Origin of the sequence: Brevibacillus sp. BD137 (assembly GCF_041644655.1) — a bacterium.
GTDB lineage: Bacteria > Bacillota > Bacilli > Brevibacillales > Brevibacillaceae > Brevibacillus > Brevibacillus brevis_D.
Map to the genome: position 1 here is coordinate 452,634 of NZ_JAOTNO010000001.1, position 230,686 is coordinate 683,319.

At 46.9% G+C, this 230,686-nt stretch carries 173 protein-coding genes, 7 tRNA genes, 4 pseudogenes and 3 riboswitches (2 of these 187 only partly in view); of the genes and pseudogenes, 54 read left to right on the forward strand and 130 right to left on the reverse strand.

Annotated features, from left to right (window positions below; all coding sequences use genetic code 11):
* The 13 genes from murB (ODZ53_RS02440) to ODZ53_RS02500 all read right to left on the reverse strand — a co-directional run.
* A protein-coding gene (gene murB / locus ODZ53_RS02440; RefSeq protein WP_016740728.1) for a UDP-N-acetylmuramate dehydrogenase crosses the window boundary here: on the reverse strand, nt 1–371 show its 5' portion. It extends 535 nt beyond the left edge of the window; the window shows 371 of its 906 coding nt (coding positions 1–371); its start codon is at nt 369–371; its stop codon lies off the left edge, out of view.
* 102 nt (nt 372–473) lie between these two features.
* Nucleotides 474–1,577 (reverse strand): undecaprenyldiphospho-muramoylpentapeptide beta-N-acetylglucosaminyltransferase, encoded by a 1,104-nt coding sequence (gene murG / locus ODZ53_RS02445; RefSeq protein ID WP_372675789.1) that lies wholly within the window; start codon nt 1,575–1,577, stop codon nt 474–476.
* A gap of 79 nt (nt 1,578–1,656) precedes the next feature.
* Nucleotides 1,657–2,751 (reverse strand): stage V sporulation protein E, encoded by a 1,095-nt coding sequence (spoVE, locus tag ODZ53_RS02450; RefSeq protein ID WP_015892097.1) that lies wholly within the window; start codon nt 2,749–2,751, stop codon nt 1,657–1,659.
* Nucleotides 2,752–2,817: 66 nt separating this feature from the next.
* Nucleotides 2,818–4,182 (reverse strand): UDP-N-acetylmuramoyl-L-alanine--D-glutamate ligase, encoded by a 1,365-nt coding sequence (gene murD, locus ODZ53_RS02455; RefSeq protein ID WP_372675790.1) that lies wholly within the window; start codon nt 4,180–4,182, stop codon nt 2,818–2,820.
* A complete protein-coding gene (gene mraY, locus ODZ53_RS02460; RefSeq protein WP_372675791.1) occupies nt 4,179–5,150 on the reverse strand; it encodes a phospho-N-acetylmuramoyl-pentapeptide-transferase in 972 nt (323 codons plus the stop codon). Before mraY ends, murD begins: the two co-directional genes overlap by 4 nt.
* 42 nt (nt 5,151–5,192) lie before the next feature.
* Nucleotides 5,193–6,671, reverse strand: coding sequence for a UDP-N-acetylmuramoyl-L-alanyl-D-glutamate--2,6-diaminopimelate ligase (locus ODZ53_RS02465; RefSeq protein ID WP_372675792.1), 1,479 nt, complete (start codon nt 6,669–6,671; stop codon nt 5,193–5,195).
* 152 nt (nt 6,672–6,823) lie between these two features.
* Nucleotides 6,824–8,752 carry a stage V sporulation protein D gene (locus ODZ53_RS02470; protein WP_087348028.1) on the reverse strand — a complete coding sequence of 643 codons (1,929 nt, stop codon included), beginning with the start codon at nt 8,750–8,752 and terminating at the stop codon, nt 6,824–6,826.
* A 64-nt stretch (nt 8,753–8,816) separates the two neighbouring features.
* A complete protein-coding gene (locus ODZ53_RS02475; protein WP_372675793.1) occupies nt 8,817–11,282 on the reverse strand; it encodes a penicillin-binding transpeptidase domain-containing protein in 2,466 nt (821 codons plus the stop codon).
* Between the two features lie 95 nt (nt 11,283–11,377).
* Complete coding sequence (ftsL, locus tag ODZ53_RS02480) at nt 11,378–11,788, reverse strand: cell division protein FtsL (RefSeq protein WP_173605306.1); 411 nt, start codon at nt 11,786–11,788, stop codon at nt 11,378–11,380.
* 33 nt (nt 11,789–11,821) lie between these two features.
* A complete protein-coding gene (rsmH, locus tag ODZ53_RS02485) occupies nt 11,822–12,766 on the reverse strand; it encodes a 16S rRNA (cytosine(1402)-N(4))-methyltransferase RsmH (RefSeq protein WP_087348032.1) in 945 nt (314 codons plus the stop codon).
* Between the two features lie 17 nt (nt 12,767–12,783).
* On the reverse strand, nt 12,784–13,215 hold the full coding sequence (mraZ, locus tag ODZ53_RS02490) for a division/cell wall cluster transcriptional repressor MraZ (RefSeq protein ID WP_007717680.1): 432 nt from the start codon (nt 13,213–13,215) through the stop codon (nt 12,784–12,786).
* A 151-nt stretch (nt 13,216–13,366) separates the two neighbouring features.
* Nucleotides 13,367–14,626 carry an adenosylhomocysteinase gene (locus ODZ53_RS02495; protein WP_087348034.1) on the reverse strand — a complete coding sequence of 420 codons (1,260 nt, stop codon included), beginning with the start codon at nt 14,624–14,626 and terminating at the stop codon, nt 13,367–13,369.
* A gap of 105 nt (nt 14,627–14,731) precedes the next feature.
* Nucleotides 14,732–15,622: a LysR family transcriptional regulator gene (locus tag ODZ53_RS02500; RefSeq protein WP_372675979.1), complete on the reverse strand. Its 891-nt coding sequence runs from the start codon at nt 15,620–15,622 to the stop codon at nt 14,732–14,734.
* Between the two features lie 127 nt (nt 15,623–15,749).
* Between ODZ53_RS02500 and ODZ53_RS02505 the strand changes: the two genes are divergently transcribed.
* On the forward strand, nt 15,750–17,012 hold the full coding sequence (locus tag ODZ53_RS02505; protein ID WP_188068849.1) for an APC family permease: 1,263 nt from the start codon (nt 15,750–15,752) through the stop codon (nt 17,010–17,012).
* Nucleotides 17,013–17,055: 43 nt separating this feature from the next.
* On the opposite strand, the gene ODZ53_RS02510 is transcribed toward ODZ53_RS02505, so the two are convergent.
* The 10 genes from ODZ53_RS02510 to ODZ53_RS02555 all read right to left on the reverse strand — a co-directional run bounded on the left by ODZ53_RS02510 (nt 17,056) and on the right by ODZ53_RS02555 (nt 27,082).
* Entirely contained in the window at nt 17,056–18,108 is a 1,053-nt protein-coding gene (locus tag ODZ53_RS02510; protein WP_372675794.1) for an S-layer homology domain-containing protein, read from the reverse strand.
* Between the two features lie 161 nt (nt 18,109–18,269).
* Nucleotides 18,270–19,892 carry a bacillithiol biosynthesis cysteine-adding enzyme BshC gene (gene bshC / locus ODZ53_RS02515; RefSeq protein WP_372675795.1) on the reverse strand — a complete coding sequence of 541 codons (1,623 nt, stop codon included), beginning with the start codon at nt 19,890–19,892 and terminating at the stop codon, nt 18,270–18,272.
* Nucleotides 19,893–20,015: 123 nt separating this feature from the next.
* On the reverse strand, nt 20,016–20,573 hold the full coding sequence (locus ODZ53_RS02520; protein ID WP_016740713.1) for a helix-turn-helix domain-containing protein: 558 nt from the start codon (nt 20,571–20,573) through the stop codon (nt 20,016–20,018).
* A gap of 52 nt (nt 20,574–20,625) precedes the next feature.
* Nucleotides 20,626–21,024, reverse strand: coding sequence for a DUF3397 domain-containing protein (locus ODZ53_RS02525; RefSeq protein WP_087348042.1), 399 nt, complete (start codon nt 21,022–21,024; stop codon nt 20,626–20,628).
* A complete protein-coding gene (locus ODZ53_RS02530; RefSeq protein ID WP_372675796.1) occupies nt 21,021–21,986 on the reverse strand; it encodes a ketopantoate reductase family protein in 966 nt (321 codons plus the stop codon). The genes ODZ53_RS02525 and ODZ53_RS02530 overlap by 4 nt, the downstream gene beginning before the upstream one ends.
* A gap of 171 nt (nt 21,987–22,157) precedes the next feature.
* Nucleotides 22,158–23,696, reverse strand: a complete 1,539-nt coding sequence (locus tag ODZ53_RS02535) for an acyl-CoA carboxylase subunit beta (protein WP_372675797.1) — start codon at nt 23,694–23,696, stop codon at nt 22,158–22,160.
* 17 nt (nt 23,697–23,713) lie between these two features.
* A complete protein-coding gene (locus ODZ53_RS02540) occupies nt 23,714–24,487 on the reverse strand; it encodes an enoyl-CoA hydratase-related protein (RefSeq protein WP_372675798.1) in 774 nt (257 codons plus the stop codon).
* Between the two features lie 38 nt (nt 24,488–24,525).
* Nucleotides 24,526–25,425: a hydroxymethylglutaryl-CoA lyase gene (locus ODZ53_RS02545; protein ID WP_372675799.1), complete on the reverse strand. Its 900-nt coding sequence runs from the start codon at nt 25,423–25,425 to the stop codon at nt 24,526–24,528.
* A 52-nt stretch (nt 25,426–25,477) separates the two neighbouring features.
* Nucleotides 25,478–25,690, reverse strand: coding sequence for a biotin/lipoyl-containing protein (locus ODZ53_RS02550; RefSeq protein WP_015892116.1), 213 nt, complete (start codon nt 25,688–25,690; stop codon nt 25,478–25,480).
* A 36-nt stretch (nt 25,691–25,726) separates the two neighbouring features.
* On the reverse strand, nt 25,727–27,082 hold the full coding sequence (locus ODZ53_RS02555; protein WP_372675800.1) for an acetyl-CoA carboxylase biotin carboxylase subunit: 1,356 nt from the start codon (nt 27,080–27,082) through the stop codon (nt 25,727–25,729).
* 276 nt (nt 27,083–27,358) lie between these two features.
* On the opposite strand from ODZ53_RS02555, the gene ODZ53_RS02560 reads away from it, so the two are divergent.
* The gene (locus tag ODZ53_RS02560; RefSeq protein WP_015892118.1) at nt 27,359–27,826 is read left to right on the forward strand and encodes an N-acetyltransferase; all 468 of its coding nucleotides are present in this window, start codon (nt 27,359–27,361) and stop codon (nt 27,824–27,826) included.
* A gap of 72 nt (nt 27,827–27,898) precedes the next feature.
* Here the strand turns inward: ODZ53_RS02560 and ODZ53_RS02565 are convergent, their stop codons facing one another.
* The 3 genes from ODZ53_RS02565 to ODZ53_RS02575 all read right to left on the reverse strand — a co-directional run bounded on the left by ODZ53_RS02565 (nt 27,899) and on the right by ODZ53_RS02575 (nt 29,907).
* Nucleotides 27,899–28,540 carry an RsfA family transcriptional regulator gene (locus ODZ53_RS02565; RefSeq protein WP_087348049.1) on the reverse strand — a complete coding sequence of 214 codons (642 nt, stop codon included), beginning with the start codon at nt 28,538–28,540 and terminating at the stop codon, nt 27,899–27,901.
* A 134-nt stretch (nt 28,541–28,674) separates the two neighbouring features.
* Nucleotides 28,675–29,442: an enoyl-CoA hydratase/isomerase family protein gene (locus ODZ53_RS02570; protein ID WP_372675801.1), complete on the reverse strand. Its 768-nt coding sequence runs from the start codon at nt 29,440–29,442 to the stop codon at nt 28,675–28,677.
* A gap of 87 nt (nt 29,443–29,529) precedes the next feature.
* Nucleotides 29,530–29,907, reverse strand: a complete 378-nt coding sequence (locus ODZ53_RS02575) for a Spx/MgsR family RNA polymerase-binding regulatory protein (protein ID WP_016740704.1) — start codon at nt 29,905–29,907, stop codon at nt 29,530–29,532.
* A 462-nt stretch (nt 29,908–30,369) separates the two neighbouring features.
* On the opposite strand from ODZ53_RS02575, the gene ODZ53_RS02580 reads away from it, so the two are divergent.
* Together ODZ53_RS02580 and ODZ53_RS02585 are read left to right on the forward strand one after the other, a co-directional pair.
* The gene (locus ODZ53_RS02580; RefSeq protein ID WP_372675802.1) at nt 30,370–31,068 is read left to right on the forward strand and encodes a helix-turn-helix transcriptional regulator; all 699 of its coding nucleotides are present in this window, start codon (nt 30,370–30,372) and stop codon (nt 31,066–31,068) included.
* Nucleotides 31,069–31,205: 137 nt separating this feature from the next.
* The gene (locus ODZ53_RS02585; RefSeq protein WP_372675803.1) at nt 31,206–31,472 is read left to right on the forward strand and encodes a DUF2626 domain-containing protein; all 267 of its coding nucleotides are present in this window, start codon (nt 31,206–31,208) and stop codon (nt 31,470–31,472) included.
* Between the two features lie 46 nt (nt 31,473–31,518).
* Here the strand turns inward: ODZ53_RS02585 and ODZ53_RS02590 are convergent, their stop codons facing one another.
* A complete protein-coding gene (locus ODZ53_RS02590; RefSeq protein ID WP_372675804.1) occupies nt 31,519–32,616 on the reverse strand; it encodes a class I SAM-dependent methyltransferase in 1,098 nt (365 codons plus the stop codon).
* A gap of 93 nt (nt 32,617–32,709) precedes the next feature.
* Here ODZ53_RS02590 and ODZ53_RS02595 point away from each other — a divergent pair, with 93 nt between their 5' ends.
* Nucleotides 32,710–33,783, forward strand: a complete 1,074-nt coding sequence (locus ODZ53_RS02595) for a hypothetical protein (RefSeq protein WP_372675805.1) — start codon at nt 32,710–32,712, stop codon at nt 33,781–33,783.
* A gap of 13 nt (nt 33,784–33,796) precedes the next feature.
* Here ODZ53_RS02595 and ODZ53_RS02600 read toward each other — a convergent pair whose 3' ends face one another.
* Nucleotides 33,797–35,053 (reverse strand): CapA family protein, encoded by a 1,257-nt coding sequence (locus ODZ53_RS02600; protein ID WP_372675806.1) that lies wholly within the window; start codon nt 35,051–35,053, stop codon nt 33,797–33,799.
* Nucleotides 35,054–35,145: 92 nt separating this feature from the next.
* Nucleotides 35,146–35,790, reverse strand: coding sequence for an MBL fold metallo-hydrolase (locus ODZ53_RS02605; RefSeq protein ID WP_372675807.1), 645 nt, complete (start codon nt 35,788–35,790; stop codon nt 35,146–35,148).
* 66 nt (nt 35,791–35,856) lie between these two features.
* Here ODZ53_RS02605 and ODZ53_RS02610 point away from each other — a divergent pair, with 66 nt between their 5' ends.
* The gene (locus ODZ53_RS02610) at nt 35,857–36,357 is read left to right on the forward strand and encodes a hypothetical protein (RefSeq protein WP_372675808.1); all 501 of its coding nucleotides are present in this window, start codon (nt 35,857–35,859) and stop codon (nt 36,355–36,357) included.
* A gap of 50 nt (nt 36,358–36,407) precedes the next feature.
* On the opposite strand, the gene ODZ53_RS02615 is transcribed toward ODZ53_RS02610, so the two are convergent.
* Together ODZ53_RS02615 and ODZ53_RS02620 are read right to left on the reverse strand one after the other, a co-directional pair.
* Nucleotides 36,408–36,950, reverse strand: a complete 543-nt coding sequence (locus ODZ53_RS02615) for a hypothetical protein (protein ID WP_372675809.1) — start codon at nt 36,948–36,950, stop codon at nt 36,408–36,410.
* Between the two features lie 82 nt (nt 36,951–37,032).
* Nucleotides 37,033–37,479 carry a hypothetical protein gene (locus ODZ53_RS02620; RefSeq protein ID WP_015892130.1) on the reverse strand — a complete coding sequence of 149 codons (447 nt, stop codon included), beginning with the start codon at nt 37,477–37,479 and terminating at the stop codon, nt 37,033–37,035.
* A 139-nt stretch (nt 37,480–37,618) separates the two neighbouring features.
* On the opposite strand from ODZ53_RS02620, the gene ODZ53_RS02625 reads away from it, so the two are divergent.
* Nucleotides 37,619–38,095 (forward strand): DinB family protein, encoded by a 477-nt coding sequence (locus ODZ53_RS02625; protein WP_199929991.1) that lies wholly within the window; start codon nt 37,619–37,621, stop codon nt 38,093–38,095.
* A 335-nt stretch (nt 38,096–38,430) separates the two neighbouring features.
* On the opposite strand, the gene ODZ53_RS02630 is transcribed toward ODZ53_RS02625, so the two are convergent.
* A complete protein-coding gene (locus tag ODZ53_RS02630; RefSeq protein ID WP_016740695.1) occupies nt 38,431–39,765 on the reverse strand; it encodes a PhoH family protein in 1,335 nt (444 codons plus the stop codon).
* A gap of 202 nt (nt 39,766–39,967) precedes the next feature.
* On the opposite strand from ODZ53_RS02630, the gene ODZ53_RS02635 reads away from it, so the two are divergent.
* Nucleotides 39,968–40,573 (forward strand): YhcN/YlaJ family sporulation lipoprotein, encoded by a 606-nt coding sequence (locus tag ODZ53_RS02635; protein WP_199929992.1) that lies wholly within the window; start codon nt 39,968–39,970, stop codon nt 40,571–40,573.
* A gap of 23 nt (nt 40,574–40,596) precedes the next feature.
* Here ODZ53_RS02635 and ODZ53_RS02640 read toward each other — a convergent pair whose 3' ends face one another.
* From ODZ53_RS02640 to ODZ53_RS02650, 3 genes are all read right to left on the reverse strand, one after another.
* The gene (locus ODZ53_RS02640) at nt 40,597–41,784 is read right to left on the reverse strand and encodes a trans-sulfuration enzyme family protein (protein WP_372675810.1); all 1,188 of its coding nucleotides are present in this window, start codon (nt 41,782–41,784) and stop codon (nt 40,597–40,599) included.
* Nucleotides 41,781–42,944, reverse strand: a complete 1,164-nt coding sequence (locus ODZ53_RS02645; protein ID WP_372675811.1) for an aminotransferase class I/II-fold pyridoxal phosphate-dependent enzyme — start codon at nt 42,942–42,944, stop codon at nt 41,781–41,783. Before ODZ53_RS02645 ends, ODZ53_RS02640 begins: the two co-directional genes overlap by 4 nt.
* 94 nt (nt 42,945–43,038) lie before the next feature.
* Nucleotides 43,039–43,158: riboswitch (SAM riboswitch) on the reverse strand.
* A 74-nt stretch (nt 43,159–43,232) separates the two neighbouring features.
* Nucleotides 43,233–43,691 (reverse strand): pyridoxamine 5'-phosphate oxidase family protein, encoded by a 459-nt coding sequence (locus ODZ53_RS02650; protein ID WP_015892137.1) that lies wholly within the window; start codon nt 43,689–43,691, stop codon nt 43,233–43,235.
* A 138-nt stretch (nt 43,692–43,829) separates the two neighbouring features.
* On the opposite strand from ODZ53_RS02650, the gene ODZ53_RS02655 reads away from it, so the two are divergent.
* Entirely contained in the window at nt 43,830–44,171 is a 342-nt protein-coding gene (locus ODZ53_RS02655; protein WP_007723262.1) for a DUF5665 domain-containing protein, read from the forward strand.
* Between the two features lie 9 nt (nt 44,172–44,180).
* On the opposite strand, the gene ODZ53_RS02660 is transcribed toward ODZ53_RS02655, so the two are convergent.
* The 3 genes from ODZ53_RS02660 to ODZ53_RS02670 form a co-directional block, all read right to left on the reverse strand.
* On the reverse strand, nt 44,181–45,563 hold the full coding sequence (locus ODZ53_RS02660; protein ID WP_372675812.1) for a hypothetical protein: 1,383 nt from the start codon (nt 45,561–45,563) through the stop codon (nt 44,181–44,183).
* A 187-nt stretch (nt 45,564–45,750) separates the two neighbouring features.
* Complete coding sequence (locus ODZ53_RS02665; protein ID WP_372675813.1) at nt 45,751–46,026, reverse strand: hypothetical protein; 276 nt, start codon at nt 46,024–46,026, stop codon at nt 45,751–45,753.
* Nucleotides 46,027–46,036: 10 nt separating this feature from the next.
* Complete coding sequence (locus ODZ53_RS02670; RefSeq protein WP_015892141.1) at nt 46,037–46,363, reverse strand: YlaH-like family protein; 327 nt, start codon at nt 46,361–46,363, stop codon at nt 46,037–46,039.
* Between the two features lie 231 nt (nt 46,364–46,594).
* Here ODZ53_RS02670 and ODZ53_RS02675 point away from each other — a divergent pair, with 231 nt between their 5' ends.
* Nucleotides 46,595–47,068, forward strand: a complete 474-nt coding sequence (locus ODZ53_RS02675) for a glutathione peroxidase (protein ID WP_372675814.1) — start codon at nt 46,595–46,597, stop codon at nt 47,066–47,068.
* 68 nt (nt 47,069–47,136) lie between these two features.
* Here the strand turns inward: ODZ53_RS02675 and typA are convergent, their stop codons facing one another.
* Nucleotides 47,137–48,978 carry a translational GTPase TypA gene (typA, locus tag ODZ53_RS02680; protein WP_017249600.1) on the reverse strand — a complete coding sequence of 614 codons (1,842 nt, stop codon included), beginning with the start codon at nt 48,976–48,978 and terminating at the stop codon, nt 47,137–47,139.
* 139 nt (nt 48,979–49,117) lie between these two features.
* Between typA and ODZ53_RS02685 the strand changes: the two genes are divergently transcribed.
* Nucleotides 49,118–49,729, forward strand: a complete 612-nt coding sequence (locus tag ODZ53_RS02685; RefSeq protein WP_372675815.1) for a YhcN/YlaJ family sporulation lipoprotein — start codon at nt 49,118–49,120, stop codon at nt 49,727–49,729.
* Nucleotides 49,730–49,808: 79 nt separating this feature from the next.
* Here the strand turns inward: ODZ53_RS02685 and speD are convergent, their stop codons facing one another.
* Nucleotides 49,809–50,210, reverse strand: a complete 402-nt coding sequence (gene speD / locus ODZ53_RS02690; protein WP_007723244.1) for an adenosylmethionine decarboxylase — start codon at nt 50,208–50,210, stop codon at nt 49,809–49,811.
* Between the two features lie 320 nt (nt 50,211–50,530).
* On the opposite strand from speD, the gene ODZ53_RS02695 reads away from it, so the two are divergent.
* Nucleotides 50,531–51,025 (forward strand): GNAT family N-acetyltransferase, encoded by a 495-nt coding sequence (locus tag ODZ53_RS02695; protein WP_372675816.1) that lies wholly within the window; start codon nt 50,531–50,533, stop codon nt 51,023–51,025.
* Between the two features lie 114 nt (nt 51,026–51,139).
* On the opposite strand, the gene ODZ53_RS02700 is transcribed toward ODZ53_RS02695, so the two are convergent.
* The 3 genes from ODZ53_RS02700 to ODZ53_RS02710 all read right to left on the reverse strand — a co-directional run bounded on the left by ODZ53_RS02700 (nt 51,140) and on the right by ODZ53_RS02710 (nt 53,416).
* The gene (locus ODZ53_RS02700; RefSeq protein ID WP_372675817.1) at nt 51,140–51,736 is read right to left on the reverse strand and encodes a hypothetical protein; all 597 of its coding nucleotides are present in this window, start codon (nt 51,734–51,736) and stop codon (nt 51,140–51,142) included.
* A gap of 346 nt (nt 51,737–52,082) precedes the next feature.
* Complete coding sequence (locus ODZ53_RS02705) at nt 52,083–52,589, reverse strand: DUF4446 family protein (RefSeq protein WP_372675818.1); 507 nt, start codon at nt 52,587–52,589, stop codon at nt 52,083–52,085.
* 227 nt (nt 52,590–52,816) lie between these two features.
* Nucleotides 52,817–53,416, reverse strand: a complete 600-nt coding sequence (locus ODZ53_RS02710) for a hypothetical protein (RefSeq protein ID WP_173605277.1) — start codon at nt 53,414–53,416, stop codon at nt 52,817–52,819.
* Nucleotides 53,417–53,646: 230 nt separating this feature from the next.
* Here ODZ53_RS02710 and ODZ53_RS02715 point away from each other — a divergent pair, with 230 nt between their 5' ends.
* Nucleotides 53,647–54,282, forward strand: coding sequence for a YktB family protein (locus ODZ53_RS02715; protein ID WP_142496425.1), 636 nt, complete (start codon nt 53,647–53,649; stop codon nt 54,280–54,282).
* An 84-nt stretch (nt 54,283–54,366) separates the two neighbouring features.
* On the opposite strand, the pseudogene ODZ53_RS02720 reads toward ODZ53_RS02715, so the two are convergent.
* Nucleotides 54,367–55,329 (reverse strand): annotated as a pseudogene (locus tag ODZ53_RS02720) (NAD(P)H-dependent flavin oxidoreductase); the annotation flags it as partial.
* 163 nt (nt 55,330–55,492) lie between these two features.
* Between ODZ53_RS02720 and ODZ53_RS02725 the strand changes: the two are divergent.
* Together ODZ53_RS02725 and ODZ53_RS02730 are read left to right on the forward strand one after the other, a co-directional pair.
* The gene (locus ODZ53_RS02725; protein ID WP_087348096.1) at nt 55,493–56,965 is read left to right on the forward strand and encodes an aminotransferase class I/II-fold pyridoxal phosphate-dependent enzyme; all 1,473 of its coding nucleotides are present in this window, start codon (nt 55,493–55,495) and stop codon (nt 56,963–56,965) included.
* 119 nt (nt 56,966–57,084) lie between these two features.
* On the forward strand, nt 57,085–59,022 hold the full coding sequence (locus ODZ53_RS02730) for a beta/alpha barrel domain-containing protein (RefSeq protein WP_372675819.1): 1,938 nt from the start codon (nt 57,085–57,087) through the stop codon (nt 59,020–59,022).
* Nucleotides 59,023–59,091: 69 nt separating this feature from the next.
* On the opposite strand, the gene ODZ53_RS02735 is transcribed toward ODZ53_RS02730, so the two are convergent.
* The 5 genes from ODZ53_RS02735 to ODZ53_RS02755 all read right to left on the reverse strand — a co-directional run bounded on the left by ODZ53_RS02735 (nt 59,092) and on the right by ODZ53_RS02755 (nt 63,181).
* Entirely contained in the window at nt 59,092–60,996 is a 1,905-nt protein-coding gene (locus ODZ53_RS02735) for a hypothetical protein (RefSeq protein ID WP_372675820.1), read from the reverse strand.
* A 107-nt stretch (nt 60,997–61,103) separates the two neighbouring features.
* Nucleotides 61,104–61,229: a GapA-binding peptide SR1P gene (locus ODZ53_RS02740; RefSeq protein ID WP_372675821.1), complete on the reverse strand. Its 126-nt coding sequence runs from the start codon at nt 61,227–61,229 to the stop codon at nt 61,104–61,106.
* Nucleotides 61,230–61,347: 118 nt separating this feature from the next.
* Nucleotides 61,348–62,145 carry an alpha/beta hydrolase gene (locus ODZ53_RS02745; RefSeq protein WP_372675822.1) on the reverse strand — a complete coding sequence of 266 codons (798 nt, stop codon included), beginning with the start codon at nt 62,143–62,145 and terminating at the stop codon, nt 61,348–61,350.
* 109 nt (nt 62,146–62,254) lie between these two features.
* Nucleotides 62,255–62,554 carry a DUF3055 domain-containing protein gene (locus ODZ53_RS02750; protein ID WP_015892160.1) on the reverse strand — a complete coding sequence of 100 codons (300 nt, stop codon included), beginning with the start codon at nt 62,552–62,554 and terminating at the stop codon, nt 62,255–62,257.
* Nucleotides 62,555–62,632: 78 nt separating this feature from the next.
* The gene (locus ODZ53_RS02755; protein ID WP_026134060.1) at nt 62,633–63,181 is read right to left on the reverse strand and encodes a MarR family winged helix-turn-helix transcriptional regulator; all 549 of its coding nucleotides are present in this window, start codon (nt 63,179–63,181) and stop codon (nt 62,633–62,635) included.
* Nucleotides 63,182–63,361: 180 nt separating this feature from the next.
* Between ODZ53_RS02755 and ODZ53_RS02760 the strand changes: the two genes are divergently transcribed.
* Entirely contained in the window at nt 63,362–63,790 is a 429-nt protein-coding gene (locus tag ODZ53_RS02760; protein ID WP_016740671.1) for a DUF1885 family protein, read from the forward strand.
* Between the two features lie 109 nt (nt 63,791–63,899).
* Nucleotides 63,900–64,538, forward strand: coding sequence for a glycoside hydrolase family 73 protein (locus tag ODZ53_RS02765; RefSeq protein ID WP_372675823.1), 639 nt, complete (start codon nt 63,900–63,902; stop codon nt 64,536–64,538).
* A 113-nt stretch (nt 64,539–64,651) separates the two neighbouring features.
* On the opposite strand, the gene ODZ53_RS02770 is transcribed toward ODZ53_RS02765, so the two are convergent.
* From ODZ53_RS02770 to dapD, 5 genes are all read right to left on the reverse strand, one after another.
* Complete coding sequence (locus ODZ53_RS02770) at nt 64,652–65,014, reverse strand: DUF4912 domain-containing protein (protein ID WP_007723202.1); 363 nt, start codon at nt 65,012–65,014, stop codon at nt 64,652–64,654.
* 108 nt (nt 65,015–65,122) lie between these two features.
* Nucleotides 65,123–65,722, reverse strand: coding sequence for a hypothetical protein (locus ODZ53_RS02775; protein WP_015892164.1), 600 nt, complete (start codon nt 65,720–65,722; stop codon nt 65,123–65,125).
* A gap of 274 nt (nt 65,723–65,996) precedes the next feature.
* Nucleotides 65,997–67,130, reverse strand: a complete 1,134-nt coding sequence (locus ODZ53_RS02780) for an N-acetyldiaminopimelate deacetylase (RefSeq protein WP_372675824.1) — start codon at nt 67,128–67,130, stop codon at nt 65,997–65,999.
* 3 nt (nt 67,131–67,133) lie between these two features.
* The gene (locus tag ODZ53_RS02785) at nt 67,134–68,348 is read right to left on the reverse strand and encodes an aspartate aminotransferase family protein (RefSeq protein ID WP_199930006.1); all 1,215 of its coding nucleotides are present in this window, start codon (nt 68,346–68,348) and stop codon (nt 67,134–67,136) included.
* 14 nt (nt 68,349–68,362) lie between these two features.
* On the reverse strand, nt 68,363–69,073 hold the full coding sequence (gene dapD / locus ODZ53_RS02790) for a 2,3,4,5-tetrahydropyridine-2,6-dicarboxylate N-acetyltransferase (protein WP_007723196.1): 711 nt from the start codon (nt 69,071–69,073) through the stop codon (nt 68,363–68,365).
* 91 nt (nt 69,074–69,164) lie between these two features.
* Nucleotides 69,165–69,354: riboswitch (Lysine riboswitch) on the reverse strand.
* Nucleotides 69,355–69,494: 140 nt separating this feature from the next.
* Here dapD and ODZ53_RS02795 point away from each other — a divergent pair.
* Both ODZ53_RS02795 and ODZ53_RS02800 read left to right on the forward strand, forming a co-directional pair.
* Nucleotides 69,495–69,935 (forward strand): flavodoxin, encoded by a 441-nt coding sequence (locus ODZ53_RS02795; RefSeq protein ID WP_007723194.1) that lies wholly within the window; start codon nt 69,495–69,497, stop codon nt 69,933–69,935.
* A gap of 68 nt (nt 69,936–70,003) precedes the next feature.
* On the forward strand, nt 70,004–70,552 hold the full coding sequence (locus tag ODZ53_RS02800; RefSeq protein WP_372675825.1) for a GNAT family N-acetyltransferase: 549 nt from the start codon (nt 70,004–70,006) through the stop codon (nt 70,550–70,552).
* On the opposite strand, the gene ODZ53_RS02805 is transcribed toward ODZ53_RS02800, so the two are convergent.
* The 3 genes from ODZ53_RS02805 to ODZ53_RS02815 form a co-directional block, all read right to left on the reverse strand.
* Entirely contained in the window at nt 70,527–71,381 is an 855-nt protein-coding gene (locus ODZ53_RS02805; RefSeq protein ID WP_372675826.1) for an EcsC family protein, read from the reverse strand. The two genes, ODZ53_RS02800 and ODZ53_RS02805, sit on opposite strands and share 26 nt — an antisense overlap.
* A 13-nt stretch (nt 71,382–71,394) precedes the next feature.
* Nucleotides 71,395–71,589, reverse strand: a complete 195-nt coding sequence (locus ODZ53_RS02810) for a hypothetical protein (protein ID WP_231850497.1) — start codon at nt 71,587–71,589, stop codon at nt 71,395–71,397.
* A 63-nt stretch (nt 71,590–71,652) separates the two neighbouring features.
* Nucleotides 71,653–73,692, reverse strand: a complete 2,040-nt coding sequence (locus tag ODZ53_RS02815; RefSeq protein WP_372675827.1) for a hypothetical protein — start codon at nt 73,690–73,692, stop codon at nt 71,653–71,655.
* A gap of 191 nt (nt 73,693–73,883) precedes the next feature.
* On the opposite strand from ODZ53_RS02815, the gene ODZ53_RS02820 reads away from it, so the two are divergent.
* Both ODZ53_RS02820 and ODZ53_RS02825 read left to right on the forward strand, forming a co-directional pair.
* Nucleotides 73,884–74,684: a methyltransferase domain-containing protein gene (locus tag ODZ53_RS02820; protein ID WP_372675828.1), complete on the forward strand. Its 801-nt coding sequence runs from the start codon at nt 73,884–73,886 to the stop codon at nt 74,682–74,684.
* The gene (locus ODZ53_RS02825) at nt 74,681–75,355 is read left to right on the forward strand and encodes a hypothetical protein (RefSeq protein ID WP_372675829.1); all 675 of its coding nucleotides are present in this window, start codon (nt 74,681–74,683) and stop codon (nt 75,353–75,355) included. The genes ODZ53_RS02820 and ODZ53_RS02825 overlap by 4 nt, the downstream gene beginning before the upstream one ends.
* 90 nt (nt 75,356–75,445) lie before the next feature.
* On the opposite strand, the gene ODZ53_RS02830 is transcribed toward ODZ53_RS02825, so the two are convergent.
* Genes ODZ53_RS02830 through ODZ53_RS02840 form a run of 3 tightly spaced genes read right to left on the reverse strand, consistent with a single transcriptional unit; the run spans nt 75,446 to nt 79,174 of the window.
* Nucleotides 75,446–76,963 carry an efflux RND transporter periplasmic adaptor subunit gene (locus tag ODZ53_RS02830; RefSeq protein ID WP_372675830.1) on the reverse strand — a complete coding sequence of 506 codons (1,518 nt, stop codon included), beginning with the start codon at nt 76,961–76,963 and terminating at the stop codon, nt 75,446–75,448.
* Between the two features lie 24 nt (nt 76,964–76,987).
* Entirely contained in the window at nt 76,988–78,448 is a 1,461-nt protein-coding gene (locus ODZ53_RS02835; RefSeq protein WP_372675831.1) for an ABC transporter permease, read from the reverse strand.
* Nucleotides 78,449–78,472: 24 nt separating this feature from the next.
* The gene (locus ODZ53_RS02840) at nt 78,473–79,174 is read right to left on the reverse strand and encodes an ABC transporter ATP-binding protein (RefSeq protein WP_015892175.1); all 702 of its coding nucleotides are present in this window, start codon (nt 79,172–79,174) and stop codon (nt 78,473–78,475) included.
* A gap of 219 nt (nt 79,175–79,393) precedes the next feature.
* On the opposite strand from ODZ53_RS02840, the gene ODZ53_RS02845 reads away from it, so the two are divergent.
* Together ODZ53_RS02845 and pdxK are read left to right on the forward strand one after the other, a co-directional pair.
* On the forward strand, nt 79,394–79,567 hold the full coding sequence (locus ODZ53_RS02845) for a hypothetical protein (protein WP_007723176.1): 174 nt from the start codon (nt 79,394–79,396) through the stop codon (nt 79,565–79,567).
* A 170-nt stretch (nt 79,568–79,737) separates the two neighbouring features.
* Nucleotides 79,738–80,565: a pyridoxine/pyridoxal/pyridoxamine kinase gene (gene pdxK, locus ODZ53_RS02850; protein WP_087348129.1), complete on the forward strand. Its 828-nt coding sequence runs from the start codon at nt 79,738–79,740 to the stop codon at nt 80,563–80,565.
* 71 nt (nt 80,566–80,636) lie between these two features.
* Here the strand turns inward: pdxK and rarD are convergent, their stop codons facing one another.
* Nucleotides 80,637–81,545, reverse strand: a complete 909-nt coding sequence (gene rarD / locus ODZ53_RS02855) for an EamA family transporter RarD (RefSeq protein ID WP_015892178.1) — start codon at nt 81,543–81,545, stop codon at nt 80,637–80,639.
* Between the two features lie 286 nt (nt 81,546–81,831).
* On the opposite strand from rarD, the gene ODZ53_RS02860 reads away from it, so the two are divergent.
* From ODZ53_RS02860 to ODZ53_RS02870, 3 genes are all read left to right on the forward strand, one after another.
* The gene (locus tag ODZ53_RS02860; protein ID WP_372675832.1) at nt 81,832–82,740 is read left to right on the forward strand and encodes an EamA family transporter; all 909 of its coding nucleotides are present in this window, start codon (nt 81,832–81,834) and stop codon (nt 82,738–82,740) included.
* 147 nt (nt 82,741–82,887) lie between these two features.
* On the forward strand, nt 82,888–83,100 hold the full coding sequence (locus tag ODZ53_RS02865) for a hypothetical protein (protein ID WP_372675833.1): 213 nt from the start codon (nt 82,888–82,890) through the stop codon (nt 83,098–83,100).
* Entirely contained in the window at nt 83,097–83,462 is a 366-nt protein-coding gene (locus ODZ53_RS02870; RefSeq protein WP_372675834.1) for a glyoxalase superfamily protein, read from the forward strand. Before ODZ53_RS02865 ends, ODZ53_RS02870 begins: the two co-directional genes overlap by 4 nt.
* 85 nt (nt 83,463–83,547) lie before the next feature.
* Here ODZ53_RS02870 and ODZ53_RS02875 read toward each other — a convergent pair.
* From ODZ53_RS02875 to ODZ53_RS02910, 8 genes are all read right to left on the reverse strand, one after another.
* A tRNA-His gene (locus ODZ53_RS02875) sits at nt 83,548–83,623 on the reverse strand.
* A gap of 17 nt (nt 83,624–83,640) precedes the next feature.
* Nucleotides 83,641–83,727 (reverse strand) — tRNA-Leu (locus ODZ53_RS02880).
* A 9-nt stretch (nt 83,728–83,736) separates the two neighbouring features.
* Nucleotides 83,737–83,812: transfer RNA gene (locus ODZ53_RS02885), tRNA-Val, on the reverse strand.
* A 33-nt stretch (nt 83,813–83,845) separates the two neighbouring features.
* Nucleotides 83,846–83,919, reverse strand: a tRNA-Glu gene (locus tag ODZ53_RS02890).
* A gap of 8 nt (nt 83,920–83,927) precedes the next feature.
* Nucleotides 83,928–84,020 (reverse strand) — tRNA-Ser (locus tag ODZ53_RS02895).
* Nucleotides 84,021–84,906: 886 nt separating this feature from the next.
* Nucleotides 84,907–85,716 (reverse strand): hydroxyethylthiazole kinase, encoded by an 810-nt coding sequence (gene thiM / locus ODZ53_RS02900; protein ID WP_372675835.1) that lies wholly within the window; start codon nt 85,714–85,716, stop codon nt 84,907–84,909.
* The gene (locus tag ODZ53_RS02905) at nt 85,682–86,224 is read right to left on the reverse strand and encodes a hypothetical protein (RefSeq protein ID WP_372675836.1); all 543 of its coding nucleotides are present in this window, start codon (nt 86,222–86,224) and stop codon (nt 85,682–85,684) included. The genes thiM and ODZ53_RS02905 overlap by 35 nt, the downstream gene beginning before the upstream one ends.
* Before the next feature lie 280 nt (nt 86,225–86,504).
* Nucleotides 86,505–87,941, reverse strand: coding sequence for an RtcB family protein (locus ODZ53_RS02910; protein ID WP_372675980.1), 1,437 nt, complete (start codon nt 87,939–87,941; stop codon nt 86,505–86,507).
* A gap of 181 nt (nt 87,942–88,122) precedes the next feature.
* Here ODZ53_RS02910 and ODZ53_RS02915 point away from each other — a divergent pair, with 181 nt between their 5' ends.
* From ODZ53_RS02915 to ODZ53_RS02925, 3 genes are all read left to right on the forward strand, one after another.
* Nucleotides 88,123–89,418 carry a helix-turn-helix transcriptional regulator gene (locus ODZ53_RS02915; protein WP_372675837.1) on the forward strand — a complete coding sequence of 432 codons (1,296 nt, stop codon included), beginning with the start codon at nt 88,123–88,125 and terminating at the stop codon, nt 89,416–89,418.
* Entirely contained in the window at nt 89,405–90,214 is an 810-nt protein-coding gene (locus tag ODZ53_RS02920; protein ID WP_372675838.1) for a WYL domain-containing protein, read from the forward strand. Before ODZ53_RS02915 ends, ODZ53_RS02920 begins: the two co-directional genes overlap by 14 nt.
* A gap of 101 nt (nt 90,215–90,315) precedes the next feature.
* On the forward strand, nt 90,316–91,428 hold the full coding sequence (locus ODZ53_RS02925; protein WP_372675981.1) for an N-acetylmuramoyl-L-alanine amidase family protein: 1,113 nt from the start codon (nt 90,316–90,318) through the stop codon (nt 91,426–91,428).
* On the opposite strand, the gene ODZ53_RS02930 is transcribed toward ODZ53_RS02925, so the two are convergent.
* The 7 genes from ODZ53_RS02930 to ODZ53_RS02960 form a co-directional block, all read right to left on the reverse strand.
* Nucleotides 91,413–91,889: a hypothetical protein gene (locus tag ODZ53_RS02930; RefSeq protein WP_041749530.1), complete on the reverse strand. Its 477-nt coding sequence runs from the start codon at nt 91,887–91,889 to the stop codon at nt 91,413–91,415. The genes ODZ53_RS02925 and ODZ53_RS02930 overlap by 16 nt on opposite strands.
* 170 nt (nt 91,890–92,059) lie before the next feature.
* Entirely contained in the window at nt 92,060–92,716 is a 657-nt protein-coding gene (locus ODZ53_RS02935; RefSeq protein WP_015892187.1) for a YitT family protein, read from the reverse strand.
* Nucleotides 92,717–92,994: 278 nt separating this feature from the next.
* Nucleotides 92,995–93,561, reverse strand: coding sequence for a bifunctional adenosylcobinamide kinase/adenosylcobinamide-phosphate guanylyltransferase (gene cobU, locus ODZ53_RS02940; protein WP_372675839.1), 567 nt, complete (start codon nt 93,559–93,561; stop codon nt 92,995–92,997).
* A 12-nt stretch (nt 93,562–93,573) separates the two neighbouring features.
* Nucleotides 93,574–94,350: an ABC transporter ATP-binding protein gene (locus tag ODZ53_RS02945; protein ID WP_372675840.1), complete on the reverse strand. Its 777-nt coding sequence runs from the start codon at nt 94,348–94,350 to the stop codon at nt 93,574–93,576.
* A gap of 8 nt (nt 94,351–94,358) precedes the next feature.
* Nucleotides 94,359–95,396 carry a FecCD family ABC transporter permease gene (locus ODZ53_RS02950; protein ID WP_372675842.1) on the reverse strand — a complete coding sequence of 346 codons (1,038 nt, stop codon included), beginning with the start codon at nt 95,394–95,396 and terminating at the stop codon, nt 94,359–94,361.
* 1 nt (nt 95,397) lies between these two features.
* Entirely contained in the window at nt 95,398–96,393 is a 996-nt protein-coding gene (locus ODZ53_RS02955) for a helical backbone metal receptor (protein ID WP_372675843.1), read from the reverse strand.
* Between the two features lie 156 nt (nt 96,394–96,549).
* Nucleotides 96,550–96,698, reverse strand: a riboswitch (cobalamin riboswitch).
* Nucleotides 96,699–96,849: 151 nt separating this feature from the next.
* Nucleotides 96,850–97,794 (reverse strand): MBL fold metallo-hydrolase, encoded by a 945-nt coding sequence (locus tag ODZ53_RS02960; RefSeq protein ID WP_372675844.1) that lies wholly within the window; start codon nt 97,792–97,794, stop codon nt 96,850–96,852.
* Between the two features lie 156 nt (nt 97,795–97,950).
* Between ODZ53_RS02960 and ODZ53_RS02965 the strand changes: the two genes are divergently transcribed.
* The gene (locus ODZ53_RS02965; RefSeq protein ID WP_372675845.1) at nt 97,951–98,535 is read left to right on the forward strand and encodes a pyridoxamine 5'-phosphate oxidase family protein; all 585 of its coding nucleotides are present in this window, start codon (nt 97,951–97,953) and stop codon (nt 98,533–98,535) included.
* A gap of 47 nt (nt 98,536–98,582) precedes the next feature.
* On the opposite strand, the gene ODZ53_RS02970 is transcribed toward ODZ53_RS02965, so the two are convergent.
* Nucleotides 98,583–99,341 (reverse strand): MerR family transcriptional regulator, encoded by a 759-nt coding sequence (locus ODZ53_RS02970; RefSeq protein WP_372675846.1) that lies wholly within the window; start codon nt 99,339–99,341, stop codon nt 98,583–98,585.
* 136 nt (nt 99,342–99,477) lie between these two features.
* Between ODZ53_RS02970 and ODZ53_RS02975 the strand changes: the two genes are divergently transcribed.
* Nucleotides 99,478–99,648, forward strand: a complete 171-nt coding sequence (locus ODZ53_RS02975; RefSeq protein ID WP_372675847.1) for a hypothetical protein — start codon at nt 99,478–99,480, stop codon at nt 99,646–99,648.
* 51 nt (nt 99,649–99,699) lie between these two features.
* Here the strand turns inward: ODZ53_RS02975 and ODZ53_RS02980 are convergent, their stop codons facing one another.
* Nucleotides 99,700–100,632: a manganese-dependent inorganic pyrophosphatase gene (locus tag ODZ53_RS02980; RefSeq protein ID WP_372675848.1), complete on the reverse strand. Its 933-nt coding sequence runs from the start codon at nt 100,630–100,632 to the stop codon at nt 99,700–99,702.
* A gap of 143 nt (nt 100,633–100,775) precedes the next feature.
* On the opposite strand from ODZ53_RS02980, the gene ODZ53_RS02985 reads away from it, so the two are divergent.
* Nucleotides 100,776–101,546: a metallophosphoesterase family protein gene (locus ODZ53_RS02985; RefSeq protein WP_372675850.1), complete on the forward strand. Its 771-nt coding sequence runs from the start codon at nt 100,776–100,778 to the stop codon at nt 101,544–101,546.
* A gap of 633 nt (nt 101,547–102,179) precedes the next feature.
* On the opposite strand, the gene ODZ53_RS02990 is transcribed toward ODZ53_RS02985, so the two are convergent.
* From ODZ53_RS02990 to ODZ53_RS03010, 5 genes are read right to left on the reverse strand one after another with little or no spacing between them, the layout of a single operon-like run.
* Nucleotides 102,180–103,181, reverse strand: coding sequence for an ABC transporter substrate-binding protein (locus tag ODZ53_RS02990; protein WP_372675851.1), 1,002 nt, complete (start codon nt 103,179–103,181; stop codon nt 102,180–102,182).
* Between the two features lie 42 nt (nt 103,182–103,223).
* Nucleotides 103,224–104,249, reverse strand: a complete 1,026-nt coding sequence (locus ODZ53_RS02995; protein WP_372675852.1) for a FecCD family ABC transporter permease — start codon at nt 104,247–104,249, stop codon at nt 103,224–103,226.
* The gene (locus ODZ53_RS03000; RefSeq protein WP_372675853.1) at nt 104,249–105,286 is read right to left on the reverse strand and encodes a FecCD family ABC transporter permease; all 1,038 of its coding nucleotides are present in this window, start codon (nt 105,284–105,286) and stop codon (nt 104,249–104,251) included. The genes ODZ53_RS02995 and ODZ53_RS03000 overlap by 1 nt, the downstream gene beginning before the upstream one ends.
* A complete protein-coding gene (locus ODZ53_RS03005) occupies nt 105,261–105,854 on the reverse strand; it encodes a nitroreductase family protein (RefSeq protein WP_372675854.1) in 594 nt (197 codons plus the stop codon). Before ODZ53_RS03005 ends, ODZ53_RS03000 begins: the two co-directional genes overlap by 26 nt.
* 32 nt (nt 105,855–105,886) lie before the next feature.
* A complete protein-coding gene (locus ODZ53_RS03010; RefSeq protein WP_372675855.1) occupies nt 105,887–107,506 on the reverse strand; it encodes an AraC family transcriptional regulator in 1,620 nt (539 codons plus the stop codon).
* 277 nt (nt 107,507–107,783) lie between these two features.
* On the opposite strand from ODZ53_RS03010, the gene ODZ53_RS03015 reads away from it, so the two are divergent.
* Nucleotides 107,784–108,518, forward strand: a complete 735-nt coding sequence (locus tag ODZ53_RS03015) for an SDR family NAD(P)-dependent oxidoreductase (protein ID WP_015892207.1) — start codon at nt 107,784–107,786, stop codon at nt 108,516–108,518.
* A 19-nt stretch (nt 108,519–108,537) separates the two neighbouring features.
* Here ODZ53_RS03015 and ODZ53_RS03020 read toward each other — a convergent pair whose 3' ends face one another.
* Nucleotides 108,538–108,849 (reverse strand): FmdB family zinc ribbon protein, encoded by a 312-nt coding sequence (locus tag ODZ53_RS03020; RefSeq protein WP_372675856.1) that lies wholly within the window; start codon nt 108,847–108,849, stop codon nt 108,538–108,540.
* Between the two features lie 36 nt (nt 108,850–108,885).
* On the reverse strand, nt 108,886–110,067 hold the full coding sequence (gene fmdA / locus ODZ53_RS03025) for a formamidase (protein ID WP_372675857.1): 1,182 nt from the start codon (nt 110,065–110,067) through the stop codon (nt 108,886–108,888).
* A 325-nt stretch (nt 110,068–110,392) separates the two neighbouring features.
* Between fmdA and ODZ53_RS03030 the strand changes: the two genes are divergently transcribed.
* Complete coding sequence (locus tag ODZ53_RS03030) at nt 110,393–111,808, forward strand: sigma-54 interaction domain-containing protein (protein ID WP_372675858.1); 1,416 nt, start codon at nt 110,393–110,395, stop codon at nt 111,806–111,808.
* A gap of 55 nt (nt 111,809–111,863) precedes the next feature.
* On the opposite strand, the gene ODZ53_RS03035 is transcribed toward ODZ53_RS03030, so the two are convergent.
* Entirely contained in the window at nt 111,864–112,781 is a 918-nt protein-coding gene (locus tag ODZ53_RS03035) for a phosphotransferase (protein ID WP_372675859.1), read from the reverse strand.
* Nucleotides 112,782–112,833: 52 nt separating this feature from the next.
* Complete coding sequence (locus tag ODZ53_RS03040; protein ID WP_372675860.1) at nt 112,834–113,469, reverse strand: helix-turn-helix transcriptional regulator; 636 nt, start codon at nt 113,467–113,469, stop codon at nt 112,834–112,836.
* A gap of 221 nt (nt 113,470–113,690) precedes the next feature.
* On the opposite strand from ODZ53_RS03040, the gene murB (ODZ53_RS03045) reads away from it, so the two are divergent.
* The 3 genes from murB (ODZ53_RS03045) to ODZ53_RS03055 all read left to right on the forward strand — a co-directional run bounded on the left by murB (ODZ53_RS03045) (nt 113,691) and on the right by ODZ53_RS03055 (nt 116,348).
* Nucleotides 113,691–114,593 carry a UDP-N-acetylmuramate dehydrogenase gene (gene murB, locus ODZ53_RS03045; RefSeq protein ID WP_372675982.1) on the forward strand — a complete coding sequence of 301 codons (903 nt, stop codon included), beginning with the start codon at nt 113,691–113,693 and terminating at the stop codon, nt 114,591–114,593.
* 23 nt (nt 114,594–114,616) lie between these two features.
* Nucleotides 114,617–114,970: a HesB/IscA family protein gene (locus ODZ53_RS03050; RefSeq protein WP_372675861.1), complete on the forward strand. Its 354-nt coding sequence runs from the start codon at nt 114,617–114,619 to the stop codon at nt 114,968–114,970.
* A gap of 187 nt (nt 114,971–115,157) precedes the next feature.
* On the forward strand, nt 115,158–116,348 hold the full coding sequence (locus ODZ53_RS03055; protein ID WP_372675862.1) for a multidrug effflux MFS transporter: 1,191 nt from the start codon (nt 115,158–115,160) through the stop codon (nt 116,346–116,348).
* Nucleotides 116,349–116,428: 80 nt separating this feature from the next.
* On the opposite strand, the gene ODZ53_RS03060 is transcribed toward ODZ53_RS03055, so the two are convergent.
* The 4 genes from ODZ53_RS03060 to ODZ53_RS03075 form a co-directional block, all read right to left on the reverse strand.
* The gene (locus ODZ53_RS03060; protein WP_372675863.1) at nt 116,429–118,441 is read right to left on the reverse strand and encodes an endonuclease MutS2; all 2,013 of its coding nucleotides are present in this window, start codon (nt 118,439–118,441) and stop codon (nt 116,429–116,431) included.
* A gap of 362 nt (nt 118,442–118,803) precedes the next feature.
* Entirely contained in the window at nt 118,804–119,274 is a 471-nt protein-coding gene (locus ODZ53_RS03065; protein WP_372675864.1) for a macro domain-containing protein, read from the reverse strand.
* A 17-nt stretch (nt 119,275–119,291) separates the two neighbouring features.
* A complete protein-coding gene (locus ODZ53_RS03070; protein ID WP_372675865.1) occupies nt 119,292–119,678 on the reverse strand; it encodes a hypothetical protein in 387 nt (128 codons plus the stop codon).
* Nucleotides 119,679–119,700: 22 nt separating this feature from the next.
* Nucleotides 119,701–120,264: a putative glycolipid-binding domain-containing protein gene (locus tag ODZ53_RS03075; RefSeq protein WP_372675866.1), complete on the reverse strand. Its 564-nt coding sequence runs from the start codon at nt 120,262–120,264 to the stop codon at nt 119,701–119,703.
* A gap of 155 nt (nt 120,265–120,419) precedes the next feature.
* Here ODZ53_RS03075 and ODZ53_RS03080 point away from each other — a divergent pair, with 155 nt between their 5' ends.
* Nucleotides 120,420–121,880, forward strand: a complete 1,461-nt coding sequence (locus ODZ53_RS03080; RefSeq protein WP_372675867.1) for a flavin monoamine oxidase family protein — start codon at nt 120,420–120,422, stop codon at nt 121,878–121,880.
* Nucleotides 121,881–121,941: 61 nt separating this feature from the next.
* Here ODZ53_RS03080 and ODZ53_RS03085 read toward each other — a convergent pair whose 3' ends face one another.
* The 3 genes from ODZ53_RS03085 to ODZ53_RS03095 form a co-directional block, all read right to left on the reverse strand.
* Complete coding sequence (locus tag ODZ53_RS03085) at nt 121,942–122,511, reverse strand: GNAT family N-acetyltransferase (protein WP_372675868.1); 570 nt, start codon at nt 122,509–122,511, stop codon at nt 121,942–121,944.
* Nucleotides 122,512–122,558: 47 nt separating this feature from the next.
* On the reverse strand, nt 122,559–123,146 hold the full coding sequence (locus ODZ53_RS03090) for a DUF3238 domain-containing protein (RefSeq protein ID WP_372675869.1): 588 nt from the start codon (nt 123,144–123,146) through the stop codon (nt 122,559–122,561).
* Nucleotides 123,147–123,462: 316 nt separating this feature from the next.
* Nucleotides 123,463–123,897 carry a hypothetical protein gene (locus tag ODZ53_RS03095; protein ID WP_372675870.1) on the reverse strand — a complete coding sequence of 145 codons (435 nt, stop codon included), beginning with the start codon at nt 123,895–123,897 and terminating at the stop codon, nt 123,463–123,465.
* Between the two features lie 464 nt (nt 123,898–124,361).
* On the opposite strand from ODZ53_RS03095, the gene ODZ53_RS03100 reads away from it, so the two are divergent.
* Nucleotides 124,362–124,955 carry an AAA family ATPase gene (locus ODZ53_RS03100; protein ID WP_372675871.1) on the forward strand — a complete coding sequence of 198 codons (594 nt, stop codon included), beginning with the start codon at nt 124,362–124,364 and terminating at the stop codon, nt 124,953–124,955.
* Between the two features lie 4 nt (nt 124,956–124,959).
* Here the strand turns inward: ODZ53_RS03100 and ODZ53_RS03105 are convergent, their stop codons facing one another.
* From ODZ53_RS03105 to hutG, 3 genes are all read right to left on the reverse strand, one after another.
* Nucleotides 124,960–126,534 (reverse strand): FAD-dependent oxidoreductase, encoded by a 1,575-nt coding sequence (locus ODZ53_RS03105; protein ID WP_372675872.1) that lies wholly within the window; start codon nt 126,532–126,534, stop codon nt 124,960–124,962.
* 457 nt (nt 126,535–126,991) lie between these two features.
* Nucleotides 126,992–128,179, reverse strand: coding sequence for a sodium/glutamate symporter (gltS, locus tag ODZ53_RS03110; protein ID WP_087348204.1), 1,188 nt, complete (start codon nt 128,177–128,179; stop codon nt 126,992–126,994).
* 12 nt (nt 128,180–128,191) lie between these two features.
* On the reverse strand, nt 128,192–129,157 hold the full coding sequence (hutG, locus tag ODZ53_RS03115) for a formimidoylglutamase (RefSeq protein ID WP_372675873.1): 966 nt from the start codon (nt 129,155–129,157) through the stop codon (nt 128,192–128,194).
* Between the two features lie 110 nt (nt 129,158–129,267).
* Between hutG and ODZ53_RS03120 the strand changes: the two genes are divergently transcribed.
* Entirely contained in the window at nt 129,268–130,158 is an 891-nt protein-coding gene (locus ODZ53_RS03120; RefSeq protein WP_372675874.1) for a LysR family transcriptional regulator, read from the forward strand.
* A 37-nt stretch (nt 130,159–130,195) separates the two neighbouring features.
* Here ODZ53_RS03120 and ODZ53_RS03125 read toward each other — a convergent pair whose 3' ends face one another.
* Complete coding sequence (locus ODZ53_RS03125) at nt 130,196–131,314, reverse strand: hypothetical protein (RefSeq protein WP_372675875.1); 1,119 nt, start codon at nt 131,312–131,314, stop codon at nt 130,196–130,198.
* Between the two features lie 151 nt (nt 131,315–131,465).
* On the opposite strand from ODZ53_RS03125, the gene ODZ53_RS03130 reads away from it, so the two are divergent.
* Entirely contained in the window at nt 131,466–131,690 is a 225-nt protein-coding gene (locus ODZ53_RS03130; RefSeq protein WP_372675876.1) for a PLDc N-terminal domain-containing protein, read from the forward strand.
* Between the two features lie 132 nt (nt 131,691–131,822).
* Here the strand turns inward: ODZ53_RS03130 and ODZ53_RS03135 are convergent, their stop codons facing one another.
* The 13 genes from ODZ53_RS03135 to ODZ53_RS03195 all read right to left on the reverse strand — a co-directional run bounded on the left by ODZ53_RS03135 (nt 131,823) and on the right by ODZ53_RS03195 (nt 208,316).
* Nucleotides 131,823–132,989 (reverse strand): cytochrome P450, encoded by a 1,167-nt coding sequence (locus tag ODZ53_RS03135; protein WP_372675877.1) that lies wholly within the window; start codon nt 132,987–132,989, stop codon nt 131,823–131,825.
* Between the two features lie 45 nt (nt 132,990–133,034).
* Nucleotides 133,035–134,351, reverse strand: a complete 1,317-nt coding sequence (locus ODZ53_RS03140) for a condensation domain-containing protein (RefSeq protein ID WP_372675878.1) — start codon at nt 134,349–134,351, stop codon at nt 133,035–133,037.
* Nucleotides 134,352–134,417: 66 nt separating this feature from the next.
* A complete protein-coding gene (gene asnB, locus ODZ53_RS03145; RefSeq protein WP_372675879.1) occupies nt 134,418–136,235 on the reverse strand; it encodes an asparagine synthase (glutamine-hydrolyzing) in 1,818 nt (605 codons plus the stop codon).
* 26 nt (nt 136,236–136,261) lie between these two features.
* Nucleotides 136,262–142,270: an amino acid adenylation domain-containing protein gene (locus ODZ53_RS03150; protein ID WP_372675880.1), complete on the reverse strand. Its 6,009-nt coding sequence runs from the start codon at nt 142,268–142,270 to the stop codon at nt 136,262–136,264.
* A gap of 30 nt (nt 142,271–142,300) precedes the next feature.
* A complete protein-coding gene (locus tag ODZ53_RS03155) occupies nt 142,301–149,575 on the reverse strand; it encodes a beta-ketoacyl synthase N-terminal-like domain-containing protein (RefSeq protein ID WP_372675881.1) in 7,275 nt (2,424 codons plus the stop codon).
* 18 nt (nt 149,576–149,593) lie between these two features.
* A complete protein-coding gene (locus tag ODZ53_RS03160) occupies nt 149,594–160,786 on the reverse strand; it encodes an SDR family NAD(P)-dependent oxidoreductase (protein WP_372675882.1) in 11,193 nt (3,730 codons plus the stop codon).
* A gap of 2 nt (nt 160,787–160,788) precedes the next feature.
* On the reverse strand, nt 160,789–182,247 hold the full coding sequence (locus ODZ53_RS03165) for an amino acid adenylation domain-containing protein (RefSeq protein WP_372675883.1): 21,459 nt from the start codon (nt 182,245–182,247) through the stop codon (nt 160,789–160,791).
* Nucleotides 182,244–194,156, reverse strand: a complete 11,913-nt coding sequence (locus tag ODZ53_RS03170; protein ID WP_372675884.1) for an SDR family NAD(P)-dependent oxidoreductase — start codon at nt 194,154–194,156, stop codon at nt 182,244–182,246. Before ODZ53_RS03170 ends, ODZ53_RS03165 begins: the two co-directional genes overlap by 4 nt.
* Nucleotides 194,153–202,396, reverse strand: coding sequence for an SDR family NAD(P)-dependent oxidoreductase (locus ODZ53_RS03175; protein WP_372675885.1), 8,244 nt, complete (start codon nt 202,394–202,396; stop codon nt 194,153–194,155). Before ODZ53_RS03175 ends, ODZ53_RS03170 begins: the two co-directional genes overlap by 4 nt.
* Nucleotides 202,397–202,415: 19 nt before the next feature.
* Nucleotides 202,416–203,231: a methyltransferase domain-containing protein gene (locus ODZ53_RS03180; RefSeq protein ID WP_372675886.1), complete on the reverse strand. Its 816-nt coding sequence runs from the start codon at nt 203,229–203,231 to the stop codon at nt 202,416–202,418.
* 21 nt (nt 203,232–203,252) lie between these two features.
* Nucleotides 203,253–204,041: an alpha/beta hydrolase gene (locus ODZ53_RS03185; RefSeq protein WP_372675887.1), complete on the reverse strand. Its 789-nt coding sequence runs from the start codon at nt 204,039–204,041 to the stop codon at nt 203,253–203,255.
* A gap of 38 nt (nt 204,042–204,079) precedes the next feature.
* Complete coding sequence (gene fabD, locus ODZ53_RS03190) at nt 204,080–207,382, reverse strand: ACP S-malonyltransferase (RefSeq protein WP_372675888.1); 3,303 nt, start codon at nt 207,380–207,382, stop codon at nt 204,080–204,082.
* Nucleotides 207,383–207,467: 85 nt separating this feature from the next.
* A complete protein-coding gene (locus ODZ53_RS03195) occupies nt 207,468–208,316 on the reverse strand; it encodes a 4'-phosphopantetheinyl transferase family protein (RefSeq protein ID WP_372675889.1) in 849 nt (282 codons plus the stop codon).
* Nucleotides 208,317–208,601: 285 nt separating this feature from the next.
* On the opposite strand from ODZ53_RS03195, the gene loaP reads away from it, so the two are divergent.
* The 4 genes from loaP (at nt 208,602) to ODZ53_RS03215 (ending at nt 211,593) form a co-directional block, all read left to right on the forward strand.
* Nucleotides 208,602–209,135, forward strand: a complete 534-nt coding sequence (gene loaP, locus ODZ53_RS03200) for an antiterminator LoaP (protein WP_372675890.1) — start codon at nt 208,602–208,604, stop codon at nt 209,133–209,135.
* Between the two features lie 196 nt (nt 209,136–209,331).
* Nucleotides 209,332–210,162 carry a lipase family protein gene (locus ODZ53_RS03205; protein ID WP_372675891.1) on the forward strand — a complete coding sequence of 277 codons (831 nt, stop codon included), beginning with the start codon at nt 209,332–209,334 and terminating at the stop codon, nt 210,160–210,162.
* 38 nt (nt 210,163–210,200) lie between these two features.
* Nucleotides 210,201–211,019, forward strand: a complete 819-nt coding sequence (locus ODZ53_RS03210) for a lipase family protein (RefSeq protein ID WP_372675892.1) — start codon at nt 210,201–210,203, stop codon at nt 211,017–211,019.
* Between the two features lie 160 nt (nt 211,020–211,179).
* Nucleotides 211,180–211,593: a hypothetical protein gene (locus ODZ53_RS03215; RefSeq protein WP_372675893.1), complete on the forward strand. Its 414-nt coding sequence runs from the start codon at nt 211,180–211,182 to the stop codon at nt 211,591–211,593.
* A 253-nt stretch (nt 211,594–211,846) separates the two neighbouring features.
* Here ODZ53_RS03215 and ODZ53_RS03220 read toward each other — a convergent pair whose 3' ends face one another.
* Genes ODZ53_RS03220 through ODZ53_RS03230 form a run of 3 tightly spaced genes read right to left on the reverse strand, consistent with a single transcriptional unit; the run spans nt 211,847 to nt 213,156 of the window.
* Complete coding sequence (locus tag ODZ53_RS03220; protein WP_015892250.1) at nt 211,847–211,981, reverse strand: cyclic lactone autoinducer peptide; 135 nt, start codon at nt 211,979–211,981, stop codon at nt 211,847–211,849.
* Nucleotides 211,971–212,507, reverse strand: a complete 537-nt coding sequence (locus tag ODZ53_RS03225; RefSeq protein WP_015892251.1) for an accessory gene regulator ArgB-like protein — start codon at nt 212,505–212,507, stop codon at nt 211,971–211,973. Before ODZ53_RS03225 ends, ODZ53_RS03220 begins: the two co-directional genes overlap by 11 nt.
* Complete coding sequence (locus ODZ53_RS03230; RefSeq protein WP_372675894.1) at nt 212,500–213,156, reverse strand: hypothetical protein; 657 nt, start codon at nt 213,154–213,156, stop codon at nt 212,500–212,502. Before ODZ53_RS03230 ends, ODZ53_RS03225 begins: the two co-directional genes overlap by 8 nt.
* 294 nt (nt 213,157–213,450) lie before the next feature.
* Between ODZ53_RS03230 and ODZ53_RS03235 the strand changes: the two are divergent.
* Both ODZ53_RS03235 and ODZ53_RS03240 read left to right on the forward strand, forming a co-directional pair.
* Nucleotides 213,451–213,786 (forward strand): annotated as a pseudogene (locus ODZ53_RS03235) (YdhK family protein); the annotation flags it as partial.
* A 413-nt stretch (nt 213,787–214,199) separates the two neighbouring features.
* Nucleotides 214,200–215,105: a hypothetical protein gene (locus tag ODZ53_RS03240; RefSeq protein WP_372675895.1), complete on the forward strand. Its 906-nt coding sequence runs from the start codon at nt 214,200–214,202 to the stop codon at nt 215,103–215,105.
* 145 nt (nt 215,106–215,250) lie between these two features.
* Here ODZ53_RS03240 and ODZ53_RS03245 read toward each other — a convergent pair whose 3' ends face one another.
* The 9 genes and pseudogenes from ODZ53_RS03245 to ODZ53_RS03285 all read right to left on the reverse strand — a co-directional run bounded on the left by ODZ53_RS03245 (nt 215,251) and on the right by ODZ53_RS03285 (nt 222,700).
* Entirely contained in the window at nt 215,251–215,478 is a 228-nt protein-coding gene (locus ODZ53_RS03245) for an EndoU domain-containing protein (RefSeq protein ID WP_372675896.1), read from the reverse strand.
* Between the two features lie 613 nt (nt 215,479–216,091).
* Nucleotides 216,092–216,604 (reverse strand): DNA polymerase III, encoded by a 513-nt coding sequence (locus ODZ53_RS03250; RefSeq protein WP_372675897.1) that lies wholly within the window; start codon nt 216,602–216,604, stop codon nt 216,092–216,094.
* An 821-nt stretch (nt 216,605–217,425) separates the two neighbouring features.
* Nucleotides 217,426–217,845: pseudogene (locus tag ODZ53_RS03255) on the reverse strand (DUF4280 domain-containing protein); the annotation flags it as partial.
* Between the two features lie 562 nt (nt 217,846–218,407).
* Entirely contained in the window at nt 218,408–218,659 is a 252-nt protein-coding gene (locus ODZ53_RS03260; protein ID WP_372675898.1) for a hypothetical protein, read from the reverse strand.
* A 356-nt stretch (nt 218,660–219,015) separates the two neighbouring features.
* Nucleotides 219,016–219,432, reverse strand: coding sequence for a hypothetical protein (locus tag ODZ53_RS03265; protein WP_372675899.1), 417 nt, complete (start codon nt 219,430–219,432; stop codon nt 219,016–219,018).
* A gap of 719 nt (nt 219,433–220,151) precedes the next feature.
* Nucleotides 220,152–221,048, reverse strand: a complete 897-nt coding sequence (locus ODZ53_RS03270; protein WP_372675900.1) for a hypothetical protein — start codon at nt 221,046–221,048, stop codon at nt 220,152–220,154.
* 537 nt (nt 221,049–221,585) lie between these two features.
* A complete protein-coding gene (locus ODZ53_RS03275) occupies nt 221,586–221,795 on the reverse strand; it encodes a hypothetical protein (RefSeq protein ID WP_372675901.1) in 210 nt (69 codons plus the stop codon).
* A gap of 63 nt (nt 221,796–221,858) precedes the next feature.
* A complete protein-coding gene (locus tag ODZ53_RS03280) occupies nt 221,859–222,473 on the reverse strand; it encodes a hypothetical protein (protein WP_372675902.1) in 615 nt (204 codons plus the stop codon).
* A gap of 29 nt (nt 222,474–222,502) precedes the next feature.
* The gene (locus ODZ53_RS03285) at nt 222,503–222,700 is read right to left on the reverse strand and encodes a DUF4177 domain-containing protein (protein ID WP_172139920.1); all 198 of its coding nucleotides are present in this window, start codon (nt 222,698–222,700) and stop codon (nt 222,503–222,505) included.
* 431 nt (nt 222,701–223,131) lie between these two features.
* On the opposite strand from ODZ53_RS03285, the pseudogene ODZ53_RS03290 reads away from it, so the two are divergent.
* Nucleotides 223,132–223,239 (forward strand): annotated as a pseudogene (locus ODZ53_RS03290) (Arm DNA-binding domain-containing protein); the annotation flags it as partial.
* 322 nt (nt 223,240–223,561) lie between these two features.
* Here ODZ53_RS03290 and ODZ53_RS03295 read toward each other — a convergent pair.
* The 3 genes from ODZ53_RS03295 to ODZ53_RS03305 form a co-directional block, all read right to left on the reverse strand.
* A tRNA-Val gene (locus ODZ53_RS03295) sits at nt 223,562–223,637 on the reverse strand.
* Between the two features lie 25 nt (nt 223,638–223,662).
* Nucleotides 223,663–223,739 (reverse strand) — tRNA-Ile (locus ODZ53_RS03300).
* A gap of 413 nt (nt 223,740–224,152) precedes the next feature.
* Nucleotides 224,153–224,692, reverse strand: coding sequence for a phosphatidylglycerophosphatase A family protein (locus ODZ53_RS03305; protein WP_188069043.1), 540 nt, complete (start codon nt 224,690–224,692; stop codon nt 224,153–224,155).
* 177 nt (nt 224,693–224,869) lie between these two features.
* On the opposite strand from ODZ53_RS03305, the gene ODZ53_RS03310 reads away from it, so the two are divergent.
* Nucleotides 224,870–225,574 carry an alpha/beta hydrolase gene (locus ODZ53_RS03310; RefSeq protein WP_372675903.1) on the forward strand — a complete coding sequence of 235 codons (705 nt, stop codon included), beginning with the start codon at nt 224,870–224,872 and terminating at the stop codon, nt 225,572–225,574.
* Nucleotides 225,575–225,576: 2 nt separating this feature from the next.
* On the opposite strand, the gene ODZ53_RS03315 is transcribed toward ODZ53_RS03310, so the two are convergent.
* The gene (locus ODZ53_RS03315; protein ID WP_015892263.1) at nt 225,577–225,735 is read right to left on the reverse strand and encodes a hypothetical protein; all 159 of its coding nucleotides are present in this window, start codon (nt 225,733–225,735) and stop codon (nt 225,577–225,579) included.
* 145 nt (nt 225,736–225,880) lie between these two features.
* On the opposite strand from ODZ53_RS03315, the gene ODZ53_RS03320 reads away from it, so the two are divergent.
* Nucleotides 225,881–226,390: a YjcG family protein gene (locus ODZ53_RS03320; RefSeq protein ID WP_015892264.1), complete on the forward strand. Its 510-nt coding sequence runs from the start codon at nt 225,881–225,883 to the stop codon at nt 226,388–226,390.
* Between the two features lie 78 nt (nt 226,391–226,468).
* Nucleotides 226,469–226,924, forward strand: coding sequence for a GNAT family N-acetyltransferase (locus ODZ53_RS03325; protein WP_142497634.1), 456 nt, complete (start codon nt 226,469–226,471; stop codon nt 226,922–226,924).
* Nucleotides 226,925–227,030: 106 nt separating this feature from the next.
* On the opposite strand, the gene ODZ53_RS03330 is transcribed toward ODZ53_RS03325, so the two are convergent.
* Nucleotides 227,031–227,930, reverse strand: a complete 900-nt coding sequence (locus tag ODZ53_RS03330) for an NAD(P)-dependent oxidoreductase (protein WP_372675904.1) — start codon at nt 227,928–227,930, stop codon at nt 227,031–227,033.
* A 199-nt stretch (nt 227,931–228,129) separates the two neighbouring features.
* On the opposite strand from ODZ53_RS03330, the gene ODZ53_RS03335 reads away from it, so the two are divergent.
* Both ODZ53_RS03335 and ODZ53_RS03340 read left to right on the forward strand, forming a co-directional pair.
* Nucleotides 228,130–228,645 (forward strand): TetR/AcrR family transcriptional regulator, encoded by a 516-nt coding sequence (locus tag ODZ53_RS03335; protein ID WP_372675905.1) that lies wholly within the window; start codon nt 228,130–228,132, stop codon nt 228,643–228,645.
* Nucleotides 228,646–228,759: 114 nt separating this feature from the next.
* Entirely contained in the window at nt 228,760–229,182 is a 423-nt protein-coding gene (locus tag ODZ53_RS03340) for a DUF3995 domain-containing protein (RefSeq protein WP_372675906.1), read from the forward strand.
* Nucleotides 229,183–229,244: 62 nt separating this feature from the next.
* On the opposite strand, the gene ODZ53_RS03345 is transcribed toward ODZ53_RS03340, so the two are convergent.
* The gene (locus ODZ53_RS03345) at nt 229,245–230,090 is read right to left on the reverse strand and encodes a PHP domain-containing protein (protein ID WP_372675907.1); all 846 of its coding nucleotides are present in this window, start codon (nt 230,088–230,090) and stop codon (nt 229,245–229,247) included.
* 107 nt (nt 230,091–230,197) lie between these two features.
* Between ODZ53_RS03345 and ODZ53_RS03350 the strand changes: the two genes are divergently transcribed.
* Nucleotides 230,198–230,560, forward strand: a complete 363-nt coding sequence (locus ODZ53_RS03350) for a hypothetical protein (protein ID WP_087349181.1) — start codon at nt 230,198–230,200, stop codon at nt 230,558–230,560.
* Here the strand turns inward: ODZ53_RS03350 and ODZ53_RS03355 are convergent.
* Nucleotides 230,530–230,686 carry the end of an MBL fold metallo-hydrolase gene (locus tag ODZ53_RS03355; RefSeq protein WP_372675908.1) on the reverse strand. It continues 773 nt past the right edge of the window, so only the last 157 of its 930 coding nucleotides appear in the window; the start codon falls outside the window, past its right edge; the stop codon is at nt 230,530–230,532. The two genes, ODZ53_RS03350 and ODZ53_RS03355, sit on opposite strands and share 31 nt — an antisense overlap.

Consider the following 230,686-nt stretch of genomic DNA (forward strand, 5'->3'; position numbering starts at 1 on the left):
CCTGCAAACTCCATACCTGTTAATCCCATCTTGCCTGTCTCCACCGCCAGGCGGATCATGGAATATCCGGCACCCACACACACCTCTTCGCCCCTGAACTCACAGTGGCTCAAGCCCTCGGCCACTTTAAGCACGGCTCCACGTATCCCTCTGTCCCTCACCAGAAGGTTTGAACCGCGCCCGATTACACTCCAAGGAATTTCATGACGATGGATGATCTGCAAGGCCTTTTGCAAGGATGCTTTATCCTTGGGTTGGATTAACAAATCAGCAGGACCCCCGATCCGCCACGTTGTATGATTAGCAAGGGGTTCATCGGTCCACACTTTTTCGATTCCTGCTTGCATGAGCTCATCTGCGATTTTTTTCATTTGTGAACCTCCTGATACGTTTGCTAGGTCGGACCTAGTCTTCTCACGTGTTTGCTCCATACTATGCTTTCGCCCAGATCGGCGTGACAATCGCCTATCTGATCATTTTTTTCGTGTCATCGCCTCTAATTGACGAACGATCTCCGTCGCTGCTTGCGGCATACCCAAGGAAAGTGAACTATTTTTCATCTCTTCCCATTTCGCTGGATTGGTAAGGATATCTTCCAAGGAAAGTAGCAAGCTCTCTCCGGTAAGGTCACGCTCAACGATCACATGAGCGGCCCCTACGCGCTCCAATCCCCTTGCATTTTTCTCTTGATGGTTGTTCGTGACGTACGGGGACGGAATCAAGATCGAAGGCACACCTAGTGCCGTTATTTCTGCCAAGGTAGATGCTCCTGCGCGACCAACCAATACATACGTCGCTGCTAAAACATCCGGCATATTATGGACGAACGGAAGAACAGAAATGTTACTTGGAAGTGTTCCTCGTTCACGAAGCTGTGCCGAAATCGACTCAAAATGAACGTCGCCCGTCACATATACAAAATGAGTATCTGTGTATTTACCTAAACGCGCAACAACCGAAAGCACCGCCTCATTGATTGCACGCGCTCCCCTGCTGCCACCAAAGATCAGCACGATTTTTTTGTTATTGTCTACACCCAAAAAGCTACGACCCGCCTCGGCATTACCGTGCATAACTTCCGTTGCACGTGGATTTCCGGTCAGTACCGTTTTAGACGGGGGAAAATGGGCGAGTGATTCTTTGAACGAAACGGCCACCCGAGTAACTGAGCGAGAAAGGAACTTGTTGGTCAAGCCTGGCACTACGTTTTGCTCATGGATCAACGTTGGAATCCCCAAGCGCGAAGCTGCATATACGACTGGACCACATACGTAGCCACCCGTACCAATTACGACATCCGGTTTGAACTCGCGCAGCATTTTCTTGGCATCCCCAACAGCCCGGACGAATTTCCACAAGGTCTTCAAGTTGTCCAACGACAGCTTGCGTTTCAATCCGCTAATTTCTACGGATTGGAAAGGAATATTGGATCGCGGAACCAAACCTGCTTCCAAGCCTTTTTTACTGCCAATATACAAAAAGGCAGCCTGCGGATATTGACGAGAAACTTCCCTCGCCACCGCAAGCGCCGGATAAATATGTCCACCTGTGCCACCGCCTGTTAGGACGACACGCATTACGTTCACACCCTTTTTTGAGAAGGAGTAGCAATAGGCTGATTTACATTCTTATTGCGTACTCCTCTTGAGGTTTCTGTTATCGAGAAAAACGAGAGATGTTCAACAAGACACCTACACCAGTGAGCATCAGTGTCAGCGAAGAACCACCGTAGCTTAGGAACGGCAACGTGATTCCAGTCACCGGAAACATTCCTGTCACAACACCAATATTGATGACAACCTGGATGGCAATCATACCAATGATCCCTAGCGCAAGCAGGCTTCCGAACAAATCTGGAGCCGTAATTGCCGTTCGCATTCCCCTCCACAACAAGAGGAGGAATAGCAGGAGAATGAGCGTGCCTCCGATAAAGCCCAGCTCCTCCGCGACAATCGAGAAAATAAAATCATTGTAAGGCTCAGGCAAGTACAGATGCTTCTGTCTGCTTTGTCCAAGGCCAAGACCCAACAAACCTCCGGGGCCTATTGCGTAAAGAGATTGGATGATTTGATAGCCCGTATTGAGCGGATCAGACCACGGATCGAGGAAGGACGTAATCCTTTTGATTCGATAAGGTGCTGACAAAACCAAGCCGATGAAGCCAACAACTCCGATCATTCCCAAACCGACAAAATGACTAATCCGTGCACCTGACGCAAAAATCATAACGACGGCGGTTCCCATCAAAACCGTCCCGGTTCCCAAATCCGGTTGCAGCATGATCAAGCCAAAACACAGAACGGGAATTCCCAAGGCAGGCAGAAGACCTTTTCGGAATAAGACAATTTGCTTCTGATTATCTGAGAGCCACTTCGCCAGGAATGCAACGACGCCCAGTTTCGCAAATTCCCCTGGTTGAATTCCAAAAGCACCGAAACCAAGCCAGCTTTTCGAGCCATTTACTTCGATCCCGATGATCAAAACCAAAATCAACAGACCGATGCTTACCAAATACCCTGGCTTGGCCCATTGCTTCCACACCCAGTAATCGATATTCATCGTAATGTACATGGATGTAATCCCTAACAGAGCGAAGATCAGTTGCCGCTTGGCGAAAAAATACGGATCGGAAAACGGCGGCTTTTGCGCCACGATCGCGCTGGCGCTATACACCATCACGATGCCAATTCCCAATAAAAAAAGTGTTGCAAAAATAATTACGAAGTCGGGGGCAGAGCGTACCTTGCTCATTGTGCCAGGTCATCCTTTCTCATGCCGTCCCGCTTTTGTCATATTCGTGATGGTACCAGTGGGACGTTATGCTAGGCTTGTTTTAAGTCTATGCACGCCGTCCTTAAACATGCTCCCCCTTGTCTCAAACGAAGGAAACATGTCCCAACTCGCACAAGCAGGGCTCAGTAAGACCACATCACCTGATTCGGCCAACTGGGAAGCAGCAAGAACGGCTTTTTCCACAGTATCGACATGGATCCGCTCATTAATCCCTGCTTCCTGCGCACGTTCCAGTAAAATCGGAGCCGTTTGCCCGAGAGCGATGACTGCTTTTACCCGACCTTGGATCACAGGCAGCAGTTCCCGAAAATCAACACCACGATCCAGCCCACCGCAAATCCATACGACCGGCTCCTTGCACGCTTGCAAAGCGCGGGATGCCGCTTCCGGGTTGGTCGCTTTTGAATCATTGAAGTATTTGACACCGCGAATCAAATCCACGAACTCCATCCGGTGCTCTACCCCTGGGAAGGTAGTAAGAACTTGTACAATCGATTGCTTGTCCGCGCCTGCGAGCTTCGCAACCAGAATCGCTGCAAGTGCGTTGTCCAAATGAGGAACGGTAATATCCGCGATCGCAACGATTGGCTCTGTATTCCCATTCCCATCCGCAAACAGGATCAAACCATCCTTGACAAAAGCTCCCTTTGGCACCTCTTGACTCTTGCTAAAGTAGTAGATGGATGCAGGGAGGTCTTTGCATTTTTCTACGATCTCTGATTGGTCATATGGCAAAATAGCTGCGTCATCTGCCGTTTGGTTAGCAAACATTTTCAGTTTGGCTGCCAAATACTCTTCCATGGTGTGATGGTAATCCAAATGAGCAGGATACAGATTGAGCAAAACACCGATATGCGGGCGGAACTCTCTCGTCCCCATCAGTTGGAAGCTACTCAATTCAGCAACGAGCCATTCGTCGGGACCAGCTTCCTCCGCCAGACCGCACAATACGGTCCCAATGTTGCCTCCTACCTTCGCATCCAGACCCGCTTCTTTGAAAATCAGTCCGACGAGCGTCGTAGTCGTGGTCTTGCCATTGGAGCCTGTAATGCCGATAATCGGTGCCTTGGCAATCTGGGAGGCCAGCTCCACCTCCGTCACAACAGGAATACCGAGTGCCTGCGCCTGCTTGACGGGTGCTGCTTCATACGGAATCCCCGGATTTTTGACCACAAGGGATACGCCTTCATGAATGAGATCATCGGGATGATAACCACAAATGACCGGAATCCCCAACGATTCCAGCTCTTCTACCCCGACCGCTTCTTCACGTGGCTTTTTATCATTTACGACGACATGAGCACCAAAGCGGTGTAGCAGTTTTGCCACTGCGACACCGCTCTTTGCCATACCAATAACGACGACATGCTTATTATGAAAACGCATCATCTGATTGTCACCACCTCAAGGTATACACCCAATCCAGCAAAGAACATACCGACGAGCCAAAACGTGACAACCACGCGCCACTCTGACCAGCCTGTTAATTCAAAATGATGATGCAGGGGACTCATACGGAAAATACGCTTTCCACGTGTCTTAAAGGAGACTACCTGCATAATAACAGAGAGCGTCTCGACAACGAATACCCCACCGATAATAGCCAAAAGTAATTCCGTCTTGGTCATGATTGCAATTCCCGCGAGCGCTCCACCAAGTCCAAGTGAACCCGTATCACCCATGAAGACGCGTGCCGGATGCGCATTGAAGACGAGGAAGCCAAGTACCGCACCTACAACAGCCGCACTAAAAATAGCAGTGTCATAATCTTGACCAAACCATGCGATGATCGCATAAGCACCAAAAGCAATAGCTCCCGTCCCTGCCAATAGTCCATCCAATCCATCTGTGATGTTAACGGCATTCGTTGTACCTACCAAGAGGAACAACAGGAATGGGAAGTAAAAATAGCCGAGCTCGAGCTTCCACGGTGTACCTGGCAGATGGATGGACGTGTCATGCCCCATCATAAGCAGCAAAATATAAGCGCCGATTGCCAAGACAATCTGACCAGCAAACTTCTGTTTGGCAGTCAACCCGAGGTTGCGTTTTTTCTTGATTTTGATGAAATCATCCAAAAACCCGATTAAACCGTATCCGAGGGTCACCAATAACAGGAAGTAATTTTCCATTTTCGCATTGGCAAACTTCAACACGGTAAATATGAGTGCCAAAAGAATGATGGTGCCTCCCATGGTGGGAGTTCCAGCCTTCTTAAAATGGGATTGCGGTCCTTCCTCACGAATTGCCTGCCCAAATTTCAGGCGGCGAAGGAAGGGAATAAACAATGGGCCAATGAGTACGGCGATGAGAAACGCAGCGACGATCGTGACGATTAGGACGTTGTCAACGAACATGCCCGAGCCTCCTTTCTTTCGATGCAGTGTGTGGCATCTGTTCTAGTCTTGGTTGTACCGGGCAATCGCTTCGCGCGCAACTTCACGGTCATCGAAGGGCAGCACCTGGTCTTTAATAATTTGATACGTTTCGTGTCCTTTTCCGGCGATCAAGATCACATCGTCCGGATTTGCAAGCGAAACTGCATGGGCAATGGCTTCGCGTCGGTCTGTCAGTGCCGTATAACGATCAGGTGCCACTTCTGACAAACCAGCAAGCATGTCATCGAGAATGGCCTGCGGCTCCTCCGAGCGTGGATTATCTGATGTTAAGACGGTCAGATCAGCATATTTCGTTGCAATTTGCGCCATGATTGGGCGTTTGGTTCGATCCCTATCGCCTCCGCAGCCTACAATGCAAAATACGTTGCCACGGGCAAATTCCTTGACAGTCATCAATGCATTTTCCAAGCTGTCTGGTGTGTGGGAGTAGTCGACAAGCACCGCAAACGGCTGACCAGCATCTACTGCTTCAAATCGCCCATTTACGCCCGCTACCTCTTCCAGGCTCGCCTTAATCTCTTCGAGTGGAATACCTTCTGCGAGTGTAACCGCGATGGCTGCCAAAGCGTTATACACATTGAACTTTCCCATCAGCTTCAAGTTCAGACGCACACTGCCAGCGAAGCTTTCGACTGTAAAAGAAGTTCCTTTACTTGTGATTTCGATTTGTTTTGCCCTTACATCTGCTGGTTGATCGATGCCGTATGTAATGACTCGCGCCGGTGTAACGGTGGCATATAATTCGGACGCCTCATCATCGGCATTCAGTACAGCTGTTTTTAGACGGTCTGTGTCATAGCCGTTGCCCAGCTGGGAAAACAATAATGATTTGGCGTAGCGATAGTTTTCCATCGTTTTATGGTAGTCGAGGTGATCCTGCGTCAGGTTGGTAAAAACCGCTGTATGGATTTCGCATCCGCGGACTCTTCCCAGCTCCAGTGCATGAGAGGAAACCTCAATAATCGCATAGTCTGTGTTTACATCGCACATGCGACGAAAGCTTCTTTGCAAATCTATGGCATCTGGAGTCGTATTTTTGACTTCCTCCGTAACGTCTCCAATTCTCATATGGATCGTTCCGATTAAGCCTGTTTGCTTGCTTTGATCGCGCAAAATTTTGTCGATCAGATGCGTTGTGGTCGTCTTGCCATTTGTCCCGGTTACGCCAATGACTTTTACTTCTTTCGTGGGAGATCCGAAAATACGATCAGCCAGCATAGCCATTGCCCGCCGGGTATCCGGTACTTTGACAATAGTCGCTGGCACGTCCAGATCTTGTTCGGATAACACGGCGACGGCACCATTCTTCACCGCCTGGGCCGCAAACGTATGTCCATCCACGGTATATCCAGTTAGACAGACAAACAAGTAGCCGGGCTTTACCTGGCGCGAGTCTGCTGTCAAACCCGTAATCTCCATGCTGTCATCCCCCGAAACCGTTACTGGCAACAAAGGCATGAGCAGATCCCGTAGAAACATGAAACAGGCACCCCATTCTCCAACTAGTATAGACAGAAATTTGAACATTTGTACTTGGCTACGCCGATCATTTAGGCGCAGTCTTGATGAACAAAGGCAGAGCGAACGTAGACAAGCCTACTCCCCTCCGCCTTCGAAATCTCATTTTATAGCTAATTGGTCGATTTGTCACCAAGGTATATGCGAATTTTTCCGCCCTCATCAATTTTTACTCCAGGTGCTGGGGACTGCTGGATAACGTACTGACCTTTACCTGAAACGACTAGCGGCAGAGTATCATACGTTGTCACTACGTCTCTCATGGATTGTCCGACCATGTTTGGTACTTCGATTGGCGCCCGTTCTCCCAGTGCTTTGTTAATTTCCTTGGGGATGCCATCTTTTCGTTTGGGTACATTCAAATGCTGTAGGGAGGATTCCATGATACTTTTTACACTCGGGGCAGCAATCAATCCACCAAACGCCAGTGCTTTCGGATTATCTACAGCGAAATATACGACGAGCTGTGGATCATCAGCCGGCGCAAAACCGATAAACGACACGATGTATTCGCCATCGACGTAACGGCCGTTTTTTACTTTTTGCGCGGTTCCCGTCTTACCTCCTACTCGATACCCCTCAATAAATGCCTTATTTCCCGTTCCTTGCGCGACCACACTTTCCAGCGCATGCCGAACTTTGGCCGAGGTCTCCTCGGTAATCACCTGTCGAACCTCTGTCGGCAAAGTCCTCGCTACCACATCGTGTGTCACACTATCCCGCCATTCTTTGGCGACAAACGGCTTCATAAGTTTGCCACCATTGATAGCGGCTGAGACCGCAGCCATTTGTTGGATCGGCGTTACCGAAACCCCTTGACCGAAAGAAGTCGTCCCCAGCTCTACGGGTCCCACTTTTTTCAAGTTGAATAACAGCCCGTTTTCTTCGCCGATCAAATCGATCCCTGTCTTTTGTCCGAAGCCAAATTTTTTGATGTAGTCAAAAAGTCGTTCTTTTTGAAGTCGCTGGCCCATCGTCACGAAGCCAGGGTTACAAGAATTCTCTACCACTTCCAGCATTGTTTCCTGTCCATGCCCCTGACGCTTCCAGCAACGCAATCGCTTCCCTGCCACGTTTATGAATCCCGGATCGTAGAAGCCTTCATTCAGATTGATAACGCCTTCGTTTAACGCAGCGGCCAGTGTCACAATCTTGAATGTGGAACCAGGCTCGTATGTTTTCCAGATAGGGAGATTTCTATTGTACACCTCAGAAGGATAGTCCCTGTACGCATCCGGTTGAAAAGTCGGGCGACTCCCCATCCCCAATATTTCCCCTGTCTTTGGATTCATCGCGATCGCCAGAACATCATCTGGCTGATAAGCGACTACTGCCTGATCCAGCTCGCGTTCGATAAACGATTGGATGGCACTGTCGAGTGTTAAATACATGTCCATCCCATTCACGGGTGCTACGTAGTCTTCGGTTCCACCTGGCAGTACGCGCCCTTTGGCATCTGAAGGAAATGAGATATGTCCCTCGGTCCCCTTCAAGAAGGGATCATAAATTTTTTCAAGACCTGTCAACCCTTGATTGTCAATGCCTGTGAAACCAAGTATATGGGCTGCCATTGTTCCGTTCGGGTAAAAACGCTTCGTATCCCCTGCCAAGTATATCCCTGGCAAATTCAATTCTTGTATTTTCCTCGCCTTTTCAACAGACAGTTTTCTTCCACCTGGAATCTGGTTGTTGCTCATTGCTTTTTTCGTAATGGCACGAAATACATCTTCTTCTTTTTGCTCCAAAATGACGGCGAGCTGTCTCGCTGTTTCTTTCGGGTCTTTGATTTGCGCCCCTACCGATACCAGTGTAGGCACGGTCATATTCGTCACGAGCTCATTTCCGCTTCTGTCTAAAATGCGACCACGATTGGGTTGAAATTTAATCTCTCGTTTGAGAAGTTCATCTGACATCTGCGAGAGTTTCGGTCCTTCTATCAATTGAACATAACCCAAACGGGTGACAAGTGCCGAATACAAAACGACTCCTACAATCAAGATTATGAAAATGCGACGGCGTACAGTAGCATTGGATACCCGCAAAGCGAGTCCCCCCTCAAATAGGTTGTCTCTTCTTAACCTTATTCGCAGGGGGGACTAGTTAGAACTATGGAGTTGTCGGTGTTTGCGTTGATTGGTCTCCTGGTTTGTCAGGAGGTGGTGCCTGTCCAGAAGCTGGCGGCTGTACTGCTTCACCTTGCCCGGTTTGCTGACCGGAAGATGGTGGAGCCGGATTATTTCCTCCTGTTGGATTTGAAGGAGGATTCGTTCCTGTATTGTTCGGCGTTGTTGTAGCAGGCACTGTGCTGCCCTCCTGACTAGAAGGAGGTGTTGCCGGTACAGGTGGTTCCGACACAGATTGCAGCGTCACCTGAAGCAGCTCTGTACCCTTGAGCACCGTTCCCGGAGGAATACTTTGTTGGGTGACGAAGCCAGTTCCAGTCGATTTCACTGCGAGATTGATCAAAGAGGTGAACTCCATAACGTCCCGCAATGATTTTCCTTTGAAGTCAGGCATCTTCGTTCCGTTTACCCTGTCCGTTACAAGGATGATCTGTTCACCTGGAACGACCTGATTATAAGCTTCGGGATATTGTTTGACGATTTTCGTACCTGTTCCGGCTACCGTGACCGTCAAATTGTCCTGCTTCGCCCGCAATTGTGCGGCTGTCGTGGACATCTCTTCAAACTTAGGCAATGTCTTCTGTGTAGCTGGCGAGGATGCCAGCGCTGCCTGTACTTCTTTTTTCGGCGTCTGTTTTTCAATATTCTTAACTACCGACAGATCAGGCTGCTGCTGCAAATATTGCAGGCTGCGCTCCATGATCGTTGTAAACATCGGCGCAAGCATCATTTGGCCCCACAATGCATACCATGCATCTGTTTTCGGATCGTCAATGACAACATAAACCAACAGCTTCGGATTGTCTTTTGGCGCAAAACCGATGAAGGAAACCACGTAACGACCTTCCAAAATTTTCCCATTGTTAGGATTATATTTTTGTGCAGTTCCTGTCTTTCCTGCGACTTGATACCCTTCGATCTGATATAGTGTACCAGTTCCAGGTTTTTCTGAGACAACCTTACCCAAAATGTCGCGTGTCTGTTTTGCAGTCGCTTCGCTTACGACCCGATCCACAACCTCACGTTGCGTGCGTTCGACAACGGCCCCTGTGTGAGGATCACGCATTTCTTTTAAGATATGAGGTTTTAGAAGCTCTCCTCCATTCGCGATCGCTCCCACAGCGGCAACCTGCTGGATCGCCGTAACCGTCGCTGCTTGACCATACGTTGTTGCAGCCCAGTCACGCGGTGACTTAGGTTTTTCCAAGTTGATCAAATTTCCTGCTTTTTCGTAAGGAAGCTCAATTCCAGTTGTTTGACCCATCCCGAATTTTTTGAAGTATTTCTTTAGACCCTCCAACTTCAACCGTTCATAACCCAACTTAACGAACAATACGTTACTCGATCGCTGAACCCCTTCTAAAAAGCTGATGGTTCCCCAACCGAGACCATTGTTGTGGTCACGGATCGGAATCTGCCCCTTGATAGTGTAAGCACCTGATTGATAGGTTTCATTCTGATTAAACATTTTTTCTTCAATCGCTGCCGCCAGCGTAATAATCTTAAACGTTGAGCCCGGCTCAAACATCGTGGTGACCGCATGGTTGTTGTAGTTTTCAATCCCGTTGTAGTACGTATTCGGATTAAACGTAGAGCGGTTGCCCATCGCCAATACCTCGCCCGTTTGCGGGTCGGCTACAACGACCGTCATGCCCTGCGGCTTGTACTGCTGTTCCACCTTATCAAGGGCTTGTTCTACATAATCCTGTATCTGGCGATCAATGGTAAGATATACATCTACGCCGTCTATTGCCGGAGTGTACTCTCCTTCTCCGTCCGGCAGCTGATAGCCTGCGCGATCCTTTTGGTAGGCAATATGTCCCTTTTTGCCAGCCAATTTGTCGTTAAATTGCAGCTCGATCCCCATTTTCGGTTCATCATACAAATCAAGATAACCGATCACATGGGAAGCGAAGGCGTTATTCGGATAAACCCGGCGAGTCGTTTCAGTCAAATAGATTCCTGGGAGCTGATTCTTTTTGAGCTTCTCACCACTTGGCAGTGTCGGAAATTGCAAATTTAGAATTCGGTTCCTTTGCTCTTCACTGATCTTTAGGCCGTAGCGTCCCAATTCCACGACATTGTTCGGCTTGGTCAAATTCTTCACCAATTCCGGAACAGGCGCATTCAAAATAGGAGCCAGCATATTCGCTGTGTAGTAAGGATCTTTCACAAAATCTTCGTCTTTATCATTGCTCGGCTTCAGTTTTGCGTTTACCGTGTACGCCTTCCCGTTATAAGCCAAAATCTCGCCGTTTCGATCATAGATCGCCCCGCGCTTGGGCTTCAAGACTTGCTCCCTGTCCCACTGTACTTGAGCCATCCCCATGATTTTGGTAGCTTTGACGGTCTGAAGCCAGTAGATTCGAAAGCTCAACGTCGAAAAAATCAAAATCGTACATAAGGCTACCATAAGAATTCGCCAATTTACTTTTCGCTTCCATTCCATCTCCGTTCATCTCCATCGCATCAAAGATCGCCCGCTCCCTAAGCTAACTGGCCCAGCTAAGAAAAAATGTTACCGCACATAAGGCGCAGTAACATTTAAGGTTTTTTGGGTTGTGGTTTTGGCAGACTCGCCTGTACTTCTGGGTTCCCGATCGTATGTACAGCTGCTGGATTGTATACCATCCCCTGCTTCTCTGCTTCTTTTTGCAGGCGATCCCGGTTGGTCATTTGTTCAATTTGCAATTTCAACGTTGCATTTTTTTCGGCCGTCACACGGTTTTCATGTTTGGTGGTCTGGATTTCGTAATTCAACTGGGAAATTTGCGAGTAGCGGACACCCACTAGACCCAAGCCGACGACGGTTAACGAGATAAATAAGAGATACAGCAATTTTTCTCCGGTCGGAATCGTTGGCTTGATTCGGACCGTGCGCTTTGTTGTTTTCGTTACAGAGCGGGATTGTTGTTCCAGCTCCATAGCTAAATTCCCTCGGTAGTAATAACTCATCGCTTCTCCCTCCCCTTTCTCGTCGATCCCGGTCTACAGCTTCTCCGCTACCCGTAGTTTAGCTGATCGTGCACGTTTGTTTGCTTCTAATTCTTCTTCTGATGGCAAAATCGGCTTTCTTGTAATGACTTTTACTACCGCTTTATTTCCGCATGTACAAATCGGAAAGGCTGGCGGGCACGTGCACCCTTTTGAAAAGTCTTGATAAATTTGCTTGCAGATTCTGTCCTCTAAGGAATGAAACGTAATGACACTTACGCGACCTTCTGGATTCAAAACCTCAATTGCATCGACGACGGCCTCTTTGAATGCATCCAATTCATCATTGACAGCGATCCGAATTGCCTGAAAGGTACGCTTCGCCGGATGGGGTCCGGTACGGCGCGCAGCGGCAGGAATTCCTTCCTTAATCAACTCAACGAGTTCACCTGTTGTTTGGATCGGCTGCTTCTTCCTTTGTTGAACGATTTGCCGGGCAATTCGGCGGGAAAATTTCTCTTCACCATAGAGCCAAATGATCTTGGCAATCTCTTCTTCATCCCACTCATTGATAATGTCATAGGCGGACAATGGCGCTTGCTGGTCCATTCTCATATCCAAGGGCGCATCAGCATTGTAGCTGAAGCCGCGCTCTCCCTCGTCCAATTGTGGAGAGGATACCCCGAGGTCAAATAACACCCCGTCTACACCAGCCAAGCCTAAATCTCTCACAATGTCTTTGATATGGCGGAAGTTGCTCTTTACCAGCGTGACTCTGTCCATATAGGAAGCGAGTCTTTCGCGGGCATTATCCAGTGCCCAGTCGTCCTGATCGATGGCGATAAGTCGACCGCCCTCCGTCAGCTTGGAAGCAATCAAACTGCTATGCCCAGCTCCGCCGAGTGTACAGTCTACATAAATGCCCCCAGGACGAATATTTAGCCCTTGGACAGCCTCATCCATCAAAACGGTTACGTGATGAAACGACAATGTCGTCACTCCTGTTCTTCTCGCTGCTACAAATTAAAATCAACCAGTTTTTCGGCAATTTCTCCAAAAGAGCCTTCTGACTGGGCAAAATAATCTTCCCAGCGTTCCTTGCTCCATACCTCTACACGGTTTGATACCCCGATGATCACACATTCTTTTTGCATGCCTGCATGCTCACGTAAATTGGGGGGTATGTTTACCCTTCCCTGCTTGTCCCACTCGCATTCGGTGGCACCTGAAAAGAAAAATCGTGTAAATGCGCGAGCATCTGCTTTTGTAAATGGGAGAGACTTAAGTCTTTCCTCTAGTTGTTTCCACTCATCTTGCGGATAAGCAAACAAACATTGGTCCAGGCCGCGGGTAATAACAAAGGAAGTACCGAGCCCTTCACGGAATTTGGCTGGGATCGTCAGGCGGCCTTTTTCGTCGATGCTGTGCTGATATTCCCCCATGAACACGCCCTAGTCCCCCACTTTCCTGTCGGTTGGCTCCACTTTCCCCCACTTTTCCCCACCTAGTACCTATTTGTTATTATAAAAAAAAATCCTGCGTTTGTATGCAGGATTTTTTCGCATATTTTTTTGCCGGGAAAAGACGGGATTCGAGGAACTATTCGACCCAGCTTTCCAGGTAGGATTTTTGCGCATCTGTCAATTTGTCGATTCCGATGTTCAGAGCTTCCAGCTTGTACTGAGCCACCATTTGATCCAACTCGAATGGTACGTTCAGCACCTTTTTGCCAATGTTTTTGTACTGTTCATTGACATAAGCCAAGGATACCGCTTGCAAAGCAAAGGTCATATCCATGATTTCAGCCGGATGTCCGTCGCCAGCAGCCAGGTTCACGAGGCGGCCTTCTGCGAGCAGATACACTTTTCGACCATCATTCAAGACAAATTCTTCAATATCTTTACGCACAATACGGGAAGAAGTCGACATGGCATTCAGGTCAACCTTGTTTACTTCGACATCGAAGTGACCTGCGTTGGACAAGATTGCGCCATCTTTCATCACAGCAAAATGCTCTTTGCTGATGATATCGCGGTTACCTGTCACTGTTACGAAGTAGTCACCATGCTTCGCAGCTTCGAGCATTGGCATTACTTCAAATCCATCCATGTAAGCTTCTACCGCTTTGATTGGGTCGATTTCGGTTACGATTACTTTTGCGCCCAAACCTTTTGCACGCATTGCTACACCTTTACCGCACCAGCCATAGCCTGCTACCACAACTGTTTTACCAGCAACTACGAGGTTTGTTGTACGGTTGATACCATCCCATACGGATTGACCCGTACCATAGCGGTTGTCGAACAAGTATTTGCAGAATGCATCGTTTACGGCAACCATTGGGAACTCCAGCTTGCCTTCTTTCTCCAACGCTTTCAGGCGCAAAATACCTGTTGTCGTTTCTTCCGCACCACCGCGCACTTGAGACAGCAGATCACGGCGCTCGCTGTGCAAAATCGTGATCAGGTCGCCACCGTCATCAATGATCAGATCAGGACGAGTTTCCAGCGTTTTGATCAGATGCTCTTTGTATTCAGCAGGATCTGGATTGTATTTCGCAAATACGCGAATACCGTCTTCCACCAATGCTGCACAAATATCATCTTGTGTGGACAGCGGGTTGGAACCAGTAATGGTTACTTCAGCCCCACCAGCTTGAACTACTTTTGCCAGATAAGCTGTTTTTGCTTCCAAGTGCAAGGAGATCGCAACTTTCAGGCCTGCAAACGGCTGCTCTTTTTCAAAGCGCTCACGAATGCGGTTTAAGACAGGCATGTGTTCTTTTACCCAATCAATTTTCAGATGGCCGTTGTGCGCCAACGCCATATCTTTTACGATGCTTTCAGATACTGTGTTCATGTACGGATGGACCTCCTTTTATCTCATAAAGCAACCTTGTCTATCATATCATACGCAAGTTCGACCATCATCAGTTTTTCCAATTATTTTCCTATTAGAGGCAGTTTACGCTCCGCGGTTTTCTACCGTAAGTAGCTCCAAAAAGCGTAACAAAGCCTGCGGCATCCATTTCTTTTTATGGTAGACCAACTGTCGGAAAACACGGATATCCGGATGGGAAAACGAGAGTATTACTAGTGTACCATTTTTTACTTCTTCTTGTACGACAATTTTCGGAAGTAACGCAATTCCTAAATCATAGGCAACGCATTGTTTAATCGCTTCCAGACTGCCAAATTCAAAAGAAGATTCCACGGTGGCGCCGGCTTCACGTAACACCGATTCCATCATCCCGCGGTAACTGCATCCCTTTTCTGTAAAAATCCAGGTTTCTCCGGTAAAATCATGGGTTTCTACCTTCTCTTTTTTCACAAGCGGATGGGTAGGGGCAGCAACAACACCTAGTTTTTCCTCACCTAAAACGACATTTGCCAGCTCAGATTGATCTTGTAGCCAATCGAGCACAAAAGCGAAATCGAACTTCCCTTCCTTTACTCCCTGCCTCAAGTCTTGGCAGATGCCCGGTGCAAGCATGATCCGCATACGCGGCTGCTCCAAGCGGAATTTTTGCAAATAAGGGGGTAAATAAAAGGCTGCCAATGACTCCACTGTTCCGATACGCAACGTTCCTGCCAGTTGCGCTTGCTCTGACAGATTCGCTTTTGCCTCATCTAATACGGCTTGTAGCTGTTCGCTGTAGCCGAGAAGCACTTCGCCTGCATGGGTAAGCCTGATCTTTTTGCCCCAACGCTCGAATAGACTGACACCGAACTCCGACTCCAGATTTTGAATTTGGGTCGTCACACTCGACTGCGCGTAACCCAACACTTCTGCTGCACGAGTAAAGCTTTGGCATTTTGCTACTTCACGGAAGGTTTGCAAATAACGAGTGTCCAGATTCCCCCCTCATTTCATCGAAAAAATCGATTTGAATCATCTAATATTATAGATAACTCCGATAATTATGTCTATGCTACACTTCAGTTATCAACGACAAGGTAAGTAAAAAGTGAGGGATCAACCTATGGGGAAATTATCCACGCAAGCCCCCGGTCTAGCTAAAACACTGCGACTCCCGCAGATCGTCGCCTTATACATCGGGGCGGTGATCGGTTCCGGCGTATTGCTCATCCCTGGACTCGCAGCTGAGAAGGCTGGTCCTGCTTCCATTTTAGCTTGGCTCGTCATGTCTATTCTCGTCCTGCCCATGGCCATTACGATGGGGCTGTTATCTGCTCGTTATCCGAGCTCAGGCGGAGTCTCTACATTTGTACGGACAGCGTACGGAGATCGATTCGGAAACATGGTTGGCTGGTTCTTTCTCTTATCTGTCCCGATTGGCGCACCGATTCTAAGTGTGACAGGGGCCAACTACATTGCCATCCTGCTGAACTGGAGTGAGTCGCAAGTATATGTGGCGGCTGGTCTGCTTCTTCTCGCTGTCCTTATGATGAATGTTGTAGGCTTGCATGTAGCTGCACGTGTCCAAACCGTTGTTGTCTCGCTGATTATCACGATTTTGATTTTGGCCGTTGTCGCCAGCATTCCGCATGCCTCAGTCACTCACTTTACCCCTTTTTTGCCAAACGGTTGGCTGAGTGTCGTGCAAGCAGCAGGTCTGATGTTCTGGTGCTTCATTGGGTGGGAAGCCGTGACGCATCTCTCAGAGGAATTCGTTGATCCTGCAAAAAACGCGATTCGCGGTGTTTTGTGGAGTGCGGGAATCGTCGCTCTCTTGTATTTTGCCGTAGCCTTTATGACTGTGGCTACGCATAGCTACGGAGGTGGTATCTCGGCTGCCTCGCTCAGTGTCATGGTTCAACTCTCCTTAGGGCCGATCGGCGGGTGGATTGTAGCTGTAACCGCCTTGTTCATTTGTATCGCTACAGCCAACGCTTACATTGGAGCTGCGTCGCGTATCGCTTATTCGTTGGCCCAAGAAAAGATCGCTCCTCGCTGGTTTGGCACTCTCCACGCCAAATACCGGACACCAACCGGCGGACTTCTGTTTCTCTCCCTTTGTTTTGTCGTCGTTCTTGGCGTACTCTATTTCGACGTGATCGACTTGTCGAGACTCATCGAGCTGCCCAATGCTACCTTTTTTGCGACTTACATCGGCGGATGTCTAGCTGGAGTCCGGCTCTTGCACAATAGTCGCGTAGGCAGAATCGCTTCCTGGACTTCTCTCGTCTGTACAGTAGGACTCTATCCTTTTTTGGGGTGGTCCGCTCTCTATCCGCTTGTGATTGCACTCGTTCTTTTTATCTGCCAAAAACGTCATACCTGAAATAAAAAAGGCTGGGGTCAGTCCCTGTCCCAGCCTTCTTTTCTTATTCATCTTTTCCAATCAGCCGAAACGTTTTGCCATCACTGGAGGTGAGGTAAAACGTGCGATCAACACTTCCGCCCAAATCTCCTGCGTAATATTGAATCGTCATTCTATATTTATTCATTCCGATTTTGGCAAAGTACATCAGCTCATTAAACTGCGGAAACCGGACATAATCATACACTTCATACTGCATAAACGAAAAATGCTCGCGTAAAAATGATTCGCTCACAGCGAGATTGTTTTTCTTTACATAAGCGACCAAGTCATCATAGCGACGAATCTTTTGCTTATCCATCACGTCACCTACAAATGACGAGACTGCTTGTGTCATTGCCTTTTTCTCGCTCTCCGATACGTTGCCAGGGTACAGCTCATCGATTTTTGTTTCCAAACGATTTAACAGGACGACTGCCTGTGCTCTGTTAATTTTGTCATCAGGACGGAAGCTTCCATCTGGAAAGCCAGCCAAAATCCCCATTTTGTAGGCAGGGTAGACCGTCATCACCTGTGTTTCATTTTCGACCGAAATATCCGTGAAAAACTTCGCAGTCGTTCCCCGATATTTTTCCCCTTCTGATTGATGCCCGATGGCTGCCAGCAAGGTTCTTGCCGCTTCCAACCGTGTCATGCTTTCCGTCGGTTTCCCGGATGGCATAATACCCGCTGAAGCTAAATGGTGATAGGTTTTTTCCGACCAACGTCCCGCAGCAGCCTGCAAGTAGGTCTCTTTGATATAGCTTTCAGGCTCATGGCCTGTGAAGGAAGGTATGACGCGTTCAATCAGGGATAAAAACTGTTCTTGCGTCACCGTTTGCTCTGGCTTAAAGGTTCCGTCGGGAAAACCTTTGATCAATCCTTTTTTGGTAGCAATCCCTATTTCCTTTGCCGCCCAATGTCCATTTGTGTCGATAAATGCAGGGGAATTGGCCACGTATTCTTCCCTTGCGTCGGCCTTTTTCATTCCTACGGTTGCTATGCCCGTCAATAAAACCGACAAGCTAACAACTAGTAGAGTGGCTTTTTTCCCGATTTGTTGTAATGTAATCTGCATCCCGAGTACCACCTTTCCCCAAAAACAATCCATTACTACTAATACGCAGAATTTGTCGGAAAAGTTTCGGCATAATTGGAAGAAAAGTTTTCCATCTTCTTAAACAACAAAAAAATAGTCGGGTCCACTTCTAGGACGATCCGACTATTTTGCGCTGCAATTTACAGGTAATAAAGTTGATGAGTACCATCATGCGCGAATGGCGCATCTACTAATCGGTCAATCAAACCAAGACCATACTTATTTGCAAACGGGAAAAACGAATGCTTTCTTTCTTGCAGTCCACCTTCGGGCAACAAAGCGGTCTCAATTCGTTGGACGCGTACGTGCTCTACGTCATCCTTTTGCTGTAGCGAACGAATCAGACGCTCTTCCAAAAAGGAGACTTGCTCTAACAGCAGCTTACTATTTTTCTCAGCCAGACCACGCAATCCGCCATCCAGAGAAACGACTTCCTCTACCAACGGACGATAGATCGACATCATCGACTCCCGTGCCGAAGCGAATTGCTGCTCCAGTGGATGTGGCGCCTGGTTTTTGGACCACTCGGTTTTCCAAGCGGCGAAATCAGTCAAGACTCGTTCAACAGAAAGCCCCAAGCTATCCAGCAGTCTCAGTTGAGCACCTTCCACAAGGGTAATGGACATACGAGGCAATACGATCGGCATCTGCATCCCGAATAGCTCGAATACCTCCCGATAAAACGCCCAATAAGAAATCTCGCCCGGACCTCCAATGAAGGCAAGCGTAGGAAACAGATGCTCCTGCATCAACCCACGGGTTACAACATTTGTACTAAAACGCTCCGGGGAATCTGCGACCTGCTTGAGCAATTCATCGCGACTGTAAGCACGTCTCCGATTGATGAAGCGCTCTCCGTGACGTTCCAGCAGCAATCGATCATCGCCCTCATAGACGAACAGATTGGCCTGATGCTCTTCCACTTGCAATTGAAGCGGATAGCCAGCAGTTGAAATCCGATCCGCTGCCCTCAACAACACCTTCGTCAGTTGCTCATTGTTTTCAATGATCTGTGAAAAAATGGGTTGCTGCAGTTCACGAACAAACGGCAACGAGGATTCAACCAGAACGAGACCGTGCTTGCCAAACAATTTTGCCATCAAGCGGGCAAACCACTCTGCGACTGTGCGCGAATCTGCCGCGGTCTGCGTCAGCAACTCACGAATCTGTTTGGTTTCGGCAGTCTCTGTTTGTCCCTGGAAAAATCTCTCCAGAAACTGCGTACACAGCTCAGGGTCCAAGGGTAGCGCACTTGCCGATTGGCGGCCCTTTTTGTTCAGAGCCAGTCGCTCTTTATGCAGGCGCTTTCCATCGTCCGCTCCCCAGTACACATGATCGATCTCATCGATGTCATGGTCTTCGCCAGCAATCCAGAACACCGGAATGACGTTCGCCTGAAGCTCGGCAGACAACCTCTTCGCTGCCTGGATCAGATGAACAGCTTTGTTGACCGTATAGAGTGGTCCACCCAGAACTCCTGCTTGCTGACCGCCGATGACCACATAGGTGTCCGGCTGTTTGAGCAACTCGATATTTTTCAGTGCTTCAGGGTGAGAACCCATCTCTTTATTAAAACGATATAAACCTTCCACGAGCTGGTTCCGGTGAGGATAGGATTGACTTTGAAGCCATTCCACGCGTTCTCGGTAGGACTGTTCACGGTAGGGATTATGCGTAAAAAACTGTAATGCAGAGGCATTTTGCTGCTGGTACTCCTGTGCCAGCGGATTCGCCAATGGAAGCGCGAGACATTCAACATTCATGCAAGCTCACCTTTCTTCGGGCCATGGTCAACCAAAATTATAACATGCTCCACAGCCACAAAAAACAAGACAACCCACTTTAATGGGTTGTCAAAGTGTAATACAAGCTTGTTTGCGCTTGCATTAAAATTGCGGAGGGTTGACGGACCAGATTAACAAAGCTTCCGTTTCTCCTGTATTTTCGATTGCGTGCGTTTTACTGCTGTCAAATGAAATACTGTCTCCTGCTTCCAATACATGCTCTTCATCGTTGAAGCGTGCTGTCACACTTCCAGTGATGACCGTGAAGCACTCTTCTCCCTCTGACTGCACGAACTTGTCAACAGCCATTTCTCCAGGCATCAGTCGCACTTCCAGCATCCCCAGCTTGGCACTACCTCCCATCGAGAGTAGCGAATAAGTGCCCGTCGATTCAGGAAAGACCAGTTGTCTGCGTTTTTGCAAGCGAGTCACATGCACCTGCTTTTGATCAATATCTTCGAAAAAATGAATGATGGGTGACTCCAGAGCTTTGGTGATTTTCCACAGCGAATCCAGTGACGGCTGCGAAATTCCACGCTCTACTTGGCTCAGCAAACCTTTGCTCAACCCTGTCTTTCCTGCCATAATTTCCAAGGTAAAGCCGCGTTCTTTCCGAATCATTCGAATCTTATGACCGATGGTCTCGATGGGAAGTCGCATAGTTCCAACCTTCTTTCTTATCGGAATAAATACGATATGTATCAACAGTGCTTTACACGACACCCATCGTTTTGATAATTCCGGTCGTAAACAGCACTATGTAGACGATTCCAAACCAGAGAAACGACAATCGCCAGGCTGAAAATCCTACCTTTTTGAGGGAGAGCCGCCCCTTCAACTTCATCTGTACCCACCCAAGGAGCATGATTACCACCAGGTAAAAACAGAATACCCACCACCAAGCGGAAAATGCCTCGGGCCAAATCAGTTCGTAAGTGGAAACGGCAGAGCGAATCACCAAAAGATTCGTGATATTTATCGCGAAGCGGCCTGCCAATTTCTTGTTCCGCGTCATTCCATACAAGATGAAATAAACGATCGGAAATCCGAGAAACGGCACAACCGTCAGCGTCCCCCACAAATAGGCCCAGACATTCGCCAAAAAGGTCATCTACTGTCGCCTCCCTCCTTCCGTATTCCCATGTCTGACTTAAGAAGGATAACGCGAAGCAAGGTTTCGTGCAGCGGTGTCGGAATCCCGGCCTTTTGTCCTACTTGGACGAGATAGCCGTTGATAGACTGCACTTCCGTCGGTCTGCGCTTCTTAATATCCTGCAGCATGGAGGAAAGATTACGGGAAGTATTTCGGCAAATGGAGACAATTTCCTGCAAGTCTGCATCCTCGATTTTTTGTCCGGCATACGCAGCCACTGTAGCTGCTTCCACAAATAAAGCACGCATGAGCTGTTGCGTATGTGAATTTTCGAGGAGAGCACCATTTGGGATTTCAAAAAGCGCGGTTAACGGATTGATCAGCGCATTTGCGATGAGCTTGCGCCAAGCGAAGGGCTGTATTGCCTTTTCATAGACAGCCTCCATGCCTGTTGATATTGCCCACTCAACAAATGTGTGAATCAGTGGATCATTGCAATCAGACGTCTCCCAAGAACCTACGCGCAAAGTACCTGTACCGGTATGCACGACTTCTGTAGGCGACAATCTCCTTGCCCCTTCCGTATTAATCGCAAAGAAGCACTGTGTCTCCGTTAAAACGGTTCGAAGCAATTCGTAATGACCCATGCCATTTTGCAAAGCGATCACTCTTGCCTTGAGGTCTAACCCTCGTAAGGCTGGAAGCACGCTATGCAAATCTGGCTGCTTTACAGTTAACAGATACAGATTCCCTTCAGGCAAGCCTTCTTCAATGGGGCTCGCGGTGACGGAAACAGTGACTGTCTCGCCATTCAGCTTTTGAAAGCTGAGCCCGCGTTCATTTAGCTGATTCGCCTGGAGTGAACTGCGTGTGACAATCGTGACAGGTTGTCCAGCAAGTGCGAGCCTCGCTGCATACAGCAGCCCGACAGACCCGCCACCTACGACTACCACCTGACACGTCATTGGTTCTAGCAGCATTTGTTCACCCACATTAATCAATGCTTATTTTTCAAGAATAACAGAGTTTTCGGGATTGTTCAATTGATTGCCACAAAAAAAGATCGAAATTATCGAAATATTCCTAGGCCCTTTCACATTTTTTGTAAAAAAATAAGGCTATCGCCCTTTGACGATAGCCTGACCCCTGATTTATACGGGGTAAACTGCATGCTTTCTGTCCGAAAAAACGTGACGCTTTTCTTTGTAAACCTCGTAGCGTTGGATTAATTCGCGTCTCAGTTCGCTTGGAGGTACAACAGCATCTACAATCAAGTTCGATGCCAGTAAGTACAGATCGATGTCTTCCTGATATTCTCTACGTTTTTCCTGAATAAACGCTTGACGCTCTGCCGGGTCCTCAATCGCCTGTATTTTGTTACTGTAGACGGCATTAACGGCTGCTTCTGGTCCCATCACGGCGATTTGAGCACCGGGCAGTGCGAGGCAAGCATCTGGTTCAAATGCAGAGCTGGCCATTGCATACAAGCCGGCACCATACGCTTTGCGTACAATGACGGATATTTTCGGTACCGTTGCTTCCGCCATGGCGGAGATCATTTTTGCCCCGTGTCTGATAATACCTGCCCGCTCTACGGCTGTCCCAATCATAAAGCCAGGAACATCCGCCAAGAACAACAGTGGAATGGAGAACGCATCGCACAGTGTGATGAATCGAGCCGCCTTGTCAGCCGAATCGACAAACAAAACGCCTCCCTTCACACGCGGCTGGTTGGCAATGATTCCGACAGGCTTGCCATCCAGACGTGCCAATCCGGTAATCAGCTCTTGAGCAAATAATTTTTTGATCTCAAAGAACGAATCCTCGTCGACCAATGCTGTAATGACATCATGCATATTGAAAGCTGCATTTTGGTTCTCGGGCACGATGCTTGTGATTTCTTTCGCTGTTGACACAGGGGCTTTTGCCAGTGCAGTCGGTGGCGTCAATGTATAGTTCGCCGGGAAGAAACGCAGATAGCTACGCGTTGCTTGAATCGCTTCTTCTTCATTGGCTGCTAGTACGTCGCCACATCCGCTGACGGAGCAATGCATGCGTGCACCGCCCAACTCTTCCAAGCTCACTTTTTCTCCGATCACCATTTCCGCCATACGCGGAGAGCCCAAGTACATGCTCGCGTTTTTGTCGACCATGATGACAATGTCACAAAAAGCTGGGATATAAGCGCCACCAGCAGCAGAAGGTCCAAACAAAATGCACACTTGTGGAATTTTGCCGGATAGCTTCACTTGGTTGTAAAAGATTCGCCCAGCCCCCCGTCGGCCTGGGAACATCTCCAATTGGTCCGTGATACGCGCTCCTGCTGAATCGACCAGGTAGAGAAGTGGAACACGCATTTTTTCGGCTGTCTCTTGAATCCGAATAATTTTTTCGACGGTCCGCGATCCCCATGACCCGGCTTTCACTGTTGAATCGTTGGCCATCACGCAGACAGTTTGACCATTTACCTTGCCAATTGCGGTCACAACTCCATCCGCCGGCAGATCGCCTGCCATGACATTCGCGAACAACCCATCCTCAACCATGAACTCGTCATCGAACAATAGCTTGAGGCGATCGCGAACGAATAGCTTGTTTTGCTCCTTGAGCTTGTCATGATACTTGGCATCGCCCCCTTGCACTACTTGGGCGATTTTTTCGTGCAATGTGTCTTCCAAATGTTTGGTCATCAGCGTAATCCCCCTCGTCACTCTCCGCGGTATATCGGTTTTCGTTTTTCTTGAAAGGCTGCGAGTCCTTCTAAGCGATCTTTCGTTGGGACGAGCAGCTTGTACGCGTTGCTTTCAATCTGAAGTCCGCTTGCTAGCTCGACCTCTCCTCCACAATCGATGGCAAACTTGGCTTGGGCTAGGGCAAGTGGAGCATTCGCTGAAATTTGCTCGGCCAAAGAAATGGCTGTCGCCATGAGTTGATCAGCGAGAACTATCCGATTGACTAACCCGATGGACAGTGCCTCCTCCGAAAATACACGCCTTGCCGTAAAAATCAGTTCCTTGGCGATGCCTTTTCCAACTAGCCGAGGTAAACGTTGTGTTCCGCCAGCACCCGGGATGATCCCGAGCGAGGTCTCCGTTAATCCCATCTGGGCCTGCTCACTCATGATTCGCAGATCGCATGCCAAGGCCAATTCTGTACCGCCTCCCAGCGCCAGCCCGTTAATCGCCGCGATGACTGGTTTCGGTAGCTTTTCCAGCTCTGTGAATGTATCTCGAATCGTTTGGATATAGAGATCGACCTGCTGTGGTGACATGGAGCGCCGCTCTCTCAAATCCGCACCGGAGCAAAACGCCTTTTCACCAGCACCTGTCACAATGACTGTCCGGATGTCACGATCATGGCTGATTTCACTGATCAAGCCGCGCAGAGTCACAAGTGTTTCAAGATTGAGGCAGTTAAAAACTTCTGGCCGTTGCAGCGTTAGTACGCCGATCGCGCCCTCTCTTTGCAGGGAAACCGTCATCTTTTATCCCCTCTTTGCGAATGTGTGGAAAATACAGATCATCCAGCTGGTTTGCTTGCGAGAGATGCCCGCAGCACTTTTGAGGGGAGCTCTTTGCCCAACTGCTGCCCAATATACGCACCAGCCTCAATCAACTTCTCAAGATCGACGCCCGTTTCATAGTCCATTCCATGCAACATGTAGACCAAATCTTCAGTCGAAATGTTGCCGGCAGCTCCTGGTGCATACGGGCATCCGCCGAGGCCACCGATTGAGCTGTCAAAGATGCGGATTCCTTCCTCTAGCGCTGCTGCTACGTTCGCCAATCCCGTTCCTCTCGTATCATGGAAATGGGCGGCTAAGCGCTCGTTCGTAACATCTTTCACAAGCTCTCCAAAGACCTCATGAACCTGCTTCGGTGTTGCAACCCCGATCGTATCCCCGAGAGAAATCTCGTACACTCCCATCTCCAACAGAGCCTCTGTCACCCTGCGGCTATTGTCCAGCGGAACGTTTCCCTCGTACGGACAACCGAATACCGTGGAGATATATCCGCGAACTTTCATCCCGAGAGCCAGCGCTTCCAGGGCAACCTCCCGCAGGATTGGATACGTGTCTGCTATCGGTTTATTGATATTTTTTTGATTATGCGTTTCAGAGGCAGACATGAACAGGGCAATCTCTGTCAGTCCGCTTTGGCGGGCCCGCTCCAGACCGCGAATATTAGGAACCAACGCACTAAGCGTTACCCCTTGGCTGCGATTGATTCCCTGCAAGACCTCGTCAGCATCCGCTAATTGCGGTATCCATTTCGGATTCACAAACGAACTTGCTTCTATCCGCTTTAAGCCTGCTGCCATCAGCTTATGAATCAGTACGATTTTTGCCGCTGCCGGAACGATCGCGCTCTCATTTTGCAGCCCATCACGAGGACCGACCTCCACGATTTGTACACGCACAACAAGTCACCTCCCTCACCTAGCGGTCGCTCAGTTTAGAAGCATTCTAATCCTATTCCAAAACGACGATGATATCGCCATCGTTGACAAAATCGCCAATATTCGCTTTTACTTCCACAACCTTGCCTGAGGCTTGAGCCTGTACAGGAACTTCCATTTTCATCGATTCCAGTACAAGAACGTCTTGTCCTTCATTAATCTCGTCACCTGGCTGCACCAGGACGTTAATAACGGTTCCTGCCATATTGGCTGCTACTTGTTTCATAGATGGTTCTCTCCCTTACATATCATTATTGTTAGCTTAACGTTTTTCCGAGCTTGACGCGGCTCCACGCTCAGTAACGAACCATGTCGTATAGTTACCTGCTCGGAATTGTTCGTCCTGTAATACTTCTTGCAAAAACGGAATGTTCGTTTTAATGCCAGTAATCAGAAAATGATCCATAGCCTTCTGCGCCTGTTGCACAGCCTCTTCTCTTGTCACCCCAGATACAATGACCTTTGCAATCATCGGGTCGTAAAAAGGAGTCACCTGTGTACCTGTCTCTACCCCATCATCAATTCGTACATCCTCAAATGCTGGTGGCTGGTACAACGTAATCGTCCCTGGTGAGGGCAGGAAGGTGACAGGGTCTTCCGCATAGACACGCAGCTCAATCGCGTGACGCAGAGCCTTGACGTCCTCTTGCTTGATTGACAGCGGGTGACCATCAGCAATGTCTAGTTGGAGCGACACGAGGTCAATGCCCGTCATTTCTTCCGTCACGGGATGCTCCACTTGTAAGCGTGTATTCATTTCCAAGAAGTAAAAGTTTTTCTGCTCATCTACGATAAATTCGACTGTTCCTACACCCGAGTAGCCCACTGCTTTCGCTGCTGTAACCGCTGCATGGCACAGAAGCTCTCGAGTTGCTGTGTTCAAAAAGGGCGAAGGGCTTTCCTCAAGCACCTTTTGATGTCTGCGCTGTATGGAGCATTCCCGTTCTAATAAGTGGATGACGTTTCCATGCTGATCGGCGACCACCTGCACTTCGATGTGGTGAGGGCGTTCTACGTATTTCTCCAAGTACATCGCATCGTTTCCGAAATACGCTTTTGCGCGACCTTTCGCCGATTGGTACGCTTGACGCAACTCTGCCTCGTCTCGACAAATGTGCATCCCGATTCCTCCGCCGCCAGCACTGGCCTTGAGCATCACGGGATATCCGATGGACACCGCGATGACAGCTGCTTCATCTGGAGAATCGATAGCCTGTTCGCACCCTGGAACGACTGGTACTCCCGCAGCCTCCATCATACGTCGGGCAGTCAACTTGTCACCCATTTGACCGATGACCTCGGGGGTAGGCCCAATGAATAGGAGGCCTGCCTCCAGAACGCGGCGGGCAAAAGCTTCGTTTTCTGACAAAAGACCGTAGCCTGGATGAATAGCATCGGCACCGGTGCTATTCGCTGCTGCAAGAATGGCCTCTACGTTCAGGTAACTGTGTGGAACGGGCGGTGGACCAATATGGACGGACTCATCTGCTTCACGTACAAACGGCAGATCCTTGTCTGCATCCGAATAGACAGCAACCGTAGCCACTCCTCTTGCCTTGCATGTACGGATAATTCGTCTGGCAATCTCACCACGGTTTGCGATTAATACCTTATTCATGGCAACGCTCCCCTCTTTGACAAACCGACTACAACCGTAAGCGCTTCCAAATTGTTTGCCTGGTTTGTATCATGTGATGCTACTTTCTATTTTGCCACGAGAACGATCATAGTTCTAGGATGAAATTTTAAATTTTTCCAAGATAGCGAAATCATTTCCTGCCAATCCCTCCAATAAAAAAAGAAAAACACTTCGGAAAAGCCCATCATCGTGTATAATAAAGGGGCGGGGCCAAAAGGTGGCCAAGGCAAAGAGCTGTGAGAGGAGTGGCTAACCATGTTTGAAGTAAGACGTTTGCAAATCAACTATAAGACACTGGAGGAATTCCAGAAGTTTCGCGAATTTGGCCTGGAGGAGCTTTCTATGAAGGAAGACCTGGAGGCGAACATCGTGGAAAACGATTCGGAATCTCCATTTTACGGTATTTATGACAACGATCTTCTGGTAGCACGTATGAGCCTCTACAAAATTGACGGGAAATACGACCGTTACTTCCAACCTGCGCAAGACTATTACGAGCTATGGAAGCTCGAGGTCCTGCCTGATTACCGCTCCAAAGATTACGGAACTGCTTTGGTTAACCACGCGAAGAGCTTTGGGGCTCCTATTAAAACCAACTCCCGCTGTCGCGCAGACGATTTTTGGTTGAAAATGGGCTTCACGCCTGTGAAGTACAACCTCATGCGTGACCGTGGCGAAAACCCGTACGTATGGTTGCCAGAGAGCGTAGAGCTGCAAGACTAGCTCCCTCTTTACCAATGAATGCGTAAACAAAAAGAAGCGGATCAACTCCGCTTCTTTTTTCATGCCTTGCGCTTATTTTTCCACGCGCTCTAAATTTCCGTTTTCATCCATTTTGAAGATCGCTTTGTTGGAATCCTCTTCTTGTAAAAAAGCAAGCTTGCGTGCACGGTCCATGATCTGTACCAGCGCACGGTAGTCATCATTGACACCCTGAACCTGATCCAGCTCTTTTCTAGCGCGTTCGTGGGCTTCTTTCAATTCTTTTAACTCCAACTCTTTTCCTTCCAACTCTTGTTCCAGTTGTCGCAAACGACGAGTCAATTCTTTTTGATTGACGAGCATACGAATGACTGCTTCAATCTGCTGTTCCTCAACATCGGTGTACATTTGTACCTCTGCTACTGGTGTCTCAGCACGTTTTGTATGCAACGTGACGACCTCGACCTCAGCAACCACAGGGGGTGGTGCTTGAATCCTCCCGAGCTTTTTCAACTGTTGCCTTTGGCTTTTCGCAATCGAAATGGCCGCATCGTACCGTTTGCGCACGCAACTGTTCCAGCGGAAGCCGCACGCAGCTGCTGTCCTTCCCAACCTTTGACCCACTTCTTCAAATGCAGCAAGCTGTGTGCCGCCTTCGCGTATGTGGCGCAAGGTGACTTCCGCCAACACTAGATCGTCATCTTCGGTCCATGCGTCTTGTCTGGAAGCTACCATATGAGTCCCTCCCGTTACCTTTAAAAAGGATGATGTAATTCATCCTATGCTTTTCCCTACTCTTGTAGAATCGCTTTCTACTAGAAAAAGTATGTCCAAGCAAATAAATGTTTAAACGAAAAGGACTATATCGATCAGGATGTTGGGCGCTTTGTCAGGAAGCTTTCCACTACAGCGACGTGTTCGGGGCTGCCCCATAGATGCGCACATTGACTCACTTCGCGCCGGATTCGTTCTTCTTGCGGAAGACCCATACGCTTCCACTTCAGGATCTGCATGTACGCCTCAATGCCAGTAAGTGGCTGGGCAGCGATTTTTCGAGCGAAACGATATACTTCCTCATGCAGCTTCTCTTCTGTATATACCTCGTCAACAAAACCGTAGGACTTGGCTTCCTCTGCCCGCAATCTGTCTCCAGTCAGCAGGAGAGCGAGTGCTTTTGATTCTGGCAGCAAGTCCAACAACCGACTTCCTCCACCCCAGCCTGTCGTAATATGCATGCTGATTTGTACAAACCCGAAGGTGGCCCGGTCACTGGCAAAACGAAAATGACACGCGCCCGCAAACTCACAGCCACCTCCGACCGCAGCACCGTTTATCATGGCTATCACCGGTTTGGAATACTGAGCAATGGTCGACAAAAGCCCCGTCACTTTGCTGAGCAAAGGATGCGCCTGTTCAAAGCCGCGCACTGCAATAAACTGATTCAAATCGCCTCCGGAAACAAAGCTTCTGCCCGTTCCCGTCACAATCAGAACCTTCACCAGTGGATCGGCTTGGCAGTCTTGCAGAACCTGATGCAGCTCGTCAACCAACTCCACGCTGATGGCATTATGTACATGCGGCCGATTTAATGTGATTGTGGCAATACCGTCCTGTTTTTGCAAAAGCAAGGTCTCCATATGAACTCCCACCTTTTTATCAGCTAGTGGCTTTATTTTACCTTTCGATGGACAAACAAAAAAGAGGAGGTCTTTACCCCCTCTTCATTAGGACAACAGATTTTTCATGGCGGAAGAATTGAATCCGACGATCAGGTTTTCACCGTCAGTCAGGATCGGACGTTTCAAAAGCTGAGGCTCTTCGCTAAGCATTTCGAGCAATTCCTTCACCGACATATCATTAATATCGACATCCAGGTTTTTAAAACGCTGACTTCTCGTCGACAAGATTTCATCCAAGCCATTTGAAGTCATTTTAATTATATCCAGCAGTTCTTCTGCTGTCGGTGGATTTTTGAACAAGTGACGCTCTTCATAGTTCACTCCGTTTTCTGCCAGCCATGCCTTCGCTTTGCGACAGGATGTGCAGCTCGGATAAGTAAAAAACGTTAATTTTTGTGTTTGTGTACGTTCAGCAACGGCCATTGGTTACCCCTCCATCTCAACTATCACGAATGATTTCATCTATAAAAGTCTTGCGATTTGCAGTTCTTGATGTTTCGTTCGATCTCTTACGAAAGGTTAGTCAATTAACTTTCCTTCCTTACTTTGGATTTTACTGCTTCATTAACACTATGTCAATAGTAGTTAATTTAAAAACTAGATGAAAATTCGTGTGATATGCTGTTGTAGCACACTGCTACCTTAACAAGTAACACAAAATGGGATACACTTATGAAGATCTTCAAAAAGTCGTCTTTTGATCACGAAGGAGCCCTGAAAGCTTGAGCAACATCGAAAGAGGCGTTCACCTTCAAAGTCCGGTGCTCATGTAGGTCCCCTACACTCCGCTCCTCCTTTTTCAGGTTCTCACCACTTTCTCGGTGCTGAAAAGACGACTTTTTGAATTTGGTATTATGAAGATTGTTTTGAGAAAGGGGTATCGGCATGGACCACGATGCGCAAAAGTTAACCAGTGCTTTAGCTGACCCCACCCGTTTTTCCATTTACCAATTTGTCGCCTACAGTAAAGATCCCATTACGGTTCAGGATATAGCTGATCACTTCTCTATCCACCCAAATGTGGCACGCTTGCACTTGACGAAGTTAGAGGACGTGAATTTACTCACTGCTGTTACAGACAAAAGCGGTAAGGGAGGACGTCCCAGTCGGTTGTACTCACTATCCGAACAGGTTGTGAGTCTGCAATTCCCACCTCGTGACTATCAGCTGTTGGCCGATATCGCGATTGAAAGCCTGCTATCGCTCGGCGAAGCTGGCGAAGCCGCTCTCATTAAAATGGGACATCGCATTGGAACAGAAATGGCAAAACGGGCGGTTGTCCAAAGCGGAATCAATTTAGAAACAGCTTCTATGGAAGAAAAATTGGACCTGGTCCATCGGATTGTCGTGGCTCAGGGATTGAAACCAGACATCGAAGCAATGGCTGAAGGAAAGCTGCGTTTTCGCGTGAATAATTGCACCTTCTCTGACAGCGCACAAAAATATCCGAATGCCGTATGCCAGATGCACAATGCTCTCTTGATGGGAATATTCGAAACGTACTTGGGGAACATTGAATTACGTGAGGATGATTCCAAAATTCGCGGTTGCCAATCTTGCAACTATACGGTGATTCAGTATTAGCACCGCAAGTCCAGTCTCTCCTTCTCGGGTGACAATAATCCGTCATACCTTTATCGTTTACACGTGTTCACCTCTCCTATATAATGGGGGAGGAATCTTGTAAATCTTACCGTTGGAGGCAAAAAGGGGGGACAAAAATGGATCGTATGTATCGCGTTCTTGGTTTGTGGACCATTGTGATCGCGTTGATGGCGTTTTGGGGAGAATTGTACCCGATGGCGCTCATCTTCTTCAGTTTGACTGCTTTCTTCGTAGCGTTGAGCTACATGAACCTGACTGAACGAGTATACTTAAACATTTTCTTCGGCTTCATGTTCCTGTCTTTTGTTGGATTCACGTATTACACGTTCTTCGTGATGCCTGTTGGCCCACAAGAACACGCTTTGCTACAATTGATTATGTGAAAAAAGATGCTCGCCATGAGCATCTTTTTTTGTGTTCACTTCTTCTTTACTCCCAGATGCCTTTTCCTTGGACCATGACCCAAAAACGCCCACCCAAGCCAGCAGGATCGATCAACTGCTGAATAGCCCGATTCCGTTTCATCGCAACGCTCGTGAAAGGGTCTCTATCCATATGCCCGACCACTTTATGAAGCAAGCCATTCCGCATTAAAAACCGATCCTGCCTCATATAGTCTATTTCCTGTAAACCAGCCTTTTCTCCATACTCTTTCCACGCAGAAAAATTCACATGTGTCGTCAAGTCTTGTTCACCTATGTTGAGATACGGATTCGTATGAGCCTGATGGCGATGATAGCACATCAGTGTTCCGTTTTTTCGACTGGGATGGTAGAGCTCCTCTTGCAGGTCACCGTAATCAATCGTGATGACGAATCCTTTTTTCAATAGGTAGGAAACATCTTGTGCCGCTTGCTCCATCGCCAAATTTATCTCGATCCGCATGCCGATTGGCAACTTCAAGTTCAGCCCACGCAAATATTCTCCTAGCGCTGGTGTCATCTCCCCCAGACACTCTTCCAACCCGTCCTCGCCAACACGCACCCACACTTCCTGCCAGCCGGATTTGGTTTTTTCCACAATATGTACCGGAAAAGCGTCCAGCCATTCATTCGAGAAAATAACCCCTTCTATTTTTTCTTGTTTGGCAGCTTCATTCACGGAAGTATACCAACGCTTCGGACCCTCGTGCCACTGGAGCGCCTCCTGCTGCATTTTCCGGTGATACGGACTCGCCTCTATCAAAATGACCGTCAATTCTTTGTATATCTCTGGCTTGCACGCACGGATGCGCTCCAGCATGTGACGGCAGACAGTCCCGGTTCCACCACCAATCTCCACAAGAACAGGCGAAGTGATATCCGCCTCCTCCCATAATGCCAAGACAGCATCTGCGATTGTTTCCGCAAAGACGGGATGCACCGATGCACTCGTATAAAAATCTCCCGCTTTTCCTACTTTGGGTTGTTCAACCATATAATATCCATGCGTGTCATGGTAGAGGGCCAACTTCATAAAGCGCGCGAACGTAATGGCTTTCCCTGGTTGGCTTTCTATTTCCTCGCGAATCAGTTCGATCATCGTCATCAGCTCTTCTCCTGCTATCCAAATTCAACTAGATAAGGCTATAATACGAAAAGAAGCATACAATATGGAAAGGCAAAAGCAAAAGGTGAAATCATGCGCAAAATTCTACTCGTCTTATTCCTGCTTGTATGTCCACTGACGGTGTTCGCCCAGGAAGAGCCCGCTACCTCTTTGGAACAGCTCATCCTGCAGCAGCATTTTACACAAAAAGAGCTGGAGCGAACCCTCACCTTACTTAAGGAAGAAGAGACGCGGACATACGGGGAAATCGCTCAAATGGATCTCGACTTGCAACGGCAAAAGCTGGTGATGGAAGCGACACAACGTCGTGCCGGTGAAGTAGCGCGGGCCTATTACATGGGCGAGCGTACTAATCTTCTGACGTTACTATTAAATGCGGAAAATTTCAATCAGTTCTTATTGATGTACGATTTCTACGAGATCTTGTACGAGCGTGACATGTCTCGACTAGAAACCTATCATACTGAGCGCACGAAGCTCACCGCGATGCAAACCGACAAAAAGAATCGATTGGAACAACTTCAAGCACTGCGAAAAAAATACGAGCTTCAATTGTCAGAGATGCTCGCTGTTGCCGCTGAAAAAGAAAAGAATGTACAAAAACTGGATGACCCGACAGTTGTGGAATCCATGATGAATCACTTGATTTTAGACTGGGAAAAACGTGGTTTGCCCGCTTTCCAGACCTTCTTTGGAATGCTCGCGCAGGTCATGGTTCAAGTTCCCGAGTTGGCGACGCCGGATCGAATTTCGTCGGAAGGTCTCCTCAAGCATACGCTAACCATCAACCAGACTGACTTCAACAATTTTTTGATAGAGAAAGACGCCTTGTTTAAACAATCCCATTTCTCCTTTGAGGATAACAAGCTGACCGTGGAAGGCACGTATGATCAGATGGAGCTCAAGCTCGTTGGTAACTATGAGCTCGTCTCTCCCACTCATCTCAAATTCCACATTACCGAGCTGTACTTTGACGGCTTTGCCTTGCCTCTTTCAACCGTGGAAGAAATGGAGAAAGCGTACGATCTCGGATTTTATCCGGAGTTGATCTCCCCCAATATCCAAGTGCAGGGCATCACGTTGATGGACGAAGAATTAAAGCTCCAGCTACAATTTAATTTTCCCTTTGGATTTGGAAAGAAGTAAAGCCAGCTATTCGTTAGCTGGCTTTTTTCTGGGAGACAACCTTATTGATATGAGCCGGCATTTCCTGCTGCAATTGTGTCATGTACTGGATCGCTTCTTTCGTCAGCGTCGGGTATTTTTGCCCTTGCTTTAGCTTCTCCAATGTTTCTGACACTGGGTAAATGACATAGTTGCGCTTGTTATTTTTCCGATAAAAATGAACGTAGGTCGGAATCATTTCAGCACTTTCGATGCTGGCCTCTCCTGACTCATTCTTGTACAGCACAAGCTTCAGAATTGCCCCAACATCCTTGTAGTCCCATCGCTGCGCCGAAATGAAATTGCCTAACGAGTAGGTGATCAGCCCTTTGTGTTGACGTCCATCTTCGAGGGTAACCGTCTTCCATTCGTAAGGTTGTACCACATGTGGATGCGCGCCCAGTATGATATCCGCTCCAAATGTCAGAGCTTGCTCGGCGGTCTTGATTTGTTCAGGGCTAGGCATCCGTTGATACTCATTTCCGAAATGAAGCGCCACTGCAACCAGATCGGCTCCTTTTTCTCTTGCCCGTGCGATGTCTTTCTTCATCAGCTCAGGCGAAATCAGATTGATCAGATACGGCTTGCCCTCTGGAATCGCGATTCCATTCGTTCCGTACGTATACGACAGCAAGGCTAGTGTGAATCCGTCCTTGCTCAACAACAAGGGCTCATCTCGATCCTCGGGATTTGCAAACGTTCCCGTGTGCGGTAGGCCGGCTTCATCGAGATATTTGATGGTTTGCAGAACCCCTCGTTCTTTGCGGTCCATCGAATGGTTATTCGCTGTCGTTACCGCAGTAAATCCAATTTCCTTCAACGTATGTGCAAGCGACTCAGGAGAATTAAACATCGGATAGCCTGAGTATTTGGCCTCGCTGCCGCTCATCGTTGTCTCAAGATTGCCGATGACCCAGTCTGCCTCGCGGAACATCGGGATGACATTCGGGAAGAAACGTTTAAAATCATAGCTTTTCGTCGCTGGGTCCCAGACGGCATCCAACTGCTCCTGATGCATCATGATATCCCCAACAGCGAGAAGGGAGATACGCTGTTCCGGAAATCTTGATGGCGAAGTCGGAGGTTGTGTCTCCTGTTGATTGGGTGCTGTCTGCGGTGGTGTTTCGGGATCAGGCACTTTCACGTTGGGAGCTTGGCTCGTCTTATCTGCTTGGGCGACGGGTGCCGCACACCCAACCAGACTCGTGCAGGCGATAACGAGAAGGAGTGCCCATTTCCATGTTCGCTTCATAATGAATAGCTCCTTTGGTAAATGGTGACCCCTTCTTTTTCTCCACCACCTGACAAAATCCTCTCCCAGACTTATAAAGAATGATGAATTGACTAACGAAGCATGCCTGTGACAAACGGATTGTACGTTTTCTCGTAGTCGATTGTCGTCTTCGGTCCATGTCCTGGATAAACAATCGTTTCATCATCGAGCTCAAACAGTTTGTCCTGGATGCTGATCATCAGTGTCTCAAAATCTCCTCCGAAGAGATCTGTACGCCCGATGCTCTGGTTAAACAGAACGTCCCCACCGAAGCAGTGTTGGCCAATTACGAATGAACAACTGCCTGGTGAATGACCTGGCGTATGCAGCACCTGAATATGAAAACCTGCCACTTCCAGAGTCTGACCATCCTCCAGCTCGTGCTCGGCCCGCTCACATATGATGAGTTCCGGTAGATTCCAGCGTCGCGATCCGTTGAGATCAGGGTTTGTGAGCCATTCCTGCTCCAGTGGATGAATGTAAACGGGTGCTTTTGTTAATTCTCTTACTTGGTTGAGTCCACCAATATGATCCAAGTGGGCATGCGTCAAAAGAATGGCGACGACGTTTTTATTTGCGAGGGCGCGGAGCAACTGATCTGGCTCCATGCCCGGGTCAATCACAATGGTTTGGTTGGTAGCGGTATTTGTCACCACATACGCATTCGTTTGAAATGCTCCCAACGCATAGGATTCAATGGCAAGATTTTGATTCATCACAGGAAACCTCCTTGATTTTTTGATACGATAGAAAAAACACGTTTGCAAACATGGGGGTATGACATGCGCCATATGTACGGAATTGAACTGAATGTACCAGCTGGGAAGCTCCCTGGCTTCTATGCTCAAGTCATACATAAAATCGGAGATCATGTCAATGTCTTTGATCGGGACAAACTGCTTTTTATTGTCGAGAATCAAGCCGAACAGGAGAAGCTGGAAACCATTTTGAAAAAGTCCAACATGTTAGGCGATGCCTTTTCTCTATTGCTGCTGCCGTCAGCAACCACAATCGAGCCACTCGACGATATCGGTTTTGTCTCCCAAAATGAACATTTGTATGTATATGCAGATCAAGTTGCCATCGTAACGCTGGCGGCTCCATCCCAATCAAAGGATCAGTGGGCTGCCTTAGAACAACTCCGCGAGCATGTTCTAGGTGTGATACCTGAAAAGACAGACCAACCCGAAGCCTACCTGATCGATCAAAACTTGATTCCACTGGCAGAGGGAATCGCGAAGGCTTATCAAGTGAAGCTCGTTTGGCTCCATCCGACTAAATAAATCCTTTCCATGTAAAAAAGGGAGCGCCTTATAAGCGAACTCCCTTTTCCTTATGACGACGATTTACGATCAAACCGGAACCATGCCACTTGATTATTCACAAGACCAAAATTGGCGGTGTATTTGCTGCCTTCGTACACCACTTCTTGTTCGCCTTTTCCTTTGCCGTACAGCTTCTCTAGCTGCCGAGCACTGTCAAACATAGCGAGTCCTCGGTATGTTTTGAATTTTTGCGCGTCCTCACGGGGAACTCCTCCCAGCATAATCGATGTCAATTCACCTTTGTGAATTTTGATCATCATCTGGGTCTGATCAACCAGCATCATCCCCATCACTGCATCTCCCGCACCCTGCGCCATCTGCTCTACCGTGTAGCTTTGCCTTGTCACCATATCCATAAAATCAGCTTTTGTCGGCTTTAAAATATCCATTGCTTCTTTAACGTTCTGCCCGAGATAAATGCCGTTTACTCCGTATTCCATTTGATTTTCGGGGTCAAATGTAGCAGTTGGTTCCGACTGGGCTGAACATGCCACCAAGACAACTACTGTCAACACCCAAATCACAGCCATTCGCAAGCATTTCGCTATCATCCTTCTGTGCCCACCTTTGCTACCGCTCTTTTGGTTATCTTAGCGTATCCAGCAAGCATCGGGCAACTATGGAAAGACGAGCTTATTCTCGTGTTCCGCTGACTTTGCGGCGCGGTCGATTTGGAGGCAGATTGTTGTCTACCGATTGTTTGAAGCTCTCAAGTATTTTGAGGAGTGATGCAAAAAAAGGCGAGCCAAACACCGCAACAATCCCCCACATCCATGTTCCTAACTGCCACGAATTTTTTACATAAGCTGATTCCGCCCCCGTTAAAATAAGGGCTGGGTCCAGACCTAGCATGCCAAAAATGACACCAGCAGCCAATACGGAAATGACCAAATTGAAAAAGCGCTTGTAGTGCATCAATCGAGCGGCGTGATACTGATCCTCCCAGCAATTTTCTTTCGCCTCATAATCCGTCGCCAAAAAGGGAATGACTGATTTAAAAGCTTCTGTAACCCCTGCTGCCGCGCTGGACACCGCTGTTATATAAATCAAGAAAGAAATCGATGAATCCAACGTAACCATCATGCTTCCCTCCTTTTTACATATGTATGGGATTGGAGGGACAACTTGCAAATTTTTTTGCAGTTTGTATATTTCCCCTTTGTTGTTTATGCGGTAAGATGTGAAGTGCATGTAAATATGAGGAAGGGCAGGGATTGCTATGCAGGACTTTTCATTTGTATGGAATCAGTTCGACTTGATTCGCGGAATGTTTTTGGCGAGATTGACGGAAATAACCGAGGAAGAAGCAGATGTAGTTCCAGTTGGCTTTCAAAACAACATTCGCTGGAATATTGGTCATATTCTTCTGACACAAGATTTCTTGCTCTTCGGACCAGAAGGAATGAAATGTCCTCCGCATTACGCTGCCATGTTCGCTCCAGGAACCAAACCTGCTGATTGGCAAAAAGAAGGTCCTTCCCTCGAAGCCTTGGCTGCCGAGCTAAAGGAACAACATGTACGTATCAAAGAAGAATTGCATTCCCGATTGAATGATCCATTGCCAAAGCCATTTGAACTAGGAGACAAAGGCACGATGCATACTTATGGGGAAATGATGGTCTTCACTCTTTTCCATGAAGGAATGCACATCGGATGTATTTCGTCATTGCGAAAAGCGATCGCAGCTGCTAAATAAGGAAATCGGACAAAAACGCGGGGTTGTTTATCCGCGTTTTTCTTTTTGCCTGCCAAATGCTCAAAAAAATGAAAACCGCTCCAATGAGGAGCGGTCCTTGTCGAGCCCGAATTGCTTATGGGGTTCTACCGGTTATTCTCTTTGGCTCTTCAACCTCCATCGTAGAGAAAAGTAGCTAAAGGAATCGGTGTATTTCCATACGACTTTCGTCGATTGCTTGATCATGATTATCCACGGATCTTCGCCTCCTGCAAGGCATTTCGCCGTTTACTCACATGAATCATCGGGCTCGACAAATATAGTATGACCTCCTCGTGATTTTTCATACATCCTCTTTACAATAAATCTGCGGCCAGCTGTGCAAGCACACTCCGTTCGCCTTTTTCCAACTGGATATGTCCAGCCAGCTTTTGGTCTTTAAATACCTCTACCACGTAGGTTAAACCGTTGTTGCTCTCATCCAGATACGGATGATCGATCTGCTCAGGATCACCCATTAGCACAATTTTCGAGCCGTCCCCCACCCTCGTCAGGATCGTCTTTACTTCATGCTTTGTTAAATTCTGTGCTTCATCAATGATAATAAATTGTTCTGGGATGGAGCGCCCCCGAATATACGTCAAAGCTTCCACCTGCAAACTCCCCATGCCTGCCAAAATTTTATCCAGATCACCTGGGCGTTTCGTGTTGAATAAATATTCCAAATTATCATAAATCGGTTGCATCCACGGTCGAAGCTTTTCTTCTTTTTCGCCGGGCAAATAACCGATGTCTTTTCCAAGTGGAACGATAGGTCTTGCCACTAACAGTTTTTTGTATTTTTGCTGGTCTTCGATTTGCAGCAGGCCCGCTGCTAATGCCAGCAAGGTTTTTCCTGTACCGGCCTTACCGGTCATGGTTACTAAAGGAATATCATCTCGTAGCAGCAATTCGGTTGCCATCCGTTGCTGCACGTTGCGGGCTCGGATGCCCCAAATCGGATCATCATCTGATACAAGCATTTCTAACATTTTTCCGTCTGGGTCGACCTTTCCAATCGCTGAAATGGATGGGTTGCATTCGTCCTTCAGCACTAAAAATTGATGAGGGTAAAAGCGATAGCGCGGAAAACAGGAGGCCAGCTGTAGTTTTTTTGTCGCATAGTAAGTCTTGATGATATCGGACGCTACCATCATCTTCTGATACCCCGGGTAAATACTGGAGAACTCCCCCACAACTCGATCCGAAAGAAAATCCTCTGCGGAAATATTCAATGCATCAGCCTTGACTCTCATAAGCGCATCCTTACTTACCAGAATGACTGGTCTTGGCTGTGGTTTTCCATTTTCCTCCTCTTGTAAGTTTAGTGCAACCGCTAAAATCCGGTTGTCATTACTCATTTCCGTGAATTGTTTTTGAAGGCGGTGGAAAGAGGAATGATTCAGTTCCACTCGAAACAATCCACCTGTTTCAAGGGTAATGCCAGTGTGTAATTGCCCCAGCTCACGAAAACTGTCAAAGAGCCGAGATACGTACCGAGCATTGCGGCCAATTTCATCCATGTACCGCTTTTTGGAATCGATTTCTTCCAATACGACAGCTGGTATGACGATTTCGTTGTCAGCGAAAGAAAACATCGCCCTTGGATCTTGCAGGAGTACGTTGGTGTCCAGTACGTAGATTTTCTTCAAAATCTCGCCTCCTATTACCCTTCTTATATACCCTATGCAATTTTTGGAGGGATGCTCAAGTGCGGCGACGTGATGTACTACAGTCTATGTTCAGGTAGACAGAGATAGACGACCCATTGGCAGAATGAAAATGGACAGCCCAGAACAAAATACTTGTAACCCTGCCCTCCTAACGAAGGAAGGCAATACTGGGAAAGGGAGAATGCCTGTGAAACGGATCATGATCTACTGTCTCGGTTTTAGCTTGTTGCTTACAGCATGTACGTCAGGCAATAAAACCCCGACGAATCAGGCTGCACAACAGCCGAAGCATGCCACTCATACTCAGCGTGTTCAGCAAACAGCTCCTCAGCCTGCTTATAATCAATCTTCCCAAGCCACCGCTGATCGTCTCGCCCAACTAGCAACACGTGTGAAAAGGGTGCACAGCGCTACGGCTGTGGTCATGGGCAAATATGCGGTAGTCGGTATTACTGTGGATCCGAATCTGGATCGCCCAGAAGTTGGCGTCATTAAATATACGGTTGCGGAAGCTCTGAAAGAAGACCCCCAAGGAGCGAATGCTGTCGTAACGGCAGATCCTGCCTTCGTACAGCGGTTACGGGAAATGAGAGATGATATTCGTCGCGGCCATCCTGTTGCCGGAATTACCGAAGAGTTGGCGGATATGGTAGGTCGGATCATACCCCAACTGCCACGCAGTGTGCAGCCTCGTGAAGAAACCCCTTCCCAAGTAAAAGAAAAACGCATGCACAAAGAGCCACAAGGACAAAACAAAATCAACGCAAATCGTACAGGAACACCTTAAAGAAAAAGAGGTATCCCCCGGAATTAAGCCCGGGAGAATACCTCTTTTTCTTTATAAGCTGGTGCTTCAGATGGCAAATGATCCAGTGCTTGCTTCAAATCTGCCACCAAGTCATCAAAATCCTCTAAACCAGCTGACAATCTGATCAAACCATCTGTGATTCCCCTTGCAGCTCTTTCTTCAGCGGGCATCGCTGCATGTGACATCGTAGCTGGATACGAGAGAATCGTTTCCACTGCCCCGAGGCTGACTGCCACAATCGGCAATTTCACGCGATCAAACAGCGCTTTTGCACGCTCACGGCTCCCTACATCAAAGGAAAGAACAGCCCCATGACCGGTCGCTTGTTGTGTTTGAATCAGGTGACCGGGGTGATCCGCCAGTCCCGTATAGTAAACGCGACTTACTTGTGGATGCGTAGACAACCACTCAGCCAAGCCCGCGGCTGTCTTCGTGCTCACATCCAGTCGGGCTTTCAATGTTTTGAGCCCTCGCATCACGAGCCAGCAGTCCTGCACACCCAAAATCGCTCCCATGCCATTCTGGATAAAGTAGAGCTGCTCCCCTAACCCAGCTTCTCTGGTCACGGCCAGACCAGCCACGACGTCGCTATGCCCTCCAATAAACTTTGTTGCACTATGAATGACCACATCTGCGCCAAGTTCCAATGGTCGCTGGTAATACGGGGTAAGGAACGTATTATCGACAATGACGAGCAAGCCGTGCTCCTTCGCGATACGAGAAACCGCTGCAATATCTGTCACCTTTAAGGTAGGATTGGAGGGGGTCTCCAGGTAAACCCCTTTCGTTGCCGGTGTAATAGCCGCACGAACGGCTTCTGTCTCTGTCGCATCCACGAACGTTACAGAGATGCCCATTCTCGACAATACCTTGGTCAAAAACCGAAACGTGCCACCGTATACATCTTCCGCCACTACAACATGATCTCCGGCAGAAAACAGCATGAACACGCTGGAAATGGCAGCCATGCCAGATGAGAACGCGAAACCGCGTGCGCCTCCCTCCAGAGACGCAATGGCTTCTTCCAAAGCCTGCCTAGTCGGATTGCCTGATCTGGCATAATCGAATACACCTGGCTGATCGATATCAGCCTGATGAAACGTAGAAGCTTGATAAATCGGAACCGACGACGCACCTGTGAACGGGTCAATGCAAGTGGAACCGTGGAGGATCTTGGTGGCAAAATTCATCGTACACTCCCCCCTACGACCAAACTAGCATTCAAGGCCTGAAACAAATCGGCTACGACATCATCTGGATGCTCGATGCCAACCGACAGCCGCAACAATCGATCACAAACACCGACATGCTCTCTGACTTCTTGCGGGATATCCGCGTGAGTCTGCGTCGCCGGATACGTACACAATGACTCAACACCACCCAGGCTTTCAGCAAAGGACACGATTTGCAGATTTTGCAAGAACAATCCCACCTGCTCCACATCGCGTACGCGGAACGATACCATCCCACTATGCCCTGTCGCTTGATTCACCTGGATCTCATGTCCCGGATGCTCTGGCAGACCCGGATAAAATACCTCCGCTACTGCCGGATGCTCACGCAGCTTTTCCGCTACAATCAAGGCATTGGATTGATGGCGCTCCATCCGCAATGCCAATGTTTTCATCCCGCGAATGAGAAGCCAGCAATCTTGAGGTCCGAGTACAGCACCGATTGAATTGTGCAAAAACCGGATTTTTTCCGACAACTCTTCTCCTTTTGTTACGATGAGTCCAGCCAACACATCGTTGTGTCCTGCCAAATACTTGGTCGCACTATGTAAGACGATATCTGCACCAAGCTCTAGTGGGCGTTGACAATACGGGGTTAAGAATGTGTTGTCTACAATCGTCAGGAGACTGTGCTGCTTCGCCAATTGTGCTACTGCTCGAATATCGGTAATCTGCATGAGCGGATTGGTTGGTGTCTCGACGAAAATAGCCTTTGTGTCTGGGCGAATCGCATTTTTCAGTGCACCAATGTCACGCAAATCCACGTACGAAAACGTCAGACCGTAACGAGAGAGCACTTGTTCGAACAATCGATAGGTTCCCCCGTACAGATCGAGCGAAACAATCAGATGATCTCCTTGGGAAAACAAACCCATAACGGTATGAACAGCAGCCATCCCTGAGGCGCAAGCGAATCCTGCATCTCCTGATTCCGCTATAGCGATGGTCTCCTCCAAAATGGTGCGAGTAGGATTAGCTGTGCGCGTATAGTCATAGCCAGTGCTCTGGCCCAAGGCAGGATGACGATAAGCCGTTGCATAGTAAACAGGAAAGCTCACCGCCCCTGTTTTTTCGTCTTTGCCTACTCCCGCCTGAATCAACTTTGTTTCCATTTTCATGTCTGTTTCTCTCCCTCCAATAGTGTACGAGGGCATCAAAAAAGCCCTCTTTCCTCTGAAAGAAGGCTTTGTTTACGTCACCGTAAGCAAATCCTTCTCATCTTTCAGAGTTTGATAACTCTGCAGGAATTAGCACCATTATCTCCCTGTTAAAATACAGGTGATTGGTTGCCGGGCATCATCGGGCCAGTCCCTCCGCCGCTCTGGATAAGAAGATTGCTATTCAATTCGATTGACCCTAATACTAATGGATCGGTAGGATTCTTGTCAACAATTTATTTCCACCCGTTAATTTGCATCTTTCAGGGCAGTCATAACTTGATTGTCCAGCTTCGCTGCTGCGTTTTTGTCATACGTCTTTTCATATTGTGGTTCTGCGGAAATACGGGAACCGTAAAACATAATATCACGAACAGCCTCAATTTTGATCTCTACCATGGCCAGCTTGAGCGGAACACCTTCCAGGCGGTCTGTTTTAACGACAGCACGACCATTAATGGCGAAAGACGAGCCGGCACCGATCAAATGCAGGACAACCTGCGGTTCCTTCGCAATATTAGCCAAAATACGTGAGCGATTATCCACGGCAAAACGAATCGTATCGGCGCTGACAGCAAACGTCCAGGACAAGGAACTGAGCGATGGTGCTCCTGACTCATGGTCTACTGTGCCCAAGGTAACAAAACGCTCCTTTTGCAAGAGCTTGAATAAATCTTCGGAAAGAGTTTGGGAAACAGTTTCAGCCATTTCAAAGCCTCCTATCAAACGTTTAGTACGTTCATTTTACCCTTCGCATAGCTGATAGGCAAACGTTTCCTCTTCACCTTGATTCTGGTTGTCTTTTTCCCTAGACTGGTAGGTAACGATACCGAATGATGGAAGGGGATGGACAGCTTGTCGCCTACAGATCGCCTCATGCAGCAAATTGACCAAGTACTTGAAGAGCTTCAGGAAGTTCGAAAGGTAAATGAGCGGATGCACAAAATTGCGATGTTCTTAGAAGATATCCGATTAGCAGATGTGATCCAAAATTACACAGCCCCGCGCAAGCTGCTCTGGATCAATTTCCTCGCAGGTCTTGCCCGGGGTCTGGGATTGACGATTGGTACTGCTATCGTTTTGGCTTTCCTCGGCTCCCTCTTGACGCAATTTCTTTCGATCCCCATTCTGGGGGACTACATCAGACAATTGGTGGAGTACGTCGAGACTTACAAGCAACGGCCTTAATGATAGAGACTAGTCTCTGTCCTCGTCATGATCGTCATCATCGTGATCTTCATTCCATTCCTTACCGTGCTTTTTCCAATAGCCATACGCATTGCCGTTGGGATGCTTATCTTTCTGCTTGCCTTTTTCTTTTTTCTTTTTGTCATCATCATCGTCTTCATCGCCGTCTGTAGGCTTCACAGGCTCGACAATGACCTTTGTGCTGAGTGCAACGTCAGCTTTCTTAATCAGCTTATCGTCTTCATACAATGCGAATTGAATCGATTTGGCACTAAAGGAATGATTCTTGTAAGACAACGTCAAAGAAAACTCGCCTTTGTCATTCGGTTTAATCTCTTTTTTCTTCCCGTCAGGAGCGATCACAACCAGCTCAGCATCGTCCTTTTTGTTCCAGCCGCTTACTGTCCCCTTCACCTGGATGGACTTGGCGGCAGGATTGTTTACAGCAGTCGCCTTGATGACAAATTCGGTCGCTTGATCCTTGTCAGGAGCGTTAACGATTTCTACCTGAACGGATTCGGAATCAACCTTCTTGCCATCCTCGTAAACCTCGATCAAGGCTTTTTGATCTTTTGCTGCTTGTACATCCTTTACTGAAACCGTAAAGCTGCCTACGCCATCCCACAGCTTCTTCACGTTTGCGTCTTTTTTCACGCCATTATAGGTGACAGTTACTTTATCTGCCCCCTGCTTGACAATTCCTTTTACCTTTAATTCCTTTTTCTTCGCATCCAATACAGACATAGTATGGATGATCATTTCCTGATCTTCTTCTGCTTTTGGAACGATCTTTACCTGTTCGCTATCGACCAGCTTGCTGCCCGCATAGGCACTTACGGTTACATACGGCTCATAGGATGCATCCGGAGCTTCAAAGCTGACCGTAAAAGAGTGCTCGTTGGTCGGAACGACTTCAATGATGTCGGAATTCGGCTTTTTCACTACCACCTTGGTGACATCCGAAGTCACAATCCCCTTTATGTACACCTTGTTATTTTCAGTCTTGGCATTTACGCTCACGATTTCTTCAGCATTCTCTGTCAGGCGCACTTCCAGCCAGATGTCGCTGTAGTACTCGTTGTAGATACGCTCCCACTCCGCTTTGTTTTCTTCCATATACGTTTGGAGCTTCGTATTCAAGTTGATTTCATCTACAATGATGTACAAGTGATCCGCTTGATTTTTCAAGAGCATGTTCAACGTGGTTGGATCATTTTGGGCCAGTTCTTTTAAATTGTAGCGCGTGACTTGCTTCCCCTCGTCATTCATGACTACCTTTGTGGCACTTGGACTAGCAATCGAGCTTGCATTGGCAAAAATTGGCGTTAAACAGCCAAGAATACCTGCCGCTGTCACAACTGCTAATACGGGCTTGGTCATGTACTTCTTCAATGGTAGTTCCCCCTTCTAGTCTGCCAAAATCCCCCTGCTTGCTTGGGTCTTTCATATTGACGGGAAATCATTTTCAAAAGTTGCAGCATCCAGGAAACCGCGTCTTATTACCTATGAAAAGCGCTTGAAACAAAAACCCCCCCAACTTCCGAATCATTTCGGCAAGTGGAGAGGAGTCTTTGTCCCGTTAGTTGCAGTTGTACTTGGGCTCACTTTCAATCGCGACCAATAAAGCTTCGGCTGATTCAGCAGGGTATCGCACTTCCACGGACTGTGAATCAGCGTTCCCCGATAGCACATACCAGCTACCTTCCTGACGGTAACCGATATCGCTCATTTGATGATCCTCATGTAGCAATTGCAAGAAAAAAGCAGCTGTATCCAAAGCAGAGCGGTCCTCTGGTCGCGCATCGGCAACCAATTGAATTTGGAGCCAATTAAAAAGTGCATCTTCACGCTTCACGCGATTCTCCTCACTTTCGCCCAGTTTGCTCCGGTTTGATCCGTACCTTTACAATCACGAGAATCGCGATCGCCACCAGCATTGCACTTTTCACAGGAAGCTGCACATCCAAAATAGCGAAAATGAGAGCTCCAACAAATAAAAGGATGTACAAGAGCACATTTTTCAAAATAGGCATACGGATACGGGTAGCAAAGCCAAGATAATAGACAATAATTAATTCCGCAAACAAAATCCAAGCGCGATATTTATCAGCCCACATGCGAAAGCTGTCAAATGCTGTGAGCTGATCTGGATTCGTTGGCACATAGGTTGATGCGATTTGTATCCAGTCCATCACTTATCTCTCCTGTCTTCAAGCGGTGAAACCCCTACCGCTTCACATGCCACCTCATAGGCGGAATGAAACGAATAGTCACTCCTTTTTTCTTAGGAAAACGCTATCTTTCTTACTTTATCAGGTGGTGGATTCTGTGTCAAAAAACGGTAGGCCCTTCCATGTAACTGGCATGATTTTCGCCGTACATGCTATGATGAGGATATGTCAGTAGAAAAAGGTGGGAATAAGATGAGCTTGTATGATATTGCCGTCAAAACGATTTCCGGTGAAGAAAAGACTTTGGCCGCCTTCAAAGGCAAGGTACTGCTAATTGTGAACGTCGCCAGCCAATGCGGACTTACCCCTCAATACAAAGGTCTACAGGAGCTGTATGAGCGTTATCAAGATAAGGGTCTCGTCGTTCTCGGCTTTCCTTGCAACCAGTTCGCTGGGCAAGAGCCTGGAACAGAAGAAGAAATCGCAACGTTCTGCGATCGCAATTACGGCGTGACGTTCCCGCTTTTTGCGAAGATCGATGTCAATGGTCCTGGTACCCACCCGTTGTATCAGTACTTGAAGGAACATGCTCCAAGCGAAGAAAATCCAGATATCGAATGGAACTTCTCCAAATTCCTCGTGGATAAAGACGGTCGTGTCGTGAAACGCATCAGTGCTCGTACTCAACCCGAAGAACTCAGCTCAGATATCGAGAGTCTGTTGTAAGGACAAGCCCAAACAAAAACGCCACTTCATCCCCAACAGGATCAAGTGGCGTTCTTTTCTAATCAATCTTACGCTTGCGGTTGTGCTTCATAGCGTCTTTGCTTCTCATAGCGCTCACGATCTGATTTGTTCAGATATTTTTTGCGCAGACGAACGGATTGAGGTGTGACTTCGCACAGCTCATCGTCGTTCAGATATTCCAGTGCCTCTTCCAAAGACAACATGCGAGGAGCCTTCATTTTGACAGTCTCATCCTTGGTCGCAGAACGTACGTTGGTCGCATGCTTTTCTTTACATACGTTTACAACAAGATCGTTGTCACGGTTGTGCTCGCCCACGATCATGCCTTCGTATACTTCTGTACCTGGGTGAATGAACATCGTTCCGCGATCTTCTACGGACATCAAGCCATACGTGGTAGCTGTTCCTGTCTCATGGGAAATAAGTACCCCTGCGTGACGTCCTCCTACCGCTCCTGGTACAAGTGGACGATAGCTGTCGAAGGAGTGGTTGAGAATACCGTAACCGCGTGTAATCGTCAAGAACTCTGTACGATATCCGATCAAACCGCGGGATGGAATAATGAATTCCAGACGAACTTGTCCGAAGCCGTTGTTGATCATGTTAACCATCTCGGCTTTACGTTGACCCAATGTCTCCATAACCGGCCCTGTGTATTCCTCAGGCACATCAATGATCAACAGCTCAGCCGGTTCCATTTTTTGTCCATCGATCATACGAATGATAACCTCAGGCTTGGACACACCCAGCTCAAAGCCTTCACGACGCATATTCTCTACCAAGATGGACAAGTGCAATTCACCGCGTCCAGAAACCACATACGCATCTGGCGAATCTGTTTCATCTACACGCAGAGATACATCTGTCTCCAGCTCAGACATCAAACGATCACGCAGCTTGCGGGAAGTCACGTGCTTACCTTCGCGACCAGCAAACGGGCTGTTATTCACAAGGAACGTCATTTGCAGAGTTGGCTCGTCAATTTTCAAGAGTGGCAATGCCTCTGGATGATCAACGTGACAAACGGTTTCCCCTACGTTGATATCGTCAATACCAGAAATCGCTACGATATCTCCTGCTCTTGCTGTTTTTTGCTCAACACGTTGCAAACCGGAGAAACCGAATAGCTTTTGAATCCGTGCTTTTTTCACTTCGCCTTCGCGTGTAGTGACAGATACCATTTCATTCAGGTTCATGGTTCCGCGATAGATGCGGCCAATCCCGATACGACCCAAAAAGTCGTTGTAATCCAGCATGGTTACTTGCATTTGGAGCGGAGCGGATTCGTCTGCGTCAGGAGCAGGCATATGCTCTACGATGGTGTCAAACAGTGGGCGAAGGTCGCCTTCCAGCTTATCTGGCTCAAGTCCTGCAATCCCTTGCAGACCGGAAGCATATACGATTGGGAATTCCAGCTGGTCTTCCGTCGCATCCAGATCAATGAACAGGTCGTACACTTCGTTGATAACTTCTTGAGGACGTGCATTGTCGCGGTCTACTTTGTTCACGACAACGATAGGGGTAACTTTTGCTTCCAGCGCTTTTTTCAATACAAAGCGCGTTTGTGGCATACAGCCTTCGAAGGCGTCGACGATCAACAGAACGCCATCCACCATGCTCATGATACGCTCAACCTCGCCACCGAAGTCAGCATGGCCTGGTGTATCCAAGATGTTAATCGTGAAATCATTGTATTTGACAGAAGTAGTTTTCGCCAGGATCGTGATTCCACGCTCGCGCTCCAGGTCGTTAGAGTCCATCATTCTCTCTTCTACCTGTTGGTTCGAGCGGAATGTGCCCGATTGGATCAAAAGTTTGTCAACCAGCGTGGTTTTTCCGTGGTCAACGTGGGCAATAATTGCAATGTTGCGTATGTCAAGACGCTTCATGTGAACCTCCTCTATTATGCATACCTTCCATATTAACAGGTAGTGAAACGCGGCACAATGGGCAGTTTTTTACGGGAGCCACTTCCAGAGTAGGGAACTTTATTTTCGTCATACTAAGGAAAATGGAGGTGGCATACGTATGAATCGGTATGGCCCGAAATGTTTGGTTGGCTTGCTTACGATTGCAACCATGTTAACCGGATGCGCAAGCTCGAACAGCCATCCAAAAAATCAAGCGCACACACAAAGTACCACCTATCAGCAAGCCCCGGGTGCCAGGACAAGCCTTGCTCATGATTATCATGCCTACACTGGCGGAATCAATGCCCGCAATTATCACAAAGGCTATACGGTCAATGGTTTCAATCAGGATTTGGCTGAACAGCTCACCTTGGTCGCAGATGAAGTACCTGGAGTGGAGCGGGCTACTGTTCTCGTGAGTGGAACAGATGCTGTCATCGGAATTCGTGTTCGAAAAAATTTTGGCCCTGAGCAAACGCGCATAATCGAACAGCAAGTCCACTCAGCCGTTCGTTCACGTGTTCCCCACTTCTCCATCCAAGTAGCCTCCGACGCAGCCACATTTGATCGGATTCGTGCCATCCATGCAGATATTTATGAAGAAGCGACGCATCGGACCAATCAAGTTGATGTGAGACCCGACATGAACAATCAAATCACCAATACATCCACGGAATTTCGTTCTCTGCTCCACGATATGGGTCTCAGAATTCCTACTGTCACTCCATGATGACAAATAGGAATCGAAGCTCCATATAAAAGAGGTGCGGAATTAGTCCGCACCTCTTGAAAACTTTTCCATTTGTTACTTACTTTGCCGCTTCAACCAGTTTCATTTCTGGCTCAACAACTTGCAGTTCACCCAAACCACGAACTAATTTCTTCGCGTAAGTTTTTTCCGGCTTCAGCACGGATACCAAGTAGTCGATGGCGATTTGCGGATCAACGGTTTCCCCACACGTGTAGCAATCCAGAGCAGCAAAGCCGCGCTCAGGATACGTATGAATGGACAGGTGGCTTTCCGAGAGAAGAACCAGTACGGTAGCACCCTGAGGAGAAAACTGCTTCGCTTGCACACTCAGTACCGTAGCACCGCATGCCTCAGCAGCCTCAATCATTTCCTTTTTCAAAAATTCTGCGTCGTTCAACAAATCAAACTGAACTCCCCATGTGTCAACAGCAACGTGTCTTCCGAAAGTCGAATATTCCATCTTTCGGTTCCCCCTTCCTAACGAGTGTAATGTTAAACATCGCTAGGACCTGCGTCATTCACTAACGGGGGCGGTTTCCGTTGTTATCCACCCTTTAAAGTGAATCCTGGTTCCTAATCCTGTTTCCAACGAAAACAACAATACCATGCATCGGCCTAGTTTGACAATACCCTTTTTCAATAATCTATAAGAACATTACAAATAGGCATGACGGCTGTCTCTACAGAATGGAGAACTGACGCCTGCTACAAGTGGCTTTCACCTATTATGATATATGCTAAACTTTTAGAAAGGAACCTGAATGGAGAGGATTACAACACATGATTACTATCCGTAATGCCAAACCAGAAGATTTGCCAGCACTAATCGCTATCGAGCACCTTTGCTTCTCACCAGAAGAAGCTGCAACACAGGAAGCATTTGAGAAACGTATTCGTTTGATTCCTGACAGTTTTTTTGTAGCGGAAGCGGATGGGATCATTGCGGGTTTGATCAATGGACCCGTCATCGAATCCCCCTTCATTACCGATGATCTTTTTCAAACGATTAAAGAAAATCCGGCATCTGGCGGTCATCAAACGATTTTAGGTTTAGCGGTTTCTCCCACGTTTCAAAATCGTGGCCTTGCCTCCATGCTCCTAGCACATCTGGAAGCATCCGCAAAAGTGTCCGGTCGCGAGACGATTACTCTTACGTGTAAAGATAATTTGATTGGCTACTATGAAAGACATGGATACCTCAACAACGGTGTTTCCAGCTCAGATCACGCTGGAGAAACTTGGCACAATATGAGCAAGCCATTACCCTTGCGCTAAATGTGAAGGACAAATAGTAAAAGCGGGCACCTCTTGTTAGGAGGAAACCCGCTTTTTCTTACTCGCTACTTGATCACATAAATAAAAAAGGGCGCCCCGGGCACCCTTCTTTCACTAAACTTCTAATTCAAATAGACGTCGCGATAACGTTACCAATCGAACATCAATTGCTGGAAGTTTTTCTGGGGCAGTTCTCTTTGCCCAATTACGCAAATCCAGCCATCGGTCCGTTTCTTGACGTAAGAACTCAATCTCCTGCTCGCTACCATCCTGCTGGAACAAAGCCTCCAGCTCATTGGCCATGTGCAGAGAGTTATTTTCAAAGATGGACACTTCTTCGTCTCCGGTTAGCTCCTGAATGCTCACAACCGATCCTTGATCGTAGTGATACACCATTGTGAAGCCGTCGTAAATCCGGTGGACAATTCCATAGCCTCGGAACGCTTTCATTGCTTTTCTCATAGCATTTGCCAGTTGCCGATCTCGGATCAGATACGAGCTGTCGCATGAGTAGCGGCTGCCAACCCGACAGAAACTCAATTGAATTTCGCCGTTCTTGTCATTCAAGATTACGTCACGATCGCCATTGTCACACACTTTGACTTGGACTGAAATGTGTTCATTGGTGAAAAGCGAAACGAACTGGTTCAGCTCTTCTTCATTCACCGTAAAATAGGCCTTGGCGTAATTAGTTGCTAAACGCTGTGCCATAAATATCTCCTCAATTCTTTTGGTTTGCATGGGTCGAGTATGACCGAACAGTTATCCAAAACAGAGGAGATACGCTAAGTATCAACAAAAGAACGCTGTAGAACCTGGCCTTGCCCTCCGCATCGAAAATCGATTTGGGTAATGAAGGCGGATCACCTACTTTTTGTTTTTCGCAAAAAAGCCATTTCTGACATCTTTATTATACCTCAGGTGCCCTCAAAAGTCTTGAGCAAAATGACGATGAATTTTAGCAAAAAACCGGAATATCCGCAATCAGAAGCAGGGAAATGAAATGAACTCCCTGATTCACTCAAATGCTTGCTGTTTCATTGAAATTCAAAGCGACTTATATCCCTACGGTTGAGGTCATCGCTTTTTTGATCGCAGCTTGTTCTTCTTCAGACAAATGGTAGGTCGATGTACCCTGCTCAAGCGGCTTGGCGTACACGCGAGATTCTTCTCGTCCAAAAATGCTGGTGATCACGACGCCGTTCCCAACGTCATCTGTTACCGCCAACGAAAAGCTAAGATCACTGCCGACATCCCCGAAGGCATTGTAACGGATAATCGCTACTTTGCCGCATTGCGCTGCCATTCGTTGTGACAGACGATTGATGGCAAACTGCTGATCGCTATGCTGCTTTTTCATTTCCTCTACCTGATCCAGCAGTTTATGCAAGCCTTCCTCGAGATTGGCTCCTCCCGTCCCTGTCATAATCCGGTTGATTGATTTCCTCAATCGACTAGTCCGAACTGACTGCATAATCACGATCCATAATAGGATCAGTGTCAATGCGATGACGGCTAAAAGCAGGATCGCTACATTGGGGATTTGTGATAGGAATGCTTCCAAAACTTTTCTTCCTTTCCGGCGCGTACGTAAATATGCTGTTAAAAACCTTCTTTATTGTACAACCGTCGGGCCTCCCATTCAAACAAGTCTTTTATAAAAACAACAATTACGAAATGAGCGACTTTTTCACCAAAAAAAGCGACACCCTCATTTGTTTGAGATGTCGCTTTTTCATTCCGTATTGGTTTGTGTCAAACTCATCGTCCTTTGGCTATCCTCCAGTCTGCCTACGCTTCCAAAAGCAACATTTCCCGACGGAGCTGTTTTAATCGCTCTGTGGAGTGTTTCATCTGACTTTGGTCTTTGGCTTGCATCGCGTCATACAACGTCGCCAGTTCATAATCCAACTCCAGTCGCAGTACCGGGATGCGTTCTTCCGAGTCACGTCGTTTCATCGCGGCAATTACCTGATCCATCGTTACATTGCAAAATTTTTCATAGATCACTTTTTTCTCAGCTCCTTTTAATTCCACTATTCTGATAACTTCTCCGTACTGGATTTGCTTCAGCAAGACGCACTCTTCAAAAGTGACCTTGATCATGGCATGCCCTTTTGCCCGCTCTACGAAGTGGTACAGTACGAGTGCCACCCGAGAATCATTGACAGGAATGCCTGCAATGTGCAGCTTATAGGACCCATTTAAACGCTGCATTTTCCAGTCGGATCGGCCATCTGTGGTGTTCACGAGGAGGTGAAACTGCTCGGGAGATTCTTTCCACGTGACGCTCACCCCTGCTTCCACCAGGGCCTGCACCATCGCGTGCAATGTTTTGCGGTCAAACCAAACTGCCAAATGGAAATACTCCAACTCCATGCCGAGATTCATCTTCTACAGGCCCCTCCCGTTGACAGAATACTCAGATATCGTTTTCGCCGTAAGGGAGTGAGTGGTATATCATATTATTCAGGCTTTGGTTTTGCTATTCATAAACTCGGCATGTATTTTTTTCCTGGATGGTATGATATCATATGGAGGATTCCAAGCTCCCTTGACGGGGACGATCGCCCTTTTCTTTCCAGTGGGGTTTGATGATGCTTAAAAGAGGTGTTTGTTACATGCCAACGTTTCCAGGTTTTCGTCAAGAAGATTTTGATGTTTTTGCCATTGATGGACTGGATGCTCGGATGGACGCGATCAAAACCAATATCCGTCCCAAATTCGAAGTACTCAGCCAACACTTTGCGCCTTTTCTTTCCGTAGCAACCGGGGATGAAATGTTTACGCACATAGCAAAACATGCACGCCGTACGGTGAACCCACCAGCTGATACGTGGGTTGCCTGGGCTAATGATAAACGCGGTTACAAAAAACATCCGCACTTTCAAATCGGCTTGTGGGGAACACATTTGTTCGTTTGGTACGCGGTAATTTACGAATCTCCTTCCAAAGAGATCATCAGCCATGCGTTTAACAAGCATCTGGATGAGGTTCTTGCGATGGTTCCGGAGCACTTTCACTGGTCCCCGGATCATATGCAACCAGCAAGTACGTCTCAAAAAGAATTGGGCACGGCTGGCGTGAAAAAGCTGGTGGACAGGCTGGCACAGGTAAAAAAAGCGGAGTTGCTCTGCGGAATTACCATTGATCGTCATGATCCAATTCTTTCAGACGGAGAAGCATTGGTGAGTCGACTCGAAGAAACATTTGGCGTGTTGAGTAAGCTCTATACATTAGGAAATTCTCGTGGATAGAGCGCTTACTGCTTTCTTTAATTAAGTTATATGCAAAAGAACAGGTCCGCTTTCATTTGAAAAACGCAGGCCTGTTCTTTTGTTTTAGGAAAAAGACCGCAGTCGATCCAAAGACTTGTTCACATCGCCAAACATACGGTCAAACAATTGTTGGACACTAGGTACATCATCAATCAATCCAATAACCTGACCAGCCCACCCAAAGCCTCGCCGGCTGTCGCCCTCATAAATAAAGGTGCAATTGCTCTCTCCACTGATGAAGCTCTTTAACTGCTCGTAGCCTGCCCCTTCTTTTTCCAATTGGAGAATATGATCAGAGCCTGGTGTACGAACGACCCTCGCGGGTGCCCCCAGTGTGCGCTTGATAACTGCGGTATCGTGCTCGGTTCCAGTAACTAACGCCTCTTTGTAGGCAGAATGGGCATGGGCACATTCTTTCGTCGCAATAAATCGCGTTCCCATCTCCACACCTTCTGCACCAAGTGCAAGCGCTGCCAAAATTCCCCGACCATCGCCGATTCCACCGCTAGCCAATACCGGGATTTTCACGGAATCCACCACACGCGGAATCAGAACAAACGTACCGATATCATCTCGTCCCAGGTGACCCCCACCTTCTTGACCGACAGCCATCACAGCATCCGCGCCGATCGATTCAGCTTTTTGTGCTTGGCGGGCAGATGCAACCAAGACAAGCTTTTTGATGGGATGACCATCGAGTCTGCGCAGCAGTGGCTCTGGATTTCCTCCTGTTACCGAAACAGCTGTCACTCCTTCTTCAATCGCCACATCCAGCATTTCTTCATACGGCCGACCGTGTTGACCAATTGCGTAATTCACACCAAATGGTTTATCAGTCAATGCACGAACCTTGCGAATCTCCTCTCGCAGCGCTTTAGCCGATGGCAAGGACATCGCCGTAATTTGACCGAGTCCCCCCGCATTTGACACAGCCGCAGCCAAGTCTGCGTAAGCTAAATAAGCCAAGCCGCCTTGAACGACTGGGTATGCTATTTGAAGTAGCTCCGTTACTCTCGTTTTCATCCTTTTATCACCTCGTGTAAATGACCTTCTCGGCTTACAGGCTAAACTCCTGCCACCACACGTAAACCTGAATAAAAATTCGCTTGCTTTCCCCCCCTATTTTGCTATACTCAATTTGTTTGTTTTTCCCCTTATTATTCTTGATTAGTAAAGTGAGGCGATCGTAGTGAGACAAATGAAAACTCCTTTGTTCAGCGGGTTGTTGGAGCACGCCAACCGGAACCCGATTCAATTTCACATTCCGGGCCATAAGAAGGGTATGGGTATGCATCCGGCATTTCGCGAGTTCATCGGGGACAACGCTCTTTCGATAGACCTCATCAACATTGCGCCATTGGATGATTTGCATCACCCGAAGGCAATGATTAAAGAAGCACAAGATTTGGCAGCCGAGGCATTCGGCGCTGACCATACATTCTTTTCCGTACAAGGTACAAGCGGTGCCATCATGGCGATGATTATGGCGACCTGCAGTCCTGGCGACAAAATTATCGTACCGCGTAACGTGCACAAATCGATTATGTCGGCGATTATTTTCGCTGGAGCAATCCCCATCTTTATTCACCCTGCCATGGACGAGCGTCTGGGTATTTCTCACGGGATCACAGTGAAGGCCGTGCAAAAAGCACTGGAAGCCCACCCTGATGCTGCTGCTCTGTTGGTGATTAACCCAACGTACTTCGGTATTGCAGGTGACCTGCGTGAGATCGTGCGGGCGGCGCATAACTATGAAATTCCTGTATTGGTCGACGAAGCTCACGGTGTGCATATTCATTTTCACGAGGAGCTCCCGATTTCAGCCATGCAAGCAGGTGCCGACATGGCTGCGACCAGCGTACACAAGCTGGGTGGCTCTTTGACCCAAACGTCGATCTTGAATGTACGGGAAGGGCTCGTCGATGTGGATCGGGTGAAAACGGTCATGAGTATGCTCACGACGACCTCGACGTCTTACATCTTCCTCGCGTCGTTGGACATGGCGCGTCAGCACTTGGCCCTCAACGGGAAAATGCTCGCGGATCAAGCGATGGAGCTGGCAACAAAAGCACGCGATATGATTAACGAAATCCCGCGTATTTACTGCGTTGGCAAGGAGATTCTTGGAAAGCCTGCGACTTTTGCAATGGACCCAACCAAGCTCCTCATCCATGTACGCGATCTCGGAATCACTGGATGGGAAGTCGAGAACTGGCTGCGTGACAAGTATAACATTGAGGTAGAGATGAGCGATCTGTATAACATCCTCTGCTTCGTTACTGCCGGAGATACGGAAGAATCCATCCGTGCGCTGGTAAATGGCTTGCGTGATCTGTCCGTTGAATTTTCGCACGTACAAGCAGAAGACAAGCCGACCATCTCCCTGCCGAATATCCCTGTGCTGTCCACCACCCCTCGAGATGCTTTCTATGCAGAAACAGAGACGATTCCATTAGTGGAAGCAGCAGGTCGAGTCATCACTGAGTTCATCATGGTGTATCCTCCAGGCATCCCGATCTTCCTACCTGGGGAGGTAATCACCGAGGAAAATATCGCATACATCCAGGAGAACATTCGAGTCGGATTACCCGTACAAGGTCCTGAAGATGAGACACTGAAAACGATCAAAGTCGTAAAAAGACAAACCGCCATTTCTGGCTAAGCGATCCGAACCGAAAAACGGCTGCCTCTTTCACGAGAGAGCAGCTTTTTTATTTTTTATGCAAGCATTTTAAGATAAGATGAAATTGGGAAAAATCAGGAAAGGTGAGCGATGCTGCCATGCCAGACTGGTCGTATCAAACGATATTCCGGCCACTTCTCTTTCTCATGCCACCCGAACGGGCCAGATCGATTACCTTGAAATCAATCGGTACTTTGGCCAAAATTCCGGGTGGTCCGTCCATCATCGAATGGATGGGACATATGGAACCACCCTCGCAGCTCTCCAAAACAATGGGCCCAGTCACGTTCCCTACCCCAGTCGGGTTGGGTGCAGGATTGGATACGGAATGCATCGCCATTCAGGCGCTGTCCAAATTCGGCTTCGGGTTTCTAGAACTGGGACCTGTGTCCAAAGAACCGATCAATTCTCACGGCACCGTTCAACGTGACATTACCGCCATGAACATCCACTATTCAGGTCATTTGGTAAATAATGGTATAGATAGCCTTCTGAGGCGCCTGACGGGGTCTGCTGACGTCAAAATTCCGATCGGAGTCAGATTGGCCTGCCAACCAGAAACCAGCCTGAGAGAAGCCACAGAGGAGCTTCAGGAGCTGATCGGCAAATTAGAGCACATCTGTTCGTTTTTCACAATTGACACGCGCGCGAATTTGGGACAGCCAGAATGGAGCCATACAGCGTGGAAGGAACATTTTTCTTGTTTGCGCAGTCAAACGGATCTACCTCTCTTGCTGGCGATTCCTCCGAGCCTTTCAGAAACGGAAGCACTCCCGATTCTCACCTCGGCAAAAGAAGCAGGACTCAACGGTCTAGTTGTCGCTGGAGGCATCATTCAGGAAGATTCATCATGCGCGGAAACCTCTGTTTACACCACGGGGAGGAGTTCACACAAACAAGCGGTCAATTTTGTCTCCTGGACACGGGAACAGTGGTCAGATGCTCTTATCATTGGATCAGGTGGGATTCTGGAGCCACAAGATGCCCTGACCTTTCTGGCAGCGGGTGCCGACTTTGTCCAGTTGCACAGTGGCTTGGTCTATTCTGGACCTGGCTTGCCAAAACGAATTAACGAAGCCATCTTGCAATCACAACCAGCCACAAACCCTCCACAAGAAAATCGACCTGCTTTTTTATTTCCTCCTTGGGTATGGGGCATCTTGTTGGGCTTGGGCATGATGATCGGTGGGGCACTTGCCTGGCTGGTCGCCGCAACAACTGTTGTCCTCCCCTACGACGAACGCTTTCTCGGGATGTCAGCCGACCAGCTTGCATTTTTAAATGCGCAAATCCTCTCTTTTATGTCACACGATCGGGTAAGTCTTGCAGGAACGATGATATCCATAGGAATTTTGTATAGCCAACTGGCTTACCATGGCCTACGTAAAGATATTCACTGGACGCGGACCATCTTGCTCGTCTCCGGAGCCGTTGGATTTTCCAGCATCTTTTTATTTATTGGATACGGGTACTTCGATTACTTGCACGCGATTTTAGCGCTCGTATTGTTCCCCATGTTTTTGCTCGCATTACGGACACCAGCGAAGGTTCATTTGACTCGCCTACCTCCTCAGCTTCACAATGATCGAGATTGGCGAATGGCACTATGGGGACAGTTGCTCTTTGTCATCATCGGATTTGGTTTAACAGGGGCTGGTATCATCATTTCGATCATCGGCGTCACTGGTGTCTTCGTTCCTTCCGACCTCGTCTTTCTCTGTGTGTCTGCTGATACCTTGCAGTCTTACAACGAGCAATTAATTCCGGTCATTGCTCATGACCGCGCTGGCTTTGGCGGGGCATTAGTTTCGAATGGCCTAGCCGTCTTGCTAATCAGTCTTTGGGGGATCAGGCGAGGAGAAGCGTGGATTTGGTGGACATTGTTTTTAGCAGGCATTCCAGGCTTTGTTTCTGGCATAGGCATACATTTTACCGTTGGCTATGTTGATTTTATTCATCTCTTGCCTGCTTATGTCGCCGTCCTTTTATTTCTCATAGCACTTGTCCTTTTGAAGCCGTATTTATGCCGGACATAAAAGAAAACAGACGAAAGAAATCCTTTCGTCTGTTTTTCTCTCAGAGAGCCTGACTCGATTTATTCGGAATCAGTCCTCGTCTTTTTCATCATCGTCCTCTTCGTCGTCATCGTCAGCACCCGAAGTGAACGCCAACGTGTAAACGTAAGGAGTTTTGTCGCGATCATCTACCCAGACAATGCGATTCCCACCCATGCGCGGGCTTTTCAATTCCGCATCATCATCCCACTCGATATCGCTAAATGACCCCTCTTCGAAATCATATAGCTCAAAGTAGAACTGCTTGCCTTTTCCGGACAGACGATTGTCTTCAAACAAAATCATATTTCGTGAAGCCTGTGGATTTTTCTGGTCGCCATCCGAATAGCGTAGCAGCGGATTGACTTTTTGACGGTCGATGTTGTAATAGTACAAATCCCAACCTGCTTTGGAATTGCCAGTATCTTCGCTCCAAACCACGAAATCATCGCCAATGGCTGCTTTCTCTATTTTTACGTTTTTACGAATTTCTCTTTCTCTATCTGCCTCGATATCGTAGAGAACGATCGACGCATTCTTTTTGCCTTCTTCGACTACCCAGGTTGCATAGTCCTGAGAAATATCAACACTTAACGGTTCACTTTTCAGCCTTGTTACCTCAGTATGCTTTCCAGTGGACAGATTTGTGATGATCACTTCTGCTCTGCGATCGACATTAACCCACAATAGACGCTCTCCGTCGATTTCGTAAAACTTCTCACTCGGCTTTTGATCATCATCTTCGTTTGTGATCTGCGTTTGGACGCCTTTACGAATATCGTAGGAGAAGAGTGCGTCTTCCTTCTGATCATACCAGACAACATAACGAGAGCTTACGACAGGGCGAGCAGCATCTTGATCTGAACCACTGATGGCTTTGCTCGTTCCTTTTTCCATATCGTAAAGAACGATCGCATTGTTATTCTTAGACTTTGATACATACGCGACATAACGATCGTGACCAGCTGGATCAATAGGATCGCCACCTACATTACCCAGCGGAACTTGCTCTTTATCGTCCAGATCATACAGATGAAGCTGGAGCTTTTTATTACTGTCCTTTTTGGCATACAAAATGTAGTCACCATAAATTTTCGGTCCTACATTTCCAGAAAGGTTGGAGTCAATCTTCTTTTTGGACGATTTATCGACGGTACGATAGATCAGATCATTACCTTCCGCATACACATAATCGTCTTTGTACGTATGTACAAATTCTTTGTCACTTGAACCGTTCGTCAATTCTTTGTTTCTGCCATTGCTGATGGTATGCACGTATATTTGATTATAGGAGCGATTCTCATACAAAATTTTATTTGTGGAAAGAGTAGGACGCCCTTGATCGCCTTTTTGGACGACAGCTTCCTTTTCTTGTTTGGCTTTGATATCGTAATAGTAAATATCGCTGTTGCCATCTCGCTCATCTTCCCATGCGACATACGCATCACTTACCACTGGGTTGCTTGCTTTTCCATTCGCAGATACGACCTCTGTATCACCTGTAGAAATTTTGTACAGATAAACATCCCCGTTATCTGTCCAGACGACGTTTTTATCCCCGATCTCCACACCATCGACAGTTGCTGACCCATCTGACAAACGGGTTTCTTTTTGCTCCGCGATGTCATACAAGTAGACGTCCGAACCTCCATCACGGGAGTCGATCCACACGACATACTCACCATCGACTTTCGGATTCGTCTTTTCAGATTCCTTGTCGCCAATTTGCGTTTGTGTACCTTTATCGAGATTGTAAAGGGTTACGGTTTCTTCCCCTTCAACCATCCACACGGCATATTTTTTGGAAATGTCATAACCGGCTCCGGAAATTTCTGGCTTGCTCGCATCGATTTTTTCTTCATCACCAATACTGTAGGCAAGCGCCGGTGTCCCGCTCCACAGAGATGTGACCAAAAGTGCAGCGGCCAGCATTCCCTGCATCGGTTTTCGCTTCATGAAACAATTCCTCCTTTTACAACGATTTTCACTCTTCTCCATTATCCTCCATACGGAAAAGGTTGTCAAAAAAAACAGGCCTCACCGTAGGCCTGTTGACTATTTTTTTATTCTTTTTCCTGTCTTTCACCAGGTTGGCAGTCACAGTTGCACACCGCATAAAGCGTTTTCACTGAGTTACATTCAAAATGCTCGATGATGGTTCCGCAAGTCTGACATACGATAGTTCCCATCTATGTCCCCTCCGCATTCAATTGATTCACATATTCCTTTAAATGTTATGTTACATTCATCTTAATATGCTACACCATTCGGAGTCAAGATGCATTTGTTGATAATTAGTATGTCACATTACAGCGTAATATTGTCATTCAACCAGATCACGATTTTTTGCAAGACTTCTTCCTTTTCAGGCTCATTCAAAATTTCGTGTCGCAAGCCTGTGAATCGCTCAAAGGTTTGTCTGTCTGAAAGGCCGGCTGTAAACTGCTCCACAGCATCCGCATCAACCAATGTATCAGCACCAGCCTGCAAAACAAGGACAGGATGCTTGATTCGATTTCTTTCCTCCCACGCCTTTTCCATAGATCGGTTTAATTCCGTGAACCATCTGACACTTACCTTGGAATAATTGAGCAGATCGTTCCGATAAGCAGCCTGAACAGCTTCGTCACGCGATACCATATCGGGAGTGATTCCATTCGGCATGACAAGGGTTGGCCAGACCCGATCGAGAAATTGTGCCAATTGCGCCTTCCACGCCGGTACAGCCAATTTGAGCTTCATGCATGGAGATGTGAGAATTAACCCGGCCAACTCATTGCTCCGCTCATCCGTCTGAATAAAGCGAGTCGCGATGAGACCACCCAGACTATGCCCCATTAAAAATACTGGCTTCTCCCCTGATGCATCGGCAAGAGCGGTACTCGTCCACTCACGTACACGGGACAAATAGTCTTCGAATGATTGAATATGCCCCCGCCTCCCAGGAGAGCGCCCCCATCCCGGCAAATCTTCCGCATATACGTCCCAGCCTGCCTGATTGAAGTAAGCTGCTACATGCTCATAGCGCCCATGATGCTCTCCCGTTCCATGGACGAGAACAATGGCTCCCCGAGAATCATTGGCCGACCATTTATGTACACCCATTCTCCCTGTTCCTCCTACTGCTTGATTTCTTTTGATTATACTAAAAAACGGAGGGTCGTATTTTACAAAAAAAACCAAAACGAGCAGAAGATAAACTTCTGCTCGTTACCTAATACTGATTTTCTTCAAATGGAATGGATGGTAAATGCTCCTGAAAAAACTCAGCAAGCGCGACTGCCTCGTTCTCCGAATCCAGCCTGAAAATTTTTTGCAGGTATCCTGGATTCACCGCATCTTCAGAACTGAGAAGAGTCGATTGCCCTGTCTGCATACAGATCACCAACGGCTTCCCATAAAACTTGTGTGTAAAGACCATGCCAAAGTCGTATCGTGTTCCCTCTGAAATAAAACCGAGAAAACGTACATTAGCATTCTCCGATACGTCGTATAAGTGGTCGTAGTGCTCCATCAGCAATCCCTCCTCAACAGTATTTTGGCCTCCGAATTTCGTAAAATATTCGGATTATTTACTAGTATAAGCGAAAAATCACGTTTTTGCCACCCAAACAGCATCATTTACCAGACGTGTCGGGTTCATGACCCTGTCTTCGCCTTCTTGAATCCATCTTACTTTTTCTGCACCATGCAACGATTGCGCGACAAAGGAGAGACATTCAAAGAACAGTTCAACTACTGCTGTACTGTATCGTTCCTCCATTTTCTCCAATGCATACGTCAATCTAAAAATATCTGGTACACTTCTTCGACTGGCTTCCAATACTTCTTTTCCTTTTTCAGTCGGGTATACGTGAACCACACGCCCATCCAACTCCGACTTTTCGATGGTCACCATGCCTTTCTCCATTAATTTCTTGATATGAATGACAATCGAAGAGGGATGCCAAAAGGTCCAATCTGCAATTTGCGTGACGCGTACACCTTCATAGCAGTAGATGATCCAGAGAATGTTTAACTGCACGGAGGAATCCAATTCAGCTTCCTTCGCTGCCCGCTCCCAGTCTTCTTTGTTCACCACATCGATGGCGCGCATGGTGTTTAAAGCTTCGAATACATGTCTAATTGAGGCCTCCTGCATGCGTATATTCCTCCATGATCCTTTATCGTTCATCTAACGGCATATAAATATGATATATATTTTACACTTTTCAGAAAAAACGCGCAATTGTTTTTGGTCGCCAACTGCCTCATTGCCAAAGAGTGGAAGACAATGCTACACTTAACGCACAGAATACCGGTACTAGGAGTGAGTGCAGTCGTGAAACTTCAATCGGCCTACATCTATTTCGTTGATGGTTCTACCGCAGCATCTGCAAGTATTGACGACGTGAAAGCCAAGTTTACGCGATACGTTGACATGACCACAAAAACAGGAAAGCAGTTGGGCTGGACCTATGCTGACGCCGCTTTCCCTTACACCCTAGAAGAACGCCCTGAAGGAAAGGACGCGTGGTTCCTTCTCAAAGGAAAAGACCCAAATATGTACAAAGCCATCGTTGTTGGAGTCGGGAGCAAAAATGAAAACGGTTCCGAAAAGCACTACATACAAGTGTCCCTCCCTGAATCAGCCACACATGGCGACAAAAATAAGGCTAATGAGTACTGTCGATACTTGGCACGTGATTATAAAGCAGAGCTCCACCTCTTCAACAACCGCATTCAATATTTCCAACCTCGAAAGCCATAAAGAAAAACGGAAAACAGTCGAGTCATATCGACTGTTTTTCATGTTCAGGCCTATTCCCCCCGACCTCTTTTTTTCATACGAATAACAAAGAGAGGAAAGGGGGGAGCTTATGGATGCCCAAGCATTTATTCAGCTGATTGCTGACCACGCCAGAAAGTCTTATCAGAACCATCCTATATTCCCCTCCATTACAATAGCGCAAGCCGTACTCGAGTCAGGTTGGGGTCAAAAAGTACCTGTTGACCCTGCCACTGGGACATCCTCGTACAACCTCTTTGGAATAAAGGGAACGGGACCTGCTGGCTCTGTCACCATCGAAAGCAAAGAGGTAGAAAACGGAAAGACGGTTACACGTACTTCCCAATTCCGCGCTTATGAAAATTATCAGCAATCCATGGAGGACCATGCCCAGTTTCTACGCAAACCCACTTACAAAAACGTGCTTGCAGCCACGACTCCCGCACAAGCCGCACAGGCTTTAGAGGAAGCTGGCTACGCTACCGATCCTGCGTACGCTGAAAAGCTGACGCGCCTCATTCAGACGTACAACTTGACCCAGTACGATCAATTCGGCCCGGAAGAGCCACAATCGATTCCTCCCTGGAAACGGGAGCTGGGAAATCGTGCGTTACAGGAGGGCTTGCTGACCTCGCCCGATTGGCTAAATAAGCTAGATGAACCAATGCCGGTATGGGCTGTTTTAGCAATTGCCCTGCGACTGCTGGACAAACAGCGAGAGAAACCATGAGTCCATGAATAAAAATCAAAAGCCCCATTGCCACAAACAAATCTTGTGGGTAATGGGGCTGTTTCGTATAAAAATGCAGTTGCCTCAGTCGTAACGTTGCTTGAGCACGTTGATCAAATCATTTGAGACCTGGACAGCGAATAAAACCTTCCGTCCACCATCCGAATTCCCAGATCGACGCAATATTCCAATCCTTGCGTCACTCCGTACAAAATCCATTCGGAAGAACGGTGGTTGATATCAAAATCAGTGTAAAGGTCAGTGCCATCATTTCGGATCTCTTTGCGGTACGTCACATCAAAAAGGCGTAGGACAAAAGGCAGTTCAGCAAATGGAATAGCAAACTTTCTCTCTATTTCTTGCTCGAACTCCTTAGTCATGCTCCACTCTGCCTGAATGGACTGCTCATCTTTCCAGGCAATGCGTATACTCGGGCCTTCTACATCCGTGGACGATCGCGGGGGATTTGTCTCCATTCGCTCCCATCGTTCCTTTCTTTTACTTGCTATTACCAAGTATATTGGCTTTTCCGTATATTATAGCACGGGGACATGTAAAGTGGAAACGCATCCAAGCCATAATTTTTAGCGTCCAACTGTAAATGTATTTTCACCGACGGTTACATAAGAAGTGAATTTCTCTGATTTCATTTGAACTTGTACTTTATAAGTGCCGTATGCTTCGAGTTTCGTAGATACAAAAGGCTCAGAAAAATAAAAACTGTTTGCATTCTGTGTGGAGTATTTCCACTCTTTCCCTTTAGACACTTCTTTGCCGTCCGGTCCGACCAACACGAGCTGCATGCGCAAGTCTTTGGCGATAGGCGCGTCATCAACCTCTACGAAAACGTTAAACGTACGAGGCACATTTTTATCGCTGTATCCTTTGACAGGGTTGCTGAAAACGACATTTTTATTGCGGGTCTGCTGAATCCCTTCGACCACAATAATATTTACGTTTGGCTTAATCACTTGCAATTTGCCAGATTGCTGATCGTAATCGACGAAACCACCGAGCTTGTTCACTATTGATTCTACTGATTCAGCCTTGGATGCTGGCATTTCACTCGCTACAGTTTCCGCACCGAAAAATACGCGCATCGCACCTTCTCCCAGCGCAGTAGTGCTCCCCACCCCTGCTGCTACAGTCAACGCCAACAAGGCCGAAAACCATGCTTTTTTCATGTCAATAATCCTCCTGTATGTGTGCGCGGCAGCGCTTGTTTTTCCGGAATTTCTTCTCCCTAGTTTATACGTTTGGAAAAGGAAATAGTTGTGCTGCCCTGATAAGTTTTTTCAACAATATCCACAATATCCACAAGCACAAAAACCTTAGGAAGAAAGACTTATACACAGAGATGTTAGTAACTACTTCTTACTCTTGACCAAAATACAGCAGGGAATGACACAGCAAAAAGAGCGGCTATCCAGCCACTCTTTTTTTTACTCCTGACACCTGCTACTCCTGTTGCGAAAGCCAAGTAAAATACCGGGAGACCAGTCGAATAGCAACCTCGATCGCGTCTTCATTGGGCTCAATTTTGGAATGGTGCAAGCCGTATGGCGTTTGCACACCCAGCCAGAATAAAAAGCCGGGGATTTCTTTCAAAAAGTACCCGAAGTCTTCTCCGGTCATAGCTTCCTTGCAGGTGATGAGAGTTACATCATCACATTGCTCCTGTACCCATTGCATGAAGTCTGTCGTTAGCTGCTCCTTGTTGTAAACCTGGCAGTAGCCAACGCCATAGTCAATCGTTGCCTGGCAATCAAAGCCTATTTCCACTCCCTTTACGAGAGATTCAATGCGGCTCTTGACAAGTGCCATCGATTCCATCGAAAAGGTTCGGATCGTCCCTTCTAGCCTGGACTTCTCCGCGATAATGTTTTGCTTCGTCCCGCTCTCCAGCTTGCCAATCGTTACGACGGCAGAATCCAATGGATCGATATTGCGCGAAATAATCGATTGAAGCTGTGTCACCAGATGGCTTCCTGCAACCACCATGTCATTCGCCTTGTGAGGGAAGGCTGCATGACCCCCTTTGCCGACCAGATCAATGTACAACTCAGAAGTGTTGGCAAACAAAATTCCTGGCTTTGTCGCAATTTGACCAACTGGATATTCTGGCGCGATATGCAGGGCAAAAATGCAGTCCGGTCGCCACTGTGCAAACTCTTCACTTTCCATCATCGGCCAAGCACCGCCAGGGCCTTCTTCTGCCGGCTGGAAGAGGAACAGCAAATCATCTGCGATCGAATGCTCAGTAAAATGCGTCAGGAGGCCAAGAGCGATTGCCATATGCATGTCATGGCCGCAAGCATGCATATACCCTTCATGAAGCGATCGAAACGGATAGGACGTTTCCTCTACGATCGGTAGGCCATCCATATCCGTCCGCCAGGCAATTAGTCGTTTTGGCTTTGTTCCTGCCAGCTTGACCAAAATGCCTGTCCGCCACGTTTTGATCTCGATTCGCTCCTGAGGCAGCTTTTTCAAATAATCGAGCAAGTATTGTTGCGTCTTCACTTCAGCGAAGCCTGGCTCCGGTATTTGGTGCAAATCTCGGCGAATTTGTGTAAACAAGGAAGTCGTCATGGTCTACGCCTCCTTTTTCGTACCTGTTCTTGCTGTTACTTGCTCTTCAAACACAGCAAGGAAACGGTCGACATCGGCTTTTGTCAACGTCAGTGGCGGAAGCAGACGAACAATCGTTTTCTGCGTCACGTCTACAAGGATTCCTTCGTCAAGCAATGCTTGCTGCAAGTGGCTTACCTCTTCCGGGGTGGAAGAGAGCGGAATTCCAACCATCAAGCCTTTTCCGCGAAGGGATTGCAGTTGATCTGGAAGACGCGTTCGCAACGCTTCCAAGCCCGACCACAGGTACGCAATCACTTCTTCTACATGAGCGATGAAGGCTGGATTAAGCAATTCGTCCAACACGACATTCCCCAGGGCAGCAGACAATGGCGATGGTGCAAATGTCGTTCCGTGATCCCCCGGTTTGAACTGGTTCATCAGCTTTGGACCAGCGATGACACCGCCGAGTGGAAGCCCTCCGCCTATGCCTTTGGCGAATAGGATAAGGTCTGGCGTTACGCCTGCATGCTCATAAGCAAACAGCTTTCCTGTTCTGCCCATTCCTGTCTGGATTTCGTCCATGACAAAGAGCATGCCTTCTTGTTCACAGATGGCAGCTACCTCTCGCAAGAACGCTTCTGTTAGTGGCACGACACCGCCGGAACCCAAGACTGGCTCCATAAGGACAGCAGCGGGTCTTGCCTCCTGGCAAATCGCTCGCAATCCTGCCGTGTCCTCCACATCCAGTTCATAAACAGGAAAAGCTGGCTGAGGAAAGTCTTGATAGACGTGAGCCTGCCTCGTCAGACGTACTGCTCCAAGTGTTCGCCCGTGAAAGCTGTTGCGTAAAACAACGATGCCTTCACGACCTGCTCCCTCGTTTTTCGTCCATTTATGAATCAGCTTGATCGCAGACTCTGTGGCCTCCGCACCAGAGTTGGTGAAGAACACCTTACCGCTGATGCTGTTCGCAACCAAACGCTCCGCTAATCGAATAGCCGGCTTGTTTAAAAATACATTGGAAATATGCAAGAAGCGCTCTCCCTGCTCACGCAGAGCTTGTACAATGCGCGGATGGGAATGCCCCAAAACATTTACCGCGAGTCCAGTAAACAAGTCGAGATAACTCTTCCCGTTCGTATCGTACAAGTAATTTCCTTCGCCTTTCTCTATGGCAATCGGAATTCTTTTATAAGAGGAGACAATATATTGTTCATCGAGCGAACGCCAGTCCATGTGCACTCTCTCCCTTACAGCTGACGTAGCTCCTGCTTGATCTCTGTCTTGGAACGAGTTTTTTCATCGATTTGCTTGATCACACGTGCAGGCGTTCCGGCAACTACTACGTATGGAGGTACATCTTCAATGACGACAGCACCTGCTGCAACAACAGCACCTTTTCCTACGCGTACACCTTCCAGAATGACAGCATTTGCTCCGATGACAACATCATCCTCGACAACAACTGGCTGTGCAGACGGCGGCTCGATAACGCCTGCGATAACCGATCCAGCGCCGATGTGGCAGTTTTTCCCGATGGTTCCACGTCCACCTACTACAACATTCATATCAATCATCGTACCTTCACCGATCACTGCACCGATGTTAATGGAAGCACCCATCATGATGACCGCATTGTTACCGATTGTCACTTGGTCACGGATAATTGCGCCTGGCTCAATACGCGCTTGAATCCCTTTTGTATCCAGCAATGGAATAGCGGAGTTGCGACGATCGCTTTCTACTACATAATCTTCAATTTTGTCTGCGTTAGCAGCGAGCACTGGCTCAATCTCTTTCCACTCACCAAAAACAACACCAGTCGGACCAGTAATGAAGGCTTTGGAGCTCGCACCAAAGTCGATTCCTTCCAGGTTCCCTTTCACATATACCTTCACAGGTGTTTTCTTTTCGCTTTTTTGAATAAACGCGATAATTTCGTTAGCATCCATCATGTTCATTGTTACATCCTCCTCAAAATAACAGCATGGTTAATCAAAAAAAGCAATGAGTGCATTCGCTATCTCATTGCTTTTGATACTACGTAAGCAAATCATAAATAGCGCTCCACAAAAAGATGTAAGGTCCCTTGTGACAGGATGTTCATTTTTCATGAAACACCCCAGCCTGTGCTACGTAGGGGCATAGCATAAGCTTCGGCGCTTTAGCCTTTCTTCCTTCTCCTGCCCCCTGGCAGATTGCGAAAAGGCTTACTCTTCTTCGGCGCACCTCTATTTAGAGTACATTATATTAATTTTATTTAACTCTACCAAAATCAATGAAACGTGGCAAGATGAAAAAAGTTATTGACAACGATTCTCATTTTCATTAATTTTATTTGTGAGAATGATACTCATTATCTAACTGGAGGTTTTACGTTTTATGAGCATTTTGATGGTATACGCGAGCATGACAGGGAATACACAGGAAATTGCTGAAGCAATTGCAGAAGGTATTCGTTCAACTGGTGCTGAGCTGGAGATAAAAGAAGTAATGGACGCGAATGCAAAAGAACTCGAGGCTTACGACGGAATCTTGCTTGGTGCCTACACATGGGGCGATGGCGAACTCCCAGATGAATGCCTGGATTTTTATGAGGAAATGGACGATATTGATCTCAGCGGGAAAAAGGTTGTTGCTTTTGGCTCTTGCGATTCCGCTTACGAGCATGTCGGTGCCGCTGTTGATATTTTGCTGAAAAAGGCGAGCGAGCGCGGCGCAGAAACTCCTCTGGAAGGTTTGAAAATCGAGCTTTCTCCTACAGCAAAAGAAGTGGAAACTTGCAAAGCATTCGGGGTATCGTTTGCTGAATTGCTCGGCTAATCGATGTTTCCCAAATACTCTGGCACATGCTATACTATCAATCCAACTTTTTAAGGAGGATTGATCTCATGTCACTACATACAGACGAGATTCTGTTACGGCCTCTCCACCAACAAGACGCAGCCGAGCTCCTAGAGCTTCGGCTGCGTAATCATGAATTTCTCCAACCATTTGAACCGATCCGCCCCGCTTCATTTCTGACCCTTCCAGCACAGCAAGAACTGATTTCCCAAGCACAGAATGATTTTGAACGTGGTACTGCCTATGCTTTTGGTGTATTCTCCCGGGAATCCGAAAAGATGATGGGACGTGTAGCGTTGTCGAATGTCGCACGCGGCGCATGGCAAAATGCGACGATTGGCTACTTCATGGATCAGGCCTGCAATGGTAAAGGCTATACAACACTAGCTGTAAATCTTGCCCTTCGCTTTGCTCTAACGGATGTTGGGCTACACAGGGTACAAGCGGCTGTCATGCCTCGCAACCAAGCTTCCATTCGTGTCTTGGAAAAAAACCGGTTTCGCCAGGAGGGGCTATCGTTACGCTATTTGCAAATTAACGGTGTATGGGAGGACCATCTCATCTACGCTCTTACTGCTGAGGAGTGGTCTGTGTAATCTCCTTGCTCTTTTCAATCTCGCGCAGCCGCTCCAGGATGCGCCGTTTGCGGTACAGCATCATCCCCGCTTCGGCGACATCCTTTACGGTTGAGCGATTCAAATACGCCCCGAACAAAATACCCGCAATAGGCACCATTTGAAATAACTTTTTCCACCCGAAGTTTTCTGTGTACGTAACCACGACTTCACGCCATCCCTGCAATTGTGCCATTACCTCTCTCTGCGCACTTGGTTCATCAAAGCGGGAGAGCTCAGCAAGTATCGCTTTTTTCCCTACGATGTCTGATGAAGCAAATTGCAAGCATTTGACGACAAACAGCCTCTCCCTCTTCTCTTCCGGTCGATAGCCATAGGCAAGCGCCATCTCTTGTAATACTTTTAGAGATGTCCCCATCAATAGCGGGATATCGATCGCAAGGGTAAAAATCCCCCCGAAGCCAGTCGTCGCACCTTGTACTGTGGCAAAATTCGCACGTGAATCCTTCAGCTCCATTGCGACATCATTCATGGTTGTAAGCGGTACAGTAGCAATCTCCTCCTTGCCAATTACAGAAGTACCGTATCCCTCTAACCGCTTGCCAAACCGTTTGTATATCCCTTCATCCTGCACCAAATAAGTCCCACCTGTCTCGAGAAAGGCTGCCATTTCATCTACGGCTTTTCCCAGCTTCTCCTGAACAAATGCAGGCGTAATCCGATCCAAGAGAACAAAAGGAAGTCTGCCAAGCTTTTCCCAGAACCACAAGTCGTTCTGGTCCTTCTCCCAGTCCTCCACTTCGCGTAAGGCCGTAACCAATGTCTCCCTAGACTCTTTCAACCCCAACAACCTCCCTGCCTGCTCACTCAGATTCTCCTCGCTTCCACTGACATTGGTTGCGCAAGATGGACTTGATATAGTCCTGCAACTCTTCTGGCGTGGCGTGGCAGACGAATTCTTTTATATTTCTTACGATCCCCAGCTTCAAATGTTTCACTTGCTCTCCTTCGATCCGAAAGCCGAACTTTTCCAAGATTACCTTCTGTTCATTTGTCACAGAACTTCCTCCCCTTGTAGTCGAAAACCCCCATGCCAAAATGCAAGGGGGTTTTCCTATCTACTATTTCACTTCAATTGTAAGCGTCAATGTTTCATTACGCTCATTTACATCGTTTTTCTTCGTGTACTTTCTTTTGGAGTTGATAACCGTGCAGGTCTTATTGCTGAGCGTATTCGTTACCTTGATCTTGTATTCCCCGGGCTTATCCGTATCGATATACCTGTTCAAATTCAGTGATTCAAGCCCCTCGCTATCGTCGCCATCACCTTTGCTGGGCTTGATGCTGGCGATCTCTTCTTCCCCGAAAAAGATTTCGATCCGATTTTCTGAGGAAATGGTACCATTACTGTGCTTCCGGTTGGCACCAATACCGATCTCGCCGTGCTTCCACTCAAATTTCGGCATATAGTAGGACTTCTTTTCGCTCTTATCCCTGATCTTTTTGGATCCGACTAGCTCAGCATGAGTAGCGATCAGCCTTAGGTCTTCCATTTCGAGATCATCGCCTGCGTTCACGGTAATCTTTTGTCCGTCCCGGTATTCCTTGCCGCTCTCGCTTCGAAGAAGAAGTGGCGAACTTGGCGGACTCACACCTGTATCCCCTGGCTCACATGCCGGATACGACTTGATTGGAGGCGAATCTTCTATCACTTGAACATAGCCGCACCAGACTTGCGCCGGGTCTCTTTTACTATAGTAGTTGACTTTGTAGCGACCTGGCTTGTAGCCGGACAACAGCAATCCCGTGTGATCCCAATTCAATTTGCTCTCATCGGCAATGACGTTATCGATCGCCCATACACCCGGCCCCTCCTCATCATCTGCTTCACTTCCCTTTTCAATGTGCTCGGCAGCAGTGGTCAGCCAGATCAGATGAACAGGATTCTGATACAGCTTGACTGTATTATCAGAGGAATACAGGTTCATCTTTTCTACCGTCGGTGTTGATTTTTCGTTTTGCTTCATCAACACATCCATCGTGACATTTCCACCAGCAGGGCCGCAGGCATTTGGTGCACCTGGTATTTCTATTTGAACCGTTGTCGCCGAAGTATCGCCCCACAAAGACGATTTCTCTTTTTGCCCCGAAACAGGCTCAAACGTGACAGCGATTGTGATTCCAGCCAGTCTCTCAGGAATGTCCACCTCAAAATGTTGCGCGTCTGTCAAGGTTTGTCCTGTCCCGTTCACCGACCATCTTCCTGGGATTGGCGAATACAATGGAACCTTCCCTGGTGCTGCTGGAGCTGTTATTTTCTGATCTTGCGTCAGCTTTTGACCGCTTGCATCCGTTCCCATGTACAGCTCTGCAACGCCTACTTGAATCGTCGTCATCCAAGGTGACATGGTTGTATCATCTGGAACAAAGAGGAGCTCATACTGCCCCGTCAACAATGTCCCCGTCGAAAATATTGTTTCTTGAACAGACCTCATCTCTGTACTCGTAGACTTATTTGTTAATTTCCACGTGCCCCGTACAGAACTGGTAAAGTCGTGTGAACCCATCATTCCAAAAATCGCCGTTTGCCCGCCACTTGGTACTGGTTCTCCCTCTGCCTTTTCCCCGTTAAATATGCTCGGGTAATTTATGGCCTCTACCAGAAATCGCACATGCACTGTGCTGCTCTTCCCTTTGGCATCTGTCACAACAAAGGTCAAGGTATGCGAGCCAGCAGACAGCTTTTGTGCTGGAATGGTAAACCGAGGTACTTGCCATTTAAAAGTAGTTTGTGACGAGGTATTTTCGGCTTGATACTCCGGTAACTCTACACCATCCAATAAAACTTGCTTCCGATTGATGTTGGTGCCAGTTCCATAAGTAGTCTGTATCACGTCAATATCAAGTGGTGTCTCGGGAGGAAGAATAAACTCATCATTCTTCACCCAGTTCCAACCATTTGAGTCCAGTCCTGCAACCTGATAATCGTTAAAGATAACCATATCGTGAACAGGCTGCTGCCGGAGTGGCTTAGATACTTGGCTGTTTTTTTTCATGGATGCTGTTGCCCCGGCCCCCATGGCTGGCGGTACTGACACACCTGACAAAAGGGTGCCCGTTGCCAAACACACTAGAAGTGCTTTTACAACCCATTTTTTCACGAATTGTCCTCCTACTTTCTTCCTTACAATTTTCAACTGTGATCATTCGACAAAAACGGCGAAATATCCTTTACAAACACAGAGCTTTTTCGCGCGTTAGATATAGTTAAATACTATCCGGTTTATAATTTATATAGATTTGACTTATATCTCCCTAGTCAGTAAAAATGGATGAAAAGGAGGGGATTCAGATGGTACAAACCAATCAATGGAATGCCGGACTGTACGACGCCAAAATGAATTTTGTTTCTGAATACGGCAAAGGGTTAGTGGACTGGCTACAGCCGACTCCTGGAGAAAGCATTCTTGACTTAGGCTGTGGGACAGGCGACCTGTGTGCCGAACTATCGCTTGCAGGAGCATATGTGACAGGAATCGACTTTTCTGCAACCATGATTGAGGCTGCTCGCAAAAAATATCCGCCGTTTGCTTTTGAAGTAGCCGATGCGCATACGTATCGTACAGATGTCAGTTACAACGCTGTCTTTTCCAATGCCGCACTCCACTGGATGAAACGCCCTGCAGAAGTCGTTGAAACCATTTGGTTGGCTCTTGCTCCCGGTGGACGCTTTGTTGCCGAATTTGGAGGGCACGGCAATTGCGGACAAATCACAAAAGCATTACGGACTGCTTTAGCACGAAGAGGAATATCTGCTGATGAGCGCTCACCTTGGTATTTTCCAAGCATTGGAGAGTACACGACCCTTTTGGAGAAGCAAGGCTTCCATGTCGTATTTGCCTCCCATTTTGATCGTCCGACAGTCATGGCTGATGGGGACTTGGGGCTTTCGCATTGGCTGAATTCTTTTTGCAGTCCTTTTTTTGCTGGACTGTCCTCAGATGATATCCAGCAAGTATGTAGGGAAGTCACTGACATACTGCGTCCTGCTCTGTTTCAAGAGGGACACTGGGTGCTCGATTACAAGCGTATTCGCGTCCTTGCCCATAAGAAATCAGAGAAGGATACTCTACAAGGAGGAGCTGTAAAATGACCAGGATTGCCTGTCTCCATGGACATTATTCGAATATTTCCCTCTTATCAGATGCGTTCGCAGCCTTTGAAGTAGAGCTCATTCATTTTGTTGATCCAGGTTTACTTCTGCAAAACGCGGGAGTCCCTGTCCATACCACGGAACAAGCACAAGCCAAATTACGTGAGCAGCTAAACTGGATGCAGAGCTGCGCGGTCGATGCAATCGTGATCACTTGCACACAGTATGCCGCACTGGTAACACCAGAGGTTGAAGCAACTGCCACTGTCCCACTCTTCACGATCGATGGACCATTTTTTCATGAGCTTGCCCGTCATCCTGAGCCACAAGTTTTGCTGTTCTCCAATCCCGCTACTGTCCAACCTACGATGGAGCGTCTCGTGAAGCTCGCCCATTCCCACAACCTTCATCCAGAGGTACAAGTATCTCTCGTCGAAAATGCTTTTGCCCTGCTCATGGAAAACAAGCAAGAAGCGTACAGAGAAGCAATAAAAGAGGCCTTGCATCAGCTCCGCCAAACGTTTCCAGACCAACCAATTGCAGTGGCACAGCTCTCCATGGCACCTGTTGCTGATCAGTTTGCAAAGGAAAACGGCTGTAAGATTTCCCATCCTTTACATAGTTTGACGTCGAAAGTGTCCGCAACGTTACCATTACTTTTAAATCGTTGAAAATCGTAAGCGTGTAAAAAACAGCCCCGTTTCCTTAGGTTTTTGGCCAGTGGCAACGGGGCTGTCGCTATAAACGAATTCAATTGGCTTTTACATGCCTTCGGCGTTGGTCACCAGAACCTCTTCTCCCTCATTCAAGCCGCCTTTGATTTCAATAAAATCATAACCTTCAATCCCGATTTGTACGTCCTTCGGCATCGGGTCTCCCGTACTCGGATCTTTCACCATTACCGTACCCTGACCTGGCCCCAGAATTTCAACCGCATTGCTTGGCAAGCGCAGGACATTCTGTGCTTGGGCGACGATAATATCGTTGTCTCCCGTCATCCCATGCTTAAATTCAGCCTTGTCTAGTAGTTCCACTTTTACCGCGAAACGAACTTCCTTGTCTTCTTTTTTCCCTTCTTTCGGGAGCTCTACGACTTTACCTTTAAACGGCTCTGTACCAAATGCATACACGTAAACATCGACATTTTGTCCGATTTTAATCGCGGGAATATCAAGCTCTCCAACGGCTGCCATAAAGTAAACAGAAGTTGTGTCCATAATAATGGCCGCAGGCTCTGACCCTGGCGCTTCGCCTTCTTTTACACCTAGCTTGGTGATGACACCGCTAATTGGCGCCGTTACTTGGTTCTTCGCAATTTCACGCTTTTTCTGCTCCATGTTCAATAAGGACCCTTTTAGCGCTAGTTCTTTTTCCATCAGCTCCATACCGGACGCTTCCATATCCATCTTGAACAGTTGTTGCCCTACTTTGATTACATCGTCCTTTTTCACGTCGATCTTGCCGATTTTCCCGTAAGTACCAGCCAAAATCTCCATTTCATCTGGCAGCTGGAATTCTTTCTGATTTCGGCTTACATATAAGAGTCCCTTATCATCCGTGAACTGTACCTCACCCTTGTCCCCAACATAAATGGCTCCAGGCTTCTTGACCAATACCTCGACATTGTGAATTCCGCCAGCACCTTCTACTTTTTCACCTATTCTATCCACTTCCGTGACAACACCATCCACAAAATACATGGAAGTCGGAATGAATACCTTCACTTTTGTACCTACATTGAATCGTTCAGACTCATAGGAGGTAAATTGCCCAATAATCTTCAAATAGTCGGTATTAGCAAGTTTGGCGACTACTGTTTCTGGTCTGACATCTTGCCCTTCTTCCACTGAGACTTCGATGACTTTCCCTTCCTTGGTAGCCGTGATCTTGTCTTTTTTCTGTTTAATTTCACTTAGTTCTTTTTTCGCTTTTAAAATTTCCAGCTCTAGCTTTTGAATTTCCAGCTGTGCATCAGAGCTGTCTATCGTGAACAAGACATCGCCTTTTTTCACAGACTGACCTTCCTTGACTAGCACACGTTGCACCTTGCCATTGAGCTCTGGCTTGACTTCCTCACGCGCCTTCGCTTCCACTGTACCTGCTGAGTTGATCGTCTTCTTGACCTCACCACGTTCCACGAGCGCTGTCGGGAAGTTCGGTTTTTCTTCTGGCTTTTCTTCTGTAACCTCTTCGCCCTTGAAGTACGAATAGCCGTAATAGCTTCCTCCACCAAGAACGGCCACGACCGTGGCGATAATGATCCATTTTTTCTTGTTCATCTTACGTTCCCCACATTTCATCACTTATTCAGATCGAATCGCTTGCAGTGCACTTAAACGAGATGCGCGGATTGCCGGGAAGATTCCAGCCAACACCCCAATAACAAAGGAGAAGCCAATCGCAAAGAGTGCCAGCCAGCTTGGAATGACCGCTAGCTTTGCCGGCTCAGCCTCAGGATCTCCTCCACCGCCATAGCCCATGTTCAGACTATCCAAAAGACCGCCAGACGCTCCGAAGTAATTCACGAGCTCAACAGCTCCCCACGCCATGCCGAGACCAGCTAGTCCACCAATTAAGCCAATAAAGCCTGACTCCATTAAGAACAGCCAACGAATATTCAACACAGTGGCTCCAATTACTTTCATGATACCAATCTCTTTGGTTCGCTCTAAAATCGACATGATCATCGTATTGACGATTCCAATGGTTGCGACAAGCAAGGAGATTGCTGCAATTCCTCCGAGGACCATCTGAATCACGAAGAAGAAGTTATTGATGGTTTCCAGCTCACGTGCAGGCGAATATACTTCAAAGCCATTTTCCTTCAACGCTTTGACTACACTCTCGACTTTTTCACGAGATTCTACTTTGACTGTAATTCTGTCAAATTCAAAGGTATCCTTTTTGGCTTTATCGCGTGATCTGCGCGATGCTCCCTCTTCGACTTCGTCACCTCGACTGCGCGTGACCCACTCGTTCAGCTCTTTCACTACGTTAATTGGTACATAAACCGCGGCTGACGCGTTACGTTCTTCTGACTTTTTTAATTGACCGACAACCTTCACACGCAGTTCTTTTTTCTCGTATTTCGGTTCATCGTCGATGCGATATTCGCGTGACAAGATGAGAGTCCCTGCTCTGTCTACGAGATTGAAGGTCAGTGCATCTCCGCCCCCTATATCAGGAGGTGGCATCTGGGACATTTCATGCCGTCCAGCTCCGGCTTTTCTTCGCCGTTCCTCGCGCTTTTCCTTTTCTATGTCACGCAATTCTCTGGATACATCGAAAGCAACCACTATTTCTTGTGGCGCCCCTGTCAGATAGCTTCCTTTTTCAACGTCATTTTTGCGATAGGCAGCCGACTCGTTCACATCCACCCCAATTAGCTGTACGTAACCTTCTCGTCTACCTACCTTAAGCTTCGCTTGCTCTCGTAATTCTTTTATCGGCATAACTGCCTGAATACCAGGAATCTTTTTTAAATCCTGCACCGCTTGCATATTCAGCTTCTTGACCTTATCCTCTGGGACATCAATCCACTCGCCATTTTCCTCGTACCAGCGCAATGCATCGACGTCCATTTCTGTCAAGTTTCCGAAGTTCTCCAAGCTTTTTACCGCACTTTCCTTAAGCCCTAAACTAAGTGCCATCATCGCGACGATTGCAGCCGTCCCGATCATGACACCAACCGACGTGAGGGCTGTCCGTAGCTTCATTCGCCACAGATTCCTCCAGACGATGCGAAAAGAATCCATTACTTTCACTGTTTGTTCACCTCATACCCTCGCCTACGCTGGTCTTGTCCTTTTTTGTACAACACGTCCGTCCTGGAGATAAATAACGCGGTCGGACTGTTCCGCGACTTCCTGCTCATGGGTAACGATGATGAACGTAGTCCCATTTTCCTTGTTCATTTCTCTCATTAAAAGGAGAATCTCTTGTTCTGTCTTCGAGTCCAGGTTCCCCGTCGGCTCATCCGCCAAGATGATGCCAGGCTGATTGACGAGCGCTCTTGCAATACTGACACGCTGCTGCTGTCCACCACTAAGCTCATTGGGTCTGTGGTCGATACGACCTTCCAACCCTACGCGGTGTAGGATTTCCGTTGCTTTCGCCCGACGTTTTTTCTTGCTTTCGCCTGCAAAAATCAAGGGAAGTTCTACGTTTTCCAACGCTGTCAGATTTGGGAGCAGATTGTATGACTGGAAGATGAAGCCCATGCTTTTCCGGCGAAACATGCATAGTTCGTTTTCGTTATAGCTGGAAATCTCTGCTCCGCTAACCATGACACTCCCTTCCTCCGGCTTGGTCAAACCTGCAAGCAAATTCAAGAGCGTAGACTTCCCTGACCCCGACGAGCCGCACAGAGCTACGAATTCTCCCTGGTTGATATGAAGGTTGATATCATACAGCACGGGTACTTTGATTTTTCCCGTTCCGTAGCTGTGATTGACCCCTGTCACCGTCAGCTCTCCTGTTGAATTGACCATCGTTTGTCGCACCTCATTCGTTCTCTAAAAATGGAAGCTTTCGTAAACATCACATACTAAAGACGTAACATTTCGCAAAACGTAACGCTTCTTTCGGAAACATTTTACGATTTACAGAATAACCATGTTTTCTTCAAAAATATGTAACAGCTATGTAACCTCTTGCAGCCTGTTACGTATTACAATGTAGATGTCAACAAACCATGGAGGTCGAAAAAGATGACTATCTATCGCTTTTTATTTGAAACAGCAACACGCAGATGGGTTGAAATCATCAAGGCACCCAGTATGTTTGAGGCAGCAAAACAAGCCAAACAGCTTGCAACCAAGCGTTCCAAGTCCATGTCCACTACCATCAGCTTCTCTTTTCACCACGCTGCTTCTCAAGCATAAGTGCACACATACATAAACCGCTTTCCCGCTAAGGGAGGCGGTTTTTATATTTTGGGGATATTATTGACAGCACCGATTTCTTCCTCTTTAATAGAGAGAGAGGCATTACAGCGCATGACAGTATAGATCCGCTTCGATTGTGCAGCGGTATACAAAGGGAGATAATCACAATGACCATGAAGAAAGCACTCACCATTGCAGGTTCCGACACCAGCGGCGGAGCTGGTCAGCAAGCAGACCTCAAAACGTTTCAGGAGCTTGGTGTTTTCGGGATGACCGCCCTCACCGTTATCGTAGCCCAAGATCCACATAACGAATGGTTCCACGAAGTGTTTCCGATCGATGTTGCGATCCTAGAAAAACAAATCGAAACCGTACTCGCAGGAATTGGCGTAGATGCTGTAAAAACAGGGATGCTCGGAACCACTGAATTGGTTGACCTCGCTACCCGTAAAATAAAACAATACGAATTGAAAAATGTTGTCGTTGACCCTGTGATGATCTGTAAGGGTGCAGATGAAGCTCTCCATCCAGAAATTGCAGTCAGCCTGCGCGAAGTCTTGCTCCCGCATGCAACAGTTGCGACTCCTAACCTGTTCGAGGCTGGTATTCTTAGCCAAATGGGCGCGCTGAAAAGTGTCGATGACATGAAGGAAGCGGCGAAGCGCATCCACGACTTCGGCACCTCTTATGTTGTGGTAAAAGGTGGAAGCAAGCTTCAAAGCGGAAATGCCGTAGATGTTTTCTATGACGGGAAAACGATCGAGGTAATGGAATCAGAGCGCTTTGAGACGAGCTTTACTCATGGTGCCGGCTGCACGTTCTCAGCTGCAATCTGTGCTGAATTGGCAAAAGGAAGCTCTGTACACAACGCAGTAGCTGTTGCCAAAGAATTTATTACCGAAGCGATTCGTCACTCGTTTGCGCTCAATCAATATGTGGGACCTACTAATCACGGCGCGTACCGCATGAAAAAGCACGGCGAAGCAATTTGCTAATCACATCTTGGTAAACAAAAACTCCTGACCAGCTCCGAGTCTTTCTCGGCGGGCCAGGAGTTTTCTTATGGTTACGCTTGTTTTTTGATAGCAACCTCAGGATTGATTGGGGCAGCTTTTCGTTTTATGCGTACAGAAGACACTGTAAATACGATGAGCGCAGACCAGATGAAACCAAAGCTGATGAAATGTGTTTGGGTGAAAGGCTCACCGAACAAGAAAACAGCAGATAAAAGCGATATCGTAGGCGCCAAGTATTGAATGAAGCCCACAACGGAAAGTGGGAGTCTAGTCGCCGCTTGAGCGAACCAGTAGAGCGGCATGGCAGTAGCTACCCCCGCCAGTGTCAGCAACAAAAGTTGCCACCACGCTAAGGATGTCATCGTCTCCGTCCCATTGACCTGTAGCATCAACAAATAACCGAAAGCAATAGGGGCCACAAACAGCGTCTCCCACGCCAGTCCGACCATCGCCTCCAGCCGGACGAGTTTTTTCGCCAAGCTGTAAAAAGCAAAGGTCAGAGCAAGTGATAGAGAGACCCATGGAATCTCACCGTACTGGAAGGTGATGAACAGGACTCCGAAAGCCGCGAGTATAAGCGCGAACCATTGCCCAGCATGCATTTTTTCTTTTAAGAAAAGGACTCCAAGCAGTACAGTGATGAGAGGATTCATATAGTAACCAAGACTCGTTTGCATGACATGATTGTTATTCACTGCCCAGATAAAAATAAGCCAGTTTGCGCTGATTAGCAGTGAACATATCGCTAATGCCCCGAACATTTTAAAACCAGTGACCGCTCCCCACATACTGCGCCAGCGTTTCGTTACCTGAATAATGATTGCGACAAAAATAACCGACCAGACGATTCGATGAGCGAGTATCTCCCATGCCCCCATTGCCTGAAACAGCTTCCAATAGAGCGGGAGTAAACCCCAAGCCAAATACGCCACAATTGCATAAATAATCCCCTGTCTCATCCTGCTCCTCCATGTGTTTCGCCTTCTCTTTCTCTATAGACGACTTTTAAACTTCTTCTCTATGAAGTAGTGTAACGGAAATACGAAAAAACAGCTATGTATTCTCACGTAAAAGAAGGTGTCCCCTACACTTTCATCCGTTACCATACTACCAATGCATGCAGCTATCTAATTACCTTAGTAGCATAGTAAAGTATGGATAAAAATTTTATTGTACCACTTTTAGACCTGTAGTACAATAGTCATTATTCTTCCGAGTTTAGTCATACGAAAGGAACTTTTACTTATGACATACTGGCGATCTATCTTTTTAGTTTTACTCGGTGCGTGCAGCTACGGTGTCCTCTCGATCTTCATGAAGCATGCTTTTCAACTCGGCTTTACGCCATTTGAAATGAGTGGAAGCCAATTGATTTTTGGCGGATTGATCATGACGGCCATGGCCATCTTTTTCTCCAAGCAACGGTTTTCGTTCAAGTATTTGTTGCTTTTGGCACCAGCCAGCCTCATGATGGCCTCAACCAGTCTTTTTTACCATCAGGCCGTTAGCCGGGTTTCGGCTTCGCTCGCAATCGTTCTTCTCTTTCAGTTTACCTGGATCGGCGTTTTGCTGGAGGCGATTGTGGATCGCAAATGGCCAACCGCTGAAAAATGGGTGTCTCTGGCTATGCTTGGAGCAGGGACCGTTCTTGCAAGTGGACTTAGCGAAAGCGGAATTCAGAGTGTAGACATGGTCGGACTGATCTTCGGTCTGATGTCGGGCGCGACCTTTGCCTTGGTTATTTTCTTTAGCGGGCGAATTCTTCCAGGAATGGACCCCTACTTGCGAAGCGCGATTTCGATTAGTATGGCTGCCCTGATGCTCTCGATCGTTTATCCACCAACTTTCCTGGTAAATGGTCAGCTTCTGCAAGGTTTGCTGCCGCTTGGTCTTTTGGTTGCGATCTTCGGTTCGGTCATTCCCATCTTCTGTTTGGCTGTCGGTGTGCCACGGATCGGCAATGGACTGGCTACCATTTTAAGTGCAGTCGAGCTACCCACCGTCGTGCTCTTGTCGAGCTTCGTACTTCAAGAGACTGTCTCTCTCCCTCAATGGGGTGGCGTATTCATGATCCTTGCTGCCATCTGCGTACCGCAAGTAAAATGGCGGAAACTATTCTCCCCTTCTCACGCCCTCGAGCAGGAAAGAATGTAGCGCCGTTTCTTATAACCGCATACAAAAAGCGTGCAGACGAATTGGCTCTGCACGCTTTTTTTGACGATGCTCCCTCTTCTTATAGAAGGAAGGTAGAATCTTTGACTCGAATTTATTAGCGAAGACTGCCACTCTAGGGGGAGGGATATGGAAAAACGGCATAAAGTGTTATTCCAGCAGCTAGAGGATTATCGACAGGAGACATTAAAAGCAATCGATGGCGAATGGGTTCATTTCGGGACAAAGCCTGCTGATTGGGATACGCAGCCACCGAAACTCGCCGTGCTTGTCCGAACGATTTTTCACGAAGGGATGCACCTCGCCTCCCTCAATACAATCCGGAGGTGCCTAGGCAAATGAATCAGATTATTACGCCGATTTTTCGTATGTTTGATGTTGAGAAGGCAAGAGAGTTTTATGTGGAGTTTCTAGGTTTTCAGATTGATTGGGAGCATCAGTACGAGGATCATTTTCCTTTATACATGCAAATTTCCTCTCCATCGTGCACACTTCATCTGTCTGAGCATCACGGGGATGCTTGTCCTGGCTCAGCGATTCGCGTACAGGTAGAGGACATTGATCTTTTTCATCAGTCCCTGTTGCGCCAAGAGTACAAGTATGCTCGTCCTGGTTTAGAGGAGACGCCGTGGGGAACGCGTGAAGTGAGCGTGACCGATCCTTTTGGAAATCGCCTTCACTTTTATCAGCCTGATCACTCGTAAACAAATACAAAGAAAGCCCAGCCGGAGTTCCTTTACAGGAGCCACCGCTGGGCTATTTCATTTTTACATTTTGAATATAAATAGATGGGGCGATCGATGGGACTTGAACCCACGAGTGCCGGAGCCACAATCCGGTGCGTTAACCCCTTCGCCACGACCGCCATATATAGGGTTTGCTTGGTGCGGTCGAGAGGACTTGAACCTCCACGGTGTTGCCACCACTAGAACCTGAATCTAGCGCGTCTGCCAATTCCGCCACGACCGCATATAAAAATGGTGGAGGCTGACGGGATCGAACCGCCGACCCTCTGCTTGTAAGGCAGATGCTCTCCCAGCTGAGCTAAGCCTCCAAATCACCTACAAGATGTAGGGATTTTTCTAAGTGACCCGTAGGGGATTCGAACCCCTGTATGACAGCGTGAAAGGCTGCTGTGTTAAACCGCTTCACCAACGGGCCAAGTAAGATGGCGGATGGAGTGGGATTTGAACCCACGAGACGGTTCGACACCGCCTACACGATTTCCAATCGTGCTCCTTCGGCCGCTCGGACATCCATCCATTAAGCCTGCAAGCGTTCGCTTCGGCAAGAATTAATCTATCATATTCACAACATGATATCAAGTGATATTTTGAAAGTTTTTCCCTTTGTCCAACTCCGAGCCATTCATGTCAGGCGATTATCTATCGAAACGAAAAAAGGGAGATTGCCTAAAGCAACTTCCCTTCTTGTTCAATATGATACAAGTAGTATTCCTTTACAAGACGGAGTGATGTTAGTTGTCAAAAAGAAAACGCCGTTCAGTAGGCTTCCCCTGTTTGTACGGAAACTGGTGTGGGCCTGGATGCTCCGGGCCGGCTGCGCCAATTGATAATGTCGACAGATGCTGCAAGAGGCATGATGAATGCTATGTAAAGCATGGCTATTTCTCTTGTCATTGCGATCAGGAGCTCGTACGCTGCCTTCGAAATAAAGTAAACAACACAACGGAAAAAGGGAGAATGGCCGGAATCATCTCGAATTTTTTCTCTCGTACAGGGTGCTTTCCCAGCAATCCTCGCTAGCCTTTTCTGAATCGTTTTCCTTGTCAGTTTTCATCCAAAAAACGGTAACAACTTGGACATGATTCAGACATAATTACCTTGTTTTTCCTTGTATTTTTTTGGTACTCTATTGAATGTCCAAGGAGGGTACGCAACGTGGAATTGCACATACGAACAGACGCCAGTGTGGCACTGACGTTAAAGAGAGAAATTATTTGTCATGGTATTTCCCGTTTTTATGTCCGTCCATACGATGATGATCACGTTGAATTTATATTCCTATCACTCTCAGAGCACCAGAAGAAGCTGCTGTCTTATTCACTACGAAATTACAGCTACTGTCTAACATATCTAGCTTAATCGTTCTACGGCCATTTTTCTCCCCTTTTTTAAAGGGGAATTTTTATTCCCTTTTTTCGATGTATCCAAGACGGCGAACATCGTCTGCGGTCAAGTTATGCAAGGCATTCAAAAATTCGATTTGGAAACTGCCTGGACCTACTTCTGCTGCTATCTCGGCTGCCAGCTGAGCAGCAACACCGTAGCATACCAATGCCGCAGCTCCTGCGATCAGCTTGTCTTTTGCAATGGCTGCAAACGCTCCCATAACAGACGTTAACAAACAGCCTGTTCCGGTCACCTTCGTTAAGATTGGATGACCATTATGGATCGAGTAAGTCGTTTCTCCGTCCGAAATAACGTCGACCTTGCCCGTAATCGCAACGATTGTTCTTAGTTTTTTCGCTGCTGCTCTCGCTAGGTCCTCGACATCTCCGCCAGCTTCCTTCGCATCTACACCTTTAATCTCCCAGCGCTCCCCGATGACATTCGCAACCTCGGCAGCATTTCCTCTAATCAAAGCAAGGTCGAGTTCCTGCGCAAGACGTTGACTTGTCTCGGTTCGATACGATGTTGCTCCCGCTCCAACCGGATCAAACAAAACAGGCACTCCATGCTGATTCGCGGATTTTCCTGCGATCAACATCGCTTCGATCTCGTGCTCATTCAATGTCCCTATATTCAATACAAGAACTCCGGCGATCTTTGCCATATCTGCCACCTCTTGTTTGGCGTACGCCATGACAGGGGATGCACCGAGAGCTAACAAGCCGTTCGCTGTAAAGTTTGTGACAACTACGTTCGTTATGTTATGAACGAGTGGATTTTCCTCGCGCACTTTAATTAGTAATTGCCCGATTGTCTCCAGAATCATGATCGTTACCCCTTTCCTCCTGAACAGAGACTCGTGGAATCATCTTGTACACCTCGATGACTTCTCCTAATATAGAATGCTCTTGTATGACGCCAATGATGATATACGCGTGTTTTAAGATGGGTAATTCGCGCATATTCGCTACGATTTTCCACACTTTCCCATCATCATCCGTCACACTAGCACTGAACGAGACTCTTCCCGCCCCTTCTTTCAAGATATCCACGGCATCAAGCACTCCGCATATTTTCATCCGATCATCTGGATGCATGATCCGGTTTTCCTCGACCCATTTTAGTTTCATTTCTTCTACTTTTAGTGTTTTCCATCGATCAAGGAACTCCCAATCCTTGGAATGCGGAAATATATGCTTCGTTTGCTCAAGGAAGGTGTTGTACTCTCCGTGTAGCTGATCTACATAATCATCTACATCCTCAGAAATCACGCGAATCGAATTTTCTCCGCAAGTACGGATGTGGTGAGCCAGGTATTTGAAGGACTCGATCATGTCAAAGTTTCCCCAGCCCCAGGCCTGTTCGCCGAAAACTCCCCCCCGGGTTCGGCATTTTAGGCAGGTGAAGTAATAGTATGTAGGCATATCTGTTCCCCTATCTCCCCTATTTTGTCTCTCTTTTGGTATCGGTTGAGGAAGCGATGCAATTTATGTTACATTCGAACCTATTTTTTGAAACTTTTCAGCAATTTGTTCACAATTTAACTCCTGTATTTTAGTGTAAGTTAAATCACAAAAGGTGGCTCCCCCAAAATTTTCAGGAAGCCACTCTTCATTATACTCCTTTTATGGCAATAAGAGGGTTACATTTTGCTACGACAGAGGCAAGATTTGCTCCCACAACGGAATCAATGATTTGATCCACATCTTTATAGGCTTGCGGGCATTCATCAAGGATGGAAGCGAGCGAACGGTGATTCACCATGATCTCATCTTCCTGTCCCACGCGCATTGCCTGCTCGAATTGATCGATGGTCACAAGCTCCTTAGTCGCTTTGCGGGAACGAACACGCCCAGCACCATGACAGATCGAATAAAAGTTTTTGGCGCCAGCCTCCGATCCAACCATGATATAGGACGATGTTCCCATAGAACCTGGAATCAATGCTGGATGTCCCGTTTTACGGTAAGCCTTCGGATTTTGGAAATGACCTGCTGGCAACGCCTTTGTCGCTCCTTTGCGGTGGACGAGCACCGGCGTATTGCGATGGAATTCTTTCAAGGCGTAATTATGCATCAGATCATACAGGACTGGTGTACGCGTCTCTCTACCAAAAATATCGCGAAACGCCTGCTCTACTGAAAATCCAATCATATGCCGATTCGTTACCGCAAAGTTCAGCGCGGAGTACATCAAATTCAAATACTGTTGCCCTTCCTCGCTTTGGATCGGAGCATACACCAGGCTTGGCTCGGGATTATGGATCCCCCATTTGTACATAACTTCCTTGAAGCTTTTGGTGTAATCCCTCCCTAACATAGCCCCCCACGCCCGCGAACCGGAATGAATCATGATGACGACCTGGCCGTCGAACAGTCCCCACGCATTCGCAATTTCCCTGTTCTCCTCCGCGATCTCGATATGCTGGATTTCAATAAAGTGGTTACCGCCCCCTAATGTTCCCAACTGGCCCCACGCACGACTCCAAGATTTTTGCGGTATTTGCTCCAGGAAGGAATGGTCGAATTCAAATGTGTACTTTTCCACATGCGAGAAAGAACGGCTAAAGGTGTCAGGCGCTGCTTCTGTGTCTGGAATGTAGTTGCTCGGCAGTCCTTGTAAGCCATGCTTTACCACTTCCTCCAAGCGAATATCCGTAAAATGCGTATTTCCCCGTTCGTTTGTCGGGACGTACGCTTCGATCGCTTCGATCAATGCCCGCTTTAGGTTCTTGTCTTTGAGGTCATCTCGATGCAATGGAGTCAGATGCACACGCATTCCACATCCAATGTCTGATCCGACGATGGATGGCGAGACAAATCCATCGGCAAGATTCCAAACCGCTGTCGTCCCAATGCAAGTCCCAACGCCTACATGCGCATCAGGGGTATACGAAAAATAAACATTTCGCGGAATACGCAAATTATTGTCTGCCATTTGGTATACGCGTTCACCGAAGCTCGAAAAGACTTCGTCATTCGCAAAAACGTGTACATTTCCATGCTCCAGCTTCACTTCACGATGGTTATTTCCATGCAAAATTGTTTTCATCATTATTTCTCCTGTCTCTCACAGCTGCGCTGTTTTTCATACCCTTATTTTCCATCTGCGCATGTGATTTGAACATGGTAAAAGTATTACGAACCTCACTTTCTCATTGACTTCTCTCCAGCCTCTTCGTAATATGAGGACTAATTTGGAAATAAATGACGAGTGAATAAGGATGAGTGTAATGGCACGCGAAAGCTTTGACAAAGAGCTGCAATTGCTCCGTCTCCTGTTTTTAACCGCTGGTGCCTACAATCGGCAACAGTTAGCCGAGCGACTCGGGATCTCCGTTCATACGCTTGATAAAACGATGAAAAAGCTGAAGGACATCCAATCGACCTTTTATCAGCATGTCGGCGATGAGGAGAAAAAAGAGTATTACACGCAGCTTCGTTACAACTATTTTGAGGTGACGGACAATTTCTTGATGTTTTTGTACCATGCGAAATCATTGAAGGATTCGGAAGTAGAGCGACTTTCGCACATCTTGGAAAAGCTCAAACAGCAGCCCCTCTCCATTAAAGAATTACTGGAGACGTTTGTAGATACAGAGCCCGATGAAAAAACAATCCGCCAGGACATGAAATACCTCGAAGAAATTGGTGTGATAAAAAATGTTAGTGAGGCCAGACCGTACGTTTATCAATTCGATGACGAGCTACTGGACTCATTGACGGACGACGAGCTTTTGGATCTGTACGATTTCATCGACTTCATGGCCAATACCCAGCTGCCGGCTGTCCCTGGTTATCTTCTGCAAGAAAAAGTGAAACGCTATCTCAAGCATCGCTTGAAGTTAACCGATGCATCTGCGTTTTTATACAAATATCATTTCGTCTCACGTATTCTCGATGAATATCAAGCTTTACTTCTCACGGAAGCCATTCGTCAGCGAAAAATCGTTGAATTTCACTACTACACGCCCAAACGCCGGAAGTTTTACGATTCTCAAAATACGAATCCGACTTTCCAACGGGATACAACAGGGCAACATCAAAAAGCAATTCCACTCCGGGTTATTTTTGATCATCAATACGGCAGATGGTACTTGCTGGCACAAGGATGCGGCAATGGTCCGTTGCGCAAATACCGTGTGGAAGGGATGACCAAGCTCGTAACAGGCAAATCCGTTACGCCGGAAATCTTCACTTCCTTGCAAGCAAGTGCGGATGAGCGTATTGCGCACAGTTGGCTGATTGATACCGGAAAACTCGTAACGGTACGCCTTCGCTTTTTTCAGCCTCGCGACACGCCTCATTCCTTTATCCAAGAGCGAGTGGAGGCACAGGGGCAATGGGGGATTGTAACAGAAGAATCACGAGAGAGCTTTGTGTACGAAATAAACGTGAACAGCACGATGGAAATTACACCGTGGATTCGCAGCTTCGGTTCGAGCGTGGAAGTTCTTGAACCGCTGTTTCTTCGTAAGCAATTCCAAAAAGAATGGGAGGAGCTGCTCGCCTACTATGAATCTGTTTGACAAGATACATAATTACCAGCTAGTGACACGACTAGATGAAGCGGGGGTTTATCCAGTCACCTCATACGAAAAAGCGTGGCTCTCCCTGATGCTGGCGAATCCGTCTGCGGCAGAAATTTTCGAGCCCGCTACACTCGATAAGCTTCGCCGCTTGACACATACGCCAGAAAATGAATGGACCGAACAAGAACGATTCGTAGAAAAAGCGCAAACACAGGCCAAACAGCTCTGGAGCCCACTCGTGCGCACCCTGCGAAGAATCATTCTCGGCAAGAATCACATAAAAATAACCGCAGCCACGAACAAAGGACCGGTTTTTCGCAATCAACGAGGGGTTCCCTACAAGCTGGAATATTCACTTGCCAAGAAGGCCTGGTACCTGATCTGGCTAAACATGTCTACCAATCGCCTGATCACGACTCCGCTGCATCTCATTCGCTCCGTCGATGAGCTTTACATAGAAGATGCATGGTATGACAGTTTTTTACCGGCTATTTTGGAACAGATCCAACAGCGCAAGCAGATGGCAAAAATTGTAGTCATCCGTCGTTACAACGCTGAGCTCCAGCGCATATTGTACGCGTTTTCCTGCTTTGACAAAGAGGTCGCTTTTGACCCAGAATCGCAGGTGTACACGATCACCCTGCACTTTCTATCCGACGAACAGGAGTTTATTTTATCACGCATTCGTTTTCTCGGCCTGCGGGTAAAAGTAGTAGAAAACAATCAGCTCAAACAGCGAATGGCAGAGTCGGCAACGAACGCCTTGGCAAGATATACCGAAACTCCACTTTAATTGTCCCAAAAAATCAGGAAATCATACCCTATTCGATTTCCTGCATTTCCCTTATCATAGTTCAGGTGAGATATAGCTAATCCAAGTCAGAGGTAGAAATGATGAAAACAACATGTAAAAAAGCGTCTCTCCTATGTGGGCTATGGCTTAGTCTGTCATGGCCGTTTCATACGGAGCCTGCGCAAGCAGCAAGTGTCATCCAGGCAAAGGTGGTCGCGACCTCTCTGAACGTTCGCAGTGAACCAGCCGCCAATGCCTCTGTTGTCGCTACCGTGCCGCAAGGAGCCGTCGTGACCATTACGGATGAAGCATATGGTTGGGCAAAAATTAGATACAATCAAAAGGTAGGCTGGGTCGCGGGGTATTACTTGCAAAAAGGAGCGGTAACGAGTGCGGGTTCAGCTTCTTCACCAGCCAAAACAGCCACTGTCAAAGGCCAGCAAGGTACGGTTTTGGCCGATTCGCTTCGAATGCGCAAAGGACCAAGCACGAGCCATGAGATTGTCCTCTCGCTCCCCAGAGGAACCCGTGTAGATATTTTGAAAAAGCAAGGTGACTGGATCCAAGCGAGAACTTCCAATGGACAGACAGGCTGGGTGTCTGCGACATATATTGGCGATGCCAAGGCCAACGCCAACGCTCCGGTGACCAAAAGCACCAAATCGCCAGGCTTAAAAGGAAAAGTCATCGTCATCGACCCAGGACATGGCGGTTCCGATGTCGGGACACAGGGAACGAAGTGGAACAGCATGGAAAAAACGTTGAATTACAAAACGGCCATGCTGCTCGCCAGCAAGCTGCGACAACGGGGTGCGCAAGTCTTCATGACGAGGACAAGTGACACAGAAAAACCTTCGCTAGCGCAGCGTGTCGCTTTTAGCGAATCAAAGGGAGCAGATGCCTTCATTAGCATCCATTACAATTCTTCTGTGAAGCCAAATAGCGGTACCCTCACGTTTTATTATTCGCAAGGCAAGGATGAGCCATTAGCTCGAGCGATTGAGTCTCGCTTGGCAGGTGGCATCGGTTTAAGAAGCAACGGCATTTCATTCGGCAATTATCACGTCCTGCGCGAAAACAATGATCCGTCCGTCTTAATTGAGCTTGGCTTTCTATCGAATCCAAAGGATGAAGGCATCGTCCGTACATCGTCCTATCAGGACAAAGCTGCCCAGGCGATTACGGAAGCCCTAGCAGATTACTTCGGACGATAATCGTACGGCTGGACATTGTAGGAGAATAGCTTCCGCTCGAATTTCCCTTTGGCACCAATGATCTGATACCAGGTCTCGCCGATCAACAAGTCGGTAGCGAAATCTTTGTCCAGCAGATTGGTGATCGTCTCCATGACCGCTTTTTCATTGTCCTTTTGGATTTTCAACGACAAGGCCAGGACGAAATATGCCTGGTCTTCTTCCATTTCCAACAGATGCAGACGGGCTGTACCGCGGCGTTTGGCGTTGAAACCCTCGATCACATTCGACAGCCCTTTTTTTGCTTGCACTTTATACTTTGTCGCTTCCCTCCAAGAGGAAATAACCGCATCGTACAGCGAAAACGTCAGAATGAAATGGCTGGCGTAATCGTTCGGGCTAAAAGGCTCCGGTCCCATTTGCTTCTCATCCGCCGGTATGACGACGAATGCTTTATAGTTGCTAAAAAACGGATCGCTCATGGCAGGTCCTTTCCATCGATAGTTTCTGTGTTGGTTAGTATCCACTAGGAAAGCAGGATATTATGTACAAAAGCGGTCATAAACACTCAAAAGACCAAGTCGACATGAAAACCGACTTGGCCTTTTGCTTGCTTTTGTATAGGCATGTTTTTCAACTGAATATTTACTCATTACCGGTGGGTCATCGAGACGCTTCCATGCCCGTGCTCCTCTTCCATGACCTCCACGCCTGCACCATGATTGACGGTCCAGGTGATGACTTGGCTGGAAATGACAACGGCCAAAATGGTATACATCATCTCTTTCATCGGTACGAACCAGAACGACATGCAAAGCACAATAACGTCCAGTAAAAGAAAGACCGTACCAATGGACAATCCCGTGTACTTACTGATCAACAGGGAGAAAATATCGTCTCCACCTGTCGCAGCTCCATAGCGCAGAACCAATCCGGTACCTAGCCCGGTCAATACACCGGCCAAGACAGACGCCAGCGGCATCATTCTGCTCATATCCATGACAATCGGTGAAAATCGTTCAAACAAATCGTAAAACACGGTAAAAGCAAGTGATGCAAAAATGGTGTCCCAAATGAACTGGCGGCCTCTTACTAACCAGGCAACCAAAAACAGTGGAATATCCAGCAAAAGCATCACCATCGCTGGCGACAAGTCAAAGGCGTATTTCGCCAGTAACCCCAAGCCAACAAACCCACCTTCAGACAAGTGGTTCTGAAAGTTAATGTGATAATACGCAAAAGCAAGTAAACAAGCTCCAAACAAAATCATACTATAACGCTTAGATAACTGCAGCGCTCTCCTCATCATGGTTTCCTCGCATTTTTGTCGGTTTAGGCACAGACGACCAACCGACTACCGAGGAACATCGCAAGTATAAGTCGCTACTCATACAAATGGCCTCGCTTTCGTAGTAGATTAGTCGTCTTCAGTGACGATCGACTACTACGAAGCTAGATGTAGGAGAGGTCAAAACGTTTCCAGATCGTCCTATGGGGACGCATGGTATCCTGATCCCTTCCATGGCTTTTCTTGTATTATATCATAAAAAAGGTGAAAAGACGACTCGAAACCGTCTTTTCACCGCGTTAAAATCGGAAAGCTTGTCCTTTTAGTTCCACCGGAATCCCTGCTGTGACAAGAAAAACTTGATCGGCAACAGCTGCCACGCGCTGATTCATCAGCCCCGCCAAGTCTCGGAACATACGGCCTAACGGATGTTGTGGGACGAGTCCGTCACCCACTTCGTTTGTCACCAGCAAAACGGTGCCATGGTAGTCTTTTAGCTTGTTTACCAGCACATCCACCTGCTGGAGCACACCCTCAAACGACTGCTCCTCCCCATCATACAAAAGCCAATTGGAAAGCCAAAGGATCAAGCAATCAATCAAAATCACTGTCTGCTGTTCTTGTATGTCTTTTTGTGCTCCGAGCTTCGTCAGCCATTCTGTCAATGCATACGGCTCCTCAATCGTTTGCCAAGGAAAGTTGGACTGCAATCGGCGGTCGCGATGGTGCAAGATCCGCTCTTCCATTTCCTCATCAGTGATTGGTGCGGTCGCGATGTAAACACCCGAGGAGCCCAAATGAGCCGCGTATTTTTCGGCAAACGTGCTTTTTCCGCTGCGTGCTCCACCTGTTATCAGTACGATCATGCTTTTGTCTCCTTACACTTGCGATTGCAAAATAATTTGCGGCAAATGATGAACAGGATGCTCCATGACAATCGGTCTGGTTCCGTATACAGCCTCTATTCTGTCACTTTGCAAAATGTCTTTTGGTGTGCCGACGCTTATCTGCTTTCCTTTATGCAGCATCAAAATACGATCGCAGTAGAGGGAAGCCAGATTCAGATCGTGCAGCACAGCAATGACCGTCACCCGGGTCGTCTTTTGCCATTTTCGCACGATGTCCATAAGCTGAATCTGGTACCCGATATCGAGGTAAGTCGTGGGTTCATCGAGCAACAGCACCTGAGGTCTCTGGATCAATGCCTTCCCCAAAGCTACGCGCTGCTTTTCCCCACCACTCAACTGATCCAGTGTGCGCTCTTCCAAATGTTCAAGGCCGAGCATTTGTACGATTTCATCAATGAGCGATGCGACATCCTGCTTCTCTTCCCCCAGCCAATTTTGGTAAGGAAAGCGCCCCATCTCCAACACCTCTCGCACTCGAAAGCCGACTGGCGGCAGCCCCTCTTGCTCCAATACAGCGAGTATTTTGGCAAGCTCTTTGCGTGGATAGGAATGAAGCTTTTTCTCCTGAAGCAAAATATCTCCTGCATCTGCCTTGATGACCCCTGAAATCAATTTCAGCAAGGTGGATTTACCGCTTCCATTTGGTCCGATAATGCCAAAAAATTCTCCCTTGTCCACGCAAAAATCGATTCCGTACAAAACTGGCGTATCCTGATACGATTTTTGCAAGCTGTGCACATTGATCATGGCATACGTTACCTCTTCCTAAAGCGTTTATTTTGCTTCAATAAATACGCGAAAAACGGTGCACCCAGAAATGCTGTCACGACACCGAGCGGGATTTCCGTTGGACTTAGCAGCATTCTGGCGAGAGTATCGGCCCACAGCACATAGATACCACCGCAGATCGCAGCCATCGGCAGTAAAATTCGATAGTCAGGACCGACAAGCATACGGACGAGGTGCGGTACCACCAGGCCAACGAACCCGATAATTCCCGCGATAGAAACCGCCGCTGCCGTCAGGAGTGTCGAGACGACCAGAACCACCAGCTTCGTTCGATCTACATGGACGCCGAGATGCGCAGCCTGCCGCTCGCCTAACGCAAATAGGTTCAAGGAACGCGCATAGCTTACCAGCACCATTCCGCCTATGACCAAGTACGGAATCAAGACATACGTGAAGGCCCAGCCCCGAAATGACAGGCTGCCCATCAGCCAGAACACGATCTCATTCACCGTCTGATCCGATAGCGACACCATAAAGGAAACGAGTGAGCCGAGAAAAGCCTGCACCACAACACCAGACAAAATCAGGGTCTCCGTTTGCAGCTTTCCTTGCGTGTTCGCGAGTCCGAGTACGATCCATAAACTGAGCAGTCCTGTAAGAAAAGCGACAACAGGCGTGCTCCATGCACCCAAAAAGCTGATTTGCAAGCCAAACAGGATCAAAAAGGCTGCTCCGACAGCAGAACCGGATGCCACGCCCATCGTAAACGGATCTGCGAGCGGATTGCGCAAAACTCCCTGAAAGCCCGCCCCCGCAAGAGACAAGCAGGCGCCTATCAAAACAGCCAATACAACGCGTGGAAAACGAACCTTCATGACAATTTGCTCAGATGACTCCGGCCACGTTACCGTGATCCACTCAGACAAGCCCGGGATTTGATGGAGCAGGATGAGCCATACCTGCGAAATGGGGAGGTGTGCCGCCCCCATCGAGATACTGATGACTATTGATGCCAGAAGGACGAGACAGCTGGCTCCTCCCCATAGGAACAATCGTTTCTTCATTTTATTTCACCAAGTCAGGGTAAATCGCCTTCGCTACTTCGATCAAGCCTTGTGTAATACGCGGACCGGGACGGGACAAAATATTTTGGTCCATGCCAAAGATTTGTTTTTCACGAATCGCCTTCATTTTATCCCAGCCATTACGCTTGGCGATCATATCCTCCAGCTTGACGCCAGTCTTTTCATCGGTAATTCCGCTCGCATACAAAATGACGTCTGGATCGTTTTGCAAAATCTTTTCTTCACTGATCGGATTCCACCCCTGTGTGTCAGAAGCAATGTTCGTCGCTCCAGCCAATGTGATGAGCTCGTCCATGAATTCACCTTTTCCGACTGTCCAGCCTGGGGAAAACTCAAGGTATACCTTTTTCTTCTCTTCCGGTTTTACATTTTTCACTGCATCTTGAACGTACGCGATATCCTTCTTCATTTGCGCGACAACTTTTTCGGCTTGTTCTTGTTTGTTAGTGATAACTCCCATCGCCAACACATTGTTTAGGATGTCATCCATCTTTGTCGGATGGGTAATATAGACGGGCATCCCGAGAGATTTGAGCTTGTCAGCCACTGGCTTCTCCATCGAAATCCCACCGACGACCATATCTGGTGTTTGAGCGAGAATCGCTTCTTCATTCGGTTTGACGACGCCGCCAATTTTCGGTTTTGTCTTCGCCGCTTCTGGATAGTCATCATAGTCTGAGACAGCTACGATCCGATTTTCCAAGCCTAATGCGAACAAAATCTCTGTCTCGGCAGGTGATGTGGAGACGATTCGCTCAGGAGCTTTTGCAAAGGTTACTTCTTTTCCTGTCGCATCCTTGACTGTCAACGGATAAGTTGTTTGTTTTGCAGACTGCTCGGCTGTATTCTCTTGCGGTGCTGTCTGCGGTGCACTGGTTTGTCCACCAGGTGCTGGCTGGCTGTTATCGTTACCCGCACAACCTGCGAGGCTCGCCGCAACAAGTAGTGGGATCATGAATCGCAATGAACGTTTCATATGTAAAACTTCCTTTCTGCGTGTCTGATTGACTGTACCTTCCAATAAAAAAAGCGACCCTTGCTTCCATTCGGAAATCAAAGGGTCGGTACCTCAGGGCAAACAGACAGGATGGTCTGCTTCCTGAAATAGGCCGATCCTTTCCGCGAAGGCAACAGGCACAAAAACAAACAGGCAGGTCTCCTGGCTTACGGCTGAGGAACGAGCCGATTTACAGTGGCGGGACCGCGTCGGATTTTCACCGACTTCCCTTTTCACCCGATCTTTTTGAGAAAAGACGAGGCACCTATTTGCTGTTACGTTTGAAATTGTCACAGTCCATGACTCATCCTACATCATAGCATTCCTTGGATGAAAAAAGAATGACAAACACGTAAGCCAATACTTTCTTGCCAGCTAAAAATGAAAACGCCTGAACAAAAGGTTCAGGCAAATGGACTGCTTTTGGCAAAGCTTTTACCCTCGTTTGTGCAAATAATCCAGAATGCCCATGGCGCACACCTGTAAGTCGAGCTTGAGTACTCCGAAAACTTCGTGGTCATCATTGATGCCTTGTGACTGTAGATGCTCCGAGACTCGTTCCAATAACTTACGAGACAGATCAGCATATGTTTGTCCAGCAGCAAGTGTTGATTCTCCTTCCGCCACAAACACAGGGAGCCACTCACGTATTTGGCAGTACACATCGTCTACCTGTTCAGACATCCCAAAATGACCAAAGTAAATGCGATTCAGCTTGCGCGCTTCAAATCGACGTAGAGACGCTAACATGGCATCCGGGTCAAACTGATTCGGAGAAGTAGATGGCAGCACGAGGTGTATACCATCCTTTTTAAGCTGCGGATAAAGGACACCTGCCGTATCACCTGTGAACATGCCGCGGCTAACGGGATCGTAGATGCTGAAGTGATGATTGGCATGCCCTGGCGAATCCAGAAACTCGAACATGCAATTCGCCCCGATTTTTAGTATATCTCCGTCTCCACGAATCAAAATCCGCTCTTCGGGAACAGCTTCAATCGGATCAAACAATCGATCAAAATCATCATGATACACCGCTCTCGCCCCTGCGATCAGTCGGCTTGGATTAACGAGGTGACGTGCACCTTTTGGATGGACGACGATCTTTGCGTTTGGGCAATCCTTTAGAAAAAGTCCCACTCCTCCCGCATGATCCAAATGAATATGCGTCACAATGATGTATTTTACTTGTTCCGGGGTAAAACCGAGCTTGGCGAGGCCGGTCTTGATGTATGGGACGGAGGGGCTTGGCCCTGTTTCAACCAAAGTCAGTTCTTCTTCAGCGATGACATAAGTCCCCGTGCGTTCCGCCCAGCCCATATCGAAACCGTCTATTAAATGGATGCGCTCCCCTAAGTAAATTAGCTGTGATGATTGCATGTCAATGCTCCTCCTTTTCAAAGGTGATTTTGTTGCGAGAATATTTACACTTTATCATCAATTTGGGACGTACTGGGAATATCAACACAAATTCTTCATATTTTCATCGTAATATGAGGGTAGTAAAAGCAATTCCTTTACCTGGAGGGGTGCAAAATGGGTCAGCTTTTCTCTGAGTTACGACCTGAGCATGAGAAGTTTATCAAGAAGCAGCGAATGTTCTTCGTTGCCTCTGCTCCTATGGACACAGATGGTCACGTGAATCTTTCACCGAAAGGGTACGATTCCTTTCGCATCATATCGCCTACCGAGGTGGCCTATTTAGACCTGACCGGAAGCGGAAACGAAACCAGTGCACATCTACAGGAAAATGGCCGGATTACTCTCATGTTTTGCGCCTTTGAAGGCCCCCCTCTCATCATGCGCTTATTCGGCAAAGGAACGGTTATTCTCCCAGATTCGCCTCGGTGGGATGAGCTCGTAAAAGACTTCCCGCCTCTGCCCGGTGCTCGTCAAATCATTACCGTAAACGTACAGGAAGTAAAGACTTCTTGCGGCTGGGCTATCCCCTTCTATTCCTACTCAAAAGAACGCGACACCCTTCAGAAATGGACTTTGGCTAAAGACGAACAGGAACTGCTTGCTTATCAAAAGGAAAACAACGTAGTAAGCATGGATGGCTTGCCAACACCCTTGGGACAAAAGCTTTTTCCCGCAATAGGTGGGGATAACGAAGCGTAAAACGCAAAGAAGCTGCCTTGCTCGCAGCTTCTTTGTGTGAAAACTCTTTACTTGCTGGTATAAATGACCACTGCATCGCGGAGAAACTCGGCTACACCTGGCTGTTCCTTATCATAGTAAGCAGTAAAGCGCGGGTCATCGACATACATCTGGGCAACACCTGCGTGCGCTTCTTTGCTGTAGCTGTCCCAATAAAAGCTGAGCCATTGACGGTGAAGATCTGCTGCTTTTTGCGCCAATTCATGAGCAGGATCACCTGTCAAAAAAGCCTGCGCCAATGTATCGTGCAGCTCTGCGTTCAATTTCTCCAGCGCGGCATACTGTTCTTCTGTCATGCCTTTGACCATCTGATTCGATTTTTCGATTTGGTCATTTCCGTATTTCGCTCGAATTTCTGCCCCGTACTTCTCTTCATTCTCATCAATCATCTTTTGCTTGAAGCCTTCAAATTTTTGTTGGTCACTCATCGTTTTGGTCCCCTCTCTTTGTGCTAATGTCAAATCGACATTGGCGATTAACGCATCCAATTGCGCTCGCCTTTCCAGGAGCTTCTCGCGGTGCTCCCACAGTGCTCGGTCAGCATCAAAGGTTGGTGAATCCAGGATCTCCTTGATCTCCTCCAAGCTCACACCCAGCTCGCGGTAAAAAAGGATGTGCTGCAATCGATCAACCTCTAGCTGTCCGTAAATGCGATACCCTGACGAATTGATTCTCGCCGGCTTGAGAAGGTCAATTTCATCGTAGTATCGGAGCGTCCGGGTGCTGACACCCGCCAGGAGTCCTAGCTTTTGCACCGTATATTCCATGTTCATTCCTCCTGACAAATTGATCGTACACATTTACGGACCGTCAATGTCAAACACATTTTCAGCATAAAATTGGCGTTACTCGCTATCCATAATTTGTTAAAATAAAGATAACGCCATACAAAGGGGGACTTCGATGCTCTATATCATCGGTTTCATTGTAGCTGTAGTCGGTGCCGGATGGGGATTAACAGGGCTGCTTAGCCTCAAAGCGAGAGATAAACATGCCATCACGCATTATAGTGACGATGCTTATGCCCAGCAAAACTTGTTCCAGATGCACAACAACCCTACCCAAGGAATGTAAAAATAAAAAATGGCTGCCCGCATCCTGTGCATGGCAGCCACCTTTCTTTTTTTACAGAGCTTGGAATGTATCAGTCAATACCGGTACGATTTGCTTCTTACGGGAGACAACGCCCTTCAGAACAGCTTTGTTGTCCACCAATGTTACTTGGTACGCTTTTTCTACCGCTTGTGTTGCGCTACCAAGAGCGATCGCAACAGAATCATTGTTCAAGATATCCGTTACAACAAACACGAACAGGTCCAAACCTTTTTCAGCGATGTTTGCATTCATAGCTGCTTCCAGTTCGCCTTGGCGTGCAAGTACATCATTGACATCTACTGCATTTACTTGCGCGATTTCTACTTTCGCATTGCCCATTTGGAACTCTTTTGCATCCAATGTGAGCAATTGTTCGATTGTTTTGTCGCTCAGGTCTGCCCCCGCTTTGAGCATGTCCAGACCGTATGCTTCCAGATTGACACCTGCGATTTCAGCCAGCTCATGAGCAGCCGCTACATCTTGCTCCGTGCAAGTTGGGGATTTCAACAGCAACGTATCCGAAATGATAGCAGAAAGCATCAAGCCCGCCATCTCTTTTGGAATGTCTACGCCGTTTTCTTTGTACATTTTCTTCAAAATAGTAGTCGTGCATCCAACCGGCTCGGCACGGAAGTAGAGAGGATTGCTCGTCTCAAAGTTCGCAATACGGTGATGGTCGATCACTTCTACCACTTGCACCTGCTCAATGTCATTTGCGCTTTGTTGGCGCTCATTGTGGTCTACAAGGATGACTTCATTTACTTCATTTGCCACTGTTTCTACGAGGCGCGGCTCTTTTACTTGGAAGTAATTCAACACAAATGCTGTTTCGCTGCTGATTACACCGAGGCGTACAGGCTCTACATTCGCGCCCAATTTTGTTTTCAAGTCAGCGTATACAAGTGCTGAACAAATGGAATCTGTGTCTGGATTTTTATGACCGAAGATTAGTTTTTTTTCCATCATCCATACTCCTTAATCGTAATTTGGCTTCCAAATTATACCACAGCTTAGAGGATATGCCCAAGATACATTATAGGTTCAAATCGGATCATTGAAAATACGATTTTAAAGATCAATCAAGAATGAACGGGAGGCGATGTGAGATGAAAGTGGCAGCTCTGTATGACATTCACGGGAATGCCCATGCACTACAGGCTGTATTGGTAGAACTGGAAGCAGTGAAGCCTGATCTTATTGTCATCGGGGGTGATACGATCTCAGGCCCGATGCCCGTCCAAACACTTGAAATGCTCTTCCAATTGAATACACCCGTGCAATTCATCCGTGGTAATGGCGAGCGTGAAGTACTTCTCACATTTGACGGAGAGGCTCAGACCTTGGAAATATCCGATTCTGTCCGAGAAATCACGTCATGGGTTGCGGAGCAATTGAGCCGCTCTGATCGTGACTTTCTGGCGCAACTCCCTCTTACCTATACGTTAAATCGAGAAGATTTCGAGGACGTGCTATTCTGCCACGCGATTCCCACCAATGATGAAGATATTTTCACCCCACTCACTCCGGATACAATTGTGGCCGCTTACTTTGAGGGGACGCAGCAACGAACAGTCATCTGTGGTCATACACATATCCAATTTGAACGTCGCCTTAGCGATCTGCGTATTCTCAATGCCGGAAGTGTGGGCATGCCTTATGCCGACAAACCGGGGGCATACTGGTTATTGCTTGATGGTGACAGCTATGAGCATCGCTTTACACCCTATGATGTAGAAGCTGCTGCAAAACTAATCGCTTCTACGAACTATCCGCAAGCTCAGCAGTTTGCCGAAGAGAATGTCCGAAAAATACCTGCGGTTCAAGAATCGATCGAATTTATAGAGGCCCTGGCACAAAAAAAACGACCCTCTATTTAATTTAAGGTGCTCCTATCGTGGTCATGACTACTTTTTTCATAGGATCTCGCTCCTTTTTTCGACTGGTTGTTTGATCTCCTTACTCATAAAAAGGGCAATGGATGAGAAAATAAAGAAGACCTCTCACCGAATCATGATTGCCGGTGAGCCACAGCGATTAACAAAAAGAGCGAGTGTCTTCTACTGGCAAAAACGATCTATTCCGGCTGTAAATCGACGCAAATGAAGCATCCGCACTTTTGCGTGCTTTCCGCTTTTTTCCGTATAATAAAAGCACTCGAGAGGACAACAGCCGACTCGAGGACATACGAAAGAGAGCGTGAATGGCAGTGTAATACATATCGTTTCTAACTACTTTCTATTTTTTCTTATATGAGAAGGAGAAACGATTTTTCGTGGAATCACCCCTGTTGAAAAACATCTTTTTTTGAATCTATTTTTTCGTAACGATGCATACGGTCTTCATGTCCGTTATGACCTTGGAAATGAAAAACCCAGCACGTATCCAATTGGCACAAGCAACACAAGCTATCTCCTCTGCCTATACGGAATCAGATAATCGGAAATGAAAAAAAGCACTCTACTAATCTTGTAGGGTGCTTCTTATATGGTCACGAACCTCGGGGAGAATTTCTATTTCCCGAGATTGTTCTTAATGGCTTCCAATCCAGCGATTTCTCCCAGGAAGAACGTATCGCCCGCGAGTGTATCCATCTTGTAAACCTGGTTGTTTTTCACTGCTTTGAGGTTTTTCCAGACAGGATGATCCTTCCAGATATGAATCAACCCTTCCGGCTCTTCTGCTTTTGCCGATCGGCGGTTCTCAGCAAGAAAGATATGATCGGGAGCGAGCTCACTCAACGCCTCGATTCCGATACGCCCCCCAATCTTTCCATCCTCGGGCAATCCTGCTATCGGCGTTAGTCCCACTTCCTCATAGTAAATCGGGAAGTTTTTGGGATGCATCACCGTAAAATCCTTGCCATTGGAAACAAGGAATAGCACCGTTTCTCCTTTATGTTTGTCTGCTACTGCTTTTGCTTCGCTTTTCAGCTTATCAAAATCGGCCAAAACTTGCTTCGCCTTATCTTCTTTGCCAATAACTTCAGCTATTTTCATGAGGCGGGTGGGTGCATCCACAGAGAAATCAATGACGATGGAATCAGCCATTTTGTTGAATTCTTCAAATCTGGAGCCTTTCCCGGTGCTTGTCATGACAATAACTTCAGGGTCCATCTCCAACAAAGTCTCCAAATTCGTTTTTCCACCCAGATCCTTCACCGTTTTCCCTTCCGCATACTTCGCAAAAATGGGTGACTTACTTTTGGTCGACTCAAAGCCTTCCGATACAATTGGAGCAAAATCTAGCACGAGGAAGTAATCGGTTCCCATGATATCGACAGAAGCGACACGCTCCGGCTTTTTCTCCAGTGTGACTTCCCCCATCGCATGCTTGATGGTTCGAGGATACATAGCCGCCTCTGTCCCTTTCGTATCGGGTTGTGATGCTCCTGCCTCAACCTTTTGCGTTTTATTGGTAGCGTTTGTGTCTGTAGTCGACTGCCCTGCTCCGCAACCCGCTACGACGGCTGTGGCTAAGATTACGGACAGAATGCCTGATAATTTCTTTTTCATATTGATTGAACTCCTTTTTTCATCCCCTGATTTCAACGTGCCTTACCCCTTTGTCCGGATCAATAAATACAAAAAATAAGGCCCCCCAATGAGGGAAATAACAATACCCGCTGGTACTTCTGTAGCTGGCATGATGCTTCGCCCTATCGTATCCCCGGCCAATACGAGCAATGAACCGACGAGCGCCGTAATGGGCAGCATGTATTGATGCTGGGGTCCGACTAATCTGCGCGCGATATGCGGGCCAAGCAAACCGATAAAGCCTATGCCTCCACCTGTCGCTACACTCGACGCAGCCAAGCCAACCGCTCCCGCCATCAAGGCCAGTCGCTCCCGTTGAAGAGATACTCCCAGACTTGCTGCAATATGTTCGTTCATACTGAGCAGGTTCAGCACATTTGCCTTCCAGTACACGTACGGTAGCAGAATCACCATCCACGGCAAAAGTGCCAGCACAAACTTCCAATTGGACCCCCACAACGATCCCATTTGCCAAGTGACGACAAACTCGAGGTTTCGTGGATTCAACTGAAGTGTCAAAATAATGCTGATGGCGCTAAGTCCCGCCCCTACTGCAATTCCTGTAAGCAAGAGACGGGTAGGAGATATGCCATGCCCCTTCTTGTATGCGAGCAGATAGATGATGACCGCTGTGGCAGTGGCACCTATGAGAGCGAGGAATGGCATCAAAAAAGGCGGAGCCATATTCGTCGCGGGATATAAGGAGACGAACAATAGTACGGCCAGTCCAGCACCTGAACTAATTCCAAGGATGCCTGGGTCAGACAGACCATTGCGAGAGATTCCTTGCAAAATCGCCCCCGATACAGCAAGCCCAGCCCCAATCATGACCGCAATCACCATACGAGGAAGCCGCAGCTCAAACAACACGAGACTCTGCTTTTTCGAGCCCTCCCCGAGCAATGTCTGCAACACCTCGAAGGGCCCAATACTGTACGGTCCCGTGTTCAAGCTCAGGACAAAACCGACAAGCAAAAGTACTGCGAAAAGAAGGATCAGTCGGACACTACGGCTTTTTCTTTTGTGAGAAAAGTGATCGATGTCCACTACCACTCCCTCCTTTCCTTACGTGCCAGGTACAGGAAGAAGGGGACCCCGATGACAGCGATAATGGCGCCAAGCGGTGTTTCGTAGGGCATCGCTATCATTTTGGCTCCGATGTCTGCAAAAACAACCAAAACGCCTCCCATGACTGCCGAACAAGGAATGATCCAGCGGTAATCAACCCCGACCAGAAAACGGACGATGTGTGGGACGACAAGACCGACAAATCCGACACCGCCAACCGTTGAGACTGAAGCACCTGCCAGCACCATGACGACAACCGCCGCCAAACCCTTCACCAGTCTGGTCTTTTGTCCGAGTCCCGCTGCAATCTCTTCTCCCAGACTCAAAATGGTAATGGAGCGAGACAGGATCATGGCCACAATGATTCCTCCCACAATCCAGGGCATCATGACGGATACTTGAAACCACTCCGCTGTAGAGATCCCCCCTGCTGACCAGAATGCCAGATCGTAGTTGATCTGAAAGAGGAGGGATATCGCCTGACTAATCCCTGATAGGATAGAGCTAACGACTGCCCCCGCCAACGCGAGCCGTAAAGGTGTCAAACCGTTTTTGGAAAAATAGGCCAGTCCATATACAAGTCCTACTCCCAGACCCGCTCCTATAAAAGAAAAGAGAACAATAGACTCAAAAGGGAGTCCTGGCGCAAAAGCAAAAACGAGTACAAGTACGAATCCAGCCCCTGCATTAATGCCCATCAAGCCCGTATCCGCAATCGGATTTCTCGTAACCCCTTGCATGATGGCTCCCGCTACGGCAAAAGCAGCTCCTACCAGCGCTCCTGCCAAGGCACGTGGCATTCGCAGTGATTGAATAATGACGTGATGCTCGTTGCTAGAATCATAATGAAAAATCGAGTTCCAAACGGTGGCAAACGAGATGTTAGCCACTCCTGTGATAATGGATGAACCTAGCCCGAACAAGATGCCGCAGATCCCCGCAACAATCAACACGGTCGCCATCCACGGCCTGGTTCGAAGCGAAGTATTTTTAGTGATCGGCTGTGACAGTGACATTTCCCTTCTTATCCTCCAAAGCAACGTTCGAATGAATCACGGTCAGCTTGTCGTTTGCAGCCGTTCTCGCTCGTGCTTCCGGTATGACCTCCGGAAAGCCAAGCTGAAGCATTCCTACGAGCTTTTCCTCCGCACGTACCCCTACCGCTTGCAAAAATCCTACTTGATACGTGAACGGTTCCGTTTTCCAAACGACGCCCAACCCCCGCTCCCACGCCGCTAGCTGAAAGTTTTGAATCAACGTGCAGGCTGCCGCATAGTCCTCTTCCCGTTCTCTTTGCCGAGAGTCTTCATTTACGATAACCAAAAGATATGCCGGGACGCGTAAAAGCAATTCTGGATCTCTTTTTTTCATGGCGTTTTGAAGAATGGCATCGACGACAACCCGCTTTCCTTCTTCCATATAAAGGACGAATCGCCAAGGCTCACGTAGTCCATGGTTAGGCGCCCAGACAGCTACATCCAACAACTCACGAATCAATTCCAGTGGAATCGGGTCTGCTTTGAATTTCTTTATGGTTCTGCGGTCACGGATCGCTTGTGCAATCGGATACAATGATGACTCCATCTCGTTCCCTCCAATAATAGTGATACTCATTCTCAATCATTATCACAAACTTGTGGACGCAAGAAAATTGAAGAACCTGATTCCTTTTTTGTACATTCCTGTGACTCTGCAAGATGCGTGAGCGCCTCTGATATGGCCTGCTCATGGCCGAGTGCGGAATAATGCAGCCAAGGATATACCCCAGCTCGATGTACATTCCCTTTCAAACGATGCTTGCGTACATCCGTTCGAATTTTCCTTTCGTCGAAAAGCAGAATATGATCAGCCTGAAAATCTTGAAGCTCATCCAGACTCGCGATATCCAGAAAGGCAAAATGATCTGTTCCCACTGGCGGTCTCATCTGTAGGTCACCGTATAAAATATCGGAAATTTTCCGCCTTCTCGCACCAAATATACGGGCTCCCCCATCCCAAGCCCTCACTGCCATAACAGTTTCATTCCCAATTTTTTTGCGGATACGCTCGCGGGCTGCAACTGCTTTCAGATCATAATAATAGAGCCAACTCGTCGCCACTTCTGCAATTCCCAGCATGGTAGCTATCTGCTGCAAATGATCCCGCCAGGTCGTTGTTTTGAAAGGAATGAGCTGTGTCGGTGCAATGGCTTCCAATTGTTCAAGCCAAGGTGCAACCTGATCTGTACCGACAATCAAATCCGGCTCCATCTGGCGCAGACGGTACAAGTCAAATTCCAGTGTGGCTGTTTCCATCTGGGAGTACGGCCTCTTTTGCCGATGCTTTTCCCAAACAGGAATCAGATGTTGGATTGAAACCCCCAATGCAAGCAGATCACCGATGATTGCTGGATGGAGTACGGCGATTTTCTTTTGTAACGATTTCTTGAAGCGATAAGGGGGAACGCCAACGATCTTTTTAAACATCCGACTGAAATAGTACACATCTCCATAGCCCACTTCATTAGCTACCTCAGGAATCATCACGTCCTCCGCCACCAGAAGCTGACAAGCCTTCTCCATTCGTTTCCGATTGATGAATTGCAAGGGAGTGAGCGAGGTGTACTCCTTAAACTGCTGATAGAAAAGGGTCGGTGTCATTCCTGAGTAGCGAGCCATCTCCTCGATCTGAAAAGTCTCCTCACTATGCTGCTCCATATGCTCTGCGATCCCTTGAAGAAGTTGCTGACGATCTGTTTTTTTCTCTTGCAGCGTAATTCCAGCCATAATCGCTTGCCATAGCTTCCAAAAAAGAATCTGCATGGTTACCTGATCGAAGTGATCTTTTCGCCATGCCAGATGCAATTGTTCGATATGATGGTGAATCAAGGAGATTGTTTCGATATGGTGCTTCCCCTGGATCGGTAGCATCACTTCGTTAATGAGCCATCCATCCCTTTCTTTTCTGGCATGAGCAGCAAAAAGCGACACGTAACAAACATAGATGTTCTCCGTAATGGGCAAAAGGGCGAGCCCTTCCTGCATATCCTCTGGAGATATAACCATGCAATCTCCTTGGTTAAGCATCCCTCCTGTCTTATCCAACCGAAACGACGCCCTGCCCTCTATTACCAAAATGATTATTTGTTCGCTTCTATCTCTCGCTTCTACAAGCTTCCATTCTTTTGAAATGGACAAAACTTGCACATCATTTACTGTGATGACATTCGGATCACTATATGTGTCTGTTTTTCTCATAAATAACTCCTCTTGAATCATGATGCAGCAATTGATAACAATTCTCACCAATTGTACGAGAGACTTGGCAAAACTGCAATTACACTTGAGTGAGAAAAAGCAAAAAAAACGCCAAACGATCATCAAGATGACCACTCGACGTTTTCTCTTTCCACGTAAGCTATTCACATGACACTCTTTGTAGACAAATATTTCTAAATGATCGTATATTTTAACAAAGCATCTCATATTTTCTACCTATGTTTCTACTAAAACACAAACAGAAAGAGGTACAGGTATGCTGAGCAATCAAAAAGTAATCGTAACAGGAGCAGCTTCTGGGATCGGGAAAGCCGTAGTGATGCACTGCTTGCAAGAAGGAGCCGCTGTCATCGCGTGTGACCTCAATCAGGAAGCTTTGCTGGCACTGGAAGAAGAGATGGATCGAGCAGAAAGACTACATACGTATTGTGTGGATGTTAGCAAATATGAGGAGGTCGCGGCTTTTTTTGCGCATATCGAGGCAGAGCATGCGGATTGTACCAGTCTCGTCAATAACGCAGGCATTTACCTGGCGAAAAACATTCTGGACTACGACCTCGACACAATTGAAAAAGTACTCGCGATTAACGTAAAAGGTAGCATTTATTTCTCACAGATGTTCGGAAAGCTCCTTTTTCCTGCCCAAAAACGAGGAACGATCGTCAACCTGTCCTCTGTATCCGGAATCGAGGGCAGCTCGGATGCAGTCTATGGAACCTCGAAGGCGGCAATTCTCGGCTTGACTAAAAGCTGCGCAATGAACTTCGCTCCCTACATCCGGGTCAATGCGGTAGCACCCACCATGGTTGCTACACCGATGATGGACACCATTCCAGAATGGCGTCGGGCAGAATATCTCGCTCACGGCCTCATCGACAGCCCTGTAATGCCAGCGGACGTGGCAGATACCGTCGTTTTCCTGTTATCGGAGAAGTCCAAACACTACACCGGAGCGACTTTTGACATCAACAACGGCGGATATCTGCGGTAATAGCATGGCAAAGGGGCGTTTAATGCCCTACCATCCAAGGGCGTTTGCCCCCACGACTGTGAGAATGTCCCCGATGTGTCTGGCTACCGTGACTATGGCTGCACCCTGCTCCTTCATGGGAATGCGAATGCTTCCGTACCACTTTTGGTTCCACACCACGCTCAATACGTTGTCGTAGCGCTTGCGGTGTCATGATCAATCCTGGTGCAGCATACAAACGTTTTGAGGATAATTGGCAATCGGGGCAAGTAACGCTCTCTGTCAGCTCGCTCATCTTCAGCCACAGTACAAATGGGCCACAATCCTCGCACATGTAATCGTATCTCGGCATCGTATTTGGCTCCTTCTTTCGCGGTCTTTGTCTTGGCTACTTCGGCAAAATATCTCGATCAAAAATGCTTGTCGGGATAGACAAGGTGCAGCACGCATTCGGAATATCGACGATTCCCGCAATTCTTCCCTCCACCGGCGCTGTTCCCAGTAGCATGTACGCCTGCTCCCCCGTGAAGCCCATCGCTGTTTTCAAATACTCGATAGCATTCAGGCAAGCATTGCGGTAAGCCACATGCGCATCCATGTACAACTGCTGGCCTGTCGTCTCGTGGACGGAAATCCCTTCGAAAACGAGGTATTCTGTATAGCGAGGCTCTACTGGACCCGGCTTGAATACAGGGTTGTTCACAATGTTATACTTCGCCATCCCGCCCTTGATGATGTCCACATGAAGATCCAGCCAACCTGCCATTTCAATTCCGCCACAGAAGGTCACTTCTCCGTCTCCTTGTGAAAAATGCAAATCGCCCATGGACAGCTTCGCCCCATTTACATAAACCGGGAAGTAAATACGAGTGCCTTTGGACAAGTTTTTGATATCGCAGTTTCCGCCATGCTCGCGAGGGGGGACAGTCCGAGCCGCTTCTCTGGCAATCCGATCAAACTCCGCTCCTTTTAAACTACCCAACACGGCACTGTGCGGGGTCGGCAAATTTGCAAGGGGCGGCATTCGTTCAGGATTTGTCGCTACAAGGTCGCTCTCTCTTCGGTTCCAGCGATCCAATAGCTGGTGGGAAGGTGCGGTACCAATCAAGCCTGGATGAAGAATGCCAGCAAATTTGACTCCTGGCAAATGGCGGGAGGTCGTGTAAATGCCGTGGAAGTCCCAGATCGACTTGGCCGCTTGTGAATAATGATCAACGAGGAAGCTCCCGCCGTTTTCTTTGGCGAAAATCCCGTTAAAGCCCCATTCCGATTGGGAAAGTGCCCCGATATCGAGAATATCGACAACCAAGAGGTCCCCTGGCTCTGCTCCATTCACCCAGACAGGTCCACTAAGTACATGGACGCGATTGAGGTTCACATCGCGAATGTCGGAAGGGTCATCGTTGTTCGCGATCTGCCCGTCCGTCCAGTCCTTACATTCCATGCGAAAAACAGCTCCCGGATTCACGGAAACGGTTGCTGGAATGTCTGGATGCCATCTGTTGTGACCAGGTGTATCCTGCTCCTCCATCGGTTTGTTCAAGTCAACTCGAAATAAAACTTCTGGCATGCTGCTTCCCCCTCACTTGTTCGAAATGACATATGCGTACATACACAAAAAGAAGCAAAAGACATGCCAATGCTTGCTGGCCCCGATAAAAATTTAATCGTACCGATTCTTTTGGCTATTTTCTCCTGTATACTTATGACAAAGAGCTTGTCGCAAAACAGGTCATGCAGTTGATCTGCCCTTGACCAGAAAACTCCCTCTTCTCTTGTATCGCTTTCGTCTTTGTGTGTCGTTTGTTTCACGCTTCCTTGTCGGACACCTGTCCCACGATCGAACAAACAAACTATAACCAAGAAAGGGTGCGAGAACGATTTTTGAAGCCGGCATGCTTCTCTCTTCTTTCGATTCTTCCTCCGCAATCGAGCGTTCCCAACATCGCGCGATCTCTCATGCTGTCTTTCATTCTCTCTACCAGCAATTACAGGCCACCACGAAGCTCTCACCCTACGAATTTTCTCTGATCAAGGACGCGCTTATCCATTTGCTACAAACTGATCATGCGATTCCAGCCCTCAGACATGCATCTCATTCTGTTCCCAATTGGAAGAGTCTTCTTTTCGCATGGGCGGAAAATAGCCAAGAATGCCTCATCGCACTCAGTGACGAGCGCAGCGTACTTTTTGCTAACAAGCGGGCAAAGGAACGCTTTTCGTTAGTGGAAGGCCTTGTGCTCGAGGCGGATTGGGAACAAGAACGCTTACGCAATTGGTATGTAGAGGAACTCGATCTGGGGGAAAAGACGTGGTATCGGCTCTTTTTGATTCGCCCAAGTACGTCAATCTTGTCAAAGACTACTAGCAGCTATTCGTTTTCAGAGATACATACGAATAGCCCCCTCTATCAAGCTCAACTGCATACAGCACGTATTGCTGCACAGTCGTTATCGAATACGTTATTGCTCGGAGAAACAGGCTGTGGCAAAGAAGTCCTGGCGCGAGCCATCCATTCCTCCAGTTCACGAAAAGACGGCCCTTTTCTTGCAGTCAATATCGCAGCACTTCCACGCGAACTGATCGCCAGTGAGCTATTTGGATACGCAGAAGGAGCTTTTACGGGAGCAAAAAAAGGAGGACAGCCAGGAAAATTTGAAGCGGCAAATGGAGGAACGCTATTTCTCGATGAAATCGGGGAAATGAGCTTGGAGCTTCAAGTGCTTTTGTTGCGGGTACTCGAAGAACGCAAAGTGACGAGGTTGGGTTCCCACGAAGAAAAGCCCTTGGACATTCGTGTGATCGCTGCCACCAATCGTTCCATTGAAGAAGATGTACAGAATGGTCTGTTTCGTGCAGACCTTTACTACCGGCTAAATATCCTGCAAATACGCATCCCTCCTCTGCGCGAACGCAAAGAAGACATTGCAGCCTTGGCTAACGAGTTCCTCCAGCAGCTTCATACCCAATACGCTGGCGGTCCGACAGGTATCTGTCAATCTGCCATGTCGATCTTGCAACAGCACTCATGGCCCGGAAATATTCGTGAGCTGCGCAATATCGTGGAGCGAGCATTTTTACATGCGTACGGTGATTCGTGGGTCACCTCTCACCATCTCCCGAGCGAATGGCAGCAGCAATATGGTCTGCAAGAAGCACCCAGCGAACCTTTGCCATTATTGCGCGAATTAGAGCGACAGACAATCCAGCAAGCCATCACAGAAGCTCCATCTATCAGCGCCGCTGCCAAAAAGCTAGGTATTGCGCGAAGTACCCTGTATCGAAAAATGGAAGAGTTAGGAATCGGATAAGAACATCGGGGGATGAGCGTAAGCCGCTTTTCCCCCGAAATCGTTTACTGATGCCCTATTCGTCAGCGAGTGCTCGCCGTATCGTCATTTTTGCTTCCTCTGCTACTATCTCATCCTTATGATCAATGGCTTGCATCCAAAGCAGCATCGGAATGTACACCGCCATCATCCTGGCCAATATTTTTGTCTCTTCATCCACTTCTCCATACACCTGGAAAAACGATTGGCGGGCATGTGGCGGTAAAAAACTGTAGACCACATTTAAATCCGCTCCTGGATGCCCCACATTGAGATCTCCCCAGTCAATGATGCCTGATATCTGCCCGGCTTCATCTACCAGCATATTTTTCACATGGAGGTCTCCGTGCAGCAGCACTTCACGCGGACTTATTCGGTCTATCACGACTTGTCCTAAATAATTGGCGATCGCATCCCGATCTTCTCCAGAAATATGTACAGCCAAGGTAGACAAGAACGTCTGTATTTTTGCTTTTCTCTGTGCAATGTCCAGGAGGTTCCTATGATCTTGCTCGATCCCGTTCTCGCGGGCACGCTGGGGCGGAAACGCATGTAAGCTTTTTAAAAACGTCGCAAGGGCCACTGCCGATGAAGCACGCTGCTCGTCGGTCAAGCCCTTTGGAAACGTTCCTGGAAGATACGTGTACCCCAAAAAAGGGAATGGGTAGTCGGTGGTTGGTTCCCCATAAAAAACTGGCTTCGGATACGGTATCGTCAGGAATGCCGCAAGCATTGGCAGCAGCATCCCTTCCTTTTTGATCAATTCCACAGCGACTTTCCGCCTGGGAGAACGGAAAACAAAATCGTCCCCCACTCGAAAGACCATATTATCCCAACCACAGCCGATCAGCTTGATGGGCATAGAGGAGAGCTGCGGAAACTGACGGAGGATGAGTGCGCGTACCAATGGTTCAGATACTTCCCAGTCAGCATCCCATGGATTCGCGTTGGTCATTATTTTCGTTCCCTCCCCTTTGTCGTTTCATCTGCCGTGATAATGCTTACAGCTACGATTGCGTATCACGAATCTGATAGACACATCTCTTTCCGCCGATTGCCACGCATTCCGTCCGTTCTACGCTCGTTTGGAGTAACTCTCGGTAACAAGCAAGCTCTCTTGCACAAATCATCTGATACCGATCTGCTACTTTAAAATAGGGACAATTGTACTGTGTAATCATATATTCCTCATCACTGACCTGTTCCCATCTCGCCATAAATCCGTTGTCATCTTGGATGCGCGCCATCTCTGCCACCTTTTCAGATAGCGTTTTCCCTTCCATTTGTCCCTCGTATTTCTGGATAATCTTCTCTTGCTGTCTTGCAAAAAATTGATCCACGCGGTCTTCCCCGTCTGCCAGCACGATATGCTCCATCAAATCCACGGCTAATTGCCCGTAATCATTCGGAAATTGTTCGTTACCTTGCTGTGTCAACGAGTAGTAGTGCATTGGTCTGCCTGCTTTTTGACGACCTACTCTGCACACAACAAAACCGTCTTTTTCCAAGTAGATCATTTGTCTGCTGACAGCTACCTTTGTGAGCTCCAGCCTGTTTTGCAAATCCTTTGTGCTGAGCTCCCCTTCCCTTTTCAGCAGCAAAAGAATGTATTCACGTGTGGATAGGTGTCTATATCTCTCCATTTTCTCTTCGCCCCTTTATTTGGAAAAGAACGATACGCTCACAGTATATGTCCTTTGTATAACTAATTCAATAAACATGTTTATAAAGTGACATTCTTTGTTCATCGCGAAGCCTACGCAACTGCAATTTATTAAACATTTTAGTTGAATATATATAAAATAATTCCTATACTGTGATTGTAGTGCAAGGTGTTTTTTTCCAAGAAGGATAGGTGAAACAAATGAAACCTGTATTCTCCCTTCTCCGTGAACGACAGGTCGAAGTGACTTATCAGGAGCCTTTAGCGGCACATACTACCTGGAAAATTGGCGGACCTGCGGATTTACTGATTACACCGAGCAGCAAATCCCAACTGATCATGGTCCTACAAATCCTGAATGAACATCATGTTCCATGGATGGTGATGGGAAAGGGCTCCAACCTTTTAGTCACAGACAAGGGGTATCGTGGCGCGGTCATCAAATTAAACAAAGCTTTGGACTATGCCCGAATCGTGGGAAATCAGATTTACGCAGGGGCTGGCTACTCCTTGATCAAGCTTGCAGCATTGGCAAACAAGCACAGGCTCAGTGGCTTGGAGTTCGCAGGTGGAATACCAGGGTCTGTCGGCGGAGCCGTGTATATGAATGCAGGCGCGAACGGATCGGATATATCGGACATTTTCCATTCAGCTGAAGTGATCACGCAAACGGGAGCCATTCGCTCCTTGCGTGACGTAGATTTGGATTTTTCTTATCGCCACTCTTCCTTGCAAGATGCTAATGCGATTATCACGGAAGCCGTTTTTGAGCTGACTATGCGCGACAGCGAAAGCATCAAGCTCCAATGGAACCGCTATAAAGAAAAACGTTTACAAACACAGCCTCTGCCGTTCGACTGTGCGGGTAGTGTATTCAGAAATCCTCCGGGCCATTTTGCGGCAAAGCTCATTGAAGATGCTGGTCTTAAGGGCATGCGGTACGGAGGCGCGGAAGTATCGAGCAAACATGCCAATTTTATTATGAATACTGGCAATGCGACTGCACTTGATGTATGGACACTCATGAGGCAGATTCAGGAAAAGGTTCACAGCCAATCAGGCATTCACCTTATACCTGAGGTTGTAATCGCAGGAGAACAGTAAGCATAAAAAAGGGAGGTCTCACAATGATTCACATAAGCGAAGCTGCCGTCACTCGCCTTCAACATATGCTCGAACAAGAAAGCTCTTCTCTCTTCATTCGTTTTGGCGTAAAGGACGGAGGCTGTTCCGGGATGACCTACGGACTCGGTTTTGATGATACGTATCAAGAAGGCGACACCACAATTGATATGGATGGTGTGAAGCTGGTCGTCAATCCGGAAAGCTATCCGTATGTCGCTGGCGTCGAAATCGATTACAAAGAAACAGGAATGATGGGTGGATTTACGATCCAAAACCCCCATGCAATTGCAACCTGCGGCTGTGGAAGCAGCTTCCGTACAGCCCTACAGCGTGGGAAAAGAGAAAAGTGTGAGTAAACCACCAGACGAAAATGACTTGTCACCGATTCCCAATGAATGCTATTCTATTGAAAAATTTCCCCCTATTCATTATGTAAGGTGACAATATGCTCTCATTTTCCCGATTGATAAAATGTAAACCCCCTATCCCGTAATCTCCCTCCTACGCTGTTTGAGATTTTCGGAATATAGGGGGAATGTACAAGTGAATAGAAAAATCTCAACACCATCTTTACTACTGTTGATTATTCTGGTGGGTTTTCCGCAAATTAGCGAAACGATCTACACACCTTCGTTACCTGATATCGCCAATAGCCTACATGCCAGTAACAATATGATCCAACTGACACTCAGTATTTACTTCCTCGGCTTTGCCTTGGGTGTATTTTGCTGGGGAAGACTCTCTGACTCTATCGGTCGACGCCCTGCCATGCTCTGGGGAATTTTCGTTTACGGACTTGGCAGCTTGGGTTGCTACCTCTCCGATTCGGCTGACTGGTTGTTATGGAGTCGGTTCATCCAAGCTTTCGGTGCGAGTACAGGATCGGTGGTAACCCAAACCATCCTACGAGAGAGTACCGATACCACCACGCGGCATGCTGTTTTTGCTCAGATTTCCGCTGCTCTCGCTTTTACGCCTGCAATTGGCCCTTTAATCGGTGGTTGGGTGGATCAATCCTTTGGCTATCAGGCTGTCTTCTTCACGCTGATCGCAATGAGCGTAGTGATTTTTGCTTACACATTTGTATCGTTGCCTGAGACCAAAACGTCTACTGCTTCAAAGATAAGCACGCTAGCTGTAGCCAAACGCCTTTTTACGGACAAAAGGATTTGGGCTTTTGGCTTCTTAATCGGGGCGACAAATGGCATGTTGTTCAGTTACTATGCCGAAGCGCCATTTATTTTCATTGGTTTTTTCGGCATGACGCCTGGTCTGTTTGGGTTATTGGGTATTTTCGTAGCTTTGGCCTCTGTGATCGGGGCAATGCTCTCGAAAAAACTGCTAACCAAATACCCGGCTGAGAGCCTAATTTTAATCGGCTCGCTGGTAACGACGTTTGGGGCAGTATGCCTTACAAGCTTCACTTTGTATGGCGCGAGTCCTTCCGTTGTCTCGATGGTGATCATGGTAGCCTCTCTCTTTACCCTTTTGCTGGGGATTGGGATCGCGATTCCAAACTGCCTGAGTTTAGCTCTTGTCCACTACGGTGATGTACTCGGAACTGCTGGCGCTATTTTTGGTTTGGGCTACTATCTCATCGTCAGTCTCATCACGAGTGGCATGAGTTATTTTCATAACGGCTCGCTGGTCACCATGCCTATCTACTTCTTGCTATTGGCGATCATGATGGTGCTTGTAAGTAAACAAATAACGATTAGCCATACAGCCAAATAGCCTATTCGCTCTGTTCAGCAACTTCAACATCAAAAAAGCCGATTCTCTCTTAGAGAAAATCGGCTTTTTGCCCATACTCGTCACTCCTCCCGCTTCGTCTCGATCGATAATCCTTCGACATGCTTGCGACTCATCATTTTACGTTTCTTCCGGTTCTCTTTTGTCTCGAAAACGATGTCCATGTCATAATCCGCCGGATACAGCTCTTTGCCCTCAATATGCAAGACGAGGCGCTTTTTGTTGATTTTATATTTCTGATTTTGAATCATGACACCAACGATACCTTTGGAGTCCTCCGCACTAAACACGATGCCGATTCTCCCCAGATAGGAGATGAATACACAATCACCAACCGCAAATGGTTTGTCACGCTTTGGCGAGGCTGGTGTGCCTGCGTTTTCTGATATCTCCTGTGGAAGCTCCTCTCGTCTTTCCTCTTCCACCTCTACTTCCACTTCTTCTGACTTTTCTATTACTCGTGTCTCCACATAGCTTGGAGCCTCATCCACTTCCTGCTTGACGTCTTGGTATTGTTCCAGCCTTTCCATAGTGGTAGTCGTCGTCATGAACCCATTCCGAGTAATTTCCCGAGAACGCTGAATCATCTCAGACGGGATACCCAGCTTCAATGCGATCAGGAATGCGTAGCTCTGTCCAGCTTCTCCGATTCGCAAGCGATATAGTGGCTGTAAGGTCTCCTCGTCAAATTCCATTCGTGCATTTTGAAACCCGGCAGTTGCGGAGGCGAAATTTTTGATTTCGTTAAAATGTGTATTCACGATCACCGTCGCACCTCTTCGATGCAGCTCTTCCAAAATCGCAATCGACAAGGCGACTCCTTCTCCTGGATCTGTACCCGTTGCCATCTCATCAATCAAGACGAGAGTCGAGGCGTCGGTAATCTTTAAGATTTCCAGGACGTTATGAATATGCGCCGAAAACGTACTTAACGCTTGCTCGATGCTCTGCCCATCTCCAATATCTACCGCGATGTTGCGGAAAATGGAGAAATGACTGCCTTCCTGTACGGGTACGAGCAAACCCGACTGTACCATCATGGTTAACAGTCCGATCGTTTTTAACGTCAATGTTTTTCCGCCTGTATTGGGACCTGTAATAATCAGCGATTTGTACTCTCGACCAATCTTCATATGCAGCGGCACCATTTTCGGGCCGAGTAGCGGATGCCGTGCTTCCTTGACATCGAGGATCCCTTTTTCGTTTAGTTCGACATTCGCGCCTCCGATTGCCAATGCGTACTTCGCTTTTGCGAAAAGGAAGTCATACATTCCAACGGTCTCGACATTCACGGTGAGTTCATGGGTGTATTCTTCTGCGAACGCGGACAATTGCATCAGAACTTTTGTTACTTCACGTTCTTCCTCTGCCTTGAGTGCTGTCAGCTCGAACTGTACGGTGCTAATCTCCGTCGGTTCCATATAGACGGTTTGACCGCTCGCTGATTCATCTAAGACACTGCCAGCCACTTGCTTGCGATGTTCTTTTTTGATGGGGATGACATACCGTCCATTGCGTGTACTAATCACATTTTCTTGCATGATCGAACGATATTTGTTCACGATCGAATCCAGTTGTCTTTTCAGGCGCTCTTCAAATACGACAATGCGTTTACGCACCTTCAACAAGTCTTTGCTGGCCGAGTCGACAACTTGCCCATGACGGATGCATTGTTCGATTTCGTTCCTCAATTTTGTGGAGTCGTACATCGATGCTGCATAGGTGCTTACCCGTGGCGCCAATTGTGCTTTTGTCGCCATGTACTTCATTAGTTGTGAGCAACTTGTTAGGAACAAGTACAGATTTGTAAAATCATTTACGCCAAAGACATATCCCGTCCCCAAGAGGGCAAGGATCTTCTCCATCCCTTCCAGCGCGGGAATTGGTACACTGGCTCCGTTTTGCAGGATGTTCTTGGCTTCTGCTGTTTCGTCCAGCTTACTACGCACTACTTTGGCAGAGTCTATCGGCATCATTTGTTCTACATGCTTTTTCCCTGCGTACGATAAGGCGTATTCCATTACCTTTTCTTTGATCTTGTCGTATTCGAGACGCTGTAATGCTTTTTCATTCATGGCTGATTTCTCCTTTTTTATGGAAAATAAAAAAGGGCGAAGAATGAACAAATGTCATTCTCCGCCCTTTTTTTGGGATACCTAAACAAAACGCAACCAAATAAAAAACCGCGCTGAACACAGCACGGATTTTGGGCGCAATGATAGGATTTTCACCTAAGGCATTGTATGATATCCGTTGTTCTTAACTAATTCCAAGGCCGATTATCACCCAACACAAAGAAACTTTGCTACATGGCAAAATTTCAAAGGTTGAATCTAGACCTTTTGTATGGAATTGCTTTAGTTAAGAACGACCGCCGACATCAACATCTCTCCCTAGATATGGTTCTTTTTACTATAGCGCATGTGATACTCTGGCGTCAATCCGCTTGGAATTTGTACAGCTTCACACCATAACCAGTAAAAATCTCGTCAAGCTGCTTACTCACCACATCCCAGTCCCCGCCTGCTAATCCGCAGCCGATCCCGTATGGTATGGCGATAGTCAGATTTTCTTTTTTCGCGAGGGAGAGAACTTCTTCCAACCCTTTTTGCAGCATGTCATATTTCGTGTAGACTCCTTTTTTCCCATAACCGAGCTGTGCGAAAAGGTTGGCAATGTACTTCCCTTCCCCGACCTGGCAAAGCAACACTTGTCCAAGGAGATCACCACGCGAATCCGCATACTGCTCGCAATGCCGCTTGTATTCCGTATAAACATTTGGATATTTGGCTCTTATTTGCTTGGCAAGCCCTGCTCCCATCACGCCCATGCAGTTAACCTGTTGCACGATGATATTTTCCGTAGCTTCCAAAATGTTGCCTGACACGATTTGTACCCATTCATTCATGACACTTACTCCTTTCCTTACGCTACATGTAGGACTTTCCTTTTACGCCTTAAGAAGCGCAGGCTAACAAAATAGAGCAAAGATGCTACTACGCCCAGGACATAAAACTTGGGAAGCAGCGTAAAGGTATGCATAACGATGAAGAAAAGCATCACAGTTGCGATGATTCCAGCCACGATGTACAGCAATGCTTCTAGTAGGAAAAGGAGACTTCCCTTGTTCCTTGGTAATCGTTTCATGATCCAATCTATAACGATAGATTGCGGAATCCCTAACAGAAACACCGTCGGGAACGTAAACATCGCAACGAAAAGAACCGCGGATCGATCCTGAAAATACAGAAGTGCAGCCCCAAACGTAAATAAAAAGCTGGCCAGTATACCCGCAATAAACCTTTCAGCCATGCGGAGCCATCCCTCCTTCTTCCTATACCTGCTCACGTATAAACAGGTCTGGATAGTTTAGAACCAACCCGTTTGTATCAACCGTGATGTTTTCCACGAATGTTCCTGCCCGATATTGATAGACAGACGAGTCCTCTTTGCTTTCTAGCAGCGTATATTGTTGCTGAACTTGTCTATACGTCAGCTCATGGGCTGAGAAATAGACTACCTGGATAGACTGTGGCTCCCCCGGAGAATACGACAAACGCCGGATTGGCAGAGTATTTGTGAAAGGTGTACAAGAAATATCGATATCGATACAGCCAACGAGCTCAGGAATGGGCTCACCCACCTCGTTTGTCCAATTTCCCTTGCCATCCGATGAGAAATGCAAAGCTCCTTCTTCACCTACAATCGCCAGAGAAACCTCTCGTGTGGCCCAATTTGAATCCAGGACCATTTCATATTGGATTCTGGTAAGGGTAGCGTCATCCATCCTCCCGATCACTATGCTATTTACGTGGATTCTGTTCGACCCCTCCCGTATTCTCAAGTGCTCATATCCGACACCTGTCGTCGGTTTCCAGATAACATTCGTTGGTAACACGCGAAGCCCTCCGATCATTTGTTCCCCTTTTCTCTATCCTATCATTTCTTGGATGAAAATGGTAGAGTCCTGTATGATCGGCTTACACAACGCATACCTGAGTCATCCATGGAATAGGATCATAGTACCGGAAAAGAATGGAAAGGAGACAATCGATGGGTAATCCCTCCTTCTCCTTAACACAACCTGAGATGCTGTCCATTATTCGCAACGGTCTCCCAAAAACCCACTCCCCCCTCAATATCATCATCGTTGGGGCTGGACTGGCTGGTCTTGTTTCCGCCTCGTTGCTTAAAGCAGCAGGGCACAACGTAACGATTTTGGAAGCTGCGGACCGGATAGGCGGGAGAGTTTTCACACTGCGCTCTCCTTTTACCCATGGGCATTATCTAGAAGCTGGGGCCATGCGTATTCCTCATACGCACGAACTTACCCTAGCATACGTGAGCAAATTCTCTCTCCCCCTTCATCCATTTGTCAACAGCTCTTCCAACGACATCCTCTCCATAAATGGCATCAAAGCAAGACGTTGGATCTATGAACGCAATCCCGACATCCTCCGCTTCCCTGTAGCCCCACATGAAAAAGGTCGTACTTTCAATGAGTTAGCCGGTCAGTCCGTTAAGTCTGTCATCGACTTCATCAAACTCGATCCAGCGAAGAATTGGCCCATCGTCGTCCAAAAATACGATCGTTTCTCCATGGATCAATTCTTGCGCTTCAATCCTGTTGGCCCTTCCTTATCCGCCCCCGCTATCGATATGATCAAGGTCATGACTGGCTTCGAGGGTTTCCCTGAGCTCGCTTTTCCCGAAATTTTACGAGACTTCATCCTGTTCGATCCTTCTACACGTTTTTACGAAATAACAGGGGGATTTGACCAGCTACCACAGGCATTTCTTCCACAATTACAGGACCATATATACTTCCGGCATAAAATGACGCGAATCGTCCAGACGGGAAAGCAAATGACCATTTCTGGCGTTCGTACCGACACAGACGAACGATTTCAGATGACCGGTGATATCACGATTATTACCATTCCTTTTACCGTCTTGCAGTTTGTTCAGGTCGAACCGTACGACCTGTTTTCCTATCAAAAATGGAAAGCTATTCGTCAGCTCCACTATGTTTCCTCCTCCAAAATAGGTGTTCAGTTTTCTCAGCGCTTCTGGGAAGCACAGGGAATAAGGAGCGGACAAACCGTAACGGATTCACCTATTCGTCTCTCTTACTTTCCCAGCCACGGGTTTGATCAGCCTGGAGGTGTCGTATTGGTCAGTTACACATGGGAGGATGACGATCTGCCATGGCTTAGCATGTCGAGAGAAGAACAAGTGATGCAAGCAGTAAAGCATCTGGCTGACATTCATGGGGAGCAGGTGTACAAAACCTTCGTTACGGGGGTCACACATAATTGGGCGTTGCAGCCTTATGCTGCTGGTGCCTTTGCCTTGTTCAAACCGTTGCAGGAGAAGGAATTAACTCCCTACATTGGTGCGCCTGAAGGAAAAATTTACTTTGCGGGAGAGCACACCTCGAATGAACATCACGGCTGGATTCAAGGAGCGATTGAGTCTGCTGTACGCGTGGCTGTAGAGGTGGGGAGAAAATAAGCGGAGGTCTGTACGATGAAATTTCCGTACATTCCCCCGCTGCTTATCTACTACGATTCTTTTACGAATTCCATTCATATTCTTTTCGAAGCAACGCCAGCTTCATAAGATCAATGTACATCCCATTTTCAAATTCCGTTTCTCGATGGATTCCTTCCACTTGAAAGCCAAATTTCTGGAGCAAATGGATCGATGCCGTATTTCGGGTATCTGCGTCTGCTTCTATTCTGTTTAGATGCATATGCGAAAACCCGTACGCGATAATAGGCCGCAGTGCTTCCGACATGATCCCCTTATTCCACCACGAAAAATTCAGATCATACCCAATCTCTGCTTTGTTATGTACAGCATGATAATGTTTATAGCCGCAGCTACCAAGAAATTTTCCCGTAGAACGATCCGTGACCGCCCACCTGATTCCCTGCTTTTGTTCAAATAAGTCTTGATACCATCGAAGTTCATTTTCAGCATCTGCAATCGATTGAAACCTCTCGATCCCTACATATCTCGCCGCATCTTCATGTGACAACACTTCAAAAATATCTTCGATGTCTTGTTGATCAGGTTGGCGCAGGATCAATCTGTCTGTTTCGATGACAGGGAATTGATCGAACATCGTCGGGTTACTCACGCTAAGAACCTCCTAGAAAACGTATGATGAGTGATTTTTGGTGCCTACTACAGAATCTTACGAAAATGATATTCCATTTCTCCACCCAAGGCTGCCAGAGTATCACCTGTTTCACGGAAATCATGGGTATAAATCGTTTCAAACGGCCCAAAATCCGTTTGCTTATAAAACTCAAAGCAAGGGAAGCCATCATGCGCTCCTTCAATCTGCACAAGACCATCCCTTTTCGCCGTTACCGACAATAAGTAGTCAACCGGTGGCGCATGCTCATTCAGGGGATTACTCGCACTTGCGCTCATTTCAAAGCTCACTTCTTCATCCGTTTTCCATATCATATTCCTGCACAAAATGCCCTCCGTACTCGCTTTTCCCTTTCGCAGCTGAATCGAGCCATCAGGATTCGTGATTTTCTCTGTTGTGATTCCCGTATTCTGATAAGTAAACATTTCTTTTTTCATAAAGTCTACGACAACCTCTTGCTCCACTCTGGAACGCATGGTGTTTACCGTATACGGGGTAAATTCACGCGAATCGCCTTCGAATTGAATGATTTTTCCTGTTTGCGGATCAGTCCTTGGTTCCGTCCATGATAAGGGGATAAATACACTTGCCCTGATTTTGATCAGGTTCACCATACCTTGACACCTCCATGTGTGATTGTTCTTCTAAGACAAATATGTGATGTTTTGGTGCGGAATGAACTGATACCGCCATGAGAAACGCTTTTCTACAATGATCCTGGTTTAGTTCACCCACGAGTAACTCATAGATGGCAGCTGTTCTCTTTTCCTCGTCATATTGTAAAGCGAGATGATAGTCCCAAAATGGTATAGAGTTTTAGACCAGAACCCCTTTTGGTGCAAGAGGTCCCGGTCTTCTAAACATCTACGATTTAATTGTCATTACGCACTAACAGTGAGAAACAGTCCATATGACTGGATGGATTGGGCTTCATTTTCGTAAGGTGAGCTTCGTTTTACCAACCGCTTTTACCTTTGCTGAATTCCGTTGGACTGTCTTCCGTCGGTTTACCCTATTCCTAGACCCCGGCCCTCGAAGGATTGCAATTACACTTGAAGCGGAGACTCCAGGAAAAGAAGGGAGTGCAGCGGTGACGATAACTGCTCTGAATCCAGGTTGATCAGGGTTGATAAACGATCTAAATTTTGCCGTAAAATTTCCTTTGGCGTCTGTAATAGTAAAGGCAGGGATTACGACACCAAAAGTATTTTCGGTTGCAAAAACGACTACGATCCCTGCTTTAGGACGTCCGTTCACCTTGACTTGTCCCGAGAGATTCGATGTTTCCCCGGCTACGATTATGGTTGGTACGGCGATCATGGTCATCGTAGCTTTTTTTCGTTTTGTTCCCTTTATTGAACTCATACCTCAACACCTCCATTAACAGTTATGGTATTACAGCATTACCATATGAAAATGGGGGGAGGTTTGTCTGTGTGAATGGAGAGATGTTTGCAGGAAATGCTAGCCCTCTCCGCTTAGAGCAGATGCATCTTGGCTTCGCCTCGTCCCACTGCTCTTGTCATTGTTTCCAACCTAATCAGAATGTCATCTATTGATTCTCTATTTGCAACGCCTTTCCTTTAGTCCATATTCTAATCCTTTATTAATCAGTCATTCCCCACGCAAAAAAATTGGACCTATCACGATAAAGTTCCCCTCATTTTGGTGTGACTGTACTTCCTTTTTCGACACGCAGAAATATTATCCTATTTGTGCCTCGTTTTCTAAATCGCGTTTTCACGACCGCCATGATATGATTCAAAAAGCTAAGAATATCCAATGATTTCCATGTTCAAACTCACATAACATCAAATTAGTAAGGTGGGATGATGATGCAAGAGAATGCCAATGTTCACGCACCAGACAGATGTATTTTTCTCGTTACGGGGATTATGGCTTCGGGAAAATCAACAGTAGCTCAGTTACTTGCTGAAAAGCTAAATCGAGGCGTTCATCTGCGAGGTGATTCGTTCCGACGAATGATTGTAAATGGCAGAGAGGAATATATGCCTGAACCGTCAGAAGAAGCCATTCGTCAGTTGTGGTTGCGCTACAAAATAACAGCCTCTACGGCAGACACTTTTTTTGAAGAAGGATTTAATGTCGTTGTACAGGATGTTGTGATTGGCCCCTTTTTAGGCGAATTTGTTGAAATGATTCAAAACCGTCCGTTGTATGTGGTAGTACTCACGCCAAATGAAAAAGCGGTTGAAGAGAGAGAAGCTTCCCGTCCTAAAACAGGGTATGGTGCTTGGACGATTTCCCACCTGAATAAAATCTTGCAGACCGAGACACCAAAGCTCGGCATGTGGATCGATTCTTCCGAGCAGACGCCTCAGGAAACTGTCGAGGAAATCTTACTCTCCGTGAAAAAACCTGAGTTCGGTAAAATCCCGAACTCAGGCAACCAGATCGTCTAACTTCTTACACTGCGTACATGGTTGGCCAGAAGTACTCTACGCCTTCCGCGTACAAGAACGCTTGGAACTTTTTCAGCTCATCGGGAGTGTTACGGACAGCGCGAGGAGTCAGGCCATGTTGCAAGCAATAAGCTGTCAAATAACCAGCTACCTCACCGACGTTCCACTCTACTGGGTGGAGACGGAAGCATCCATTTGTAATATGCGTAACCCCAAGATTTTTGCCCGCTGGCAGCAGGTTATTTACACGCACAGGGATTAGGCTCCCCAACGGAATTTGGAACGGATAGGTAGACACATCGACGTAATTGCGGTTCGCTGTGCTCGGATGCAGGTCGATTCGGTAGCTACCGACACCAACAGAATCTTCGAAGGCTTCTGCTTTGCCTGTTTTGCGGACAAATGCACTCACATGTTGCTCCAATACGGTGAATTCCGCTTTGATCCGGCGGGATTCACGAATATAAGGATACATGGCCAGTCCATCCTCTGTTCCCATTACATCCTTGCGCAGTCGTAGTCCTGGATACCCTTGTCCACCATCTGGGCGAGGAGCCTCTGTTTGCATCCAATACAGAAGGGAGAGACTCAACTGTTTACCGCCGTAAAGGTGACGCTGACGCTCTTCCTCTGGCACATCAATGATCGAGCCGAGCCAGTAATCATTTTGCGGCCAGTTCACAGTCGTTACGCCACTCTTGTACAATCCGTTCTGGAAGTTTTTCGGATCAGCAATCTGACGATACGTGAAGAGCGGAAAATACTTAGTACCCGGAAACAGCTCATATCGTACAGATTCAGCAGTATTTCGCGGGTTGGAGCCTGTCCAGCTGAGCAGCTTGTCCGGCCAAAAATCTGCTTTGTAGTTTCTCCAGAAGTCATACGTTTCCGGCTTGGCAATGGTGTGATCTTCTCCCTCCAAATAATCCATGGCAAAGCAATACGTAAATGCCTGAATATCATTTGGCTGCGGCGGCCCGACAACAGCATTTGGCTCCCCTGTTTGATCCACTGATTCAGCGCCAAGTACGTATTCTACGCCGGCTTGCGGGAGCACATCTCCACATTCTGTCGCATCCAAGAAATAAGGTGCTACCAGCTCATGAAAATCATGATGCTTCTGATCTTCTACTGTGATCGACAGTACGTTATCGCCAGCCATGCGAACAGCATGCAGCTTATGATTCGTCAGAATAGTAAGTCTACCGCTGTTAATATAAGGAGCAAGCATCTGATAAAAAACAGCTAGCGCTACTTTTGGTTCGTGGCAAAGGCGACTTACCGAACCGTTACCAGGATCAAGATTCGGGATGACGCGGGCTTCTGCCGTCATTGGATAGTGGTTACGATAATAATCACGCACGCTATCACGGAATGTGCGATAGCTGCGCGTGCAACCGAACTGTTCGATCCATGGATGCTCATCTGGCGGTACTGCTTGGCTCGTAAATTGACCGCCAATCCAATCAGTTTCTTCCGTCATAATAACTGATTTTCCTGATTTCGCTGCTGCCAGTGCTGCTGCGCAGCCACCAGTACCTCCCCCAATAATTACCACATCAGCATGAAGTTCTCTCATTCTACTTCCCTCCACATTCTCTACTTTTTGGTTGTTTCTTCCAGATTGTACGCAAAAATTGACAAAAGGTTACAATTTTCTCAAAAAAACAAAATAATATTTTTCATCGGCTTCTACTTGTGCAAACTTTGACTCTGCATTCGCGCCTCAAATTTGCCTAGGAGTTGCTGCCCCTTTTCATCCCCTTCCTGCTGTCTCTTACCAAGCCAGCATCCCACATCTCTACCCTGAAACTTGTATCGTTGGGTGAAATTTCCTTTGCGAAGTTACTCAAAACAGGAACGTACGTTCCTATATAAATATATACGAACACGATGCGAACAGTCAAGAAATTATTTCCTTTTTTCTCTATTATTTGTAAAGCTCTAAACGGTTGAGAGTAAGCCAAAGTAATTGTAAGCACAAAAAATCCCTCCAGCTCGACTTTCTCCAGCATGAAGGGATTTTTGAATCGTCTTTATTTAAACAAATTAATCGTGGTAATAATGATTGGCATCGCGAACACGTCAATCAGGAAGGCACCGACGATCGGAACGACCAAGTATGCTTTTCGCGAAGGACCAAATCGTCCCGTTACGGCCGCCATATTCGCCATTGCGTTTGGAGTAGCGCCCAGACCATGCCCTGTAAAGCCTGCGACCATGACTGCGGCGTCGTAGTTTTTGCCAAGCAAACGGAACAGAACGAAAATCCCAAACAAAACGATGAAAACTACTTGAACAAATACGATTACGAGCATTGGAAGTGCTAGATCGGCAACTTCCCACAGCTTGATGCTCATCAGTGCCATGGACAGGAAGATTCCGAGCGTCACGTCACTGATCAGGTTGATGCTCTTCATGTCGATTGCCTTTGGATTGAGCTTGTCTACGATATTACGGACAATCACCGCTACAAACATCGCTCCCACATAACCTGGTAAAACAAATCCGGTTGCAGTCGAGAACAGCTCTCCCAAATACGTTCCCAATGCCATACAGAACGTAATCAACAGGACTTGGATGAAGAAGGTATTCGAGTGAATCGGTTGTCCTTTTTCTTCTACTGTCTCTACTACTTCTTCCGTTTCCGTCGGTTTCAGATCGTGTTTGGCAATTAAATATTTCACAGTCGGTCCGCCAACCAAGCCCCCTGCTACGAGACCAAAGGTAGCTGCTGCGATCCCAATCGCCAACGCAGATTGAATGCCCATATCCTCAAGCGTTTGTCCAAAAGCGCCAGCGGCTCCATGTCCACCTTCCATGGAGACAGCCCCTGCCATCATCCCGATTAACGGATGAATACCGAACACGGAAGCTAAAGACACACCGATTACGTTTTGGGCCAAAGCCAGAAATCCACAGGCGATCCAGTAAATAACGAGTAGCTTACCACCAAGCTTGATCAGCTTAAAGCTCGCTCCCAATCCAACCGTAGTAAAAAACGTGAGCATGAACAAGCTTTGCAAGGAAGTATCCAATGTAATTTGTAAAATTCCGGTCGCTTTCAAAGCCGTTGCAATGATAGCGAACAACAAGCCCCCAACCACTGGTGCCGGGATACAAAATTTTTGCAAGAAGCTAGCCTTTTTTACGAGAAATGTACCTAATACGAGAAGTGCTACTGCGAGAAAAATCGTCGTTACTTGATTAAGTGCTAACGTCATAGTTGTCTCCCCTTAGTTCTCTAGTAATCCCATGATGGCTTCATTCGTCAAGTAAGCACCTAACTTTACTGTTCTTCCGTTTTCATCTAAAACCGGATTCACTTCACAAATATCAAAAGAAAGCGTTTTCTTATGAGCGGCAACGGTACGGATCAAAGTACGAACAATCATCGGTGTTAAGCCGAAAGGAGATGGAGCACTTACTCCCGGTGCAAAAGCTGCGTTTAAAACATCTGTACACAGCGTCAGCATGACATGATCGTGCTTTTCGATGAATTCGCTTACAGATAAACAAATTTCATCCATTCGTGCGTCTGTCATCTCTTCTTCATACACATAGCGCACACCAAGCTCATCTGCTTTATCAAATAGCTCCTGTGTATTTCCGAAGCGTTGAATCCCCAGCACATAATAGCTGCTATTTTTGTCATGCTCTAGTATTTGCCGAAACATCGTCCCCGATGAAGGCTGAACTTCATAGGAACGCAAATCGAAATGAGCGTCAATATTGATAATGCCCAGAGAAGCCTCTTTTCCAATGTGCTTCCGGACACCAACGTAATGTCCATACAATGTCTCATGGCCTCCGCCTAAAATAATGGGCGTCATGGCTTTGGAAAAGATCGCAGAGACGGCATTCCCCAACTCTTCCTGGGCAGCTTCTAGCTCTTCGTTTGGACAAGCAACATTCCCCACATCAACAATCCGTTTTCCTTCCTCCACCTTCCAAGGAAGGCTTGCAAGCGCTTGCCGAATTGCGTTTGGAGCTTTGGCTGCACCTAATCGTCCTTGATTGCGCCTTACTCCCTCCTCGCATTCAAACCCAATGATAGCGACTGTACGGTCCTTGGCAGCTTGCAATGTATCCAAGTCCGTTATTTCTACAATCTGATGGTAGCGAAAACTACTTCTTCTCTCCGTATGGTCAGTCCGGCCGGTCCACAAATCTGCTGATACATTCATTGGCAAGCTATTCACCCTTTCTGAACCTTTTGTTTATTGATTATATAATGACAAACTTATTATTTCTAATATATAATTTAAATAAATTGATAGCTTTAAGCTATAAATAAGGGTAGGCGATCCAGTTGGATATCAAGCATTTGCACTATTTTGTGACAGTTTGCGATCAGTTGAGCTACTCCAAAGCCGCACAAAAACTGCATATTTCACAGCCTTCCTTAAGTAATGCGATCAAAAATCTGGAGCAAGAAGTCGGCTCTCCACTGCTCGAGAGAAACACGAGGAAAATGGAACTGACGGATGCTGGTAAAATCTTGTATCAGAAATCGTTGCTGCTTCTTTCCCAAATGAACATGCTGAAAAAAGAGATGGAAGAAGTGAAACTGACCGGGAGCGGAGATCTCATCATCGGCATCATTGAATCCGTGAAGCATTGGATTCCAAAGGTCATTCGCGGATATCAGGGGCGCTTTCCCTCTATTAACATCAAGCTAATCGAGGTGCTAAGCGGGAAGGCTGTAAAGGAATCACTGCGGAAGTATCATACGCACTTGCTCATAACCAACCAATTCATCGATGAGGACGATATCGAATCCTTTCCCCTGTATGATGAGCGCTTAATGCTGGTGCTACACAAGGATCATACGCTAGCGGAAAAGGAATCCGTTCGCTTGAAAGACTTGGCTAATGAGCCATTCATCATTAGTACAGAGGGATTTCAGACGAGGGAGGATATTTTAACAGCCTTTTGGTTTGAACAAGTCAACCCGCAAATCAAATTTGAGATTGAGCGCTTTGAAACTGCGTTGACGTTAGTGAGGGAGAATCTGGGGGTTACGATTATTCCGGAGAACTATTTGTCTGGATCAACAGATGCTTCGCTTGTTCGGAAAACGATTGATTCGCCTGCGTTGGAGCGGACAGTTTACTTGGCGTACTTGAAAAATCGTTATTTGGCCCCGGCGATGCAGGCTTTTCTAGAGGAGGTTCGGGCGAAGTTTCCATCCAGAACATAGCCAATACCCTCTACATCACATAGAGGGTATTGGGTTACTACCTTTGAGGAATCGTCAGCGTTAACTCTTCTTCCGTATTCTTCTGATAATCTTTCTTCCAGTAGAGAATCTCGGTTTCACTCTTCCATTCGAGTGGAAAGTAGTCCGTGTGATCATCGGCTTGAAGCAGCTTTTTCTGCTTCATGGTAGCCAAATCATACAGCCATATGTCTTCTGTCTCTTCGTCTTCCATCCCGTATTTTTCTTTCGCAACTTTCCCACTTAATAAAGAAAATGCTGCCCATCTCGAATCTGGTGAGAAATGAAATTGGGAAATATACGAAAAAGGCTCACTCATTTTATCGTTTGCTACCTGATAGATTTGTCCGCCGCGATGTCTGCTCGTTCCCGTATCCAATAGGAGATACTCAGAATCTGGAGACCATGTAAAGAAATAGCGGTCAATGACTGCCTCTTTTATTGGGGAGGGTGAATCGTTGCCAACCTTCCAGATGTATGCCTGACCCTCTTCGGTCGTTCCCTTATAATAGGCAACTGCTTGAAAGTTCGGCGACCATTTGGCGTGAAAGGTATCCTCGCCTGTATACAGCTTTTGCTCGATCTTGTCCATTTGCTGCCATGTTTCCGGACTCACCTGTATACTTTCGGCCTCCAAGGTTGCCTGTGGATAAGTAGCGGGATCAACAAGATTATAGTAATACGTGAAGCCATCTTTTCCATATACTTTTACATGATGAGTCGAACGTTCATAGTAGCGGGCGTTTCGGCGCTCCTCGTCCTTGTCGGGTAGGTAAAACGTGTATTCATCCTCCTTCCACTCCCCCTGATATGTTCCCCCTTTCACCTTTTCTATTTCACGGATTTTATGGAGTACTTGATAAGGAGACAGAGGTTCTTTTCGTTGTTCTTCCACTGGTTGGTTGGTAGGGACTGTTGTGTTTGGGCTAGAGGCTGGAATTGGTTCGGATGTTGGTTCTTTCTCCGTTTCTTGATTGGGTGTAACGGATGGAGTAGGGCTTGGTTTTGCTGTGGTCTCTGTTGTTTGGCCGTTGTTCTCCAATGTGATCGGTTTGGTCGGTTCCTGTTGACATCCGGTTACCAATGCGATCATCCCGAGCATCGAAAGCCATCTTCTTTTATTCAAAGTTTTTCTCAATGGTTAAGCGCCCCCAAGGATGGTAAGAAGTAGAAATAATACATTCAGATTATACCAATTTTTACGCGCATAGAATAAATTGATTTCACAATTCGATCATCTTTTTATATAATTGGGAAAGTCTTGAAAACATTCAAAAGCAGGTGATCCTTTGGTTAGTGTAGGCGATGCCCCTTCTACCTTTTTTGTGTTTCTCCCCGTCCTTCTCCTCTTATTATTGAACGTGATTAATATTGTCATCAGCATTTGGGCATACCGTGATGCAAGGAGACGAGGGAATAGCAAGGAGTTCTCCATCATCGTGCTTATTGCTTTGTTGTTTTTTCCGATTATTGGGTTAATTGTTTATTTATTGATTCGGAAAGATAAGTTTTGAAAAGTAAGGAATTCCCTGTCCTTACTTTTTTATTTTCTCTTCGTACATCCCTCCACATCTGATTTTCCGAAATAAAAAAAAGCAGTCAAACAGGAATCCCTTCCTGCTCAACTGCTTGATAAAAAAATAGGATTAGTCTCTCGTCACATGGAGGATCAGATCGTTCTCAAATCCGCCGATTGAGATGTCAGAATAGCACTTGAGCATTTCTGTTAGCATCACCTTTGCTTCCAGTCTGGATAGTGGTGCTCCCAGGCACAAATGGCAGCCTTTTCCAAAGGATAAATGCTTGTTGCTATTCGGTCGATGGATATCGAATTGATCTCCCTGTGTAAAGGTATTTTCATCACGATTGGCAGAACCGAGCCATGCCATGACGATTTCGCCTTTTTTCATCAGACTTCCGAACATATCCGTATCTTCTTGAACCTTGCGCATCAAAACCTGTGCTGGCGGACGGAAGCGTAACACTTCCTCGATCGCTTGATCTACCAGTTCCGGATTGTCTCTTAATTCACGATATACGCCTGGTCGATCTAGTAAAAAGCAGTAGAAAACACTGAACAAGAGCGTACTTGTCGTTACATTTCCTGCGAGCAGCAAGCTAATTGCAATATCAATAATCTCGCGGTCAGATAGTTTTTGGCCTTTATATTCTGTTTGCGTTAAATCGGAGAGAAAATCTTTTGCCGGGTTCTCTCTTTTTTCTTGAATGATCGGCGAGAGATAAACAGCCATTTCCTTCATAATTTCTTCTTTTTTAAGTGTAATATCCTCATACGTTTCGCGGGTCCCGGAAGTGATGAGAACATCGGACCATTGTTTGAACAGCATCCAATCACTGGACGGTACACCGAGCAAATCGGCAATGACAATGACCGGCATCGGGGTTGCGAGATCACCTAAAATTCTGATGCTTTGCTTTTCTTTTACTTCCTCTAGCAAATGACGTGAAATTTCTTGAATGCGCGGCTCCCACTCCTGAAGTGTTCTGGTTGAAAAGGCCTTTGTATAAAGCGCTCTCCTTTTTCCATGATCAGGCGGGTCCATCTCTGTGATGCCCTTTTCTTTCAATGCGAGGGAACCGGCGATTCGTTTGCCTGTATCGCTTGAAAAGAGATGGTAATCGGTCAGCACACGTTCTACATCCGGATAGAGAAATACGTTCCAAACCTGTTGCTTTTCATCGTAATGGACCGGGCTATTTTTTCTCATTTCCGCATACCAGCCGTATGGTTCAAACTGTTGTTGCAGATTCTCGGCACCTGATATTTCATTAGGGAATACTATTTTATTCATTTCAATCACTCCTTATTTAAATAAGTAGGGAATTGCTGCAAACTACTACACTCGGTAGGATTTGATTTCCTCTATCATGGTATCTAGGAGTTTTTCTATTAACCCACTATCTGTATTCGATTCAAAGAAGGAAATAGTGAGGGTTATGCAATCTTGATACGTACTGACTCCAAGCATCAATCCTGGTGCGTAATAGGCTGGCGAGACGATATACGCCCCTGCGACTTTCACCTCATCGAATGTTATTTGACTCGTACTAATCATACCGAAATTTGATAATATTGGTGTACTTTTTCCATCTGCTACAATTTGTTTTCTTACATCTTGAATGATCTTCAAGGTGTGATCGAACTCGAAATTTTCCACAAAAGCAAACGTGTTTACTGCATCATGCAAAATCTCTTTATTATCGCGTTGATTCTTCATGAATTCGGCCACTTCTTTTACCTTATCTGCAAATGTCTCTGTTGCTTGATTCATAGTAGCGTGAACAACGCCAGACAAGTTGTAAATCGCGTCTGCCTTGCCTTTGGGTAAGAATTTCCTTACATTAACTGTCACCATGACTTTGATTTGCTCAGCCGGAACATTCTCCATCTGTTGATATAAAGCTCGCATGTAGGCAGCCAATAGCACATCATTTACCGTGAATCCTTTTTGTTTAAATCCATGCACAAGCTCTAGCCATTCTTCGCGCGGTATTCTGCGAATGGCTTGTTTCCTTTTGGCTGGTTCTCCAGGCGTAAACGGAAGTGTTGGTCCCTGGGGTTCTGGGGCTTCCGGCATCCCGCCAGCTGGGATACCCATCTCCTTGAACAAACGGCTCTGATCCCTGCCCTCAGGCTTTGATTTGGGAACGTAGCGAGGGTTTTGTGCAAGCTCACTATATAGCGATGCTAACAAGTGAACATACTCGATCAACCCTGCACCATCACTGCATAGATGATTCAGTTTGATGCAAATGATATCTTTGGACGAGGTACGCAGAATGCGAATTTTGACCATCGCATCAGCATCGATGTCTATTGGGCTCGAAAGCCACTCCTGTATGGCTTTTTCTTCGGAATCGGACTCACTGAGAAGTTGCAAGGAACACCAACCACTTGACGCCAAATCGTTGCGTCGCTCCCAATAGGGGCGGACTGGATCTTTTATAAAACGGCAACCAATGATCGGTTCCGCAATGGTGCTTGCCTCCATCGCTTGAAGCAATCGCTGTTGATTCACCTGTCCGTCCATTTCCAGCACCATTTGTAGCTGGCAATCGGAAAGATAGCTAACCATGTAATTAAACCTGTCACTCCCGTTTGCAGGCAGTCGTTGCGGGATTGCCATGTTCTGATTTACTTCACTGACATTCATTTCTTTCACACCCCTTCAACTAAAAAACATCCTGACTGTCCTTTTTATCAGCAGATCCTTGGGCTTCTATCGAATGGAAATCTTGTATTCCTCTAACCACATATTAATTTGGACGAGGTATTCGATCAGTTTGGTTGATTGAGCGAGATTCATAGGCGCTTTACCATCCAGTACAAATTGGATCACAGACTTATTAATCAAGGGTAATAGAGGCGAATTGGGATTCGCCAGAATTTGCTTCATATGGTCCAAAATCGCATGGTAATACTCTGGATGATAGGTCATCGGATATGCGCTTTTGTTGCGGTACAATACTTCCTGCGGCAAATAGCCTTTGAACGCTCTGCGAAGCAAGCCTTTTTCGATTTGATCAATATTTTTTACTTTCCATGGGACATTCCATAAATATTCAACCAAACGGTAATCACAATAGGGAACACGTACTTCAAACCCCGTATACATGCTCATTCGATCCTTGCGATCCAACAGCAGCGGGAGAAAGCGTGTGATAAAAAGGTACGACATTTTGCGTTGTTGAGCTTCCAGAGCTGTCTCCCCTTCCAAAGGGGGCACCTCTGCAATTCCTTCCTCATACCGCCTGCGAAGGTATTCTTGTGGGCGAATCTTCTCGATGGCTTCTTCATTTAAAAAGGAACTCCACCCGTCATGCTCCATCCAAGGGAATTTGCCTGAATTCAAGAATTTCTCCTTCTGAAACCAAGGGTACCCGTTAAACACTTCGTCTGCCGATTCACCTGATAGCGAGACGGTCGCTTTTTTCTTCATTTCCCGGCAGAACAAATAAAGTGAGGTATCTGTCTCCCCTAATCCCGGGAGATCGCGCGCTCGCAACGGCATATGAAAATGAGTGATCAGATCTTGAGCGTTGAAGGTAATCTCTTGATGTCTCGTTTGTACATGCTCTGAGACTGATTTCGCCCATGGCGCATCCAAGCTAATGTGCAGCAGACCCTCTTCAAAATGCTGATCATTGTCAACAAAATCTACCGAATAGGTTTGCAACCTCTGCCCTTTTTTACGAAGCTCTTCAGCGGCTAAAGCGACCAAGCCACTAGAGTCCAAACCTCCAGACAGCATACTAACCAATGGCAGGTCAGAGATTAACTGACGCTTTACCGTGTCTTGTAGCAGGGCGCGTATTCTTTCTGTCGTTGTATCCAAATCATCGGTATGCACCTTGCTCTCGAGTTTCCAGTATGGCCTTGTCCTGATTTGATCCTTTGTGACTGTTACACAATGTCCAGCTCGAACTTCATTTACATTGCGGAAAATGCCAAATCCAGGCGTTCTCGCCGGACCGAGTCCGATAATATCTGCTAACCCATCCGCTTCAACTTCAGGCTTCACTTTTGGATGGGCAAGCAAAGCTTTCAGTTCAGAGCCGAACAAGAACGAGCTCCCACGTTGACAATAAAACAATGGTTTTACACCCAAGTGGTCACGTGCTAAAAACAAGCGATGATTTTTTTCGTCCCAAATGGCGAATGCAAAAATTCCATTGAGATGACGGACACATTCCTCTCTCCATTCCAAAAAGGCGTGCAGTAATACTTCCGTGTCAGAATTGGTTTGAAAGGAGTGTCCAAGCAGCTCTAACTGGCGGCGTAGCTCCAAATAATTGTAGATTTCGCCATTGAACGATAAGACACATGTCTGATCTCCTTCTCGGTAGATCATGGGCTGCTTGCCACCTTCTGGGTCGATCACGATCAGGCGCCGATGCGCAATCGCTGCCCGTGGAGACAACCAATACCCCTCTTCGTCTGGCCCGCGATGTTGGATCGCTTGAGCCATTTTCTGCAAAATAGCATGCTGGGATGACAAATCGTCATCCCAATCAAGCCATCCCACAATTCCACACATAGTAACCTCTCCTCTTGTTCGCAAATTTAGTGTTGGGGATGATGCGTCATCTCACGGATTAGCTCGCTTACCTTTTGCTCTGGGTTCGCTACCAATCCTTCTAAAAGAGCATTCAAGTGCTGCAGCATACTGCTAATTTCCTGATCGTGGAAGAAGCGACGATAGTAGTTGATATGCAAGACTAGCACTTGTTCATAGAAAAGGATCTCGACTCGTAATGGATGCTCCGTCTGCGCGATCGAATCATAGATGGTAGCACCGAGGACATCATGAAATCCTCTAAACACGGAAGAGAAATCTGGGAGCTGTTCGCTCACCAGATAGCTGTCAAACAAAAGCCGATCCCGTGGAATATCGCACCACTCGTATATTTTTTTCAACGGCGTGTATTCATATTGACTCGTCTCTACTACCTTGGACTGCATGTTTTGGAGCCAGGACAAGAACCTCATGTTTTGCTCAATGCTCACGCGAATGGGCAGAATATTGAAGAAAAGCCCGACAGAATGCTCGACCTCCATCATCGCTATACTACGGCCGGAGAAAATCGTTCCAAATACAACGTCTTCCTTGCCGCTGTAATGGTGGAGCAGCAATGCCCAAGCTCCTTGTACCAATGTATATGGCGTCAGATGATACTTCTTGGACAAGGATAACAACGCCGAGGAGACTTCTGGTGATACGATGAACCTTTCTTGAGAATAAGGAGGCTCGTCAGCAGAAGGATTCTTCCTGCTCGCTTGCGCCCATTCAAGAGTGGAGCTGGTCATTCCTTTCAGATTTTTCTTCCAAAACAGCTCGGCATCCGTTAAATCCTGCTGTTTTTGTAGCACAACATAGTCCCGATACGGATATACAGGCACAATATCAATCGCCTTCCCTTGAGAAAACGCTTGATAATATTCAAAAAGTCTCTTCACGATCAACGTATAACTCCAGCCGTCCTGCAACATCAGGTTGAAGACGTAAATAAAGTAGTAGACATCCTCTCCTACTTGAAGCAGAGCCAAATGCGCATGTGGTGCTTGGCCCATCTCGAATCCTTGTTGTCTTAGCTTTTGAATATAGGATTGAAGTTGTTCCTGTTGATTTTCTTCCGGAATGCCGCGCCAATCTTCCTGTTTGATGTGGATATCTACTTTCTCATGCACGATCTGCATCGGTTCCTCCAGCTCTTCCCAGATGAAGGAGGTTCGCAAGGCAGGGAATTGTTGGATAAGATGCTGCCATGCCTGCTCAAAAGCAGCTACGTGGAAAGGACCACCCTCGATGCGAAAAGCATGATGAACCACATTTAAACCGGGCTCTGGATGATGTTTGTATCGATAGAGCATATTCTCTTGCATGATCGTCAGCGGATATACATCCTCCATATATGGGTTGTCTGCTTTTATCCGTTCCAGCTGATGTTTATCAAGCGTGGGTAACTCTACTGTTGCCGTTCGTTTCGCACTTTGGGTGGAAGCCGCACCTGCAACCTCTGCCAGTTCAGCTATCGTCTGGAATTGGAAAATTTGCTGTGGAGTCAATTCCAAACCGTGTTGTTTTGCTCTCGCAACCACTCGAATGGTATGAATGGAGTCGCCACCCAATCCGAAGAAGCTATTATGTATGCCAACCTTGTCCAAGCCCAATATTTCAGCCCAAACATCGGCAAGAATTTTTTCCGTCTCCGTCGTCGGTGGTACAAAATCTCCCTCCATCTCTGGCACTTCCATAAGCGGCGTAGGAAGCGCTTTGCGATCCAATTTTCCATTCATGTTCACTGGCATTTCCTTGATAAACTCAAAGATGGACGGAACCATGTAATCTGGCAGCTTATCCCGTAAATAACTGCGCAGCTCTGGAATGAACTGGCGAGCAACTCTGTCTGTCAAAGGATCGTTCGCATACGATTCGATCGGCTGGTAGTTCTTCACTTGACGGTGCCACGGGGTGACCACTGTGTTACGCTGTCTTTTTTCTAGTAAATGCTCAGGTCGGAGCACAGCTTCATAGCTGCCATCCTCTCTATCCCCCATCCAAGCGATATCTACGCTGTATCGAAGCTCAGCACCCAACTTCCAAAGCTCCTCAGGGTCTATTCCAATGCCTTGAAGGTTTTGGTCTGTTCTTAGCTCTTCCACCGTTTTGACTACATCTTTGTCAGCAAGCAACGACTGGTATCGATTCGCCCTGTCCAACCGTAGATTAGGAATATTCGTAAGACCCAAGATTTGCGGTTTATACTTGGTCATGATTTGGCGAAGTCCATCTATATTTTGGAGTCCCTCTTCATGCCAATCCAGCCAGGAAAAGTTCTCAATCGGCTGCACTTTTTTGCCGAGATGAAGAACCACATCATAGCGATAGCGTGTTAATTCATTATGATGACTTCCACGCTTCAGCTTGATTTCTACATGGCTGATTTGATGCAACTGCTCTTGAAGCGCATAGAAAAAGGCAGGATCGATAACCAGCTCCTGCTCTTGTCTCATTCGTTTCTGCACGCGGCGCTGCAATTGATCCATGGTCAACGTCCCCGGTGACTTTTCCATCTCTACCTCAGTGAGGAAGGTTTGCAGTAATGAAAGATTACGAACATCACCGACAAAAATCGATCCTTTGTCATTCATGGCATGTATGGCCTTTTTCAGCACATCCAATAGGTAGTCCGCATCCGGGAAATACTGCACAACAGAGTTGAGCACGACCACATCGAACTTCTGTCCCTTTAGCCCACTAAAATCATCCGCATAGCTCTTACGCAGGGTGACATTGGATAAATCCTCTCGTTGGTTGATCAGATTCGCAGTAATATAATCCAACGCCATCGACGAAAAATCCGTTCCCCAATATTGTTCACAATGAGGCGCAATTCGAGATAACAACAGCCCTGTACCGCACCCGATTTCGAGTACCTTTTTCGGTTGCAGGGCTAGGATACGATCCACCGTCGAATTGACCCATTCGCGCATTTCTTCCGCTAAAAGAGGCTCACCCGTATAGCTGCTGTTCCAGCTGGTGATGTTAAAATCGGCCTCATATTTATTTTCATCATCATAGGCTTTATCGAAGACATCCTGCCATTCTGATACCTGTTCCGCAGGAAGTGCTTCTTCTGCTGCCTTTTTCAATTGTTCCTTGGACTGTGAATCTGGCACGATATAAGATACCAACTGCTTATGCCCTGGTCTTTGCTCGGATTCATGTACGATCACAGCCGATTTTTGTACACGTGGATGTTCATCTAATACAGCTTCAATCTCACCCAGCTCGATACGGAACCCTCTGAGTTTGACCATAAAATCAATTCGGCCTAAATACTCGATGGTTCCATCCGGCATGTAACGCGCCAAGTCCCCTGTTTTATAAAGGCGTGCCCCTTCTTTTTTGCTGAACGGATCAGGGATGAATTTCTCTTCTGTCAGCTCAGGTCGGTTATAGTATCCGCGAGCCAGTTGCACACCACCGATGTGCAGCTCGCCAGAGACACCTACGGGAACAGGCTTTAAGTGCTCGTCTAACAGATAGATTTGGGTGTTTGCCACAGGACGTCCAATCGGCACGGATCTAAGCTTGCTTCCTTTTTGACATGCCCAGTACGTGACATCAATCGCCGCTTCGGTAGGACCATACAGGTTGTGCAATTCCGCATCGAGACACTCGAAAAAGCGCTCCTGCGTTGAATAAGATAAGGCTTCCCCACTGCAAATGACGCGTCGAAGCGTATCGCAGCCACTAATTTCCGTCTCCTCCAGGAATACTTGAAGCATCGAAGGAACAAAGTGCATGGTGGTGATTTTCTCTTTTTTGATCAGGCGTGCCAGATAGGTCGTATCCTTGTGTCCTTCTGGACGAGCTACTACCATGCAAGCGCCCGTCATTAACGGCCAGAAAAATTCCCATACCGATACATCAAAGCTGAAAGGCGTCTTTTGCATCACCCGATCGGTTTCATTCAGTTGATATTGTTCCTGCATCCACAAAAGTCGGTTGACGATACCGCGATGGGCATTCATCGCCCCTTTTGGCTTACCAGTAGAACCTGAGGTGTAAATCATGTACGCCAAATTGTCGCTGTTGACTCCGCTTGCAGGCGCCACATGGCTCTCCATGCCGATTGTCTCCCAATCTGAATCGAGGCAAATGAGTTGTCCACCGTACTCAGGCAGCGTGTTCTTCAGTGCCTCCGCAGTCAAGAGGAAAGAAGGATTCGCATCCGTGATCATAAAGGCCACCCGATCTTGCGGATAGCTCGGATCTAGGGGAACGTAGGCTCCGCCTGCTTTGAGGATACCTAACAGCCCAATGACCATCTCAAAGGAGCGCTCCATATAAATACCCACAAGTGTTTCCGCTCTTACCCCCTGTTTACGGAGATAATTCGCCAGTTGATTCGCCCGATGATCCAATTCACGGTAAGTGAGTTGCACCTCTTCAAAAATAACGGCTGGCGCATCTGGTGTTTTGGCAGCCTGCGCTTCGATTATTTCATGAAGACACATATCTTGCTCTGGGTAGTACGTCTTTGTATCGTTCCATTCAACTAACAGCTTTTGCTCTTCAGCAGCGGTCAAAATCGGCAAATCAGCAATCAGCTGGTTCGGATTCGCGACAATACCTGCCAGCACGACTGTAAAGCTTTCTAGCAGACGACTGATTGTCGATTCATTAAAAATATCAGAATTGAACTCAACGTCGAGGTCAAGGATATCCCCTTTTTCTACAACCTGAATCCAGAGGTCAAACTTGGATGTGTTGTTACGGAACTCTTCAAATTTGACCAAGGAAAAGCCTAATGCAGACATGTCCGATTTTTTCGGCATTGGAAAGTTTTGCAACACAAAGCAGACTTCGAATAATGGATTTTGACTCATATTACGCTCAGGCTGCAATTCATCCACCAATCGTTCAAACGGTACGTCCTGATGCCTGTATGCGCTGTTCGCTGTTTCTCTCACACGTGACAACAGCTCTCTAAAGCTTTGATTGCCGGAAACATCCGTTTTGAGAACCAACGTATTTACAAAAAATCCAACCAAATTTTCTATTTCCACTCGGTTACGGTTTGCTACGGGCACTCCCACCCGGATATCATTTTGCCCGCTGTAACGGTGCAGCAATATTTTTAACGCAGTGATCATGACCATATACAGCGTGGCATTTTCCTGCTCGCTCAGCGCTTTTATGGCATGGGAAAGGGAAGAGGGAATTTGTAGCTTTAGGCTCCCTCCTTGAAACGTTTGGATGGGAGGTCTTGTACGGTCTACTGGCAGCTCTAACACGCTGCTTTCTTTTCCAAGAGTGTCTCTCCAGTAAGATAGCTGTTTCTCCAGCACTTCTCCTTGAAGCCACTCCCGCTGCCAGCTTGAAAAATCCGCATACTGGATCGGAAGCTCAGGCAATGGGGAAGGCTTGCCCGCCAGATAGGCCTGATAAAGCAGAACCATTTCTCTGAAGAAAACCCCAACAGACCAACCGTCAATGATGATATGGTGAACGTTCAAAAGTAGGATGTTCAAATCCTCGCCGAGTTTGAATAACGTAACACGCAACAGGGGTCCCTTGGTTAAATCGAAAACATGCAAGCTTTCCTCTTTTGCGAGTCGGCGAAACTCATCCTCCCTCTTTGCCTCGGGATGTCCTGTCAGATCGACGATGGGAAATGGAATTTGCAACGCAGGAGCAATTAGCTGATAAGGCTCTCCGTTTGCGACTTGAAAGGTGGTTCGCAGGGCTTCATGGCGCTTCACGATTTCATTCACGCACCGCTCCATGATGTTTGTGTGAAGCTCACCCGATAGATGGAAGGCGGCCACCACATTATAAGCAGGACTGTTTGGTACCAACTGGTCTAAAAACCATAGTCTCTGCTGGGCAAAAGAGAGGGGCACAAAGCCCTCTCTTGAACGCCGTGGAATCCCTGTCTTTTTCGTCTCCAGTTTTGAGCCTTTCAGCTTCTCCAGCAAGGCCAGTTTCTTCTCAGAAAGCTTCGATCTGCTCTCGGCAAGTATCTCATCTCTTGATTTCGCGGATTCCTTATCGTTGATCATCGGATTGCTCCTTCCCACATGTTGAATTCATCAACTTAATAGCTCCAAAATCGCCTCTTCTGGAAGTTCATCAATAACAGCAATTAGTTCCTCTTCAACCAGCTCCGCCATTCCTGCAACGGTTGGCGCCGAAAAGAGATTGTCCAGATTCAAATCAACCGGGAAGCTATTTTTCAATCTGGAAATAATCTGAGTGGCCATGATTGAATCGCCGCCCAGGTCTTGGAAGTTTTTATGGATATCAACCTTCTTCACGCCAAGTACCTCTTCCCAAGCTGCAGCAATTTTTCTCACGAGTTCATTACGTTGTGTGTCGTCTTCTTCAGTCTGAACACGAGTTACCTCCGTTGGTTGGGCTATATCTGCTGCTCTAATCCCCTGTTTATCTGCTGTCAGTTCCGTGGTGGCGGCGGCTTCTTGATGGGTTTGGTTGCGTACGACAACTTTGGGTAAATGGTATCGCTCCTTGGCAAATGGGTAGCTTGGCAGACCTGATAGACGGCTCACCATTCCTTTTGAATAAAGAGCCTCCCACTCTATTTCGTTCCCATGAACCCATAGCTCCGCCAGCTTTTTGATTTTCTTGTTCAGAGCGAGATTGCGGATAAAATCCCTTCCCTCTTCTGTATCACCGATCTTGATGCCGCCCGTTTTGTTTTTTTCTCCGATAAACAGATCAGCCGTTTTTTCCCCATTCCCTTGTATGAATTGCTCTAGCTGCGCAATGAGGTGTTCTTTACTGTGTACCACGACTGCTACTCGATGAGACATGGGTTCCCTTGCAGTCTGATAGGTGTACAGGAAATCTGCCAGGTTCACATCAGGGTGCTTCTCTACAAATGCCTTGGTTTGCTTGGCATAGGCCACTAGTTGCTCACGTGATTCAGCTGACAGCACGAAGACTCCCGTCGCGATCTCTTGACCCTCATCAGGAGTAGCGGATCTTATGTTACTTCTATCAAACTCTTCGATCACTAGATGAGCATTGGTGCCGCTAAAGCCAAAAGAGCTGACCGCAGCCAATCGAGAGCCTTTGGAATTGGTCTGCCAATCCTGCAGCTTGGTATTCACATAAACAGGGCTGTTTTCAAAATCAATGTGTTCATTCTCTTTGACAAAATGGATCGAAGGAGCCATCTTTCTGTTTTTCATGCTGAGTAAAACCTTAATGACACTCAACACCCCAGCCGCCGCTGTGGTATGCCCGATATTGGCTTTCAAAGAACCAATTGCGCAGAATCGTTTCTTCGGCGTGAATTGGCGGAACGATTCACTCAGCGCATGAATCTCTACAGGGTCCCCTAATTTTGTCGCGGTTCCGTGCGCCTCGATATATTGAATGTCTTCCACTTCAATCTGTTTTTTCGCGTAAATGGATTTTTGCAGGTCGCTTTGCGCTTGGAAGCTAGGCACGGTAATGCCCAATGTTCGTCCATCCTGATTGGTTCCACTGCCGCGGATAACACCATAGATGCTGTCGTTATCCCGTACTGCATCTTGCAATCTTTTTAAAATCACAACACCAACCCCATCCCCAACGACAATGCCATTCGCACCATTGTCAAACGGGCGGCACTCCCCTGTAGGAGATAGCATCCTTGCGTTACTCATCGAGATAAACGGAGCAGGATGGGAATAAATCGTAATTCCTCCTGCGATAGCAAGATTGACCTCTTCCGTCTTCAGCTTTTGGCAAGCAATATCGATCGCAACCAATGAGGATGAGCAAGCTGTGTTCACAGCTAACGCTGGTCCTTTCAGGTCAAGGAAATAAGCGATTCGCGAGGCGAGTATACTCGTATCTGATCCGAGCATGCCAAAATGAGAGAAATCTTGTTCTACGGTCATTCCCGCCATAGCGCCAATGATCGTTCCAACAGGTTGTCCCCTCAGCATGGACGGGGTGTAACCTGCGTCCTCTAATGCTTTATAGCTCTCTTGTAAAAGGATGCGCTGCGTGACATCCATCGATTGGGCTTCGGTCGGAGAAATTTTAAAAAACGCTGGATCAAAATATTCAATATCCTCCATCGCCCCGTATTTGATTGGCATATCGACGAGTGCATTTTCTTTGAAAAAGGCACGCCAGTCTGGATTGGTCACTTCTTTGATGCAATCTCTGCCCTCACTGACAAGCTCCCAGAATTCATCTTGCCCCCGAGCACCTGCTGTGCGGCAGGAAATCCCAATGATCGCAATATCATCGGATGCTGCTCTAGGTGGATCGTAGGCAATATTTCGCGATGGGACTATCTCTGTATACGTTGGCTTCGCTTCCAGATTTCCGTGATTTCTATCAAACGCTTCTGCCTGCGCTGGTTGTCGCTCTGGTAGATGAGTCGCGATGTAGCTCGCCAATGCTTCTAGCGAATTATGCTCAAACACGACGCTCGTTGGTAGTTTTAAATGAAACTTGCTATTGATAGCTTCGGATAGTTGAACGGCATTAAGCGATCCAATACCCAAGTCCTTTAGGGTTTCCACTTCTTCCAACTCTTCTTGTCTCAAGCCTAAAACGGTAGAAAAGACCTCCATCAGGCTCGCTTTGATTTTTGTCCGATCTGGAATGAACTGATCTGACGACAAATTACGTTTTCGTTCAGAATATTCAGATGCAATTGGTTGATTTTGAGCATCCGACACGTATGGTTTATTTGAATGGAGCTGGCTAGGCTCGTCTTGCTGCAAATGGCTAGCAATATAGCTTGCCAGTGCATCTAGCGTATTATGTTCAAACACAACGCTGGTCGGTAGCTTCAGATTGAATTTGCTGTTAATCATTTCGGATAAGGCAACGGCGTTAAGTGAGCCAATCCCCATATCCTTCAGGGTCTCTACTTCTTCCAGTTCTTCGGGTTGAAGACCTAAAACGGCAGCAAAAGCCTCAACCAAGGATTCTTTGATGGTTTCCCGCTTCCAATGAGAGCTGTCGTCATGCTGATTTGGATTCGGCAGAGTTCTCGCTTGCTGTTTCGGATACGGAATATAACCGCTGTGTATCATTTCCGCTAACGCTTCTGGATAAGGTCTTTTCTTCGATAGTTTGCTGGCATTCCATTCACAACGCTTCGTGTACGTAAGATGCGGAGCCTTTTTCAGTTTAAACAAGCAATAACTGATCCACCCTCGTTCGAGAGAGATGGATTGATTCACCGTATTGATATATAAATCTTGTACAGCTTTAGGCAGATGCTTGATGTACTGTTCCACATCGGGATCATGCAAGGCGTTAGCAATCTGCGGCGATACGTCAATGATTTCATCGATCACTAACTGATGCTCCGCTAAAAGCTCAATCCATTCTTGTACGGTGGGAATGCTGACTTCGACGTTCTGGTCTACGATTGGTCCTCGCGTATTGGCTATGTAATCGATCAACAGAACGGTTCCTTCTTCGTTCAGAGAAGCGGAGATATTTTGAAATAGTCCGTGTTTATTTCGAATATGGAAGCTCACTTCAATCCCGACGATAATATCGTAGAGATCGGGAAAGGCATCCTTAGAGCTGTCTTTATTGAAAATTTTCGCACGAGCCCCTAGATTTTTCTGCGCGATTCGTTGATTGCCTAGCTCAGCTTGCGCCTTCGTAATCGTAAATCCATGCGTTTTGATATGCGGATAGAGCTCTGCTATTTGAATCACATCTGTCCCGTGACCGCATCCGAAGTCCAGCACTTTTTGCACACGCGAGAAATTTTCTTTACAAAAAAGCACCTGGCGCATCTCTACTTGCTTCTCTCTTACCATTTCTCTTTCCAACGGATATTTTTCCGGGTTCAAAATGACGCGGCTCATTGAAAAGCCTGGAATCTTCTTGTCAAATGGACATACGGTCAAGTAATCCTCCGAAAACTCCGCTTCGCTGCTATTGGCGCTATATGTGTAAATTTCAACGGCTTTGTTTTCGAATTCTGGATGAGCGGATCTCATGCTCGTCTCCCTCCTAGTGCGATTCGTTTGATTGCGTTCTATCCAGCACGTTCTCCTCTTAAACGGATAGGTTGGGAGCTTAGCTACTCTGGATAACTCCTTCCCTTCATGCAGCTTCTGCCAAGGGATAGGATTGCCGAGAACCCATAATTTTGCCAGTTCCCTTATCTCTCCCGGTTTGACTGCCTGAGCAACTCGGTCTGGCATCATTTCTTTGTTTTCCTTGAGATCGCCAAAAAAGCAATGCTCCGTCTCTTCTTGATGTTCCAACCAGCGTTCCAGTTGCTCTAAAAGCTCTGTCTGATTATTGATGATGACAGCCAAACGGCAAGGCATTTCTTCTCTTCCGATTTGCATGGTGTAGGCTGTATTCGCTATATCGATATGCTGGTTCTTATTCAAATAACCAATCCAGCGATGAATGTATGCTTGCAATCTTTCTTTATTCTTAGCTGAAAAGACAAACAGCTCTGGTTCTGACTCGTTTACTCTCCTCGAAGATGGATTGTGGTTGTATTCCTCCACGATAAGATGGGCATTCACTCCACCACCGCCAAAGCTGGTAATACCTGCTCGTCGGGGGACTGTCTGCCCATCTACGGTGACCTGCTTCCATTCCGATACCTCTCGCTGCAATTGAAAGGGAAGTTGATCAAATGGAATATTCGGATTAAATTCGTCAGGAATCAGGGTTGGAACCAGCGTCTGATGCTGTAAGGACAAAATCACTTTCATTAGCTGCGACATGCCGGAAGCCGATTCACAATGCCCGATATTCGGTTTGACCGAACCGAGTCGATAGTCCCCTTCTGCTCCTTGACGGTTGTGAAAAGCTTTCGTCACCGCTGTCATCTCGACGGCATCAACGATGTCTGATCCATAGGCGGAAGCTTCTAGGTAACTAATGGATCGAGGGTCCAGTCCACTTTCTTTCAACGCTTCTTCCATCACATCTGCAATGGGGAGGGGACTTGGTGTCATGTAGCTATTGGCTTTGCCCTTATGGTTGACAGCGGTACCACGTATCACGGCATAAATATGATCCCGATCCTGTACAGCCTGATCGTAATCCTTGAGAACAACTGCCCCTACTCCCTCGCCTGGCACAAAACCAATTCCGCCGTTCCCAAAGGCAGCACTGTCAGAAGTATGTGAGATGAGCTGCCCCACAGTCAGACCGAAGTAGGTAAGCGGATGTGTGTACAAATTCACTCCACCAGCAATCGCCATACTTCCCTTCCCGTTTCGGATGTATTCACATGCTTCATGAATCGCTACAAAAGCGGAGGAGCACATCGTATCGATCGGCATACTCGGACCCTGTAAGTTGAGATAGTACGAAACCCGATTGACCATCGACGAATACGAGGTTGTCGGAAAGTGATGGGTGGTTTCCGTACTATACAAATGAAAGCCTTGTTTCGTAATGCCACCAAAAACCCCTGTTCGCTTGCGGAGCTCCGTAGACATCTTGGATGAAGCATAGCCTGCATCTTCTAACGCCTTCCAGCACTCTTCTAAATATAGGCGCTCTTGAGGGTCTATATTTTCTGCTTCTCGCGGAGTCATCTGAAAGAATAACGGATCAAACTGATCAAATTCCTCTAAGAACGCCCCCCATTTGCTATAGCTTTTTCCTTGGGAAATGGCTTCCTCTCGATTTGGATGATAATACGCTGTCCAATCCCAACGCTTACCTGGAATTTCTGAAATAGACTTTTTACCCTGTACCAAATTCCCCCAAAACTCGTCCAAGTTGTTCGCTTGAGCAAAACGCCCACTCATGCCAATAATCGCTATTTTACCGGAGGATGCAGGCCTGTACGTCGTCCTTTGCGAATGGGCAGATGGCGCAAATGCTCTCGTTTTTCTTGTGTCTCGTTCAACAGGATCTTCCGTTCGATTTGGCTCCTGTGCCTGCTTGTGATCATCCAATCCTGTCAGCAAAATCAGCGCTTCTCTTTGTGTCTCTAGTAAATGCTCGACTAAATCATCTACTGTCTGATATTCAAAAAACAAAGTACCGCTGATGGTTTCGCCGAAAATTTTCCGAAATTGATTGATGAGTTGTACAGATAAAATGGAATCCATACCATATGCCTCTAAAGGCTCGGAAGCATCCATCTTGTTACTCGGCAGTTTCAGTGTTTCAGCGATCTGCTGTTTGATGTATTCCGTACTTTTTTCTCGTAGGACATCCTCGAGTGCCTTTCCGTTAGGAGCGGAGGGTGTGTTGAGCCTCTTTGCTTTTGGTTGTTCCGTATTTACGCTCTTCTTCGGTTTAGGCGGTTGTTTTATTTGCTGCTGGCGGATCACGCCGTCGCTTTCGGTCACAATAATCTGCTGCCCCATCGCGTGCGCCTCTTCTGTTGGGAAAAAGACCGACTGAAATCCTTCTTCCTCCAATACTCTCTGCCACGTTGCCGAAGATAACCCAGGGCAGCCTGAAAGGCGCAGCTCTGGGTCTTCGTACAGCCACCATCCCTCCAGCAAACCAAAGGTAAGATGGAGGAAGATGGAGTTTTTACTCATTTCATTGAGGAAAAGCAAGCCGTTCTTCTTTAGAACGGCTTTCGTGTTACGCACGGTTTGGCGAATATTTTTGGTGGCGTGCAAGACATTTGCTGCAATGACAACATCATATCCGCCCAAATCAATTCCTTGTCCCATCACTGGCTCTTCTACGTTAAAAATCTGATAGGTCAAATAAGGATTGCTTGGGCCATACTCTTTTTCTGCATGCATGAAAAAGGCTTTGGAGAGGTCTGTGTAGCAATATTCCTGGATATGCGCTTCATACGCCTTTAGTTTTTGGAAAACGACGGCACTCGTTCCTCCCGTACCTGCACCAATCTCGAGAATGCGAATTCGAGCCGCAGAATCTTGGCTCAGCTGTTCCTCTACAAAAGCAACCACTGTATCCGCAAGTACTTCATTGAAGTAGTCGGAGACCGAGTTATTTTTGTATACCTTCTCGACTAATTCCATCGATGAATGGGGAAAGATGACCTCTGTGGCCCTCACTTTTCCAGTGAGAATTTGCGGTAAAGCACGCAAGGTTGCCTCGACTAGCTTGACTTGCGCGTTCGTATCCGGATTTTTTAGCCAGACTTCTTTTTCTTGCTCCCATTCCTGCCAGACAGCCGTACTGGAAATGGGAGCAGGATCGATCACGGTAGACGTAGCGCTATCGTAAACGAGATAATCATTCCGGGCCAAAACAGAAACCGTTTCTTCGAGCCACATGTCATATAAGTCAAGCAGACCGCTTTTTCTTTTGAGATCGCTGAGTGCTTGATTCTTTTCCGTAAAGCAGCCAAGCGACTGCATTTGACCCCACAGTAACTTTAAGAGAAGCTCGTCCATTTTGTTCATTCTAGGCACTCCTTCGGCTTACACGTATAGAACCGGTTTGTCCTGTTCTCTGTCTGTTTGAGATTTCAGGGTGGTATTGACTAGAAATTCCGTGATGTGCTTAAGCGTTGGGTAGTCCATCATCACAGCAGGTGTCAGTTCTAGCTTGTACTTTTGATTGATTTTGGCAGAAAACTCGGTGAGCTTGACTGGGTCGAATCCGTACTCCTTCAGTTCAATATCCGTATCGATTTCTTCGCTCTCTACCTTTAGGATGAGAGAGGCGAGTTGAATGATCGTTGCTTGTACGTCATCAAACAAGTTGTTCCCGTCTGTATCCATTTCTGCTGTAAAGTAAGCTGCTTTTGGTATCTCTTTTCTTTTTACCTTGTTTTTAATGCTTGCCATGCTTGAGGAAATTTTGTTAGAAACGATTGCAACAGATTCGTTTGTATTGATTCCTTCCGTCACGAGTGGCTTGGTCGTTTTCATCAGCGCCACTTGATTCATCGGACCTGATAGCAAGACTTCCAATGCCTCCATCCCTTCTGAAGGTTCAATCGAGCCAATGCCGATCTGTTCCATTCTTTCCTGATAGCCCTTGGACGCAACGATTCCAACACTGCCCCAGTATCCCCAGTTCATTACTTTCACCGCACACGTCCATTCCTCGGCAAGCTGATGGGCGAAAGCATCTTTAAAGGCGCAGCCTGAGGCGTAATTGCTTTGTCCAGGCGATTTCGTAAACGAGTTAATCGAAGAGAAAAACAGGACGAAATCCAATGCTTCCTCGCCAAACACTTGGCTCATCCGCACACTTACCTCCACTTTTGGTACCAGTCCGGCTCGGAAGGTCATCTCGTCCATATTCGCCAGACTTCTATCGAGGAGAACAATGGCAGAATGAATCACGCCGTTAATCTTGCCATATTGCTTCTTGATCTCTTCGTAAGCAGATTGCAGCGACTCGCGATCCGTAGCATCGGCTTCGATGTAGAGCGGTTCCGGTCCTAGGGTAGCCAGTTGATTGATTTTGTTCTGAATCGATTCCTCTTTTTTACGACGACCGATCCAAATGATTTGAGCTTGATAGGTTCGGATCATGTAGTCGCTCCACGCTTGTCCAATCCCACCTGCGCCTCCAATCACAACGTAGACGCCATGTTGTCGGTAGACGGTTTGGTTAATGGAAAGACTCTGCACGGGCAATAGCTGCTGACGATACCATGCGTGTCCACGATATGCCCAAGCGTTTCCATGTGCATCGACAGGCAAAGCAAAAATATCACGTAGCGGCCACTCGGTATGCGCCTCCAAATCGACGAGTCTTACCTTCCAGTTCGGATATTCCTTCGCCATCGATCCGATTAATCCGTGGATGCTGGCATGTGTTGGATGGATCGGATCTTTTTTGTAGATAGCCTGCGCTTGCACAGTAATGATCGTCCAGCCCAAGTCTCTCGTCTGATACCCCAACGCAAGCAAAGCCTTGATCAAGCGAAAAACTTGAATAACGCCCCGCTCCTGGTCGTTCATCAAGGACTCGTCTTTTACAGATTCCACACGAGTGTCAGGAGCCACCCACATGATGTGATCGATCACACCCTGCTCTTCCAGCTTACTTGCGATTACCTCTATCGAATCACTTGGCTCTAGCTGGATAACCGAAGCTTGGGGGTAATCACGTTGAAGGAGACTTCCGTCCTTTTCTTCGGCGCAAACGATGACGACTTGATCACTCGTTGCTGGAATGACTTCCCCTTTTTCTACGGACACGGCATTCCATACTGGAGTGAGCATCGTGGTTCCAACCGTCGCACCCCGTTTTTCACTCCCCATTGAAAAGCCTCTCATCCCTACGCCTATTCTGCCTGCCTCATCGCATAGTTCGATATCTAATGTCGCAGTCTCATTCTCCGCTTGGACATTATCACTGAATCGAATGAGAGCATACTTCACAGCAGGATGATTCTCGTATATCTCCAGCTCTTCAAGGGTAAAAGTACCGTCTAGTTGGATGGAGCGAATGCTGTCAGATGATGTAGCCTCCGTGATGAGATAACGAGATGACTGCAACAGAGACTCCAGCAGGCTAGGATGGAAAACGAGTTGTTCGGCTGTCTCCATGGTAATCGAAGGCAAGGAGAGTTTTACCAGAACATGTCCCTGCGCCCTGTATACTTGGTCAATCCCTTGAAATTTAGAATGATCAGCCATTCCACGTTCTTTTAACAGCTCGTAGCATTCTCGGGCAGTAAGCATCTCACTGCTCTCAGCTTGCAAGGCAGGTAGATCCAACGTTGGTATTTCAACGAACGAAGTGAATTCGACCATACCATGGCTATGTACCACTGACCTGGTATCATCTTCATTCGATTCGCTGTAGATTTTATAAGCAAGCTCTCCTGTATCCCCTGGATAGATACCTACGTGTACCTGAACCAGATCGTCGCCCACCAATAGCGGATCATCTGTGACAACATGAGACATTCGGATTCCAGATAAAGTCCCCGCTCTATCTCCTGCTGCCTGTTTCACTGCCGCCCGTGCCATTTCCAGATAAGCAGTGAGTGGAAAGAAGCGCTGCCCGTTTCCTAGATGGTCAGCCAAGAACGGCTCCTGCCCTGTAAAACTCGAGCTGTATCTCAGCTCATAGAGGTCAGAAGTATTCTTATGAAGCAATGGATGGAGGATATCGCCGCTAGCGGAAGAAGCCCCAGTCCCCCCTGTTGCCATTGGCTTTTGAACATCTATCCAGTACCGCTCTTTGGCAAAAGGATAAGTAGGCAGGCTGACGCGGCGCGGCTTATCTTCACCATAAAGCTTGTTCCAATCAAAAGAGACACCCTTGACCCAAAGGTTCATCAGTTTTGCGAATTTCCCCTTGGCCATCCATGTCTCTACTGTTTGTTTCATATCTTCATCAGCAAAAAGAGCTACCGTGTCATGATTGCGTTTCACTCGCCCACGATACAGCTCGGCAATGTTCTCTGCGCCTTCTGCAAAATGTGTTAGTTTTTCCGCAAGCTCATCCACTGATCCGACGATAACAGCCAAGCGTTCCTCCAGCGCTTCCCGCCCTACTTGAAGCGTATAAGCGATATCAGCTAGATCGGCATCCGTGAATGATTCTTCTTTGACCGCCTTCAATATTTGATTCACTTGAGCAAATAGGCGCTCTTCGTTCTTCGCTGAGAGCACAATCACTTTTGGATGCTCTGGCTGAATGTCACGATCGGGCTGTCTATCTTTTTCGCGATACTCTTCGATGACGATATGGACATTGGCTCCTCCCGCCCCAAATGATGATAGCCCAGCGATTCTCGGATACTCCTTGGTTACTCCGTTGATTTCAATGACTGGTCTTTGCCACTCTGTCAGCTTTTGTTGAACCGCAAATGGTGTATCCCTGAAATCAATGTTTGGATTCTTGACCTCAGCGTGCAAGGATGGTGCGATTTGACCATACTTCATTTGAAGCAATATTTTGGTCAATCCTGCAATTCCTGCCGCGCTCTCCGTATGTCCAATGTTTGACTTCGCCGAGCCGATGGCGCAGAATTGTTTGTCTTTCGTGTATTGTCCAAATGCGCGAGTCAGTCCCGCAATCTCGATTGGATCGCCCAAAGCGGTACCTGTACCGTGGGCTTCGATGTAGCTGACGGCACGAGCATCCACTCCTGCCCGCTGCAATGCCTCGTGGATGACCTGCGACTGCGCGATGGGGTTGGGAACGGTATATCCATTTGTTTTGCCGCCTGCATTGAGCATGCTTCCCTTGATCACGCCGTATATATGGTCTCCGTCTGCCATCGCCTTTTGCAGAGGCTTCAATACGATAGCTCCCACACCTTCTCCATCTACAAAGCCGTCCGCTTGGTCGCCAAACGACTTGCAGCGGTCACCAGCAGATAGCATTGTCGCTCCAGACAGTCGAATATAGTGGAACGGATCGACAATTAAATTGACCCCGCCAGCGATGGCACATTCACTTGTACCGCTATACAGGCTTTCCAAGGCTAAATGAATCGCGGTCAAAGAAGAGGAGCACGCCGTATCCACTGCTAGACTGGGTCCTTGGAAATTGAACAAGTAGGAAACTCGATTCGCAATCGACCAGTAGCTCGTTCCTGCTGGGTAATTTCCATTCATGACACCCACAAACACACCAATTTTTCTGCTTTCTCCTAACGTGGCAGGAGTGTAGCCCGCATCTTCCATGCTGGCGTATGCCGTTTGTAAAAATAAGCGCTCTTGTGGGTCCATCTGCTCTGCTTCGTTAGGCGAGATTTGGAAAAAGAGCGGGTCGAATTTATCCATATCCTCGATGAAACCGCCAAATTTGGTGTACATGTATCCTCTTTTTCCTTTTTCTTCGCTGAAATATTCTTGCCAAATCCAACGATCCTTCGGCACTTCCGTGATGCAATTCTTCCCTTCTTTCAGGCGAGTCCAAAACTCCCAGACATCCCCCGCTTGCGGATAACGACCTGAAAGACCAATGATCGCCACATCCTGTCTGGACGGCGCTGCTGGTTTTTCTGCATCCGTATCAAGAACTTGCAGGAAACGGCGGGACTTTGCCTTTCGAACTGCCGAGCCAGCTTGCTCTTTTGCAGAAGCTGCTGCGTTGGTTATTTGCTTTTGAACAGACGGCTGTTCGTCTATTCCTACTAATGCGAGTAATTCATCCGCTTGTGTTGTCATGAAATGCTCGACCAGCGCATCAATCGTTTGATATTCAAAAAAGAGGGTCGTACTGATCTGATGTAATTTTTTCCGTAGGACATTCGTCATTTGCACAATCATAATCGAATCAATGCCATATTCCTCCAGAGCGGCAGAAGAGTCGATCTGGTCAAATGGAATTTTCAGTGTCTCTCCGACCAATTGCTTGAAATAGGCTGTGCTTTTCTCACGAAGCATATCCTCTGTGCTTGTTCCTCTGTCTGCATGAGAAGGAATGGCTAGAGTTGAGCCAGATGTCTCCATTAATTTCTGTTGTTGTTTGGACTTTCGGACAACGCCGTCACTCTCCGCTATCATCATCTGTGGATAGGAAACGACTCGGTAGCCCTCATCTCTCAATGCTTTCTGCCAAGCTTCCAGAGGTAGTGAAAGACCTGCTGCGAGGTCTTTGCGTACGTTTTGATCGGTCATCTGTTCTATTAGAAGCAGACCATTCCTTTTTAAGAGATTCTTGCAGGTACGCAGGGTTTGGCGGATTTGTTGAGCTGTGTGTGGGTTATCAGCTGTGATAATCAGGTCGTATTCACCAGCATTCCTTCCTTGTTCACCTAACGCCGCTTCTGGATCAAAAACGTGGAAGCTCACAAATGATTGATAGGCATGTAATTTTGGTGAAAGCAAGGAACTGGTAGATTCTATGCCCGCTCCTCCGAGTTCGAGAATCCGCACTCGCGCTGATGAATCCTGCTTCAATCTCTCCTTGATAAAGGCCGTCACGACATCAGCAAGCCCTTCATTTTCATGGGCAGACAGCTGTAGCATGGATAGATACTGTGCAGAATGAACATCCACCCATTCCTCTACCTTCATCCCTTCAATGACAACAGGCTTCGTGATCTTCATGAAAGCAATCTGATCCATGGCTCCTGCGAGAAGTGTCTCTATGGCTTGCATTGCTTCTTGCGGCTGAATAAGGCCAATGCCGATTTGCTCCAAGCGACGATAGGTTTCTACCATCTCCTGATGAGAATCTTCCGCTTGCCCACTGCTCCAATATCCCCAATTGATCAGTTTCACCGCACATGGCCATGCTTGGGTCAATTGATGGGCATAGGCATCCTTAAAGGTACATCCTGCCGCATAGTTGCTTTGCTTCGGAGCTTTCGTAACTGCCATGAGCGAAGAGAAGAATAAGACAAAATCCAAAGGCTCCTTCTCAAACACCATTGCGATGTTCACACTCACATCAACTTTTGACGAAAGCACTGCTCGGAAGCCTTCCTCTTGCATATGTTCCAAGCTCTCCTCCACCAAGACCATGGCAGAATGAACAACGCCGTCAATCCGTGTATACGTTTGCTTGATCTGTTCATAGGCTTGTTGCAAATCCTTCTGCTGCGTTGCATCCGTTGCTATATAGTCTGGTGCTGGTCCAAAAGTGGCAAGTCTATCTATCTTCGCTTGAATCTCTTCATTTTTTTGACGGCGACCAATCCATATGATCTGGGCTTGATAGGTACGAATCATATATTCGGTCCATGCTTCGCCAATGCCACCGGCTCCGCCAATCACCAAATAAATGCCACCCTGCTTCATACGTGTCTGATCAATCGGAGGATGATCGACGGCAAGCAACTGCTGGCGATACCATTCACCCTGGCGATACACCCACGGACGCCCCTGACGATCTCTTGGCAGCCTCAACATATCATCCAATGGCCATTCAGATTCGGACTCTACATCCACGAGTCGAATCTTCCAGTTTGGATATTCCTTCGCCATCGATCCAATTAACCCATGAATACTGGCGTGGCAGGGATTCACAACATCTGTACGGCGAATGGGCTGGGATTGAACCGTGATGACACTCCACCCCAACTCCTTACCTCCGTATCCCAAGCGAAGCAAGGCTTTAATCGTTCGGAAGCATAGAATCACTCCCTGATCTTGCCCCGTGATTAATCGATGATCCGCCAAGGAGTCTATCGCATCAAAAGGAGCGCTCCACACCAGATGATCAATGGAACCAAGCTCTTCCAGTCGGTGTACGATTTCCTCAATCGTATTCTCAGCCTGAATGGACAATACTTTTGCTCTTGGATAGTACTGGTGAATGGCGCTCCCATTCTCTTCATTTCCGCCCACAATGACAACCTGCTCATCCGCAGTAGGGAAAAGCTGCCCCTTCTCGACTGAAGTCACATCCCACACAGCGGACAGCATGAGATTCCCCACAGGAGGCTCCAGAGAGGTTACAGAAGAAGCGATGCTCGAAGAAACATGGCTTGCTTGCTTCCCGTCCTCCAGCACTCGCATGGAATATCCCTTTATTCGTACACAAACATTTCCTTGGTCATCGCATACATCAATATCCAGCTTATGTATCTTGTCATCTGCGCTGCTGTTGGCACTGTAACGAACGTACGCCCACATAGAGGCTGTACACTTGTTGTGAATTTCAACTTCCTCCATGGCAAAAGGCAAGGACGGCTTGCGGCTTGAATGACCATCCGCTGTTGGGGTCTCTTCTTCAACCATCATGAGCCCGATAGATGCCTGCAAAGCAGAATCCATTAAGCTTGGGTGCAGGACAAAAGGGTTCTCCATTTCGGAGACGGAGGCTGGCAAGGACAGCTTGGCTAAAACTTGCCCCTTCCCTACATACAAGGTGTCAATTCCTTGATGAGCCGACCCATACTCCATTCCTATTGCATGAAAAATGCTGTAGCACTGTTCGGATGAAAACGCTCGTAGACCGCACTCTACTTGTAAGGATGGCAGATTCAGGGCATGTTTCTCCGCAACAGAATGAAGCATGACGCTGCCTTGACTGTGTATGACGGGTTCTGCATCCATGGCCTCCAGCTCGCTATAGATTTCAAAAGTAATCTCACCATTCTCTTCGGGAACAAGACCGATATGTACCTGTGCAGGTTGGTCCCCCACAACAATTGGCCGTGTCCAAACCACGTTTTTGAGTTCAATCTTGGCTGGTTCTTCTGTCAAGGAAGCCGTTGCTTGCTCTGCTGCTGCTCTCGCCATTTCCAGATAGGCAACTCCCGGCAAGATTCTCTGCTTCTTCACGACATGATCTGATAGGAAAAACTCCTGACCTGTAAATGTGGAGCTAAACCTAGTTACAGAAAAATCAGAAGTATTTCGCTGCAACAGTGGCTGAATGGCAGCTTCTCCCGTGAGTGAAGCTGCTGTCTTGCCGCTTACCGATTTACTTTTGCTTTCCGGAATCCAATAACGATTCTTCGCAAATGGGTACGTCGGCAAGGGAACACGTCTCGGTTTGTTATTTATGTAAAGCTGTTCCCACTCCATTTCATTGCCTGTCACCCAATATTCAGCTATTTTTCTGATGTTGCCTTCAGCAATCCAGCTCTGAATAAGTTGTTGAGGGTCTTGGTCGTTGTTCGGCTTCAAGCTCCCTTCCCAACAATGATCGATCGTATTCTCGCCTCTCGAATAAGCTTCCAATTTTCCGATCAGCTCGGGTATAGCCTCGACGACAAAGGCTACTCGTTCTTTCATCGCTTCTCGTCCAACTTGCAGGGTATACGCCACATTTTCCAGATCGATTTGCGTTTCTCGATCAGAAAAAGTCTGAACTTTTCCCTCTATCTCATCTCGATGGTTATCCATGAGAGAAGCGATGACGGAAGCAATGGAGCTGCTTTGATCAAACTCCTTGATATCTAGCTGAATAGGTAGCTCCTCTTGCAGTTTTTGTTTGAGCTGTGTGAGTTGAACGAGGTCTACTCCGTATTCATGCCACTCTTGTTCGATCTCAATGCTGTTTTCTCCCACATGAATAATACTGGATAAAATCTTGCGGAGCTTCTTCTCCAGCATTTCTTGAAGGTGATTGTCAGATGATACCTCTCTTAGAAAGTCCGCTACTTTTTGCGCATAAGCCTGCAATCGTTCCTTATTCTTGGCGGATAGCGGAATCAACACTGGGTTATTTTTATGGCCAATTACTCTTACTTTCGGCTTTGTTTCAGCTGGGATGTATTCTTCCAAAATAATATGGGCATTCGACCCCGAAGCTCCAAAAGAACTTACCCCTGCTCGTCTCGGAACGGAGACTTCTTGACCGTTTTCCACGATCACCGATTTCCATTCTTCTGTCCGCTGCTGTACATAAAAAGGAGATTGTGCAAAATCAATAAACGGATTCACTTCCTTGGCATGTAAGGAAGCAACAAGCGTTTTATGGTGAAGCTGAAGAACAGCTTTTTGCAGACCGCTGATACCCGCCGCAGATTCTGCATGTCCGATATTTGACTTCACCGAGCCTATTGAACAAAATTGCTGATCCTCTGTATATTGACGAAACGCTTTCACCAATCCTTGAATTTCTATCGGATCGCCTAAAGACGTTCCAGTCCCGTGCGCTTCCACATAACTGATCGTTCTCGCGTCCACACCGCTCTTCTCCAGGCAGGCTGTAATCACTTCTGCCTGCGCAACAGGGCTTGGCACGGATGGCCCGCTCACCGATCCGACGTGGTTCACACTGCTTCCTTTGACCACGGCATAAATATGATCGCCATCCTCCATCGCTTTTCGCAATGGCTTTAATACGACCGTACCGACGCCTTCTCCCGAAACATACCCATCGCCATCCTTGCCAAAGGTATGACAATAGCCATCACTCGCGTGCATATCCATCATGCCGTAGGACAAGTATTTGCCAGGATGCAAGGATAAATTGACGCCCCCCGCCAATGCTACCTCACATTCACCGCGCTTGATGCTTTCCAGCGCCAAATGAACAGCCGTCAGCGAGGATGAGCATACGGTGTCAATCGCCATGCTCGGACCATGAAAATTGCAGAAATAAGAAACGCGATTGGCAATCGGTGCATAGTTCAAGGATAACGGGAACATTTCGCCCCGGGACATCGCTTCCGCTCCGATGAGGGAATAATCCTTGTGCATCACGCCAACAAAGACACCAACCTGCCGCCTGTTACTGCTCCCACGAGGCGGAACAATCGTCTTTGGCGTATAGCCTGCATCTTCCATCGCTTCCCAGCATGTTTCCAAAAACAAACGCTCCTGGGGGTCCATCGTCTCTGCTTCCCGCGGCGATATTCTGAAAAAGGGAGAATCAAAGCAATCCGGATCTTCTATAAACCCTCCCCATTTGGACATCTGCTTTCCAGATGGGGATTTGAGTTCTCCAAACCGCTGCCAATCCCAGCGAGATATCGGGACTTCTTTGATGCAGTCTTTGCCTTCTTTTAGATTCATCCAAAATTCTTGGAGATTTCTTGCCTCTGGATAACGCCCCGCCATCCCGATGATCGCAATTTCTTCATCAGCGATCGCTGCATGACTCTTGGTGTTTGCTGATGAATCTACAACTCTCGCAGGTTGCGGCCATTCTTGTCCACCTTCCTGATTCATCAAATCAAGCCCACTGAATGCGGAATCATGATTCTCGGTCAAATAGGCGGCCAACTCGGCGATATTCGTATACTCAAACAATAAAGTAGGAGCCAGTGGCGCTCCTACTTTCGCTTCGACAGCCTTCACCACTTCCAACAAGCCCGGTGAGTTCAGCCCCATTTCATAGTAACCAATCTGCGTATCAATCAACGCGGCTGGAACTCGTAATCGATCTGCCAGCAGTTGTTGTAAAAAAGCTTGTGCTTTACTCGATTCCTTTGACAGAGATACGGTTTGCTTTGATGGTTGGATCAGGCCAGGATCACGAACTAACTTGCCCGCAAAATTTTGCAAATGTGCAATTTTTTTGCCTGAACGATCAAAGAACTCCATCGTCATATACATCAGTTCATTTTTTCGTTGGATGGATGAGGTTTGGACGCTGACAAAGCAATGCTGCTGTAATAGAGCTGTGGCGCGAAAAGATTCATAAAAAAGCGGTAAAAATAGTCGCTGCTCTTCTTGAACTATTGAAGTGAATAATACCATCGAACCGATCGCAGCCCCATCGATCAATGTTGGGTGAAACATGAACCCTTCCGCACTGGGAAGGGCATGTTTACCAAGAGATAGATCTAGTACCGCCGCTGAATCTGTTTCAAAAATCGTTCCTTCTGCCTTCATAAAACCTGTATGCACCAATTCCTGACGGCGGCATTGCTCATACACGTCATGCAGATTGATCTTTTTGTTTGCCGCTTGCTCTAGCAAGGGAAGATTCAGCGTTTCATCGAACTGCGCGGAAGCATGGTGATGCATTTCAGCAGTGACATACAGCTTTTTCTCCGAGTCTAAAATGCCGTTGCGCTGTGTCTGACCCTCCATCCGAATCTGCCACTGTCCTGCTTTGCCTTGCGTGCACTGAATGCTCAGCATGACATCATAATCTTGACCGACCATGATCGGATGATAGATCGTTAGATTACGAAGCTCAAGCTCGCGGTAATCATGGCCATTTTCTCGAAACATTTGATACAACAGATCAATATGGGCTAATCCGGGCAACAGTTCCTGACCGTGCACTTTATGATTTTTGAGGATTGGATGGTTGATCGTTATGAGAAACTGATCATGCACGTTTATCCCTCCACTATTTGTCGCTTCCAAATACTGATCGTATGGTTGGGTTTCTCTTCACGGTAGACGTCAAATCGGTTTAACGTCGGAGGTGCAATCGAATGTCGTTTGTTCGGACGTGAGACTGCCTCCTCCCAGGATTGTAAAACGACGTTGGCGTTGGTTCCCCCATCTGCAAAACAATTAATCGCTGCTATTCTGGGCGAATCGTTCCATTCAGAAAGCTGTCGCTGAAAATAAAAAGGCGTTGACTCCATATGGAAATGAGTCATCGGCTCTTGCCCTGACAGGAACGGAACCAATTGTCGTTGTTTGAGCATCAGCACGACTTTTATCAAGCTGGCAATCCCTTCTGCACATAATGGATGACCGATATTTGGCTTGATCGATCCTAATCCGCAAGTCTCCGTATGAGATGAGCGATAGACAGACTGAATGGCTTTGAGTTCAAGTAAATCGGTAACCTCTGAACCTGATCCATTCGCTTCTATATAACTGATTTGTTCCGGCTTCACGCCAGCTTTAGCCAGTGCCGACTGCATTACCTCTTTTTGAGCTTGCAAATTCGGGGTGGCAGGACCTGCTGTTCGTCCATCATTGTTGACCGCTACCCCCTTGATGACGGCATGTATTTCATCCCCATCAGCCAGTGCTTGCTCCACGGTCTTCAATAGAACCATTCCTACGCCTTCTCCCAATACGAGTCCGCCCGCACGTCTATCAAAAATATGGAAGGCTGGCTCTTCGCTTAAAATTCCTCTTTGCTGGAACATCCGATGCCCTTCATCACCGTTTAAAACGTTAACCCCGCCGACGATAGCAGCCTCAATCTCTCCACTTCGAAGGGAATGAATCGCCATATTCATCCCTACCAGCGCTGAAGAGCATGCCGTATCGATGACCATACTCGGACCTCTAAGATCGAAGTATTGGGAAATATTCGTAGCCATATAGTTTTGTCCCACGGTCATAATCGGGTTTTGTGTTTGATGTAGACGATCTTCGCTTGGGCGATGATTACTTCTTGCCCCGATGTAGACGCCTACCGATTTTCCCTTGATGTCCTTCGGTGTATATCCAGCCTGATGCCAAAGGTGAAGACTTTCCTCCAATACCATTAACGCTTGCGGGTCCATCGCCTTCGCATCTTCTTTTGCTATCAGGAAGTAAGAAGGATCAAACGTAGTGATGTCGTCCAGAAGTCCTGCATGATAGGAATTTTCATACCCCCAGCGTTCCTTGGGTACAGCACCAATGGCTGAACGGCCCTCCGCTAACAACTTCCAATACTCTTCCACATTACGTGCACCCGGAAAACGGCAAGAGAGCCCCACTACCGCAATGTCAGACTGATTTGAAATTGCCTCCCGATATTGCGCAGCCTGCTGACTACTCGCCATTTGGCTTTTCACAGTCTCCCGACGGATGGGCTGACTCTTCGGATCGCTGTTCATTTCAGGAGGTGTCAGCTTCAGATCGTCAACGATGGAATCGCCGTGATTGCTGGACAGCCATTCTGCAAGGGTTTCGATGGTGGGATATTCATATAAAATCGTCGGGTCCAACTCCTTGCCCAACCATTTACTGATCTCATTAATGACTTGAGCCAGTAACACCGAATCAATCCCATAGTCTGGAAACTCTTTGTCTATCTCCAATCTGGCAGGATCTATTTTCAGTTCCTTCGCAAACAGCTCAATCAAACTTGTTTGCGCTGTCTTCACAGGATCCACTGAGCTTTGCGTCGGCTTGCCTGCTGGTGGACGACGAGACGACAGATTCGCTCCAGAAGCGTCTTGCTTTTTGTGTTGCATCAGCTGATGGGGTTCCCACAGTTCTTGGTTAATAGCTGCCGGGAAAACTACAGGACCCATTTTCTCCAAAAGAATATGATCCAGTAATCGCATTCCTTGCTCGTCCGTAATGTGTACGAGTCCTGTTTGCTGATAGGCTTTGGTCGTAACTGCACCAATTCCCGTTTCCTTCCAGCTCGGCCACTGTATGCTGATGATCGGGCAAGAATCCGCATGTGCGTAGGCAAAATAATCCATATAGGCATTGGCTAACGCGTAATCACTCTGTCCCGCTGCCAAGGACGGAATGACTGCCGAAGCAGATGAAAAGAGAACGAAGAACTGCAAAGGCTCGTCCTTGCAGATTTGGTAAAGCGTATGCAGCCCAGCCACTTTTGGTTGTAATACCCGCTGAATTCCAGCCATCGTTTTCCGAATAAAGGCAGGATTTTGATCATCGCTAAAACCTGCGCAATGAATCACCCCGCCAATCGGACCCATCGTCTGTTTGATCTCGTGTACATACTGTTTCCAAGCCTCTTCATCGGTTAAGGATACAGATAAGACTTGAACCTGTACGCCTTGCGCTTCCAAAGCTTGTACCGCCTGAATTTTCTTTGCTACGGAAGTGCTTTGCTGCTGATAATCTCCCCATTGCTCGCGCGGCGGCAGGCTTTCTCTCCCTGTGAGCACCAGTTTTTTGACACCATAACGCTCTACAAAATGCTTGGCACATAAATACCCAAGCCCTCGTGTACCGCCTGTAATCAATAGAACATGGTTCTCAGGGAATACAAGCGCTGGTTCCTGACTGTCAGCTACCATCTCTTCCTGAAGATAAGCACTATAACGCTCACCCGATCGATAGCAAACCTCTGCTTCCTGATCATCCATGAAAAACTCTGCTGCAATCTGTTGCGCAAGTTCGTCTCCATCAGCCAATGGATCTAGATCCACATGGCGTGATTGCAGATGCTTGTATTCACTTTGCAGCATCCGGTACAAGCCAACACGGGAGGCACCCGCCAAATTGACAGCGTCATTCTGAAAGGCCTCCACACCTTTTGTCACACCCAATAGCTTTATGCCTTCTTTATGACCATTCTCAATGAGTTGTTGCAGCCATGGAATCCAAGCCAGCGAATCGGTCTGCTGATGTCCACAACCGATCAAATCTACGATACCATCATAGTTTTTCCACTCCGTCTCATCCTGATGGAGTCGTGATTCGAGCTCGTTCAGCACTAAGATTTCACACTTGGCGAAATGGTTGGACAGTTGAAGAGCCAATTGCTTCGTTTCATCCGTTGTGAAAATACCAATCGTTCGATGAGCTACGCTGTTTGGCATCGCTGGGCAAGCCTTCCATTGCTTTTTCATAATGCGCATGTCTGGCTGAACCGGAATCTGCTCATATGTGGAGAAAGATGCTGTATCATCTGTAAATGACGTTTGTCCACCAGGCACCCAATAAGCTTCTCTGCTAAATGGATAGGTTGGCAAACTGATCCGTCGAGGCTTTCTCTCCCCATACAAGCTGCTCCAGTCAAGGTTTAGCCCTTTCACCCAAACATCCAGCAATTTTCCGTATTTGCCTTTGCTCATCCAGGATTCAATCATTTGTGGTATATCATCATCGGCTGCAAAGATTGCCAAGGTCTCTTTATGACGTTTTACCTGTCCGTGATACAGGTCCTCAATGTCCTTCTGTCTACCTATGAATTGCTTTAATTTCTCTTCAAGTTCTATCATCGAGCCCGCGATCACAGCCAAACGTTCTTCCATCGCTTCTCGTCCCACTTGCAGGGTATACGCCATTTGAGCTAAATCCGCATCGGATAATCCCTGTTCTGAAATGGCTCCGAGCAGTCGTTGTACCCGTTGTTGAAGCTGCTCTTCATTTTTGGCCGATAAGAGAACCAACACAGGATTTTGCGGACTTGCCATTAGGGTAGACTGCTCTTGCGTTTTTGGCATGTATTCTTCAATCACGACATGGGCATTCGATCCACCCGCACCAAAGCTGCTCACACCGGCACGGCGTGGAACCTCCCGTCCGTCAATAACAGGGCGTTTCCACTCTGCCAGCTCTTGCTGAACAACAAACGGCGTCACGCTGAAATCTATATTCGGATTGAGTACTTCAGCATGCAGGGATGGGGCTAATTGTCCATGCTTGAGCTGCAATAAAACCTTCGTAACCCCAGCAATACCCGCTGCACTTTCACAATGCCCGATGTTTGATTTCGCCGATCCAATGGCACAAAACTGTTTGTCATTTGTATACGCTTGGAAAGCCTTCGTTAAGCCCGTCATTTCAATGGGATCGCCTAAAGAGGTCCCCGTACCATGTGCTTCCAGATAGCTGATCGTCCGTGGATCGATTCCGGCTTTTTGGAAAGCACGTCCAATAACCCGAGCTTGGGCATTCGGGCTAGGCACATTGTAGCCATTGGTTTTTCCTCCATGGTTAACGGCGGTTCCTTTTATCACACCATAAATTTGATCTCCATCGGCAATCGCTTTCGCCAGAGGTTTGAGCAGGACTGCTCCCACCCCCTCGCCAGGTACATACCCGTCGCCGCCAATGCCAAAGCTTTCGCATCGTCCCTTGCTGGATGCGAATTTGCCCTGTCCAAGCATCAAGTATTTATTAGGGTGAATCGAAACGTTGACACCACCTGCAATAGCAGCTTCACATTCCCCTTGCTGTAGACTTTGGCAAGCCAAATGAATGGTTGTCAGGGAAGAAGAACACATCGTATCGACCGCCATGCTAGGTCCATGGAAGTTGCAGAAATAAGAAACGCGATTCGCAATGGAGGCTGGACTTCCTGCCAGCGCCATCGGTCTGCCGAGCATCGTTTCCTGCGCTCCATAGAGCTGGTATTCTTCGTACATGACTCCGACATAAACCCCGACATTACCGCCTGGGCCCATGCCAGGTGTTGAACCGAGAGATTCACGAGTATACCCGGCATCCTCTAACGTTTCATAGACGCATTCCAAGAACAAGCGCTCTTGAGGGTCCATGATTTCAGCCTCTCTTGGTGTGATATTGAAAAATAACGGGTCAAATTGATCCACACCATCCAGGAAGCCCCCCCACTTGCTGTAGGTTTTTCCTTGCTTTTTCTTATCTGCATCAAAGAATAGGCTGTGATCCCAACGCTCTTCGGGAATTTCTGTGACACAATCCTTGCCATCACGCAGGTTACGCCAGAACTCATTCATGGTTCTCGCTTTCGGATAACGACCGGAGACCCCAATAATCGCAATGTCTAAGGAGTCGTTTGCTGGTTTGGTTTCACTCGTCGTTTCCTTCAACGCATTGCCTTTGCTCCTGCGGTTATGGATGATCGGTTTCGCCGTTGCAGCAACCATCGTCGGTGCAACGCTCGATCTTTTAACAGGGGATACCGTTGGTGCTTCTTTCTCATCCATACCCAGAATACTCATCATTTGATCCTGATGCGCTGCCAGGAAGTATTTCGCAATTTCTTCGATGGTTTGATATTCGAAAAATAACGTTTTCGACAACGAACCAAACGTTTTTTCTAATTCATTTGTTAATTGCATGACCATAATCGAGTCAATTCCGTACTTTTCCAACAAAGCATCTGCTTCGATGCGGTCTATCGGCAGCTTGATCACGGACGAAACCAGCTTTTTGAAATAATAGATGGCTTTTTCCTTTGGCAAATGATGACTTGCTGGTTGTATGACGGGAGAAGCTTTGACTTGTTCTGTTGTCTTCGGTCTTCCCACCACTGCTGCGTGGAGGCGTTGTATGTCTCCTTCCATTACCATCACCTGATCTTTTCGAGAAGCTACGGCTTCATAAAAAGCACGAATACCCGTCGCGGTCTGCAAAGAGGTCATTCCAACTCTTTGTTTCACCATCTCCTCAACTGCTTCATCTACTTGCATCCCGCCCTCTTTCCAGAGCGGCCAATTGATGGAGACTGTTTGACCTTGACGTTGCTTTGCCCGCACCCTTTCATTCCGATCTTTCGCATAGCCATCCATAAAGGCATTCGCGCAAGCATAGTCTGCCTGACCACTATTTCCTATACTTCCTGCTATCGAAGAAAAGAGGACGAAGAAATCGAGAGGCTGATCTTTACTCGCCTCATCTAGATTCGTAAGACCCGCAACTTTTGGCGCTACCACTTGGTTCCATTCTTCTGTCGTTTTCTTGAGGATGAAGTTATCTCTCACGACACCCGCACTATGGATAATGCCGTGAAGCCCTCCGAATTCCTGGTGAATGCTTTGGATGAGTTGGTTTACTTCCTGCTTGTCCGTCACATCAACTTGACGGTAGACAACCGTTGCCCCTGACCTTTGCAAATCATGAAGGATCGCTTGCTTATCTTCACGCAAAGGAGAACGTCCTGTGAGAATTAAGGTTGCCTGTTTCGCTTGACTCGCGATTTCCCTGGCAAAAATCAACCCTAAACCGCCTGCTCCACCCGTAATCAGATAGGTTCCTTGCTTTTTCCACGGAATAGCGACCTCATCATGCAATGGCTCGGTTTCGCACCAGCCCAGTACATAACGTTTACCATCTTGATAGCGAATTCGGTCGTCCATAGGCTGGCAGGCATTCTCTTGCAGCTTGTTTACGATTTCTGCTACATGTTCACCTGGGTTTAATTCAAGGAATTGACCGATTACATTTGGGTTCTCCTGCTGGGCTGTTTTTAGCAAGCCAGAAAGTCCGCTTACGTATGCTTGCTCCGCTTTGTCGGGAACGACGACCTGCACGAACACTTTGCCAAGTATCTTTTGTTGAAAGATGCTTTGGATTTCCAAAAATACTTGGGAAGCATAGGCCTCGAATCTGTCGGCAATGCCATCCTGTTGGGACTGCAAAGGAATCAAGCGCACTTCGTTCATCTGTGCGGAAATACTCGCAATCGACGATTCAAAGCCTTCCGCCATCATCACGATATGCTGTACATAGATAGGAGTCTCTGTTTTTTGGACTGCTGCTTGCTCTTTCCAGCAAGGATGAACCATCAACATCTCTTGTGCCTCAGTTGTTTCGAAGTCTTCCGCTTTACCGTCCAGCTTACGAGACGAAAATCGCTTCATTCTGACGCAAACGTTCCCTTGCTCGCCACATAAGTCAATATCCAGCTTTTGCACATGATCAGAAGCCTTACTGCCATCACTGTAGCGAATATACGCCCACATCTGCGGCGTGCATGGACTGAAGATTTCCAGCTCATCCAGCGCAAAAGGCAAGATTGGCTTGAGCGAATCAAGCTGGTAATCGAAGCTCCTGTCATCAGCCCCCATAAACAAGCCAATCGCCGCCTGTAAAGCAGAATCCATCATACTGGGGTGCAGCACAAATTGCTCTTCTGTCCCCAAAACAGTGAAAGGTAGGGACAGCTTTGCCAACACCTGCTCCATGCCCTTATGCACTTGCTCGATTCCTTGCAGCGCAGGACCATAGTGGATTCCCATTCTTTTATAACCGTCATAGCATTGGCTGCCGCTCAAGATGCCATGGTCGCATGCGGCTTGTAACGCAGCAAGATCGTGCGTCGGCGTCTCGGCAACCGTATGGAATCCAGCACTTCCTTGACTATGCACAATCTCTTCTGCTTCATTTCCTGCATGTTCACTGTAAATTCGATAGCCAATCTCCCCACTATCCTCCAGCTGAAGACCAATGTGAACGTCGACTGGCTGATCATCGACAGCAATTGGCTTGGCCCACACAATATTTGTGAGCTTCAAGCTATTCTGTCCCGCTTTCAAGGCTCCCGCTGACTGATCGATTGCCTCGCGTGCCATTTCGAGATAGGCAACACCCGGTAAGAGCTGCTGGCCATTCACAACATGATCTGCCAAGAAAAATTCCTGTCCACGGAAGGTGGAACTATACCGCTGTTCCAACAATTCAGACGTGTTTTTCTGGAGCAATGGGTGAAGGAAGAGCAACCCTTCTGATGCCGCTGCCACTTCGCGCGCAAATTGCGTATCCATCTGAGGAATCCAATAACGTTCTCTTGCAAACGGATACGTAGGCAGGCTCATGCGACGAGGCTTCTTCTCACCGTAGAGCTTGTCCCAATCAACCACGCCTCCATTTACCCATAGATCAAGCAGCTTGGTGTATTTTCTTTTGCTGATCCACGCATCGATGGCCTGTTTCAAATCTTCATCCGCTTCAAACACGGCGATTGTCTTTTTGTTGCCTTTCACCTGTCCACGGAATACGTCTGTAATACTTTCCTGTCCATCTACAAATTGCGTCAGCTTTTCTTGAAGCTCTTGAATGGAGCTGGCCATCACACCCAGTCTCTCTTCCATGGCTTCTCGCCCAATTTGAAGTGTGTAAGCCATATCTGCTAAGTCCATGTCAGAAATGGTCCGATCCTTGATCACCGCTAACAAACGCTGTGCCTGTTCGTGGAGCTGGCTTTCATTCTTCGCTGACAGGAGAATGATCGCTGGATTTGCGTGACTTACTTGGATAGCTGGACGTTTCTCATCGTCTGGAATGTACTCTTCCAAAACGATATGAGCATTCGAGCCACCCGCACCAAAGCTACTCACACCGGAGCGTCTTGGAATTTCCTGACCGTCAATGACGGGACGTTTCCACTCCGCCAGCTCTTGCTGGACGACAAACGGAGTCGTGCTAAAATCAATATTCGGGTTTAGCACCTCCGCATGCAAGGATGGTGCTAGCTGTCCGTGTTTGAGCTGTAACAGAATTTTCGTAATCCCAGCAATTCCCGCTGCGCTCTCGCAATGTCCAATATTAGACTTCGCTGATCCGATGGCGCAAAACTGCTTGTCTGTTGTGTACGCTTGGAAGGCTTTAGTCAAGCCAGCGATCTCTATCGGATCTCCTAAAGAAGTACCTGTACCGTGGGCTTCCAAATAACTAATCGTCCGTGGATCAATTCCTGCCTCCTTCAAGGCACGCCCAATCACGCTCGCTTGTGCATTCAGGTTCGGTACGGTATAACCATTTGTTTTGCCGCCATGGTTAATAGCACTTCCTTTAATCACACCGTAAATTTGATCTCCGTCGGCGATTGCTTTCTCCAGAGGCTTAAGCAGTACGGCTCCGACACCCTCTCCAGGCACATAACCATCACCGCCAAGCCCAAAGCTTTCGCATCGTCCCTTGCTGGAAGCAAATTTCCCCTGTCCGAGCATCAAATATTTATTCGGGTGAATGGAAACATTGACACCACCCGCAATCGCAACCTCGCATTCACCGCGCAGCAAGCTTTGGCAGGCAAAATGGATGCCCGTTAGCGAGGAGGAACACATGGTATCAACAGCTACGCTAGGGCCATGGAAATCAAAGAAATAAGAAACACGGTTCGCAACAGAGGAGAAGCTTCCGCCAAGTGCCATTGGTCTGCCCATCATGGTTTCTTGTGCACCATACAGTTGATACTCTTCATACATGATGCCCACATAAACACCGACATTACCCCCAAGTCCGAAGCCTTGGGACGATCCGAGAGATTCGCGGGTATAACCTGCATCCTCTAAGGTTTCATACACACACTCTAGAAATAAACGTTCCTGCGGGTCCATGATTTCTGCTTCCAGAGGCGAAATGTTGAAAAACAGCGGATCGAATTGATCCACACCGTCTATGAAACCGCCCCATTTGCTGTAGGTTTTCCCCCGTTTGTTCTTATCCTCATCAAAATACAGACTGTGGTTCCACCGCTCTTTGGGGATCTCCGTAATGCAATCCTTGCCATCGCGCAAATTGTTCCAGAACTCTTGGATATTCCGCGCTTTCGGATAACGTCCGGAAAGCCCAATGATCGCAATGTCCAAAGCTCCTGCTCCTTTGGCTGGTTGGGTTTCCTTCTGTGTCGAAATGAACCGCGAGTCTTTGCGACTGCTTCCGCGATGGCTATTCCTTTGCCTTTTCGACGTGTTCTCATCTGTCGACACGGTTGCTGTTTCTCGGGTAACAACTGTTTCCTGCTGTTCCGTAAGACCCAAGATTTCAATGCATTTGTCTCGATAGGAATCCAGGAAATATCCAATCAATTCTTGAATCGTTTGATACTCAAAAAATAACGTTTTCGGCAGTGAGCCAAAGCTTTTCTCTAGTTGGTTGGTTAATTTCATGGATAGAATCGAATCAATTCCGTATTTCTCCATTGCGGCATCTTCTTCGATTCGATTCACAGGCAGTTGCAAAACCTCGGCAAATTCCTTTTTCACAAAATGAGTCGCTTTCTCGTGGAGAATATTATTTTCCACACTGGTTGTCGCTTGTTTTTCATTTGGCTCTACCTTGGTTGGTGTGATCGATGCCACTGGTTGCACCTGTTTTACCAGCGTGTCTTCAAATTCTTCCAGTAAATAAGATGCAAGCTGCTGAAGTGTCGGACACTCCACGAATACAGTCGGAGTCAGTCCGATGTGATATTGCTGACTGAGCTTGTTGGCGAATTCAGTCAGTAGAACCTGATTAAATCCGAGTTCAGACAGCTCTACTTTGCCATCAATATCCGTGGTTGGAACCTGAAGCAGCTCCGACACGGTATGCATCAAGGCAAATTCCACTTTTTGCAACAAGCTGCTGGTATCCATTGTGAACGAATGCTTGGATTGAAAATTGTTGCCTTGCGTTTGCAAAAACAGTGTTTGCATGAGCTTGGCCAGATCACCTTCCAGTACCATGACCTGTGCTTTTCCAGAGGCTAAGCCTTGGTACATAGCTGCAATCCCCGTCGCAGTCTGCATAGCGACTACTCCTCTGCTATGCTCCAACACGTCACCTGCCTCTGCGTCAGCCTGCATTCCGCCCTCTTTCCACAGCGGCCAATTCATCGACAATGTCTGTCCGTGACGTTGCTGTAACGCAACCAATCCATTGCGATAGTGCGCAAATCCGTCCATAAAGGCGTTGGCGCACGCATAGTCTGCTTGTCCGATATTCCCCAAGCTGCCAGCCACCGAGGAAAACAGCACCAGGAAATCCAGTTCTACATCTCTAGTGGCCTCATCCAGATTGATGAGACCCGTAACCTTCGGACCCTGAACCGTTTGAACTTCCTCCCTGGTTTTCTTGAGGATATAGCTGTCACGAAGCACGCCAGCACTATGAATAATGCCATGAAGACGCCCATAGTCCTGTTGAATCATGCGGATCAATTCTGTCATTTCCTGTTTCTGTGTCACATCAACTTGGCGGTATTCAACTCTTGCACCATTTCTTTTCAAGTCATGGAGTTTACCTTGCTTCTCTTGATCCAATGGGGAACGTCCTGTCAGAATCAGGTTCGCCTGTTGAACCTTCTGTACAATTTCGTTGGCAAAAATATAACCCAGTCCACCTGCCCCGCCCGTGATGAGATAAACCCCACCGTCTTTCCAAGGAATGCTCGTTTCTTGTGGAGCATCGAGTTCTACCCACTCAGCTACATATCTCTTTCCAGATCGATATCGAATCTGAACATCCAATGGACTGCGTACATTCTCATTTATTTTTTCAGCAATCTCGAATTCGTTGTCGCCCGATTCTATCTCCATTACCTGTCCAATCAGGTTAGGATTCTCCAATCTCGCCGTTTTCAGCAACCCAGAGAAAGTGGTGAAAGACGGCTGCTCTGCTTGCAAAGGAACGACAATCTGAACCAATACCTTACCGCGTACTTTTTGCTTGAAAACCCCTTGAATTTCCTCCAATATCTGCGTCGTATAATTAATGAAACGCTCGGCAATGCCTTCTTGTGCGGATTGCAAAGGAATGCAACGGACTCCATTCAGGTAGGCTTGGAGATTGTCCCAAGAAACGCGATCCGGTTCGACCATCATCACGATCCGCTGTGTATAGTCAGGGGCTTCGGCGTTCCTCACAACCGCTTTTTCCTTCCACTCAGGATGAACCAGCAGTGTCCCGAGCTTCCCTTTGGAATCCATCGCCTCAACTTCACCTTCTAGCACTCGTGCCGAGAAGCCCTGCATACGCAAGCAAACCGTTCCTTGGTCGTCACATAAATCAATATCTACTTTCTGTACCTTGTCTCCCGTTCTATTGCCGTCAGCCTGTCGAATCCATACCCACATCTGGGAGGAAGTCTGCCTAAAAATGCTCAGCTTCTCCAGTGCAAAAGGCAGGATTGGCTTCAGAATTGCTGTATCGCCTGTGCCAAGCAATAAACCGATAGAGGATTGTAAGGCCGAATCCAGCATGCTCGGATGCAAGACGAATTCTCCTTGCGTCTCGGCAACTTTGGAAGGCATGGCTAACTTGGCCAATACTTGTCCTTCTCCCACGTACACTTGCTCAATTCCTTGCTGGGCTGGCCCATAGGCAAGTCCCATTGTTTGAAAGGCTTCATAGCACTCACTGGCCTGAAGCGTGCGATAGCTGCATTGGGCTTTGAGCGCATCGAGATTATGCGTGGGTGCGGCACTAAACCCTGCAAGCACCACACACCCTTGACTGTGAACCACCAATTCGGCCTGGTCTACCTGCGGTTCGCTGTATATTTCATAGCGAAGGTCGCCGTTATCCTCAGGATAAATCCCGATGTGTACCTGAACAGGCTTGTCTTCCACCACTATCGGTTGCGCCCATACAACATTTTTCAGCTCCATCGCGAATTGCTCGTCTTCCAACGCTCCCGCTGCGAGATCCGCAGCTGCTCGAGCCATCTCCAGATAAGCAACCCCAGGCAGCATTCTCTTTCCTTTTACAACATGATCCGATAAAAAGAATTCCTGACCATCAAAAGTAGAGCTGAATCTTTGTTCACGGAGATCCGAAGTATTTTGATGCAGCAAAGGATGCAGAGAAGTGGTCAGACCAGACGTACCTTTTGTGTGAGTGAACGGCTGTGTCTTCGGTTTGGGCAGCCAGTAATGCTCTCTGGCAAAAGGATACGCAGGCAAGCTGATCCGACGAGGCTTTTTGTCGTCATAAAGCTTATTCCAGTCCATATTTAAGCCCTTCACCCAGAAATCGAGAAGCTTGGCGAATTTTTTGCGTTGCATCCATTTTTCAATCGCTTCTTGCAACTCTTCATCGCCTGCAAAGATGTCTGCTGTTTCTCTGCCGCGCTTCACCTGACCGCGATACAGGTCGGCAATGCTGTCATCACCTGCTAGAAAGCTGCGCAACTTCTCTACCAGCTCTGAAAGCGAGCTCGTCAGCAGGGCCAGACGTTCTTCCATTGCCTCGCGTCCCACTTGGAGCGTATACGCAATATCCGCCAAGTCCACATCTGTAAAGGATTGCTCCTCAATTGACGCTAACAGTCTTTGCACTTGTTCGATGAGACGCTCCTTATTCTTTGCCGACAGGACGATGATCGCCGGATTTTGCGGACTGACCGTGATCGACGGGCGTTCCTTAACCTCAGGAATATATTCCTCAATCACAACATGTGCATTGGACCCTCCTGCACCAAAAGAAGAAATCCCGGCAATTCTCGGGAATTCTCTCAATACCCCATTTACTTCCATTAGCGGTCGTTTCCATTCAGCCAGGTCCTGCTGAACGACAAAAGGCGTTTTCGAAAACGGAATATTCGGATTCAGCTCTTTCGCATGCAGACTTGGGACCAGCTGTTGATGCTTCATTTGTAGCAAAATTTTTGCCACTCCCGCGATTCCAGCCGCCGCTTCCAAGTGACCGATATTGGATTTAACGGAGCCAATCGCACAAAATCCCGTATCCTGCGTATCCTTGCGGAAGGCTTGGATGAGCCCTGAAATTTCAATCGGATCACCAAGCTCCGTGCCTGTTCCGTGCGCTTCGATATAGCTTACGGTCTTGGCATGAACACCTGCCTTATCCAGTGCCTGACGAATCAATTCTCCTTGAGCAGTTGGATTCGGTACCGTATAGCCATTCGTTTTTCCGCCATGATTCACACTGGTTCCACGAATCAATCCATAGATATGGTCGCCATCCGCTATTGCCTTCGACAGTGGTTTGAGCAGCACTGTACCTACGCCTTCTCCCGGTACAAAACCGTTTCCGCCTTGCCCAAAGCTTTTGCATTGTCCATCCACGGACAGCATATGCAGTGCTGACAAAAAGACATAGCTGGAAGGGTGCAGATACAGATTGACTCCACCAGCAATCGCCAGTTCACAATCCCCGTTATACAGATGCTCGCACGCTTCATGAATCGCTGTGAGCGAAGCCGAGCACATCGTATCAATCGGCATACTCGGACCTTGGAGATTGAGGAAATAGGAAACACGATTCGTCAGTGAGCTAAACGATGTGTGTGGGTAAATCAATTCACCCTGCTTCCATAAATCAGGCCCATACAAGCTGAACCCGGTTTTGGTAATCCCTCCAAACACTCCGACCCGTCGATTGTACTTTTCCGCAAGCTGTTGTCTCGTATAACCTGCATCCTCCAGCACTTCCCAGCATGACTCCATAAACAAACGTTCCTGCGGATCAAAATGCATCGCTTCCCACGGTGACATATTGAAAAAGAGCGGGTCAAAGTCAGCGAATCCGTCTACAAAGCCGCCCCATTTTCCATAGCTTTTTCCTTCTGCCACAGCCTTGTCTGGATCAGGCTCGAAAAAGCCATCCAGTGACCAGCGTTCTTCCGGAATTTCCGTAATGCAATTCTTTCCGGACTTCAGATTCTCCCAATACTCGTTCAACGATCGTGCTTTTGGATAACGTCCGCTCATGCCGATAATGGCAATTGGCTCCCGCGCTATCTGCTTTTCTGATTGCACGGCTACACTGCGAGTCGGTTCATGACTGGCTGTATCACGTTCGTTTTGCACCAATGGTGTTGGAGTTCCACGATTGACCGCCCCCTGACGATCTAGCCCCGTCCACTTCATGCATTCTGGCATGTGATCAGCGACGAGATAATCTGCAAGGGTGTCTAGCGTCTGACATTCATACAGGATGGTCTTGGACGATTCGCTAAAGACATCGCCTAGCTTTTTATTCAGCTGGATCACCATAATCGAATCGATTCCGTATGTTTCGAACGGTTCATCGACAGCGATTTTACCTGCTCCAAGCCTCGTCTCTTGACCGAACATCATTTTTAGCTGATAGAGCGTTTTCTCTTTTAACACGCCTGCATCGACTAAAAGATTCGCATCCTGTATCGATGTGGAACCGAGCTGCGACACGGAAGGAGTACCTAGCAACTGTTCCTTGAGTGTTGGCAGATCGCCTTCGATAACCAGCATCTGCACAGAGCCGGAAGCCACCCCTTGATACAGCGCCTGTATCCCGCTTGCAGTCGGCATAGCTACCATGCCTCTAGTCTCCATGATCTTCTCTGTCGCTTCATCCACACGCATACCGCCATCTCTCCACAGCGGCCAATTGAGGGAGAGTGTGTGGCCTTGACGTTCACCTGCTTTCACCAAACCACTACGATACTTGGCGTATTGATCCATAAAGGCATTGGCAGTAGCATAATCGGCCTGCCCTGCATTACCAAAGCATCCCACGCCAGAAGAGAAGAAAATAAAAAAATCAAGCGCCATATCCTTGCTTGCCTCATCGAGATGCACCAGTCCAGATACTTTCGGCGCCAGCACTTCCGCCACTTCATCCACTGTTTTTCTAATGATGAAACTATCGCGAATGACTCCCGCACTATGAATGATGCCTGTGAGGCTACCAAACTCTTGCTTAATGCCTTGGAATAAATCTTCTACCGCTTGCTTTTGTGTGATGTCAGCTTGGCGATATTGAATGTTGGCTCCCAGTGCTTTCAACTCGCTGTATTTCGCTGTCTTTTCTTCATCCACTGAGGAAGAACGACCCGTGATAATCACTGTCGCTCCCTTCGTTTGCTGAGCGATTTCCTTGGCAAAAATCATGCCTAATCCGCCTGCACCGCCCGTAATCAGATAAACGCCATCATCTTTCCATACATGCTCTGGTTGCCCGGAAGCTTTCATTTCTTTCCAGCTGCTCACCCATCGCTTGCCATCCTGATAACGAATATGCTTCCTTTTCTCATCGGTGCTGTTTAGTTGCAGCTTATGAACCAATTCCGCTGGATTGTCCTCTGCCTGCACTTCAATCAGCTGTCCAATCAGCTTGGGATTCTCCAAGTGCGCCGTTTTCAGCAAACCAGAGAGAGCCGAGAAGCATTGCTGTTCCTCTTTGGTAGGCACAACAAGCTGAAGCAGGACTTTTCCCTTTGGTTTATTGGCAAGGATTCGCTGGATTTCCGTGAATGCCTGGACGGTATAAGCTTGGAACCGTTCTGCGATACTTTCCTGCTGAGATTGTGGTTGTAAGACCAGGCAGCGCACTCCGTTCATTTCGGATTCAATACGCTCTTGGAATTCCTCTGCCCATTCACAAAGGATCACGAGATGCTCTGCAAAAGCAGGTAAGCCAGCTTTTCGGGTGATCTCCTGTTCATTCCAGCACGGTTGGAGTAGCAGGGTTTCTGGCGTTGGCGCTGTTGAAGAGATTGGCGTAATCTGTACAGAAGCCGCTACCGACTCCTTATACACATTCTCAGGAACACCATAAGACTCCTCAGCAAAAGGATAGGTAGGCAGGCTGATACGACACGGTTTTGCATCGCTGTACAGGACTTCCCACTCGATATCCAGACCCTTGCTCCACAGCTCGGCTGCTTTTTCTCCATTGTCTTTTGCAAACAGCTTGGTAAATAACTCACGATTAGATCCATTCTTTTTCAATAGGGAGACTTCGTGGCTTGCTTGCCTTGCATTCCCTTTAAAGCTACCCGCTGTATGTTCCGCTCCACTCAAAAGGTCACTCAGCTTTTGAATGAGTTCCGCTGTATCTTTGACAATAAAAATAGCCCTGCTCTCCATTGCTTCCCTTCCTACTTGGAGAGTATAGGCCAAATCTGCTAGATGGACTCGCTCCTGATTCCCTCTAAGGAAATCAACGAGTTGCTGGGCATATGCCAGAACACGATCATCGTTTTTGGCTGATAACGGCACGAAATAAACGCGGTGATTGTTATCATCACTCACGTTGATACGCTTCGTATTTGCCCCAATCTTCCATTGTTCAAAAATCGCATGAGCATTCGTCCCGCCAAGGCCAAATGAACTTAACGCCGCTCTGTGGGGAACAGGTGCATCCTCCCATTTTTTCAGTGTATCAACCACATAAAACGGCGATTGATCCAAATTGATATTCGGATTCGGCTTTTCATAGTGTAGCGAGGGAGGAATTTCATTATGGTATAAGCTCAATGCTACTTTAATGCAGCCTGCTAACCCTGCGGCTGTATCGAGATGTCCAATATTGGTTTTCACTGATCCAAGTCCGCAGTACTGTTTATTGGATGTGTATTTTGCATAGACTTCATTGAGCGCCGCGAATTCTATCGGATCTCCTAAATAAGTACCCGTTCCATGCGCTTCGATATAGCTAATCGTTTCAGGATGAACCTTGGTGTCATCTAATACTTGCTGAATCACCTCAGCCTGACCTTTTATACTTGGCGCATAAAATCCGACTTTATCTGCCCCGTCATTGTTGATGCGAATTCCTCTCATGAGGGCATAAATATGATCGCCGTCCTTGATCGCATCGGAAGCTTTTTTGAGGACAACCACGCCGACTCCCTCTCCACCGATCATACCGTCTGCTGACGCGTCGAACGTCTTGCAGTGACCATCACTGGAAAAGTTCAATCCAGCTTGATAGACATACCCTGAATAAGTCGTAGGGAAAATCGTTGCGCCCCCTACTAAAGCCACCTTCGATTCCCCCGATTGCAGGCTGCGATAAGCCAAATGCAAGCTAACCAATGAGGACGAACAATTGGAATGGACAGCAAAGCTCGGTCCCTTCAGCCCCATTTTATGAGAAATCATCGTGGGAATGGTTCCACCTTGTGCCAAAACCCACGAGACATATTCATTGGGGTCTTTCATGACATTCAGTGATTCCTTAGTGAAATGCGGCAAAAGTGCTTGATAATAACTATTGCTCGCCGACATAAATACACCCGTCTGCGGAACCTGTTTTGGTGTATACCCTGCATCCTCCATTGCTTTCCATGAATGGGTCAATAACAGCCGAAACTGCGGGTCCATAAATTCTGCGTCTCTAGCTGAAAGATGAAAGAATCCTGGATCGAAGTGATCCTTTCCTTCTATGGTGGACTGCACCGGAATAAAGTTCGGATTTTGCAAGTATTCATCAGGGAGATGTAATTGATCGATTTCCTCATCAGAAAAGAAACGTACGCTTTCTACCCCGTTTCGTAAATTCTCCCAAAACTCTCTATGATTTTTCGCTCCCGGGAAGTGGCAAGAGATTCCAATAATCGCGATGCTATCCTCATAATAATCAGGATATGACTCCTCTGCTTGTCCATCGCTATAAGCCTTTGTCTGGTTCGAATTGGCAAAATCCATTTGCTCATCCGATTCATTCTCTTTCCTTGCCGCGATATATTCGCTAATCTCTCGAATGTTGACGTACTTAAATAGAGTAGTCACATTTAGGTCGCACTGAAGCTCTTCCGTCATTTTGGCGACAACCATGGTAGCGAGAATCGAGTCTCCGCCCACATCGAAAAAGCCATCTTCTGAACTGATCCCCTCTACATTCAGGACATCCTGCCAAATTTTCAAAGTCCTTTGCTCTATATCAGATTGCGGAAGGCTCTGCTTCTTCGCCTGTGTGACCACAAGCTTTTGATTCAGCAGCTCTGTGCGATCCACTTTTCCATTAGCGGTTAACGGGATTTTATCCATGGAAATAAAAAATGCCGGGAGCATATACTCTGGCAATTTCTTTCTCAAATAATCCCGTAATTTTGAAGGCTCAAGCCGTTCATGGTTCGGATCTGCTTTCGGAACATAATAAGCAACCAACCGTTTATGATCTCCCTCTTCTTTCACCAACACGACAGCGCTTTGAATCTGTGGATGAGCCATTAGTTGACTCTCGATCTCACCCAATTCAATCCGAAAGCCTCGAATTTTCACTTGATGATCGATTCGGCCTAAATACTCAATCGTTCCATCAGGGAGCCAACGTGTTACATCACCTGTTTTATACAGCTTGGTCCCCGGTGTAAACGGGTTATCTACAAACTTCTCTGCTGTCAGCTCTGGGCGATTCAAATACCCGCGAGCCAAGCCTTTTCCTGCAATACAAAGCTCTCCTGGCACACCGACCGGCACGGGATTCATATGGCGATCAACGATGTAGAGTTGCGTATTTGCGACAGGTCCACCAATCGGTGTATTGCTGCTGACCAGTTCATTTTCAGAGCAGGAGAACCATGCCGCATAAATAGAGGCTTCTGTTGGTCCGTAAATATTTTCGATCTTCGCCTTTTGAAAAGTCGCAACCGTCCTTTTCACCAACTCTTTTGGAAAGGCTTCTCCTGCAACCATCACATATTTAAGCGGACAATGCTGCAGGAATGGCTGATTCGCTGAAACGCCGTTGACGAAGACATTCAGCATCGCTGGAACAAAATTGACATGCGTCACGCGATGCTTCACGATCGATTCCGCTAACATTTCTGGTGACTTCTCGCCATGTGGCGGGAGAATGACCAGATGTCCTTTACCAATGAACCACCCAAACAGCTCAGACAACGAAACATCAAACACATAGTTGGTTTTCAGCAAATAAACATCGTTCTCCATAACCGGATAACGAGCTTCCAGGAAAAAGAGGGTGTTCATGATACTTTCATGACTCACCATGACCCCTTTGGGTTTCCCTGTGCTTCCGGATGTATAAATCACATAAGCCAGATTGGTTGGGTTTACTACCCGGTTGAGCGTTGTTTGTCGCTGGGCTGTCTGCTCAATTTCTTCCCAATCTCTGTCTAACACGATGCAGTTCGTACTTTCTCCTGCGGCTGAAGATACCTTGTCCAAAAGGCGAGCCTGAGTAAGCACCGAGGTGCTCTTGCTGTCTTCTACCATGTATGCCAACCGCTCTGTGGAATAGGTTGGGTCCAATGGAACATAGGCTGCGCCAGCTTTCAGAATGCCTAAAATGCCGATGACCATTTCCAGGGCGCGTTCGACACAAATTCCTACTGTAGCTTCCGGGCCTACTCCCTTCGCCTGCAAAAAGATCGCCAGCTTGGTAACCCGCTCATCTAGTTCACGATAGGTCAACGACTGCTTTTCATAAACAACTGCCACAGCATTTGGCGTTTGATGAACTCGCTTCTCAAACAAATCATGGATGCATAAAGCCTGCGGGAATGCCTCTTCCGTCGCATTCCACTCAACGAGCAGCATGTTTCGTTCTTCCACAGAAATAAGTGGAATCTCATCCAAAGCGATGTCAGGATTTTTGATGACTGCGTTTGCGATATTTTGATAATGCGCGGCCATCCGTTGTATCGTCGCTTGATCAAATACATGCGGATTGTATTTCAAATTCAGGACAAACTCGGCTTCCTGCTCAAACACCTCTAACTCAAATTCATACTCACCCTCTTGATGAACGCCATCAATCAATTCGATGGCAAGCTTGTTTTGACATTCATCATAAAAGTGCTGCAAGTTTTGCGATCGCAGAAAATTTTGGTACGTAAAGATGATATCGAATACGGGTGAATTTCCATGAAGCCGAGGAATATTTGCCTCGCGGACCATCGCTGGAAAAGGATAGACAGCGTGATCCATCCCGTCGATCAGCGTAAGCTGCAATTCCCGAACGAACTGGGAGAAAGACTTTTCCCCCGTTACCTGACTGCGAATGGGAATCATATTGACAAAATAACCAATCAGAGAATCGAATCTCTCTTCTGGACGTCCCATCGTCGGCATGCCGACAATCACATCAGTTTGACCTGTATAGCGATACAATAAGGCTTTAAACATCCCTAACAAAAGAACAGATGGGTTCATACGGTAATGCTTGGAGAGCTGCTTCACCCGCTGACTCACATCTCGTGAAAATACGTGCGTATGAACCTGCCCCTCAAAGCTAGGTGCGGAAGAACGTGGGCGATCGACAGGAAGCTCCAGTTGTGGAAGCGTCCCTGACAATTGCTCCCGCCAGTAAGAACGATGTTCCCCACCTTCCGCACTTGCCATCATGTCCTGTTCCCATTTTACGAAGTCAGCGTAATCGGTTGAATTCTGTGTTACTTTTGGCTGTTTTCCTTCAACCAGCTCGATATAGGTTTGGACCAAATCTTGCAGGATTAACAAGGAGGAATGTCCGTCAAAGATCATATGATGGATCGTAATCAGCACATAATGCTCTTCTTCCGAACGCGACAATAGATGAATGCGGAGTAAAGAACCCTTTTCCAATGAAAAGGGCTCTTTTACTTTTTGCCTGAGATACGGCAAAACATCTTGGGACGTTAGGCTTGAGATGTCCTCCTGCTCAATGGCAAGCGATTGCTCCTGGCGTCGAATGAGATACGGAACACCCTGCTTTTCCATAATTGAACGCTGTAAAATCGGATGCTGTTTCCAAACATGGTGGCAGGCCTGTTTAAATAAGGCTACGTCCCATTTCTGACGGATGCAAAAGCATAACGGAACATTATACGCACTCATCGTAGGGGACATTTTTTGCAACATCCACAATCCTTGCTGCCCGACGGACAGAGGACTTGTAAACGATGGGTTTTCCAGCTCCAGAAGCTTTTCTTGGACTTCCGCAGCAGACAGCTTACCTTCTTTGTAAGCCATGAGGATTTCCCGTCGCATCATATTATCCCTCCTTTGTCGATTAACTGTTCGATCTCTTCTAAGCTTAGCAGGCCTTCTTTGAATTTTTGCAGCATATCGACTGCCAAATTCTCCGTCCGTTCCCCGCTATCCGGAGACATTGTTTCAAAATCTGTCGTGGAAGCGATCTCCTTATGACTGCACTCTTTTATTTTTATCGCAAGGAGATGTGCCAGGGACTTCATCGTCGGATTCTCCAGCACTTCCCGCCCTCTAATCTTGATGTTCCAGCGCTGCTCTAAATGACGAATCAGCTTGGTCACCATGATCGAATCCATGCCATAGTCCAAGAAATATTTGTTTGGCTTGATTTGCCCTTCCAAAAGGTGTAATTCCCGTGAGAGAAATTGTGCCATATCCCGCTGGATGTTTTCCTCTGTTGGGCTATCCGGGTTGATATCAATCGCTAATGTCTCTTTTTCCATAGGTGGAGTGACCGTTTCAGTGCCGAGCCAATAGCGTTCTCTGGCAAAAGGATAGGTAGGAAGAGACATCATGCGACGTTCTTCTGGATGTAAGGATTCCCAAGGAATTTTACCTCCCTGCGTCCAATGAAGGGCAAGCTTGTCCAGATTGTTTTCTGCTAAAAGGACCTGCAATACGGTATCTCCTACCTTGCCAGAAAACAGATTTCTCACTCCTGCATGGTCTTCTTCGAGGTCTCCTGTATAGATAGGAATCGATGCAGTTGGCTCGCTACCTAGTTCGACCGCTTCCAAATACGCCTGTAATCCATGAACCAGTTCATCTCGATCTTGAACCACCATAGCCAGCCTGCATTCCATGGCCTCTCGCTTCACTTGGAGCGTATAGGCAAAATCCGCCAAGGAAAACGCTTGCTGCTGGGCAAATGCAAGCATCTGCTTGGCAACGGCACCCAATCGCTCCGCATTTTTTGCCGAGAAAACCACGATCTGGGGTGAAGTTTCAGTAGAAATGGATTTGATCTCTCTTTGCACCGGAATATATTCTTCGAGGATCAAATGAGCATTTGACCCGCCTGCTCCAAACGAACTAATCGTCGCTCGGCGCGGAACCTCTCGTTCTTCCCCATTGATTCTCAGCACGGGTCGCCCCCACTTTTGTCGAGCTTTTTGCAGATAAAAAGGCGTTTCTGCAAAATGGATATGCGGGTTCAACGGCTCCGCTTTTATAGAGGGAACCAATTCCTGATGCTGTAGCTGCAAAATCACCTTCGTCAGCTGAGAAATACCAGAAGCTGCTTCGGCGTGACCGATATTCGATTTCACTGACCCAATCGAACAAAATTGAACATCGTCCGTCTGCTTCGAAAAGGCATTTGTTAATGCCTTCAACTCAATCGGATCTCCCAGCAGCGAACCATTAGCGGCGGCTTCCACATAACTGATCGTCCGTGGATCAATGCCCGCTCTCGCAAAATTTTCTTCTATTAATTGCGCTTGTGCGTTGGGATTAGGCACGGAAAATCCATTGGTACGTCCGCCATGATTGGTCGCGGCTGATTTGATAACAGCTAGGATGGAATCTCCATCTTCCACCGCTTTGGCTAAAGGCTTCAATAGTACAGCGCCTACGCCTTCTGCTGGCAAATATCCGTCTCCATCGCCAAAGCTTCTGCTGTCTGCGTGGCTTCCAATCATTTGGGCCTGACTTAAGCCTAGGTATTTCTTAGGATGGATCGAAACATTCACGCCACCCGCGATGGCAAGCGTGCTTTCACCTTTTAACAAGCTTTCGCAGGCGTGGTAAATGGCAATGGCAGATGAAGAACATGCTGTATCAATCGCCATGCTTGGACCTTGCAGATTGAAGAAGTAAGAGACTCGGTTGGCAATCGAATGGTAGGAAGACAGGGAAATGATCGAGCTCTTTTCCATATCCGTATCAAATGCGTGATACGGCTGGTACATTGCCCCTACATAGACGCCGACTTTATTCTCATAGTGACTCTGTAATACCTCTCGCGTGTGTCCAGCCTCTTCGAGCAGATTCCACACGGTTTCCAGGAAGAGGCGTTCTTGAGGGTCCATCATTTCCACTTCCCGCGGAGAAATATGGAAGAACAGCGGATCAAATTGATCGACACCATCTATGAAGCCGCCCCATTTGCTGTATGCCTTTCCTTGGCTGTTCCGAGTCTCGTCAAAAAACAGGCTGTGATCCCAGCGCTCTTGCGGAATTTCTGTAATGCAATCCTTGCCGTCCCGCAAGTTGTTCCAGAATTCTTGTATAGTGGAAGCCTGCGGATAACGACCAGAAATACCGATGACTGCAATATCTAGGTCAGATGTTGTTTGTTTATTTGCCTGCTCACGCGTAACAAAACGTGAGAACCGACGGCGATGGGCTGTTATGGATTCAGCAGTAGGCAGTACATTAGCAACATTCTCTCCTGTACTTGTCTCTGCGTTTTTCAAAGCCCCCATGATTTCAATGATCTTGTCTCGATGATGAGCTACAAGATAGCCTGTCAAATCCTCGATGTTTTGGTATTCATAGAGCAACGTTTTCGACAGCGAACCGAACGCTTTTTCCAATTGATTGGTCAATTGCATCGCCATAACTGAGTCGATCCCGTATTTCTCCAATGGAGCTTCCTCATCGATTTTATAAGCAGGGAGCTTGATAACAGCAGAAACTTCTTTTTTCAAATATTCCCTTACTTTTGCCCGAAGCACATCTTGTTGCCCACCGGAAATTGGCTGTTCTTTCTCTATTTTTGCAGAAGTACTTGCACGCTCTGATGGGTGGAACGATTGTATGAACCGATCCTTATATGCTTCAAACAAGTATTGCGAGACAGCAAGAAGCGTCGGGTACTCTACCAATACAGTTGGAGTAAGCTCAAGCTTATAGGCTTGATTTAGCTTTTTTGTAAATTCGGTCAGCTTAATCTGGTCAAAGCCGTACTCATGGAGCTCCGCGTGGATTTCTATATCCTCTTTCTCCACCTTGAGCACATCAGCGACCATTTTCCGTAAGGACGCTTGAATCTCACTTTGCAAGCTGTTCGAATGAACTGTTGCGGTCACGGAGGTTGCCGTTGCTCCCATCAGCCTCTGCTTCATCCGTACACGATCACCTTCCATGACCATCAACTGATCTTGTCCCGAAGCTAACCCCTGATACAAGCAGTTGATACCCGAAGCTGTCTGCATAGCAACCATGCCCAGATCGTCCCACAATCTCTTTTCTGTCTCTTCGCCTACCTGCATTCCGCCCTCTTTCCACAGAGGCCAATTGATGGAAATGGTCTGCCCCCGCCGTTTACCTAGCGCGATCTGCTCGTTGCGGTAAGTGGAGTAGTTATCCATAAAGGCGTTGGCCGTCGCATAATCTGCTTGGCCCATATTGCCTAAGCCTCCAGCGGCTGAAGAAAAGAGGACAAAGAAATCCAGATTCAGTCCCTTAGTTGCTTCATCTAAATGAAGGAGTCCCGCAACCTTTGGCGCGAGAACTGCTTGTACTTCTTCTTTGGTTTTTTTCAGGATAAAGTTGTCGCGAGTCACGCCCGCCCCATGAATGATCCCGTGAAGATCGCCAAAGTCTGCTTGAATGCTTTGGATCAACTCCTCCACGGCCTGTTTCTGCGTGATATCCACTTGGCGATATTCGACTCTGGTCCCGGTTCCGTTGTCCGCAAGCTTGTGAAGCTGTGCTTGCTTCTCCTCACTCAGCGCAGAGCGTCCCGTCAAAATCAAGGTGATGCCACGGGCTTTCTCCGCCATCTCTTCGGCAAAAAGAAGTCCCAAGCCACCTGCTCCGCCTGTGATCAAATAAATCCCGTTGTCTTTCCACGGTATACTGACTTCAACCTGGGGAGCAACCTCACTCCATCCCGCTATATATCTTTTCCCTAACTGATAGCGAATCTGGCTGTCTGTAGGGCAAAGGCTGTTTGCTCTCAACTGCTCCGACAATTCCGCTGAATATTCTGTCAAATCAATCTCGATCAACTGTCCGATTACTTTCGGGTTTTCGATCTGTGCGGTTTTCAACAGACCAGCTAATCCAGCAAACAGTCGTTGTTCCGTTTCGAAAGGAACTACAATCTGAATCAGTATTTTCCCCTTTGGTTTTGCTTGAAGAAGGGCTTTTATTTCTTCAAACACCTGAACAGCATACGCTTGGAACTTTTCCGCTATGCCGTGCTGATCCGATTGCAACACGCGGACTCTCGCACCGTTTATCTGAGATGAAAGGCTTTCCCAAGAATTCCTCCCTGGTTCGCAAAGCATCACCACATGCTGTTCATATTCAGGAGCTTTGGCTTCCTTGGGAATGCCTTTTTCGATCCAAACAGGCTGCAGCATCAACGTACTAGTGATTTTGCCTGCTTCACCTGTACCTTTGTTTTTTGCAACTCCGGTAGCTTTTTCACCTTCGAGCACCCTCGTTGTGAATCCCTTCATGCTAACGCAAATCGTGCCTTGCTCATCACACAAATCAATGTCGAGCTTCTGTACTTTTTGCGTAGCTGCATTGCTGTCACTGTATCGAACCAACGCCCATACAGCAGTTGTAGAAGCACTGTAAATGTTCAATTCCTCCAAGGCAAAAGGCAGGGATGGCTGAAGATCGGAAGTGCCCATCATGAAACCGAGCGATGCCTGTAATGCGGCGTCCATCACACTCGGATGAAGGACAAATTTTTCTGCTGTACCCGTAACAGAAGAAGGCAAAACAAGCTTCGCCAGCACTTGATCTGGCCCGACAAACAGCTTCTCAATCCCTTGGTGTGATGGACCGTATGCCAGTCCAATCTCATGAAACGTTTCGTAGCACTGGCTAAAGCTGTAACTACTCTCTGTGCACTGTGCTTGAATGGCGGAAAGGTCGAGCGCTGGCGCCTCCATAGCTGATCGTAGTACTGCTCTTCCCTGGCTATGTACTATTAGACTGTCCTCGGCTTCCCTTGGCTGGCTATAGATTTCAAAAGTAATTTCACCATTCTCTTCCGGGTATAGTCCCGTGTGTACTTGGATGGGGGCATCTTCCACGATAACTGGTTTCGCCCACACGATATTTTTCAGTTGAATCGCCGACTGATTATCCGTTCGGACACCTGCTGCCATATCCACAGCCACTCTTGCCATCTCCAGATAAGCTACCCCAGGTAAGACCTTTTGTCCGTTCACGACATGATCTCTAAGGAAAAACTCCTGTCCTGTAAACGTCGAGCTGTGCCGTTGCTCCGAAAGTGTAGACGTATTTTGATGCAGCAAGGGATGCAGGTAAGCCGGCGCCCCTGCGGTAAAACCAAGGGCTTGTGACTCTACCTTTGGCAGCCAATAGCGCTCTCTTGCAAAAGGATAGGCAGGCAAGCTGATTCGACGAGGCTTCGTATCCCCGTAGAGTTTGTTCCAGTCAAAAATCAGTCCCTGTACCCACATCTGCAAAATCTTTGCGTATTTCCCTTTGGTGATCCATGTATCGATTGCCTGTTGTAAATCCTCATCTGCGGCAAAAACATCCATCGTTTCTTTATTCCGCTTTACCTGACCCGTGAACAGGTCTGGGCTATCAGCCTCATCTTTCAGATAATACGTTAGCTTTGCTTCAAGCTCGGAGATCGACTTGACGATCACAGCAAACCGCTCTTCCATCGCTTCACGTCCTACTTGAAGCGTGTAGGCAATCTCAGCTAGATCGTTGTCCGTCAACACTTGCTCCCGAATAGCAGACAACAACCGCTGCACTTGCTCCCGGAGACGGTCTTTATTCTTCGCTGACAGTACGATGACAGCTGGATTTTTTGATGAGATGCTGGTTGGTGGGCGGTGTTCCGCTTCGATGTATTCTTCGATGATGAGATGAGCATTTGCCCCTCCCGCCCCAAAAGACGATATCCCCGCAATCCTAGGATATTCTCTCGTTACCCCGTTGATTTCAATGACGGGTCGCTTCCATTCCGCCAGCTCTTGCTGCACCACAAATGGCGTCTGGCTGAAATCAATGTTTGGATTAAGTGTGCGGGAATGCAAGGACGGAACTAGTCTCTTGTATTTCATTTGCAGTAATATTTTGGTTAACCCTGCGATCCCTGCCGCACTCTCGCCATGCCCGATATTTGACTTGGCCGAACCAATCGCGCAGAACTGATTCTCCTTCGTGTATTCCTGAAAGGTCTTCGTCAATCCGGAAATTTCAATGGGGTCCCCTAAGGAAGTCCCTGTACCGTGCGCCTCTATATAGCTGACCGTTCTCGGATGAATTCCTGCTTCTTCAAAAGCTCGGCGAATCACCCTTGATTGGGAATGAGGATTGGGAACCGTATAGCCGTTTGTTTTTCCACCATGATTAATGGCGCTTCCTTTGATCACACCATAGATGTGGTCTCCGTCAGCGATTGCTCTTGCCAGAGGTTTGAGCAATACGGCTCCGACTCCTTCTCCAGGTACATATCCGTCGCCACCTTCTCCAAAGCTTTCGCATCGTCCTTTGCTGGAGGCGAACTTGCCCTGCGACAAATACAAATATTTATTTGGATGAATAGAAACATTCACACCACCTGCAATCGCAACCTCACATTCGCCGCGCTGTAAGCTGTGACACGCTAAATGAATACCCGTCAACGAAGACGAACACATCGTATCGACCGCCATGCTCGGACCGTGGAAATTGCAAAAATAGGAGACGCGGTTTGCGATGGAAGCTGGACTCCCCGCAATCGCAAGCGCTCTGCCCAACGCCTGTTCAGCGGACGCATAGAGCTGATATTCCTCGTACATAACGCCTACGTAAACACCAACATTGCCTCCCAAGCCTTCGTGCTTGCCTAGCGTTTCGCGCGTATACCCTGCATCCTCTATCGTTTCATAGACACACTGTAAAAATAACCGCTCCTGCGGGTCCATCAGCTCCGCTTCCCGTGGGGAAATATGGAAGAACAGCGGATCAAATTGATCAACACCATCTATGAAGCCGCCCCATTTGGAATACGTTTTACCGAGCTTGTCCTTCGCTTCATCAAAGTACAGACTGTGATCCCAACGGTCTTTTGGAATTTCGGTAATACAATCCTTGCCATCACGTAGGTTTTTCCAAAAGTCATCGATATTCCATGCTTGCGGATAACGTCCGGACATCCCAATAATGGCAATGTCCAACGCCCCTTTTGCTCGCTGGGTTTCCATGCGCAGGGACGCGAATCGTTGAGACTTGCGTTTTTTGCTCCTGCGCTCTGTCTGTGCTTTCCTCTCGTCCACCATCGGTACTTCTGGTTCTTGCGTGAGTGAGGCTTCCGCATTTTCCCTCATCCCCAGGATGTGCATCAGATTTTCACGGTAGTTTTCAAGAAAATACCCGGTTAATTCTTTTATCGTTTGGTATTCAAAAAATAACGTTTTTGGTAACGAACCAAATTGCTTTTCCAACTCCTTGGTCATCTGCATAGCCACAATGGAATCGACACCGTATTTTTCCAACGAGGCGTCTGCTTCCATTTTATTTGCTGGCAATTTGATCACGGAGGAAAGCAGCTTTTTAAAATAAGGGATTGCCTGTTCCATCAGTGAGGAGGAATCTATTGCCTTCTCCTCTTCGTGAGGAACGGAAGCTTTTGACGCTTCTACTTCTGATCTAACAGATTCATTTGCGATCCTGCGCGTAGAAAAGCCCTTCATCCGCACCTGGACATTTCCGTTCTCGTCACACAAATCGATATCAAACTTCTCCACTCTGTCTCCAGCCTTACTGCCCTCCCTGTAGCGAATGAGTGCCCACATGGAAGAGGAGCAAGCACCTACGATCACCATTTCTTCAAGAGCAAAGGGAAGGATCAGCGAAAAATCACTGGTTGCCATCATCAAGCCAAGTGACGCCTGTAGAGCTGCGTCGAGCAAACTCGGATGCAGATCAAATTGGCCTTGGGTTTTCGCCACGGAAGAAGGCAGAGACAGCTTCGCCAGCACCTGCTCCTGACCAATCAAAATCTGCTCGATTCCACGATGTGCAGGCCCATAGTCGACTCCCATCTTTTTGAAAGCGTCATAGCATTGTTCCGGGCTGAGTGTGCGTAGGCTGCACTGTTCCTGCAATACGGAGAGATCGAATGATGGAATATCTGGAATGGAACACAACACGGCACTTCCTTGACTGTGTACAATCTCCGTCGTTTGTTCCCGGTCTTGCTTGCTATCGCTGTAAATTTCAAAAACAATCTCACCATTCGCCTCAGGATAGAGTTCGATATGTGCCTGAACGGGCTCTGGCCCAACAGCCAAAGGCTGAGTCCAGACCACATTTTTGAAACGGAGTCCTTCCGGTTCTCGCTCCGAATCAAGCCCTCCCGTCGCCTGCTGTATCGCTGCCCGTGCCATCTCCAGATAAGCCGCACTCGGCAAGACACGTTGCCCCTTGATGACATGGTCACTCAGGAAAAACTCCTGTCCCGTAAACATGGAGCTAAACCGCTGCTCCATGAAATCAGAAGTATTTTGGTGTAAGAAAGGATGAATCGCACCCACGTCTGAGCTGCTGCTACCAGACTTGGCGCGGGTCCAATAGGATTCCTTGGCAAAAGGATACGTCGGCAAACTGATACGTCTCGGTTGCTCTTCCTGATAAAGCTTGTTCCAATCGATAGATAAGCCCTTCACCCACAGGTCGAGAAGCTTGCTGTACTTTCCGCGTTCCATCCATCTTCCAATCGTTTCTTCTAATTCATCATCGGACGTCAAAATATCCAGCATTTCCTGATTTCGGTTTACCTGACCACGATACAAATCAGCAATGTGCTCTTGCCCTTTTACATAGGCTGTTAGTTTTTGTTGCAACTCCTTTATAGAGCCTGCGATGACAGCAATGCGCTCTTCCATGGCTACACGTCCTACCTGAAGCGTGTACGCCATGTCTGCTAAGTGCTCATCGGACAAGGAGTGTTCCTGGATAAAAGCTAACAACTGCTGAACGATCTCATACAGCCTGTCCGCATTCTTTGCTGACAAAATAAAAATAGCGGGGTTCTGAGGTGTGATTTTCAAACTGGATTTCTTTTGCTCTTCCGGAATATATTCTTCAATAATCACATGGGCATTGCTTCCCCCTGCACCAAACGAGGAAATCCCTGCAATTCGTGGATATTCATTGGTTGTGCCATTGATCTCTACAATCGGCCGTCTCCATTCTGCCAACTCTTGCTGAACCACAAACGGCGTCTTGGTGAAATCAATATTGGGATTGAGCGTACGGGAATGTAAGGATGGCACTAATTGCGCGTGCTTCAGCTGCAATAATATTTTCGTTACGCCAGCAATCCCTGCCGCACTTTCACAATGTCCAATATTCGACTTCGCTGATCCCAATGCACAGAACTGCTTGTCCTGAGTGTCTTTTTCAAAGGCACGAGTAAGTCCAGCAACCTCGATCGGGTCTCCCAGCTCCGTTCCTGTTCCATGTGCTTCCAGATAACTGACCGTTCTTGCATGTACCTTGGCACGTTGTAGGGCATCCGCCACTAACTGCGCTTGCGCCTGCGGATTTGGGACGGTATAGCCATTCGTTTTCCCACCGGCATTCATCATGCTTCCTTTGATGACTCCGTAAATATGGTCACCATCGGCTATTGCTTTATCCAAAGGCTTCAAGACGATAGCTCCTACACCCTCTCCATCCACAAAACCGTCCGCTTGATCGCCGAAGGACTTGCATTGATTCGAAGGAGAGAGCATCGTCAAAGCTGACAATTTCATGTAGTGGACGGGATCGACAATGAGATTGACTCCCCCTGCGATTGCACACTCGCTTGTACCGCTGTACAAGCTTTCCAAGGCGAAATGAATCGCTGTGAGAGAAGCGGAGCAAGCCGTATCCACCGCCACGCTCGGACCTTGAAAGTTTAATAGATAAGAGAGGCGATTCGCGATCGACCAATAGGTGGCTCCCGTCGGGTAATTGCCATTCATTACCCCGACAAAAACGCCTACTTTTCTGCTTTCACACAGAGTTGTAGGCGTATATCCAGCGTCCTCAATACTCGCATAGGCTTCTTGTAAAAATAACCGTTCTTGCGGGTCCATCTCCTCGGCTTCTTTGGGAGAGATTTGAAAAAATAAGGGATCGAATTTATCCATATCATCGATAAATCCGCCCCATTTTGTATACATCGATTCCTTTTTCCCTTTTTCTTCGTCAAAATAGCTCTGCCAATCCCAGCGATCCTTAGGGATTTCAGAAATGCAGTTTTTCCCCTCTTTTAAACGATTCCAGAAATCATCCACATTTTTCGCCTGCGGATAACGCCCGGAAAGACCGATGATCGCCACATCCCGCACCACCGATGAAGGCGAAATGGATTCCTTTCTTTCTTGTTCCCGAACGGATAAAAAGCGTCTCGTGTTTCTCACAGGAAGATCGGTGTACGCTGGTGAAGCAGCGACGGTCATTTCCTCATTCTCTAGCTCGTTCGGGTATGCTTCGTCAACTGCTTCTGGTGCTTCTACACCTATTACCTTGATCAACGCTTCTTTTTGCGTCTCGATGAGATTCTCTACCAAGGCATCTATCGTTTGATACTCGAAAAAAATCGTACTACTCATATTCGCAAAATCCTTGCGAAGCGAATTGGTCAATTGCACAACCAGAATCGAATCAATCCCATATTGCTCGAATGGCGCAGATGATTTTATCTGGTGGGTCGGAATTCTAAGCGTTTCCCCCATTAACATTTTGATATAAGCCGTGCTTTTTTCACGAAGCCATTCCTCAGTGACTCTGCCTGACTTTTTCGCTGGTGTAGTGCGTAACGGCACCTGTTTTTTGAGTGGCATCGCCTTCAGCTTTGAGGCTTGCTTTTTTGCAGGCGAATACGCAACTGTTACCGCCGATTGCCTCGGTTGGCTGCTGTGACGAATCACCCCATCGCTTTCTCCCACAATAATTTGTTGGCATAAATCCAGCTGGTCTTCTGCTGGCAAGAAAACAGATCGGTATCCTGCCTTTTTCAGCACCTTTTGCCATGTTTCAACCGTTAACAGGGGGCATCCAGGAATACGCCATTCCGGATCATCATAGCGCCACCAGCCATCCAGCAAACCAAACGTCAAGTGAGCAAACAAGGTATTGCTCGTTAATTCATTCAGAATCAGCAAGCCATTTTTTTGTAACGTTGTTTTGGCGTGGAGCAAGGTTTGGCTAATATTTTTTGTCGCATGCAGTACATTTGTGGCAATCACGAGATCATAGGTGTCCGCAGCGATCCCCTGCTCCTCAACAGGCTTTTCCACGTTAAAAATCCGATACGTGAGATATGGATTTTCGGCTCCATATTCTTTTTCGGCGTGAAGCAAAAAGGCTTGCGAAAGGTCGGTATAACAATATTCCTCGATATGCTTCTGAAAGGGCTTTAGCCTTGGCAGTACGATCGCACTCGTTCCACCAGTACCTGCCCCGATTTCCAAAATGCGAATCCGAGTAGAAGGATCTTGCTCCGTACGCTGCTTCACATAGGTAACAATCGTATTGGCGAGCACTTTGTTAAAGTAATCCGCAACCTCATTGTGTTTGTATATCCCTTCCACCAGTTCCATCGAGGAATTCGGGAACATGATCTCTGTAGCTGGAATCTTTCCTAACAAAATATCTGGCAGTACGCGCATGGTTGCTTCTACCAGAATCACCTGCGCTTTACTATTCGGGTCGTTCAGCCATGCTGTTTTTTCTTCCTCCCATTTTTCCCATGCGGTTTCGAGATTGATGGGGGTAGTATCGTTTGCGATGAGTGACTCTCCATCGTACGCAAGATACTGGTTTTGTACGAGAACAGCTATGCTTTCTTCCAGCCATTTGCCGTACCTGTTATGCAATTTGGCTTTGAGTTCTCCTATCGTCTGGTTTTTTACCGTGAACAGCCCGATTGACTGTAATTGACCATAGAGTAGTTCACTGAGAAGCTTATCCATTGTATTCATTTATAAGCCTCCATTTCAGATTGTCTGCGTTGAGACGAAAACTCTAGTTTAGGCATATCATTCTTTACACGTTCGATGTGGGATACTAGCTTTTCAGGATAGATGTAAATGGATTTATCCGGATTTACTTTAACCAAGGCCTGTGATTTCGTTGTTTTCACCAACGCGACTTGATTTATCGGTCCTGCAAGCAGGTTTTCCAAAGCCGCCATCGCTTCACGAGGTTCAATGGAGCCTAATCCTGCCTGTGCCATTCTCTCCTGATAATCCTTGGTGGCAACAATGCCTACGTTCGCCCAGTATCCCCAATTCATCACCTTCACTTCACTGAGGCTATGCAACGATAGCTGGTGCGCGAATATATCCTTAAACGTACAACCTGACGCATAATTGCTTTGTCCAGGCGACTTGGTAAAGGAATTGATCGATGAAAAGAACATGACAAAATCCAACGGCTCCCGATCAAATACTTGAGCAATCCGCACACTTACATCTACCTTTGCCGAAAGCCCCGCACGGAAGCGCTCCTCGTCCATTTTCGCGAGACTTTTATCTAGCAGAACAATTGCGGAATGAATGACTCCGTTCACTTGTTTATATCGTTTTTTGATTTCTTCATAAGCAAAGTACAAGGACTTGCGATTCGTCGCATCCGCCGCGATATAGACAGGAGCAGGTCCGAGCTTTGCAAGTCGATCCACTTTGGCTTGGATCTCTGCATTTTTTTCTCGGCGTCCAATCCAGATGATTTGGGCTTGATAGGTGCTGATCATGTATTCGCTCCAGACTTCGCCAATACCGCCAGCGCCTCCGATTACAACATAGACTCCCCCCTGCCTGTAGGAAGCCTGTTCTCTTTGCATTTGACGCAATGGAATTAATTCCTGACGATACCATTTCCCTCCGCGATAAACCGTTGCATTCCCCTCAGCATCTGGCGGAAGTGTGAAAACATCCTCTATAGGCCAAGCACGACCCGCTTCCAGATCAACCAGTCGGATACGCCAGTTCGTGTATTCTTTTGCCATCGAACCAACTAAACCGTAAAGACTGGCATGAATAGGGTTCACCACATCGTTCGGATGAATCGGTTGAGTCTGGAAGGTTACGAGACTCCATCCTAGCTCCTTGGTATCGTAGCCCAGCTTGAACAGGGCTTTTAGCAAGCGAAACACATGAAATACACCGCGCTCCTGCTCAATGATCAGGGCCTCTTCTGCCAGGTATTCCAAATCAATCCATGGCGCCATCCAGATGATATGATCAATCGAACCAATCTGCTCCAGCTTCACTGCTAGTTCATCCATACTTTCTGCAGGCGTAATCTCCATAACAGCTGCCCGCGGATAGCGTTGTTGAACAAGGCTTCGGTTCTTGTCATCTGCACAAACAATCAGAATACGATCGCTTGCAAGTGGCGTTTCCGAACCATGAGCGACTACAACCTCTTCCCAAACAGGACTCAGCAGCATGGTTCCAATCAGCGATTCGCTTGCGGTCTCAACTGGCGCTTTTGCTGCTGTAAGATCGGTTTGGATCTCTCTTTCCAATACCCGAGATGTGAATCCCTTCATCCGTACACAAATTGTTCCTGTGTCATCACATAGGTCGATATCGTATTTTTCTACCTTATTCCCTGCTTGGCTACCGTCGCTATAGCGCACGTATGCCCACATTTCAGAGGTGCACGGGTGGATGATTTCCATTTCCTCCAGGGCAAAAGGCATCACTGGCTTGCGTTTTGCCAAACTGTCAGACGACATCACGTGACGAGAAGAAAGTGTCAACTCCACAGATGCCTGCAAAGCTGAATCCATCAAGCTTGGATGCAAGACAAACTGATCCACTGACCCGGTGACCGATAACGGTAAAATCAGCTTTGCCAAGACTTGTCCAGGCCCGACATATACCTTGTCTATTCCTTTATGTCCGAGTCCATAATCAATTTGAATCGCACTGAAGAACTCATAGAATTCCTCGGATGAAATCACCTGCTCGCTGCACTGCTCCTGCAAAACGGACAAATCAAGCATGTGCAACTCCGAGCGAGGAGTAAGCACGGCATTACCTTGACTGTGTACCACGATCTCGGCATCACTACCCTCTGCCTCGCTATAGATTTGGTAGGATACTCCACCATCTTCGTCAAGTACAAGGCCCGTATGTACCCGAACAGGCTGATCGCCTACAACGACCGGACGAGCCCATATGACATTCTGTAGCTTTATCGACGTATTCCCGTGGACGTCTTCTCCTACAGCGTGCTCCATCGCGCTTCTTGCCATCTCCAGATAGGCAACTCCCGGTAATACCCGCTGCCCTTTGACTACGTGATCCGCCAAGAAAAACTCTTCTCCTGTGAAGGTAGAGCTAAACCGTTGCTCGGAGAAAGTAGACGTGTTCTGATGCAGCATGGGATGGATCACGGATGCTGTGATGGTATTCGCCGCTCTCCTTGCGGCAAATGCTTTTGTTTCACTCTCCAGTACCCAATGGCGTTCCTTGGCAAAAGGATACGTGGGAAGTGATATACGCGAATACTGATCGTTCGCAAACAGCTTGTCATAGTCTAATCCATATCCCTGCACAAACAATTCCGCGATCACAGATAGCTGCTCCAAATATTCGCTCGCCTGGCTCGTTACATGTAGATTCTCGATGCTTTGATTTCCGTAGCGTTTCAAGGCGATTTGTTCACGATGATCTTTTTCATGTAACTCGGAAACATATGCCTGTGATGCTTTTCCTGTTTCCAGCCACTTTTTCAAAAGCTGGACAAGCTCGGCTGTATTTTGAACAAGGCAAGAGAAGCGGTGATGGAAATGCTTTCTGCCTACTAACAGCGTATAGCTGATATTTCCACAATCCGTCTCCGGTGCTTTTTCACAAAACGAAAGCAATTGGGCAACCTGCTGACGCAACTGTTCAAAAGTACGCGCCGTCAGCACAAGCAAATAGCCCGGTTTCTTTGTATGATTCCGCTCTACCTGCGGCGCCTCTTCGATTACCATATGCGCATTCGTACCGCTGGCTCCGAAGGAACTGATCGCAGCACAGCGTCTGGCTTGCGGCTCCACTGACCATTCCTGCAGGCTTGTATTGACATAAAAAGGGCTGTCTGCAAACTTAATGTTGGCATTCCCCTCTTCAAAATGCAGGGATGGCGCGATTTTTTTGTGCTTCAATGACAAAAGGACTTTGATGACCCCTGCAACACCTGCTGCGATCTGGGTATGTCCAATATTCGTCTTGATCGATCCAATCGCACAAAATTCCTTTTTATCCGTGTAGGCTTGAAAGGCGCGGGTAAGTGCTTGATACTCAATCGGATCTCCCAGCTTGGTCCCTGTTCCATGCGCCTCGACCATTGTAATTTGCTCAGGATCAATGTCGAATGTATCGTAGACATTGCGTTCCAAGCGTTCCTGGGACTTCGCACTCGGTGCAGTAATCCCATTCGTCGTTCCATCCTGATTGATTCCCGAGCCTCGAATGACACCATAAATATGATCACCGCAAGCGATCGCTTCCGAGAGACGTTTCAGTACAACGACACCAGCGCCTTCCCCCGTCGCAAAACCATCTGCCCGCTCATCAAACGTGTGGCAGCGTCCTGTCGGTGACAGCATACCTGCTCGCTTGGCCGATAAATAAAAGCCCGGCGTAGATTGAATGAAGACACCACCTGCCAATGCCATGTCGACCTCACCTGTCCGCAAGGCTTGGCACGCCATATGAATCGCCACCAAGGAGCTCGAGCAAGCCGTATCAATCGTGACAGCAGGTCCCTGCAAGTCCAGATGATAAGCAACCCGGGCAGGCACAATAGACTCCATATTTCCCCAGAAGGCTTGGGCAGGAGGATTCTCTCCCACGAGACGATCATAATCACCTTTGGCGCATCCCGCGTAGACGCCGCATTGGATTCCTTGCACACCCTGACCCGCATAGCCAGCATCCTCCAACGCCTTCCAGGACTCCTCCAAAAAGAAGCGTTGCTGCGGGTCCATATAGTCAGCTTCCAAACCGGAGATATTGAAAAAAAGCGGATCAAACAGGTCAATATTTTCTACAAGCCCGCCGTATTGATAGCCCTCTGCCTCGTCCAAGCCGTACGCTGATAAATCCCAGCGAGTCACTTTCCGAAGCAAATCCGAGCCGTTCACCAAGTGGTCCCATAAGTCGTCAGTGTTACCAGATGAGGCGAACGTGCCACTCATTCCAATAATTGCAATGGGTTCAGTGGGGGACGAAGCTTTTACTGACACACTCCCTGTTTCCTCTGAAAGCAATGGAGCTGCTTGAATATATGGCTCGGTCTGAATAGCAGGGACGGTATCTTCCCTCTGCTCGGATAGACTGATCTTCTGCCCTAACGCTTGAGCAATAACCTCTTTGTACGTAGACAAAATATAGCCTGTAAGTTGATTTACTGAACTGTAATCAAAAAGAATCGTCGTCTCAATTTCGATCATCAACGCTTGATTGATCTCTTGCACCAATCGAACGCCAAGAATCGAATCCAATCCATAATCTCTGAAAGGCTCTTCCACATCGATCGAATCGACATCGACTTCCAATGCGGTACCCAGCTTTTCAATAATCAAATCCTTTACATAATCCGTCACCGTCTGCTCGGTCACTACAGATTGGTTTGGAATGTTTTGCGGTGCAGGCTGCGAATAGACTTTTCCTTCTACTTTTGCCTGCTGTACAGTCTCGCGTGCGATCGGCAAAACAGTCGAATCGATACGAACATCAGGGTGAAGGACGCCATCGCTTTTTCCAATGACAATCTGTTGTCCCAGATCATGCGCTTCACGAGCTGGAAAAGAGATCGTGTGAAATCCTTCACTTTCCAGAACCGTTTGCCAACATGCCGGAGTTAAGGCAGGAGAACCAGGAATACGTACATCTGTATCTTCAGACAGCCACCAGCCCTCCAAAAGACCAAAGGTCAGATGAAGGAACAAGGAATTACTGCTAATCTCATTTAAAAGAACCAAACCGTTTTCTCTTAATACAGCTTTGGTATGGCGCAAGGTTTTGCGAATATCTTTGGTGGCATGCAACACATTAGCCGCAATCACTAGATCGTAGTAGCCCTCTTGAACCCCTTGCTCCGCAAAAGGAGCTTCCACATTAAAAATTTGATAGGTCAAATACGGAACATTCGGTCCATATTCCTTTTGTGCGAACATCAAAAATGCTTTGGAGATGTCGGTATAGCAATATTCTTCCATAAACGGCTGATAAGGCTTCAGCTTTTCAAAGACAAATGTGCTCGTTCCGCCCGTCCCCGCCCCGATCTCTATGATGCGAATTTTTGCAGAAGGATCTTTTTTCACCCGTTCTTCCACATAGGCTGCGACTGTTTCCGCGAGCACTTCATTGTAGTGATCTGCCACTGGATTATTTTTATAAATAGGTTGTACCAATTCCATAGAAGAGCCTGGAAACATGACATCTGTAGCAAGTTTCTTGCCTGTTACAATGAGCGGCAGAGATTTCATCGTGGCTTCCAGCAATCTGATCCGCACTACCAGATTGGCATCTTCTCGCCATGCCACCTTACGTCGATCCCACTCTTCCCATACCGCTTCTACTTCGATCAAAGTCGGATCGACCACCAGGCATTGTTCTCCATCATAGCCATCGAGATAGCCGTGACGGGTTAGCATCGCCATACTTTCTTCCAACCATTTCTCATAACGCGGAGGGAAGCCCGTTTTTGCCTTGAGGTCGGCGACACTCACACTCTTGTCAGTAAACCAACCGATGGACTGCATTTGCGCCCATAACAGCTTGGCGAGAAGCTCGTCCATCTCCTTCCACAATTCGGGATGAGTATTGGGCAAACGAACCTGTCGCTTGGTTTTGGGCAGCCAATAGTGCTCTCCTCTAAATGGATAGGCGGGCAAAGGAACCCGGTTGTATCTGCCGTTTTTATAGAAGGAACCCCAATCCAGCTTGTATCCTTTTACAAATAAATCGGAAAGCGTGGACAGCTTTTCTTTCCTTGCCTGGTTGGATAGCGAACGGTTCTCCGCTACTTCTGCCATTAATTTTTCTCCGAACTCTTTCAAGCTCTTTTCTAGCCGCACGTCTATTTCATCCTGGACAAAATAGTCAGCAGCTGCTCCTGTTTCCATTACTTCCGAGATTTTTTGCCGTAATTCATCTACGTCCTTGGCAATAAACATGCAACGATGCGAAAAATGACTTCTCCCTGTGAACAAGGTATAAGAAATATCTTGTTCGTGAAAACGTCCCGCTTCTTTTGCTAACCATTGGGACATTTCATCCAGTTTTTGCGTGAGAGCTGACTGGCTCTTGGCTGAAAACGGGAACAAGTAATAGGCTCCTGCTTGCTGGTTGCCGCATTGCGGTTGTAGCGTCGGCGATTCTTCCAAAATCAGATGACAATTGGTTCCGTTCGAGCCCAAAGCGCTCACACCTGCTCTTCGCGGAGTGGCATCACTCGTATTCCATTCCATAAGCTCCGTATTGATGAAAAAAGGACTCCCGGTCAATTTGATATGCTTATTGACTTCCTTGACGCTGATCGTCGGAGCGATCTTCTTGTATTTCATCGCTATGACCACTTTAAACAAACTCGCCAGTCCCGATGTCATCGTAGTATGACCGATGTTGGGCTTATGTGAGCCAATCGCGCAAAATTGTACTTTATCCGTATACGAACGAAATGCTTCAATCAATGCCTTCACTTCAATAGGGTCACCCAGCTGCGTTCCAGTCCCATGCGTTTCGATATAACTGATCGTCTCTGGATCAACCCCTGCATTTTCATAGGCATCCACAATTAATTCTTTTTGGGCAAGCATGCTCGGTGCGGTAATCCCGTTTGACTTTCCTGTCTGATTCACCGTTGAGCCCTTGATGATTGCATAAATATGGTCGCCATCTTCCACTGCTTTCGCAACTGGTTTTAGTACGACCGCCCCAACGCCTTCTCCAAACACCATGCCATTTGCATCATTGTCAAAGGTGTTGCATGTTCCATCTGGTGAGACCACCCCCATTTTCGAGGACATCACAAAAAATTCAGGGGAGCTGTGAATCGCGACGCCGCCTGCAAGAGCCATTTCGGTTTCTCCCCTGCGAAGACTGTCGCAAGCCAAATGAATGGCTACCAAAGCAGAAGAACAAGCTGTATCCACAGCAAGACTGGGGCCCTTGAGATTTAAAAAATAGGAGAGTCTTGCCCCGAGCATCGACATTTCATTGCCTAGCATCGTTTGCGAAGAGACACCTTCGGCCAACATGGATTTCTCTTGGTAGTCTGAACGACGCCCTCCAACAAACACACCTACTTTTCTCCCCGCTAACTGGTCAACTGAGTATCCGCTATCTTCAAAAGCTTTATAGGATTCTTGCAGGAACAACCGCTGTTGAGGGTCCATACTTTTTGCTTCATCAGGGGTAATATTGAAAAAGGATGCATCGAATTGATCAATGTCCTTGAGAAGCCCACCGTAATATTGATCCGCTTCCCAACCGCTGCGTGTTATTTCCTCGATACAGCTGTAGCCAGATGCTATATGCTCCCAAAACTCTTCCACTGAATTCGAGCCAGCAAATCTGCCTGCTATACCGATGATCGCGATATCAGAGTGGCGAATTTCGTTTCTTGTATGATTCGAATGATTCCGTTCGTTTTCGAAAACAGTTGGCGGGATTTGGCTGTCGTTTGCTGCTATCTCCGTTGCAAATTGCAGAGAGATATATTCCGCCAGCTCCCCCACCTCTGGATAATCAAAAATAACTTCTACGCCAAGATGAATCCCCAAGTCAGCATTGATCGCTTCTATTAATTCGACCGCCAATACAGAATGGATGCCGAGCTCTATAAAACTTTTATTTACATCCAAGGTTTCCACAGGTGTATTCAATAGTTGAGCCATGATTGTACTTATTTTGCTCGCAATCGTTGATAAACCGTTATCGGACTGGGTACGGCTTGCTGGCTGATATTTTTCGAAAATGTGCGCGGCTAGCAGCTTGGTATTCTCATGATCAAAAACGGCCTCAATCCCCAAGTCTATGCCTAGCTTCTCATTCATCATCTCTACCATTTCTACTGACAATACCGAGCTAATACCTAATTCCACAAAGCTTTTATCGAAATCCAAGGGATTCGTCGTAGCTTTTACTAAGTCGGTCATTACTTCTTTCACTATCGTTTCCACATCATGAAATGAATGAAAAAGTACCTTCATACTCGACTCCCCCCGATCTCTACAACGATTTCTCACCAACAGCCATGTAAAGCTGTCTGAGAATAGAATGTCCTTCCGTATTCAGCATGTTTCGCCATGCCACAGATAACTTGCCCAACGCCTTGCTCGATAAATAACCGTCACGCACCAGCTGCACAGGAATGCCTACACCCTCCGACTTTAGAAACATTTCGTACCCGAGTAGCTCACTATGAGCGCAAATAACTTCAAAATCTATTTTTCCAAGTCCGCCTTGCTTGAGCACCGTTGGCAGTTCACGACCGATTTTCGGGTTGCCGCCTTCCGCATAGCGTGCCGCACAGTAGGCATCATACAGCTCTCTCAATTCTGGTACATGCGGGGTGGTCATAATGTGCATCTCGAAATCATTGTCGATGAATACCGCCCTGCCACCTGGCTTTAACAACCTCGCCACTTCACGAACCGCACCGACTGGGTCGGGCAAATGTTCCAAAACGAGGCGCGTAATGGCAAAATCATAGGAATCACTAGGTAAGCCCGTTTCCATAATCGATCCCGCGACGATCTCAAATCGATCCGAATGCTTTTGTGTCAAATAGTTTCTGGAATAATCAACGAGAAGAGGATCAAGCTCCAATCCCGTCACTCTGCCATTCGGAAATGCCTGCATGACCTTTTCCATCACGAATCCCGGGCCCGAGCCCAGCTCTATGACCGACATCCCATCTGTCAGACCAAACTCGCTATAATGCTTCAGCTCTTTCTCCCAAAACAACTCCACCTGCGATTTCAAGCGTTCTATTTCTACCTCAACATTCGTTGCAATGTTTGCGATTTGATAAGAACCTTCCATGTTTTTCCCTACCTCCGCCGTTCAGATATCGATTCGTTTTAAAAAAGCCAAAATCTCGCCAGCAACAGCTTCCCATTCAGGATCAAGCATCATATCATGACTGATATTTGGGAACAGAACGGGCTCAATTCCGTATGTTTTGCCAATTCCGCGCGTTGTTTTCTCAGAAATCATCCGATCCTGCTTAGAGCCGAGAACCAGCATCGGAGCTTTCGGACTGATGGTTTTGGGAACAATTTTTCCATTCATCTCGGTTCTTGCTTTCAGTGATTCAGGCTGCAGGAGCTTCACCCACTCGTCCTTTTTTTCCATCGGTAGCTCCTTGGAAAAAAAGACATTGGCAAGCAGTGAGGCATCTCTTTTTTCGTTATATGTAAACAGCTGCATAGCTTCTTTAAAGTTTTTGAACATCAATCGGAATAAGTCACGCATCCCGCCATGCGGAGGAATTGAGGCAACGAGAACGGTACCCGAGATGATATCTGGGTACTGATGCAAGATCTTTTGCACGATGCCTCCGCCCATGGAGTGCCCGATTAGCACTGGCTTGTTTTTTAGACGCCCGATCACTTCAAGAACATCATCCGTATAATCCTGTAGTGTGTAAGTATGAAGATTGTCAAAGCCGTCACTTTCACCGTGTCCACGAAGGCTCACCGCATAAGAAGAAAAACCTTTGTTCGCAAAATAAGGAAGGAAGTTTTTTTCCCAACACCATGCTCCATGACATGCTCCATGCACAAAAAGAAGAGGCGCTTCGTTAGAAACGCCCTGCGGATGGTATTCTACTAGTTCTAGTTCCAAATTCATTTTCGCCGTTCCTTTCTTATTTGAGAGTCATTCCTTCTTTACTTGCTCGAACCTGTTAAAGCGTGGATACGCTGATTCAAGAGGTTCGCTGTCTCCTTGAGCAACATTTCACCGATTTGATCAACGTGACGGTCTCTCCAGTTTTCAACAGCCGTTCCCTTTACCCATTGATTAAAAGAACCTAGCGCAGGGCCGCAGTAAATCTGATAATCGACTTTATAGCTTTCGGCTCCATCCAAGGCCCAGTCAAAACAGCGGTTAAAATACCATTTGAAAAGGAGCGCCATTTTGTATTTCGGCGTCCGTTCCGCTCTTTTCAGTTCCTGAGGCGGGCAAGTGATTTTCAGCTGTTCATACACCTCTTCAAAGCTGCGTTTAAAATACTTTTCCTGAAGCTGCTGCTTGGTTTTCTCATCGATTTCATCAAGCGAGTTGTATTGGCGATAGAGGTCGTGCAGTTTGTTCGCTCTCGCTGGAAAGAATAAGCCTTTTTTCAACACTTGAATTTTGGCTCCCATTTCAAACATTTCACCGGCTGGAGCATACTCTGTGTCTTGAACATTGGCTAACTGCAACGAATCCTTCACCGACTCGCTGGTCGCCGCCTCCACTGTGCACTGGTTAATCGAACCTGTCACAATATAATCCGCCCCAAGCATGAAAGCGACCGCTGCAGCTTCCGGAGTTCCAATGCCGCCCGCAGCCCCGATTCTGATCGGCTTACGGTATCCATACTTGTGCATCATGTTATCTCGGAGCCTGATCATTGCAGGCATCAAAGCAGAAGCTACACCGTGATCGGTATTTCCACCTGAATCGGCCTCCACCGTTAACTCATCCGCCATTGGGACTTCCCGTAACAGACTCGCTTCTTCCCTAGTAAGCTTTTGTTCTTGCAGCAATTTTTCTATCAAGTACTCAGGTGCGGGACTTAAAAAGGCTTCCGCTACCTCAGGCTGTGATACCTTGGCAAAAATTTTGTTTGCCGCCTCCACTTGCCCGTTCATCCCCCGTCTTAATCCCTTGGCCCGATAGATGATCAACGCAGGGGTAATCGCCATAAACGCAGATGCTTCAATCACTCTGACTTGATAAGCCAGATACAGCTCGACGGTTTTTTCTTCCATGGATGGGTCACTTGGATGATGCAACAAATTCATCCCATACGGCTCGCCTTGCTGTAGCTCACGTTGAATCTGTTGGATGGCTCGCTCGATTCTATCCAGCTGTAAGCCACCGCTCCCGAAAAAGCCCATCATCCCGGCTTTCCCCATTTTAATGACCAGCTTTTCCGAGGAAATTCCCTTGTACATCGCTCCTGCTAGATAGGGATATTTCAGATTGTAGCCCTGTTTAAATCGCTGATCTCCCAGCGAAAAAGCGGTAATCTCTCTTGGCTGCTCCATGTTGTTTGCTCTCTCTTCAGCCTGTACGGTGAAAGCAACCGGCTTTGCCTCTTGCACCATGCTTTCCTTCTCTTCTTCCCCTTCTATGATCAGCGGCTCTGCTTCATTTCGGATCGTAGTAACTAACTTGGTCAACACAGTACCAGGGCCGACTTCTTCTATTTCGTTTTCCCCCACAGCCAGAAGATATCGAATGGTGTCATTCCACTTCACTGGGTGTGTAATTTGTTCAACCAAATTTCGTTTCACATCGCGCTGTTTATAGGGTCTCGCGTGAACATTGGAAATCACCGGAATGGTCATATCAGAAAACGTAAACTGATTCAAATAGTCCTCAAAGCTCATCTTCGCATCACTCATGTAACGGGAATGAAATGCTCCGCTCACCTTTAGCGGTATGTATACTTTTACGCCCGCTTCCTGAAAAACAGGGTTGGCACGCTCGATATCTTCTTTCCGACCTGCTATCACAAATTGGGAGGGAGAATTGTGATTGGCAATATCAATGCTGGTCAAATGATTTTCATGTAATACCCGTTCCACTTGCTCCAAAGTAAACCCGATCACAGCCGCCATCCCTCCACCGACGGCCAGACTCATCAACTCGCCTCTTTTTTTCACCAAATGCAGCCCTGTCTCAAAATCAAACACTCCTGATGCAAAAAGCGCATTGTACTCACCCAGGCTGTGCCCCGCCACGTAGTCAGGCTTTTTCCCGGTTTCCTCCACTTTCTTCAGGTAGCTAAGCGCATTGACCACATACAGAGCAGGCTGGGTAAATTGCGTTTTACCTAATTGCTTGTCTGGATCATGCAAACATAGTTCTTTGATGGAATAACCTAATATCTGATCGGCTTTGGCTGTTATTTCTGGAAACTCATCAAAAAGAGAGCCCCCCATTCCTTTTATTTGGGAGCCCTGCCCTGGGAAAACATATGTGGTCATTTTTCTGCCTTCCTTTCTATTGGTTTTCAAACTTTTATTTGAGAAAAGCTGCTTGATGCGCTCTACATTTTCTCCGTCCTTTTTAAAAGGCGTGATGATGGAATGGCATTCTGACTGAGAATCTTGCCTCAAATTTCGCTTTGTAAAATTACTCAAATTGCCTGCTGGTCCCAAATCCAAATAGATGTAGCTTTGCTGTTTCTCCAGCTCTTGGACAGCTTTTGGAAGCTGCATTGGTTTTCTTACCACTTGCCAAAAGTAGTCAGCTGGCAGCTCCTTCATGATTTCACCATGAACACTCGATACAAAGGGAATCTGGGGAATTCCAAATGATTTCTGTTTCAATACCTCCCGATAATGCGGTTCAGCCGGATCGATGTAAGAGGAGTGAAACGCATATGATACAGGTAGTCGTTGACAAATAATCCCTTTGCCTTTGACGTAATCCTCCATGCGTTGTAGCTGATGACTGCTCCCGGCAATGACAAAATGCGAATGAAAATTCACTGCTACCAACTCACTATTTCGATGCAAGATCGGCTCTTGGTCATACAAATCGGGATTGTGGAGAATCGCAAGCATACTCCCTTTCTGACAATACGCTTCGTAAAGGGTGGCTTGTTCAACCACGAGTTGCAGCAATTCTTCCACAGGCATGATTTCAGACACTGCCGCCGCCACAAACTCCCCCAAACTGCTCCCCAGACAATAGTCGGGCTTTATTCCGCTTTCCATGAGAACCTGGGCCAGAGCGTATTCCACCATAAAAATAGCGGGATGCGTATAAAGGGTGCGATCAAATATATCGTCTCGTCGCTTCGTGTCATCGTATAACTGGGCAAGGACAGACTCCCCGATCAGGGAATGTACCTTTTCATCTAACCGAAGCATCCATTTGCGAAATATTGGATTCTGATCAAAAAGGTCTTTCCCCATCTGATAGTACTGCGACCCTTGTCCAGAAAACATAAACACTACAGGCTTTTCCATGTATGATGCACCCCTTGTTTCTATGAAAGGTTTTTATAAAGAAAACTCCCCACAGCCTGGTCAACTGACCGCTTATGGGGAATTTTTATCCATGATTTATCATCGATTGTTCTATCTCCTGTAGTACATCCTTTACTACAGCAGCACTCCACTCTGTTTTTTTCGGATAGGTGATCGAACACACATAGTCACCTAGGATGTAAGAGGCAGTACGGTATTGAGGAAAGTTTTCAAATAGACTATACACAACCCCATCCCTTATCTCCACTTGGCTTATTTCATAGATATGAAAAGAAGTTGTTAAACCAGTCTTCAAAACTTTGGATAACGCTTCCTTGACTGTCCAGAAAAGAGTGAGCGTCGTTTCATAGGAATAAGGCAAGCAGGACAACAAGCTGCTCTCCTTCACAGTCATTTGCGTCTCCAGAACTTTATTTCTATCAACGCTAATTCTCTCAACATCAATCCCCATCGGTAGCTCCTCCGAAAAAGCAATAGCGGCTGCAAGATCATCACAGTGAGTGATACTCACTTGGAGATTGGCTGGATTCGGTAGGTTTACGACAGGATGATGAAAAATGCCCTGTTCAATCCATATTCGATCTAAACTGTCTTCTCCAGTCAAAAACGAAATGGCTCTTTTGGCGACATATCTCCCTGTCAGGTAGCTTTTTACTCTCCGTTCATACTCCAGATGAAAATAGTACTCGAATTCTTTTGGGTGTAGGAATTTAACTATTTTTAAAAAATCTACAGGAACAGAAAAGTAGCCCATGCACAAACTAGCACGAAACTCTCTATCTGTACCCGTAATAACGAATTCATTCGTAAAGGTCTGTGGAAATACATGCAATCCAATCTCCGCCTTCTCTCGTTCTACGTCTATGCCAAAGGGCAGAGCTTCCCCGGTTCGTGGGTAAATAGTTCTACACACTACCGTTTCTCCGTATGACCTCTCTCATTCCTTTAACGTGCCGAAACATCGATTAAATTCCCTGAGAGATTTTACTTTCGATAAGAAGCTGATGTAGCTAACTCTTTCTATTTATACTGAATCTTACAACAACCGCATTTATTGCATAACACGAAGTAATTGGATATATTTAGTATAATACCACAATTTTTGTGAATTTATCTACTCAATCATTCCTATTTTTGGAAAGGTAGTAAGCACTCCAGATACTTACGAATCCACTTCATAATGAAAGGATTGCTCATCTTGAAATGGTATGCCATCTTTGTAGAATCCGGTAAAGAAGAAGTCGTTCAAAAGTACCTCAGACTCTATTTTAATGAGCAGTCGTTAAAATCCATTGTGCCGAAGAGATTGGTACCTGAGAAAAAGTCAGGCATTGTGTATAACGTCCTGAAGAACTTTTTTCCTGGATATGTACTTATTAAGACTGAAATGACTAACGAAATGTTCCATAAAATCAAAAAAATTCCTAGGAACTTGCGTTTGGTCAATAACGGAAGTTACTATACGCAAGACGAGGGCGCTTATTATTCGAGCATTGATGAAAAAGAAATCACCCCGATACTCCAACTCATGGGGAACGGTGAGGTTGTCGATTATTCAAAAGTATATCTAGAAAATTCAAAGGTGATCGTAGAATCTGGTCCCCTCAAAGGACTGGAAGGCATTATCAAAAAAGTGGACAAGCACAAAAACAGGGCTAAAATATTTTTAACCTTCATGGGAGTAGAGAAAACAATTGATGTGGGAATTGAAATTCTCTCAAAACCTTTGTAATTGGGGAGCGTCGCGTACGCGCCCTCTTTTTATTTTCTTCATACAAGCACGCATTCCGTCGTAAAAACATAGGCTCATGGTAAGTAACATTCGAATAGGATTGCCCTGCTTTCATTTGGGAAGGACAAACAAAAGTTCGATGTACGATCTTAAAAGTGTTTGTTCCTTATTCTTGTTTGGAAAGGAATTTGTCTACATGGTTTTCTCGGACGAAGACAACATGTTTACTAGTCAGGCTGCCATTTTCCTTGCAGCCATGAGCTATCAGACTTATTTACTATTTTTTGAAGGCGAGCTTATCTTACCCAAAGGTTTTCAACTCCGATACACCATTCGAGCTTCTGCTGACGTAGAGAATCCAACTGAACATATGTATGGCTTTGTAGCAGAATCAAAAGATCAAATCATCATTGCCTTCAGAGGGTACGCAGCCTATCCGGCAGACCTTTTAGCAGCCTATGACATCCTACAAATTACCTATCCTTTTGTTACAGATGCAGGGAAAACCTCACGTGGATTTACTTGCCTGTATCAGTCAACACGCGATCGATTACTCAGAAAAATAAAACCGTTTTCCGAAACAAAAAAGCTGATTATCACTGGACACAACTACGGTGGCGCTCTGGCTGTGCTGGCAGCTTTAGATATAGCGGTAAACACGCCGTTTAGACATCCAATCGTTTATACCTATGGCAGTCCGCGTATTGGTGACCCCCACTTCGCTTCACGGTTCAATAAAGTCGTTGCCAATAGTCTTCGCATTGCCAATGTTCACGACCCTTTTCCTTCCTTCCCCGACCAAAAATATCCACCTCCTTTTACCCAGGAAGGTATCTATTATCAACATGTAAAAAACAAGTTTCCGATCTCGTTTCAACTGAATAATACCCCTCGCAACGATAGTATCGCCTACTATTTTCATAGCCTCACTCAGTTTGACCCTGATTACGCCCAAACACTCTGTGTGGAAAATCCGGGGTTTTGTCCCGATACCGATACGTGTATTCCGTTTCAAGGCAAATGCTAGCTTTTACAGCCTTGAAACCGAGAAAGGGAGACACATGAATGATCGATCGTATTTATAACAGCGAAGATGCCATTTTACTTGCGGCCATGATCCATCAGGCCTATCTGCTTTTTGAAACAGATTCACTTGTCTTGCCACAAGGGTATCGTCAGCGCTCTGCGATTCGAGCATTGGCTGGTGTCGAGACGCCGGAGCCCGAGGTATTTGGTTTTGTAGCCGAGTCACCAGACAGTATCGTTGTTGCTCTTCGGGGAACACGCACGTTTAACGACAATGAGTCAGATCAGGATTTGTATCAAGTCCCCTATCATTTTGTCAGAAAGGCAGGAAAGACCCACCGTGGGTTTACTTGCATGTACCAATCCGCGCGAGATGAATTGATTCGGGAGTTGAGCAAGCTTCCTAGATCGAAAAGACTATTTGTTGCGGGGCACAGTTTAGGGGGAGGGTTGGCCGCACTTGCCGGCTTGGATATTGCCGTGAATACGAAGTTTACGCGACCTTTTGTGTATACGTATGGGAGCCCTCGTGTCGGAGATCCTGTCTTTGCTTCGCGATTTAATGAGACGGTAAAGAACAGTGTTCGGATCGTGAATGTTCATGATATTATTCCGACTTTGCCTTCCAAGGTGTACCCTCCTCCGTTTACGAAAAAAGGGTTGTACTACCAGCATGTCGATCGGAAGCATTTGTTGGATTTTCAGTTGAATAGCTTAGCTGTAAGGAATCATGAAATTGTTTGTTATTTTAAGTTTCTGGCGCAGGAGGACCCTGGATTTACGGAGAGGTTGTGCTTGGAGAATGAGGGGTTTTGTCCAGATACGGGGATGTGTGTGCCATTTTTAGGGGGATGTTGATTCCATTGAATCACTCTCTTTTTTTATGTCCTGCTTATCACGCCGTGAGAGTAATCTTTGAAAAACTTATTGATAATCATTTTCAGCGAGATTATAATGGTTGTAATTTCCAAATATTTACTTTCGCTCATGAATGAGCAAAAAAGGAGGCATTACGATTATGAAAAAAGTTATTTTAGCAGGGGCATTAGGGATTGCAGTACTTTCGGGTGTATCTTTGCCAGGAGTGGAAGTCTCAAAAGCTAGCGCAGCAACAACGGCTTTAGACATGCAAGAGGTTACGAAATACTATTCTCTGAGTTCATACGAAGTGACGCAAAAAGAATCTTTTTCGCTGAAAAAGGGAGAAGAACTTACGATATTTGTAAACAATTCAGGATTCCCAATCTCTTATACCGTCTTTGATGCGGATAATCAAGTGATTGGTACATACCCCGCAAATTCACCTTACGGACGCGTCTTCCAAGCAGAAAAAGACGGCAATATTTCTGTACAATTTCAAGCCGGAGCGAATTCTTCCTATATGAAGAAAATGAATTTTACAGCTAAATTCGCTCTTTCCAAGCTTCATTAAGCGTTAAGAGAAAGGGGCTGTCTCAAAAGTCGATTTTCCGACTAAACGACAGTCCCCTTTGATTCAAAAAAATAAGAAAACCCCTTTTCTACCAAGGGGTTGAGATAATTGGTAACGCTCTGAAAGAAGCAGTCTATAAGTACTATACCATCTCTTACTAAAGTTAGGATTCACAAAAGCTCAATGAGGCAACCATTTTTCCCCTTTCGATATGAAGATCGAGTGAGAAATGGTCTGTGTCGTTCATTGCTTCTTATTTCTTTAGTTCTTCTGGAATTTCAGGTTTTCCCACGAAACCGAAGGATGCTGTAGATACTGCCAGTACTGCAACAAATGAAGCAATTGCTGAAACATGTTTCGCTACGAACATCATCGCTTTATTTTTCATCTTTTCCACCTCCTTTCAGTGGAATTAGCGTCAGTGCTTGCACAAAAAAGGTCTTAACCAGTGTCTCGCTTTCTATGAAAAATAATAAACTGACGATGAGAATTGAGATGATCTTGAGGAGCAAAGTCTGATTCTGTTTGAATAGTCGTGATTGCATTTCCATATCTTGCGGAGCAAAAAGTGCTACTAGAACTACTGTGATGATAATAATCGGGGTGATAAAATCAGTAGGAAGGGTAATGAGAGGGATGAATACCGCTCCCGAAATACTTGTTATGGTGCAGTAAACAGACGATGAATAGTGAAATCCTCCTGAAAATTGGCGTAGTACTAAAAATCCGGCCAATGTGAGTAATGTTCCTTGAAATGTCCCTATGATGAGGGAAAGGGTAAGGCTAATCGTAATGATGAGCAGCATGTTGATGATAAGGATTAGCCCAAATTTCATGGTAGGAACTGACTTCGTTTCATGTGGATTGATCGACTTTAGTTGTATGGCTATTCTTTCAGCAAGAGTTTCAATCATATTCCCCATCCCTTTTTATAGCCAACCATGCCAGTATTGTGATTCCGATTGCCATCCCAAAGAAAATCCACACTAAGGAACCAATTCCATATGTACTTGCTAATTTAAACAGGACCGTTATCAATACACCTGTTACAATGATTAGTGATAAAATCACCATGTTGACTCTGTGGTAAAGAGAGAAAGGCGCTCCGTCTCTGACGAATGTAAATTGTAGTTTACATTTCCGAAGCCCGTAGCATAATGCAAAGGTGAGTACTGCGGAGATTGTCTGGAATATGAACCCGGTGTTGATGGTTCGATCCTCTAACGATTCAATTGTCTCTAAGGTTCCTATGACGGTCAGGAAAAACACTTCCATCATCTGAATCCCCAAGTAGATTCCTGCTGTTATAATGGTCATTAAGGCAGCATGTCCCCAATTCACGTTCCATACCAGGATTAATGCCCCAAAGATTATGACGACTTGGGCTATGGTTGCATAGTCTCCATATGGCGTAAATTGTCGTAGCCCAAACGAGAAAAGCATTAATACCAGACTCACAAAAAGAATTCGGTTGATATGCGCCAAAAAACCAAACCGAAATAGCGTAGTCATAAGAGCAAATATTGCAAGGTATTCCAATGTTGAAAATAGGACAAACAGCATGGAACTTTTTCACCTCAATTACTTATATGAGGGTTATATTCTACTAGAAACGACAGATTCCTGCTTGTTTTTACCAAATTTGACATTTAAGAGACCGTAGTTATTGAACCCAAAACAAAAACCGCCCGGTTCTGTACCCGAGCGGCTTATTCATTGTGCGTAGCCTTGTATATACAACTCGTCGTCCCGGTAGCCCTTGAATACTCCACTGTACAACATCACAGACTAAAGGCGTTGAATCAAGAATATGAGCCACAAGGAAATAACTTTAAAAATAGAGGTGATGTACTCTAAATGAAAAAGAAACTGATATTTCTTAGCGTCGCCATATTTATTGCATTAGTTGGATATGGAACTGGAACAAGCCAACAGTCTGTTGCAAACATGAACCATTTAGACATGAACCATTCTAGTTCAAGTGAAGTTCCTAAAGGGTTAAAAGAAGCAGAGAATCCAGCCTACGCCGTTGGAAGTCAAGCATTTATCCAAGCTGACCATATGCCAGGTATGAAAGGCGCAGTAGCGACGATCGTGGGTGCCTTTGATACGACAGCATATGCTGTTTCGTATACTCCAACAACAGGTGGACAACCCGTAAAAAATCATAAATGGGTAACAGAAAGTGAGCTTTCAAAGATTCAAGAATAGGTTAACAACATAATTACTTATTTGGTTCATGAATGGCAGCTGTTTCTGGAGCTATGTTCCAGTTAATAGCTGCTTTTTTCCGCGATTAACGATCAACCGAGCATCATACTTTCCCCAGTGAAACTGCGTCCCGTTCTCGTCATACCACCGAACAGAACCTGACTTTCCTGTCAAAGACACATCATCGACGCCCCCATGGTTCAAATGCTTACACTGGCTTCGCAATGCCTTATAAAGATTGCTTTTTTACCAAAACACCATTTTCTTATGGTATGTATTCACGTATTTCAGTTTAGATCCATACTATGAAAGCTAAGCTAATCGACAACGTTTGTAAGAAGTTGTTCGCGAAGAGATTCTATACCTAAAAGTAATGGAACCAAGGAGAGGATGGAATGTATAAAAGCTTCCTCAACAAAGTGATTTTCACTCTCTGCTTCGTCTTTATGAGTTTGATCCCTTTCGTCACAAGTGAAGCTGGAGTGTCTTCTACTGCCAGTGCTACGAATGCCTGCAATCTCCCGAACTACCCGACCCCCCTCTGCACCGGCGTGCCAGTCGGTACAGTGCTTACTACCATTAACGGTGACTACACAGTAAAGACCAACAACGAAGTGATTGACAAAAAGCATATTACCGGAGACTTAATCATTAAGGCAGCTAATGTTGTCATAAAAAATTCTCAAATCGATGGTGTGGTTACTAATGAAATCGGTGGAATCTTTTACGGCCCATTTACGATAACCGATTCTACGGTTGGGCCGCCTACTGGCTGTGTAATAGGTGTAGGCGTTGGAGACAGTAACTATACTGCGATTCGTGTCCGTATCCGCGGCATTGACGATGGGTTCCGTATTAGTCAGCCTGGAAATGTCATTGTACGAGATTCCTACTACAAAGGATGCGTTCCAAATGTCCCTGACCCTCACCCTGACGGTATCCAATCTGTTTGCGAAACTACATGCTCTAATATCTTGGTTACACACAATACGTTTGATCAAAGGGGAATGAGCAAGGTGAACTCCCCCATCTTCATAGTCGACCCTCTTGTCAGAAATGTTACCGTTAATAATAATTTGATTGGTGGTGGCACTTACAGTCTGCAGCTCGAATGGGGCGGCGGTTCTAAATGGAACGTGAGCGGAAACAAGATCATTTATAATTCTTGGAAATATGCCCCTGCCTCTATGGAAGGAACCTGCAGTAATATTAACTGGGTGAGCGGAAATGCCTCCGTCACAATTAACCAAAACTATCAAATTACTAGCACCGTGACGAACTATACCTCCTGCATTGATTGAGGTTCTTCTTTGTAATTGGAGCAGCGTTCATTTTTCATCGTAGCAATTGTTGTGTCATGCTTCGCTGACTGATTTTATAAGTGGATACTCGAAAACATCCCGCTTCCTTTCGTCTCATGAAATAAAAAAATAGACCGTGATCGGCCTATAGCTCAACTTGCACACCATCAACGCTGCCTCTGTGCAATGTTGCTCCATCTCTTGTACGCTCACCAATCTTTGGAGTATCTCCTATTCCGGCGATGCTATCAATTATTTTTTCATCTGACCATGATTCAGGGAAAAGCGTACTCGTCTTGATTTGCAAAAGATTACCATCCGGAAATTGAGCTGTAAATTTAACTTTCTTTGTTCCATCAGCATTAAGTGACATATCTTCGACGGCATACATTAGGATGGGAAATTGTAATTTCTGGAGACTTCCCTCATTTTTAGCAGGGTCTTTACGTTGACCTTAAAGTATTTTTCCTTTCATCTCGCCGGTGATTATAGGTCTATAAGCTTGTCGCGTCCCCTTCTTTCCCTTCTTTAGTGCATTCACTATATCCTGACATTTTTACTTCTCCCTAACGTCAGTGCATGTACGGCAAGCCCACTGATTGCAAGTGTATCCTCAAGATCGATATCCTCATCCAGCAATGTATCTAAGTCTTCTTTCATTGTCTCGATTTGCTCGATTAATTCTTACTGTTTAACCGAACAACCTCGCTTATGTGCTTGCAGTATTCGTCAGTCGTTAGCTTGGAAAAACCTGACTTACGAAAGTATTTTCAACACTATGTCCTTCACCTACCATTTCAACAAAAGAGCCGACCGGTACTTTACCCGAGCGGCTTATTCATCGTGCGTAGCCTTCTTATAGAGCGTCAACCTTTCAAATCATCATAATTAAGTGCTCTTCATGAAGAACAAAGGTTATGTTAGGGATTGTAAGATGAAGGACTCATTCGGCACTGGGTAGCCCTACCAAGCCAAATAATCACAGTTTACGATTTTTCTTCACACACTCGAATAATCTCTTTAGGTATTGACTCAAACACTAATATCTCTGGTTTTGGATAAGGTCTTTTTAGCAAGTATTCTTGAAGTGTCATCATGCTATCCCAATACAACTTAATCCAATGCTCAATGCTTTTTCCCGTGTCAAAGTTCAAGGCTTCTTCATCAAAATCCTTGAAATCATCGTAGAACGCTTGATCATAGATAGAAATAGATATCTCACTATCAAATACGAGAATTTTATCCGTAAACACAGGAAAACAAAACGACTTAAAGAAGCGATTAGATATATCAACACCTATAGATTCTTTAAAATTAACCCAATCCGGGATACCAAAAGGTCTCAAACTTTCAGTCTTTTCATTTTTTACTCTACCACCGTTACTATAACGATTATTAGACTTTGTAAAGTATTGTATTCCTTCTTGCATGACTTGTTCTTCCGAAACAAAATGTGCGTGATTTTCAGGTAAATAAGCATGATACAACAATAAACTCACTTTCTCTCACCCACTCATTCTTTATTTCTTGGCACATAAGGGAAATGTGAACTTCTGGTAGGGTCATCTAGATGTTCAAAAACTCTGTGACTTCCCGTTGGAGTATCAGGTGTACTGATGTTTCCGTCAAATTCTTTATAATACTTGGTGATCCGGTTTGGATTCGGATTATTTGGATTTGGCCAGTTTGAAAATGCCTTATCCGAATTAGTCATTGTTTCTAGCCTTAATTTCTCTACATCAACATCTTTCCCATATTGTGACCTATTAGGGGTAGAGGGTCTACTTGGGTCATACAGGTGCTTTTCAGAATGTGGATTGACAAAATCTTTGGGATTGCTTCCCCCACCGGGTTTTGTAGGAACAGGGGCTTTGCCCGTCCCCTTCTTTCCCTTCCTCAACGCATTCACTATATCCTTAACATTTTTACTTCTCCCCAACGTCAGTGCATGTACAGCAAGCCCGCTGATTGCAAGTGCATCTTCGAGATTGATATCCTCATCCCGCAACGTATCCAAGTCTTCTTGCATTGGCTCGATAAAGCCTTCCTTTACAAACACTTCAATACCCTTTGGTAAATCCTCCGCTGCCTTTTTCAAACCTTTTGGCAAATCATTAGCAGCTTTCTCTAAAGCCCCTGGCAGTTCACTTGCCGCTTTTTGCATCGCAGCTGGAACGTCTCCCAGCATCGAGATTCCTTTGACGAAACTGTCCCACATGCCGGGCTTTTCCTGCGGCTTTTCGCAAGCTGGTCCTTGTCCAAAACCAGCAGTAGACGACTCGCTATTTGTTGACGACTGATTTCCTATCGTCACACCACCCAAATCCTGCCCGTCATCTTCTATCTTGATCTGCCCACAATAAAAACACATATTTGTTGATTTATTATGCAATGCAGGATGACCACCGACCATTTTGTCCGCTTTCCCATCTATCCATGGCATTGTTGTCAGAGGTATGCACGGCATTGGCGTAAGTACAACGTTGTTAGCTGCCGTGGCTGAAGCGACTGTGGGATTTTGTAAGCTGCTGCACTTTCCAAAGGGCATGATATTTACATTTGGAACAAAATCCATGATGTTCATTTGCGGCTTTCCTTTTACAAAAACACCATGGCTGAACGGCATTTTCAGCCGACTCTGTTTACTTCCGTTGCTGCAAGATAAAATAGCTCCCACAACCACGTAGCTCTTGCGTTCCGCACTTGATTGATGGATGTTGATACCTTCAATATTGGGCATTCAGTCTCCTCCTCTCTGTAAAGGATTCAATACAGATGGAAGACTCATGGTGATCGATATGCTAGATATCCAATCTATATGTAAAAAGGAAATAATACCCACATTTTGAGGTATCGGATGTAGAATGATTACGAGCGATAGGTATAAAGTTACAAATACACCTTTATGTACAAAAAAACCACCTTATTCGGTTTTGAGTCTGCCCTGCTCGATATACCTGCAACATGGATTAAAATAAACGAATATTGCCATGTGGTGCCAAAAATGCAAAAAGAGGCTGCTGATAACTTCGAGAGAAAGCTGAAATGCTTTTGTTGAATCAAGGTGAAAAATAATCAAGCGGTAACCACCTCTTAGGGGGGTATGTAATTAGGGAGAATGGTTGAGGGCATAAAAAAACCTTGTTTCTCAAAGGTTTTAACAAATGTTTTTATAAGTGGATACTAGAAAACATCCCGGTTCCTTTCGTCTCAAGCAACAAAATAAAAATTGACCGTGATCGGCCTATTTTCTCTTCACCAGACAAAAGCTTTCGGTAAATCTTTTGATGGACACACTCTGCTTATTTGACAATTACTTTGATGGTTTTGAGATAAACTCCGTACTGATCATATTGATACAGATAATCCGTTCCCCTAGACAATCCTGCCACCAATTTATACTCAAAGGTGCCTTTATCATAATCGAGCCAGACATGCTTTCCCTCCTTTAATGCATACGAGTAGCCCGGATACGTTTCCAAGTAAATCACTTGGGCCATGCCGATTTCGATGAGCTCGATCTCCTGCTGTTCTACCATAGCTTCATTTTTCAAAATAAGAAAAACCCCTTGTCTCCGAAGGGGTTTGAGCGAGATTCATGTCATATAGTGATATACAGAATATTTAAGAAAATCTACATTTTTCAAGGCCCGAACCTGTGATCATGATAGAAAGCATCTCATTAATTATAATAGGAATAACTAATTTTTCAATTATACACAACGATAAAGTTAGTTAATTTAGTTATTAACCTTAGAGAAACGGACAACGTATATACCAGAGTTGTCCGTTTCTTATGCATGATAACAGCACTAATAAAACTGCAATTTGATTCTATGTCATGATAATGAAACAAAAAAGCTGTCGAGAAACTCGACAACCTGCTGAACTGGACGCTTATTTAAAACCATCAACGGAAATTTAGAAATATAACTGTTTCGCCTCTTTCCCCTCTAACTTCTACCGAGTTTGATACAGCTAAGACATTATTGTTTTGATCTACAGCATAAGCTTGTATTCTATATAGTTTTCCAATTCTTAAACTATAGATTTTTGAGCTAGTTGAGTACGAAGTACCAGTCGCATCTTCATATCCATCGGTTACATTATAACGAACCCACTTATATCTATCTGCACCTGAAACATAGCTAAATCGCACGTCAATATCTTGATACTCTTCCTCATAAGAAGATGTTGATGAATCGCTAAGTGATTTAGATTGAGCGCTTGAAGTAGGTACATGTGCTTTTTGTCCCTCTTGTGCAAACGCAGGTGTTGCTGAGGTCAACAATGCCAGTGTTGCTAAACTAGTAATAAACTTCTTCATTCTAACCACTCCTCTATTTTCTATGTGCACGATGTAAAGTAGCTTTCATTGGACAATTACAATATATACCAATCCATTATTTATGTAAATATATGTAATTATTACATTTTTGTTACAATTCCTTATTCCGAAATATTGTTTTAAGTAATTTATCGCAACAAAAAGAAAAGACTGCACTCGGCAGTCTACTTGCTTTCACATATGAACCATACACCACCAGAAGATTTAGCAAGTACATCAATAATGCTTACAATACAACCAGATTGGTGTCATTACTTGGCGTAATAATGAGTCCTTCCCTTCATCATCCTCTTTGGCAGTCTCACAGTAAGTAACGTTTCCCCAATAGCGATTAGGGTATATGTGATCCGCTTTAGAGTGAATAGAGTAGATATTGATTTCACCTTTGCATTGATTGTCTGTTGCACATAGTCCCATGCAACGCATATGCCACTATTTTTTGTATTATTAACCTCTCTCAATCGCCAGAACATCGCCCAGTACATAAAGTCCAACTAGATACTCATCCTCTTCAATCATTTCTAATGACAGTGGCATCACATTGAAAGCAACAAAACTCTTCTCGTAAATAAGTACAGGGAGTTTTTGAGACGTTAATAATCCAATAATCTTATTTAGGCTCTCTTCGCTTTTCTCTACTCGTACAATTTCTATTCATTTTAGGGTGAAACATAATATCCTCCCATTAAAATGATATGTTATTTTTCGAGGTATCTCGTTAAAGTCCAACCACTTACAACTGCTCCATCCTCCATGAATTCAACAAAAGACCAGTCTTTTCTTCTTCTTAAAACAACCACTTCCTGCTCTTTTTCAAGAATTGAGATTGTTTTAGAACGATTTTTTGCAATTTCCTTAACTTCAAGATTATCAATCCTTACATACCTAAAGCAGGTCGATTTTTTCCCAAGCATTAATGAAAAGAACATGGTCGTGTCTACTGATGGTAAGGGAAATTGGAGGTCGCCAGTATTAGAATAATTAGTCATCCCAAATATTATTAGATAATTTACCAGCATCCCCAAAAACCACACTAAAACTTGCTTTGCCCATTCTGGTTTTTCTGTTGAAGAGTCTATCTCGTCATTAATTTTGTTCAACTTTTCTTCTGTGGTCAAGTCAGGACTATAAAACCCTAAATTATGCAACTCCACATTTAAAGTAGCATTTAAGAAATCAAATGACGGCATACCTGCGTTCCTAATGGCGTCAAATGCTGAAGAATAGTTAGAAATTGAGCGAAACGCCTCGTGTGGATATGATGTTAAGTCTACGAACGACTTAGTATCAATACTTGTAAAAAGTTCAACATTACGCATTAAATCACTATACACATCATTATTAAGAAAAGATGAGTTTAAAAGATGGTTGCTTTTAAAACCTAAAGATTCAAAATCAAAACCTTGTATACCTCTGCCACCAAACATCTCGGAGATCTCTAAAGATTGTTGGAAGGCATCGTCCAGTTTAGGCGCCATTGCAGTGAAATTCTGTATCATTTTCTGATGTTCAAAGATCCAATCAAATCCAGTAAATACGTCATGTGAAACCAATAAATTTGAACGGATCAGATCAAGGTCTTTAATTTTCACCATTCTAATACCGCCTCGCTTTTTAATCAAATTTACTTTTTCATCGCATAATCAATCACTGCATTAAGATCCCTGTCCTCAACAATCCAATCATCACCTTCTTGGATGTAAAACACATCACCAAGAGTCCATTGTCTGATCGTGTATCCATTTACATGTTTGACGAAAGTGTTCATTGCGTCATCTTTTCCAATGAATTCTTGTTTTTATTCGGATTCAACCTTCCAAGCTGGAAAGAATTCTTTTGTCTTTTTCTTTCTTCTGTAGTGCGGAAACATGAGCTGTTCTCTAGTAAATACGTCAACTCCACTGACTGAAATAAACGCAACACTATAGCTAAAATCCTCTCGGTGGAAAATATATCCCCACTGGTTGAAGTATCAGAATTGGAATCTTTCACTTCTACAAGTCTCCCAATTAAGTCAACACGTTTCTTTTGTTCTTCTGCCTTCTCAATAACTCACTGCCTAATTGCCTCATAATCTTTTTTAGGCTTTTCTGGTTTTGGATGGAATGGAACTAATCCTAAACTTGACTCTTTTACATTCGTTGCGTATTTTCTACCATTTTTCCATAAGAAATAGCGTATATAAACTCTAAAAAATTACTGTATTGCTTATCAACAGTTGCCTCAAGACCGCCTTTAGTTAATACCTTCTGACTTTCTTTGAATAATGGATCACTTTTTTCAATTGGCTTTGTGCGAGGCTCTAGCCCATCCCAATCCCAATTAATTGGAAATGAAATCATCCTCTCTCCAGACAACTATATGCTGTTCAAATCACCGTTTTATTCAATTCTTTACTGCCCCTCTTAGTCACCTTTGAAGATAAACCAACTTTCAAACCTTTTCACCACATCATTGGCTAACGCAAGGTCAAACTCTAAAAATCTATTGAAGAGAGGCACTCTTGCAAATTCTATTAAGTCCGATTCAACCATTTCTAGCTTTGCAATAAACTCCACATAATCAAAATCAATATAGTACAGTTCATTCTTGTCTACATCTTCTTCATTAGAATCATCCGACCAAACACGCACTATATTATCAGCGAATTCCATTCTTGGTGTTGGATTATGACCCATCCAAGGGCTTTTCCTGTTAATAACACTATCTAGCACATCTCTCCAAGCCTCTAGACCAGAACAACAACTCGGAGGAATTATCCTATCATTGCTTTCGAAATAGATTCCTCCTCCAATTACTACATCTGATTCATCAAACATTCGCTTTAACACTTCATGAGGTGTACCCTTAATGTCTATATTGTTATATCCCAAAAGCATCGCAATAAACAAATCAACTTCATCACTAGTAGTTTGACCTGTTAACTTGACATATTCAGTATAAGCCACATCCGTATTCAACCAATCAGGCATCTGATAATAAGGCTCTTTTATAACTGCAACAACTAAAGGGTAATCCATGCAACACTCTCCCTAATTAAAACTTCATTTTATTGTTTCTTTCTTTTAAAAACTGTAATGACGTCCCTTGAAACACCTTGTGTTTGGCTTGTATCGAAACAAGAAACTAGTTCCCATCCTTCATTGCCCATCTTATTTAGGATTCCATCAAATCCTTCAGCGTTCAATTTTCCTCCGAAGAATCCACCTGTTTGAAACTTGAGAGTTTTATATTCCCATTTTTCCACAATACTCACCCCAATGTTGAATTACGATCAAAACCATCTTTTATACGAATCCAGCACTTCTAATTATACCAAATATTTCTATACCATTCGAACCATTACCGCGACTGTAGCTGGGTGTTTTTAGGTCAGTTTTACTGTTTCACGATATAGTATTTACTCTTCATTTTATGGACACTGTTCACGAGCTATATGGACTGTCACACAACCAATACAAAAGGACATTAACCCAACAAAGTTAGTATCCTTTTGTATTGAGATAAAAATGGCATGACTCCCCCCTATACTTAAAGGAAAAAGAATGGGTGGAAAGACAACTTAGAATTAATAACATCAAACAGGTAATGACCCCGAAACTTACTAACTTTAAAGGACTGATATTATTGGAGACTGGTTTTGTCAAATAGGACAAGCAAAGGGATTCTTGGTACTACGAAGCAACATTAGAAGTAGATGAGAATGGGGAGAGGACAAGAAAGAAGAAGAGATTTAAAACCAAGAAAGAAGCTCAACAAGCATTGGCAGATTTACTAGCTTACTGATTGGCTTGATTCAAACAGATCAGCGTTGAGAAAGTACATGGAAAAGTTATAGCGACTGGGTACGTGTTTGCATATCATTCCCGCATTGGGCGATCTAGAAATATCAAAAATTTCACCTCAACGTGTTGAGAAATTCATGTTGGATCTTGATAAAAATAATATGCTGGTTCAACAATGCAAAAAATATACACCATCATAAAAGTCTCTCTTAATAAAGCTGAACGTTGGCAGATGGTATCAAAAAACGTTGTTGCTCTTGTTGATCAGGGCATAAAACAACAAAAAACCCTTATTGGATAAGGGTTTTTACTATCAATTCATATGGTGATCCGGACTGGGTTCGAACCAGCGACCCCCACCCTGTCAAGATGGTGCTCTCCCAACTGAGCTACCGGATCATGGGATATATGTGTGATCGTTTAATGGTGGGCCCTGTAGGACTCGAACCTACGACCAATCGGTTATGAGCCGACCGCTCTGACCAACTGAGCTAAGGGCCCGAATCGTATCGGACGTCGATCACATTTATTACTATACAGCATCGTAAAATGGATTTCAAGAGGAAATGAATAATTTCTTGTAAAAATTTTCACTCGTACCAAAAGAACACTAAGAAACCCAGTGAAATCAGGCTTGTTTTCCCCTTGTAAAAAGCCATTCCCCACCGCTGCTGCCCACATCCCCCCTACAAAACAGGGAGATCACCTACCTGATCGCATCACTTCTTACATGGCTGCATCAAGCATATGAGCTTCACCAGTGGAGAATTGACTCTGCCAGACAAAAAAGATCCAATAAAGCTAACAAGAACAAACAAGATAATTAGGTAACGATTGAAGCAAACACCCTCATCCCAAACCTAACCCGCCTGCTCCGTCCCTTTCGCTTTCGCCTCGACACGCAGCTCGGCTTTCTATTGCTTCGACGCCTCACTTCGTGCCAACTCGGCCTCCTGCTCATCTCTCATCCGATGGGCCATGCGGCTAGACGCATTAGCTGCCACACTCGCCACGAGGTCGTCCAAAAACGTGTGAACACGTCCCTCTCCCGACTTGGTATCCAGCCTTTTAATCACCCCGACCTTGTGCTTATCCAAATGCCCAAAGGTGGTCACTGCGATACTTCCATATCCAAATACGGAGCCTAGCGCCAATGTTTCGTCGCATCCGAATAGTCCTTCATCTGACGCAATGATGGATTGGAGCGGCTCGGACAAGAGGCCTTTCTCTGCTAACGTATCCAACTCAACGCCAACCAGGATGGCGTGCTGCATTTCTCTTTTTTCCAAGACCGCTTTTACGCTCTCGATGCACTGCGCCATTGTGAGATCTGGATGGTAAGGCGACTGCATGAGATAGACGATCTCTGCGATATCATCCAACGTCACTCCGCGTTCTGCCAAACGTGCGAGAGCAGCGTTTCTGACTTCGATGCTGTGTACTTGCTTCTTCATATAAGAGACAACCCCTTCCACAAATCGAGTGAAGTCGTTTCCTACCATAGTATCACACACGAACCAAATTGCGACAATCTTTCGCCCAAAGCCGGACTCTGCACCCAAACTATTGGGCATGCCCGCTCGCTCCTGTATAATAATGAACAGGAATATCCCAATAAGGAGGACAACGCAGTGGCCCTTGAGGAAATCATCTTGGAAAGCCGGCATTTGGGGACGCCGGAAAAGCTGATTGTCTACACACCCCAACGCTACTCGCCACTCTACTCGTATCCAGTCCTCTACGTACAGGACGGGGAAGATTACTTGGCGATGGGTAGAATGGCTTCTTTGCTGGATCAATTAAATGGGGACAAAGAATTGCCTGATATCATCGCTGTCTTTCTCCCTGTCGAGAAAAGCAAACGGAACGACCGTTATCATCCGGATGGCAAGGAGCACATGGCCTACCGCCGCTTCCTCGCTGAAGAAGTCGTGAGCTATGTCGATACGCATTACTCCACACATCCTTTGGGAAACGCACGAACACTTCTTGGCGAATCTTTGGGCGGGGTTGTCTCTCTGTTCACTGCGCTTAACTATCCACATACGTTTGGACAAGTTGCCTGCCAGTCGATTGCCATGGACGCAAAACTAAATCGTTTGGTAGCTGACGCTGACTTTTCCGTTCCGCAAACCATTTATATGGAAATCGGGACGGAGGAAACGGAAGTAAGCACGGGGCGTGGCACATTGAATCTTCTTGCGGCCAATGAGGAACTGCGCGAGATTTTGGGCACGAAAAAAGCCACCCTCATTTATGAAACGTTTGAGGGTGACCATACGTGGGGCCACTGGCAGCGCAATCTACCGCGTATGCTAAAGACGCTTTACGGGTAAACTTACCGTGGCTGTTCTTCTTGTGGGCCTTCATCCTTGATCGTCGATACGAGAGCCTCTTCGAATTCTCCTTTTCGTATCGCAGTCAAGATCGTGAAGGTCAGCACAGACAGTAGAAGCAGGACGAGAAAAATGAATGTGATCATCATAGCCGTATGCATGCCATGCGGCACCTCCTTGCACTACACAGTCTTTCCTTTGGCACAAGGAATATACGGACCCACGCTTAACATTACACAAATGAAGAATTTTCTGTTAAAATAATATCTTGTAGAGCATGATAGATAGTAAGGAGGAGTGGTTCTGATGATGTACAGTATCGTAATATTCCCATCTAGCAAGGTGCAAGAAGTAGCCAACTCTTACCGGAAACGTTATGACCCGGGCTATGCTTTGGTTCCTCCGTATATCCGTTTGAAGGAAGCCTTTGAGCTGGACGAAGCCAAGCTGCCTGAGCTGGTGAGCCATCTGGAGCAGGTTGCCTCCTCTACTGACAGCTTTTCGGCTCATTTCCATCGGGTATCTTCTTTCCACCCTACCACCAACGTGATCTATTTGGCTGTGCAAAACAAAGAACCATTTAACGAACTGCATCAAAAGATTGCCAATCAGTGTGTGAATGAAAAAGAAACCTACGCATACGTACCGCATCTGACCATCGGGCGCGACCTGTCCGACGATGAGCTGCGTGATGTAACCGGTCAACTAAGCATGGCAAAAATTGACCTGAACAGCGAAATTGATCGCTTCCACTTGGTTTATCAGCTTGAGGATGGCATCTGGAGCGTTTACCAGACTTTCCTTCTCAAAAAATAAACACCCTATCCTCAACCACCAACCCTCCCTGCGTATCCATCGTAGGGAGGGATATTTTCTAAAAAAGGACGAATACCGATGAACCTGCAAACCTACCAGATCCAAAGAGTCACCACGGAACAAGAATTGGCGGATGCCCTGTCGGTACGACGAATCGTTTTCATCGAGGAACAGGAAGTACCAGAAGAATTGGAAATCGATGAGCATGACACCCTTGATGGCGGGACGATTCATTTTGTGGCCTACCGCGATGGAAAGCCAGTGGGCGCTAGCCGTATCCGCACCTACGCACCTGGAGTGGGAAAAATCGAACGGGTGGCGGTTGCCAAAACAGAACGAGGCACCGGGCTGGGCCGCCAAATCATGCTTGAGATGGAAGAACTGTCCAAGCAACACGGGTATGACAGCCTGAAGCTGAATGCACAGACGCAAGCCCAACGGTTTTATGAAAAGCTCGGCTATGAACCTTTTGGCGACTTATTTGACGATGCAGGTATCGAGCATATTGCGATGGTCAAATCCATTCGCGAATAAGAGAAGCTGCGTGTAGCTCCATTCCCTCATTCAGAAAAACAACCTCGTTTTCGCTATGATCAGCATGCGAAACAAGGTTGTTTTTCATTTGCCCGAGAGAAAAGAATTATTTCACCAGCGGTTTCCGGATGGCCTCAATGACGCGATCAAAAGAGTCAGCACCGTAGCCCTCTGTTACTTTCTGTGTGGCCAATGTTAGCAATGGCATCAACCACTCAACAGGGATTCCCTGTTCCTTGCTGGCATGGATGATGTGTTCAAGTCCTAGTTTGTTCGTATTCAAATTGGATACATCTGTCGTGAAGTTTCCTTCATCACGTGCACGTGCGGCAACCGGATCTGTTAAGAGCGGGGCAATCAAGTGATTTACCCAGTTGGTTGCGTATGGAAGAAACTCTGTTCCTGTTATGTTTGCCGTACTTAATAGGGCATGTGCATGCATGGAGCCATACCAAGCCCCATACATCATGGTAAGCAGCGACAAATCATAGATCAACGGAACACCATAGTCTTCACCGAGATAGGCAGCGTTACCTCCCAACAGTTTCAATGTCGGTTCATATGCTTCAAATAGAGCCTTCGACCCACCGTAGAAAATGAGTGTCTCGGGCAGTCCGATCATTTGAGGGATAGCCATAATCGCTCCATCCAGATATTGCCCACCGTGCTCGCTCACCCAATTGGCTGTCTTGCGTGCATCCTCCGGTGTTCCGGTAGTGAGGTTGACGATGACACGACCTGATAATTCATTTTCCAAGGGCGCAAGCAGCTCTTGCATGACTTTGTAGGTTGATAAGCAAACAACGACCAAGTTGCTTGCCGCGATTGCCTCTGCTGCACTACCCGCCAGTACTGCTCCCTTCTCAACCAGACCTTTGGCTTTATCTGCTGAACGATTCCAGACAGTCGTTGGGTGACTGCCTTTTAGAAAAGCATCCGCGAGTGCTACTCCCATATTGCCAAGGCCAATAACAGTTACAGACTCAGGAATTGATGCTGAATTCATAGGTCGACACTCCATTCGTTTTATTTTTCTAAGCGAGAAGATCCAGCACTTCATGCAAGGTCTATCGCTCTTGATTGCGATTCTAAAGCTTTACACTAGTGTGAATGTCAATACAAAATACAACTCTTCTTGACACTTCACACCCAGTGGAATAACATGGAATCAGAAACATACGATACCGTATCTTTTGAGGTGAACTATGCAATACGTACGTGAAGATTGGATTCGGGCGGGGCTCGATATGTTGGCTGAAGCAGGCATTGACGCTGTTCGTGTGGAGCCTCTCGCCAGAAAACTGAAGATCAGCAAGGGGAGCTTTTATCATCACTTTCTAGATCGTCAAGCACTGTTAGACTCCATGATCGATTATTGGGAGGAGCATGCGACCGAGCGGATCATTCGAGCGCCACACTCGGACAGCATCTCGTTGGAACAGCTTTTGTCGAGCGTTTTTAGCAGCGAGCGAAAAACCGAAGCCGCTATCTACAATTGGGCGAAACAACATCCTGCCCTTTCCAAACGTCTCGTGGAAATCGAGCAACGCAGAATCGGCTTCGTAGCCTCCCTGTATGAGAAAAAAGGGCTGGCTCCGGCTGATGCAAAGGCACGCGCTCAACTCGCGTACCTCCTCTATATTGGTTGGCTCGTTCGCCGAGAGCTGGAAACGCCTTTTGATATGTCCGCACCCTTGCAACATTTTATGACTTGGATTTGATTCCCACTTCCCCCTTTCTGCCTGACAGATTGTCTCGTGCAGGGGTTTTTTTACCCAAAACATACGAGTGCGTATCTTTCGTGAAGACCTTACAAATCAATAGGAGGCATTTCCATGACGCATGTTTTCCCCATCTCATCTGCTATCTTCTTGGTCATCGTGTCCTTGCTACATTTTTACTGGGCCTTCGGAGGAAAATGGGGGACCGATTCCGTCATTCCCACAACAGCCGATCATGCACGCCAGACTTTTTCCCCTGGGAAAGGCGGAACGATCATTGTTGCCTGCTTGTTGGCTTGTGCCGGTTACATTTTGCTCGCCCAGAGCGGCTATCTATCGCCCGTACTCTCCCCTTCTTTGATTCAATGGGGATGCATGGTCTGTGCTGCTGTATTTGTCCTGCGCGCTGTGGGAGACTTCAACTACATTGGCTTTTTTAAAAAAGTAAAAAATACGAAGTTTGCCCGTCAAGATACGGCATTGTTTACCCCTCTTTGCTTGTGGTTAGGGATATCCTTTCTGCTCGCATTGTTTTGAGCTCACCAAAGACCCTCTTCCCATAAAAGAGAAGAGGGTGGCTTCCATTATATTTAGATGTATTACACCTTCCGCTTCTCCGCAATTGCCCGTAGCTGTTTAACAGCATCCATCCCTGCGGTATGAGAGCCAAGCATCGCATGAAACGGCTCCTCTCCACGCCATCCATGGAAATCAGAACCCCCGGTGACAACAAGTCCGTATTGCGCTGCCCACTTGCTGTAGCGCATTTTTTGGACCTCATCATTGTCCGGGTGATTGACTTCAATCCCATCCAATCCGAATGCAATCAACTCCTGGACGAGCTCATCATCGTCATACAGACCCGGATGAGCCAGCACCGCCACTCCGCCAGCCTCTTTGATCAGCGTAATCGCTTCCTGGGGGGTAATGCGTGGAGGATTGACATAAGCCGCTCCCCCTTTGCCCAAGTATTTATCAAAGGCCTCTGCAATCGTTGAAACGACACCTAGCTCCATCAGTTCTTCTGCAATATGCGGTCGCCCGATGTTTTTGTCCGTGCCCTGCTTGCGGCGGTATACCTTTTCCAATGAAATGTCGATACCGAGCTCCTGTAGCCGTGCGATCAGCAGTTGGTTACGCTCATGCCTCGTCTCTCGCAGACGAAAGAGACGCTCTTCAAAAGCTGGGTCTTCATACGGGACAAAATAGCCGAGCACGTGAATATCCTGCCCCTTCCCTACGGAGCTCACTTCCACTCCCGGAATGATTTCCACGCCGAGTGCACGGGCAGCCTCCATTGCTTCTGGAATCCCTGCTACCGTGTCGTGATCCGTGATCGCCAGTGCAGCAAGTCCTGCCTCCTTCGCCAAGCGTACGTTTTCCGCCGGCTCGCAGGTACCGTCTGACGCTTTTGTATGGGTATGCAAATCTGCCATAAGTTCCATTCTCGTCCACTCCTTCTTTTCTTTATTCTACAAGTCTGAATTGGTATTGCCGCACATAGTATGAGACTAAGCTTCGATTCCCAATGGTTGAACCGAGGAGGATGTCCATGCGGTTAAAAAACAAGACCCTTACCGGTGTCGTTCAGCCACTCTCTTATGTTGACAAAATGCTGCGGCAGCAAGGCTTTCATCGTTCAGGCGGGGACAGTATGCCCACGTACGATGTTGTCATGTACGATTCCGCCAGCAGCAGCGCGTATTTTTTGCGCATCCCTACTAACTACACCAGCACAACGACCGGAAAAGGGGAACTAAATGTCAAACTGGGTCATCCGTATTTGGAAGCAAAGTTCTATATGAACACCACGTCCGAAGAAGTTTTTTTCATTCCCAAGGCCGTCCGCGAAGCTGCAGAGCATAAGCTAGCAGAAATCGCCGATTACCTTTCTTCTCCTTCGGCTCCATCCTGAACAGTTCTCCACAACCACCGATTTTGTTCAAACCGGTATGCTACCCTCTTTGTTTTCTGCAGCCCGACCAAGTAACCCATAAACGCCGTCCGAAACAGGACGTAGCTCGAAGCATTCTCTATGGAA

What these genes read in the sequence shown, in the direction of transcription:
- spoVE (WP_015892097.1), bottom strand. Translation starts at nt 2,751, where the DNA reads ATGAGCAAGGTACGCTCTGCCCCCGACTTCGTAATTATTTTTGCAACA.
- ODZ53_RS03065 (WP_372675864.1), bottom strand. Translation starts at nt 119,274, where the DNA reads ATGAATGAATGGGTACAAATCGTGTCAGGCAACATTTTGGAAGCTACG.
- ODZ53_RS03335 (WP_372675905.1), top strand. Translation starts at nt 228,130, where the DNA reads ATGCAATACGTACGTGAAGATTGGATTCGGGCGGGGCTCGATATGTTG.
- ODZ53_RS03230 (WP_372675894.1), bottom strand. Translation starts at nt 213,156, where the DNA reads ATGCTGTTTGTCCTATTTTCAACATTGGAATACCTTGCAATATTTGCT.
- ODZ53_RS03150 (WP_372675880.1), bottom strand. Translation starts at nt 142,270, where the DNA reads ATGATCAACGATAAGGAATCCGCGAAATCAAGAGATGAGATACTTGCC.
- gltS (WP_087348204.1), bottom strand. Translation starts at nt 128,179, where the DNA reads ATGACGTTAGCACTTAATCAAGTAACGACGATTTTTCTCGCAGTAGCA.
- ODZ53_RS03350 (WP_087349181.1), top strand. Translation starts at nt 230,198, where the DNA reads ATGCGGTTAAAAAACAAGACCCTTACCGGTGTCGTTCAGCCACTCTCT.
- ODZ53_RS02780 (WP_372675824.1), bottom strand. Translation starts at nt 67,130, where the DNA reads ATGACGACTTCCTTGTTTACACAAATTCGCCGAGATTTGCACCAAATA.
- ODZ53_RS02625 (WP_199929991.1), top strand. Translation starts at nt 37,619, where the DNA reads ATGCAGGACTTTTCATTTGTATGGAATCAGTTCGACTTGATTCGCGGA.
- ODZ53_RS03000 (WP_372675853.1), bottom strand. Translation starts at nt 105,286, where the DNA reads ATGTCACTGTCACAGCCGATCACTAAAAATACTTCGCTTCGAACCAGG.
- ODZ53_RS02600 (WP_372675806.1), bottom strand. Translation starts at nt 35,053, where the DNA reads ATGAAGCGAACATGGAAATGGGCACTCCTTCTCGTTATCGCCTGCACG.
- ODZ53_RS02605 (WP_372675807.1), bottom strand. Translation starts at nt 35,790, where the DNA reads ATGAATCAAAATCTTGCCATTGAATCCTATGCGTTGGGAGCATTTCAA.
- thiM (WP_372675835.1), bottom strand. Translation starts at nt 85,716, where the DNA reads ATGATTCTGGAGACAATCGGGCAATTACTAATTAAAGTGCGCGAGGAA.
- ODZ53_RS03005 (WP_372675854.1), bottom strand. Translation starts at nt 105,854, where the DNA reads ATGGAGTCATCATTGTATCCGATTGCACAAGCGATCCGTGACCGCAGA.
- ODZ53_RS02785 (WP_199930006.1), bottom strand. Translation starts at nt 68,348, where the DNA reads ATGGACTGGCGTTCGCTCGATGAACAATATATTGTCTCCTCTTATAAA.
- ODZ53_RS02685 (WP_372675815.1), top strand. Translation starts at nt 49,118, where the DNA reads ATGAATCGGTATGGCCCGAAATGTTTGGTTGGCTTGCTTACGATTGCA.
- ODZ53_RS03205 (WP_372675891.1), top strand. Translation starts at nt 209,332, where the DNA reads ATGGTTTTCTCGGACGAAGACAACATGTTTACTAGTCAGGCTGCCATT.
- ODZ53_RS03275 (WP_372675901.1), bottom strand. Translation starts at nt 221,795, where the DNA reads ATGATTTCATTTCCAATTAATTGGGATTGGGATGGGCTAGAGCCTCGC.
- fmdA (WP_372675857.1), bottom strand. Translation starts at nt 110,067, where the DNA reads ATGCCAGAAGTTTTATTTCGAGTTGACTTGAACAAACCGATGGAGGAG.
- ODZ53_RS02505 (WP_188068849.1), top strand. Translation starts at nt 15,750, where the DNA reads ATGGGGAAATTATCCACGCAAGCCCCCGGTCTAGCTAAAACACTGCGA.
- ODZ53_RS03315 (WP_015892263.1), bottom strand. Translation starts at nt 225,735, where the DNA reads ATGCATACGGCTATGATGATCACATTCATTTTTCTCGTCCTGCTTCTA.
- ODZ53_RS02930 (WP_041749530.1), bottom strand. Translation starts at nt 91,889, where the DNA reads ATGAGCGATCCGTTTTTTAGCAACTATAAAGCATTCGTCGTCATACCG.
- ODZ53_RS03095 (WP_372675870.1), bottom strand. Translation starts at nt 123,897, where the DNA reads ATGAGTTCAATAAAGGGAACAAAACGAAAAAAAGCTACGATGACCATG.
- ODZ53_RS02565 (WP_087348049.1), bottom strand. Translation starts at nt 28,540, where the DNA reads ATGGTAGCTTCCAGACAAGACGCATGGACCGAAGATGACGATCTAGTG.
- ODZ53_RS02830 (WP_372675830.1), bottom strand. Translation starts at nt 76,963, where the DNA reads ATGAACAAGAAAAAATGGATCATTATCGCCACGGTCGTGGCCGTTCTT.
- ODZ53_RS03140 (WP_372675878.1), bottom strand. Translation starts at nt 134,351, where the DNA reads ATGAATGTCAGTGAAGTAAATCAGAACATGGCAATCCCGCAACGACTG.
- ODZ53_RS02495 (WP_087348034.1), bottom strand. Translation starts at nt 14,626, where the DNA reads ATGAACACAGTATCTGAAAGCATCGTAAAAGATATGGCGTTGGCGCAC.
- ODZ53_RS03280 (WP_372675902.1), bottom strand. Translation starts at nt 222,473, where the DNA reads ATGGATTACCCTTTAGTTGTTGCAGTTATAAAAGAGCCTTATTATCAG.
- ODZ53_RS02640 (WP_372675810.1), bottom strand. Translation starts at nt 41,784, where the DNA reads ATGAATTTTGCCACCAAGATCCTCCACGGTTCCACTTGCATTGACCCG.
- ODZ53_RS02845 (WP_007723176.1), top strand. Translation starts at nt 79,394, where the DNA reads ATGACTATCTATCGCTTTTTATTTGAAACAGCAACACGCAGATGGGTT.
- ODZ53_RS03015 (WP_015892207.1), top strand. Translation starts at nt 107,784, where the DNA reads ATGCTGAGCAATCAAAAAGTAATCGTAACAGGAGCAGCTTCTGGGATC.
- ODZ53_RS02695 (WP_372675816.1), top strand. Translation starts at nt 50,531, where the DNA reads ATGATTACTATCCGTAATGCCAAACCAGAAGATTTGCCAGCACTAATC.
- ODZ53_RS03185 (WP_372675887.1), bottom strand. Translation starts at nt 204,041, where the DNA reads ATGAATTTGGAACTAGAACTAGTAGAATACCATCCGCAGGGCGTTTCT.
- ODZ53_RS02820 (WP_372675828.1), top strand. Translation starts at nt 73,884, where the DNA reads ATGGTACAAACCAATCAATGGAATGCCGGACTGTACGACGCCAAAATG.
- ODZ53_RS02610 (WP_372675808.1), top strand. Translation starts at nt 35,857, where the DNA reads ATGCGCCATATGTACGGAATTGAACTGAATGTACCAGCTGGGAAGCTC.
- cobU (WP_372675839.1), bottom strand. Translation starts at nt 93,561, where the DNA reads ATGATCGTACTGATAACAGGTGGAGCACGCAGCGGAAAAAGCACGTTT.
- ODZ53_RS03345 (WP_372675907.1), bottom strand. Translation starts at nt 230,090, where the DNA reads ATGGAACTTATGGCAGATTTGCATACCCATACAAAAGCGTCAGACGGT.
- ODZ53_RS03240 (WP_372675895.1), top strand. Translation starts at nt 214,200, where the DNA reads ATGTATAAAAGCTTCCTCAACAAAGTGATTTTCACTCTCTGCTTCGTC.
- ODZ53_RS02615 (WP_372675809.1), bottom strand. Translation starts at nt 36,950, where the DNA reads ATGATAGCGAAATGCTTGCGAATGGCTGTGATTTGGGTGTTGACAGTA.
- ODZ53_RS02520 (WP_016740713.1), bottom strand. Translation starts at nt 20,573, where the DNA reads ATGCGACTTCCCATCGAGACCATCGGTCATAAGATTCGAATGATTCGG.
- ODZ53_RS03040 (WP_372675860.1), bottom strand. Translation starts at nt 113,469, where the DNA reads ATGGAGAGATATAGACACCTATCCACACGTGAATACATTCTTTTGCTG.
- ODZ53_RS02580 (WP_372675802.1), top strand. Translation starts at nt 30,370, where the DNA reads ATGGACCACGATGCGCAAAAGTTAACCAGTGCTTTAGCTGACCCCACC.
- ODZ53_RS03010 (WP_372675855.1), bottom strand. Translation starts at nt 107,506, where the DNA reads ATGAGAAAAACAGACACATATAGTGATCCGAATGTCATCACAGTAAAT.
- bshC (WP_372675795.1), bottom strand. Translation starts at nt 19,892, where the DNA reads ATGAATGTTGAATGTCTCGCGCTTCCATTGGCGAATCCGCTGGCACAG.
- ODZ53_RS02910 (WP_372675980.1), bottom strand. Translation starts at nt 87,941, where the DNA reads ATGAAAACAATTTTGCATGGAAATAACCATCGTGAAGTGAAGCTGGAG.
- ODZ53_RS02535 (WP_372675797.1), bottom strand. Translation starts at nt 23,696, where the DNA reads ATGACCAAACATTTGGAAGACACATTGCACGAAAAAATCGCCCAAGTA.
- speD (WP_007723244.1), bottom strand. Translation starts at nt 50,210, where the DNA reads ATGGAATATTCGACTTTCGGAAGACACGTTGCTGTTGACACATGGGGA.
- ODZ53_RS02985 (WP_372675850.1), top strand. Translation starts at nt 100,776, where the DNA reads ATGAAAGTGGCAGCTCTGTATGACATTCACGGGAATGCCCATGCACTA.
- ODZ53_RS02675 (WP_372675814.1), top strand. Translation starts at nt 46,595, where the DNA reads ATGAGCTTGTATGATATTGCCGTCAAAACGATTTCCGGTGAAGAAAAG.
- ODZ53_RS02745 (WP_372675822.1), bottom strand. Translation starts at nt 62,145, where the DNA reads ATGGGTGTACATAAATGGTCGGCCAATGATTCTCGGGGAGCCATTGTT.
- ODZ53_RS02865 (WP_372675833.1), top strand. Translation starts at nt 82,888, where the DNA reads ATGGAAAAACGGCATAAAGTGTTATTCCAGCAGCTAGAGGATTATCGA.
- ODZ53_RS02700 (WP_372675817.1), bottom strand. Translation starts at nt 51,736, where the DNA reads ATGGCACAGCGTTTAGCAACTAATTACGCCAAGGCCTATTTTACGGTG.
- ODZ53_RS03265 (WP_372675899.1), bottom strand. Translation starts at nt 219,432, where the DNA reads ATGAAGAAGTTTATTACTAGTTTAGCAACACTGGCATTGTTGACCTCA.
- ODZ53_RS02645 (WP_372675811.1), bottom strand. Translation starts at nt 42,944, where the DNA reads ATGAAAATGGAAACAAAGTTGATTCAGGCGGGAGTAGGCAAAGACGAA.
- ODZ53_RS02635 (WP_199929992.1), top strand. Translation starts at nt 39,968, where the DNA reads ATGCCTGTGAAACGGATCATGATCTACTGTCTCGGTTTTAGCTTGTTG.
- ODZ53_RS02550 (WP_015892116.1), bottom strand. Translation starts at nt 25,690, where the DNA reads ATGAAACAAGTAGCAGCCAATATGGCAGGAACCGTTATTAACGTCCTG.
- ODZ53_RS03105 (WP_372675872.1), bottom strand. Translation starts at nt 126,534, where the DNA reads ATGAGAGAACTTCATGCTGATGTGGTAATTATTGGGGGAGGTACTGGT.
- ODZ53_RS03165 (WP_372675883.1), bottom strand. Translation starts at nt 182,247, where the DNA reads ATGATGCGACGGGAAATCCTCATGGCTTACAAAGAAGGTAAGCTGTCT.
- ODZ53_RS02965 (WP_372675845.1), top strand. Translation starts at nt 97,951, where the DNA reads ATGGGTCAGCTTTTCTCTGAGTTACGACCTGAGCATGAGAAGTTTATC.
- ODZ53_RS03305 (WP_188069043.1), bottom strand. Translation starts at nt 224,692, where the DNA reads ATGAAGAAGCAAGTACACAGCATCGAAGTCAGAAACGCTGCTCTCGCA.
- ODZ53_RS03035 (WP_372675859.1), bottom strand. Translation starts at nt 112,781, where the DNA reads ATGACCAACGCGAATCCATGGGATGCTGACTGGGAAGTATCTGAACCA.
- pdxK (WP_087348129.1), top strand. Translation starts at nt 79,738, where the DNA reads ATGACCATGAAGAAAGCACTCACCATTGCAGGTTCCGACACCAGCGGC.
- typA (WP_017249600.1), bottom strand. Translation starts at nt 48,978, where the DNA reads ATGAAGCGTCTTGACATACGCAACATTGCAATTATTGCCCACGTTGAC.
- ODZ53_RS02575 (WP_016740704.1), bottom strand. Translation starts at nt 29,907, where the DNA reads ATGGCCGTTGCTGAACGTACACAAACACAAAAATTAACGTTTTTTACT.
- ODZ53_RS02920 (WP_372675838.1), top strand. Translation starts at nt 89,405, where the DNA reads ATGAATCTGTTTGACAAGATACATAATTACCAGCTAGTGACACGACTA.
- ODZ53_RS02510 (WP_372675794.1), bottom strand. Translation starts at nt 18,108, where the DNA reads ATGCAGATTACATTACAACAAATCGGGAAAAAAGCCACTCTACTAGTT.
- ODZ53_RS02765 (WP_372675823.1), top strand. Translation starts at nt 63,900, where the DNA reads ATGGATGCCCAAGCATTTATTCAGCTGATTGCTGACCACGCCAGAAAG.
- ODZ53_RS02775 (WP_015892164.1), bottom strand. Translation starts at nt 65,722, where the DNA reads ATGAAAAAAGCATGGTTTTCGGCCTTGTTGGCGTTGACTGTAGCAGCA.
- ODZ53_RS02595 (WP_372675805.1), top strand. Translation starts at nt 32,710, where the DNA reads ATGCGCAAAATTCTACTCGTCTTATTCCTGCTTGTATGTCCACTGACG.
- ODZ53_RS02870 (WP_372675834.1), top strand. Translation starts at nt 83,097, where the DNA reads ATGAATCAGATTATTACGCCGATTTTTCGTATGTTTGATGTTGAGAAG.
- ODZ53_RS03215 (WP_372675893.1), top strand. Translation starts at nt 211,180, where the DNA reads ATGAAAAAAGTTATTTTAGCAGGGGCATTAGGGATTGCAGTACTTTCG.
- ODZ53_RS02465 (WP_372675792.1), bottom strand. Translation starts at nt 6,671, where the DNA reads ATGTTTCTACGGGATCTGCTCATGCCTTTGTTGCCAGTAACGGTTTCG.
- ODZ53_RS02750 (WP_015892160.1), bottom strand. Translation starts at nt 62,554, where the DNA reads ATGGAGCACTACGACCACTTATACGACGTATCGGAGAATGCTAATGTA.
- ODZ53_RS03180 (WP_372675886.1), bottom strand. Translation starts at nt 203,231, where the DNA reads ATGGAAGGTTCTTATCAAATCGCAAACATTGCAACGAATGTTGAGGTA.
- ODZ53_RS03170 (WP_372675884.1), bottom strand. Translation starts at nt 194,156, where the DNA reads ATGAATACAATGGATAAGCTTCTCAGTGAACTACTCTATGGTCAATTA.
- ODZ53_RS02585 (WP_372675803.1), top strand. Translation starts at nt 31,206, where the DNA reads ATGGATCGTATGTATCGCGTTCTTGGTTTGTGGACCATTGTGATCGCG.
- murD (WP_372675790.1), bottom strand. Translation starts at nt 4,182, where the DNA reads ATGATGCGTTTTCATAATAAGCATGTCGTCGTTATTGGTATGGCAAAG.
- ODZ53_RS02740 (WP_372675821.1), bottom strand. Translation starts at nt 61,229, where the DNA reads ATGGGAACTATCGTATGTCAGACTTGCGGAACCATCATCGAGCATTTT.
- ODZ53_RS02905 (WP_372675836.1), bottom strand. Translation starts at nt 86,224, where the DNA reads ATGATCGAGTCCTTCAAATACCTGGCTCACCACATCCGTACTTGCGGA.
- ODZ53_RS03210 (WP_372675892.1), top strand. Translation starts at nt 210,201, where the DNA reads ATGATCGATCGTATTTATAACAGCGAAGATGCCATTTTACTTGCGGCC.
- ODZ53_RS02840 (WP_015892175.1), bottom strand. Translation starts at nt 79,174, where the DNA reads ATGGTCAATTCAACAGGAGAGCTGACGGTGACAGGGGTCAATCACAGC.
- mraY (WP_372675791.1), bottom strand. Translation starts at nt 5,150, where the DNA reads ATGTTCGTTGACAACGTCCTAATCGTCACGATCGTCGCTGCGTTTCTC.
- dapD (WP_007723196.1), bottom strand. Translation starts at nt 69,073, where the DNA reads ATGAACATGATGGATGCTAACGAAATTATCGCGTTTATTCAAAAAAGC.
- ODZ53_RS02825 (WP_372675829.1), top strand. Translation starts at nt 74,681, where the DNA reads ATGACCAGGATTGCCTGTCTCCATGGACATTATTCGAATATTTCCCTC.
- ODZ53_RS02795 (WP_007723194.1), top strand. Translation starts at nt 69,495, where the DNA reads ATGAGCATTTTGATGGTATACGCGAGCATGACAGGGAATACACAGGAA.
- ODZ53_RS02590 (WP_372675804.1), bottom strand. Translation starts at nt 32,616, where the DNA reads ATGACGATGATCGAACTGATTCGCGAGGAAATAGAAAGCCAACCAGGG.
- ftsL (WP_173605306.1), bottom strand. Translation starts at nt 11,788, where the DNA reads ATGAGTTATTACTACCGAGGGAATTTAGCTATGGAGCTGGAACAACAA.
- ODZ53_RS03060 (WP_372675863.1), bottom strand. Translation starts at nt 118,441, where the DNA reads ATGAATGAAAAAGCATTACAGCGTCTCGAATACGACAAGATCAAAGAA.
- ODZ53_RS02970 (WP_372675846.1), bottom strand. Translation starts at nt 99,341, where the DNA reads ATGGAATATACGGTGCAAAAGCTAGGACTCCTGGCGGGTGTCAGCACC.
- ODZ53_RS02945 (WP_372675840.1), bottom strand. Translation starts at nt 94,350, where the DNA reads ATGATCAATGTGCACAGCTTGCAAAAATCGTATCAGGATACGCCAGTT.
- ODZ53_RS02755 (WP_026134060.1), bottom strand. Translation starts at nt 63,181, where the DNA reads ATGCAGGAGGCCTCAATTAGACATGTATTCGAAGCTTTAAACACCATG.
- ODZ53_RS02670 (WP_015892141.1), bottom strand. Translation starts at nt 46,363, where the DNA reads ATGGACTGGATACAAATCGCATCAACCTATGTGCCAACGAATCCAGAT.
- ODZ53_RS03330 (WP_372675904.1), bottom strand. Translation starts at nt 227,930, where the DNA reads ATGAATTCAGCATCAATTCCTGAGTCTGTAACTGTTATTGGCCTTGGC.
- ODZ53_RS02620 (WP_015892130.1), bottom strand. Translation starts at nt 37,479, where the DNA reads ATGGTTACGTTGGATTCATCGATTTCTTTCTTGATTTATATAACAGCG.
- rarD (WP_015892178.1), bottom strand. Translation starts at nt 81,545, where the DNA reads ATGAGACAGGGGATTATTTATGCAATTGTGGCGTATTTGGCTTGGGGT.
- ODZ53_RS02560 (WP_015892118.1), top strand. Translation starts at nt 27,359, where the DNA reads ATGTTTGAAGTAAGACGTTTGCAAATCAACTATAAGACACTGGAGGAA.
- murB (WP_372675982.1), top strand. Translation starts at nt 113,691, where the DNA reads ATGAAACCTGTATTCTCCCTTCTCCGTGAACGACAGGTCGAAGTGACT.
- ODZ53_RS03090 (WP_372675869.1), bottom strand. Translation starts at nt 123,146, where the DNA reads ATGGTGAACCTGATCAAAATCAGGGCAAGTGTATTTATCCCCTTATCA.
- ODZ53_RS02530 (WP_372675796.1), bottom strand. Translation starts at nt 21,986, where the DNA reads ATGCTGCTAGAACCAATGACGTGTCAGGTGGTAGTCGTAGGTGGCGGG.
- ODZ53_RS02735 (WP_372675820.1), bottom strand. Translation starts at nt 60,996, where the DNA reads ATGAAGCGAAAACCGATGCAGGGAATGCTGGCCGCTGCACTTTTGGTC.
- ODZ53_RS02925 (WP_372675981.1), top strand. Translation starts at nt 90,316, where the DNA reads ATGAAAACAACATGTAAAAAAGCGTCTCTCCTATGTGGGCTATGGCTT.
- ODZ53_RS02730 (WP_372675819.1), top strand. Translation starts at nt 57,085, where the DNA reads ATGCCAGACTGGTCGTATCAAACGATATTCCGGCCACTTCTCTTTCTC.
- ODZ53_RS02800 (WP_372675825.1), top strand. Translation starts at nt 70,004, where the DNA reads ATGTCACTACATACAGACGAGATTCTGTTACGGCCTCTCCACCAACAA.
- murG (WP_372675789.1), bottom strand. Translation starts at nt 1,577, where the DNA reads ATGCGTGTCGTCCTAACAGGCGGTGGCACAGGTGGACATATTTATCCG.
- ODZ53_RS02980 (WP_372675848.1), bottom strand. Translation starts at nt 100,632, where the DNA reads ATGGAAAAAAAACTAATCTTCGGTCATAAAAATCCAGACACAGATTCC.
- ODZ53_RS03325 (WP_142497634.1), top strand. Translation starts at nt 226,469, where the DNA reads ATGAACCTGCAAACCTACCAGATCCAAAGAGTCACCACGGAACAAGAA.
- ODZ53_RS02860 (WP_372675832.1), top strand. Translation starts at nt 81,832, where the DNA reads ATGACATACTGGCGATCTATCTTTTTAGTTTTACTCGGTGCGTGCAGC.
- ODZ53_RS02915 (WP_372675837.1), top strand. Translation starts at nt 88,123, where the DNA reads ATGGCACGCGAAAGCTTTGACAAAGAGCTGCAATTGCTCCGTCTCCTG.
- ODZ53_RS02525 (WP_087348042.1), bottom strand. Translation starts at nt 21,024, where the DNA reads ATGACCTTTTTGGCGAATGTCTGGGCCTATTTGTGGGGGACGCTGACG.
- ODZ53_RS03135 (WP_372675877.1), bottom strand. Translation starts at nt 132,989, where the DNA reads ATGAATAAAATAGTATTCCCTAATGAAATATCAGGTGCCGAGAATCTG.
- ODZ53_RS02955 (WP_372675843.1), bottom strand. Translation starts at nt 96,393, where the DNA reads ATGAAACGTTCATTGCGATTCATGATCCCACTACTTGTTGCGGCGAGC.
- ODZ53_RS03270 (WP_372675900.1), bottom strand. Translation starts at nt 221,048, where the DNA reads ATGGTGAAAATTAAAGACCTTGATCTGATCCGTTCAAATTTATTGGTT.
- ODZ53_RS02990 (WP_372675851.1), bottom strand. Translation starts at nt 103,181, where the DNA reads ATGAAAAAGAAATTATCAGGCATTCTGTCCGTAATCTTAGCCACAGCC.
- ODZ53_RS02975 (WP_372675847.1), top strand. Translation starts at nt 99,478, where the DNA reads ATGCTCTATATCATCGGTTTCATTGTAGCTGTAGTCGGTGCCGGATGG.
- ODZ53_RS02655 (WP_007723262.1), top strand. Translation starts at nt 43,830, where the DNA reads ATGGACAGCTTGTCGCCTACAGATCGCCTCATGCAGCAAATTGACCAA.
- ODZ53_RS03175 (WP_372675885.1), bottom strand. Translation starts at nt 202,396, where the DNA reads ATGAAGGTACTTTTTCATTCATTTCATGATGTGGAAACGATAGTGAAA.
- ODZ53_RS02960 (WP_372675844.1), bottom strand. Translation starts at nt 97,794, where the DNA reads ATGCAATCATCACAGCTAATTTACTTAGGGGAGCGCATCCATTTAATA.
- ODZ53_RS03225 (WP_015892251.1), bottom strand. Translation starts at nt 212,507, where the DNA reads ATGATTGAAACTCTTGCTGAAAGAATAGCCATACAACTAAAGTCGATC.
- ODZ53_RS03245 (WP_372675896.1), bottom strand. Translation starts at nt 215,478, where the DNA reads ATGTCACTTAATGCTGATGGAACAAAGAAAGTTAAATTTACAGCTCAA.
- ODZ53_RS03030 (WP_372675858.1), top strand. Translation starts at nt 110,393, where the DNA reads ATGCTTCTCTCTTCTTTCGATTCTTCCTCCGCAATCGAGCGTTCCCAA.
- ODZ53_RS03155 (WP_372675881.1), bottom strand. Translation starts at nt 149,575, where the DNA reads ATGAACAAAATGGACGAGCTTCTCTTAAAGTTACTGTGGGGTCAAATG.
- ODZ53_RS02555 (WP_372675800.1), bottom strand. Translation starts at nt 27,082, where the DNA reads ATGAATAAGGTATTAATCGCAAACCGTGGTGAGATTGCCAGACGAATT.
- ODZ53_RS02710 (WP_173605277.1), bottom strand. Translation starts at nt 53,416, where the DNA reads ATGAATCTCGGCATGGAGTTGGAGTATTTCCATTTGGCAGTTTGGTTT.
- ODZ53_RS02540 (WP_372675798.1), bottom strand. Translation starts at nt 24,487, where the DNA reads ATGACGGTTTCCCTGCAAAGAGAGGGCGCGATCGGCGTACTAACGCTG.
- ODZ53_RS03050 (WP_372675861.1), top strand. Translation starts at nt 114,617, where the DNA reads ATGATTCACATAAGCGAAGCTGCCGTCACTCGCCTTCAACATATGCTC.
- ODZ53_RS02950 (WP_372675842.1), bottom strand. Translation starts at nt 95,396, where the DNA reads ATGAAGAAACGATTGTTCCTATGGGGAGGAGCCAGCTGTCTCGTCCTT.
- ODZ53_RS03220 (WP_015892250.1), bottom strand. Translation starts at nt 211,981, where the DNA reads ATGAAAAATAAAGCGATGATGTTCGTAGCGAAACATGTTTCAGCAATT.
- ODZ53_RS02475 (WP_372675793.1), bottom strand. Translation starts at nt 11,282, where the DNA reads ATGGAATGGAAGCGAAAAGTAAATTGGCGAATTCTTATGGTAGCCTTA.
- ODZ53_RS03340 (WP_372675906.1), top strand. Translation starts at nt 228,760, where the DNA reads ATGACGCATGTTTTCCCCATCTCATCTGCTATCTTCTTGGTCATCGTG.
- ODZ53_RS03020 (WP_372675856.1), bottom strand. Translation starts at nt 108,849, where the DNA reads ATGCCGAGATACGATTACATGTGCGAGGATTGTGGCCCATTTGTACTG.
- ODZ53_RS02935 (WP_015892187.1), bottom strand. Translation starts at nt 92,716, where the DNA reads ATGATGAGGAGAGCGCTGCAGTTATCTAAGCGTTATAGTATGATTTTG.
- ODZ53_RS02770 (WP_007723202.1), bottom strand. Translation starts at nt 65,014, where the DNA reads ATGGAGACAAATCCCCCGCGATCGTCCACGGATGTAGAAGGCCCGAGT.
- ODZ53_RS03100 (WP_372675871.1), top strand. Translation starts at nt 124,362, where the DNA reads ATGATGATGCAAGAGAATGCCAATGTTCACGCACCAGACAGATGTATT.
- ODZ53_RS03070 (WP_372675865.1), bottom strand. Translation starts at nt 119,678, where the DNA reads ATGGCTGAAAGGTTTATTGCGGGTATACTGGCCAGCTTTTTATTTACG.
- ODZ53_RS03320 (WP_015892264.1), top strand. Translation starts at nt 225,881, where the DNA reads ATGATGTACAGTATCGTAATATTCCCATCTAGCAAGGTGCAAGAAGTA.
- ODZ53_RS02570 (WP_372675801.1), bottom strand. Translation starts at nt 29,442, where the DNA reads ATGGAGACCTTGCTTTTGCAAAAACAGGACGGTATTGCCACAATCACA.
- ODZ53_RS02650 (WP_015892137.1), bottom strand. Translation starts at nt 43,691, where the DNA reads ATGGCTGAAACTGTTTCCCAAACTCTTTCCGAAGATTTATTCAAGCTC.
- asnB (WP_372675879.1), bottom strand. Translation starts at nt 136,235, where the DNA reads ATGTGTGGAATTGTGGGATGGCTTGATTGGGATGACGATTTGTCATCC.
- ODZ53_RS02715 (WP_142496425.1), top strand. Translation starts at nt 53,647, where the DNA reads ATGCCAACGTTTCCAGGTTTTCGTCAAGAAGATTTTGATGTTTTTGCC.
- fabD (WP_372675888.1), bottom strand. Translation starts at nt 207,382, where the DNA reads ATGGAAAAGCCTGTAGTGTTTATGTTTTCTGGACAAGGGTCGCAGTAC.
- ODZ53_RS03080 (WP_372675867.1), top strand. Translation starts at nt 120,420, where the DNA reads ATGGGTAATCCCTCCTTCTCCTTAACACAACCTGAGATGCTGTCCATT.